This is a genomic window from Halorubrum tibetense (assembly GCF_055396225.1).
This window is the reverse complement of the sequence record NZ_AP043742.1, coordinates 336,314-563,237: the sequence shown is the minus strand read 5'-3', so window position 1 is coordinate 563,237 and position 226,924 is coordinate 336,314. Positions and strand designations below refer to the sequence as shown.

Genomic DNA, 226,924 nt, shown 5'->3' with positions numbered 1-226,924 from the left:
GCTGTCGTTCGTCGTCAGGTACAGGTACACCAGCTTCGCGCGGGGAGACTGCAGCTCCGGCGGAAGCGCGGGAGCCGCCGAGTGTGCCGTCTCTGTCTCTAACATCTTACTCGACTCAATGCCTTCGACGATAATAAATCCCCCATTCAACGATCGTCGAAACACATGAAAACACGCGTATACCGCCCCAAACGGTTCGTATCAACGGATCCGGGCGGGAGCCGACGCCGGTTCACACGTCCGCAGGCCCCGAACCCCCGACCGGTTTCGACCGTCGACGGATACGGAACCGTGAACGATCCGGATCGACCGGTTCAGTACGACCGGACCTTCGGCTCGTACGTCTTGTTCTCGCCTTCGAGGATGGCGGGTTTATACCAGAGCTCGGGTTCGCCGTCGTTCCACGAGACGAGCGTGTGTTTTAACCAGTTCTCGTCGTCGCGCTCCTGACGCTCCTTGCGCCAGTGGGCACCCCGGAACTCCCGGCGCGCGAGCGCGCCCATCGTGAGAGCCTCGGCGATGTCGAGGATGTTTCGGGTCTCCATCGTGTGGATGAGGTCCGTGTTGAACGTCCGCGACGGGTCCGAAACGGCGACGTCCTTGTACGCCTCGCGCGCCTCCCGGAGGTCGCCGAGCGTCTCTTCGAGCCCGGGCTCCTCGCGGAACACGTTGACGTTGGCGGTCATCGTCTTCTGGACCCGCGACCGGATCTCAGCGTGGTTGCGCCCCTTCCGTGAGAGCAGCTCCTCGACACGATCACGCGCGCGCTCGACTTCCGCTTCGAGCACGCTCCCGGCGTCGGCTGCGACCGCCCCGCCGTCGGCGGCGGCGGGACCGCGCCCCCCAGTTTCGCCGACGGCGGTCTCGAACTCGTAGTCGGCGGGCTCCCACTCACCGGACTTCCCGGTCGGGATCTCCGCCTCGCCCATCTCCTTGCCGGCCGCGTGGTATCCGGCCCGCTTGCCGAAGACGATGAGCTCGGGGAGCGCGTTCCCACCGAGGCGGTTCGCGCCGTGGACGGAGGCGCAGGCGCACTCGCCGGCCGCGTACAGGCCGTCGATGACGGTCTCGCCGAACTCGTCGGTCTCGATCCCACCCATCGCGTAGTGTTGGCCGGGCTTGACCGGCATCGGCTCCGTGAGCCCGTCCGCGCCCTCGAAGTCCTCCGCGAGGTGGAGGATGTTCTCCAGCCGGTCGAGGATGCGCTCCTCGCCGAGATGGCGCATGTCGAGGTGGACGTACTCGTCCTCGATGCCGCGTCCTTCGTTGACTTCCGTCAGCTCGGCGCGCGAGACGACGTCGCGGGAGGCGAGCTCGCCGTCGTTGTTCGCGTAGCCGTGCTCGAACATGAACCGCTCCCCCTTATCGTTGTAGAGGATCCCGCCCTCGCCGCGGACGCCCTCGGAGATGAGGACGCCCGTCGACGGCAGCGTCGTCGGGTGGAACTGGATGAACTCCATGTCCTCCATCGGGACGCCCGCGCGGTACGCCATCGCGACCCCGTCACCGGTGTTGGCGACCGCGTTCGTGGTGTGATCGAACACCTGTCCCATCCCGCCGGTCGCGAGGATCACGCCACCGCTCGCGCGGAATCCGCTGATCTCGCCGCTCTGGATGTCGTAGGCGACGACACCGTGACAGGTCCGATCGGCGGGGTCCTCCTCGTCGGTGACGGCGAGATCCATCACGTGCCACTCGTCGTACACCGTAATCCCGCGTTTGACCACCTGCTCGTACATCGTGTGCAGCATCTGGTGGCCCGTCTCCGCGCCGGCGTACGTCGTCCGCGGGAACGACAGGCCGCCGAACGGGCGCTGTGAGACGCGGCCGTCCTCCTCGCGCGAGAACGGCATCCCCCAGTGTTCGAGCGTGATGACTTCCTCCGGGCTCTCCTGACAGAGTGCCTCGACCGCGGGCGCGTCCGCGAGGTAGTCCGACCCCTTCATCGTGTCGTACGCGTGGTCCTCCCAGGAGTCCGCGTCCCGGAGCGCCGCGTTGATCCCGCCCTCCGCCGCCCCCGTGTGTGAGCGGACCGGATGCAGTTTCGAGACGATGGCCACGTCGGCTCCCTCCTCTTGTGCCGCTATCGCCGCGCGGAGGCCCGCCCCGCCCGCGCCGACAACGACGACGTCGTGTTCGTACATGGTGTGATGTGGTATGATGATCCGTTGGTAGCGGAGTGCCTTGAGCGTGTCTCCGTGAACTACCAGAACTTCAGGTTGCTTTTGACTGCCTCGCGTTTCAGCTCCTGGATGTGCTCGGTGAGGGGGATGTCCTTCGGGCACACCTCCGTACAGGAGAACTGTGTCTGACATCGCCAGACGCCGTGCTCCTGTTCGATTATCTCCAGCCGCTTCTGTTTGATGTCTTCGCCCTCCCGCTCGTCCATGGCGAACCGGTACGCCTTGTTGATCGCGGCGGGACCGAGGTACTCGTTGTCGCCTGCAGCGATGTTACACGAGGACATACACGCGCTACACCAGATACACCGGGTCGACATCTTCACCTTCTCGCGGTTCTCCCGGCTCTGCCGCTGTTCCTCGAGCTCGCCGTCCGGCAGGTCGTTCGTCTGGAAGTACGGCTCGACCGCTTCCATCTGGTCGTAGAAGTGCTCCAAGTCCACGACGAGGTCCTTCGTCACCTCGGCGTGTGGGAGCGGCTCGATCCGGATCGGCTCTTGGAGCTCGGAGATCTGCGTTTTACACGCGAGTTTCTGGCCGCCGTTGACGAACATCGCGTCCGACCCACAGATCGCCTGCCGACAGGAGTGCCGGAAGGTGAGCGAGGAGTCGTACGTGTCGCGTGCGTACATCAAGGCGTCGAGCACGGTCATCCCCTTCTCGAAGGGGACGTGGAACGTGTCGAACCGCGGCTCCTGTTTCCCCTCGACGTCGGGGTCGTACCGGAACACGCGCAGTTCGATCGTGTGCTCGTCGGCGGCCGCCTTCTCGGCCTCCTCGGCCTCGCGCTGTCGACGCTTCTCGTCCGCGCGCCGGCGCTTCTCGGCGCGACGTTCGTCCCCTTTGGAGGGGATCGTCTCGGTTTCCGCCTCGGTCTCCTCGGTTTTCTCGGTCTGTTTCGGTATCTGTGTGCTCATTGTTAGAACAGCGGGAACCCTCCCGCCCACGCGTTCGCGGTCCGGATCCCCTGGAAGATCAACACGGCGCTCGCCGCGATGAGCGTCCACTTGATGACGGTTCGTTTGGTGCCCGACAGCCCCTGGTTCACTAAGGCGTTGTACACGCCGTTGACGCCGTGGAACGTCGCCGTCAACAGGAACAACACCATCAGCGAGTAGTAGCTCAGCGTCTCCATCCGGGCCTCGCTCGCGAGGAACGACACCTCGTCGGCGTGGTTGACGAAGTGTAACAGGAAGAAGTGGAACGCGAGCACGACCAGCAGGAACACCGCGGTGACCCGCTGGAGGAACCACATCGTCCCGCCCTGTTGGAACGAGGAGTAGCGCTCGGCCATCTCAGAACGCCCCCGCGATGAACGTCGGCACCGACGCGACCGTGATGGCCCCCGTCAGGATCAGCGACGCGTAGAAGCTCTTGTCCTGTGACTCCAACCCGACTCCCAGATCCACCAACAGCAGACGAGTGCCGTTGAGCATGTGGAAGACGGCCACCGCCAACAGCCCGACTTCGAGGACGCGTACGAGGAGGAGCTCCTCCAGCGTCACGATCGTCTGGGTGTACACGTCCGCTTCCGCCATCAGCGTCGCCTCCGACGCCCCGGCCGCCGGAATGGCGGTGCTCAACACGGCGATATGCGTGAACAGGTAGCCGATGAGCACCCATCCAGTAAACTTGTGGAAGATCCAGGCCCACATCCCCGCCTCGAACTCCCGCCACCGGCCGAAGTCCTCGATGAGGCCTCGATCGTACGACTGACTCATACGAATGGGTCCGTACTGGGGTCGTATAGTAGTTACTACCACGGCCGGCCGGAGGGTGTTCGTCCTTATCCTCGGGTGGTCCTCGACCGGGTCCGTCCCCCGCGTCGCTGACGGTCCGTCCCCCGCGTCGCTGACGGTCCGTCCTCCGCTTCGCTGACGGTCCAGCCTCCCGGTTGATGGTCGAGCGGCGCTCGATCCGTGGTATATCTTGGCAAGCAGAGCCCTCTCGCGGAAGTCTTTTATGTACTCCTCTCGCCTGTACTGACGCAATGGCGAAAGGCGAAGTCGACTTCTTCAACGACACTGGCGGCTACGGATTCATCGAGACTGACGACGCGGACGAGGACGTTTTCTTCCACATGGAAGACGTCGGCGGCCCCGACCTGGAGGAAGGTCAGGAGGTCGAGTTCGACATCGAGGAGGCCGACAAAGGCCCCCGCGCGACGAACGTCACCCGTCTGTAAGACGTCTCACTGAGACTCGGTTGTATCGGCTTTTCGACCGCACCTATCACCGTGAGCGGCAGCGCCGTTTCGGCGACCCGGAGCGCCCGGAACCGGTCGTCCGAGCCCCGACCAATAGGAATTTACCGATCGCTGACTGACCAGTCAGTTAATGAGCGATCAGCCGAGCGCGGCCGATGAGATCATGGACGGGGTCTATCGCGCGCTCCGCGCCCACGGCTACGCCGACCTGACGATGCAGGATATCGCCGACGAGTGCTCGAAGAGCAAGTCGCTGTTACACTACCACTACGACACGAAGGAGGACCTGCTCGTCGCGTTCCTCGAACACATCATCACGGACTCGGCGGAGCGGATCGAGGCGCGCGCGGACGACCCCCCGACGGAGCGTCTCGTCGGGCTCCTCGGCTGGTTCGTCTTCGGTGCCGACGAGGTCGACCGCGAGGCGTTCCACATCGCCCTCCTCGAGCTCCGGACGCAGGGTCCGTTCAACGACCGGATCCGCGAACAGCTCGTCCGGAGCGACCGGCTGCTGCGAGGCACCGTCGCCGAGATCATCGAGGACGGTATCGATGAGGGCGTGTTCCGTGAGGTCGACGTCGAGGAGACCGCGGCCCTCATCGTCGCGACGATCGACGGCGCGCGGACCCGACAGATCACGCTCGGCCGGAGCGACGACCGGCCGGCCGAGCCGACGTACACTCGGACCGTTGCGGAGGCAACCATCGATCGCGTCGTCGGCCCGATCCTCGCCGAGGACGTCGAACTCCCGCCTCTCGAGGAGGGGATCGACGAGATGACTCGGGATCGGGATCGTGCCTCTACCGGCAACGGTAGCGGTAACGAGCACGGAGAAGACGGTAACGGGAGCGAGATCGGTGCCAAGAGCGAGACCGGGGACGACGACGGCGACGCGGGATGAGTGCTCCCACGGTTCTCGGCGTAACTGTCTCCATCCTCGGCGCGAGCTTCCCGCCCCGCAGCGCAGCGAGTCCGCCGCCCGTCGGAGGGGTGTACTGAGATGGCGTGGCTCGGTTTCGACCGCCCGCCGACGGTCCTGCTCGCGGTCATCGCGAGCACTTTCTTCGTCGGGTTCGGCGGCGGGGTCGTCTTCCCGATCCTGCCGAACCTCGGAGCCGTCCTGGGGATCTCGGCGTTCATGGTCGGGGTCATCCTCTCCGCGAACCGGTGGGTCCGGCTCGTCGCCAACGCGCCGGCCGGAGCGCTGGTCGACCGGTACGGGACCCGAAAGCCGTTCGTCTACGGCCTGCTGATAGAGGGGATCGCGACGTTCGGCTACGTGATCGCCCTATCGATGCCGCCCGCGGCGTCGCTTCGATGGCTTGCGGAGGCGCTTCCGGTCATCGCGATCGGATCCTTCGTCGTCGGTGCCGACGAGTGGTTCCTGTCGGTCGCCTTCCTCGTCGCGCCCGAGACGTGGTTCGTGCTTGCGCGCGTGCTCTGGGGACTCGGCTCCGCCGCGGTGTTCGCGACCGCGTACACGATCGCCGCCGACGTGTCCGACAGCGGCGACCGTGGGACGAACATGGGGGTCGTCCGCGGCGGGATCACCATGGGGTTCCCGGCGGGGTTGGTGCTCGGCGGCGTCGTCTCCTCGCTGGCCGGCAACGTCGCGGCGTTCGTCGTCGCCGCCCTGTTCGCGCTCCTCGCGAGCGTCGTCGCCTACCGGCTGGTCCCCGAAACGCACGTGACGACCGCCGGCGAGCGGGCGTCGGTGAAGCCGTGGGACGTCGACACCTCGGTCCCGGCGATGACCGTCGGGCTGGTCAACTTCGGCCTGATGTTCGCGTACATCGGGGCGCTGTTCGCTACCCTGGTCCTCTTTTTGGGCGCGAACGACATCTCGCTGTTCGGGCTCGACGAACAGGGGACCTCCGGCGTGTTCATGGCGGGAACCGTGATCGCCGCCTCGGTGTTCATGCTCGCCGGCGGGCGGTTCTCCGACACCCGCGACTCGCGGACACCGGTGCTCGTCGGGTTCCTCGTCGTCTCGTTCGTGGGATTCCTCCTCTTGGCGCGGGCGGGATCGACGGTGGATCTCGCGCTCGCGTGCGTCTTCATCGGTGCCGGACAGGGCGGAACCAGCGGCCCCATGATGGCGCTACTGGCCGACCTCACGCCGGACGAACGGATGGGACGGGCCTCGGGAACGAACAACGTCCTCGGCGACGTGGGCGGGGGGCTCGGCCCGATGATCTCCCTGCCGCTCGTCGAGACGGTCGGGTTCACGCCGATCTACGTGGCGTGTGCCGCCGTCCCGCTTCTGGCCGGCGGCGTCCTCCTCGTCGGCGTCCGTCGTGAGACGGGGACGTTCATGCCGGGACGCATCGCGAGCGACGCGGGATCGACGGAGCCTCCGACCCCGGACGCGTGAGTGGTCCACGACACCGCCGTGTGCGAACGCCTCGCGCCCGCTGGGCGAAAGAACAACCGTTAAAAGTCGCCGCCGGGTCCGTACGGATATGGCTGGAACTATCGAAGCGCTCGTCCCCGGCGGGCAGGCCAACCCCGGTCCGCCGCTCGGCCCGGAGCTCGGCCCGACGCCGGTGGACGTGCAGGACGTCGTAAGCCGGATCAACGAGGAGACCGCCGCCTTCGACGGGATGGAAGTCCCCGTCACCGTCGAGTACGAGGACGACGGCTCCTTCACCATCGAAGTCGGTGTCCCACCGACGGCGGAGCTGATCAAGGACGAGGCCGGCTTCGAAACCGGCTCCGGCGAACCCCAGACGGAGTTCGTCGCGGACATGTCGATCGAACAGGTCAAGAAGGTCGCCGAGCAGAAGTCGAGCGACCTCCTGTCGTACGACACGAAGAACGCCGCCAAGGAGGTCGGCGGCACCTGCGCCTCCCTCGGCGTCACTATCGAGGGCGAGGACGCCCGGACGTTCGACGACCGCGTCGACGCCGGCGAGTACGACGACGTTCTCGAAGCGTAGCGCGACGGCTCCGCCCCGCGCTAGCGTCGTTCCGTTTTCCACGGTCGTTTCGGCCCCGTGTTAGCTTCGGTTCCGGTTCCGTTTCCCAGACGTGTCCAGTCCCGACCGGTCAGTCACCCCGCCAGTCGCGGTGCATCGCCGCGGCCAGCGCGAGCCCGGTCGACTCCCGGTCGGACGCGCCGACGTGCGGGTTCTCGTACTGGAGCGCGCCGAGTGCGTTCGCGTCCCGGAACAGTACCCGGAGGTCGGACTGATCATCGGTGATGCCGCCGAGACTCTCGACCGCGATGGGCCGTTCCTCGTACCCCCACCCGTCCCGATACGGGCTTTCGTCGAACGCGGTCCGAGCGCGCCCGACTTCCTCGAAGAGCCAGACGCCGCTCGTGACGGTGCCGGACTCCTGATGGAACGTCCCCGCCTCCTCGTCGAACGGGACCCACTGGTTCGCGGCGTGGGCGTCGCGGACCAACGACACGCCGTCGGGGTCGGCCGTGCTCCACCCCTCTCGGACGGTGTCGTCGAGCCGTTCGCGCGATAGCAGGAGCTGCTCGGGAGCGATGTCGAGCGGCGTCCCGTCGTCGCCGTCGGTCGCGATCCCGGTTCCGTCGTCGGTACAGCCGGCCAGCGGTCCGATGGCGAGGAAAGCCCCGGCCGATCGGAGGGCGGATCGGCGGTTCATGCGCGGGCGTACGGTCCGTGGCGGGTAAACGATGTGGTCGGGTGGTCCGGGACGCTCCGGTGGGTCCTGTAACGCCTCTCACCGGCGTTTGTCCCCGATCGGAGCGGCGGAACCGTTCAGACGACCGGGCGCTCGACGGGGCCCACACCGTCCTGCTCGGCCGCGACGGGTCGCACGTCGGCCCAAGTGTGACCGACGATGTAGTAGGCGGCCACGACCGCATAGAACTGGACGAAGACGCCGGCGATCGTCCCGAGTACGGGGACGACGGAGAGCACGCCGATAGCGAGCGAGCCGGCCAGGATCACGGCGAACGCGTAGAGCCACCCGACGGCGTATGCCTTCTTGGTGATCACGGTCCAGATCGTCGCGAGCGCGAACCCGTCGCTGACGCGACCGGTCCCGGCGTAGTTGGACAGCGCCGCGGGCGTCACGTACACGCCCGCGATGGAGACGGCGAACGCAACGAGCGTGAGAGCCACCACCAGCGTTCCGCCGACGATCCCGGCGAGCGCGCTGTCACCCCCACCGATCAACACCGCTCCGACGCCGAAGACGCCGACGACGGCGAGGGCGACGAGCGGGACGACCGAGTAGACGAACGTGACGACGAACGCCTTCACGCCGTCGACGAGGAGGTCGCCCCAGTCGTCGAACACCGGCGGCTCGTCGACCCCGTCGGTGGTCCGGCGAAGAACGCGCATCAGATACCCGAGCACGAGGAACACCGGGATCAGGAGGGGGCTCAAGAGGAGCAACACCCCGCCGATGGCGGTCGTCTTGATCCCGTCGTCGCTGTCTCGAAGGTAGCCGAGCGATGCTGATATCATCGTGAATCCCACGTACGTACGCGCCGTGAGGTATTAAATCGATGCGAGGACGCCGAGATCCGGGTGTTCGCTTCGGAGCCCGCCCGTCGTCGTTCGCTCATCGCCTTTTTATCCCGAACGCCCGGAACGACGGGTATGCCGGATCTCCATCCGATCGCCAAACGGATCCACAACGTCCAACCTCGACCCGTACGGCTCGAACTCGACTCCGGGGAGACCGGGGTGTTCGAGTTTTCCTCGACCGAGTTCTTCCAGCGCGAGTTCCGCGGCGAGGGGACGCGCGTGGACGACGACGTCGACGCCGCGTTCCGACTGATAACCTCCGACGACTACGAGCGCGTCCTGCTCGGGCGGTCGGGCCCCGACGAGGACGGGTGGTCGATGCTCGGCGAGATCGTCTCGGCGGAGTCGACGGAGTGAGCACGCCGCTTTCGTGATCTACGGGCGGGGTGGCCCCGAGGGGTCCGCCGTCCGAACCGTTCGGCTCGAATCACCGCTCGTCGTCGCCGAAGGTCTCGAAGTGCGTCACCTCCTCGACCGGGCGACGGAACTTCCGGGGGAGGGTCTCGTCGGTCGCGTCCGCCGCGGGGTACCCCATCGTCAGCAGCATCACCGGCTCGTACCCCTCCGGGACGTCGAACTCCGAGACGAGGGCATCGGGGTCGAACCCGCCCATCGGACAGGTGGCGAGTCCACGCTCGCGGGCCGCGAACATCAGCGTCATCGCCGCCAACGAGCTCGAGGTCGCCGTCCACACGCGTCGCTCAGACTGCGCCTGCTCGGCCATCCGTTCGATCGACTCGCGGGTCGACACCGCGCCATCGGGGTCGCGGTACCCTTTCTCGACTTGATCGTCGAGCACCCGGTCGACGTGTGCCGTCGGGTCGCGGTTCCCGAGAAGGGCGATCGCCACCGGCGCATCGGTCACGTGCGGCTGCCCGTACGCGACCTCCTGCAGGCGCTCGCGATTCCGATCCTCGCACACGACGAGGAACTCCCACGGCTGGAGGTTGTAGCTGGAGGGTGCGAGCGTCGCCTCACGAACGACCGCTTCGATCGTGTCGCGATCGACCGGCTCGTCGGCGTAGTCGTGTACCGATCGTCTGGCCTCGACGAGGGCAGTAAAATCCATCATGGGTCGAACGGTCCGGGGACGTTTGAGGCGACGGATGCCGGACCGGGTTGCCGCCGCCGCCGACCGATGAGGAGGTGCCGCCGTCGACGGCGGGCGGCCAGCGGGTATCGAATCTCAGCGCACGACCGTCACCGGGACCTCCGCCCGTCGCACGACGCCTTCGGCGACGCTCCCCAGCACGACCCGCGAGAGGCCCGTTCGCCCGCGGCTCGCGAGGACGATGTGGTCGAACGGGCCGGCATCGTCGGCCTCACCCGCCGCGACTTCGAGGATGGTTGCGGTGGGGCGACCGACCTCGATCCGGGTGTCGATCTCGCGGTCGACACGGTCGGCCGCGTCGGCGAGGATCCGCTCGCCGCGCTGACTGGCGCTGTCGTACCACTGGTCGATCGCACCCGGGAACCCACCTTCCGCCCCGGTCGTGGAGTCGGCCGGGTTGATAACGTGAAGCGCGGTGATGTGTGCGTCGGGCCACTCCTCGGCCGCGAACGTTACCGCCTCCGCGGCAGCGTCCGAGCCGTCAACCGCTACGAGGATCCGTTTCGTCATGTCCGCCGGTTCTCCGGGACGTCTCAAAAGTCCGTCGTCGGTGTCGGCGGGAGGGGTCGGCGTCGGTAGGAGCGATCGGCATCGCTGACGCGGGCAACCCCTGGCTCAGTCACCGTGTCGCGTCACGCACGTCGAGAGACCGATCAGCTCGACCGGTTCCGAGTTGTCCGGCGAGTAGACGACCATCTGTCCCTTCTCCATGTACGGCACCTTGCCGGCGAGGTTCGACGGGATGTTCACGCTCTTGATCGCGTCCTCGTCGCCGAGGTTCAACACGACCTTCGTGTTCACCTGTTTGAACACCGACTCGGCCACGTCTTGGGGGTCCTGCGTGATGAGGAAGAGTCCGAGCCGCTCCTTGCGGCCCTGTTTGGCCGCCTCCGTGAACGTCTGGACGACCTTGCGCGCCTGGACGTTGTCGGCGTCCGCGAGGAAGTTGTGCGCCTCGTCCATCCCGATCAGCAGCGGCGTCTCCTTCACCCGGTCGCTTCGCGGGTCGTTCGAGAGCTTGTCGCCGACGAGCATCGTCGACACCGCGAGCACGACGATCTCCTTCTGTCTGGACGAGGGGAGGTGGTACGTGGGGACGACGGAGAGCCCGCCCGGCCGGACGAGCCTGTGGTCGAGTTCGGTGATCGGCGTCGCGTCGCCGTCGAAGACGCCGCCCGGGACCCCGCGGACCCGCCGCTTCACGGCGTCGAACGTCGCCTCGTGGACTCGCCCCGACTCGTGGAGCTCCTCTTTGAGTGCCGGGTCGTCGAGATACGAGAGGAACTGCGCGTAGGTGCCGGAGCTCCCGTAGTCGCGGAAGAACCGGTTCAGGAGGGTTAACAGCGCGGGGTACTGGTTCTCGTTCAATCCCGACCCGGCGACGAGCCACGGCATGTCGTACTCGTCGACCATCGAGAACGGGATCGTGAACTCGACCTGCTCGGCGCGGTGACCCTCGCCGGGGTAGGTCGCGCCCGCCGACTCCGGCACGAGCGCGATCGTGTCGTCGTGACCGCCGTAGGCGATCCCCTCACGCTCCAGCTGCCGGGCGAACCCGTCGTCCATCGTCGGGTTGTCGTCGTGCATCTGCGCGTACTCGTCCTGCGGGTCGAACTGGACCACCGCCATGCGCGCCTCCCGCCCGTCGTCCATCGGGTACGTTCGGTCGGCGTCGAGGTACTGCCGGAGGACGTTCTTCGAGGCGTGCGTCTTGCCCGATCCGGTGCCGCCGGCGACGAGGGTGTGCCGGAACGCCAGCGGGTCACCGTCGGCGTAGTCGTCCGTGATCCGGTAGTCGACGGTCGGGGGTTCCGCGGCGGTTCGGACCTTCTGCCCGCCGACGGAGAGGTGCCCGAGAAAGACCCCCTCCTCGGGGATCGTGAGTCCGGTCTTGATCTCCGTGTCGTCCGTGGCCTCCTCGACGACCGCGCCGGGCTTCGGCACGCGGTCGGTCATTCGCCGGCTCATCCCGTCGTCATCGTCGTAAACGACGGACATCGGCTCCAGTTCGGCCATGAACTTGTAGTCGCGCTCGGTGAAGTCGTCGCGACGCATCTGCCTGCGGGCGTGGATCTCGGTGGCGTCGTCCGACTGGAACTCCTGAGCGTACTCCAGCGCCGTGATCCGACAGAACAGCCGCTCCCCATCCGGGTACGGGACGATGAGGTACTTCCCGATCCGGACGGAATCGCGATTCCCGGTCGTGACGAACGCCCTGAGCGCCGTTTCGTCCTCTTCCTCGGCGACGCGGAGCCCCTGTGAAACGGAGACGACGCCCAGTCCGGCGTCCTCTCCGGCGGGCTCGACGTCGTAGGTGGTGAACGCGTCGGGGTCGGCGTCGTTCACCGGGTCGGTGTCGACGTCGCCCCCGGTTGTGCCGTCGTCCCCGGCCACCACGTCGCCGTCACCGCTCGTCCCCCTCCCGGCGTCGTCGCGCGTACCCTCGACGGTGTCGTCGCGCGTACCGCCGCCGTCATCACCGCCGACGTCGTCGCCCTCGCCGTCGAATTCCGTGAAATCTTCCAGGGTCATGTCCGAGTCACCGAGCGCCACGCCGAAAGCGTTTCCGTCGCGGTCGCCTTTTATGTGTTCGAGCCATACCGCTCTCATGATACTCGTCTGCGGCAGCGGCGGCGGGACGGACCTCACCGGGACGGTGTTCGAGCGCGGTGAGGAGCCACCCGCTTATAAAGGCGCGCCGGACGAGGACGCGCCGTACGTCTGGGTGTGTGACTCCTTTTACGAGGTTGAAAGCGGTGGCTCCGCGCTGCTCGTCGACGGCACGGAGATCCGGGTGGCGTTCGAGGAGCCGATGCCGCGCGGCTTCGACACCCGCGATCAGGCGGTCGAGGCGGCCAAAGAGCATATCAGGACGCAGTTCGCCCGGATCGGCGTCGACGCCGACACCGTCGAGATCGAGGTCACGAAGGCGGACCCGGCGTGAGCGGAGTATATAAGTAGCGTACGGCGTGTGGGGGACGAACCGACCGGTTTTGCCGGCGTCAACTCCTGTGTCGACCGAAGGATACCTTCGTGACGACCGAACGCGTACCGAATCGTATCTTAAATAGTATATAACTGAGTGGCGGGTAGCGACGACAGCCCGCGACACTGATGGCGACAGCGACAGCGACGGCGACAGCAACAGCGACAGTGACAGAGACGGCGACGGCGACAGCGACAGCGACGGCGACAGCGACAGCGACGGCGACAGCGACGTCGACGGCAACGATCCCGAGCCACGAGTGCCGTATCACACCGTCTCGCGTCGACGCTCCCTACCGCTCGTCCGTCTCCGTATAAATGCGAACGTCGAGGGACCGATATGGACGGCTCTCCCGGCGTCGAGAGGTATCGCTGACACCGAGCGACCGGTGGGCGGTTCCGGTTTCCACAGCTCCTTTCCCGCTCGTCCCGAGGGTCGCGTATGGTCGAGCTACCGGACCGCGTCGTCGGCGACGCGCGCACGAGCGACTTCGGATGGGAGCTGTTGACCGACCTCACCGACATCGGGAACCGGATGGCCGGGTCGGCCGGGGAGCGCCGCGGCGCGGAGCGCGTCGTCGCGGCGTACGAGGACGCCGGGCTCCGGAACGCCGGGCTGGTCGAGTTCGAGATCCCTGGCTGGTGGCGCGGCGACGCCGCCCTCTCCGTGGCCGGTCCCGTCGACCGCCACCACGACGGGAGCCACGAGGTCATCGCGCTCCCGGGCACGCCGGCGGGCGAGGTCACGGCCCCGCTCGTCGATGTCGGTGACGGCACCTACGAGGCGTTCGAGGCGGCCGGCGACGCGCTGGAGGGTGCGGTCGTGATGGCCAGCTCGAACACGCCCGAGAGCCACGACCGCTGGCTCCACCGAATGGAGAAGTACGTCAACGCGGCCGAACGCGGCGCGGTCGGCTTCGTCTTCCGGAACCACATCGAAGGGTCACTCCCACCGACCGGCGAGATCGGCTACCACAACCGCCCCGGCCCGATCCCCGCCGTCGGCGTGAGCAAGGAGGTCGGGGAGCGGCTGGCTCGACTGGCCGCGGACGCGAACGCGAGCGTGGACGACGACGGATCCCCCGACACTGACGACCCCGCCCGACCCGAGGTGACGATCGAGGTCGACTGCCGCAACGAGCCGACGACCTCGGTGAACGCGGTGGCCGACGTGGGCCCCGACACGGACGAGGCGGTCCTGCTCACCGCCCACGTCGACGCCCACGACGTGAGCGACGGTGCCAACGACAACGGCGCGGGATCGGCGCTCGTCGCCGAGGTGGGCCGGCTGCTCTCCACCGTCGCCGACGACCTCGACACCCGGGTCCGGCTCGTCACCTTCGGCTCCGAGGAGATCGGTCTCTGGGGCGCGTACCACACCGCGGAGACCACCCCACACGACGAGATCGCCTGTGTCGTCAACCTCGACGGGGCCTGTTCCTCTCGGGACCTCCGCGTCGGGACGAACGGGTTCGAGGGGATGGCGGCGACGTTTGAGGCGGCAGCCGACGGGTTCGCCACGCCCCTGGAGACGGGCGACATGATCTCGCCGCACGGCGACCAGTGGGCGTTCGTACAGGAGGGGATCCCGGCCGTCATGGCGTCGACCGCCTCGGACGGCTCGGGCCGCGGCTGGGGACACACCCACGCCGACACCCTCGACAAGCTCGACCCTCGCGACCTGCGCGAGGTCGCGACGCTGGTCGCGGAGGCGACGTACCGGCTCGCGACCGACGCGGCCGACGGCCCGACGATCGACCGTCGTTCACGGGAGGCGATCCGCGACGCCATCGACGAGGGGTACGAGCGAGAGCTCCGAACCGGTGGGCGGTGGCCCTACGACGGGTAACCGCGTCGCTGGCGGGGTGTCGAATCGGAGGAGAACCGTCGGGACCGCAGAACGAGCACGACCGAGATCGACGCTCTGTGGGGAGCAGCAGCCCCGGCGAGCGTCGCTCGTTTTCATGCGGGCAGAACCGGTTCCGAGTGGGGTCATCGCGCCGTGTCGCGGCGGCGCGGTCGGAACGTCGACGTTGCTGCCCGGCGGGTAGATCAACGATCGAGATACAAAAAATAACCGCTCGTACCGGTGGGAGACACACCGCTGCGGCGGGTGACGCACGCGGTCCGCTTGGCCATGGTCGGTCCAGTCGGGATCCGTGCGCCTACCCCGCCCGGATCAGTCGCCGCGTCGTTTGCGGAACCGGTCGACCGCTTCCCGGGTCGGGAGCGCGGCCATCGCGCCTTTCGCCGTCGTCGACTGTGCGGCCACCGCGTTCGCGAACCCGATCGCGGCTTCGATCGGTACCCCATCGGCCAGCGAGCGGATGGCTCCCGCGGTGAACGCGTCCCCCGCGCCCGTCGTGTCCACCGTGTCTGCGTCGTAGCCGGGGTGATCCACGACGAGCGTTTCACCCGTTGGGTTCCACGGCGCGGCGGGGGTCGCGTGTGCGACCGCGCCGTCCGGGCCGCGCGTGATGAGCGCGGTGTGCGGTCCTTGCTCGCAGATCGCCCGTGCCAGCGCGGTCGGGTCCGCCCGGGCCGGATCGGCGTCGACGCCGTCGAGGAGGCCCGGAACGAGGTCCTCGCCGCTGGCTTTGACAACGTCAGCGAGCCCGAACGCCCGGCGACAGGTCGTGACGAGGTCGTCCCCCGCGAACAGCTCCGGCCTCGCGTTGGGGTCGAACGAGACGACTGCACCGGCGTCGCGAGCGCGCTCCAACAGGTCGATCGTCGCCGATCGACTCGGTTCGTCGGCGAGCACCACGCCGCCAGCGTGGACCCACTCGATCTCGGCGAGCGCGTCGTCCCCGACGGCCCCCGGTTGGAGCCGCGTGTCCGCGGTCCCGTTCCGGTGGAAGCTGAACGCCCGGTCGGCGTCGGGATCGAGGCTCACGAAGGCGAGCGTCGTGTCCGCTTCCGGGTCCCGTTCGATCAGGTCCGGGCGGACGCCGTTTCCCGTGAGCGTGGCGGTCAGATGGTCGCCGAACGGGTCCTCGGCGAGTCGCGTCCAGAACAGCGGCGGCTCGCCGAGCCGGGCCAGCCCGACGGCGACGTTGGCGGGCGCACCGCCGGCCCGGCGGTGGAACGTCTCGGTGTCGACGAGGTCGGCTTCCCCCTCCGGCAGGAAGTCGATGAGCGCCTCGCCGGTCACGAGTATCTCGGTCATGGGAACCACTCTCGCCGGATCCACAAAGTCGGTTCGGGTGGGTCGAGCACACCACGGTCGCCCGCCGATCCCCGTCACTCGGCGGCGTCTTCGGCGGCGTCCTCGCTCTCACTCGCGTCCGGCTCGTCGCCGTCACAGACCCCGAGCGGGAGGTCGATCGACGCCGCGGCGTTGGGGTCGTGACCCTGATACGCGTCCTCGATGAGCCGCGAGAGGAGGACCTCCGGTTCGACGCCGCGCGCGGCTGCGAGCGCGTCGAGCCGCTCGTACTGCTCGGCCGGGACCGACACCGAGACGTCGTCCATACGCGACGCTGCGTGGCCGAACTACAAAAGGGTTCGCGCGGTGAAACGACTCGGGACCCCGATCTGCGGTGGGCCTCTCACACCTCCAGTCGATCGACGAGCCCGTTCATCACGGTCGCCTCCGCCCGGGAGAGATGCTCCCACACCGTCGTCGTCGCCAGCCCCAGCTCCTCGGCGACTGCCTCGACGCCGACACCCCCGCCGTGGTCGTAGTACCCGATCGCGACCGCGGTCGCGAGCACCTCGCGCTGGCGCGGGGTGAGCTCCTCGAGGAACCGCGCGGACGACAGCCGAGCTGGGCGCTCGACCCCGGACAGCGCCACGTTGCGGGCGAGCTCGACCTCGTTGCCGCCGCGTTCGAGTTCCGCCCTGATCGCCGCGAGGTCGTCGTCCGGGTCGATGTACACCGTCCATCGCTCCACGCCCGCGGAGATGGTCGTCCCGGTCCGGTAGTGGATCCCCATCTCGGCGAGCCGATCGCCGATCCCGTCCCACTCCCGGGCGTCGATCTCGACCGTGACGTACGCGTGATCTCCGGCCACCGGCGACAACGGCTCGGCCTCGACCACCGCGTCGGCCTCGCGGAACGCGTCGAGGAACCCCCGTATCGACGCGGTCGGTCCGCGGAGCTCCACGATCCGTTTCCGTGCGTTCTCGCGTCCGGTCATCGACGACACCGACCGCATCGTCACGTCCGGGAACGCGGCGCTGGCCGCGCACTCGGGCCCCTCGTGATGACGGACCCGAAACGTCACCTCTCGCATGCGTCGAGAAACGTCACGAGCGGTCAAACGCGTTGCGGGTTCCACTTCTCGGGATGGCGGCGGCTCACAGCTCCGCGATGACCTCGTCAGCGAACCGCGTCAGCGCGTGCTCGGGCTCGTCGGCGGCGTCCAGCCCCACGATGGCGTGGTCGAGCCCGTACTCCGCCAGCCGTCGGAAGTACTCGCGAAACCACTCGACTCCGGCACGGTAGCCGAGGTGCCTGTGTTCCGGGCCGGCGTCGGGGTCGTCCGCGAGTGCGACCCGCACCGCGATGACGAACGGCGCGTCACCCGCGAGCTCGCGCCACCGGTCGAGGTACGACCGGAGGGTGTCCTCCGGGAGGTGATAGAAGAGCCAGCCGTCGCCGTTGTCAGCGATCCACTCGGTCGACTGACGGGCGTTCCCCGTCGGCAACACCGGGATCGATCCGGTTGCCGGCTTCGGCAGCACGTCGAGCTCGCCGTCGAGTTCTCCCCACTCGCCCGCGATCTCGGGGAACGACTCGCGCCAGATCGACCGGATCGCTTCGACGTGCTCGCGGAAGGCCGCACCCCGTTCCCCGCGGTCGACCCCGAACGCCGCATACTCCGGGTCGCGGTCGCCGGAGGCGACCCCCAAGACGAGCCGTCCGTCGGAGAGTCGGTCGACGCTCGCGGCCGACTTCGCGACGTGGATCGGGTGTCGGAGCGGGAGGACGACGCTCGACGTGCCGAGCGCAATTCGGTCCGTCCGCGCGGCGACGTGCGCGAGCAGCGGCCACGGGTCGAACGCCCCGCCCGCGTCGCCGAACCGGGGCCAGTACGTCGGCACGTCACGCGCCCAGAGCGCGTCGAACCCGACGGCCTCGGCGTGGGTCGCCAGCCGGACCTCCGCCGCCGGGTCGGGCGTCGACTCCGGGACGCCAGTGAGCGGGAACCCCGCTCCGAACGTCAGCCCGTCGCCGCCGAAGAGGCGTCGATAGCCCCGGTTCTCGTGGTCGTGCTCGGTCATCGTTGGCCATTTCGGGCCCGACGCGTATCGGTCCTCGGATGACGGATCGATCGGGGGTGGTCGGTGCGCGGTCGGTGCGCCGAGCTGCCGACGGCAGCGAAGACCCCGAACCAAGCCCGATCGGCCGGCCGTGCGTTTATGCGCTCGTGTCGATAACAGGCGACTGAATGCCCGAGCGACCCTCCCGCGAGCAGTCCGTCGAGCACACGGCCGACTCGGGGTCCGTCCCGACCGACGCGGGTCCAGGGACGGCTGATGCGGATACGGCGACAGCCGCCGATCCGGACTCGGACCTGCCGACGGTCGATCCGGGCCCTGACACGGCCGTCGACGAGTCGCTCAAGCGGCGGCTCCGGGAGGCCTACCTCAACGACGAGGAGGACGAGCTCGTCGTCACCGCGGTTCGGATGGAGGGGGACGAGGCGGTCGTCGAGACTCGTCCGCCACACGGCGAGGCGACCCACGTCGAGCGGTTCGACGCCCCGACGGACGGCTCCTTGGAGGAGTGTACGGAGCTGCTCGCCTTCCTCGACGCCGCCGGGGTCTCGCCGCTGGACCTCGACGGGCTCGTGGGGGCCCGCGTCCCCGCCACGTACGACCCCGATGCCGGGTGGCGGATCGCCGGCGAGTCCCGGACCGAGCGGGACGCCGAACCCGCCAGCACAGCCGCTGTAACGACCCGGGCCGCGGCTGCAGCGAACGCCGCCGTCGACTGGGCGAGGACGTACCGCGACTGGCTGATCGTCCTCCTGTTGGTCGGCGGCGAGCTGCTGTTCGTCGTCGTCGTGATCGTTCTTTTCACCTGATCCCGGGTTACCGTCCGGCCCCGGGGATTAGAGCCCCCAGAGTCGAACGATCCCGAGGGTGGTAACGACGGCGAGCAGCAGCTGGAGGGGTGCGCCCACCCGAAGGAAGTCCGTGAATCGGTAGTCGCCCGGGCCGTACACCATCAGGTTCGTCTGGTAGCCGACCGGCGTCATGAAGGAGGTCGCCGACGCGAAGGTGACGACGAGCAGGAAGGCGAACCCGTTGGCGTCGAGCTGTGCCGCCGCGTCGACCGCCACCGGGATCATCAACACGACCGTCGCCACCGGGGTGATCACGTTCGCGAGCAGCCCGGTGACCACGGAGAACAACAGGAGGACGGCCACGAGCGGGAGCACGCTCGCCGTCCCGACGAGCACCTCGGCGATGAGCGCAGCCCCGCCCGTCGCCTCCATCGCGAGCCCGAGCGGGATCACCCCCGCGAGTAGGAACACCACGTTCCAGGAGACGGCGTCGTAGGCGTCCGCCGAGGAGAGACACCCCGTGACAACCATCGCGAACACCCCGCCGAGCGCCGCGATCACGATCGGGAGGATATCGAGCGCCGCGAGGCCGACGACGGCCGCCATGATCCCGACGGCCACGGGCGTCTTCGGCGACAGCGGGACGGGCTCGCGCGCCGACGGCTCTCGCGCCCCGTTTTCCCCGTCCGACCAGATCCGGTCGAGCGTGTCTTCCTCCAGCACGAACAGGTCGTCGCCGTCGGCGAAGTAGTCGACCGCTTCCGGCGTCGTCTGGACCAGGAGGAGGTCGCCGGGGGCCAGCGTCACCTCCCTCAGGCCGGCCCGGATCAGCTCGCCACCGCGGCGGATCGCGAGCACCTGCAATCCGTGGAACGTTGCCAACCGGGACTCGGTGAGCGTCTCGCCGACGAACGCGGACCCCTCCGGGACGACCGCCCGACCGAGGCCGTCGCCCGAATCCACCGCCGTGAACGTCTCCTCTGTCACTTCGGTCGGCGCGTCGGTGAGCCGCTGCCGCGTCCGGAACCGGTTCACCGCCTCGCGCTCGCCGCTCACCACGAGCACGTCGCCGACCTGGAGCCGCTGGTCGGTTTCGGTGGCGAGGAACGACTCGCCGTTCCGGCGGAGCTGGAGCGGGGTGACCGGTGACTCCGTCCGGTCGTCGAGCTCGTCGAGCCCTAACCCCACCACCGGCGAGTCCTCGGGAACTCGGAGCGCGGTGAGGTACCCTTCGAGACCGAACTCCTCGATCAGGTCGGCGTCCGCGGGGATCCGCGCCGGAGTGAGCCAGCGACCGACCGTCATGAGGTACGCGAGCCCGACCGCGAGGACGACGGTGCCGAGCGCGGTGAACTCGAACATCCCGATCGGCCCGCGGTCGAGGAGTGTCGCGGCGAACTCGCTGGCAAGCAGGTTCGTGGAGGTGCCGATCAGCGTGAGCGTCCCACCCAGGATCGCGGCGTACGACAGCGGTAAGAGGAGTTTCGAGGGCGAGACGCCGGCCTCCTTCGCGAGGTCCGTGATCATCGGGATGAACACGGCGACGACCGGGGTGTTGTTGACGAAGCCCGCGATGGGACCAGTCGTGCCGATCGTCGCGGCGAGCGCGCGCGTCTCGCTGCCCCGAGCGAAGCGGGCGAGCCGGACGCCGAGCCGCTGAACGAGTCCCGTCCGCCCGATCCCGGCGCTCAGCATGTACATCGCGACGATCGTGACGGTCGCGGTGTTCGCGAACCCGGAGATCGCGCCGCGCGTACCGACACCGGTCCACGGCTCCAGCGCCACGAGGGCGACCATGATCCCGATGGCGGTGACGTCGTTGGGGATGAGCTCCGTGACGAACAGCGTCAGCGCGACGCCGATCAACCCGAAGACGACGAGGGCTCCGGTCGGCACACCGAAGAGAACCATGTAGGGCACGACTCTCGGACCGTATATATCCGTTCGGCCTCCGCCCCGCAGACTCCGCTCGGACCGGACGGCTCGGATATACACCGGACGGCTCCGTCGAAAGCGTTCTCTCAGATCGGTTCCTGAGTGACACGACTTCGGTGAGATCCGGGGATCGGCCGTCGAGATCGCGACCCGGTTAGAGCGATACTCTCGCAGTCGTGTAAGATGCCGTGAGCGCCACGTCGCGTTCCGTTGCGGCCATAGAGTCGACATCGCGCCCGGTGGAGACGGGCCGCGGTGTTCCAAACCGTTTATACCCGCGCCTCCGGAAGTAGCGGATATGCCGCGAGAGCAGAAGCAGGTTCGCGAACTCCAAGAGGGCAGCTACGTCATGATGGACGACTCGCCCTGCAAGATCAATCACTACAGTACCGCCAAACCCGGAAAACACGGGAGCGCCAAGGCCCGCGTCGAAGGCAAGGGCGTGTTCGACGAGAAGAAGCGCTCGCTCTCGCAGCCGGTGGACGCGAAGGTCTGGGTCCCGATTATCGAGCGGAAACAGGGACAGGTCGTCTCCGTTTCCGGCGACGACGCCCAGGTCATGGACCTCGACACCTACGAGACGTTCACCATGCGCATCCCCGAGGGCGAGGAGTTCTCCTCGGACGACACCATCGAGTACCTCGAGTACGAGGGCCAGCGCAAGGTCGTCGGGTAATCGAGGCCATGTTCCCCGGAGCGACCGCCGACCGCGACCCTGCTTCCTACGTGGTCGTCGGCGCTCCACTCGACGCCACGACCACGTTCCAGCCCGGCACCCGGTTCGGCCCGGACCGGGTCCGACGTTTCGCCGAAACGTATGACGACTACGACCACGCGACGGGGAGCCACTTCTCCGCGCTCGGCGTCCACGACGCCGGCGACGTCCACCCGTGGGACGACGTGCCCGCGTACCTCGACCACCTCGCCGCCGAGCTCCGGAGCGTTACGTATGGCGACGCGATCCCGCTGCTCTTGGGCGGCGAACACACCGTCACCTACGCCGGGGTCGACGCGGTCGCCCCCGACACGCTCGTCGTCGTCGATGCCCACCTCGACCTGCGGGACGAATACGGCGGCAACCCGTGGAACCACGCGTGTGTCACCCGGCGCGAACTCGACGACTTGGGCGTCGAGCGCGCCGTGATCGTTGGCGCACGCACCGGCTCCGAGGCGGAGTGGGACCGCGCGACCGAGGGGGATGTCGAGGTGGTCCCGCCGGCGGACGCCGGCGACTGGATCGCGGAGGTGGCCACCGATCCGGACACGCTCGGCGGCGACACGTACCTCTCGGTCGATATCGACGGCCTCGATCCGGGATTCGCCCCCGGGACGGGCACGATGGAACCGTTCGGGCTCACCCCCCGAGAGGTCAGAGATCTCGTCCGGGGGGTCGCGCCTCACGCGATTGGGTTCGACGTCGTCGAAGTGAACGACCGCGACGACGGGCAGGCCGCAGCGCTGGCGGGGAAGCTCTGCCGGGAGTTCGTGTATCGGCACGCCGATGCAGCGGCTCACGACGGCGACTGACGCGGACCCTCACAACGGTCGGCCGGCCGTGATCGCTCCGGTTTACGACAGCTCTGAGAGGCGTCGCCTGGCAGCGGTCACCGCCTCCATCGCGTCGATCCATTCGCGGGGGTTCGTACACCAGATCCGGTCACCCTCGACGCTGACACAGAACACGGACTCCGTCGACGGGGAGAGGGTGACACCGTCTACGTCCGAACGGTCCCCGAGGTACGCGTCGATGAGTCGGCGTGCAGTCTCGGCCTCGGACCGGAGGCGCTTCCCGGAGGCGTACTCGATGGCTATCTCTGCCATTACCGAACACTCGGAACTACATGATTAATAACTATTGTTATTCGGCAATGATCGCACGGACCTCGTATCCCGGGATCGTGACGATCACCGCGCGTCGTGGACGATCCGATCACCGCGCGTCGTGGACGATCCGGCCGTCGACGACTGTCATCGCCACGTCGACCTCGCGGATCGAGCCCGGGTCGTCCCACGGGGAGTCGTCGAGGACGACGAAATCGGCCCGCTTGCCCACCGCGACGGTTCCCAGTCGGTCCTCGTCGAAGCCGGCGTACGCGGCCCCGCGGGTGTACGCACGGAGCGCCTCCGTCACCGTGAGACGTTGCCCGTCAGCCGGGGCGTTGACGGCGTGGTGGACGCCCAAGAGGGGGTCCATTGGCATCCCGTCGGAGCCGAACGCGAGCGCGACCCCGGCGTCGAGCAGATCGCGGTAGCGGTTCGTTTCGGCCGTCCGCTCCGCGCCCAACCGCGCCTCGTACAGGCCGCCCTCGCCGGCCCACTTGAGGAAGTTCGGCTGGACGCTGGCGATGACGCCCGTCTCAGCGAGCCGCTCGATCGCCTCGTCGTCGGCGAGCTCGACGTGTTCGATCCGGTGCCGGGACTCGCCCGGGTCGGTCGCCGAGGCGGTCTCGTAGGCGTCGAGAACGGCGTCGACCGCCTCGTCGCCGATCGCGTGGGCGGTGAACTGGTACGCTGCGTCGGTCGCCTCCCGTACCGCGTCGGCGAGCTCGTCCGGGTCGACCACCCACTGCCCGGTCTCGTCGGTGGCGTCGGCATACGGCTCCGAGAGTCGGGCGGTCCGCCCGCCGAAACTCCCGTCCGTGTACGACTTGATCGCGCCCGTCTCCACGAACTCCGACCCCGCGTTCGTCGAGAGTCCGACGTCCCGGAGCGCGTCGAGGTGATCGGTCCAGTAGTTGATCCGAACCCGTGCGGTCAGTTCGCCCGCTGCGTCGAGCGTGCGGTACACTCGCGGGGCGTGCGAACCACGGACCATGTCGTGAAACCCGGTGATCCCGCGTTCGGCACACAGGTCCAATGCGGCCTCGACGGCCCTGTGGGTCCCCTCGACGTCGGGCTCGACCGCCTCGTATATCGGATCGATGGCGGCCTCCAGTAGGACGCCCGTCGGATCGCCCGCGTCGTCCGTCGGGACCGTCTCCTCGGGCGCGGTCGCGAGCGTGTCCGCGAAGCGGTCGAGGACGACACCGTTGACGCCCGCGACGTGCATGTCCTCGCGGAAGGCCGCCACGGGGCGGTCGGTCGAGACACGGTCGAGGTCCTCCCGCGTGAGGTAGCGATCGTCCGTCCACGACGACTCGTCGTAGCCGTACCCGAGGACCCATTCGGAACGCCCCGACGAGGCGTCGTCCTCCTCGTCGAGCTCGGCCGCCCGCGTTTCGAGACGATCGACCGCCTCGTCGGGCGAGTCGGCGTCGGAGAGGTCGGCGTGGACGAGATACCGGCCGACCGTGGTCAGGTGGGTGTGCGCGTCGATGAACCCCGGGAGGAGCACGCGCCCGTCGAGGTCGACGACATCGGTATCGACCCCCGCGAGGAACTCCACGTCGTAGCTTCGACCGAGACGGACGATCTCGCCGTCACGGACGGCGACCGCCTCGTGCGTCTCGTCGGGCTCGGCGAGGGTGTGTATCTCCCCGTTCAGGAACACGCGGTCGGCGGATCGGCTCATGTCCGGACTCCCGTCCGGCAGCGGATTAACCGTTCGGGACGCGGGCGTTCGATCCCCGACCCTCACAGAAACCCGACGCGTCTTCCCTCCCCTTTGCGTTCGCTCTTCTCTCCCCCTCGCTCTTCTCTCCCCCTCGCTCTCCGCTCTCGTCTACCTCTCCACCCCTCCGAGAACCCGTCGCACGTTTTATCGGGTCGTCCGACGAACCATCGCGTATGTACGATCGGATCCTGTTCCCAACCGACGGCAGCAAGGGTGTCGACCGCGCGACCGACCACGCGATAGACGCGGCGGACCGATACGACGCGACGCTCCACGTCATCTACGTTGTCGACAGCGACATCGTCAACGCGTATTCGGGCGACGAGTTCGTCAGCGGGGCAGAGGGTGCCGAGGAGACCCTCGAAGACACGGGTGAAGAGGCACTGGCAGCGGTCGCAGAGCAGGCCGACGCCGCCGGCGTCGACGTCGTCACCCACATGGTTCACGGCGCGCCCCACGAGGAGATCCTCCGATACATCGACGAGGAGGAGATCGATCTCACGGTGATGGGGTCGAAGACGCGACCGGGCGACTACCGACGCATGCTCGGCTCCGTCACCGAGCGCGTCTCCCGGCAGTCGACCGCGCCGGTGAGCATCGTGAAAACGACCGTCAGGACGTGATCGAGCGGGCGGCTACTCCTCGACCGTAACCCGTTCGATCTCGACGGTGTCGCGCGGCTCGTCGCGACGGTCCGTCGGGACCGAGCCGATCTCCTCGACGACATCCATCCCGTCGATCACCTGTCCGAAGACGGCGTGTTTGCCGTCCAGATGGGGGGTCGCGTCGAGCGTGATGAAGAACTGCGAGCCGTTGGTGTTCGGGCCGGAGTTGGCCATCGAGAGGATCCCGGGGCCGTCGTGGGTCAGGTCGTCGTGGAACTCGTCGTCGAACTGGTAGCCGGGGCCGCCGCGACCGTTCTCCATCGGGTCGCCACCCTGGATCATGAAGTCGTCGATGACCCGGTGGAACACGTTCCCCTCGTACAGCGAGTCGCCCCGGACTTCGCCGCTCTCGGGGTCCTCCCACGTGTTGGTGTCGCGGGCGGGGTCGGCGTCCGCGGCGGGGTCGTGGCGGGCCAGCCCGAGGAAGTTCTCGACCGTTCTGGGCGCTCGGTCGGCGAACAGCTCGACCACGACGTCGCCGTGGGTCGTGTGAAGCGTCACCTGTGGGTTGCCGTCGTTGTGGACCGATCGTGACATGTCCGGGAGAAGGAGCGCCGGTCGGAAAACGCTACCCATCCGCGGCGCGGAGCGGGCCGGCGGTGTGGGTCGATGGGACCCCCGTCAGGAGCGCAACGACTTTCCACCGCGACGCGAAACCTCGGATATGGACTGGCCACACGACCCCGACGGCGAGCAGGGTAGCGAGGGTATGCGGCAGTACGGTCACGCGGTGCTCGCGAAGAAGATCGACGAGGAGGAGGACTTCCCGCTGTCCGCGGCCGACTACGTCGAGCAGTACGGCGACCACCCGATCCGGATCGACTACGAGACGGTCGTCTCCGTCGAGGAGATCTTCGAAGGCGTCGAAACCGAGGAGTTCGCGGACTTCGTCGAGTTCCACCAGGAGCTCGGACGCGCGATGCGCGAGAACGGCTACTGGTTCTACGAGGGGCCCGAGGGGTTCGTCGACGGCCCCGCCTGATCGGGTTCGGTTCCGGTTCGACGGCGACTCCGGCCGACCGGAGACAGCCCCCTCACCGTGACCGCCCCGCGATCCGCAGCGATCCCCCGCGACCCGGCACGACCCGCGGCGACTCGATACGGCCTCCTGCGACCCGGCACGACCCGCCGCTCCCCTCCCCTTTATAGCCGGTGGGAGCGACCGAGCGTCCATGACCGACGAACGGATCGTCGTCCTCGCACACGGGAAGTTCCCCGACCGTGCGAAGACGGCGCTCGGCGTGATGCGCTACGGGGATCAGACGGTCGAGGCGGTTCTCGACCGCGACCGTGCCGGCGACCGCGTTGCCGACCACGTCCCTGACGTGGCCGACGCGCCCATCGTCGATTCCTTCCCGGACGCGCTCGCCGCGGCCGACGGAGATATCGACGCCCTATATATCGGGATCGCGCCGATCGGCGGCGGCTTCGAGGAGTCGTGGCGACCCGACGTCCGGGCGGCGATCGAGGCCGGCTGTGACGTCGTCGCCGGCCTCCACTACTTCCTGAACGACGACGCGGAGCTGACCGCGCTCGCCGAGGAGCACGGCGTGAGCCTCAGGGACGTTCGTCGCCCGCCCGAGGATATCGGCGTCGCGACCGGCGACGCTGGCGACGTCGACGCGGACGTGGTGTGTACGGTCGGTACCGACTGCTCCGTCGGGAAGATGACCGCCTCGTTGGAGATCGTCGCCGCCGCCCGCGACCGCGGGATCGACGCCGCGTTCGTCCCGACCGGCCAGACCGGGATCATGATCGCGGGCTGGGGAACCCCGATCGACCGGGTGATATCGGACTTCACCGCCGGCGCGGTCGAGGCGCTCGTCGTCGAGGCGGCCGCGGACCACGAGCTGCTCGTGGTCGAGGGGCAGGGGAGTATCACTCATCCCGCCTACTCGGCTGTCACCTGCGGTATCCTCCACGGTTCGATGCCCGACGCGCTCGTGTTGTGTCACGCCGCGGGTCGGGAGGCGATCCACGGCTACGAGTCGTTCCCCCTCCCGCCGCTCGCGGAGTACGTCGACCTGTACGAGGGGCTTGCCCGTCCCGTCCACGAGTCGAGCGTCGTCGCCGGCGCAGTGAACACGAAGGACCTCGATGCGCCGGCGGCCGACGAGGCCATCGAGTCGTTCACGGGGGAGACCGGCGTCCCAGCCGCGGACCCGGTCCGTGACGGGGCGGATCGGATCGTGGGCGGGCTACTGGACGGCCTCGGCCGCGACCTCGAAGAGGTGGACGCGTGACTCTCGACACTTCGGTCGAGCGACTGTCGTTGGCGCTGGAGGAGCCGTTTACCATCTCGCGCGGAACACAGACCCACGTCGAGAACGCGATCGTCCACGTCACCGACGAGGGCGGAATGACCGGAGTAGGCTGTGCGGCCCCCTCGAGACACTACGGCGAGACGGCCGACACCGTCGCCGCGGTGCTCCCGGAGCTGCTCGCGGTCGTCGAGGAGGTCGGCGACCCGCACGCGCTTCACGAGATCGAGTCCCGGATGGCGGCGGTGGTGAGCGACAACCCGGCCGCGCGCTGTGCGGTGTCGATCGCGGTCCACGACCTCGCGGCCAAGCGACTGGGCGTCCCGCTGTACCGCCTCTGGGGGCTCGACCCCGAGGACGCGCCGGAGACGTCGTTCACGATCGGGATCGACGCGACCGACCGGATCCGCGAGAAGGCGGCCGACGCCGCGGACGCGGGGTACTCCGTCCTCAAAATAAAGCTCGGGACCGACCGGGACCGCGAGGTCGTCGAGGCGGTCCGGGACGCCGCCCCCGAGGCGACGATCCGGGTCGACGCCAACGAGGCGTGGACGCCCCGCGAGACGATCGAAAAGAGCGGGTGGCTCGCCGACCTAGGCGTCGAGTTCATCGAACAGCCGGTTCCCGCCGAGAACCCCGACGGGCTCCGGTTCGCCTACGAGCGGTCCGCGCTGCCGATCGCCGCCGACGAGTCCTGTCTCACCGCCGCGGACATCCCGGCGATCGCCGACCGGTGTGACATCGCGAACCTGAAGCTGATGAAAACCGGCGGGCTCCTGGAGGCGCGCCGGGCGATCGCGGCCGCGAGGGCACACGGGCTGGAAGTGATGCTCGGTTGTATGGTCGAATCGAACGCCGCCATCGCCGCCGGGGCCCAGCTCGCGCCTCTACTCGATTACGCCGACCTCGACGGGTCGCTGCTACTCGAATCCGACCCCTACACCGGCGTCGACGTGACGGGCGGGCCGCTCCGACTCGCCGAGACCGATCGCGCCGGGACGGGTGCGGTTCGTGAATCGCCCGGCGAGACCGTATCCGACGCCGAGTAGCGGGGTCATACGACCGGCCCCGCTCGTTCCGGTACCGGCCTATCGTGAGAACTCGATCGCCGCACCCTGCCCGAATCCGACACACAGCGTGGCGAGCCCGCGATCCGCGTCCCGCTTCTGCATCTCGTGGATCAGCGTCACCGGGAGCCGCGCCCCGGACGCCCCGAGGGGATGTCCGATGGCGATCGCGCCGCCGTTCACGTTGTACTTGTCCGCGTCGATCCCGAGCTCGCGCCGAGAGTACTCACACTGGGAGGCGAACGCCTCGTTGAGCTCGACGAGGTCGTAGTCGTCGATCGTCCTGTCGGCGCGGTCGAGCAGCCCGCGGGTGGCGGGCACGGGCCCGATCCCCATCACGGTCGGGTCGACGCCGGCGACGTTGTTCGTCCCCACCTCCGCGAGCACGTCGAGGCCGTGGTCCTCGGCGAACGCCTTGCTCGTCACGAGCGTCAACGACGCGCCGTCGGAGATCTGCGAAGAGTTCCCCGCGGTCACCGTGCCGTCGCCCGTGAACGCCGGTGGGAGGTCCGCCAGCGCCTCCGCGGTCGTGTCGGGACGGATCCCCTCGTCCGCCTCCACGAGTCCCTCGTCGGTTTCGACGGGAACGATCTCGTCGTCGAACCGCCCGGAGTCCGTCGCCTCAGCCGCACGTTGATGGCTCCGTGCGGCGTACTCGTCTTGCGCCTCGCGGCTCACGTCGTACTCCTCGGCGACCTTCTCCGCGGTCATCCCCATCTGGAGCTGGAAGACGTTGTACCGCTCGGAGAGCTCGGGGTGAAGGTGCTGGTAGGAGTCGCCGTCCATCGGAACTCGACTCATGTTCTCGACGCCGCCCGCGATGATACAGTCGCGGTTACCCGCGGCGATCGCGTCCGACGCGGAGATGATCGCCTGCATCGAGGAGGCACACCAGCGGTTGATCGACGTCGCCGGCACGGACTCGCCGAGCTCGGAGAGGAGCGCGATGACCCGTGCGACGTTGTTGTCCTGTTCGGTTCGCTGCTGGGCGACGCCCCACATCAGGTCGTCGACGTGGTCGCCAGTCAGTCCGGTTTCAGCGAGCGTGTGGTCGATCAAACGGGTCGAGAGGTCCTCGCTCCGGACGTCGGCGTAGATGCCCCCGTCTTTCCCCTGTGGCGTTCGGTAGGCGGCCGCGATCACCGGCGTCGTGGTGTCCGTCATGGATCCGCACATACTCCAGACCGGCTTAAAAGGGCGTGGAACCCGGAGGAATCGACCCGGAGTTTATCGTTCAAGCAGCGGTGTCCCAGTCATCGCTGCCGGGCGGTCGAGCGCCATCAGGTCGAGGATCGTGGGGGCGACGTCACACAGCGATCCACCGGAGCAAACCGTCTGACCGCCGTCGTCACCGTCGGGCGTCAGGTGGACGAACGGCACCGGGTTGAAGGTGTGAGCGGTGTGGGGATCCGTCTCCGTCCCCATGTCGTCGGCGTTGCCGTGGTCGGCGGTGACGAGGGCGTGGCCGCCCGCGTCCGCGACCGCGTCCAAGAGCCGTGAGAGCTCGGCGTCGACCGCCTCGACCGCCGCGACCGCGGCGTCGAAATCGCCGGTGTGTCCCACCATGTCCGGGTTGGCGTAGTTCAACACTACCAGATCCGGATCGTCTTCCTCGATCACGCGGATCGCCTCGTCGGTGAGTTCGGGCGCGGACATCTCGGGCTGGAGGTCGTACGTCGGCACGTCCGGGCTCTTCACGATCGACCGCAGCTCGCCCGGGAACTCCACTTCCCGGCCACCGTTGAGGAAGTAGGTGACGTGTGGATACTTCTCGGACTCCGCGATCCGCAGCTGGGTGCCGTCCGCGTCGGCGACGACTTCCCCGACCGTGTCCGCCGGGATCTCCGGCGGGAACGCTACGGGGAACGAGAACGTCTCGTCGTACTCCGTCATCGTCACTAGCGCGATATCGGGTTGGTCGACCGCGAACGACCACGCCGGCCGGGTGTCGGTGAGCAGCCGCACGAGCTGGCGCGCCCGGTCCGCCCGGAAGTTGAAGAAGACGACGGCATCGCCGTCTTCGACCCCGTTCCCACCCGCGATGAGCGTCGGTTCGACGAACTCGTCGGTCTCGCCGCGGTCGTGCGCCTCCCGCGCCGCCTCGACCGCGGACGCCGCCTCGTGGTCGGCCTCGCGGTTCACGATGGCGTCGTACGCGCGTCGGGTCCGGTCCCAGTTCTCGTCTCGGTCCATCGCGAGGTATCGGCCGATCACGGTCGCGACCGCGCCCGTTCCGCGCGACTCGGCATGCTCGGCGACCGCCGAGAGGAACTCGTCGGCGATCTCCGGGGCCGTGTCGCGCCCGTCCGTGAACGCGTGGGTCGTCGCGGGGACGCCAGCCGCGGCCGCGGCGTCGATGAGCGCCTCCAGGTGGGAGACGTGCGAATGGACTCCGCCGTCGGAAACGAGTCCCATGAAGTGGACGCGCCCGCCGGTGTCACGGACGTGATCGAACGCCGACGCAAGGGCGTCGTTGTCGGCGAACGTCCCCGCCGCGAGCGAGTCCGTGATCCGGGTGTACGCCTGTTTGACGACTCGGCCAGCGCCGATGTTCAGGTGGCCGACCTCCGAGTTCCCCATCTGGCCGTCAGGGAGGCCGACGCGCCGACCGTGAACGACGAGCGACCCGTACGCGCCGCGCTCGACAGCGTCGTCGAACGTCGGGGTGTCGGCCGCCGCGACCGCGTCGCGCCCGCCATCGGTCGGGATCCCCGACTCGTCCGCGAGATCGCCCGTCCGGTACGGCGAGTCGGGGCCGAGCCCCCAACCGTCGAGAATAACGAGTGCAGTCCGCATACCGGTATCTCCCTGCCGCGGGGTAATTACCCTTCGCTCCGTGTCGTGACTTCCGTTCGGCCGATCGCGTGAAGTCAGGCTTTTATCTGCTGGACACTAACCACACGTTAATGGACTCCGCGGTACTGCTCGATCTCCTCGGGAACGAGAACCGGCGACGTATTCTCCGGCTTCTCGCGCAGAAACCCTGCTACGTCACGGAGATATCGGAGTACATCGGAGTGAGCCCGAAAGCCGTCATCGACCACCTCCGGAAGCTGGAGGAGGCCGGGCTGATAGAGTCGACGACGGACGACCAACGGCGGAAGTACTTCCGGATCACCCGAAGCCTCCGACTGGAGGTGAGCGTCTCCCCGTACGGGTTCGGCGCGAAGAGCGCGTACCCGGCGCGAAGCACCCTCGATATGTCCGGACGGTGTCCGCACCTCACGATCGAGATCGACGGCATCGACAACGGGTCGGACACCGGTGCCGACGCGGCGGGTTCGGACGCCGAGAGCGCCGACGCGGCGGGTTCGGACGCCGAGAGCGCCGACACGGCAGGCGCGGACGTCCTCGATCCGACTACTGACCGCGACGCTGGGGACGGCCGGAACGGCTCCGGTGTGGAGGGGACGGAAGCGTCGAGCGAGATCGCCGAGATAGCGGCCGAGTACGGTCGGCTTCAGGAGATCGACCGTGAGCTGTCGCTGGCCCAGCGGTGGATTCACGGTCGCGTCGAGGACGCACTCGCCGAGATCGACGAACGGCTCGGCACCGAGGCGGACAGCCGGTTCTACGCCGCCGTCCTCGCGGCGCTCACGGAAACCGACGGCACCGTGGAGTCGGTCGCCGAGGAGGTCGGCGCTCGCGAGGAGGCAGTCACCGACGCGCTCCGACGCCTCTCCGACGTCGGCGTCGTCACCCGGACGGGTGAGACGTATCGGATCCGGTGAGACGGCCGCATCCGCCGTTCGGTGACGAGCGGCCATCGATCGTCCGGAAACGGCGACCGTCCGGCGATCCCCGCCGCTTCCGGAACCTTTTGTCCCGTCCCGCGTCCAGATGAGTCGTGAGCCGCTACCGTACCGTCGCCGCGTTCCTCGCGCTCGCCGCCATCTGGGGCTCGGCGTTCATGGCCATCAACGCCGGCCTGGCGTACTTCCCGCCGGTGTTGTTCGCGGCCCTCCGGTTCGATATCGCGGGCGTGGTGATGCTGGCGTACGCGTTTTACGCGGCGGACGACCCCGTACCCCGTGGACGCGACCAGTGGACGGTCGTCGTCGTCGGGGCGGTTCTCATCATCGCGGCCTACCACGCGTTCCTCTTCGTCGGCGAGAGCGACCCGGCGGTGACGAGCGCCATCGCCGCGGTCATCGTGAGCCTCTCGCCGGTGTTGACCGCCGTGTTTGCGCGGGCGTTCCTCCCCTCCGAGCGGCTGACCGTCCTCGGCGTCGTCGGGCTGCTCGTTGGCCTCCTCGGGGCGGTCGTGCTTGCCGCGCCCGACCCGTCCAACCTGACGGGTGACGGAACGGGCGCGAAGTTCCTCGTGTTCCTCGCGGCCGCCGCGTTCGCGCTCGGCTCCGTCCTCACGCGCGTGCTCGACTCGGACATGGAGATCGAGACCATGGAGGCGTGGTCGATGCTGCTCGGCGCGGCGATCACCCACTTGGTCGCGTTCGGGCTCGGCGAGTCTGCGGCCGAGATCGTCTGGACGACGGAAGCGCTTCTCGCACTCGGCTACCTCGCGGTCGTCGCCAGCGGGATCGGCTTCCTGATCTACTTCGAGCTCCTCGACCGACTCGGGCCGATCGAGATCAACCTCGTCTCGTACGTCGCGCCGCTGTTCGCGGCGGTGTCGGGATGGCTCGTGTTGAACGAGGGGATCACGCTCCCCACCGTCGTCGGGTTCTTCCTGATCTGTGTCGGCTTCGCGCTCGTCAAGCGGGGGGCGATCAGCGAGGAGATCCGCCGGAGCGGGTGGCTGTCCGGGTGAGCGTCCGAAACCCCGTCCCGACCCAGCAGACATTTGTCGCCGCGTCGTAACTCCCGGGTATGAACCGCGAAGCGGTCGCCGGTCGCATCGACCACACCGTACTCGGCCCGACGACCACGTGGAGCGACGTCGAGACCGTACTGGAGGAAGCCTCGGAACACGGGATGAACGCCTGTATCCCGCCGTGTTATCTCACCGAGGCGGCCGATCTCTCAGACACCCCGGATACGACCGCGACGGTGATCGGGTTCCCGCACGGCCAGTCGTCCGCGGTCGCGAAACGCGAGGAGGCGGTTGACGCGTGGGACGCCGGGGCCGACGAGCTCGACGTCGTGATCAACATCGGCCGGCTGAAAGCGGGCGAGGTCGACGCCGTCGCGGCCGAGATCAGCGAGGTCGTCGCCGCGGTACCGATCCCGGTGAAAGTGATCATCGAGACGGCGCTGTTGACGGACGAGGAGAAACACCGGGCCTGTGAAGCGGCCGTCGACGCCGACGCCGACATGGTGAAGACGTCGACCGGGTTCGCCGACGGCGGCGCGACCGTCGCGGATGTCGAGCTGATGAGCGAGTACCTTCCAGTGAAGGCGTCCGGCGGCGTCGGCTCGTACGAGGACGCGATGGCGATGTTCGAGGCGGGCGCCGAGCGGATCGGCACGTCCTCGGGCGTCGCCATCGTCGAGGGCGCGCCGGAGTGACGGTGACGCCGGACTGACGGCGAACGGAGCGATGGCGAACGGAGCGTCGTCGCCTCCGCCTCGTGCCCGCCGTATTAACGATCCGATCGCTCGTACTGACGCACCGGTGAGAAAGAATAAAGCATACGATCAGTTCTATCTGTTCTTTATGCGGGACTGATCTCGAATATGCGTGAGATGAGGCCCGCGGGTCGGTGAGGTTAAATAATATCCGCGGAGACGGACACCCATGTCAACCGAGGGCGGCTCCGACGACCAGGGAGGTGGCTCGGCGTGAGCGACGACGAGGAGCTCGCCAAGAGCCTCGGACTGGTCTCGGCGTGAGCGACGACGAGGAGCTCGCCAAGAGCCTCGGACTGGTCTCGGCGATGACGATCGGGATCGGGACCATGATCGGGGCGGGGATCTTCGTCCTTCCGGGCGTGGCCGCGAACGACGCCGGTCCGGTCGTCGTCGCCTCGTTCCTGATCGGCGGGGGCGTCGCGATGGTGAACGCGCTGTCGGTCTCCGAGCTCGGGACCGCGATGCCGAAGGCGGGCGGGGGGTACTACTACGTCAACCGCGCGTTGGGGCCGATGTTCGGCTCGATCGCCGGGCTCGGCGACTGGCTCGGACTGGCGTTTGCGTCCGCGTTCTATTCGATCGGGTTCGGCCAGTACCTCGTGACGCTGCTCGGTGAGACGACGTTCGCGCTCCCCGTCATCGGAACGTTCGCGCTCATCCCGTCGTTCGATCTCGGCCTGTTCACCGTCACCCAGATCCAGATGGGTGCGCTGTTCGCCGGGACCGTCTTCATCGGCGTCAACTACATCGGTGCCAAGGAGACGGGTGGGATCCAGACGGTCATCGTCACGCTGCTGCTCGTCATCCTCGGCGTGTTCGCGATCGCCGGGTGGTTCTCGTTCGATTACGGGACGCTCACCGCCGACGGGTGGGCACCGACCGAGCGTGGGTACGGCGCTATCCTCCCCGCGACGGCGCTCGTGTTCGTCTCCTTCCTGGGATACGCGAAGATCGCGACGGTCGCCGAGGAGCTCGAGAACCCCGGGCGAAACCTCCCGATCGCGATCATCGGCTCGGTCGCCATCGTGACCGTCATCTACGGGATCCTCGTGACGATCATGCTCGGTATCGTTCCGTGGGACGTCCTCGACACCGACGCGCCCGTCGCCCAGGCGGCGGAGATCGCCTTTCCGGACCAGCTGTTCGGTGTGACCGGCTTCGCGGCCGCGGCGGCGACGGTGATGACGCTCGGCGCGCTGCTCGCGACCGCCTCGTCCGCGAACGCATCGATCCTCTCGTCGGCTCGGATCAACTTCGCGATGGGCCGTGACAAGATCGTCACCAACTGGCTCAACGAGATACACCCGCGCTTCTCGACGCCGTACCGGTCGATATTCCTCACCGGTGGGATGATCGTCGTGTTCATCATCCTGCTCGGACAGGACCTCAGTATCCTCGCGCAGGCGGCGTCGGTCCTCCACCTCATCGTGTACGCCCTGATGAACGCCGCGCTGATCGTGTTCCGGGAGGCGGACGTCCCGCAGTACGATCCCGATTTCACCGTCCCGCTGTACCCGATAACCCCGATAGTCGGGATGGTGCTTTCGCTCGCGCTGATCGGCTTTATGAGTCCGATCGAGATCGGCCTGTCGGCGGCGTTCGTCGTCGGCGCGGTGCTCTGGTACTTCTTGTACGCACGGCGGGAGACGACCCACCAGGGGTACCTCGGCCAGTACATCCTCGATCGGGCCGAGGAGATGCCGGAGTCCGCGGTCTCGGCCGCGGAGTCCGTGCAACCCGAAAAGACGGACTACCGCGTGATGGTGCCGCTCGCGAACCCCCGGACCGAGAGCGAGCTGATCGAGCTCGCCTCGATCATGGCGAAGGCGAACGACGGGGTCGTCGAGGCGGTCCACGTCGTCACCGTTCCGGACCAGACGCCGCTGTACGCGGGCGCAGAGCACGTCGAGCGGATCGACGCGGAGTCCGAACGGCTCCTCGATTCCGCTCGCGAAAGCGCCGAGACGTTCGGCGTCGACGTCGAGACGCGGACCGTGATCTCCCACCAATCCTTCGAGGAGATCTTCCATTCCGCCGAAACCGGAAATGCGGACCTCGTCGTGATGGGATGGGCGAACCAGCCGTTCTGGTCGTCCGGGACGGTGTCGCGGGGCCTCGACGAGCTCACGCGGGAGCTCCCGTGTGACTTCCTCGTGTTGAAGGACCGCGGGTTCGACCCCGAACACCTCCTCGTGCCGACGGCCGGGGGATCGGACTCCGACCTCTCCGCGGAGGTCGCCCGGACGCTTCGCGACGGTCGCGGATCGGAGGTCGAGCTCCTCTACGTCGTCGACGGGCCGGAGAACCGCGCCGCGGGCACCGAGTTCCTCGGCAAGTGGGCACAGGAGCACGACCTCGGCGACGCGACGCTCACGGTCGACACCGAGGGCGACGTCGAGGACGCGATCGGCCGGCACTCCCGCGAGTCGAGCATGGTGATCGTCGGCGCGACCGAGCGCGGACTCCTCTCGCGGCTGTTCAGCGGGTCGCTCGTCTACGACATCGTCAACGAGGTCGACTCGTCGGTGCTGCTGTGTGAGCGTCCCGACACCCGGTCGCTGTGGGAGCGGATCTTCGGCCGCGGATCGGCCGCCAACCGTGAGGACGACCCGGTCACCGCGGCCGACGCCGATGAGAGCGGTGACGGCCCTGAAGACGAGTGGTCGGGCGGTAGCTCGGACGACGACGCCCCCGCAACGACCGGCTGATCGGTTCTTGGCCCTCCGCACACGCACGGAACACGTCGGTCGGTTTTTGTCCGTCCGCGTCGGATCCGAACCATGACCATCGACACGGACGCCGTCGAGGAGCTGATCGAAGCGGGGATCCCCGACGCGGTCGCGCGGGTGACCGCCCCACGGATCCACAACGACGAGGACGAGGACGCTCACTTCGCGGTCGTGGCGGTGTCTCCCGCCTTCGACGGGGAATCGCTCGTCGACCAACACCAGCGTGTGTACGACGCGGTCGGCGACCACATGACCCGATCCGTCCACGCCCTGGAGATCAAGACGTACACGCCGGCCGAGTACACCGAACACGGCGACGGAACCCTCGACGACGAGCTCCGCGAGGCGGGGCTGCTCCCCGCGGAGTAGGGCCCTGCGCGCTCGCCGGCCGACGCCGGGACGGCCCTGATCCCGCGACCATCTCGAACCGCAACCGATCCGACCCCGCAACCGCCACCTCCGACATATGCCGCCTTCCCCGTCGACGCTCGCCCGACTCCGACACGCCTCTTGGGTAGTCGTCGCGCTCGTCGTCGGTTCGTTTCTGGTCGGCGTGTACGTCAGGGCGAGTCGGCTCGACTCGGCGTTCGCGCTCGTCGTTGTCGGCTTCCTCGTGGTGAACGGCGGGCTCGTCGTCCTCGGCGCGTGGGCCACGAACCGGGAGTGATCAACGGCGGCAGCGGCCGCGGTCGTCCACGTATCGAACCGTGTACTGCCGCCCTCGGGAGGGGGAAGGGTTCGCCCGGCCGTGAAACGGTATCGATCGGGTGAGTTTTCATCTCGGCGGTCGCACTCTCGTCTATGTCTGAGGACGCCGTCCGTGTGGGAGTACTATCGTTACACAACAGCAAGGAGACGAAGGCGATCTGTAACGCGGTCGAGGACCTGGGTCACGAACCCGTCTGGCTTCGCGAGGAGAACGCCGCGATAAGCGTTGAGGACGGCGTCGTCGAGATCGAACCGCCCGTCGACGTGATCGCCAACCGGCTCCTGCTGTCGAACACCGACCAGCCCGCGGAGCTGCTCGGGCTGGCGGCGACGTTCGAACGGATCCGACCGATGCTGAACGAGCCGGACGCCGTGCTCGCGTCGATCCACAAGTTCGCGACCGCCGCGACGCTCGCGGACTGGAACATCCGTGTTCCGGACGCCCTGCTCGCGCTGTCGAACGACCGGCTCAACGAGGGGCGCGAGCGCTTCGGCGACGTCGGCGTGTACAAGACCGCGATCGGCACCCACGGCGGCGGCACGTGGAAGGTCGATCTCACCGAGCGCGTCAACCCGAAGGTCGGCAACCGGCAGGCGTTCCTCCAGCAGCTCATCGACCGCGACGACGAGAAGCACCGCGACCTCCGGGTGTACATCGTCGGCGACGAGATCGTCGGCTCGATGTACCGGTACGCACCGGAGGGGGACTGGCGGACCAACGTCGCACTCGGCGGGGCGGTCGAGGACGCCACCGACGACATGCCCGAAGAGGCCGCGGAGACCGCGCTGTACGCGGCCGACGTGATGGGGCTCGATTACGCCGGCGTCGACCTCGTCGAGGGGTACGACGGCTGGTACGTGCTCGAAGTGAACCCGACCGCCGGGTTCAAAGGGCTGTACGAGGCGACCGGCACGAGCCCCGCACCGCATATCGCCAAGCTCGCGATCGAGTCGGTCGATGGGGAGGTCGACGACGACGACGTCGAGCGGCTCGCGGCGACGCTTGACGACTCCCGGCCCTCCTGTGCGCCGGCACCGAAACCGAGCCCGACGGAACAGCCCGTCATCGGGTACATCGAGGAGGTCGTCGTAACGGGCACCTCGGGGTCGACCCAGTCGCTCGCGAAGTCCGACACGGGGGCAACCCGGACGAGCATCGACACCAGCCTGGCGGCGGAGATCGGGGCCGGCCCGATCAAGAGCATGACCCGCGTGAAATCCGGCAGCGTGAAGGGCGGGAAGGCCCGCCCGGTCGTCGATCTGGTGATCGGGATCGGCGGGAACCAACACACCGTCACCGCCAGCGTCGAGGACCGCGGCCACATGGAGTACCCCCTGCTTCTTGGTCGTGACATCCTCACCGACTACCGCGTCGACGTCCGGAAACGCGCAGACGTCGAGGAGGCCGAACGCGACGAGGCCGGGGAGATCTTAGAGGAGTAACGCGGCCGCGCCCGATCCTTCCGCGGCCATCCGTTGCCGATACCAACGCACACGCCTCACGCTCACGACTCGTACGCCGCCCACACGTATCGCGTGCCGTAGCTCCGGTACGGCCGCCACGCCTCGGCGATCTCCCGCATCTCCGCCCGACTCAGATCGTCGCCGTCGGCGTACAGCGCCTCGATCCCCTTTCTAACGGCGAGATCCCCGAGCGGGAGCACGTCCTCACGACCGAGCGCGAAGATCAGGTACATCCGGGCCGTCCACTCGCCGACGCCGTGGATCCGGGTCAGCGCTTCCACCACCGCCTCGTCGTCGCGGTCGGCGAGGGCCTCTTGAGTGAGTGCCGGTTCTCCCGTCTCGAACGCCTCGGCGACCGACCGGAGGTACTCGATCTTGGTCCGGCTGACGCCGGCCTCAGCGAGCCGATCGGGGTCGGCGGCGAGCACGCGCGCCGGCGTCACCGCGTCGCCGATCACGTCGAAGGCGCGTTCGCGGATCGCCGCGGCCGACGCGGTCGAGAGCTGCTGATTCAGGATCGACACGCAGAGCCGCCGGAACGGGTTCTCGGCGGGCTCGACCGTGAGCCGACCGAACCGTTCTATCAGTCGGTCCATCACCGGATCCCGGCGAAGCGTCGCGGCGACCTCGTCGTCCATCGAGTTCTGATCGGGCTCGTACCGACATGGCGGTTTCGACGATTTATAAACTCACAGCGAGTTGTTCGTTTGGGAAATGGAAACGTTCAACCGGGATGGTTCCGACCGGTCGATCATGCAAGTCGACGACGTACAACGAGTGACGGTGCTCGGGGCCGGGAACATGGGACACGGTATCGCCGAGGTGGCCGCGCTCGCCGGTTACGACGTAGTTATGCGCGACATCAAGGAGGAGTTCGTGCAGAACGGCTACGAGCAGATCGAGTGGTCACTCGACAAGCTCGCGGAGAAAGAGCGGATCTCGGCCGAGGAAGCCGATGCGGCGCTCGACCGGGTCGACCCCATCGTCGACCTCGAAACCGCCGTGTCGGACGCCGACGTCGTCATCGAGGCGGTGCCGGAGCAGATGGCGATCAAGAAGGACGTGTACGGCGACCTCGAGGAGCACGCTCCGGAGCGGACCGTCTTCGCGACGAACACGTCCAGTCTGTCGATCACGGAGCTCTCGGAGGTGACGAACCGGCCCGAGCGGTTCTGCGGGATGCACTTTTTCAACCCGCCCGTACGAATGCAGCTCGTCGAGGTCATCTCCGGCGCTCACACGTCCGACGAAACGATGGACCTGATCGAGGGGCTCGCCGAGGAGATGGGGAAGACGCCGGTTCGCGTCCGCAAGGACAGCCCGGGGTTCATCGTCAACCGGATCCTCGTTCCGCTGATGAACGAGGCCGCGTGGATCGTCGAGTCCGGCGACGCGACGATCGAGACCGTCGACTCCACGACCAAATACGACATGGGCCTCCCGATGGGTTCGTTCGAGCTCGCCGATCAGGTCGGGATCGACGTCGGCTATCACGTCCTCGAGTACATGCACGAGGTGCTCGGCGACGCGTATCGGCCCTGCCCGCTGCTCGCCGAGAAAGTCGACGCCGAGGAGCTCGGCAAGAAGACCGGCTCCGGCTTTTACGACTACGAGAACGGGGGCGCGAACGTCCCCACGGACGCGGCGGACGCCGACGTTCGCCGCCGCCTGCTTGCGGTGATGGCCAACGAGGTCGGTGGGCTGATCGAGAACGACGTGGCGGACGCGACGGCGATCGACCGCGCCGTCACGCTCGGGGCGGGGTTCCCGGACGGTCCCGCGAAGCTCGCCGACGCGGAGGGATTGGAGGCGCTGTGTGACACGCTCGACGACCTCAAAGCCGAGACCGGGGAGGCGCGCTACGAGGCGACCGAGGGGCTCCGCGATGCGGCCGCGGCCGGCGGGTTCCACGGCGGCGACGACGAGGGCGAGGACCACGAGTTCGACACGCTGGTCGTGAGCGTCGAGGGCGCGGTCGGCCATATCGAGATCGACCGCCCACACCGGATGAACACGATAAGCGGCGAACTGCTCGAAGAGCTGTCCGCCGCGATCGATGTATTCGACGAGGACGACGATGTACGGTCGATCCTGCTTACGGGCGCGGGCGACCGCGCGTTCTCCGCCGGGGCCGACGTCCAGAGTATGGCTGCCGGCGGCGGTGACCCGATCGAGGCGGTCGAGATCTCCCGGACGGGCCAGCGGACGTTCGGGAAGCTCGAGGCGTCCGACAAGCCCGTAATCGCCGGGATCGACGGCTACTGTCTCGGCGGCGGCATGGAGCTCGCAACGGCGGCAGACCTCCGGGTCGCCTCCGAGCGCTCCGAACTCGGTCAGCCTGAACACGACCTCGGACTGCTGCCGGGATGGGGTGGGACCCAGCGGCTCGCCCGGATCGTCGGGGAGGGGCGTGCGAAGGAGATCATCTTCACTGCCGACCGCTACGAGGCCGAGACGCTCGCGGAGTACGGTTTCCTCAACGAAGTGGTCGCGAACGACGAGCTCGACGACCGCGCGTGGGAGCTCGCCGAGGAGCTCGCCGCGGGCCCGCCGATCGCCCAGCGGTACACGAAACGCGCGATGCACGCCGGCCGGACCGACGACGAGGCCGGCTTGGAAGTCGAAGCGCAGGCGTTCGGCCACCTGATGAACACCGAGGACCTCATGGAGGGGATGACGGCGTTCATGGGTGACGGCGAACCCGACTTCAAGGGGAAGTAACGCGATTTCGGGGTCGTCATCTCCGTCAGCCGACCCGCGTTCGAATGACTCGGAGCGGGCGACCTATTCGAGGTCGAACCGGTCGAGCTGCATGACCTTGCTCCAAGCGTCGACGAAGTCCTCGACGAACGTCTCCTCGGCGCTGTCGGCGCCGTACACCTCGGCGATGGCGCGGAGGCGGGCGTTCGACCCGAACACGAGATCGACTCTAGTGGCTTCCCACTCGACCTGCCCGGTCTCGCGGTCGATCAGCTCGTACGTGTCCCCGTCGTCGGCCGGTTCCCACTCGTACTCCATACTGAGCAGGTTCACGAAGAAGTCGTTGCTCAGCGTTCCGGGGTCGTCGGTGAAGACACCGAGATCGGAGTCCCGGTAGTTCGCACCGAGCGCGCGCATACCGCCGACGAGTGCGGTCATCTCGTGGGCGGTCAGGTTCAGCAGATCGGACTTGTCGACCAACAGCTCCTCCGGCTGGCGTTCGGCCTCGTCGGAACGATAGTTACGGAACCCGTCGGCTTTCGGTTTTAGCGCCTCGAAGGACTCGACGTCGGTCCACTCCTGAGAGGCGTCGGTGCGCCCCGGTTCGAACGGAACCGTGACGTCGTAGCCGGCATCGGCGGCCGCCGCTTCGACCGCCGCGTTGCCGCCCAACACGATCAGGTCGGCGAGCGAGACGCGGACGTCGTCCGACCGCGAGTCGTTGAACTCCGCTTTGATCTCCCGCAAGGTATCGAGGACCGCCGCCAGTTGATCGGGCTCGTTCGCCTCCCAGTCACGCTGTGGGCGGAGCCGGATCCGAGCACCGTTGGCGCCACCTCGCTTGTCGCTGTCGCGGTACGTCGACGCCGAGGCCCACGCGGTCTTGACGAGCTGTCGCTTCGAGAGATCCGAGTCGAGAACCCGCGTTTTGAGCTCAGCTATCTCCGTATCGCCGATGCGGTCGTAGTCCGCGTCGGGGATCGGGTCCTGCCAGATCATCGTCTCGTCTGGAACTTCGGGACCGAGGAACCGCTCCGGCGGGCCCATGTCCCGGTGGATCAGCTTGTACCACGCCTTCGCGAAGGTTATCCCGAACTCCATCGGGTTCTCCTGGAACCGCTCGAGGATCTCCCTGTACTCCGGGTCCCGCTTGAGCGCGACGTCGGTCGTTAGCATCATCGGCGTCGCGCTTCCGTCTTCCTCGTGTGCGTGTTCCGCTGCACCCTTGAGAGCGCCGTCTTTGGGGCGCCACTGCCACGCACCGCCCGGCCCCTCGTGGGGCTCCCACTCGTACTTGAGCAGGTTATCGACGTAGTCCATATCCCACTCGATCGGGGACTGTGTCCATGGTCCCTCGATGCCGCTCGTGATCGTGTCGGCCCCCTTGCCGTCACCGTGCTCGTTCTCCCAGCCGAGCCCCTGCTGTTCGATCGGTGCCTCCGCGGGCGGCGCTCCGAGGTTCTCGTCGGAGTCGGCCCCATGCACCTTTCCGAACGTGTGGCCGCCGGCACAGAGGGCGACGGTCTCCTCGTCGTTCATGGCCATCCGGTCGAACGATTGCCGGATGTACTTCGCGGACTCCTTCGGATCGGGACGACCGCCCGGCCCCTCCGGGTTCACGTAGATCAGCCCCATGTGGTCCGCGGCGAGGTCGCCCTGGAGGTTCCCCTCGTCGTCGTGGCGTTTGTCCTCCATCATCTCCTCTTCCGGCCCCCAGTCGACGCCCTTGTCGGCTCGGAACGCGTCCTCACGCCCGCCGGCGAAGCCGAAGGTCTCGAAGCCCATCGACTCCATCGCGACGTTACCGGAGAGGACCAGTAGGTCGGCCCAGGAGAGCTTGCGTCCGTACTTCTGTTTGACCGGCCACAGCAGTCGGCGAGCCTTGTCGAGGTTCGCGTTGTCCGGCCAGCTCTCGACGGGCGAGAACCGTTGGGTACCGCCGGATGCGCCGCCACGACCGTCGGTAGTGCGGTACGTCCCGGCGCTGTGCCACGCCATCCGGATGAGTAGCGGCCCGTAGTGGCCGTAGTCCGCCGGCCACCAGTCCTGCGAGGTCGTCATGAGTTCCTCGAGATCCGCTTTCACCTCGTCGAGATCCAGCGATTCGAACGCCTCGGCGTAGTCGAAGTCCTCGTCGTACGGTCCGAGGTGTTGAGCGTTTTGATCGAGGATCTCCAGATCCAGTTCGTTGGGGAACCAATCGTGATCGGTTTGCTGAGACATCTGGTTCACCGAATAATTCTTCCACCTCAAATAAAAAAGTGTTCAATCCCGGGTGAGAATCCAGCAATAGTAACCTGTGTTTGTATAGAACAAAGATATATTTCAATATTCAAAAACTGAGGCTATTTCATTACGTGTGCCGAAGCGATCGTCGGTCGTACACCGATGTCCTGGGTCGTGTGGTGGTCTATCGTAACCGCGCGAGGTTCGCCATCGCGGCCGCGCGAGTTCGTCACCGGCTCGACCTGACGAGCACACTCAAGTTGCTCCCACTGGATACTCGCCCATGAACGCCAAGCGCTTCCTGTTCATCTCCGCCGATGCCGCGCTGATCACCGACCTCGCCTGGCAGATCCACCGGGAGGGCCACGAGGTGAAGTATTACATCGAAGCAGAGACCGACAAGGAGATCGGCGACGGGTTCGTCCAGAAGACGGACGACTGGCGCGCGGAAGTGGACTGGGCCGATGTCGTCGTCTTCGACGACATCTGGGTAGGCTCCGATATCGGCACGGGGGCGATCGCCCGGAAGCTCCGTGATGAAGGGAACGCCGTCGTCGGTGGAACGCCGAACACCGATCGTCTCGAAGAGGATCGCGGCTACGCGATGGAGGTCCTCGAAGAACACGGTGTCAACACGATCGAACATCACATCTTCCACGACTTCGACGAGGGGATCCAGCACGTCCAGGAGAATCCCGCTCCGTACGTTATCAAACCACTCGGCGAGGTCCAGAACGTCAAACGGCTCCTTTACGTCGGTAATGAAGGCGATGGCAGCGACGTCGTTGACGTCTTGCGGGCCTACAAGAAGGCGTGGGGCCACCGGATGAAAGGATTCCAGCTCCAGCGGAAAGTCGAAGGTGTTGAAGTCGCTATCTGCGGCTTTTTCAACGGAAACGAGTTCATTGATCAAGTCAATTTTAATTTCGAGCACAAGAAGTTGTTCCCCGGAAACATCGGCCCCTCCACCGGTGAGATGGGAACGTCGATGTTCTGGGCGGGTCAAAACAAATTATTCGAAGAGACGTTCGGAAAGATCGAAGCCTGGCTCGCCGATGAAGGGTACGTGGGGAGTATCGACATCAACTGTATCGTGAACGAGAGCGGCATTTATCCGCTGGAGTTCACGCCGCGGTTCGGCTACCCGACGATCGCGTTACAGGAGGAATCGATCGAGTCGTCTACCGGCGAGTTCTTTTATGACCTCGCCCACGGCAACACCCCGGCTGTCGATGTTCACAACGGGTACCAGATCGCCGTCCGGATCGTCCTGCCGCCGTTCCCGTTCGACGACGAGAAGACGTACGACGAGAACTCGCGGAACGCCGCGGTAGTGTTCGAGACCGAGAGCCGTGAGGGGATCCACATCGAGGACGCGAAGAAGGTAGACGGCCAGTGGCGCGTGGCCGGCGACAACGGGATGCCGATCGTCGCCACCGGAAAAGGCGAGACGATGGGGGCCGCACGCGAACAGGCGTACGACCGGATCGACGACATCGTGATGCCGAACATGTACTACCGCGACGATATCGGTGAACGCTGGATCGACGGCGACGGCGACCGACTCCAAGCGTGGGGGTATCTCGGGCCGGGCGGTGGAGAGTAGCGTCGCCACCGGCGGGCGAGTCACTCCTCCGCGAAGGAGAGCCGAACCGGGTCGCCGGCGTCGAGGTCGCCATCGTCGATGACGTGTTCACCCGCCGCGAACGCTTCGTGGAGGTGTTCGTACGTCCGATCGACCGCCTCGACGATGACCTTCGTGTCGCCGACCACGGGCATGAAGTTCGTGTCGCCGGTCCACCGCGGGACGACGTGCGTGTGGAGGTGGTCGACCGAGCCACCGGCGGCCGCCCCGCCGAGATTGAGCCCGGTGTTGAACCCTTCCGGATCGATCCCGCGGCGAGCCGCCGCCAGCGTCGCGGCTTTCAGTCGTCCGTGGTCCAGCATCGTCTCGTCGTCGAGGCTCGCCCAGTCGTCGACGTGCGCCTCCGGGATCACCATCGTGTGGCCGGGATTGTACGGCGAGTTGTTCAACAGGACCACGTTGTGGTCGCTGCGCGCGACGACGAGGGCGTCTCGGGCGTCCTCGCGTTCCGGCAGGACACAGAACGGACAGCCGTCGACCGGGTCCTCGTCGCGCTCGACCCAGTCGATCCGCCACGGGGCGTAGATCTGCTCCATACGTCGGCGTCGGCCCGGGGACGCTTCAACCCTGTCGGTCCGGCGACCGAATGTCGTCGTGACCCTCGGCGGCCGATATGGCCGGAATACGAGTCGGGTTACATCGGTAGCACCCACACCTTTCGGGATCACCACGGAGACGGTTCATAGCGCACCCCCCGAATCCGGTTTTCTGCGGGTAGAGGTGGCTATGACTCTTGTTTATGGAAACCAGTAAAGATTTTGATGGGACCGCTGAGAGTCGAACTCAGGTCATACGGACCCCATCCGCATAGGATACCACTACCCCACGGTCCCGGCTTGCAATCCGGAAAACGACCGTCCAGTAATTAAGGACTTCGTTTCACTCGCCCTCGTCTCCGCGCTCGCGGGGGACAACGAGCTCGCCGTCGTCGCGGATCGCGAGGCTCGTTATCGGGTCACCCTCGTAGACGGCCAGCCCCTCGGCCCGCGCGATGACGTAGCCGTCGTGCTCGGCACGGATGGGTTCCTTCGAAGCGCCGTTCGCGGCGACGACCGACGCGAGGACGTCGCCCGCCTCGAACGACTCCCCGGCCTCGACGCGGTGCCGAACCAACCCCGCGGCGTCGGTCACCGGGCCTCGATACCGCCGTACCGGGAACTCGACCGGGGCTGGATCGACGTGATCTCCCGGGACGCCGACTCGCTCGGGGATCGACGCCTCGTCCAGCAGTCCGAGCTCGACCACGACCCCCATCGTGCCGGCGACCCCACCCGCCGCGAGCCGGTCGTCGACGACGCTGTGTGCGCCGAGCTCCGCGGTGAACGCTGGGATCCCCGCCTCGTTAAGCACCGCCCCCGCGAGTGACCGCTGGAGGGTTTCCTCGACGTATTCGGCCGCCGGGTACTCGGTGAGCGTCGGGAAGCCGAACGCGTCGACGATCGCTTCGAGTCTCCCAGCGAGCTGTTCGGCTTCTCGCTCCGTCCGGCGGTCGCCGTACAGCACACGGTCGCGGATCGCGAACGGTTCGCTCGCGACGCCCGCAGTGTGACAGTCGATCAGCGCATCGGCGGAAACACGGTCATCGACGTTCCGGTCGTCACCGCTCCTGCCGTCACCGCTCCGATCGCCGGCGTTTCGGTCGCCGTCACCCACCCCGTTCCCGCCGACGATCGCCTCGTACAGCCGCGTGTCGATCCGCTCCTGGAGCGCCGGCGGGCGGGCGGACTCGTGGTCCGCGTCCGGGAAGTGGCGGTTCGGGTCCTCGTCGCCGTAGTAGGTGTGTCGCGCGTTCCGGCGGACGCCGGCCGGCGAGACCACCGGAACCGCGACGACGCATCCGGCGAGGTCGTCCAGCGGACGGGGACCGTCGGCAGCGGTCGACAGGGCCTCCACCGTGTCCAGCACGACGGCGACACCGGTCGCTTCGTCGCCGTGAACGCCGCCGGTCAGCCAGAGCGTCGGCCCGGGGTCGACCCCGTTGGCGACGATCACCGGGAGTCGTTCGGCCGTTCCGGTCGGCAGGTCGGCGACATCGAGCCAGCCGCGATCGACCTCACCGGGAGCAGCGCTCGCGGTTCCGAGCTCGATCGGGGCGTCGGTCGGATCCATGCGCGGAGTTCAGTTGAGATGATATAAAAGGGCAGTCCTGTCGGGAGGGACAGATCCGTCGTCGGATCCGGGGTGAGGATATCAGTCGGATCCGTTCGTCCGGACATGGGATCGTCCGGACCGATCGGCGAACGAGGGGCGTTTCTCGATCGGTAGCGGGAGTGCGTGTAATAAGACGGCTGGGACCGTCGATTACGCGTGATCGAACGGTGTCGTTGGCGATCTCGTTTGATAGAGCGACGACAGTGAAACCGCACAAAACCCAGCTGTTCGCTTATAAATAGTCGAACGTAGATCGACGGGGCACACGGCGGAACCCCGTTTCCCTCTCGCCCGCGCCGCGACCGCCGGAAGGCGGTCACGGGGTTTCACCACGTAAGCAAGCGAGACCGCCGGTCTCGACCCAGTCCCGCTCGCTTCGCCGCGCGGGCTGCGGCTTCCGTGTCCTCACTCGCTCCCTCCGGTCGCTCGCGGGACCGCACCTCACACCTCCCCAGCCTCGCCGGGTCGGCTGGTACAACCCGCCGACCCGGCATCCTTCGCACGCGATCCGAGCGGCCGTCGTCGACGGCCGCTCGGAAGCGCGCGCCACCGAACCGAGTGTAAGTGCTGCTCGCTGTCGCGTGATACTACTTATATACTACGTTGCCGGCGGCGGCACGTTCCGTTGCGTCTCTCGACTGCACGGACCGGACAGGTGTGAACTGACGGCGCGGTCGAGCGGGACGGCAGCGGACGGCAGCGGTGGGGAGCACCGTCAATTTATACGAGAACCCGCTCCAGCGCGACGACGGTACCCGACTCCGCGTCGGGGTCGCCGACGAACCGTCCCAGACAGATCGCCGTGCCGTTCGGCGTGTAGCAGGCGACGAGCGGGTCGTCGTCGCCGTCGGGTTCGTCCTCGCTCGCGAGCCGGTCGTCGACGTCGATCACGCCGGGGGCGTACACGGGCGCACCGGTCGCGACGGAGCACGCGGCGGAGGGTGCGATCGTCACTGCGGGGAGGTGAACGAGGGCGTCCTCGGCCGGGCGGACGACCTCTCGGAGGAGCGCCTCGTCGCCCTCCGCCGCCCATGCGAGGGCGTCCGTGAGGTCTTCGAGCGTGTGAAGCGTCGTGTCGTCGAACGGGTCCGTCGCGGTGCGCCGCAGGTGACCCATGTGTGCGCCGACGCCCGCGGCGAGCCCCAGATCGTGACACAGTTTTCGGACGTACGTTCCCGACTCACAGCCGATCCGGAGGAGGGCACGCCGCTCTGCGAGCTCGAGAACGTCGAGCGAGTGGACCGTCCGGGTTCGCAGCCGTCTGGTGACGGCGCTCTTTCGCGGGGGTTTCTGATAGATCTCCCCCTCGAACTCGGCGGCGACCTCCCGGAAGTCGGCCGGGGCGGGACCGTGGAGTTCGAGCACCGAGACGTACTCTTTCGACCCCTCCAGGAACACCTGCGCGGCGCGGGTGGCCGTCCCGGTGAGCGTGGGGAGACAGCCCGTCACCTTCGGATCGAGCGTGCCGGCGTGAGCGACACCGTCGATCCGAGCGCCGTCCGGTTCCAGCGTCTCCAACGTGTCGTTGATCGCGTCGCGAACCCACGCGGAGAGCTGGTGGGAAGACGGCCCCGCGGGCTTGTCCACGTTGACGACGCCGAACCGCAACAGCTCCGGGACCGAGCGCTCGCTCGGCGCGGGTCTGAGCGGGTCCATGTCGGGGTCGGCGTCTCGGTCAGTGGTCATCGTGTCGTCGTGTCAGCGGTGTATCGACGGTCTGTCGGTGGTCTGTCGGCGGTCTGTCGGCGGTCTGTCGGCGGTCTGTTGGCGGTGCGTTATCGGTCGTTCGATCCACGCGTCCACGTCTCTCGGTTTGGTCGCGGATCCGGTTAGAACCCGTGAGAGACGCCCTCGATCGGCGCTTTCCCTTCGTCGTAGTCGTCGTCGTACGCCTCGATGGTCGCCACGAGCACGTCGAGGAACTCCTCCGGCGGCCACCGAGCGGTGTTGTACGCGGCGTCGTAGATCGAGAGGTCGTCGATGTCGATGTCGTAGTACTCCAGGTAGCGTTTCCGCTCGGAGGTCTCCCGTCGGACGGTCTCTTCACGGGCGCGGCCGACCGATTTCCCTTCGCGGTCCGCGATCCGTTCCGCGCGGACCCCGACGGGGGCGTCGAACCAGAAGCGGAGGTCCGCGTGGTCGCCGGCGAGCCAGCCGGCGAGGCGGGATTCGAGGACGAGCCCGTCGCGGGTCGTCGCGATCTCGTGGAGCCGGCGGTCGAGGTCGCGGTCGATCTCGTCGTCGTCCTCCGCGTGTTCGTTGAACTCGACGGGCGTCATCCCGTGGTCGGCGGCCATCCGTCGAAAGATGTCGCCGCCGGAGACGTGTTCCAAGTCCAACGCCCCGGCGAGCCCCGCGGCGTTCGTGCTCTTCCCGCTTCCCGGCGGGCCGGAGACGGTGATCAACATATCCGACATCCGGTAGGGTCGTTCAAAACCGTTGTCGTTCGCCGGCGAACAGGCGGCCGCTCCAGTCGACGTTCACTCCCCGGCGGTCGCCGCGCTCATCGACCAGACCGCGACGAGCCCGAGGAGGACGGCGGGGATGAGCGGGAGCACCAGATACGTCCCGAAGAAGGTGAGACCGAACGAGCCGGCCACGTACGGGTACGCGTAGATAACACCGGGGATCACGAGCACGCAGGTCAACAACACGCCGGTCAGGGCCCATCCCTTCCGACCGAACCCGTCGGGCCCGGTCGCTTGTGACTCGGGATCGTGGCCTGCGCGGTCGGCCCCCTCCTGGTCGGGGTCACCGCCGCCGGGGCTCCCCTCGGTGTCGCTCTCGGAGTCCGCTCCCGGGGTGTGGACGTACCCGCTGTCGCCGTCGGCCTCAGAGCTCACTGTCGGGTATTACGACTACCTTCCCAAAGCCCTCTCGGTTCTCGATCAGTTCGTGGGCGCGGGCCGCCTCACTCATCGGGAGCGTCTCGCGGATCCGCGGCTCGAACGTGCCGTCCCAGACGAGCTCGAGGACGTCGTCGACCTCGCCGGGTGTCGCCATCGTCGACCCGATCACGGACAGCTGGTTCCAGAAGATCCGGTTGAGCCCCGCGTCCGGGTTCGGGCCGGTAGTCGCCCCACAGGTGACGAGTCGGCCACCCTTCGCCAGCGACTTCAACGAGTCGGGGTACGTGGCCGCGCCGACGTGATCGACGACGACGTCGACGCCGCGGTTTCCGGTCAGCTCGGCGATCTCGTCGGCGAAGTCGTTCGCCTCGTAGTCGATGACGTGGTCGGCCCCGCAGTCCTCGGCGTGGCGGAGCTTCTCCTCGGTGGAGGCGGTCGCGAACACCTCACAGCCGGCGTGGTCGGCGATCTGGACGGCGGCGTGGCCGACACCGCCCGACGCGCCGAGTACGAGCACGTTCTCGCCCGCTTCGATGTCCGCCCTGGTCTGGAGCATGCGCCACGCGGTCTGGAAGACGAGCGAGACGGAGCCCGCGACCTCCCAGTCGACGCCATCGGGAACGGGGACGAGGTTCTCGGCGGGAACGGCCGCGCGCTCGGCGTGGACGCCGCGGACGTGTTCACCGATGATGTGGAACGAGACGCACAGCGACGGCTCGCCGGCACGGCAGAACTCGCACTCGCCACAGGCGACGCCGGCGCTCACGGCCACGCGGTCACCGGGTTCGAACCGAGTTACGCCGTCGCCGACGGCCTCGACAACACCGGCAGCGTCGCTACCGGGGATGTGTGGCATCTCCACGTCGATACCGGGGAGACCGCGACGGGTCCAGACGTCGAGGTGGTTCAACGCGCCCGCCTTCACGTCCACGAGGACCTCGTCGCGGCCGGGTTCGGGATCGGGGAATTCACCGTACTCGATCACGTCGCGGTCGCCGTGGGCGTCGAACTGGACAGCCTTCATAGACGTATCCACCCTCGGTACCCACTAAACAGTACGGCAAACGGAAACCCGGGCCTCACGATTCGGCTGAGCACGACCTCGGTTGCGCACGACTCCGGTCACATGCAACTCCGGGTACATACGACTCCGGCTACACGCGAACCGACGTCGACTCGGGTCCGCACGCATCCGCCGGCTAGCAGGATGCGAACGCCACACAACCCCCCACGGCTTTCGTGATGTTTAAGTACGGAACGGTGGACTGTACGAACGCACGAACTGCAGGGGTGTCGGGCCCCGAGTCCGGAAGGGCGATGATACAACGCGGGTTGCGGTAGCCAAGCCTGGCCCAAGGCGCAGGGTTGCTAACTCTGTGGCGTCACTGCCTCCGGGGTTCGAATCCCCGCCGCAACGCTCGAACCGACCGAGTACCGCCGGATTCGCGCCGGTAGGACTCACTGCGATCAACACATGAGCACGGAAGAATCACAGGACGACTCGCCGGAGGAGGCGGAGAACCTCCAGTACTTCGTTCGGATCGGGGATGCGGACCTCGACGGGACGAAGACGGTCGAGCGAAGCCTATCTGAACTCAGCGGCATCGGCACGCGCATGGCGCGACTGGTTGCCGAGGAAGCCGGTGTGGACCGAACCGCCACGTTCGGTCTCCTCGACGAGGAGGAGATCGAGACGGTGGTCGACATCACCGAGAACCTCGAGGACCACGTCCCGTCGTGGATGACTAACCGACAGAACGACTTCTTCACCGGGGAGACGACCCACATCGTTGGCACGGACGTGAGCGAGAAGCGTCGTCACGACATCAACCGGATGAAGCAGATCGAATCGTACAAAGGCGTTCGACACAAGCGCGGCCAGAAGGTCCGCGGACAGCGCACGAAGTCCACGGGCCGGACCGAGGGCACGATCGGTGTCAACGTCGAGGAGATCCGCGAGGAGATGGCGGAAGACGAAGCGGGTGACGACGAATGAGCACCGGCAAGAACACCAAGGGCTACGAGACGCCGAACCACCCGTACCAGGGCGAGCGCATCGCCGAGGAGTCCGATCTCCTCTCCCGGTACGGCCTGAAGAACAAAGAGGAGCTCTGGCGTGCCCAGTCCGAACTGCGTCGCATGCGTCGTGAGGCCCGACGCCTCCTCGGCGAGGCGCAGGGCGATGTCGAGGCGGCCCAAGACGCGGGTGCGGAGTTCGTCACCCGACTCCGACGGATCGGGATCCTCGGCGACAACGACGACATCTCGACGGTCCTGTCGCTCGACGTGACGGACCTGCTCGAGCGTCGGCTCCAGACGGTCGCGTACCGTCAGGGGTTCGCCTCCTCGACGAGTCAGGCCCGCCAGTTCATCGTTCACGGTCACATCACCGTCGACGGCGCACGCGTCACGCGCCCATCGGTGAAAGTCGACGTGAGCAGTGAAGGTGCCATCGCCTTCGACGAGAACAGCCCGCTCGCGGACGATCTCCACCCCGAGCGCGCGGAGTCACAGGAGTAACCCATCATGAGTGAATCCGAGGACGGAAAGTGGGGCATCGCCCACGTGTACGCATCGTTCAACAACACGCTCATCACCGTCACCGACGAGACGGGCGCCGAGACGATCGCCAAGTCGTCCGGCGGGACCGTGGTGAAGCAGAACCGCGACGAGGCGTCGCCGTACGCCGCGATGCAGATGGCGGAGGTCGTCGCCGAGCGCGTCAAGGAAGCCGGACTGGAGGGCGTTCACGTTCGCGTGCGCGGCCCCGGCGGTAACCTCAACAAGTCGACCGGCCCGGGCGCACAGGCGACGATCCGTGCGCTGTCGCGAGCCGGCGTCGAGATCGGCCGCATCGAGGACGTCACGCCCATCCCGCACGACGGGACGAAGGCCCCCAAGAACAAGCGAGTCTGATATGACGGGAGCCGATTTCGACGTGGAGTTCGTCGAACGGGACGATCGCAGCGCGCGGGTGCTGATCCGCGGGCTCACGCCGGCGTTCGCGAACGGTATCCGCCGTGCGATGATCGCCGACGTCCCTACCTTCTCGATCGACACCGTGCGGTTCGTCGAGAATTCCTCCGTGATGTTCGATGAGATGATCGGGCTACGGCTGGGGCTCATTCCCCTGACGACGCCGCTCGACGAGTTCGAGGTCGGCGATACGGTCACCCTCGCACTCGACGTCGAGGGGCCGGCCACCGCGTACTCCGGGGATATCGAGTCCGCGGAGCCGCTCGTCGAAGTCGCCGACGAGAACGTCCCGATCATCGAGCTGAAGGAAGGCCAGCGGCTGGAGTTCGAGGCCGACGCGGTGTTGAACACCGGAAAGGAGCACGCCAAACACCAGGGCGGCGTCTCCGTCGGCTACCGACATCTCCAGCGAGTCACCGTCGAGGACGACCTCGGCGAGTTCGACGACGAGGAGCCGCGGATCCTCCGCGGCGTGATCGAGACGCCGGACGGCGAGATCGTCGTCACCGACGAGTTCGACAACGACCTCTCGGAGCGGTTCCCCGGGAAGGACGTGCGCGTCGAGGACGTCCCCGGTGCGTTCGTCTTCCACATCGAGACCGACGGCTCGTTTACCGTCGACGAACTGCTGCTTCGCGCGATCGACTCCATCGAGGAGCGCGCGGACGAACTACGAACGAAAGTCGCGGTATAAGATATGTCCGTCCTTCGAACCACCCGCACGGCGCTCGCCCCTGTCGAAAGCGACGCCGCCGTCCCGGGCGTCGGGACCGAAAGTGGTTTGAAGGGAGCCGGAGTATCCAGGAGTGCACGCAGGGATAGCCAAGTCAGGCCAACGGCGCAGCGTTCAGGGCGCTGTCCTGTAGAGGTCCGCAGGTTCAAATCCTGCTCCCTGCACTCCGTTTTTCACCAACCCACAAATGGGGAGGAACAGCTATGAGTAGCAAGACGAATCCGAACTTACAGAACCTCATCGCCGATCTGAAGTCGGTCTCGCGTGACTCCGATGCCGCCGTGTGGCAGGACGTCGCCGACCGACTGGAGAAGCCACGGCGTACCCACGCCGAGGTCAATCTAGGTCGCATCGAACGGTACGCGAACGAAGACGAGACGGTCGTCGTCCCCGGCAAGGTGCTGGGAAGCGGCGTCCTGAACAAGAACGTCACCGTCGCCGCCGTCGACTTCTCGGGCACCGCCCGCACGAAGATCGATCAGGCCGGCGAAGCGGTGTCGCTCGCACAGTTCGTCGAACAGAATCCCGAAGGAAGCAACGTCCGGGTGATCCGATGAGTCTCGCGAAGATCGACGCGGACGTCGTCGTCGACGCTCGCGACTGCATCCTCGGTCGCGTCTCCTCGAAGGTCGCACAGCGCGTCCTCGACGGCGAGACGGTCGCGGTCGTCAACGCGGAGCACGCGGTCATCACGGGTAACGAGGAGGCGACGATGGAGACGTACCAGACACGCGCCGACCTCGGCTCCGACAGCGGCCCCTACTACCCGAAGCGCCCGGATCGCATCTTCAAACGTGCGATCCGTGGTATGCTTCCGTACAAGACGGAGGCGGGCCAGGAGGCGTTCTCGAACGTCCGCGTGTACGTGGGTAACCCCTACGAGCGCGACGAGGACGTCGAGAGCGTCGTTCTGGAGGGCACCTCGCTGGACCGACTGTCGAACATCAAGTTCACCACGCTCGGGGCGGTCTCCGAGTCCTTGGGAGCCAACGTCACATGGTAACTAACACCTCAGGCAAGAAGAAGACGGCAGTCGCCCGCGCCACCGTGCGTGACGGCGAAGGCCGCGTTCGTATCAACTCCCAGCCAGTCGAGCTGGTCGAACCGGAGCAGGCACGCTTGAAGATGCTGGAGCCGTTCCGTATCGCCGGCGACGACCTGCGCGACGGCGTCGATATCGACATCGATGTCGCCGGCGGCGGGTTCAGCGGCCAGGCGGACGCGGCGCGGACCGCCATCGCCCGCGGGCTCGTCCAGCACCTCGGCGACGCCGAGCTGCGCGACGCGTACATGAGCTTCGACCGCACGCTGCTGGTCAACGACGTTCGCCAGTCCGAACCCAAGAAGTGGGGCGGACCGGGCGCGCGTGCCCGCTACCAGAAGTCCTACCGCTGAGGTGATCCAGTCATGATGATCCCCGTCCGGTGTTTCACGTGCGGCAACGTCGTGGGTGAACACTGGGAGGAGTTCAAGGAGCGCGCTCGCGAGGGCGACGAGGATCCGGGCGAGGTGCTCGACGACCTCGGCGTCGACCGCCACTGCTGCCGGCGGATGATGGTGAGCCACCGCGACCTCGTCGACGTCGTCTCTCCGTACCAGTAACCATGTCAGAACAACGCTACAATCGATACGAGAAGGCCCGGATCCTCGGGGCACGCGCCTTACAGGTGTCGTACGGGGCACCCGTGCTCATCGAGACGAACCAGACGGAGCCGATCCTTGTCGCCGCCGAGGAGTACGACGCGGGCGCGCTCCCCTTTACCGTCCGGAGGGAGTCGAGCTGATGACCCGGATCACGAACGTGTCGCTGCGCCGGGTGCTCGACTCGCGCGGCAACCCGACCGTCGAAGCCGACGTGCTGACCGAGTCCGGCGGCTTCGGCCGCGGGGCGGCCCCCAGCGGGGCCTCGACCGGCGAGTTCGAGGCGATCGAGCTCCCCGCGAGCGAGGCGATCGCGAAGGCCCGCGAACACGCGGTGCCGCGGCTCGAAGGGCTGTACGCCGGCGACCAGCGCGCCGTCGACGAGGCGCTGCGCGCGGCAGACGGCACGGACGACTTCTCCGCGATCGGCGCGAACAGCGCCGTCGCGATCTCGATGGCGGCCGCGAAGGCCGCCGCTGACGTGCTTGGCGCGCCGCTGTACCAGCATTTGGGCGGCGCGTTCCGCGGTAGCAACTTCCCGATCCCGCTCGGCAACGTCGTCGGCGGCGGGGAGCACGCGAAGGAGGCGACCCACATCCAGGAGTTCCTCGCGGCACCGGTCGGTGCCCCGAGCGTCTCCGAGGCCGTCTTCGCGAACGCCGCGGTCCACGCGGCGGTCGCGGACGTGCTCGACGAGCGCGGCGTGCCCGCGGCGAAGGGCGACGAGGGCGCGTGGGCGCCCCCCATCTCGGACGCCGAGGCGTTCGAGGTCGTCGAGGAGGCGGTCGAGGTCGTCGAGGACGAGGTGGGCTTCGAGATCCGCTTCGGGCTCGACATGGCCGCGGCCGAACTGTACGACGACGACCGGGACGCCTACGTGTACGGCGACGAGACGAAGACGACCGACGAACAGGTCGAGTACGTCGCCGGACTCGTCGAGGAGTACGACCTCGCGTACGTCGAGGACCCGCTCGACGAGAACGACTACGAGGCGTTCGCGGAGCTGACCGACCGGGTCGGCGACCGGACGCTGATCTGCGGTGACGACTTGTTCGTCACCAACGTCGAGCGCTTGCGCGAGGGGATCGACGTCGGCGCGGCCAACAGCATCCTGATCAAGCCGAACCAGATCGGGACGCTCTCGGACGCGTTCGACGCGGTCGAGCTCGCCCACCGGAACGACATGGAGTGTGCGATCTCGCACCGCTCGGGCGAGACGGAGGACACGACCATCGCACACCTCGCCGTTGCGACCGACGCCGCCTACATCAAGACGGGGACGGTCGGCGGCGAGCGCACAGCCAAACTGAACGAACTGGTTCGCATCGCGGACGACGCGGTATGACGGGCCACTACCACGCATGAGTGAAGACAACGACGCGGTCGAACTCGACGACGACGCGGAGACCGAGGCGGTCGACGCGGCGGTCGAGGAGGAGGCCGACACGACCGAGGAACCGACCGCCGACGTGGACGCCAGCGCGGCGTCCGCCGACGACGAACCCGACGAGACGGCCGAGGCTGACGCGGCCGCCGAGGCCGAGGCTGCGGAAGACCCTGAGGCGGACGCCTCCCCCTTCGACGACGACGTCATGCCCGACGACGACGTCGACCTGTTGATCCCCGTCGAGGACTACCTGAGCGCGGGTGTCCACATCGGGACCCAGCAGAAGACGAAGGACATGGAGCGGTTCATCCACCGCGTCCGCGACGACGGCCTGTACGTGCTCGACGTGAGCACGACTGACGGGCGGATCCGGACGGCGGCGGACTTCCTCGCCAACTACGACCCCGAACAGATCCTGGTCACGTCCTCGCGGCAGTACGGCCGGTTCCCGGCCGAGAAGTTCGCCGACGCGGTCGGCGCACGCGCCCGCACCGGGCGGTTCATCCCCGGGACGCTGACGAACCCCGACTACGCCGGCTACATCGAACCGGACGTCGTCGTGGTGACGGACCCGATCGGCGACGCCCAGGCGGTCAAAGAGGCGATCACGGTCGGCATCCCCGTCATCGCGATGTGCGACTCGAACAACCAGCTGTCGAACGTCGACCTCGTTATCCCGACGAACAACAAGGGTCGACGCGCGCTGTCGGTCGTCTACTGGCTGCTCGCCAACGAGACGCTCGACCGCCGCGGCGCGGACACCGTGTTCGCCCTCGAAGACTTCGAGGACGAGCTGTAGTCGGTCCCGGTTCACGTTCGATCCGGTTCTTTTCGGTAGCCCGTTGTACTCGACAGCGACCGCACAAGCGCAACGCCTGTAACCCCTCGGGGAGAGGTGAATGATATGACCGTCTGTGAAGCGCCGGGGAAGGTGTACCTCTTCGGCGAACACGCCGTCGTCTACGGCGAACCCGCCGTCCCGGCGGCGATCGAGCGACGCGCGAGGGTAACGGCCGAACCGCGCGACGACGACCACGTCCGTGTCACGGCCGAGGACCTCTCGCTCGACGGGTTCACCGTCGAGTACACCGGCGGTACCGGCGACCGCCCCGACGTCGACGTCCCGACACCGCTCGTCGACGCCGCGATGGGGTACGTCGACGCCGCGGTTCGACAGGCACGCGCGGCGGCGGAGGCACCCGACGCTGGTTTCGACATCACCGTCGAGAGCGAGATCCCGCTCGGCGCGGGCCTCGGCTCGTCGGCGGCCGTCGTCGTCGCGGGCATCGACGCGGCGACCCGGGCGCTTGGCGTCCAGCTCGACCGTCGGGAACTGGCCGACCGAGCGTACCGCGCGGAGTTCGAGGTCCAGGACGGCCAGGCGTCTCGTGCGGACACGTTCTGCTCGACGATGGGCGGCGCGGTGCGAGTCGAGGGGGACGACTGTGAACCGATCGACGCGCCGAACCTCCCGTTCGTGATCGGGTTCGACGGCGGCGCGGGTGACACCGGAGAGCTCGTCGCCGGCGTCCGCGAGCTTCGCGAGGAGTACCGGTTCGCGGCGGACACCGTCCGCTCGATCGGCGACATCGTCCGAGCCGGGGAGTCGCTGTTGGCGGACGCGGTCCCGGAAGCCGACCCGTCCCGCGAGCTGCTCGTGGAGCTCGGCGAGCTGATGGACTTCAACCACGGGCTGTTGGCGGCGCTCGGCGTCTCCGCACGCTCGCTCGACACGATGGTGTGGGCGGCCCGCGACGCCGGGGCGCACGGTGCGAAGCTCACGGGTGCCGGCGGCGGCGGCTGTATCGTCGCGCTCGACCCGTCCGAGGAGACGCCGACGGCCCTCTCGTTCACCCAGGGCTGTGAGGACGCGTTCCGGGCCGAGCTGGCGACCGAGGGCGTTCGCGTGGTGGAGTCGTGAACGAACACCGTGAGACCGGAGCGGGCGACACCGTCGTCCTCAAGCTCGGCGGGAGCCTCATCACGGAGAAGGACCGCCCGGAGACGCTCGACGGCGAGTCGTTGGCGGACGCCTGCGACGCGGTCGCGGCCGCGCTCTCCGAGGGCACGGTCGACGGGCTCGTCGTCGTGCACGGCGGCGGGAGCTTCGGGCACCACCACGCCAGCGAGCACGGGGTCTCGACGACGACGGGAACGGGTGACGTGGGGGCGGTGATGGACGTCCACGGCGCGATGACGACGCTCAACCAGCTCGTCCTCGCGCGCCTCCACGAGCGCGACGTACCGGCGGTCCCGGTACACCCGCTCTCGCTCGCTGCCAGGCCGGACGGGGTCAACGGCGAGCTGGACCTCCCCATCGGGTCGACGGCGACGCTGCTCGAGGAGGGGTTCGTTCCGGTCCTCCACGGCGACGGGGTCGCGACCGCGGACGCCGGCGTGACGGTCGTCTCCGGCGACGAGATCGTCGTCGAGCTGGCGACCGCTCTCGACGCCCGCCGCGTAGGGGTCTGTTCGACGGTTCCGGGCGTGCTCGACGGCGATGGCGAGGTGATCAGGCGGATCGACTCCTTCGAGGCGGTCGCGGACGCGCTCGGCGGGAGCGACGCGACGGACGTTTCGGGAGGGATGGCGGCGAAGGTACGGGAGCTCCTCGCGCTCGACGCGCCCGCGTCCGTGTTCGGCGCGGACGGGTTGGTGGCGTTCCTCCGCGGGGAGGAGCCCGGGACCCGGATCGGGTAGCGGCCGCGGCTCCGCGACCCCCGGCCGGGGACGATACTGTCGCGGTGAGGAACCCTTATTCACGTCTCGCGTCTCGATCCACGTATGGACGACACCGAGGTACGCGATCGCCTCCGCGAGGTCCGGGACCCGGACCTCGGCGACGACATCGTCTCGCTGGGGTTGGTGAACGACGTGACGATCGAAGGCGGAACCGCGCGGATCTCGCTCGCGCTCGGCGCACCGTTCTCGCCACACGAATCGGGGATCGCGGACGACGTCCGCGAGGCGATGGCGGACACGGGACTCGACGTGGAGCTGTCGGCGTCGATCCCCGACACCCTCGACGCGTCCGATCAGGTGCTCCCGGGCGTTCAGAACGTGATCGCGGTGGCGTCCGGGAAGGGCGGTGTCGGCAAGTCGACGGTGGCGGTGAACCTCGCGGCCGGCCTCGCCGAGCTCGGCGCGCGCGTCGGCCTGTTCGACGCCGACGTGTACGGGCCGAACGTCCCGCGGATGGTTTCGGCCGAGGAGCGCCCGCAGACCGACGGCGAGACGATCGTGCCGCCCGAACGATACGGGATGAAGCTCATGAGCATGGACTTCCTCACCGGCGAGGACGACCCCGTGATCTGGCGCGGCCCGATGGTCCACAAGATCATCACGCAGCTGGTCGAGGATGTCGAGTGGGGCGAGCTCGACTACCTCGTGATGGACCTCCCGCCGGGAACCGGCGACACCCAGCTCACGATCCTTCAGACGCTACCGCTGACCGGGGCGGTGATCGTCACGACGCCTCAGGAGGTCGCGCTCGACGACGCGGTGAAGGGGCTTCGGATGTTCGGCAAACACGACACGAACGTGCTCGGGATCGCGGAGAACATGGCCGGGTTCCGGTGTCCGGACTGCGGCGGGTTCCACGAGATCTTCGGCTCCGGCGGCGGGAAGGCGATGGCCGCCGACCACGACCTCCCGTTCCTCGGCGGGATCCCGCTCGACCCCGACGTACGGACCGGCGGCGACGACGGTGCGCCGGTCGTGCTCGGGGAGGGCGACACCGCCGACGCGTTCCGCGTGCTCGTCGAGAACGTCGCGAACAACGCTGGCGTCGTGCGGCGTCGGGAGGTGGTCGACGGCCGATGACCGGGGGGACGGACGCCGGTGATGGGGACGACGAGAGTGATACCGGTCCCGACGACACGGGCACGGACCGGGCAGAGGACGAGGCGGAGACGGACCGGGCAGAGGACGAGGCGGAGACGGATCACGCCGACCCGCTCGACGCGGCCGGCGTCGACCCCGTCGTCCCGGAGTCGGCGGCAGCCGCGGCCGCCGACGAGTTCGCCGCCGACGAAGACGTCCGGGAGTTCCTCCGGACGATCGCCGACGACGTGCGCGGCGAGAGCGAGGAGAGCAAGCAGCTGTCGGCGATCCTCTACCGGGTGTCGGATCTCTACGACCCCGACGAGGCGACCTCGCCGGAGGAGATCTACCTCAACGTCCGACACATCATGCGGATCAAATCGCAGGGCGGGCTGCGGCGGTGAGCCGAGGGAACGTCACCCCTATACCCGAACGGGACCGACCGCGACCATGAGTTCGACGCTGACGCTGACGGCGGTCGCGACGCTCGTCGGCGTGACGGTCGGCGCGCTGTTCGCGTTCCTCCGGGTCCCGATCCCCGCGCCGCCGGAGCTGCCGGGCGTGATGGCGATCGTCGGTATCTACTTCGGGTTCAAGCTGGTCGAGTACACCGATTGGGGGTTCGACCTGCTCGACGCGATCGGGCTGTAGCCCGGTGGCGACGGCCGCCGGTACGGTTTTCCACCCGGCGCGTCACGCTCCGGTATGTACGACGACATCCTGCTTCCGGTCGCGCCGGGCAGCGCCGCAAACGCCGCGATACCACACGCGCGCAGCCTCGCGGAGCGGTACGACGCCACGATCCACGTCGTGAGCGCGGTCGACACGCTCGAACACACGCTAAGCGGCCCCCGCATCGCGTCGGTCGCCGACCGCGTCGAGTCGGGCGCGGAGCGCCGTGTCGAGACGGTGACCGCGGAGCTCGACGCCGCCGGCCTCGACGTGGTCGGGAGCGTGATCCACGGCGAGCCGCTGCGCGTGATCGAGAACGCCATCGAGGACACCGGCGCGGACCTCGTGGTGATGCCGACACACACGCGAACCGGCTTACAGCGCGTCCTGCTCGGTAGCGTCACGGAGAAGATCGTCCGGATCTCGCCGGTTCCGGTGGTGACGGTTCCGATGCGGGACAACGAGGACGGACGGACAGCGACCGGCGACGACGCGTGACCGACGGGACCGCCGATCCCCCTCAGTCGGGCGCGGAGCGTCCCGTCGAGACGGCGACTATCGATCCCCGCGCGGACCGAGTGACCCGGGCGTTCCGCGTCGCTTATGACGGCCGTGAGTACGCTGGGTTCCAGCGCCAACCGCACGCACGGACCGTCGAGGGGACCCTGTTGCGGGCGCTCGCCGATCACGGCCTGATCGACCGGGGCGACGGCGCGACCCACGCGGTTCCGCCGGGGTACGCCGCCGCCGGGCGCACGGACGCTGGGGTCTCCGCACTGGCGCAGACGGTCGCGTTCGCCGCGCCGCCGTGGCTCACGCCGCGCGCGTTCAACGGCCACCTTCCCGGGTCGATCCGCGTCTGGGCGGCCGCGGACGTCGCCGACGGCTTCCATGCGACCCACCACGCGACCCGCCGGACGTATCGGTATCACCTGTACGCGCCCGTGTCCGGGACGGGCCCTGCCAGTGGCCGGCCGGGCACCGGCGGGGGTGTTGCGGGCGGTTGGACCGATGACGGTGGGGGGATCGACGACGATGCGGTTCGGGACGCGCTCGCCCGGCTCTCGGGCGAACACGACTTCCACAACCTCACGACTGACGACCGGGGGACGGTTCGGGACCTCGACGCGACCGCGACCCGCGAGGACGATATCCTCGTTATCGAGGCGGCGGCCGACGGGTTCCCCCGAGCGCTCGTCCGTCGGATCGTCGCGGTCGCCGCCGCGGTCGGCCGTGGAACGGCGGAGCCGACGCTCGTCGACCGGCTGCTCGACGACGCTCCCGTTCCGGGCGAACACGGCGTCGGCCCGGCCGCCGCCGAGCCGCTGGTGTTGTGGGACGTGACGTACGACGGGGTGAGGTTCGAGGTCGACGAGGAGGCGGCGGAGCGCACGGTCGAAGCGTTCGACGAGCGCTACCGTGAGGCCCGTCACGCTGCGGCAGTCACCGGGCGGATACGCGACCACGTCGGTTCGGCCGCGTCGCCGGAGTGACGGGTCGGGACGGGGATCAGTCGCTGGCCGAACGAGGGACCGCCGCTTCGGCAGCAGTCGTCATCGACTCGACCCGAATCATCAGCGTGTTACCGTCGATATCCGCGGCGTCGACGACGCCGGAGAGGCGAAGGCCGGACGCGGGCGTAGGGCCAACGGTGACGCGGTCACCGCCCTCGAACGGGCGGACCGACCCGTGGAGGACGACCTCCGCGCGGCACAGCTCCGGGTTGTTGACGCTCGAAAGGTCGATCTCGCGGACGGTGACTCCGTCGAGCGCCGTCCCGTCCCGCTCGACGGGAACCGGATCCGTGTCGTGTACCCGCTCTAAGTCGAGGACATCGTACGCCTTCTCGGTGGGCTTGTACCCGCCTTCCGGCCCGGCAACGCCTTCGACGAGCCCCAGCGACCGGAGGCTCTGCATCCGGTTCCGGACCGTTCCCGGGTTGCGATCGACGGTCTCGGCGATCTCGCGACCGCAGACGACGCTTTCCTCGTCGTCGGTGAGGCTCACGAGCGAGGTGAGGACGCGTTTCTGACTTGAGCTCAGCTGTAGCGTGGACATACACGAGAAATCGAAATATTCCTGTATAAACGTTCGGTTATATACACCTTATATTGTTGAGAACGAGATAGAGAAGTCGATACAGTACAATAATGTACGATTACGGGCGGCGAAACACGAACGTCCGATTCTCCCGACATCGCGCCCCGTGATCCCTCGTTCTTCGAACGATCCCTGGGTTCGGTGATCGGTCAGTGTTCGTCGGAGTAATCTCCGCGGCGATGGTGGTTCGATGGCCCGATCATCGCCCTTATACGATACCCACGGAGCGTATTTACGCCTCCGAGGGGGACCGGCGACCGTGATGCACACCTCCACGCGTACCGACCCCCACGCCGGGACCGACACCGACCCGGAGTCGGCGTCCGACGGCGACTGCGAGCCGGAGTCCGGGTCCGTGTCGCACACGCCGCGCTCGTCGACGATCGAGGACGCCGACGCGGAGATCGACCGGATCGCGTCGTTCCTCCGTGACGCCGTCGCCGACGCCGACGCGGACGGCGTCGTGATCAACATGAGCGGCGGGCTCGATTCGACGGTCACCGCCGCGCTCGCCGTCGAGGCGCTCGGACCCGAGCGCGTGTACGGGCTGATACTCCCGTGTAACAAGATCGGCGCGCTCCACGCTCGCGACGCGGAGGGGCTCGCCGACGCGCTCGGGATCGAACACGACACGATCCATATACAGCCGCTCTTCGCTGCGTTCGGGAGCGTGGCTCCTGACCGGTTCGACCTCCACGACGAACCGGTACTCACGGGGAACGCGATCGCGCGGCTTCGGATGACGATCGCGTACCTCGCCGCCAACGCCACCGACTGCCTCGTCTGCGGGACGACGAACCGCAGCGAACGCCTCCTCGGCTACACCACGAAACACGGCGACGGGGCCGCGGATATCCTCCCCATCGGGGACCTGTACAAGACCGAGGTCCGTGTGCTCGCGGCGGCGCTGGACGTACCCGAGTTCGTTGTCGAGAAGCCGCCGACGGCGGGGTTCCTCCCCGGCCAACGCGACGTCGACGATCTCGGTGCCCCGTACGAGGTCATCGACGCGGTGCTGCGAGCCGCGGTCGACGAGGGCGTCGGGAACGCGGCCACCGACGCCGACGCCGATCCCGTCGCGATCGCCGAGCGGGTCGCGAGCCGGGCGGACGCGCTCGACGGAAGCGATACGTCCCCCGACCCGGAGCTCGTCGTGCGTCTCTTGGAACGGTACCGCTCGACGGCTCACAAGCGGAGGACCCCGCCGACGCCGGGACGGCCGGACGGGATGGGCGGGGAGTGACCCCCGAACAGGTCCCGATCCCCCTCCGCTACTCCCAGTCCGCCGGCCAGAGGTCGGCCGCGCGCATCCCCGTCTCGAACTCGGCCTCCCGGAACGCGGCCGCGAGCGCCGCGGTATCGAGCCGTTCGGGGTCCCGATCCGCGGCCGCGAACTCCGTGACGAGGAGCGCGACGAGCGCGGCGTGCTCCCGCACGTTCCGGTCGTCGACCTTGTCCCGGGTGTCCGCGTGCGTGTGTCCCCAGCCCCGTCCCCGCTCGCCGGAGTCGCTGTGTAGCTGGAGGGCGGGAACGCCGCGGCGGACGAACGGCCACTGGTCGGAGAACGGGTGCGGCTCCGGACGCACCTTGACCGGGTGTCGCGTCGCGGTCGAGACGGCGTCCGCGACCGACGCGGCCGTCTCCGACGTGTGTGTCATCGCGACCAGGTCGCGGAACCGGCCCGCGCCGTCGACGTTGATCACGCCGCGGACCGCGTCGAGGTCGACGGTTCGTGCGAGCCGTTCGGCACCGAGCAGGCCGACCTCCTCCGCGCCGACCGCGACGACATCGACACCGACGGGAAAGAGTGGATCCGCACGCTTTCGATCTCTCGTGTCGTCCGCGACACCGACGTCACCTGTGCCGTCCGCGACACCGACGTCACCTGTGCCGTCCGCGACTCCGGCGTCACCTGTGTCGTCCGCGACTCCGGCGTCGCCCGTGTCGTCCGTCCCATCCGCCAAGATCCGGGCGGCCGTGACGACGGTCGCGATACCGCACCCGTTGTCCAACGCTCCCTCCGCGATGTCGTGGCCGTCGTAGTGGGCGAGAAGTAGCAGCCGTTCGTTGGTGTCGGGCCCGACGCGGCCGATCACGTTCCGCGACTCGCCGGGAGTGGTCGTGGCGTCGACCGTGAGCTCGACGGTCGCGACCGGCCCGGTGGCGTTGACGGCGTACTCGCGGAGCCACGCGCCTGTCTCCGCGGAGACACCGACCGCGGGGGCCGCGGCCTCTTCACCGAACGTCAGCGAACCCGTCGGTGGGAGCTGTCCGTCGAGGTGGTTGACGAAGACGAACCCGACCGCGCCCGACTCGACGGCGTACCCGAACTTCTCCATTCGGTGGACGAACCGGGTTCCTTCGGGAGTCGTCGTCGACGCGACCGCGATCCGCCCGTCGACGTCCGCCGCATCGATCTCCGCCGGGGTCCCGTGCCCGACATCGACGAGCGCCCCGGAGACGGAGCCCGCGGGTGAGTACGGGAGTGCGAGCGCCTCGAACTCGCGAGTCCGCTCCTCGCCGGACCGATCCGGCGTCCGCACGCGGAGGTTCACCTCGCCCCGCTCCCACGCCGCGAGCTCGAAGGCGTCGGTCCGCACGTCCCGGAGCCCGGCGCGTTCGAACGCGTCCGCGACCCGGTCGGCCGCCCGTTTCTCGCCGGGACTCCCCGCCATGCGGCTCCCGATCGCCGTGAGGTCGGTGAGGAAGCGCCACGGACCGTCGTCGGTCCACGTCCGGCCGATGGCGGCGGCGAGTCGGTCACGGCGGTCGCGGATGCGGTCGGCTGCGGGGTTGTCGCCGTGGCTGACAGCCGGGTCACCGTGGCCGACGCCCGTGTCGCTCCCGGGATCACCGGCGTGTTTCCTACTGTCATCCACGTCGTCGCCGCTCCCCGCCCCGGGTGAACCGTCCTCGCTCATACCGCCTACTGCGCGGGGCGGCGGTTAACGCTGTGGGAGGCAGCGAGACGGGAGCATGGGGGAGTCGGTCGCTTCCATGCGGGGACCGAACGGCGAAGCGCTACGTTGAAGTGTGACGGTCGGGTACGACAATTCGAGCACCGTTGGTCCAGTGGTAGGACATTAGCTTCCCAAGCTAATAGCCCGGGTTCAATTCCCGGACGGTGCATTTCTCGAACGAAGTGAGAGAAATCACCGACGGGATTGAACCCTATCAGTCGCGCGCAGCGAACGAAGTGAGCGAGCACGTCTGATTCTGATTCAATTCCCGGACGGTGCACTTCCCGAACGACTGAGAGAACTCTTCGGGCGGTACCCTCCTGCTACGCGGGCCCTTATAAACGCGTTCGAGCGCCCCCGACCGCCTATATAACCGCGTCCGAGCCTTCGCCGAAATGCTCGTACACACGTCATAGCGGGCCCTCGGGGACTTATACGCGGACGGGCGCAGCATGAATCACGGAAACGTATCCGAACGCGGTGGACGGCTCGAACGGATCCGGGACGGAAGACGGCACCTCTCGGTTCCGGCCGGGGTCCGTCGGCGGACCCGTTTCGTTCAGCGGACTGAATCGGCGCTCAGCCGCCGAACAACGACTGGAAGAAGCCGGTCTTCCGGTCGCCGTCGAACGCGCCGAGCGTCCGATTGAGCTCGCGGGCGAGCGACCCGAACGCCTTCCGGGTGTCCATATCCACCTCCGCCGCGAACTCGTCGCGGTTCCGCTGGAGGTACGTCGCGGGACGCGAGCGATCGAAGGAGCCGTCCGCGATCCCGTGTTCCGCGAAGTATCGATCGAGCCGCTCGACGATCGGCCCACTCGGCACGACGTCCGCGAGGCTCTCGCTCGTCACGCGGTCGTCGATGCCGGAGGCGCCGGCGAGCTCGGCCGCGTACGCGCGGTTGACGAGCTCGAGGTAGAACGACTCCGAGAGCACGTCCTCGATCGTGGTGTCGCCGTCGACGAGCGCGTGCGACCCGATCCCGACGACGGTAACGTCGCCCGGGGGTTCGGGGCCGTCGAGCTCGTCGCCGTCGTGGACGATCGCCACTTCCTTATCGCCCGTGTCGAAGACGGATCGAACCGTCGCGGTGTTCTCCAAGGTTCCGATCGGGAGGACGGTCCAGCCGCGGTCCAGCACCGGCGCGTCGGTGTCCTCCAACAGCTCGGAGACGTTGAACAGGTACTCGTAGGTGGTACCGTCCTCGACCAACAGCAGCTGCGATCTGGCGACCATCGTCTCCATCACGCCAAGCTCGAAGACGTTCTGGAGCGGGAACCGCGTGTACGCGTCCGCCTTGTCGGCGTCCGACAGGACGGTCGATCCGGTTTCCGGGTCCTTGTGTATCATCTTCACCCGGTGGGCCCGATCGAGGTCGATCATGAACGGCGAGTGTGTGCTGTACACGACGGTGCCCTCGGCGGCGATCTCCTCTTCGAGGAAAGTGAGGAACTCGCGTTTGGCTTTCGCGTGCAGGTGAAGCCCGGGCTCGTCCAACAGCAGGACCGCTTCCTCGTCGCGGTCGCGGAGCGCGAACAGGGTACAGAACGTCGAGAAGAACCAGCGGAACCCCTGTGATCGCTGGTCGAACTCGACGGTCACTCCGTGATTGAGGTTCTCGACGCGGACCTCCACCGTGCGCGAGTCGCCGTCGACGCCGCGGAGCCGAACCGCCACGTCGTCGGCCTGGCTCCAGTAATCGGTGACCGCGCTCGTCACCTCGCTCGATGCGGCCTCCAGCTCGGTGAGCGTCTCGCGCCAGTCCTCCTCACGCAGCGACTCGACGTCGAGATCCGCGATCGAGAGCAAGGCTTCGAACACGCGGTCGGACGCAGTCTGCTCGCCCGCCTCGATCCGGTCGGCGAACGCTTCGAGATCGATCGACGCGTCCAGCGAGTTGTACTCGCCCACGTAATGGAACTCCGGGAGCGCCGGCGCGAGGACGTCCTCCCCGACCGCCGCGATCGCGACCTCACGGGAGTCGGGGACGACATCGGCGAGCATACCCACGTCGCCGAACCCGCCGGTTCCGTCGCCGTCGGCGGTCTCGTCGCTGTCGGCGGTTTCGTCGTCATCGCCGGTGTCGTCGTCCTCGGACGCGTCGCCGTCGGCGGTCTCGTCGCTCTCGCGGAGCTCGTCGACGGTCGCGTGAAACTCGGCTATCGATCCGGCATCGCGCAGCTCGCGCCGGGCGTCGGCCGGGACGTCGTGCGTGGAGAGGAGCCAGTCCACGTACGCCGACTCGTCGAGCTCGAACTCCCACCGTCGGTCGTTCGCGTAGTCCTTCGTCGCGACGACCGTGCCGTCGGGAGCGCGGCCGCCACGGTCGTCAAGCCGGTCCCGCTCGTCGCGATCGAGCGCGAATTCGACGCTCACGACCGGGTCCGGATCGTCGTCGTGTCTCGGCTTGTAGTCCGGCCACCGGCGGCGCGGGTAGTCGTCGTACGGGGTGAACCCGCCGTCGCCGCCGGCGGGATTGAGTCTGGAGACCGCCTCCATGAGAACGGTTTTCCCCGACTCGTTTTTGCCGATGAGACACGTGAGGTCGTCGACCTCGACCCACCCCGTGTCGTCGATACTTTTGTAGTTTCTGACGCGTACTCGTTGTGGTTTCATGGCTGTCGGATCACAAAATACGGGACGGTTCGTGGCCTGTGCGGCGAGACGGCAGGCAGACACCAACGGAGCGGGTTACACGAGGTCCCGCTCCACGAGTGTCCATGACTATCTCGGCCGCTCTTCTTCGGGGGTCTGGAGCTTCGTGATGTCGAACTCCACGTCGGGTTCCGCTATCGTCTCTCCGACTGCCTCGAAAATGTGGACCCGGTCCGCACGGAAGATCCGCGCACTGAATATGTTGTCGCGGATGTACGTCGGGATCCCCTTGTTCAGTGGAGTCACGATGACGATGTCGTCGTCCTTGTCGACGATGAGCTCGACGAATGCGACCTCACCGCCGACGACGCCCGCGATCACGTCACCGGGATAGATCTTGGGGTCTTTCATGTTGTCCGGAACGAACGGTTCCGTGTCGGCGACGGGCGGGACGTCAAACTCGCCCGTCAGTGGGAGATCATCGACCGTCGCGTTCGGGTGTACGTATATCTCGCGTCGATCGTCGGCAAATCGTTGCATACACCGATTTATATGGGTGGAATAGGTATAATACTCCTACCAACCCAGTAAGGTACTCGCGGATACCGTTGGCCTTTCAGACCGTATGGTCACCGAGCGGAACAACGAGCTACCGTTCCAGTCAGACCGACGGCGAGCGAGGCGGAGTCACGTCGTCAGAAGATGTTGGCCTGTCGGTACACCGAGATCCCGGAGTTCGTGATCTCGTAGGGTTTCGTCTCGCGGGAATGGTTCGCGTCACGGATCTTCTGGATCTCCACGGCGAGACGCGTCTCGCGGAAGTCGGAGCCGCGGACGTACTGGAGGACGAACACCGCGTCCGTGAGATATTCGACGATCCCGTATCGGGACGCGTACGGGGTTTCGCTGCTCGCTTCCGAGGTGAGAAGGGTCGTCACGCCCGCCTGTTTCAGCGATCTGGTAAAACCGAACACTTCCGATCTGCGCTTCGCCGGGTGATCGTACATTGCTCCGTTGAACGCCGACGCCGTCTGCGGATCGTATCGCTGATTTCACGGGATTTGGACGCCGTCTGGCGATATGGGACGTCTCAGGAACCTCGCACAAACGTTTCACGAATTCGCTACGAACCATTTTGAACAACCAGACGTACCCGCTGTCGCCGACGGCGACAACGGGTACGCCAAGTCCACCAAGATCGCGCTCCTTCTGCTCAAAGAGGAGATCAACAAGCCGCTTCGGAGGCTCGAAGACTATCTCAACGAGATGCCGGGAATTCTCGGTGTGTTTGATCTTGAGGCATCTCCGGATTACACATCTTTCAGCGTCTGGGACGATGAATTCCCGATGAAAGAACTGCGCCGCCTGCTCCGCGCCTCGGCGGAGCAGGCGGGGCTCTCAGGCACTGCGTCGATCGACGCCAGCGGCTTTCAGCGTGATCAAGCCAGCTCACACTACCGGAATCGGGTCGGTTACTCGTTCAACGCGATCAAAACGACGCTGCTTGTTGACACGGATTCTCTTGCTATCATGGACGCTCATTTCACGACGAAGAAAGCCTATGACGGCCATATCGGGCTGCAGGTCTTTCGGCGGAACGCCGAAGACCTGCAGGCGTTGCTGGCCGACAAAATGTACTCGTGGAGTGATCTCCGCGAAGCCTGTCGTGACGCGTCTACCCGACCAGTGATCAAACACTGCGAGCAAAACGCGCTCAAGAAAGCTCACAACGCCAGAATTGACGATGATGTCTACAATCAGCGGTCAATGAGTGAGACCGTGTTTGCGATGCTAAAAGACGACGGCGACGAGATCCGCTCCCGGAGCTGGCACGGCCAGTTCCGGGAGCTCACACGGAAGTGTATCGTCCATAACCTCGAGCAGGCGGCGAGTTAGAGCTCGCCGCCTGCTCTCCTTCTCCGAATATATCCGGGAGAGGCATCGCCATCGTCCACCTCATGCTTTATGTAGTATCTTGTGAAACTGATGCTTTGGTCGCCGCACAATTCCGCTCAAATCGAATCGCCCGATCTGAGAATCTACAGATAAAGCGCCGCTACCGGTAGAATATCGAATATCAAAAATCCGATGTTGCCGCCGTCTTGCGTTCAACACGGCATCGTACATCATTTCCAGGAGCGAGACGGAGTCGAGGACCAGCCGGTCCGCGCCGAACGACTCGATAAGTCGGCTCAGGTCGTTCCGGATCGACGCCAGCGAGTTCGCCATCTCGATCGGGTCGAGCATGACGACCGCGAGCCGTCCGGCTTCCGCGTGTTCACGGAAAGCCCAGCCCTTCTCCTCGGCGGTCGCGAGGATCGACTCTCTGGTCTGTTCGAGCGTTATGTACACGGCGCGTCGGTCCGACTCCAGCGCCTCGTTGAGGAACTGGAGCGCAAACGTCGTCTTACCGGTTCCGGCCCCGCCGATAACGGACAGCAGGGACCGGCTGGGGACGCCGCCGAGGATCATCTCGTCGAGCCCTTCGATACCGATGTTCGTCCGATCGATGTCGGAGTCGAGTTCCTCCGGGTCCTCTTCGAACGCGGTCGGACCGTCGTCCGGCGCTCCACCGAACGAACCGCCACCCCCGCCGCCGAACGGATCGTTCTCTCCGAACGAACCACTGCCACTACCGCCCCCACCGCCGAACGGATCGTTCTCTCCGAACGAACCACTGCCACTACCGCCCCCACCGCCGAACGGATCGTTCTCTCCGAACGAACCACTGCCACTACCGCCCCCACCGCCGAACGGATCGTCGGTTTCGGATGGGCCGCCGTCCAACGTGTCGCCGGTCTCGTTCGCCTGGCCGTCCTGTCCGGATCGGTCGGCGGCGATATCCGTATGGCCGTCGACCGTCTCCCCGTTGGCCGCATCGTCGTGGGATTCGTCGGCCGCATCGTCGCCTGCCGCGTCGCTTTCGGCTGCCTCGCCCTCGGCCGCATCGTCGCCTGCGAGGCCGTCGTCGGGGCGCTCCGAGGCGGTATCTCCCTCCTCCTCGTCGAGCTCGCGCAGGGCGCGCTCGAACCAGTCGTCCTCCTCGTCGGTCATGGTCCCGGGCGGCCGTGCAGGGTCGCCATGTGCGCCTGAACGCCGGCCGGTGGCTTGAACCTTTCCGGAATCGGCCCGATCTCCACACGCTTTTACTCGGGCCCGCGAAACGTGACACTCATGGAAGTCGGGATCGTGGCGCGGAAGGGCAACCCGGACGCGGTGGCAGTCGCCGCGCGGGTTCGGGACGCGGTTCGCTCCCACGGCGAGACCGTTCGACTCGACGAGCGTACCGCGGCAGCCCTGGACGACGACGCCGGCCGTGAGGTTTCCTCCCTCGTCGAGTGCGACTTGGCCGTCGCCATCGGGGGCGACGGAACGTTCCTCTTCGTCGCCCGCAACGCAGGCGGAACCCCAGTCGTCGGTGTGAATCTCGGTGAGGTCGGGTTCCTGAACGTCGTCCCGCCGGACGAGGCCGAGGACGCGGTGCTCGCGGCGGTCGAAGCCCACCGTAGGGGCGAGATGCCCGTCCGTGAGGTGCCACGGCTTGCCGCCCGAACGGACGGGTGGGAATCGGTCCCGGCGGCGAACGAAGTCGTCGTGCAGGGCGATCGCCGCGGACCGGGGAGCGGGATCGACTACGAGCTCCGAATCGACGGGTCACGGTACTCCGGGGGACACGCGGACGGGGTCCTCGTCGCGACCCCAACCGGATCGACCGCGTACAACCTCTCGGAGGGCGGCCCGCTCGTCCACCACGATGTCTCCGGTCTCGTCGTCAACGAGATGGCGCCCGATGCAGGGATGCCGGCGCTCGCCGTCGGAACCGATGCGACCGTCACCGTGGACATCTCCACGCCGACGGGTGCCGTGGTGGTAAGCGACGGGCGGAACGCGACGGAGCTCGACGGTCCGGTCGAAGTAACTATCGAGCAAACGACGCCACCGATGCGGATCGCGGGACCCGAGTCCGATTTCTTCGAGGCGCTCGGCAAGCTTTCCTGATCGACGCGGCCGACGCACAACGTTCAATCCCTTCCCTCCCAACGGCCGGGTATGGGAACCCCCTCCGGCCTCGAACCGTTTCGTGACCAGTCGGTCACGGACCAGATCGGTCTCGCGATCGTCGGTGCTCTCGTCTGTCTCGTCGGCTACGTCGGTGCGGCAGCCCTCCTGTACGACGTCACTGTTCTGGACCACGGGGGGCCGGAGACGCCCCGGCGGGTCGCCGGGGCCGCCGCGTCGCTCGCCTGCTGGGGGCTGTACTCGCTCGCGTTCATACGGGGGCGGGGCGGTCCGGTGACGACCCCAATCGTCTCGCCGCTCGCGACGCTCGCGGTCGTCCCCCTGGCGTTCCGCTGGCTCCGGTTCGGTCCCGCGTGGAGCGCCGTCCGTGACCGGATCGCGTGGGTGTTCTTCGATGTCGGGCTGTTCGTCGACGTCGGCGCGTTCGTCCTCCCGGGCCTCTCGCTGTTCCTCGCCGTGGTGACCCTGTGGGCGAGCCGGTTGGACGAGGCGGCGATCCGGGAGTGGCAGCGCCACCACCTCCCCGACGAGTTCCGTGAGGCGTTCGTCGCCGAGACCGACCTCGATCGGTGACCCACAAGGCGTTTACCGGCCGCCCGCCTCTCGCCGCCGTGAACCGTCGTTCCGTCGTCGGCGGTGTCGGCGTCGCCGTCGTCGTCGTGGTCGCCTGGCTCGTCTCCCCGGACCCGGCCGTCGAGACGCTGGAGTGGATCGCCGCCGATCCGGTCCGGTTCGGACTGCTTGCAATCGGCCTCGCGGCCGTCCGACCGTTCCTCGCGTGGCCGACTACCCTCCTCGCGGTCGTCGTCGGGTTCGGATACGGGTGGGTCGGCGTCCCGTTCGCGGCGCTCCTCCTCACGGCAACGGCGTTTCCGCCCTACTGGCTCGCCAAGCGCGGACGCGTCCACCTGACGGGCGGGTCCCGAACGCTCGCTCGGGTCTCCGAGACGGCCGACCGGCTCGTCGCCGACGCCGGGAGCGTCCGCGCGATCGCCGCGACGAGGTTCCTTCCCGTTCCCGCCGACGCCGTCTCGGTCGCAGCCGGCGTCTCCGGGATCCGGACCCGCCCGTTCGTCGTGGGGACCGCGATCGGTGAGTTCCCCTGGGTGATCGCCGGCGTGGCGCTCGGGGTCTCGGCGGACCGGCTCGCCCGGAACGACCTGTCCGCCGTCGACCCGTCGCTGATCCTCGCGCTGGCGCTCGTCGGGCTGTTACTGCTCGCTGGCCCGATCTATCGGACCGTTCGAAGTACGAGTCACGTCACTCCGTCGGAGTGAGCCAGTCTTCAAAGTGGATCGATTCCAGTACATGATACCAGTCGTACGGCGGAAAACCCACCGCCCGAATAGCGGTTCGGTCCGCCATCGAACGGCAGGGAGATCGTGTGCCTCCATGGGACCGATCGACGCGTGTTCCCCCGGTCCCCAGATCCCGGGATGCTTCCCAGCCCTAACCCCGGAGCCGCCGTCGAGGTCGACGGCGGCTCCAACGGGGGTACCAGGGGTATCGCGTCGGTCCTGTCAGTCCCGCGCCGATCCAGTGCTACTCGTCGGTGCCGTCAGCGTTCTCTCCGTCGGTGTCGTCGGCGTCGGTGTCGTCGGCGTCGGTGTCGTCGTCCGTATCCGCGTCGTGATAGCTGACGTCGATCCCCTCCGGGACCGGACGGAGCAGGTACCTCCCGGTCCGACCCTGTCGAACCGGTGCGAAATCCGCGGTGAACGCCGTCCGGGTGTTCTCACGGATCTCGAACGGCTCGTTGAACGTGAGCGGCGCGTTCCCCGGGGTGTCGACCGTCGCCTCGCCGCCGTCGACGAGAGTCCCTTCGACATCCGAGACTCGTAACTGGAGGAACTCGTACTCCCCCACGTCGAGCTCGCGTTCGTCTATCAGCTGGGTCTCCTCGCCCTGTAGCTCGACGAGGTCCGCCTGCTGTGGCTCATCGAACTCGTGGTACTCCCGGCCCGCGGGCTCCACGGTCGACTCCTCTTCGTCCTCATCCGCGTCGTCGCCGTCTCCGTCAGTTCCGTCGTCCTCGTCACCTTCGTCGTCCGGGTCCTCCTGCCCGCTCACGGCACCCTCGGGACCGAGCCAGATCCCCTCGATCGTGACGACGAGCGATTCGAAATCGCCGATATCGACCGGCTGATCGGTGACCGAGGTCGCGAGCGTGCCGCTCGCGCGTCCGACACAGCCCGCGAGCCCGCCCGTCGCGACCGCGAGGACGCCGCTCGCCTTGAGATACGTCCGTCGTCGGATCCCGGCGCCGAAGTCGATCGGCACGTCAGACACCCCCGACGGAGCCGGCGTCACCGTCGCTTACGGCGTCACCGAGCGATTCGATCGCTCCCGAGAGGAACCCGTCTATCGTGTCGAGTAGGTCACCGACGAACTCGGGGACCGGTTCGGGCAGTCCGTCCGACGGACCGACCTCGTCGACGTCGGGGTCGGCGGCGCCGGGGCCATCGGTTGCGGCCACGCCGACCGAACCGACACCGACGAGGACGACCGCAGCGAGCACGGCGACGAGAGTAGTTGTAGTCACGTTCATGACGACTCCCGCTTGGCGTGCGACGGGCTTCAATAGCTGAAGTCGTTCAGTCGGTTTACGCCGAATTAAGCCGGTTTATATCCGGTATCAGCAAGTGTAACGCCATTTTTCGATCGATCAGGGCGCTCGGGTTCGATCGGGCTATGGCGGCGGTTCCATGAGAGGCGGGGCAATGGCTCCGTGAGAGGCGGGGCAATGGCTCCGTGAGAGGCGGGGCAATGGCTCCGTGAGAGGCGGGGCAATGGCTCCGTGAGACGCGGGGCAGTGGCTCCGGAAGACGGACGGCAGCGATCACGGTCGAGTCGCGACGGTGGTGACGAGACGCGCGGGGGTGACCACGTGGCCTGCCGGATCAGGCGAACGGGTCGTTACTCCGTCCGTGTCTGAGATACTGAACCGCGACGCCGACCAGCACCAGCAGACCGAAGACGACGACCGAGAGGTCGGCCTGTTGAGCGATCGCGATCGCGTTTCCGTCGACCACGGCGCGCCAGACGGGGTACACGGTGGCGACGACCCCCGCGCCGAGACCGGTCAGTGCCAGCGAGATGATGAGGTCGTAGTGCCGCATCGCGAGGATCCCCGCGACTCCTCCGACGACGACGGCAGCGACGAAGAACTGCTGGAACTCGGGTTGTGCGAGAAGTCCGGACTCCGCGAGCGCGTCGACTTGCACCGCTTCGAGCATCGGATCGCCCGGCTCTGCGGGGTCGTACACGAGGTCGAGTACCGACTCCCCGACCGTCAACACGAGCGTCGCGAGCGTCGTGACGACGAACGCGGCGATCGCCACGGTGAATCGCGCGACGAACGGGAGGAGCGCCCGCCCGACGACCGCGCCGAACAGGACGAGCACGCCGGCGAACGTGAGCCGCCCACCGGCGGATACGGTCCCGGTCGCGAGTTCGGGGACCACGATCCAGCCGAGGACGCCGCCGCCGAACGCACCCGCGATCCACCCGGTCCACCCCAACACGAGCCCCTTGAGGTCGTACGCGGCGGTAACGAGAACGAGGCCGATGAGGGTGTTGAGACACAACAGCGCGAACAGGATCGGGGTCTCGGTGACGGGCATATGGCCCGGTATTGTTCGATCCCCTATAAGAGCGTTTGGAACGGTTTAAGGCTCCAGCCGGTTCGGGTCGCGTGGGAACATGATCGCCTCCTTGATGTTGTCGAGCTCGGCGACCTTCTGTACGAGCCGGTCGATCCCGAGCCCGTACCCACCGTGAGGGGGCGTACCGAAGCTCAGCGCCTCGATGTAGAACTCGAAGTTGGCGGTCTCGACGCCCTCCTCCTCCATGACTTCGACCATGCGCTCGACGTCGTGTTCACGCTGGCCGCCCGAGGAGAGCTCCTGGCCCTTATAAATAAGGTCGAACTTGCGGGACGCGATCTCGTCGCCCTCGACGTCCTGCATGTAGTAGAACTTCTCGTCGGGATAGCCGACGACGAAGAACGCGGGATGGCCCTGCTCCTCGAAGTACTCGCCGAGGAGCTTCTCGCCTTTCGTATCGAGGTCGGTAGGGTCGTCCGGGAAGTGGCCGTACTCGGTCTCCAAGACGTCGAGCGCCTCCTCGAAGGTGATCCGCGGGAAGTCGTCCTCGGGGACCGTCAGGTCGACGTCGAGCAGGTCGAGCTCGCGCTCGGCGTTCTCGGCGGCGGCACGGAGCGCGTATCGCAGCGACTCCTCTTGGACGTCCATCACGTCGTGGTGGTCGTCGATGTACGCGAGCTCGACGTCGAACATCGCGATCTCGGAGACGTGTCGTGAGGTCGCGAAGTCCTCCGCACGGAACGCGGTGCCGTTCTCGTAGACGGCCTCGTACCCCGCCGCCATCAGCATCTGTTTGTACAGCTGCGGGCTCTGTGAGAGGAACGCGTCCTGGTTGTAGTAGAGGATGGGGAACAGCTCCGCGCCGCCCTCTGCACCGCCCTTCGAGATCCGCGGCGTCTTGATGTCGACGTATCCCGCCTCGTCGAACCACTCCTCCATCGCCGTCATCAGCTCCGACCGCAGCGTGAACACCGAGAGGACCTCCGGCTTTCGGAGGTCGAGCGCACGGTTGTCCAGCCGCGTCGAGAGGTCGACGTCGACGTCCTTCGAGATCTCCAGGGGGAGCGGGGAGTCGGCCTCGTCGATCACCTCGTACGCGGTGGGCGCGATCTCGACCCCGCCGGGGGCCTGGTCGCTCTCCAGTGGCTCCCCGACGACCCGCACGACATCCTCCGATCCGGCGTCCTGTACCGCCTCGAACAGCTCCGGCTCGCGCTCCTCTTTGAACACGACCTGGATCAGTCCCTCCCGATCGCGGACGATGAGGAAGACCAGCCCGCCCAGATCGCGGATCTCGTGGACGTGACCCGCGATGGCGACTTCCTCGGCGTCCGGTTCGACTTCCGACGTGTGGATCCGATCGATCATATAAGTGAAGTTACGTGCAACTGGCCGCGCATCGGGCATAGGCTTGTCGTCTCGTCGTCGACGGAACGGCGGTCACGTCCCCACCGACACCGTTCTACCGGCACTGACGCCGCACGTGTCACGGATCGAAACGAGACGAAACCAGCACGGATCGAAACGCGGTGAAACGAAGCGAAGCGAGGCGTCCCGCCCTCGCGTGACCCTTCCCCTCGTGCCCTCCCGCCCCTCCCGTGACCGCGCGTCAGTCGAGATCCAGCTCGTCGCGGACGGCGGCCTCCGCGCGCCTGAGTACGTCGCGGATCGCCAGACCGGTGTCGGCCGCGACCGCTGCCGCCTCGTCGTACTCGGCACTCACGTCGTACACGTCGCCGTCGGCGGTCGACGCGACCTTCACCGACACCTCGTGTTCCGTTCCGTCGACGCGCACGGTCGCGGTCTCGAAGGACCGCTCGGCGATCCAGCGGTGGCTCGCGCCCGCCTGCCTGATCCCGAGGGTCCCCGTCTCGCGGGCGAGTCGCTCGGCGACCGCCTCGGCGTCCTTGGGTTTGCAGATCACCTTCACGAGGTGGCCCGGTCGCGACTTCTTCATCGTCGTCGGGACGACCGTCACGTCGCGTGCGCCGGCGTCGACGAGGACCTCTTGGAGGCCGCCGAGCACCTCCGGCGCTGCGTCGTCGAGGTTCGTCTCCAGGACGGCGATGTCGTCGGCGACGAGCGCCGGATCTCGGTCCTCGGGATGACCGTGCCTGTGGTCGGCACGATCGTGTCCGTGGTCGCTGTGACCCTCCTCGTGGTCAGCGTGGGCGTGTCCGCGGTCGCCGTGCCTCTCCCCGTGACCCGCGTCGATACCGTCGCCGACGGGGCTACCGTCGACGGCCTCGAGGCCGTCACCGACCAGCGCACGGAGCACGTTCGGGTGCCGCTCGAACGTCGCGTCGCCGGCACCGTAGCCGGTGGCGTCGACGTCGAGGGGCGGGAGCGATTTCACGCCCTCGGCGATCGCGGCGAGGATCGCGGCACCGGTCGGCGTCAGCAGCTCCCGCTCGATCGGACCGCCGTACACGTCGAAGTCGGCGGCCGCCACGATCCCGGTCGTCGCGGGCGCGGGGATCGGGTAGACGCCGTGGCTCATCTCCACCTCGCCGCCTCCGGTCGCGACCGGCGTCGTCACGACGCGATCGACGTCGAGGTCCGCGAGGAGAAGCGCCGCCCCGACGATGTCGGCGATCGCGTCGTCGGCACCGACCTCGTGGAAGTGCGTCGCTTCGAGATCGATACCGTGGACCGACGCCTCCGCGCGCCCGAGTCGCTCGAAGGCGTCCAGCGCGGTCGATTCGACCGGTTCTGGGAGATCCATCGACTCGACGACCTCGACGACTTCGGGGTACGACCGGTGGACCCCCGCACCCTCGGCGAGGGCCCGGTCGTCGTGGCTGTGCGTGTGGTCGTCGTCGTGGCTGTGCGTGTGGTCGTCGTCGTGGCTGTGCGTGTGGTCGTGATCCGACCCCTGTGAGCTCCCTTCCGCCCCATCGTCGAGGACGACGTCAACGGTCACCGCGTGGATACCGTTCTTCGTCGTTTCGCCCACCTCGTATCGGACCGGAAGCCGGCGTTCGACCGGGGAGAGGACGGCCGGATCCGCGCCGGCGGCGATCAGCGCGGCACAGATCATGTCGCCCGCAGCGCCGGTTCGGCCGTCGAAGACGAGCGTTCGCATGGGGGATCCGACGCGATCGCGGGACAAATACCCGCGGATCCGGACGTGTTCCCGGCCGCGTGATCTAGGGCACTACGCGGACGGGGGTCCCTGCGAGAAGCGAGCGTAGCTCACGAACCGTGTCCGTGAACACCGTGGAGAGGTCGTCGTCGTCCCACGTGTAGGCCGCCTCGACGTCGGTGAAATACAGCGTGGCGATCACGTCTCGTGTCGGGTCCTGCCGTGCGAGCGCCGCGGCGTACGCCCACAGCTGCGGACGGTGGTGTGCCGCGCGTTCCTCGATGAACTCGGCGGCCGTCACGCCCCGCGCGTTCCGGTCGGTCTTGTAGTCGACGACGTGGTACGTGTCCGGGGTGACGACGAGGTGGTCGATGAACCCGCGAACCGTCCCGGTGTCCACGTCGAGCTCGATGTAGTACTCGTCGTGGGTGTGTTCGACGTCAAGGTCGGCGTGGAGGTCGGTGAGGTATCCGATCGCGGCGTCGGCCTCGGCCGCGATGGCGTCGTACGCCGATTCGGGGTACTCGTCGTCGCCGTGGTCGGACGCGCGGTCGTGTTGCTCCCGGATCGCGCCCTCGATGACCCGACGGCGCTTCTCCGCCGGCGGCCGGGTTTCACAGAGCCGGTGGACGGCGTGACCGTAGATGGCGGCCGGGACTTCGCGGCCGTCCTCCGCGGGTTCACCGCCCCCTGCCGGATCACCGCCGCGCTCGACGCTACCACCGCCGATTTCGGAGTCGGTGTCAGGATCCCGGGCGACGGACGAGGCGGTGACCTGCCGTATCCCCTCGTTCGTCCGGAGTTCGGCGGTGCCGTCCGGGACCCGACTGAGATCGGAGGCGGAGAGGACGAACTCCCAGGGCCGTTCGTACCCGTATCTCGATCGGGTCGTCGACGCAGGCTGCGGTTCGGGGTCGTGGTTGTACCGTTCGTCGCGACTGGGGAGGCGAACGGTGATCGTGCCGTGCTCGGTGTCGCCGTCGACCGCGTACGGGAGCGTCGCGGTGAATCGCCCCGCTGTTTCGAGCGTCCGCCAGTTCTCGACGGCGTCGTCGTCCGTGCCGAACAGGGCCGGTTGGAGCCAGTCACGGTAGGAGGCGGGGTCCGTCGGGTCCGGGGGTGCGACGCCGGTCTCGTGGTCCTCGTCGGCGGGGTGGCGGCCGGTGAGGACGAGGTGGTCTTCGGCGCGCGTACAGGCGACGTAGAGCACGCGTTTCTCCTCGGCGCGCTCCTCCGCCCGCCTTCGGTCGCGGGCGACCGTCCGCATCAGTGTCGACTCGGTTCCGGTCCGGTCGGGCGTCGGGACGTTCAGCCCGAGCACCGGCCGGCGGTCGCCGTCGATCGGGACGCGCTCGAACTCGACGCTGCCGTTGCCGAGCCGGGCCCGGTCGTTGAACCGCTTGCCGAGCCCTGGGACGACGACGACCGGATACTCCTGGCCTTTCGCCTCGTGAACGGTCATGATACGGACGCCGGTCGCGCCCGTCACGTCGTTGGCCTCCGCCTCGCTCCGTCCCCGGGAGGCTCGCTCGGAGAGCCGAGCCGCCACCCTGTCGAGCGTCGGTACGCCGCTGTCGTCGAGCTCGCGGAGCTTGTCACGGAACTCGTCGACGTTGGCGACCGCCGCTGTCCCGCGCTCGTCGGCGGCGATCGCGGTCAGGTACCCGGTCTCGGCGAGGATCCTGTCCGCGAGCGCGGCCCACCCGTCCACACGCATCCCGGGCGTCTCGCCCACCCCCGCGTACTCGCGCCAGCGCTCGAGGTCGGCGACGACGGCGGCGACCTCGGGGTCGTCACACGTCCGCAGCGAGTGCCACAGCGCGTCGCCGGGGTCGTGGGCCGCACCGATCTGTGTGTCGGTGAGCCCGCACAGCGGGGAGCGGGCCGCGGCGTACAGCGCGACGTCGTCGGTCGGGTCGGCCAGCGCCTCGAGGAGCGCGGTGAGCGCGCGTATCTCCGGCGTCTCGAAGAACCCCTCCCCCTTGACAACGGTGTATGGGACGTTCGCGTCGCGAAGGCCGCGCTCGTACTCCTTCAGGTCGCTTCGCGATCGGATGAGCACGGCGATGTCGTCGGGTTCGACGGGGCGCGTCCCGGGCCCAGGGGCGTCGGTGTCGTCCGTGACGAGCGTCTCCCCGTTGAGAAGGTCGACAATACGGTCGGCGATCGCGGTGGCTTCGATGGCCGACGGTTCGGAGTCGGGAAGAGCGGCGAGCGGATGGTCCGCGCCGAGATACCGTTCTCGGAGATCAGTTTCGACGGGTACCGGGAGGTACTCGACGACCGGATCCAGGCCGGTCGGCGTCCCGCGGCCGGCAGCCAACGGGGCGCCTTCGGCCTCGTACGGTTCGTCGTCGCCGTACGCGAACACGCGATCGAACAGACCGTTGATCGCGGACAGCGGTTCGGGAAGGGTGCGGAAGTTCGTCGCGAGCGCCGGGTCACAGTCGGCGACGCCGTTCGCGGTGTTCGCGGCGTGTACCGCGTCGGTGGCGTCGCCGAAGACGGTGACATCGGCGTCACGGAACCGGTAGATGCTCTGTTTCACGTCCCCGACGACACAGAGGTTGTCCGCGTCGAACGACTCCGGATCTCCGGGGTCCGATCCCGCCCTCGACTCCTCCCGATCCGAACCGACCGATCCCGCCCTCGACTCCTCTCGATCCGAACCGACCGACCCGGGTCCGCTCGTGAGCGCCCGGGCGAGCTCCCACTGCCGCCGGTTGGTGTCCTGGAACTCGTCGACCATGACGTACCACAGATCCGATCGAAGCCCGGCGGCCGCCTCGGCGGCCGCGCCGTCCGGGTCGGTGAGGAACGCCAGCGTGTGACCGATCAGGTCGTCGTAGTCGAGGGCGCCGCGCCGCCGCTTTCGGTCGCCGTACTCGTCGAGCGCGGCCCGGGCGAGCGTCGCGAGCGCCGTCAGCAGCTCGCGGGCGTCCCGGTCGGGGTCGAGCGACGCGTCGGTCGGCCGCGTCTCGGGAGCCAGCTCGTCGAGAACGGAGTCCATCGCCTCGCGGAACCGCGTGGCGGTCGGGTCGTCGCGTTCGCGGAACGCCTTGTTCCCGTAGTAGGTTCCCTCACCGTACTGGCCCCCGTCGCCCGTCGTGAGCACGTCGCACAGCCGGAGACACAGCGACAGCCGCCGGATCGGCGACGCCGACGCAGTGTCGACATCGACGAGCGTCTCGTGGAGGTCGAGCAGGTCGTCGCCGACCCGGTTCATCGGGTTCGCCCCCAAGTCGTCGGTAACGTCGTCGTCGCGATACAGCGCACACAGCGTGTCGAGGTCGTCGCTGACGGCGTCGAGCAGGCGTTTCGGGTCGGCGTCCAGCGGATGGAGGGCGACGAGATACGTGTCGTACGCGTCGGGGTCGTCAACCGCGCGGAGCTCGTCGATCCACGCCTCCGTCGTGTCGGGTTCGGCGAGGAATCCGGCAAGCAGGTCGGCGAGCGCCGCCCGGTCGAACACGGGAGCGAGCGTCCGCGTTCCGGGTGGCTCAGATTCGACGATCTCTGCCGCGACGGTGGCTCGGAGCCGGGCGGCGTCGCCGTCCTCCAGCACGTCGAATCCGGGGTCGACGGCGGGGTGGCTGACGGCGTACTCCTCGAGGACACGGCTACAGAACCCGTGTGTGGTGTCGATGTATCCGGCCTCGACGCCGTCGGCGGCGGCGCGCCACACGGCCCACCGTTCGGGGTCGTCGATCCCCGCGAGCCGCTCGCGGATCCGCTCTCGAATAGTGCGTTTCAGGTCGTCCGCGGCCCGTTCGGTGAACGTGGTAACGACGATCCGCTCGGGAAGTCGGCGTGCTGCCTCCGGGTCGGTGATCCGATCGATCCCCTCCGGAACGCGGTACGGCGGTTCCTCACCGGTCGCGACGAGGCTCTCCGGCCCGTCGAGGTGTGCCCGAAGGATCGTGAGGTAGCGTTCGGTGAGCGTCGTCGTCTTTCCGGTGCCGGCCCCGGCCGCCACGGTGACGTTCCGGTCGATCGTCCGCGCGGCGCGTTGCTGTGCGCGAGTGAGCGTGAAGCCGCCCGTGTCTCCGGTCGCCCCGTCGGCGTCGATGTCCTCGGTCGCCCCGTCGGCGTCGATGTCCTCGATCGTCCCTTCGGCGTCGTCCGCTTCGCCTCGCCTGTCGTCCGTCATCGGCCGCCCTCCGTGTCTACGCCGGGCGCGTAGCGCGGCACGTCCGTCTCGTGGAGGTGCTGATGGATATCGTGTCTCCGGTGGTGACGGACGTCGCACGCGCCTCGATAGGGACAGTACGAACACCCGGCGTCCCCGGGATCGAGCACGGTCGGGTGAAACGACCCCGCGTCGACCGCGGTCGCGATCCGGTCGATCCGGTCGGGGACGGTGTCGTGTAGGAACTCGGTGAACGCTGCCCGCGTGTCGAACACGAGCGACCGATAGCGTCGCAGCGGCTCCGGGTCGTCCCGTCCCCATCGCGCGTGTGCGGCGTCCTCGTCGCCGCCTATCGTCCCGCGGTACGGGGAGACGCGCCCCGCCGGACGCACCTGATAGTAGGCGGCACCGACGGGCTCCGCATCGAGCGCGGCCTCGGCCAACAACAGGTACGCCGGGAGCTGGAACGCGTGGCCGTCGATCGTGTCGCGTTCGCTCGGCGTGCCACCCGTCTTGTAATCTATCCCGACGATCCCGCCGTCAGCGGTAACATCGAGTCGGTCGATCTTCCCGCGGAGCGCGACGTCCGTCCCGGGAACGCGGACGGGGTCAGCGGCGAGGGGTTCGAGGCCGGGGTCGTCCGGCGTCAGGCCGACGTGCGCCTCGAAGTACGTCGGCGTCGCGTCACGCGACGCGAGCGCGGTTTCGGCCTCGAGGAACCGGTTAAATAGGCCGGCCGGGGCGTCCGGATCGCCGGGCGTAGGCTCCGGATCGTCAGCCACGGCATCCGCCCCGCGCAACCCGTCGAACAGCGCGTCGAGCCACGCGTCGTGGAACGCAGTGTCGGGCGCGCGGAGCGTCTCGAGTCGCTCGACCGCGACCGCGTACAGCCGTTCCTCCGCGGCCGCGAGCGTCTCCCCGGTGATTGTCTCGTGTCCGTCCGCGCGCCACTCGCGATAGAAGCGTTCCAGCACGTCGTGAACGTACGACCCGACGTCGAGTGCGTTCGGCTCCAGCGTGAGGGGGTCGTCCGGTTCGATCTCCAAGACGTGTTCGAGATAGTATCTAAACGCACAGTCGGCGAACGTCTCCAGACGGCTCGGGCTGTACGGCCGTCCACCGTCCCGCAGGTCCGCGACGACCGCCGGATCGACGTGCCCGTCGTATTTCCCGACCTCGTCGCTCGCCCGCGCGGCCGAGACCCGCACGCCGTTCGCGAGCCGCGACGGGGCGTTCGCTTCTGAAACGGCGATGTCGTACGTCTCGGCGTCCGTCGAGACGGTTTCCGGGGTGAGCGCCCCAGTATCGATGGCCCGAGCGAGCGAGCGGTGGACGTCGGTGACGGTCGCCGGCTCCGCCCGCTCGCCGCCGACGCTCGTCGCGTCCACGTCCGTGACGCGTTCGAGCTCAACGATCGGATCGGCGGGGACGTACGGGTCGCCGTCCGGGTCCCGTTCGGGGGCGGAGAACGTCACGGCCGCGTCGGACGCGACGAGCTGTGCGAACGCGTACCGGGTGGCTGCCACGGGGTCCGCCGCCTCGAAATCCGGGTGTGCGTCGTTGAGCGGCCGCGCGAACGCCAACCGTCGCGGGGGTGACGGGGTGTGCTCGGTAGTCGACCCCGGAACGAACACGTGTTCGACCGGGTTCGCCGCCGCCTCCCAGGGTGAACAGACACGGACGGCGTCCGACGTTCGGCCCGTCGAGACGCGAACCGTGACACCGTCGAGCGCTCGCCGTACCGACTCGACGTCCATGCCCCGGTCGTCGCTTCCACCGGCTACCTCCCGACGTTCTGCGAGCGCGGCGCACACCTCCGTCGCGTGCTCGATCGCTCGCCGCTCCCGGCTCCCGACGCCCCGCGAAAACCCGACCGCGTCCGTGAGACCCGTCCCGTCGGCGGTCGTCGGCACGCCGATGTCGTCGAACAGCCTCCGGCGGGCGGCGTCGACGTCGGTCGTGGTCACGAACCGTTCACACGCCGCGACGACCTCGCGGACGAGCGTTTCGGCGTTCCCGTCGAGGTGCGCCATGAGCGTCGCCGTCCGAGTCGATTCCGACCGCTCCGCGATCCGGATGACCTTCCGGGTCGTCGCCGTCCGCGAGGGGAACACGAGGGGGTTCGACAGGAGCCGGACCAGCGGGGCGAGCCGGTCGGGTTCGGAACCGAGATCGATCGTCGCCTCGAATAGCGTGCCGGTCGTCGTGGCGAAGAACGACCGATCGGAGCCGTGAGCCACTGGAACGTCCGCGTCGCGGAGTGCGTCCGCGAGACGGTCGCCGTACGTCGCCTCGTCGAAGGGAGCGATGGCGATCGCTTCCGGTTCGACGCCGTCGCCGATCAGCGACCGCACCGTTCGTGTGATCGCCCGCACCTCCCGCTGTACCGTCGCGTGCGTCTCGACCGAGACGCCGTCGCCGAGAGCGACCGGATCCCCGGAACCACCGTCCTGCCGGTACAGGGCCGCGGCCGCGGTCTCACGCGGCGAGACGGACCCCCGGTCGTCAGCACTCGGCGACGGGGTACAGCCGAGTCGGTCGTACCACTCGCAAAGGCCGCGGACGGCGTGGTCCACACCGGTTGCCGTGTCTCTCTCGGCCTTATCAGCCACGTCCGGGACCCCGTCCACGTCCCCATCGCCCACGCGCGCGAGGACGACGCCGATGTCGAACGCGTCGGCGAGCAGCGCGACGACGTCACGCTCTTGTGCGGAGAGCGTCCGGAACGCCCCGACGACCACTACGTCGGTCGCGGCGAGCTCGCGCCGCACGAGCGGTCGACCGGCGTCGAGTACGTGTCTGAACCGCTCGCTTCGGAAGGTTTTCGGCTCGTCGAAGCCGTCCGCCCGTGCGTCGTGGACGTGCGCGACGAACCGAGACAGCGTTCGACCGAGCTCGTCGAGTGCTTCCCGCGCGAGCCGGCGCTCTACCTCCGTCGCCGTAATCGCGCCGGCGAACTCCAGCAGGGTCAACAGCTCCTCCGCCTGATCGACGAGCCCGGCCGCGGGTTCCCCCTCGCTGTACAGCGGGTGATCCGGGTCGTCGATGCGTGTCAGCGCGTCCGACACGACCCATCGACGTTCGGCGTCCGTGACGTACGTCGACGGCCCCTCGTACGTGTCTGCCTCGTACAGCTCGTCGACCAGCGTCCGAAACCGCTCGAGTCGAAGCCGCACGCGGGAGCCGTGTCGTGCCCACTCGTCAGTGACGGTGGTGTCGCCGACCGCCGCCGGTTGGAGGTACAACGCGGACTGCGGGACGTCGGCGGCGCGTTCGGCGGCCCAGCGAACGGCGGCGGCCCGACCGCGAGCGGGCGTCTGGCGATCGAAGATCCGGCGCGTCGTCATTGGAGTACTCTCTCACGACGGCCATGAGTAACTTGTGCCGATCGGTGAGTCCCGTGCCAGGGTACCGTGAACGAGTCGTCGCGGACGGGGCGTCGAGATCGGCGTTTGCGGCCTACGGCTCGGCGATCTCGTCGAGCGCCCACGACGCCACCGTCCGAACGCGCTCGTTCGTGTCGTGCGCTACGCGCCGGCCGAGGGCGTCCGTTGCAGTCGTCGCTTCGATCCGTCCAAGCGCCCAACACGCGTTCTCACGTGCCGCCGCCTGCTCTTCTTCCAGTGCGTCGATCAGTGACTCGGTCGCCGGTTCGACGGTATCCGGGTCGTGGTCCGCGACGCGGGCGAGAACGGACGTCGCGTTGTATCTCGTCTGTTCGTTCTCGTCGTCAAGGAGCCCGATCACGGCCGGCACCGCGGGCAGCACCGCCTCCGGGTACTGTTCGGCTTGATCGGCGAGGAGCCCGGCGGCGTTCGTTCGCAGCTTGTCGTCGTCCACCGTAAGCAGCTCCCGTGCGACCGGAACCACTTCCGTCCCGACGTTCGGATACGCTTTCGAGACCCGGCCGAGCACGGACAGCGCACCGATGCGACCTCCACGAGAGGTGTTCGTCACGTACTCGACGAGGGTGGGAGTGATCGGGAGCAACGTCTCGGGGTGTGAGTCGGCGACGTGTTCCAGTACCAGCAGCGTCCGAACCTCGTCACCGGTGTCGTCTTTCAACAGCGGTTCGAGCCGCGGGACGAGCTCCGTGACCGCGGAGGTGTCCTCCTCCGCGACGCGCCGGATCACCGTGAGCGTCGTCCGCAGCAGGCGGTCGTCGGTCTCCGCCGTGAGCAGTTCCCCCAACGTGTCCACCGCGGGGATCACGAGCGCGGGGGTTGCCGACGCGAGCGCCTCGAATATCCCGACGATCTCCGCTTGAACCGCGAGATCGCTTGATGTGAGCCTGTCGACGAGCACGGGGATAGCCGGCTCACAGGCGTCTGGATACTGTTCGGCGATCCGCTTGAGCTGAGCGCCCGCGAGACGGCGTTCCGTCTCGCTACCCTCGTCGAGTCCTTGGATCGCCTCGGGGACGCCCTCCGGCCCCGGCTTCGCGAGACGGCCTAAGAACTCCGGCGTCGCGTACTCGGTGCCGTACCGATCGAGCACCGACCAGTCGGCGGTGTCGGCGTTTTGCGGGATCGACACCTCCGAGAGGACGAGCTGTGACCGGCTCCAGTGCAGCATCAGTGGCGTCACTGGACCCCTTGGCTCCCACTCGACGATCCGGTACCCTACCTCCGGCGTCCTGATATCCTCCCCCCGCACTTCGACGGTGTCGGGTGTGGACCGGGGATCCGCTTCGTCGCTCATGCGGGAGCTGTTCGGGTCACTGAACGAATATGTTCCGCCGCGGCTGGGTGGTTCGGTCCGCGTATAACTGAACAGCAACAGCGCTTATCTCCTTCCATGATACTTCGTACATATGACAATCAATGGTGGTGAGGCGTTGTCGACTGTGTACGACGAAGCGCTCGACTCCGGTTTCGGTTTGATCGCGAGCAACGTCGCGGAACCGAACGTGATGACCGGGCTGGTTCAGGGTGCCGCACAGGTCGACTCCGACCTCCTCTTACAGATGAGCAACGGAGCGTGTACGTTCGCCGGCAACGGCGACCCTATCGCCGGCTTACGCGTCATGGGCACGTACATCGAGCGGATCGCCGCACAGTACGACATCGGCGTGTTTCTCAACATGGATCACCAGACCGACCTCGATATCATCCAGCGACAGATCGAGCTGGGGATCCCCTCCTCGATCATGATCGACGCCTCCCACGAGGAGTTCGAACAGAACGTCGCCCGCAGCAAACAGGTCGTCGAGATGGTCGAGAGCGCCGACGCGGATATCCTCGTTGAGGCCGAACTCGGGAAGATCAAGGGTGTCGAGGACGAGATCGTGTCGGAACACGCGTTCTACACGGACCCTGAACAGGCGGTCGAGTTCGTCGACCGCACGGGCTGTGACCTCCTCGCGATCTCCGTCGGGACACAACACGGCGTTGCCAAGGGCAGAGACTTGGAACTCAAACCCGACCTGACCGAGGAGATCCGAACCGCACTGCGTGACCACGGTATCGATACGCCACTCGTGTTACACGGGTCCTCTGGCGTCCAATCCGACCAGCTACAGGAGATGCTCGAACACGGGATCTGTAAGGTGAACAAGGACACCCGCTACCAGTACGAGTACACTCGAACCGCCTTTGACCTGTATCGCGAGGAGCCGGGCGATATCGTCCCGCCAGAGGGGATCGACGACCACCGCGATACGTTCTTTAACGATGTCGAATGGGCACCGAACAAGGACCGATTCGACCCCCGTGTGAGCGGTCGGCAGATCCGGGATCGGATCGCGGACGTCTACGCCGAGCTCGCTCACGTGTCCGGAAGCGCCGGGCGCAGCACGTTCGCCTGAACCGACACGGTGATGGCTTCTTCGGTCTGAACGCGGAGGGTTCCGGTGTTTGGATGGAACGGCTTTCGGTTTCTCACCTCCGTCAGCAGGTCGAACTCCCACACCGTTTCGACGGTCACCGAACGGCGTCGGATTCGAGACGTTCTCAGTGTGATCGGTTTCAAGACAGGCAAACTACTGGTTGGGAGATAGCCGAAAACTGCTGGACTGCGTGGGGAAAAGGATGCTCCGGCTGGGATTCGAACCCAGGTCATTGCCGTGAGAGGGCGCGGTAAACCTATATAAAAGGTTTGGTCGTGTTGCAAAGCGGTCTAGAGTTTGCCTCTGGTGCTCTCAACTGAGAGTTCACAGCTCATTGCTGTTTTGGTCGATCGTTGGAGCAGTTCGTCAAGGAACGATTGGTAGTACTCTGGATCAGCGTACTTCACCAGCCGAAGCTGGAGTATCGCCTCCAATCCATCCTTTGTCCAGCGCATCCACTGGTTCTTACAGCGCTTGCTGACCTCACCCATCAGCCGTTCGACGGGGTTCGAGGTCCACGGCACCTCGAACCCCTTGACGGCCTGCTCGGCAAACGTCACGATCGACGGCAACCACCGCCGAAGATACCCCGCAGCCTTCCCTGATCCGTACTGATCCAGCTGCCACGCTGTCTTCTTGATGCGCTCGGTCGTTCGCGCGATCCGCTCGCGGATCGCCGCGAACTCTTCTTCTGGACGATGCTTGGCAACAGAGTTCTTCAGATGGAATACCTCGTCGATCACTTCCGAGACGATCTCGTTGCGCCGGTCCAGAGAGAACACACCGTCATCCCAGAGGTTGTAATCCAGCGTTCGGCCCACGTGAACGAGGTCAAGCTGATGATCGCGGTGTTCGTCAGTGAATGCCGTGACAATGCCGCTATCGCCGTCACTGACGACCGTCGCGTCGTCAGTGACTGCGTCGATGTCATCAAGTTCGGCAGCTGTCTCATCCCAGTCAGCGTTGACAGAGAGATCCAGCAGGGAGTGTGACTCCTCGGCAGTGTCTTCGCCCAGCGTGGCTTGGACGGAGTGGTACGAGCGGTCCTCGTCTTGACTGTGACACTTCGTGCCGTCTGGAATAATGGCGTCAGCGTCTGTGTTAGCGACACAGTCTGGAAGGAACTGCTTGAGCTCGTTGCCGTATTCTCTGGCGCGGCGATTAATCGTGGTCGGCGACGGCATCCTCTCGAAGATGCCGTCGCCGTGGTCAGCAGCGTCACGGTAACTGAGAGAGGTAGCGAGATCGACGCTCTTGGCGGCGATATCTTGTTGATAGCGGTTCTGCCCGTCGAAGTCGAGAACGTCTTCGACGGGCCGGAAGTAGCTAGATTCGCCCTGGTCAGCGGCGGTATCTTTGACGTAATGAAGGAGAAATTCGTGCTCACCAGCGGTTGTGACGGCTGTGCGGGTATCGGTTCCAGCTCGTTGGAACCTCTGTTGACCGTTGCCGGTGGCATGTTTTTCGCCACAGAGCGCCTCGACGCGGGCCGCGTCGAGGCTCTCGACCAGCCCCTCGAGGAGGACTGATTCGACGTTCTGATCAGTGATGAACTCAGCCAACGTGGCCAGCGGTATCGTTTTGTCGTCGTCGATGCTAACGGTCAACCGCACGTCGATTGTAGCGTGCATGGGTTGCCTCGTAGGTTGGACACCAGAGGCAACCCGTTCCTCACGGGAGCCAGTTGCTACTGAACTCTAGAGGACTTTGTGACACGACCAAAGGTTTACGCCCCTCCGTCTACTTCTTTCTCTCACACCGTCTGTTTTCGCCCGTGTACAGGCTTCTAACGGGGTCCAGGATAATATAACACGGGGGAATTGCCGGAAAGGCAATAGAAGTTCAGCGAATTTTACCCCAGAACCATACCGATCGGCGGCAAACACGGGCAAAGACCTGGGGGAGGGGGTTTATACCACGACCGCTCAGATACCAGAATTGCAGTACCTAGATCGGTGAACTCATCGGGACACGGGAAGCCTGCCCGTCACTACAGGGCGAACGCGAGATCACGCGTTAGGCCGGATCGTGTATGTGACTGTTGCGTGTCCGGCCGCAACCGGATATTCGACCCGCAGCGGACTACCTGGACCCCATTGGAGTCGAACTGGTGTGTCAGCGGGAATCCGCTGTTGAATCGGGTCCAAGTACGTCAACGAGTACGACTCTTCAACGCGCAACTCCGGAGTATCACAGGTATTCGATAGTGGGACGTCCACTCGCACGTCGTCCGTGTCTCCTGTCCCCGCTATATAAGCCGATCTCTCAGTCGGTCTCGTACCGAACTCGACGCGGTCAGTCATGTCTACAGCGAGGTCAATGACTTTCGACAGCATGGCAGGTGAGGTTGTGATATCGACCGCCGTGCCCGGCTCTGTTCGTAACCAAATCTCCGGAACATTCACCTCTCGAATCGTGCCTGTCCGGTACAGCAGTTGCTTCGCAGTGATTTGAACTTCATGCGTGTTCGGTATTGCCATCGTGATCGTGTCCACCGATGGAATATCATGAACATCCAGCAGGCCGTTCACATCGAGGGCTGTGGATGCGGGTGTATCACCCGCCTGTATGAATTCAAACGCTGAGTGTGGCACGTGAATATCGACCCAAGCGGCACGCGCTTCGTCAGTCGCATGGATCGTCACCGCATCTCCCGTGATGTCAATGTGGGCTTCGCCGTCGAACACCATCACTGGCTGGAACGTCTCTCGAAACACGTTCGTTGACACTTCGGCGTACATCACAGCAGCCACCCCTGTGCGACGAGCTGGGTCGAACGACTGGTGAATGCAGTCAGGCACGTCACCCACCGACAGCTACGCATCTGACTGCAGATCACGGGGTGTCACCCGTCCGCGTGAACGTCGAATCAACGACGCCGAGCAACACTTCATAGTAGGTGACGTCCAACCGGAGCGCGTACTGCGGAGACGCTGCACGGTTTATCAGCGTGTGGAGGTTGTACAGGAGAGTTCCGAGATGAAACAGAAACAGGCGCGTATTATGATTCGGTGATTGCGTGTTCGGCGTGTACTCATGCTTCAACTGCCTGATGAACGTTCCAGCTGACCACCGGTACTGGTACGTCTCAAACAGATCAGCCATGTCGCACTCCGCCGGCGACAGATCCGTAAGAAACGCTATTTGCGGAGACATCTGGTACCGGTTCTGGAGATTTTCCGGCACGGGGTGGACGTACAGGTTCGGAGCCACTGACAGTCCGCCGAATTCCACGTTTGACTGGAACCGTGATTCATCCACCGGCGTTGCGTCGATGACTTCCGCGACTTCGCCCTTCGAGAGTTGTTTCGCTCGAATCACCCAGTTGTCATCGGCGATCGCTCGACAGGCACGCACCGCCGGAGCCGAGAAGAACTCACGGTCGATGTGTACGCGACCAACCGAATCACGTTGTTTAATCGGACGCATCAAGCGGCGGAACTGCGGCGATCGCTCTGTTTTATCGCCAGCGATGTCGATCCCGACCGCAAACCGCGCGTCGCTATCGGTCAACGAGACAGTTGAGAAGCACCACCCGTACCCCGACTCACACTCCTCTGGATTCCGCAGTAATTTGGAGTCAGGATCGTCACTATCATCCTCGCCCCACCACGTGACCCATGTCGGGTCACACGCGATGTCCCGCTCCTCATCGAAGAAACCCAGCTCACCGACCACATCCAAGAATCGTTCCGTTGCGAGCGTGAACATCCGCCCGATGTCGTCCCGGTTGAGTCCTGCAAGCAACGCACTAACGTGGCCTGCTGTGGGGATATCGGACTCGTCATAGTACCATGCTGCGGCTGCTGGACCTGCTCTGACACCCCCGTTGACCAGCGCGGCTTGCGCGATCGCGGCGATGATCGCCCGAACACTGAACTGCGTGTTCTCTGCCCGGTCGAACGTGATCGGGGCCAGCACCTCATCCAACACCGTTGAAACCCAATTACGGATCGCAGCACGTCGAGTCTCAGGTTCGATGAGCGCTTCATCGATGATCGGAGGGACATCGAGACCGTGAGCAACGGCGACGCTATCAGGCAATTGGATCCCAGCACGCGTTACGGCGTGGACACTTCGCGTTGCTGCGGCTCTAATCGTGTCTCGATGTCCCACAGCCTCTAACGATTTTGCTGCTCGCGCAACCGTCGAATTACTCGGTGCGGTGTCGTACCCGATCCGAGTGGTTATGTCCTCGTGGTCGTCGAGGTGCTCAACGATTTCCCGCCGAGAATTTACACCCCACGCATCAAGTAGCATGACCGTCTTCACGTGCCGCGGCTTAATAGGCAGGTCAGCAAACGACGTCTCTTCAACCGAAAGGGCTACGTCAGCGACATCAAGCATGGTAGCATCGAATGTCTTCGCTATCTCGTAGGTGCCCTGCTGGCCTTCACGAGATGTACTTGCGGCTGACGTTCGGTTTTCTCGACCGATCTGTACCGCGAGGTGTGCTCGCCGCTGTAACTCGGCCATATCGGTGACAGGGTGTTCGATCTCAATGTTCGACCCGTGACTGGCAGCACGGTCGCCGTCTGCGTCCGGGTTCCATTTGTGGGTGAGATCTACATGTGAATGCTTTTTCGCCGATGTGATTTGTTCAGCGAACGCGTCACAGTGAGTCACCCTGACCGCCGAATTATTCTGCTGCATAATTTGCTTGTCCGGTGCTGGAAACATAACCGTTTGCCCAGTAATACATGGAAAAACACGACTAAACCACACACTTCTACCCAAATATAACCCAAATGTTTATATTAGTATAGAGGTGGAAACTTGGTTTAAATTCGCACGAGACCCTAGATCAGGCAATAGAGGACCCAACACATGGAATTCAAAAAATACTGTAAATGCCTGACGACTGGCTCGCTGAGGTGGCGCTTGTATGCGATCTGGAGTTCTAACGATCCAATCGAGATCGCCTCATCACCAATTCTTGCTGTGATCGCGTTTTGGAGGGATGCGCAGTCGAACTCGTCACGTGCGAACTTCACTTCTGGATGCGGAGTAATCTGGTCTTCCGTGGCAACCCAGATGTTGTCGCCGTTATCAAGCATCTCGTACATCGAAGTGAGCGGCATCGCCGGGCCCCAGAACCCCTTCTTGTCAAGCGTCTCTGCGAGTTCGACTGTAGTCTCCTCGTCGATTCGTTCGATGAGGACGTCAACGTCTTCGGTAGAGCGTGCTCGCCCAGCGAGGATAGAGACGTATCCCGCGATGTAGACGTGCTTGATGTCGAACTGACCGAGAATTTTGGAAAATCTGATCGCCAGCTCGCCGAGCTGATTCGGCTCGTGTTCGACGACGAGTGTTCCATTCCGGAGTTCGATACCACCCATAGATGTTCGTCAGCAGGTGACCGCAGAAATCGTCGGGAATAGCGGTGCCCAGGTCAGGTCATCCGATACGCTTGATCGACTCAAGGCCAGGGACCTCGACGATCCGTCTCCTCACCTGCGAATCGGTCATTGTCGTGGTCCAGCGAATGGTGATGCCGACGGTGATAGTTGTTGCCGAAAGGTTCGGAGCGATACCGCGCATCTCGTCAACCGTGCCGGTATCGATGTCGTCGGGACGCGAGAGGCGCTCTTCGGCGTCGGTGACGAGATCGCTGTCTGCGCCACATGGGATGCGGATCGTGACGACAGCAGTCGTCGTCGGCTCGGGGTCGTTGTCATTGGAGATTGCCATGATGTCACCTCTGTTGAAGAGCGTCGCTCGGGCTATCTGATTCACGAGCTACGCTCCGAGTGCGCGAGGGGTGATTCGAACGCCCGTCTCGGTCGTGGCACGACCGCGTGATACCGAACTACACTACTCGCGCTTGACGGAGAAAGATGAGAGGACAACGCTATGCAGACTCGAAGGCCTCGATTGCATCGATGACCTGCTTCGGGTTTTCGGCGTGTTCGATGAACGAGAAGACGTTCTCCGACCACCCGGAGACGTTGTAGACGTTCTCGTAGCCTTCCGGGGTCACGAGGTCGCCGTAGGATGCAAGATCGACGAGATAAAGCGAGGTGTCCGTGGAGACCTCGTCTCGATACGCATCGAACGCTGCCTTGACCGTCTGGTTGTCGCGCGCCGTGAATGGTGTGCTGTCCCAGATCTGCATGTCGGTGAAGACGACGACTCGCTCAACGGGTTCTTCACGGTCGCGGAGATACTCGAACGCCTTCCAGCCGTTCGTCGAGTTCCCGACATCCTCGTCGATGGCCAGCACCGCATCTTGACGCTGCAGTACTGGCGTGTCCACGTGCATCGGAATGGTCTGGAAGTCGTCACCGAACCCGCCGACCTCTGCACCTTGGTCGGCCAGGATCGCACCGAATAACGCGCCGATCTCTTTTAACCTGAGCGTGCTGTTCTTGGACAGCGCTGTGTCCATCGACCCCGAGAGGTCCACGGCGACGAGCGTATCTCCGAGTCCGTCGGGCACCGTCTCGACAGCGGCGTCAATTGCGTCCTCCAGCCACCGCTCGACCGCCGGTGCTTGGACGTCCGCATTCTGGAGCGCGGTGTACGCCTGGTAGTACCGGAACGGGTACAGCGGCGCGTACCGCACCGCCTCTATGTCGAGGTGTTCCACGATGGTGTCCTCGTCGACACCGGCTTCGAGCATATTCCGGAGGTTCCGGATCGACGCGAAGATCGGCAGCGAGTACGTGTCGTCCTCGATGAGCGTCTCCCACGCGTCTCGGGTGTTGCCGCGCTCGGAGATAACCGTCTCCCAGGTGTTGGGCGACGGCAACGGTTCGACGTCGGGATAGTCGTCGAGATCGCCGCGCATGAATCGCTCGAACAGCACCTCTTGGTCGGTGTCGACGGGCGTGGGGTGGACGCGGTTGAACACGTCGTGCAGCGTCACCTCACGCCGCGACAGTTCGTACTTTCCCAGCGTGTAAGCGTCGGCCATCGAGACGAGCGCGTCTTCGATACCGCGTCGAAGCGGCCACGGTGCAGTCCCGCCGAAGAGCTGGTCGTGGATGGCGAGCGCGGTGGCCGTCTCGTCCATCCGCTGGATGATCGCCGGGGGCCACTCGCGGATGAGCGACTTGGGGGAGTCATCCTTGAATCGGTCGTCGTTGGCTGCCAGCACGAGCAGGACCTGTGGGATGTCCCGCAAGTAGAGTTCCTGTCGCGCGTACGCGGCGAGCTTCAGGACGAACTCCGGATCCTCGTCTGCGGCGGCGTCGAATCGCTGGACGACAGCGGCGAGTTGCTCGTCATCGGTTTCGTAGAACGAGTTCTCCAGCAGCTGGTTGATCGTGCGCTTGTACAGTGCGAGTCGAGGGTCGGTAGGCCCGAATGCTTCTCCACCTTCGTAGTTGGTGGTTCGCGTTGCCTCCGCGACCGTTTGCTTTGGCTTGTTGAATTCCATACTATCACTCGGAGCCGCAACAGGCGACTCCGATACCGGTGCTGCTCACACGGATGCAAGCAGCGAACGTCTCCGGCACGATTCGAACGTGCGACACTCGGCTTCGAAGGCCGGTGCTCTGTCCTGGCTGAGCTACGGAGACAAGGATGTGGCCGGAAAACTGCTGGAGCCGGAACAGCGTGCTACCTGGTTACACTACGGTGGAAGACCGGATTCCACCGCCGGGATTCGAACCCGGACTTCTGGCTCCAGAGGCGAAGGATGGCTCCAACTTGACGGCCACGGGATGAGTGATGGCGACTGGGAAACTGTCGAGGCGGATCCGGTGTCGAGAGTACCCTCGTGCTCTCTTTGTCCGGGATGTTCTCGATGGACGGGGCCACCGACAGGATTTGAACCTGTGAGTTCCTGGCGAAGCAACGCCTCGACTCGACGGTCGCCACGTGCGGTCGGGAAACTGACGGCGCGACGGGCTATGACTCCCGGTGTGCCTTGCGGGCTGAAGGAACGCACCGTCTCGACGACTGCACGCTATGGGAACCGACAGCGGACGCGTCACCGGTCTACGTCGTTACCTCGATGGTACGACGCAGAGCGTCGGTGTCCACTGCCAGTTCCCGAGTGCTCCCGAGGGGAATCGAACCCCCGACCTCCAGCTTGAAAGGCTGGCGTCTCTCGCCAACGGAGACTCCGGGAGCATCACTGCTACTGGTTCCGAGCGCCTGGAGAAGGACTCGAACCTTCCACGGTCAGGGTAACAGCCCGGCACCCCCACCAGGGGGGCCTCCCAGGCATCAAGAGGGCCCGACGGGATTCGAACCCGCTATTCTGCGGTTAAAGGCCGCTTGCCTGTCCGCATAGGCTCCGGGCCCACATGCTCCAGCCCGGATTCGAACCGGGGGTTCGGCCGTGAGAGGGCCGTGAGTTTGGCCGCTACTCCACTGGAGCGAATTGGCCTCGCCTGCGAAGGGTCATCGGCCAGTGGGACGGGCAGGATTCGAACCTGCGTGTTCTCGTTACAACTCAGCTTTGCACGTTAGCGTCAGCGGTTGAGTGAACGAAGAGATGGTCGATCTCGGTCATCAAGTCATCGATACCGCGATCATCGTTGTCTCGAACCCACGAGAGAAGGTTGTAGACGGCTTCCTTCAGGGAGTGTTCGAGGTTCGCTCGAAGCGATGACGCCTTCGAGCGAACAGTCCCCAAGGCGCTCGACTCAGGATCAAGACGAACGAGACTGTAGGCAGCCATCAGAAGGTGCCAGTGCCGACTGGCACCTTCGTCGGTCTGCATCTCGCAGTCTCCAAAGCCGAGATCCTGCTTCGAGTCCTCGAAGAACGTCTCGATGCGCCAGCGCATCCCGTAAGAGCGGATCACGTGCTCGGTCGGTGCGTCGATTTTGTTCGTAGCGAGGTACTTGACCGGATTCTCTTCGTCTTCATCGGTCTCTTTCTCGGCGATAACCAGCTTCACGTCTCCCAGCTGGGAGACGGGAAGCTTCTTCGTCCAGATGTGGTAGGTATCGTCCTCGATGTTGCGCTCTGCGGTGTCGATGCGCTCTGCCAGCGCATCGACGCTTAGCTCTTCTCCGCCGTAGGTCACCTGTCGATTGCTCCGGAGCGGGCCGATCCAGTCCTTGCCGTAGGATTCGATGTGTTCAACGAGACCAGAATCGTGAGCGAACCACGAGTCGAAGAGGTAGGTGTCCGCAGGCACACCTACCTCTTCTTCGAGTTCGGTGACGATCTCGCGGGCGAGATCGTACTTGGTGTCGTGGTCTTGGTCATCTTCGTCCTGTTTTTCGTAGAGGCGGAAAGTGAGTGGGTAGGCGGTTTTATCGTCGGCGTAGAAGGCGTAGATGAGGTCTTGGCCCCAGACAGTGTCACCTTCAGCGTGATCGTAGAAGTGGCCGACGCCGGGGACTTCGTCCCCGGCTTTCTCGGTGATCGTGTCGTCGAGGATGATGTAACCACCCTGTGACCAGCGCGTTTCACCGTGTTTTTGGAGTTCTTCGAGGCGTTCGTGGTTGAATTGCTGTTCGTCCCAGTCGTACTCGGTGAAGAACTTGTTGAGGGCGCGTTTGCCCTTGGCTGGAAGGACTTCGCGTGCGATGCCTGCCACGGTCTTGTTGCTGGCCGCAACAAGACCGGTGGCGTAGGTTTTCGCGTGATGGCGCTGGGCTGGAGACAGCGACTCGAACTCGTCGAACACACGCGTACACGACAAGAACTCCGTAATCGGCATCATCCGTCCTTGCCACCGCCTACGTCATGCACCTACTTCAACGTGCAAAGCTGAGGTTACAAGTGAGATGAAGGAACTCTCTCCGTCGCACCGGGTCTCCGGTAAAAATTCGGCGAGAGTGTGTGAATGCCGGGCTCTTCCACCGTCCCGCAGTCTCCCCGGCACGACTCGAACGTGCGTCTCCTCTTCTACAGGGAGGTATCGTAGCCGTTAGACCACAGGGAGAACTGTCGCCGCGAGAATTCGAACCTCGGGAGGACCTACGCTAACGGTTCTGAGCCACTTCCCGTTGACCACTGGGGTATGGCGACGTAACGTTGGATCGGGACTTGTCTACCGGCACGATGGCCGGATGCCGCCACCAGGATTCGAACCTGGGAAGGACTAACCACACGGCCCTCAACCGTGCCCGTTCGACCACTCTGGCATGGCGGCGCAATTCGAGAATCGCCAACGTCTCTGCGAATCACTTCGGCACGCAGCGGCGGGAGAGCGATTTGAACACTCGTGTCCTCGCGGACGCTGCGGTTCCAGCGCAGTCCCTTGACCAAGCTAGGGAAATCCCGCCAACGGTGAGACGGAGAGTCGAACTCCGAAGCCTCGCAGCTCTCGGTTTCAAACCGAGCGCGGTCGCCTATCCGCATGTCTCACTATCACCGTCGGAGCCTTGCTCCGACGAGCCCGCCTCGCGTTGCTCACCGGGACGCCGGAACACGCACATCGCTCATTTTCTGACTCTCTCTTTCGAGGTGAATGCGCTCATCAGCACCCAGTCACGGCAGGGATGGATGACGGTTACCTTGTTCCGTGGAAGTACGCGCCGTCGCCGGTGACGCAGATTTTCACGCTTCCAATCGTGTCGATTGACGTTGTTTCACCGAGTGGGACGTGACGGAACGCTTCCTCCTCGCAGGCGGGGCAGACATTTGTTGTCATGACGCCGCGACCCGGATTCGAACCGGGAGGCCGATAGCAGACGGCTACGGCGTAGCAGGCCGCTGGGTTCCCCAATACCCAGTCACGGCACACTGAGCCGACGAGGATTCGAACCTCGGTCCTGTGCGCCCAAGGCACAGATCGTCGTCCGCTGGACCATCGGCTCACGGGACTGCCGAGCGTTCGGCAGTTGATTATCTCTCTGTACGACTGTTTCCAACTACGCAACCGCGACCGAATGGTCGTGATCGCGCGTCTCATCGCAGGGCGTACTTCGGGTGTCCCCGGGAATACCACACCGGCTCATGTAGGTTGCAGACCCTGCCGGGCCCAGCACCGTGAGAACGATCCAGTTGATCGCACCAACGGGCTGCCTACCTCGATGGGTATCCCCACGTGGCCACGCCACGCGTCCACGCCGACGCCGGGATTCGAACCCGGATCACGGCCGTGACAGGACCGTATGCTCGCCGGATTACACCACGTCGGCATGTCGCCCCGGCCGGAATCGAACCGGCGACCTCCGGATTCAAAGTCCGGCGTCCCTCGCCAACGGAGACTCCGGGGCTCGACGTAGCCGCAGCTAACGCTGCGGGGGATGTGTGTAGCGACTCTTCGTACGCTCAGCGCGTACGGAATCGCTTGTTCGTTCCACTGTCAGGAACGAACGCAGACCAAACTGCCGCGAGCCTCAGTTGCCGTACTCGCGTGACGCTGTGAGCGAAACGAGTACTAGGCGAAAGCAGGCGGCACTCCCGTGTTCCCCAGCCCCTGACGGGTAGTCCGCGTGGGAGCCGGGTTATGCGGGTGAGAGTCTCCGGAGATCGCCGGATTGCGTCACACTTTCGCGTTCAATGGTGACGCAAGCCCAGCGATTCTCGTCCGGTCTCTCCGCACGCTGGTCTTGTAGGTACTCGCCGAACACGTGCCCCGCGGCTAAACGAGAACGAGCACGCCGCGGTTTGAAGCGAGTATCGACCATGTTGCGGGATTCTCCGTTTACGAGGTTTGTTTCGGACGTCAGTTACGGGTTATCGTGGCAACTGTATTAAATTTAGTTAGAGTGTGGTAATCATAGGCACTGTTTTGGCGAGTGTAGTTCGCGGTCCGATCATTGAAACAACGAATCTCTTTTCTCAAGCCGTAGCCCAGTGGTAGATCTGTAATGACACGGATGGCGCGTCACAACATCTATTGCTGTAAGGAACGAACGAGTAGATAAGATGGCGACGAACAACGACAAAATCCAGTTCCGAGGGGAAGCTGAGAAGGAAGCAACGCAGGTCGTCGACCAGATGCGTCTCGGGGGAATAAACATTAGTGAGCTTGCCCGACAGGGACTCCGAGAGAAACTTCGAGAAGCCCTTTCGGACGAAGAGAAAATCACTCTTCACCAGCAGTACAAGCAAGGAGATATCTCTAAAGATGTTGCAGAGATTCTTCTCGATGATGGCTTAGAAGAGATCGAGCGCGAGCGGAATGCCTTTGAGGAAGCTTCAGAACTTGATACGACTGGGGTATTCCAAGAATAGCGATGGCGGACAATGAAGTACGCTATCCAATTATTGTCGATACTGACGCACTGATCGCTGTCGCAAACACCAATCTCTGGTCTCGTCTCACGAAGACCCTGAATCTGACAACAACAAACGTCTGTTACCAAGAACTCGAACGGCACGTTCGAGAGAACTCCGAGTATGCGCCCGAAGGGACGAGGGAGCAATGGATCCATCACGGGAGTAAAAAGGCACTTGAGCCGTTCGCTAATGACGAGAACGAATCGTTTGCTGTAGTTCCATGTGTTCCTCGTCCACATGGAGAAGATGCGGGAGAGAAGTCAATACGCACAGAGATTGAACAGAACACCGACTTGTATCGATTTGCGATTTTGATGGATAAGCACGGCCGTCGGTCAATCAATCGTGTCTTCGACGACGCTGAAGAAACGACTGGAAAGGCCGTTGCTCCCACGTTTTTACTGTATCTGTTACTCGATGCCGACAAGTGTACTGTCGAAGAGTTCTGTCAGGCCTGCGGTGAGATGCTTCGTGGAGAAGGGTGGACTGGGTACCAGGCGATTCAAGCGGCATGGGAAGCAATCCCGGTCGATTGCTCGGAGTATCTATCGGACAGACTACTCTCCTGAACCTTCTTCCTCCTCTATCGCCCCATCCGAGCTTTTCGGGACGTACTTAGTCGTCCCCCCGCCCAGGTCAGTCACATTAAACTTTTTCTCATATTCTGATTTAGGGAAGCACCGAGGGCACGGGTTCGCGTTACTTTCCTCGGCTTCTTCTCGTGTCATAACAACCTCGTCAGCGACTGGTGGTTTGTACGATTCCGGGTCGTGATACCAGCCGTAGCCAGTCCCCATCCGTTCGACGAATACACCGTCGTCCACGGACACCGGGAGTTCATCGTCAGAGAGATCCCGGGCAAGCGTGTGGTCGTAGTCCTCTCGCCAGTTAATCACATACTCGTCTTCAATGACGTAGGGGCCGACGCCGACAGCACGCTGAGCAGCGTACAACGAACCGTCCGTAGCTTCCGCAATCAATTCTTGTATCTTCAGCCCCTGAACGGCATCCGTAATGAAGCCCTCGTCAACTCCTAGCTGCTCTGTGAGACCTGCCTTGTTTCGGGTGCCAGTAGCGATTGCGTCGAACACGGCCCAATATCCGTTCGTCACTAGGTCTCCGAGTTGCGAGAACGGTATATTGTGTGTTTGCCCGTAGATGAACGCGCGAAGTGTACCGAAGCGATGGGGGTCGGAATAATTCGTACTCTTGTGGGATTTCGCCAGCCATAACGCAGCTTCACGTTGCCGAGCAACCTCGTCCTCGGACACATCTGGAGGGTCATATTCATCGCCACTGAGACCCGCGGCAAGTTCTTCAGTCTCCGGGTCGGGGACAAAGACATCAAGCGCCGTCGCTAATAGATCCTCATCAGCGTCCTCGTAGCCCGCGAGTACATCAGCCAGCATCAGCAACGCTTCCAATTTCGTCTCTCCCTGGGTCGTCACCCCGGTCTCTTCGTCCGTGATCACGAACCAGTCGTCCTCCCGCTCAATCGTGATCATATCCATACAGCCATCAACGTCTTAGTACGGTTAGAACCCTCTGGTGGAGTGCACAGAAACTATTTACAGCAACCCGATATCTGCTATTACAGATGGCTAGTCTCCCGTCGGTCGGGTTCTAGCCGGGAACCCAGTCACCGACGTGACTGATGGTTCTCGGTTAGAGACCAATGACCGAGAATACCGATGCGAGTAAATCTGAACAAACAGAGCATAGCAGCGCGTATTCCCACCACATCGACTCTGATGCGCGTTCCGTGTGTCAAGATACAAGTTCCCGTCCAGCATGCGATGCGTGCGACACCACACATCATGACGAACTCCACGATGTCTGTCTTGGAGAGACCGAGTACGATGTGTGTAGCGACTGCCTCCAGCTGCTCGTTGACCAAGTTGAACGATACTACTGGTGGGACCGCCTCACTGAAGCGCACTACAATCGCGCAGCAGCATTTCTTCGGTCGCTCGATGAGATCTGGTGCGTCAAAGATGGGGCATACGCTGGCGGTGAGTTGTGGATCCATACGCCCTATTGTGATGCAGCAGTCGTCAGAGATGTCTGTGATCACTTCGGGTTTCAAATCCGGTGGTTCAGCGTCGTATATGCTTGTGACGATGGATTTGATTACGTCTCTGAGCATGGACCCTGTATCGAAATCAACCTCACCTACACGAACCGCCCTTCAAATCCACTCCCGTTAGAATCCGACATCCAGGATGACGTGACGTACCACGAGGTCGAATGGCTCGAAAACCATCACCGGCTGTTCGACTCGACAGCTGATTGAAATAGGCTACAGTAAAACAACTTCCAATAGCACTTATATGTGATTGACTATTTCGTTTTACAGTAGTGCTCACGAACGCAGGAATTTCACTCATCGACGCCCTTCACCGCGGGCGCGAAGCGACCATTAACGAGATCGTAGACGAAACCGGGTTTAGTACTTCACAGATCTACCGGACGGCCGATGAGCTACACACCGCAGGACTCATCGACGAATCCAGAGGCCATCACAATCAGCGACTTCTGCGCGTTACTGGCCATCCCGTTATCGAAGCGTACCGAAATCTACTCTCAAAATTAGGTCACGTTGAGTGGCCCAACCTGCTCTCACCAGCGACGATACGTATCTGCTGGTTTCTGGATAACCCTCGGCGCGCAAGAACAATCGCTGACCGGCTAGGGATCACCCGACAGGCAGTCCACAACGCGCTGGATCCGTTGAAAAATCGCGCAATGCTCTCCCCATCTGGACCGGAGTATGCGCTCGTACCCGGTCTACAACCATTACACGACTTCGCAGAAGCCGTTATTCTCCACGAGCACCGCACCCGTGTCCGGCGTCTCGCGCCAAGTGCAACAGTCGAGTGGTCCGACCCCGAGCGGGCACTCGTCCACGTCCACACCCATTCGTCTTTAGCTAAGACTCACACCTCGGTTGTGTAGCGGTAGCAAGTGTCTCTTGTAAGATCGGTCGTTGTTGATGGATCTTCTGAGCGTCCTCGATGAGCCGCTCCAGCAACGGTGGTGGTGAGTAGCCGAGGTACTCACCGAGTTCGTGGAGAACAAGCTGGGCGTGCGACCGGAAGGTCGCCGCCCAGCGTTCCGGTGGAAACACAATCTCGTCGTCAGCCTGCTCGGTGACCAGATCCAACAACTCACGGCTCACTAGCAGCGACAGCAACGCCGCATACAGCAAAATCTCCACCACAACAGGGTTGCTCGTGTCGAACTCATCTAGTTCGTATTGCGTCTTCAACTCACGGAACAGCGTTTCTACCTCCCATCGACACCGATACAGCGTCCCTAGATCTGCCGGGAGAAACTCTTCTCTCGGTAGATTTGTGATGTACAGATGGTAGTCGTCGGCGTCCTCGTCTCGGACGCCGACGACGCGGAACCGCTTCGTGTCTAGCGACCGTGTTCCCTCGTACTCACCCCGCTTGAACTCCGCTTCGACCTCTACGTCAATGTACTCCCGCGAGAGATCACCGACCACGTCGTGGATCTTCTCCCCTTCTAAGGGAATGGCGCGCCCGCGCCATTCCCGTAACTCCTCTGTTATCACCGGATTCGCGTTCTGCTTCAACCGGCTCACAAAGTAGCCGTCGTTCTCGTCGATCAGCGCAAAGCGGCGGTACTTGAAGTACGCTAGGTCGAACAAAACTAGCCGTCCATGCAGCCACGATCCCGTCTTGAACAACGTGCTGTCGTGCGCTTTTTCATCGGTCACGTCAATCCGTTCAATCGTCTGATCGGTGGCATTGTGGAGCAGGTGGAGCTTCGCTCCAGCCTGCTCCTCGTGGCGAGCTTGGAACTCGTCGGAAAGGAACTCGTGTAACCGCAACACCGTTCCATCAGCGATCATCACGTCCCTGAATCGGTCGATATCAGCGTCAACAGCGTCGGGAACAGCGACCTCGTCGAGACCACGCTCGACGAGGTCGCGGAGATACTCTGCAAGTGACGGCGTCAACCGGTGATAGAAGCCACCAGGAGAGATCGTCTCATCGGCTGTGGAGTTGTAGCTACGTCTGAACCCAGCGAGTGTTCGGCTCTCGCCTGCGGCGAAGCCGAACACGAGCGCCCACACGAGGACGGGAATCTGAAGCTTCCCCTCCCGTTCGACCACGCCGAGTTCCTCGGCGTGCTCTTCAAGGAACTCAGAGGGAAACAGTGTAGTGAGACGACGCAAGATTCTCGATGAGGAGGTCTCGTTGTACACACTCGACACCTCCTCATTCCTTCCGAAAAGTAGCCTCGATAAGCCGCTGCTGTCACGCGGTTCTTCGCTTAGCTAAAGACGGATGCGTCCACACCAAAGACGACACCGCAGCTCTCCAAGCCGCTGATGAGTGGGAGATAACCGGACTTGCGCGGTTCGCCGCATTCGACCTCCAGTTTTTCCTGGCAGGTGAACCGGCATTTTGGTACGCACCGGGCGAGAATCTCACTCCTGCCCAGGTCGTCTGTCACAGTCTCGTGGCCGATACCGGATCAAGGCAAGTGAGCTACGCGCTCCTCCTCATCGAACACGCGGACATCCACGAGAATGATCTGCGCAGTACTGCACCGTGGTACGGTTTAGAACCCACAGCCTCGGATATGTACGCGTTTCTCAACGGTGAGGTTGACCAACGACAGAGCCGGGAGACAGTGCTCCCAAATCCCGACGAGTATGACTCATTGAAATCCCAGTACGGAGTGATGTGAGCCACAGGGTAGAGCGATGCCTGCTACAATTCCCGTTCGAGCACTGAATCGATTCGACTGATGATGGGCTCCTCATCCTCGTTACGTCGTGCGGCTTCCCGAAGGTCGTCGAAAGAGTCAGCGAGCGTGGAGACGACAGTATCAGGGAACTTTTGCGGATCGATGACAGGGATGTCTTTCGCGTCTCCCGGTTCGAGTTTCTTTAGTCCGCTTGACAACGTGTGTTGCTCTTGCGAGACAATTTTGTCGACGAAGGTGGAGTTCAGATATGCCAGGAGCGCTTTCTTTCCGGTCCGTTTGATCGCCGGGTCAGGGTAGACCCCATAGTAACTGTTCAGGTGTCGCGCGTTGGTTTCGTTGAGCAGGAAGCGGATACCCGACCGACTCATCGATGCTATCAGTATCGGTGCGACGTCACCGCGCTCAACACGGTACCAGGGCTCTCGGCGGTGGACGGTTGTCCGTGTCGAGAGCGTTTTGTGCTCAGGTAGGCCGTGCCGTAGATACTCCACTACCGAGAGCGCGGGTTCTTCCGTTGTTGTAGCTTCACTCCACTTCGCGCGGCCAGCCTCTTCATCGTAGGTCGTTGCAGGCACTCCCTCGACGGGATCGGTATGGTATAGCAGCCGGGTAGGCCGGTCGTTATCACGGTGATGTTGCCAGTCGTTTGAACGAACATCGTACCCCTCGATGTACTCCGGCTTCGGAACCATTCGTTCGAGGAATCGCTGCTCGATTCCCCATGCGTCGATGGTCTCCTGTGTGAGGCAAAAGAAATCGTTCTCGCCCGTCTGTAACCCGCGGCGAACGTCCGCGAGTTCCGAGAGCGGCGTGAGACGAGGAGATGTTTCGACGTCAATCGGGTCGAACAAGCGATCCCACTTCTGATCGGGAGCCAAGTCCGCCTGTTCAACGCAGTGCACGACTCCCCACTCCGTTTCCCCTTGCCTGCCGTTTCGGACCGCGTCGGTGAGGCTCGGGACGTCCTGCTTCTCGTCGACGTGAATGAACCGCGTCACGTTCGTGTCGTCATCCTCACTCCGTGCTTCGAGAAACAGGATCAGCTCGGTCGTCTGCGCATTCTCGAATACCGACTCGGTGTTCGGATCAGACATCAGGATCGCTTTCACGTGAAACTCTCGCAACAGGAACCGCTTGAGTGGCGTTCCGTAGTCCCGAGCCAGGAAGGCGTGTGGGACGATGACTGCCGCCCGATCCCCGGGATCGAGGAACTGCCGCAAGTGGTACAGGAAGTATGCATACAGCGGCGAGGTACCGGGGATCTCTACCCCTGTTTGGTCTTCGGCTTGGGCGTTGCGTTCGGCTCTGTACTCTGCGGGGAGTTCCTGATAGCGGGTATACGGCGGGTTACACACCACTGCGTCGACGTCGTGATCCAAGTCTCCCGGGGCGAGATCGAGGAAGTCAGTTAGTTGGGCTGTCGTGCCTTGTCGGGCCAGTGTCTGTGCTGTGATTCCCATACGGGCGGCGATTGGACTCCGATCAATCCCCGTGACATCTCCTGGATCAGTACTTACGTCCCACCGTGGATGGAACGGCGTCGACAAGCCGCCGGCACCCATGCCCGGATCGAGGACGGTGTCTCCACCGCTGGTCGCCCACGTCTGCATTAGGCTCCCAATTTCTGGTGGGGTTCTGTGCTGACCGATCGTCCTGCGGTACTCGCTTGGGAGTAGCGCTTCGTAGAGCTTCCCGATAGACTCTGCGGGCTGGCTCGAATACAACACTCTGTGTCGTTCGCTGAGGACTGCTTCCAGATCCGTCGCCTCGAATAGCTGCACAACGTCGTCAAGCACACACGCTTTGAATCCGGGGTGGCCTGTTCGTTCCTCGATTCGGCGAAGTGTGGTCTGCGGATTAGTGTCGAGCTGTGGCCACGCGTGCTGCTTCCGCTGTCGCTCGTAGAGTGCTGCCTGCAGGAGGACACTCAGGAGTGCCTGGCGTGCAATAATCGTCTGAACGGCTGTGTGTTCCAGTGACTCGAAGCCGTGTAACTCACACCAGTCTTCGAGCCGTCTCCGAAGCGACTGTGAGAGCTCTGAATTTAGAGCTGGAACGACAGTCTCGGCGGCAGTTTTGATAGCGCCGATCAAGGTCTCTCCGACTACCGGTACGAACCCTTGGGCGACTGGGTCCCACTCGTAGTTGAGTCGGTCAAGTATCCCGCCAGTGAATCGATTTTTCACCTCCGGTTCCCAGACTGGAATCCCGACGCTTGCGGCTGCTCGATAGAGCTCTGGTTCGGAGAACGGTGGGGGGAGGGCATGGCCGTCGGCGGCGAGTTGTTCGATGACCTCCTCGATCTGCCCACGTCGACGGGCTTCTAACCCCACCGATGTGATCAATAATTCGTCTCTCCCGTCGCTCGATCCTACGGAGAGTTCGGGGATCGGATGGTACGTTCGCGTGTCGCACTTCGTCCCTCGCCGCTGAAGGCGATTGACACGCCTGGGTTCTGGCATAAGCCTCGCTCCGGGAATGATCCGAAGTACGCCACCCACCTACCGGGTTGTGGGCTTCCGAGGCGACTCCCGGAGCTACGTTTCGACTAGGTGGCCGAACTCGTCGACGACGATTCCGCCGTCAATCGCTCGCTCCTCACACCAGTCCAGCGCTTCGTCGTCGGTCAACAGCCGGATCTCTTCGCCAGGCGTGCGCTGATTGCTGATTTTCTCTGCCCATTTCGTGGCTGCGCCCCCCTCGCCGTGAAGGAAGTGCTCGCCGTCGGCGGTCTTGTACAAAGTTTCGATCAGGTAGTTAAAATCGCCCCTGTCGGTCAGCGGTGCGTACCTAGCGATCTGTTCGGCTTGGTCTGTATCGTACAGTTTTCGGTCGATGACTTGCTGCATGCACACCGGCAAAACCCGTGGGTACGTATAAACGTTAGCCCGCGATTTCTAACTCCTCAGGGCGTTAGAAGCAGAATACGGACTCACAGTACGACCACCCGACTGACAGCACGACCATACCGCCAATAATGACAATTATCCAACTAACATACGCCCGTAGAGGCGATGTATCAAGAATGGAACCGCGCGCGTCGGGAAACCAGCGTGGTTGCGTGAATGATGTTTTTGTAATCCCAGTACGAGACTGTGGAGACCCACCGAAGAATGGTCTGATATTTGCACCGGGAGTCAGAGCCCGCCAACGGTAGCCAGCACTCCGAGAAGTACGAGTACGACGAACACGGCTGCGCTGACGACCAGCCACGTGTTCTCCTTCGCTTTCTCGTAGAACGGCATCGCCTCGTACTCTTCCCGGAACGCATCACGGTTCGCCTCGTCATAGAAGTACTTCGTTTTGAACGCAAAGCGCTCGGTTACCGCGCATCCGGTACAGACCGGTGTTTCCTCCAGTCGCTCAGTTTTGATGTGTGAGTTGCAATTAATGCTTCCGCAGTTCGCACAGTACGTGTAGGTGTTGTCGGTGCCTGCGATGTCGCAGTGGACGCATTGGTGGATTTCGTCTTCGCTCGTTACGCGAGATGGTCCCGCCGCGAAATACTCGTACGGATACGAGTACTCCTGTAGATCCGTCGTGTGTCGGACCTGCGGCAGGTACACCGGTTCGATTGACTGTATCGAAATGTCGGAGCGGTTCGGTTCACACGTTTTTGTGTACGTGACGTTGTTGTCTCCCGTGTAGGAGACCGTCGTGGTTTGGTGTTCTCTGAGTCGGTCTACAGCCCAGTCTTTGTACTCGGTCTGTGTCTGCCCGAACCGCCGCTCTTCGACTACATCGAACTGATCTTCGAACCGGTCCGCTTCGAGATCGACGGTCGCGTGAAGGTTCTCCAACACGAGGTTCGAGACGTCACCGGACGCGGTCTCCGGGTGGCCGCGTTCGGCGTGAACGACGAGCCGGGACCGATCGTTGACCCGGTGAATCACGCCGACCGACGTCTCGAAGACCGCGTTCGTGTCCGCCGTCACGGCGACGACCGGTCGGAACGTGACGTGAGAATGCGGTGCGGGAAGGTCCGTCGACTCGATGTTGTCGATGTCTTGGAACGCTTCCTCGGCGGGTGCCGCCACCGATGTCGCCGGATCGAACGGTCGAAGCGTTTCGTCGCACAGGATTTCGATCCGGCCGTTGTAGAGATCGAGTCCGATCTCGTCGGCGATCTCGCGCAGGTCTTCGCCGTCAATCAGCTCTATCGGGTACGGGTCGTCGTTCCGCCGGAGTCGCTGGGCGTACTCGATGGCCGGGCCGGTGAACCGACCGGTCGTCGCCACCATCCCGCGTTTCGGTCCGTCGAACTCGAAGGTGGCAATCGCCGAGTGCAGTTTCTGCACGACCGGACGCCCGACGGTTCCCCTGTGCTTGCACTCGACGACGACACCCCTGCGAGTCCCGTCAACGACCTCTTCCATCATGACGTCGCGCCCCTCGTCGGCCGTCCGTTCCGCCTGCCGGACGTTCTCGTAGCCGAGATTCCGGAAAACGTCTTCCATCACGTCCTCGAACTCGAAGCCGGAGAGATCGTCCAGGACTGCCATTTTGATGTTTTTATTTGTTGGTTGTTCGTCGTATATACGTTCCCTTGGATTAGTAGCGAAGCACTCAGGACGGCGTGAGTAGGTCGTCGATGTCCGCTACGCTGAGATCTGTTAACCGAATCGGCATGGCCCGCCTTTGCTCTGCCCGTACGGGCAGGAGCCGCAACGAGTCGTTTCATCAAGCGCCGCCCGATCTGGGTGATCGTCAGGGTCGGGCGAGGGGGTGGTTGCTAACATGATTCGACCGTTTTCGTTGCGTGTGAGCGACAATTGCTTAGTGACACGGTTCAGCGCGGCGTCGAACGTCGCGTGATCAACGGCGACATCGTGGGTTGTCCCGCCGTCGTGGACGTAGATGAGGTGAGCGCTGGTGACATTGATATCGTAGAGGTTCGTGAGTAACCAGGCGTACGCTTGCAGTTGGGTTTTGTATCGACCGGTTGCGTACTCAGCGTCGGAGCGGACACCACCAGTTTTGTAATCGACGATGTGCCAGCCGCCGTCCCATTTGTACAGCAGATCGATGTCACCGCGGATCAGGGTCGTGGTCTCGCCGAGGTCGTGCGTGACATCAAATGTTTCTTCGGCAAGAATGTCTCCGTCAGCAACGCTCGTCTGGAGGCGTGTACCGGTGTCAGTGGCGTCGAAGTTCGGGATCACGGTGTCGGTGAGCTCATCAACCACTTCTTTTCCGTGTCGTGTGCGGACAGCAGCGAGCTCCGTGTCAAGGTCACGGCCGGCGACGACGTGTGCTTCAAGGACGTCGTGGACGACGGTCCCCCACTCGGTTGGGGCGAGCCCGGCAGGCGGTGAGATGTCCTGTTCGCGGGGCGGTGACATCGGTGTGACGTCTTGGACGTGTTCGTACTGATATCGACGTGGGCAGGACAGCAAGTCGTGAACGGCCGTCGCCGTCAGTGACTGTGGTCGTAACGGGAGCGCGTCAATCGTATCTGTCTCCGGTGTTCCGGCGAGGAACTCGTCAACAGCGGGTAACGGTTCACGATCCTGTGAGACGCGCGGTGTAGCGTTGAGCGGCACGTCATCAATTCCGAGTGTGAACGGATCGTGACTACCGGTGCTGGCAGTGGAGTGTCCAGCAAGATCATTGAGGCGGTCGTCGGTTGGCGTGAGTTCAACGGTCCCGGTTGGTGCGTCGGTGTCTGCGAAGAACACGTCTCGCATTGGTGCCATCCACGTGGTATGCTCGCCGTGGTAGATCTGGTCGGTGCAGAGGCCGAAGAAGACGTGGTCGGCAGCGCGGGTGAACGCGACGTAGAGGTTCCGCCATGATTCGGCGACCTCACGTTCGAGGTGCCGGTTCAACGGGTTCCCGTACTGGAACTGCCCGTCGTCGGTTCGCTTGTCGGAGAGCCAGATCGGGCCGGTTGCCGTTGCGATCGGGCCGTTGGACCGATCGGTGCCGAGCCAGACGCCGTCATCGTCCGGACTGTCGATATCGACTCCGTCAGGGAACGGTGTCTCGCCCGGTTGTGGGCGGATGGCGAGCCCGTCGCGGCGACTGCAGACGAGGCGGTTGAGTTGTGTGCGCGGGAAGTTGAGGCGGTTCAACAGATCGACTAGGAACACGACGGGGAACTCGCGGCCTTTCGACGCGTGTACCGTGGTTAATATGACGGCGTCATCGTTCTCCTCGCTGGCGATCGGTGCGACGGTGAAGTCCGGTTGGTTCTGCGGAGTCAAATCCCGTAGCGTTGTGAGTCGATCGACGAGTTCCCGGTAGGCGAGGAGCTCGTCTTCTTCCCATTGGTCAATGAGTTCAGTGAGCGTCCACAAGTTCCCGTACTCACGGATCGCTTCCGGGTTTGTGAGCAGGACGGTCTCGAACCCTGAATGTCGGAGGATCTTGTGCACGAGATCGGATTTCGCCTCTTCACGACTCCACCGTAAGTCATCTCGGAGCGCGACGAGCCCAGCGATCCGGTCACGGTCGTCGGATGGGAGGCGTTCGGGCCAGTCGTCGAGCAACGCTTGGACGCTGCCGTTGAACCGCGGGACGGTCCGAAGCGTCTCATCGGAAACCGCGACCAACGGGGACCTGAGGATACGTAGCAACGACGGGCGGGAGTGTGGGTTAGCGAACCATTCGAGAATGTCGATGATGAGTTTGATCTCGGTTGTTTCGAACAGGTCATCGCTCGCATCGACCGCGGCGCGGAGCCCGCGTTCTCGAAGCGCGGTGGCGTACTCCTCCATGCGAGACCGGGATCGGAACAGCAGCGTAATGTCACCCGGGTCCGGTGGCACGGGCGTACTCGCTTCGGATTTCGTGTACGGATCGACCCGCACCGGCGGCTCGTCGTCGGGGTCCACGATAGTCGCAATCGTCGAGGCGATACGTTCTGTTTCGACGCGAACCCAATCGTCACGTGTCGTGTTCCCGGAGAAATCCATCGCGTGAACACGCGCCTGATTCGCGTCGCCGTCGTCACGGAAGGCGTCCAACGGTTCATACGCGATGTCGATGTCACCCATACCGCCGAGGCTCGGGTGTGAGAACACGTGCGAGAACAGTCGGTTGGCCGCCGCGATGATGTCCGGGTGACTACGGAAGTTCAGCGTCAACGGGACGTGCGTCAATCCGCGGATCCCGAAGTGATCATCGACGACACTCGGTTCGACATCCCGGTCACGGAGGTTGTCTGCGCGTTGTCCGGCATCGATCACGTCGCCGAATATCTCCGGTTCTGCCGACCGCCACTCGTAAATCGACTGTTTCACGTCGCCGATCAACAGCACTTGCGTCTGGTGTGCGTCGTTACGGATCACGTGAGACAGCACTTGACACTGCGCATAACTCGTGTCCTGCACCTCATCGACGAACACGTACTGGTACCGTGAGGCAAGACTGTCTCGCCACCGATCGGCGACAGCCGACGGGAGCCGTCCCTCCAAGCCGTGTGCGTCGCCGGCGAGTTCCCTGACGAGGAGGAACGTCACGTCAGTGTGTGATAGCGCGCCGGTTTCGAGCGTCAACCGGTCGTAGTGTCGTTCGAACGATTCGAGCACCACGCTGAACGAATCGATCACCGCTGCCGTGTTCTCGTACGTCTCCTGGACGTGTACGAGTAGTTGCGCGAGGGCGTCGTCGTCGGTATCGGATAGCATCGATGGATTCGGTACGAGCGACTCCAGGATTTCCTGTACGTCATCGATGGTTGCTGGCCGGTCGTGCCCGGCGTGCATTTCCGTGAGGCTCTTTCGAAGGTGTCGTGTGGCTTTCGCCGGCGTCCAGCAGTACTCCCGGCACTTCTGTTGGATCTGTACGACTAGATCACGGTAGCCGGCCGGCTGATCGTCCGTTGGCGGGAACGCGTCGCGGAGTTGCCTGAGTTCCGACGGACAGTCACCCCGCACAGCATCGAACACGTTATCGATGAGATCGGATTCGGTAACCGAATCGCGGATCTCGAACGATGCCGGAACCCCGATATCGACGGCGATCTCTTCGAGTAGCCCTTGGAGGAACCCGTCGATCGTGCCTATGTCGGCGTTCGTTTCGATGTTCCGCCACACCGCGTCGCTCAACTGGTCAGTTGTGACGGCGTCGTGTTCACGGAGCTGCGTTTTCAGTCGCGTTTTGAGCTCGTGTGCCGCGTCGTTCGAGAACGTCGTCAACAGGATCTGATCGAACGGATCGCGCCCGGCGTCGTCCTCCGCGACGACGGCTTGTGCGACCGTTCGGATCATCGTCATCGTCTTCCCGGTCCCCGCGCCGGCGTTCACACACACGCGACCGTACTGCGGGTCATGGAACCTGTCGAACACGGTTTGCTGTGGTCCCTTCAACGACACGCTGCCCCGCGTCTCCAACGGCGGTATCGCGGAGATACGCCCCGTCATCGCTCGTTCACCTTTTGGGGTAGCTGACACAGGTCACGATACACGCACGTCGCACAGCCGTTGTCACCGCTTCCCGTGTTGTTCCCGTACCGATCCGTCCCTTCGCCCACGAACGCTTCGTCCACGTTGTACACGGCCGTCTCACCGATGTCATGCTGCATCGCTTCGAGGTGCTCCGTGAGATCCGCCCGCCACGATTCTGCCAAGCGCTGCCATGTTGCCGGTGTCACGCGTCGTTCCGTCTGTTCGACCGCATCAAGACAGTCTTCCGTCCCTGGTTGCGTGACAAGGTACCCGTTCCGGCCGCTCGGTCCGCTCACGCCTTGTTCAACGAACACCACGCCGACCGGGTCAGTATACTCGACCGCGGCCCCGTGTAACCGGTGATCGAGATCGAATTTCGACCCGATCCGACACCACGCAGCGTCATCACACTGCCGGCACACGTCGTGACACTCCTGTGGGCGCAACGCCCCGTCACGCGGCGGCTCCCAGCACAACTTCGGTGCGTGCGTTGCTGCGCCACGTTCAGCAACGTAGAACACCGGGAGGTGATACGGTCCCGTGTCACGACCGTCGGCGTCCGGCTCATCTGCTGGTGGGAACGTCACGGTATCGACCCGGTGGGGGCCGAGCGCGAGCGATCCGTCGCCCACATCAATCGTTCGCCCACCGACCCAGTCCCAGTTACGGGTTACCCCGGCCGCCAATTCCGACTGAACGCGCTCATACTCCCGAATGAGCGACTGCGCGATCGACGACGGTGCGTTCGACGGCGCGTTCTCACGCCACCACGCGACGACCGCGCCGGGGTCGCTGAACGCGTTCAAATCAGCCTGCCGGTCCGGGGCGAGCTCTTCGATCAGCACGCGGATCGCGTCTCGATACCGGTCTGTCACGTGCTGTTCACGAAGAACGCGCGGCACGCGCCCGAAGCGACTCGTCGGATTCGACTGCTGACCGTCCGGAATCCGATCGCGGTCGATCTCGTCACCGTCCCGGTTGAACAGGTACTGATAAAAGTAGTACTTCAGTTCACACTGTGCGTACAGATCAACTTCAAACGACCGCGCCGGGTCACCCGTCACTGCTTCTCGGTCGATGTCCGGCGAGAACGCGGCGTCCGCTCCGCCAACGCCAACGCGGAACGTCGGGGTCGTCAACCGGTCAACCCGCGGGCGGATCGTCCCATGGAACGCCTCGCCGTCCGTCCACAACGCCAACCGCGCGAACGCGACCGGCGAGATAGACGGGCCAGACACGTGACCTGCGTCCGCCGCATGAAACGCGTACGCTCGCAACCGATCCCGCCCAGCCAACTCACTCCACGCCGACACCGCACCGTGCTTCGCTACCGAATCATTTGCGGTGGCCGTTCCTGCCGTGGCACCGGCAGCTCCACGCACCGTCGGTAACCAGTCATCAACGGCGATCCGGGACACGTACGCGTCCTCCGTTGCCTCCGGATCGAGGTAATCGACGAACGACGACCACGCCACCGGATCCGACGCCGAATCCAGGTAATTGTGCAGCAACGTAACGGATTCAGCACTCACGCCCGCGGCTGCCTCGTACAAGTCGAGGTCTTGGCCGTACTGGCTCTGTCGATTCTCGTAAAACACGTACGGGTCCACGTCTTCCGTCATTTCGTCGTCAGCTCCGTGTGCCTCGTCGTACACTGCGTCGAACAAGTCTTCATGCAGGAACGTCGGTGGTGTGAACGATTGCGGGAACGTCTCCGCGGACAACCCGAGCACGAACACGTGTGCTGCATCGAGGAAGTACGTGTTACCGGCGTCCACCACTCGTACCGCGCTCGCGTCCGCGTTCCGCGTCCCGATCGACTCACCGCCCATCACGTCACCGACCGCCCGCACAGCGATCTCCCACCCGCTGCCAGCATCAGCGTCCGCGGTCAACTGCTCAGCTCGGTCCACGTACGCCCTGACTCGTCCAGCCTGATCCTGTACGCGTTCCGCGTAATGACTCTCGTGTTTCGCCGACAAGTCCGAGCGGCTCGGATCCACCATCGGACCAACCGGGCTCTGCACGTCGGCCCCCACCGTCTGCTCTATGTGCCGCCCTAACAGTCGCTGAATCCACTCACTCAGCCACGCTCCGTCAGGTACCGACCGGGCAGCTTCCTCTTGAATCCACGCTAGGTACACCGACGCGATCTCCCACTCACGCCCCGACCGGTCACCCGCGAACTCCGCCCACTCCGACACGCTTCGCGGCCCAGACGTCTCTTCGGCCGCCGCGAACTCCTCTTCGAGCCGCAGAAACTCCGCCTGCGGCACCGGCCACGACCCCACGTCCGTGCCCGGGACACACAACCCGAGCCGTAACGGATCGATCACCGCTTCATACCCGACTGACGCGTCCGGCCTTTCCGACACCGACGCGATCAGATCGATCGTCGCCTTCACGAACCGGTACGCCGGCACGTTCCCCATCGGCACCCGCGTCTCGACGTGATACGGGAACTCATTCGTCGTGAACACGTCCTCGACCACCGACCGATACGCACCAGCATCACGCGCCACCACGACCACATCCTCCGGTACCACGCCATCCGCGAACAACTCCCGTAACCGCGCCGCCACCGCCTCCACCTCACGCCGATGATCCGGGGCCTCAACCAACTCCACGCCACCCACCGGCTCCTCACTCTCAAACTCATTTTGCGCCACCGCCAACACGTCGTCAACGACCTCGCTCACCGCCGACCGTCCCGCCGTACCCTCAGTGACGTCCACCCCGACGGCCCGTAGCCGCGATACCAGATCCGTTCGCGTCCCCGACCGACCAAACACGTTCACCGTCGGCCCACCCGAAAGATCGTCTAGCGCCGCAAGCAACCGCGTCGTCGGATTATCAAACACGTTCACCGTCGCCACACCGACCCACTCAACCGTCGGAAATACCGCCTCCCATTCACCAGCAAGCTGCTCGCTCGCAGCCGCAACCAAATGACTCCGCGACAAATACACGTGCGCAGGCACCTCCCCCATCCGCGCACGTAACGCTGCGTGAATCTCTGCAAACGCCGCCAACCCCTGTGACGATTTCCACGCCGCAAACGGGTCCGACAGCCTCACAGCGACCGCCTCCAACGACTCGTGATTCCGATGCGCTTCAGATGGCGCTCCGACGTTCGACGCCCGAAAATACGCTTCAAGCTCCGATGACAAGCGCGCATACGCGTCCTCATCCCATTCGACCCGATCGATGAACCGCTCAAGCGGCGTTTCCGGCTTCTCACACGCAGCCTCCGATACGATCTCAACGATAGCTCGCCGTCGCAACGACGGATCCAGCACTGCCGCCCGTGACCCGTGGTGAGCGGAGAGGACCGCCCGCGCAATATCCTCGATAGACGAGTACGACGCCGCCTGCGACGCCGGCACTCCCTCTGACACGAGCGACCGCTTCAGATTCCGCTCCGCGATCGACCCGGCCGTCACACACAACCGCCCCGACCGCTCCCCAAGCCCATGCGGCACCCCGCTCTCCCACTGTCGCAGCAAGAACTGATCTAACCGCTCACCGCGAACCACAACCATACCCACACCCGACACGCCCGCCCCGAATGATACTTTGGATCGCTTGAACCCACCGGAACACGAAACGAGGAGCAATGGTGCAAAAAGAGCTCACGTATAAAAAGACCGACCCTGATACCTGAAAGATCCACTTGAGAACGTGTATCTAGATGTTGGTGTCAAACCGTTGAGTGGGATATGCCCAAACCGACGGATGACGGGGACCTAATCCCCGTATTAAATGAGGTTGGTGTGTGGTGTGACCTCCTGGCAGGTCAGGCGTCGCACACCACTTGTTCAACCTTTGAGCCAGGGAGGTTCCGACCGGTGACCGGAATGACGACTGTCTGCCCGTTTATTTCGCCTCGGAGCGTTTCGAGGATGGCGAACGGCGGCGCACACGCGCCCTCCATCAAGATGCGTTCTTCTCGGAACACCGCCGCTACCGTCTCGACGATTTCCGCTTCACTCACCGTGTACATCTCGTCCATGTGCTCCCGCATCACCTCCATTGGAAGGGCATACGGGACGCGCGCTGCGATCCCGTCAGCGAACGTATTAGCCTCCTCTTGTGGAGTCAGATCACCGGTCCGCCACGCTTGGTAGGCCGCGTCAACGTTGGCGGCTTGAACGCCGATTACATCGGCATCAGTAACCTGCCCAACCGAGAGACTGTAGCCAGCTCCGATGCTACCGGCCCCAATCGGCCCGAGAACAACATCCACGTCAGGGAGTGTCTCGGCGATTTCCAGTCCCGCAGTTCCGGTGCCGACGATCACTCGCCGTTCATTACCAGGATGGACGTATCGATATCCCTCTTCAGCAGCCAGGTCGGCTGCCCACTCTGCGGCGTCATCGTAATCGGCACCGACGACTTCGACACGCCCGCCAAGTCGTTCGATCCCATCAATCCGGTTCTGGCCCGTCCCCTCCGGGACAGCGACGAGTGCGTCAGTACCGAACCAACGGGCGGCTTGTGAGAGTGCGCGTCCGTAGTTTCCAGTGCTTGCTGTTATGACTCCTTGCTGCCGGAACTCCTCACTCAACCCAGCAAGAAGACACGTGATACCACGAATCTTGAACGACCCCGTCGGAAGCGTATCCTCTCGTTTCAGGTAGATCTCAGCCTCGTACTTTTCAGAGAGCCATTCACTCTTGACGAGCGGCGTCTGGGGGAGATGCCCACTGAGATCCTTCTTTGCTCGATACACGTCAGCAGTCGTTGGCGGGGTAAGGTCGTGGTATTCGAAAATCGTTGAGGCATCGGGCGACTCTACACGATGGTGTGAGGACGACGACATACTCGAATCACTGTCCTCAACACGCGTGAAACTACCCCTCACCGGACCACGTTCTGACGGGTAACAACTAACCTCTCCGTCAGCAACGATCACGTATGCCGACAGAAACAATCAACGGCACCCAGTTGTACTATGAAGAATCAGGTGATGGAACGCCAGTCGTCTTTCTCCATGGCGTGTTGATGGGTAGCCGGTTCTTCAACAAACAGCAGAACAGCATCGCTGAGGACCACCGGCCAGTCGTGCTTGATTTCCGTGGTCATGGTCGGTCTGCGAAGTCAGAGACCGGTCATACACTCCCGACGTATGCCGCTGATCTCGAAGCGTTCCTTGAGAGTCAAAGCTTCGAGAATATCGTGCTCGTCGGATGGTCAATGGGATCGCTGGTTGCGTGGGAGTACATCGACCACTTCGGCACTGATCGACTCTCCGGGTTCGTATCCGTCGAGCAACAACCGCTCGATCTCGAACAAGAGGACTACGAGCACGGCGTGTTTGACTTCGATGAACTGATTGATCTCATGGAACTCGCGCAAACGGATCACCACGAACTGGGTGCGGTACTGATCGACCAGATGTTCGCTAACGAACCGCCTGCCGACGTCCGACAGCTCGTGTTCGACGAGATCGCCCGCGTTCCCCCCGCGATCAAAAGCGCAATCTTCTTCGATCAATCAGTCCGCGACTACCGCGATGTTCTCGGGGACGTAGATATCCCAACGCTCGTCTGCGTCGGTGAAGACGACACATTGTTAGACCCTGCTGGAGTCGAATACATCGCAGAGCAGACGCCGAACGCTACCCTTGAACGATTCACAGACAGTGGGCACTGTCCATTCCTCGAAGAACCAGACAAATTCAACCGAATCATCACAGAATTTGTTCATAACTGCACCGAGTAGCACTCAAACGATATGACTCGAACCCACTGATTCTGGAGGACAGCGGTCTATTCACAGAGAAACAAGGAGGAGCCTCACGGCTTCAGATGTGAGAGGAATCCGACCGAGTACCGATACCCTGTGTTGAGCGCGGTCAGGGGTGGTTCGTTCCGGCGTTAATGCTCGTCATTGAGCCCTCGTCAAGTGCCTGTCGCCATAAGAGATGAATTGCCCGGGCAACAATGTCGACTGAGGGTTCCTTGAGGCACGATTTTTCTACGTGGGTATCCGCGCTGGATGCGTCTGGTGGCGGGTGGAAGTGTCGGTCGTCGGGTGGTGCTGAAAAGTCGTGAGGGTGGATATCCCACCGGAGGTTGCGCCCGGACGTATCCGAGTAATGAATATTGTAGTCGCCCGCCGTCGTCCATCGAACCGTGAATATGGTTGTATCTGCCTCCCCGATGCCATACGGTATCGTGATCCGGAGCTCTCGCGGGTTGAGTCGGTCATCGATTTCGCCTGAGGCCATCGGTTCGATGGTGCTGAACGCCTCTCGGAACGCATCGAGTTTCGTTACGTCGATCGTGCCTCGAAGTGTGTGAGACTCGCCGTCTCCATTGTCGAATTGCATCAGACCGCTTCTGCGGCATCAGTGGGGTTTTCGACCGCGCTGAGCGCGAGCGCCACCTCCGCGAATGCGAGGTTCCGCCGCGTCGTTCGCCACTCCAGGAGCGTCTCTGTGTCGATATCCGCGTGGGATCGGACGGCGTCATCGGGCGAGTTAGCATCGAACCGGTCGCCGTACTCTCGAAGCTCCTCGCGCATCTCCAGAACGCGTGTCGAGAGCGTATCGGTGTCCGTCTCGTCGAGGATACGCCGAGCCTGTTCGAGGGCGATCGAATCCTTGGCCCGCTGATACAGCGTCCCCGTCGAGTCCGGCGACGCGGTCTCTGCCACGTAGCCGTGCTCGGCCAACGAGCGAAGATGCTTACGGGCTGTCTGCTCCGACGTGAGGGCGTTCTCGGCAACGGTCGCCGCGCTCATGGGCTCGTACGCCGTACGCATCACTGACTGTACACGGTCGAACGGACTGGTCTCACGCTTCCAGTCCTCTTTGGCGCGGTCGTTCACATCCTCAAATGCCGGGGCAGAGTCTGGCATCGAATCAACGTACGAAACATGAGTATATCACTCTTCGGGATGATATTCTCACCTTCTCGGGTTGTCAGGTGTGTATCAGTACCCCTGAGAGCCACTCATTAAGACGGTTGACACATACACACGTCGATCCTGTTCGGCTACACGAGTTGGGATACGCGTCGCATTGTACGGTGCGTGTTCAACCTCGTTGTTGAGTGACTCATACGCAGCTACCAGTACATCTGCGCGTGTCTGCGTCGTGGGGTCACCTCATGTCGCTTCGGCGTCGTTCACGGTTATGGTGAACCCGACGCTCCGGAGTTTCTCAACAAGTGGCAGTCCAATGCCAGACGCTGGCGTCAGTATTCCGCCATCGAACGGCGTTTCGACATCATCGTTCGCCAAACAGAGGGCAGCCTCACCGAGCATCCGCGCGGTTGCGCCGTATCCCGGATCTCTGTCAGCACTGAATTCTCCGTCAACTGTGAACGGTCCATCCGTGGCCATTCCACGCCCGAGCAGTCGTATTTTGAACGACCCGTTCTCGGCTTCTTCGCGCGTTGGTCCTTCCCCAGGCTCAGGGAAGACGTAGCGACGAAGCCCGGAGCGGAGTGGCCCCACCGACATGGCGGTGTTGAATAGACCGAGTCCGCCAGTGATCGCTCCGGCGATGGCCGCACCCGTCGGACCATCACCGGTTGTGACGACTTCGGTACAGCGGAACTCACGCCCCCACGGATAGCCTAACAGCGCATTACTCCGTCTGATCACGCGCTCGTTCACTGCTGCCATCGGTGAGGGGGCCGTCCACGACCCGCGGAGCGAATCGTTGCGGGGCAGTCGTTGTTCACCGGGATCGACACCGCTTCGCTCGCCCGGCGGTGCCAGCGAGTACGGATTCCGAAGCGTTTCTTGAACGAGCGGGTCAGTTTCAGCCGCTTCGAACAACTCGGCAAAGCTCGCCAGCGTGCCGCCGCTGACACCACCACTCCCGCCTTCTAAATAGATACGAACAGTCTCACACGGAGTGTCAAACTGCGCTACCGCATACGACTGGAGAAGGAGTGTCCCGAGATCGGCGGGGACTGAGTCGAACCCACAGCTGTGGACGATCCGTGTCTCGGCATCCACAGCCGCGTCGTGGAACCGATCAATCGTCTCACGGACCCAATTAATCTCTCCGGTGAGGTCACAGTAATCGGTCCCCATCTCGATACACGCCTCAACGAGCGGTGTGCCGTACGAGGTGTACGGCCCGACTGTCGTACAGACGACTCGCGTATTTCCGGCGAGTGCACGCAGACTCTCGGGATCTGTCGCGTCACCCACCACCACGGGAACGTCACCCCACGCGTCGCTGCGACGGGTGAGATCGGTGGCAACTGACTCAAGTCGCTCCGGATCCCGCCCACCGACCGCGAGTGAAAGGTCCTCAGGCGTGTACTGCTCAGTAAGATACTCAGATACGAACCGCCCGGCGACACCCGTTGCTCCCCACACCACAACATCATACTCACGCTCGGATCCGGACATCTCTATCAATCGTTGTGGCCGACCGATTGTAAACAAGCGGGCTGTACGCCGACGTGGACGGCGTGGGTCACTGAGGTAATTCAACGGGAGTAGTAGTACTTTTCTAGCAGATACTGGATAGTGGTCGTATGCAACGGGCCGTTCAACTGGGTGACCGACTCGTGAATATCTCAGAGTCACTCGCCACAGGGCGCATGTTCGCCCTTACGACGGCTACGTTCATCGTATTTCTCACCGTCATTCTCCCCGAAGAAGCCAGTCGAAGTACGGCATACCTCGGTGACAACCCTACTCCGGACGGCTCTTTCATCTACTCTTCGTCAGACCTCTACGACATGGCAGGCGCCTATGGCGCTGATGGCCGCCGGTACTATATCCGCTCGCGGTTCACGTTCGACATTATTTGGCCACTCGCGTACGGCTGGTTTCTCTGGACCGGTATCACCTATTTCCAGCAAGGAATAACGAACGCGCACGTCAAATACGCCGTGTTACTTCCACTACTGGCTGTACTGCTAGATCTCATGGAGAACACCTCGGCATCGGTCGTGATGTTTCTCTATCCAGATCGGGTACCTGTGCTCTCACATCTCGTGCCGATCGTTACGTTCGGAAAATGGGTCGTGATCGGGGTGAGCTTCACTGTTCTCGGCCTATTAATTCTCGCACAGCTCTGGAAGCGGATCTCGTAGAAATGTCACTTACCCACCGACCGTTTACTCAACCGGGTGGCTGCCGGCCGATGACGGCATAGAACGGGTCAGTCCCGGGTTGATCGACGACGCGTTCTGTTTCTCCGAATCCGCCGGCGAGAAAGTACTCTTCGACGAGCGTCGCTCGTTCGTCCATCGATCGGGTTCGCCACGCCCGGATCGCCTTCGTCGGAAACATCCGGTTAGTGAAACTAACGATGGCAGTACCTCCGGGCTTGAGCACCCGCCCGAACTCACTGAACACGTCGGCGGGATACTGGAGATACTGCACCGATAGCGCACAACTCACGACATCGAACGAGTTCTCGTCGAGCGGGAGCGTTCGATCGCTGTTGAAATCCTGTACGAAATACTTGTCTAGACGATCGTTTGCTTCGAGTTCGGTTTCGTTGAGTCCGTGGCCAACAACGAACCCCAGCGGGGCATCCGGAAGAAACGATATCCAACTACTCATCGCATCGAAAACACGATCTCCAGATGTAATCTCCGACTCGTACAGCTTCGTCAGCCGAGACGTGAACGCATCGTCTGCGTGGGTGACGAACCGAGGCGCGTCGTAAAACTGCTTGTCGTCACCCGAATCGATTTTTTGCCGATCGACGTCCGATAGCAGTCCCGTCACGGTGCTCTAAGGGACGGGTCGGAGAGGAAAGTACTCAGCGCCTCCGAATCAGTCGCTTCCGCGTACGACGTCGCCATCGACAACAGATTCGCGTTCCGGAACGAGACGTACCTCCAAGAAGCCGGGTATCTCGTGGGTGTAGTAGGATGAAACGATCTGCGAGTTCGAGTCTACGACCGCAGCCCCGGAGACGAACCGTACCTTTCGTCGTTCGAACGACAGTGAAACAGAATTAATTCTGTAGACCACAGATATGTATCGCTTCGAACCACGAGACGTTAGCGGAGGAAGTAGTCTGACAATGCTCGGCTACAAGCACTGTCATTAGATAATTTCTCCAAGAAACTATTTGTTTCTCGACTGCGTAGCACCCAGTATGACCGAGACGTGGGACGACGTCAACGAGCAAGTCAAAGCGGATTGGAAAGACGACACCACGCCGTTCGAGCGGGTGTACGAAATCATCGAACAAACCCACGACGGGGAGTCGGCCGCCGAGATTGCCGACCGCGCCCTCGTGAGCGAGCCGACGGCGCGTCGCCACAGTAAGACACTCGTGAACACCGGGTTCGCCGAGACGGAACAGGACGGCCAAACAACACTGTACAAGCGCAACAGCGACCGGATTTTAATGTCCCGGATCCGGGAGCTACGCAAGGAAGTTACTCGGCCGGAGTTGCTTGACAGCATCCAGGAGATGAAAGCCGAGATCCGGCACTACGAAGACCGGTATGACGTGGTGTCACCAGAGGAACTCGCCCAGCAACTCGACGGCGACGAGACCGAAGGCTGGAACGATCTCACCGCGTGGCGGACAACACGGCAGAACCTCGCAGTCGCCCACGCAGCACTCGCCTACGACGAGGCCAGCCACCAACTCGCTATATGAGCGGCGATGACCGTGCCGGCGAGTTCGGACCGATCTATCTTCCGGCACTCCAACGGATTCGTGACCTCTGGCTCGAGCTTGAGCCGTTAGTCGACGTAACGTCGTACGATGACATCGTCGCCCCCACGGAACTACACATCAGTCTCAGCGATGGGCTCAGCAACGCCGAGAGCGCTCGACTCGATATCCAATGGAGCAAACAGGGAATGTATTCGTTCCACTACGTCGATAGCGACAACGTCAACTGGCGCTTCGATCGCCACCCCAACACCCACTCACCCGAGATACACTTCCATCCTCCTCCAAACGCCGCCACGACGACCGCCGAGCCATCCTGTATCGACGTGACTGAAGTATCACTCGTCACTCGCGCCATCCACGCGATGTGGCGGGCAGCATACGAGGACGACGACTCAGCCCAGTTGAACAGCGCATCAAACCCGCCGTGAGGCGGCATTATACAGGTCAAGGAGAATACCTGCGGCTTCAGCCGCAGGATGAATCCGACAACTTGGAGTCAATCTACGCTGCAATAGCCATTCTGAGATTTGGCAATCCGTATCTTGAAGCGACAGGCAACCCTGCCTACAGATAGGAATCAGGTCGGGGACAGAGCGGTTCCCACCAGTCCTACGATGGCGGCCTGTCCGCCCCAAGCAATAAGACAGTAATCGGAACCAGTTGGGTGAACGGTCGGTTCCTATAATGAACCGATGCTGTGCCCGACTGCTGTAGGCACCACAGAAAGTAACTCCGAGTCCGCCGAAGTCTGCCAGACTCCCGCGAGGCAAAAACAACTTCGGGGGTCCGAACACGACGGAGGATAGGAGTACCGGGGGCTTGGCACTCCCAGCAGTCCCACCCGCCACAGTCCGTGAACTCCACACGGATTCTCACCGTGTCGGGGTTCGGTAGGACTGCAAACCTGAAACCTCCAACGCTCAGGATTCCTCCGCGTTTACGCGGAGGAGGATGTCAATCAGGAGTGTTCATGGAAGTAGAGCGTTCGGGAGATACTGCGAGCAATCGACCGGGATCGCTTCCCATGCTCCCTGAATCGCTTGATACCCTGTCCAGCCTTCCTCTCGAAGCATCTCGCTACAAGCCTGACAAAACTCCGCTACAGTACACTTCCCCTCGTCTAGTAACAGACACAGCAAAAACGTGGGAGCAACTGCCTTCCCAGTCGTCTCTTCTGCGTCATCGAATACTCGATTAATAGCCCGACGCCCGTATGTATCCATTAAAATAGCGAACCGATACAGCTCTGTATGCTGTTCGATTTCCATCTTCAGAGACTTCTCCCCAGCATCCTCTCCATGTGGTCGAGGAACACACGGAACCGTTGTAAACGACTTCTCCTCGTCATCGAACGGCGCAAGTGCCCTCTTGCTCCCATCGTGAACCCACCGCTCTCTCAACCCTTCAGGCGCGTACTCAGACATCTCCCGAACGTGACGCTTGAGTTCATGAAAACACACGTTAGTCGTCGTCAGCTGGATATTGTCCGTAATTCGAGACCAGAGACCTGTGTTCGCTACAGCGATTAGAGCGTCTGTATCAACGGTAACTGGATGGCGGACATCGTCGTCCACCATCTTCACTTCTGGAAAACGCCACTCGTATCAAGCTCCGCAGCCTCCTCGAAGGCCTCTCGCTCCCGCTCAATTTCTTCCAAGGCATCACCAAGAAGGAGCTCTGTAACTTCTTCAGAAAGCTCTCCCTGCTTGTATCGCTGGTGGAGAGTGATCTTCTCTTCGTCTGAGAGGACTTCTCTGAGTTTCTCTTGAAGACCCTGTCGAGCAAGCTCACTGATGTTGATCCCACCAAGACGCATTTGATCGACAATCTGACTCGCTTTCTTCTCAGTTTCCCCCCGAAACTGTATTTTGTCGTTGTTTGTGGCCATCTTACCCAACATCCTCTCTCCACCGTCATAGATGTTGTGACGAGCCATCCATGTCAGTACAACCTCTCAATAGTCAATACGCACTCTTCAGCGACCAGCTGTTTCAGACGATAGTATGTCTGAATGATACGACTCCACTCTTCCGAGGGTTCTTGCTGAATTGTCTTCCTTTATATTTGATGAGTCTCTACCACAATCATGAAACGGAGAAGTGTGCTTGCCCTCGCTGGCTCTGTCACAGCCGTTAGTTTTTCAGGATGCTCAAGCACTCAAGAGGAACCGAACGATCAGACTGCAGACCGAAGTGATGATGATGGAGATGATGATGAGCCTGACGTTGAGGATGGTGACACAAGCGAATCGAATACTTCGTCTTCTGACTGTGACGAAGTAGAATATGAGGAAGAGGATGGGTACATTCTCATCAGTAATATCACCCAACTACAATGCATCGGAGACGCGGATGATGCCCCACTCGATGGTGATTATAAGTTAACACAAAATATTGATGCGAGTGAGACAGAGCAATGGAACGATGGGGCGGGATTCGATCCGATTGGGGAGTGCGACCTTCTCGAGGGAGAATGCCAGGGAGAAATATTTACAGGACGATTTGACGGAAACGGGTATGAGATTGTGGGACTTTATATCGATCGGACAGATGAGGTTGGACTGTTCAGTAGTGTTGATTCCAGGGATCTAATGCCCGCAGCAAGCAATATTAAAAATGTTACCTTGGTTGATGTAAACGTCAGTGGAGAATCCAGAGTCGGGGGGCTTGTCGGCGTAAGCGACGCGGGACGTATTACTAACGCTTCTGTTACTGGAGTTATAAACGGAAACGAAAGCGTCGGGGGGCTTGTTGGATTCAACAATACTGATGCAGAAGTTGTTGATTCGGATGCCGAAGTCGACGTAACTGGAGAGTCACTAGTCGGCGGACTTGTCGGATGGAACACTGACGATACCACGTTTGATGGACAGATAGAGGGGTCGTCTGCGACTGGACGTGTTGAAGGGGACGAACGAGTCGGAGGGCTTGTCGGAAATAATGGTGGGGATATTGAAAATTCACATACGGAGGTCGATGTAACTGGGAACGAACGAGTCGGGGGACTCGTCGGAGACAATACATTCGGACGAACAACTGGCTCTCACTCGAGGAATGAAGTATCCGGGGAGGAACAAGTAGGAGGGCTCGTCGGTTTCAGCAGGGAAGGAGATGTATTCGATTCGTATGCTGCGGGTGATGTAACTGGAGACGAACGAGTTGGAGGACTGGTCGGAGAAAATAGAGGAAGAGTGGAAGAATCATATGCCGAAGGAACAGTAACTGGAGATGATGCTGTTGGCGGACTTGCTGGACGGAATGGTGTTGTTAGAGTTAGTGATGATGGAGAAATACGAGATTCATATGCGACTGGAATGGTAACCGGGAACGAAGATGCCGGTGGACTTGTCGGAGATAATGGTTCTGAGGGAGAGATAACCACTTCATACGCGACAGGGAATGTAACTAGCGATGGATTTGGCGCTGGTGGGCTCGTTGGAACCAATAGTAGCGGTAGCAGTAGTGGAAATATTTTGCAGTCGTATGCGATGGGAGATGTAGTCGGAGACGCTCACGTAGGCGGGCTTGTTGGATTCAACGGTGATGGAACAGTAAGCGAGACGTATGCGACGGGAGGTGTTACTGCCGGCGATTTTGTGGGCGGTCTTATCGGAGATAATATCGACGGACGCTCTTCTGTAGGAGATTGTTGATACTGCTGAGCTGCTGCTGTCGAGTCGAAGAGGACAAGGACACCGCGTCAGCGGTGTCCGACACGGATGATTCCGCTAGATGCGTTTGGGTCGGAATCGGTCGCAGCGGACCTGCTCCAACAGGTTCGCTGGCGTGACGGCGTTTCCTGTCCTCGCTGCCGTTCTGACCGAACGGTCAGAAACGGCAGCTATGGGCACTTTCAGCGGTATCTCTGTAAGGATTGCGACCGCACGTTCAACGATAAGACCGGCACCATCTTCGCTCACTCGAAGATCGCACTCCGCAAATGGTTGTTCTCGATCTACGCGTTTTTGCGGTTTAACACCAGCCTCAGGCAGTTACAGTGCGAAATCGGTGTCACCTACAAAACGATCCACAGGCGTGTCGAGCGCTTTGCCGAAGCGCTCGACGCGCCGTCACTCGATCTCCGTGGACCGGTCGAAATTGACGAGTTCTACGTTTCTGCCGGCCTGAAAGGCCGCGAGCGCGACCGCTGGTCGCGCTCTCGCGGCCTCGCCCGACGCGGGCGCGGAACATATGAACAGGACAAACCGCCCGTATTCGTACTCGTGGATCGCGGCACCGAGCAACGGTACGTTGTGCCAGCGAAATCCGCAGACGAATCAACGATCCGGCTCCTGCTGGCTGACCGCCAGCAGGAGCCTCTCACCGTCTATACCGACGGATTTCGTGCATACGATCCGCTTACAGAAGACGACCAATTCGACCGCGAATACGTCGTTCACGGAGACGGTGAGTACGCCGACGAGACGATCCACGTGAACACCTGCGAGAGCCACGCGTCGCTGGCGCGACGGTGGCTCTCGCCGCATCGAGGCATCTCAAAAGACCGCCTCACACAGTATCTCCGAGCGTTCCAACTCAGACGAGAACTCTACCGCAAACCCGGACGAAAAGCGCTCAAACACGCCATCAAAGCAACTCTCTGAAATCAACAATGTGCTACACAAGAGCGTATTACCTAACGAGCTTTGAACTGTTTCTGCAGTTACACCTACTTGACAACCAGAATCTGTTTCATCGTTATCTGCAGAATTTACGCAGTCTCCATCACTAGATATAGGTGTATGATCATCGCTCTCTTGATACCATGAACCATCTGCATCTATCTCATCCATTGAAGCATCATGATTTAAACCAGAGTTACATTCTCTTGTACGTCCATAATCCGAATTAATTTCATTGTCCGGCCCAACCCACTGAGCTTCTTCATTATCACAACGGAATAGTTCTGCTTCACCAGGCTCATTTCCTGGATTAGTATTAACAACTTGAGGTACTTCTTGGCCATACCCATTGTTCATTACTGCATTTTGGCTCTGTTGAAATCCTATTCTTCAGATAGGTTCTCACCTGAAACAGCCGGTCACTGAAGAGTGCGTGTTGAGCGGAGCGAATCGGTGTGGCGGTCTCAACCACGTATTTCAAGTTAGTGTATAGTCAATCTGTGGTATGGGAATCGTCCGGGACTCCGAACACAGTGACGGTGCGCCGACAATCGAGGAGACGGGAATCCGTGTCAAAGATATCGCCTCGGCGTACGAACACAGCGGCTACGACCCCGACGAGATTACACAACTGTATCCTGATCTCAGTCTCAGTGATGTCCATCGGGCGCTCGCGTACTACTACGATCATATCGACGACTTCCGATCGGCGTCGTCTGAACCGGCATCCGTATGACACGGCCGCTATATTGTGACGAGAGTATATGGCTTCCTGTTGCTGACGGACTCAGCAGACGCGGGTGGACAGTTCACACTGCTCGAAATGAAGGCACCCTTGGTGATTCAGACCGCGAGCAGCTGAGATACGCGGTCGCAAACGACTGGCTTCTCCTGACGTTCGACGATGATTTCCTCTCACTCGCTGAAGGTCAAGAACTCGAACATCGAGGGCTGATCTACGTACAGCAGGCGGGACGGCAAATCGGCGATGTCGTGAAAGTCGTTGATGAGCACCTACAGAACCGATCCGAAGACGATCAGTCGATTCAGTACTTGTGATCTGTCAGCCCAAACTGTTCCATAGACCCTCTGTATTGACCGCTCAGAGTGATCGGTCGATATTGTGACTGAGACAGGCGATGGTGAGTTCACGGAACTGCTTCCACCAGCGTCTCGATCGGACGAACGTACCGTACTTCCGCTTGAGCGTTGAGTTACCCGTCGCTGATTGACTCCGTTGCCCGTAGAGATCTGTGTCCAAGCGCACATTCCATGCCCGGTGGAGTGGCGTGAACCCACGATGCTTAATCAATGGCCGAACCTCATGTTGTCGGGCAAGTCGCCTGGTTTTCTGGTCGTCGTAGCCCTTGTCACCGAGCAGAATCTCAATATCACCGGGATTGCGCTTGATCAACGATGGAGCGATCTGGCTATCGTGTTTTCGTGTCGTCGTCACGTGTAAATCAAGGATTGCGTTCACCTTCACACCGACCAGTAACGTCACCTTCAGCTGCTGAATCGTGAGTTCAGCGCGTTTCGTGTAGTGTTTCGAAGCGTGACTGCGGTCAAACCCTGATGCATCAACTCCAATAACGCCGCTCGTCGGAAGTAGCGTCGTTGAGAGAGTCAATATAACACGCTACACAGCCATATCAAGCCGGTTGAACGCCTTACAGAGCGTTGAAGGCGCAGGAAGTTCGGATAAGCCAAGGGTTCGACGGATGCGTGGCATCTCGATCAGTTCGTCAAGCAGACCACGATCGGTCATGTTCTTCCGCACTTTGAGACAGATCAGAACAGCGTGCTGAGGGAGTGTATAGCAGTGTTTAGAGAATTTCGAGGAGTATCGAGAAACCGCTCGGCGTGCCAGATGAATCGCCTTCTCAGTAAACCGGAGAATCTGCGACTTCGGGAGGGCCTTCATCTCGTGGAATTACAGGACGAACATGTAACTCTCTGAAGATTTCAACAGAGCCACTGGTATGTAATCTCAACCTCAACTCCATTCGATGACACCCGTTTTTAACTGGTGCTCATCTCCTTTGGCGTGTCTGAGCCGCTTTCTCTTGGTTGGGACACTCAACGGGTTGCTACCGCTGGCGAACGCTGTTCTTCTTGGCTACAAGCCGATCCCGGAGCAAACAGGAGCCGGCCATGCCCGCGATCAAGGAACTCGTATCAGCCAGTATCCGATAGCGAGCCTCATTCGCCATCGCTGCCCGTCAGGAATTCAGACGTGTCTCGTTCCATAGCCGACTCGAACGACTCTTTCTCTTCTTCCGTCCTATCGAGTTTCTCGCCGAGAAGGACACGGGCCACGTCCTCACCGATCTCACCACGACTGTATCGTTCGTACACGGTAATCTTGCCTTGTTCATCTAATGACTGTCGGAGCATTTCGACCAAGCCGACGCGGGCGAGTTCGCTCACGTTGACGCCACCGATGTGTATCTCATCGAGGAGTTCCGCGGCCTCTTTTTCGGCTCCGGCACGGAACTGAATCGTCTTGTCATAGCTTGATCCGCCCATACATTGACGTTCGACATGGAGAGGCGTATATGTTATGACGCGTACTTACTTGTCATTACAAGTGGCCAAGAACGTAGCACTACCAGACAGGTCACCCTCTCTCAAGGGGTGCGATATGAGTTAGGGCCCGTGTAGAACCAGTATGATCTACTGAAGTGAGCGAAAGCTAGTGAACTCGTCAGCATGCTTCCAGTAGGAGTTCGAACTGGTAGTCAGTAAGGACATCTTCGTGAGTATGTCGGATCGTGAGTGCTTGCCGATGCCGGTCAGCCCATTCAGTTCCGGGTTGCTTGTAATGAGACACTCGTAGTGGTTCTCATGCTGGGAGACCGACACGCAGTATTTACGACTGCGAGCCTGACTGGTGGTAGATGCGGTGGGATCTACGACCCGCGCTTCGGCGACTCTTTAGGCTGGTGACTCCAATGACGCTCACACAAACACAGATACGCGAGTACGATCGTCGTGCGATGGATAGTGCGGAGACTGCCACGGCGACGTTCGGGATCGGTTGTTTCTGGGGGCCTGATGCCCAGTTCGGTGCGATGGACGGCGTTGTTCGGACTCGCGTCGGGTACGCCGGCGGGACAAAACTCGATCCGACGTATCACGCGTTAGGCGACCACACGGAAGTGGTTCAACTCGATTTCGACCCTGACACGATACCGTATCGAGCCCTCTTGGAGCGGGTGTTCAACTCTCATAACCCACAGCACCAGACGAGAAAGACACAGTATCAAAATATTGTGCTCGCTGCGTCGGAGGATCAACGAGCAGTCCTTGATGAGCTTCTCACGACACGGGGACTCACTACCGATGGGATCGGGACACGTATCGAACAGCTCTCACGCTTCTACCCCGCTGAAGACTATCACCAGAAGTACAAGCTCCGGTCCGTCTCCTCGTTCATGGACACGTTTGAGGCGGCCGGATACGACGACGACGAGTTACGGGAATCGCCGATCGCTGCAAAGCTGAACGGGTACGCCGCCGGGCATGATGTTGGTATTGCTGAGGAGCTCCCGGTACCTGATCGGGGGACAGTATAGACTTCACGAATTGGGTGATGACGGACAGTATCGCCGATGAGGCCGGTTAAACAGAGGCTGCAGCTCTCTGATGGCGACGGGTTCGAGTTTGTTACTTTCTGGGGACTTCAACAGAGCCTCAGCAATACTTTACGAAAGACCAGCTCACGGCGATCCTTTATTGCTACCCGAGGGCTAGTTTAGATCAGAATCCATGGCACGGAATGACGCACGCACGAAAACGACGGAGGTTCATGCGCATGAATTAGATGGCGAAATGATTGTCGGGAGCTCTGATGGTGATTTACCGCTCGAAGGTTACGATGCCGTGCGTGAAGCCGCTGATGAACTTGAGGAGTATGACGACGAGGAACTCATTGCGACTGTCACGCACACGAGCACCGACGTGATTTCGGTGACCCTGGAAGAAGATTAGGAGTCAGTGCGTTCACTGTATGCGGTTAGTGTCTGATCCGTTGTGCCGGTGAGGTAGTCTCGAATCTCTCCCTCTCGCCACCCGATCGGTGCCAGGACGCTTTCGACAGCTCGTATAGCGGCGTTGGCGTACCAGTCAGTGTCGTATCGGGTGATGTCCTCGTACGATAGCCGTACTCGTTCGGTACCGTGTGCGTTGTTGTTGACGACGACGTACTGGATGGTCTGTCCGGGTGACAGCCCGGTCCCGTTCAGTGTGGCTCGCTTGAGTGCGGCAACGGTAAGCGTTTCGTGCGTGTAATCGGCGATGTGTTTTGACATGCGATTGTCGATGACGAGTCGCTCTGGATCAACATCGTCGTTGCGTAATGACGTGAGTGTACGGCGTAACACGTCACACACCGCTTCTGGTGATCGTGTTTTATCGAACACGCGAAGGGCTTCCGCCTGTACGTCTTCAACCCATGTGGGCGTTGAGCGTTGACGATCTTCGATCCCGCGGGTTTTGATCGCATCACCGAGCGTGGCCTCCGACACGGGTAACACCTCGTCACGTCGCTTTCCAAAATACCGTGTGAGTGCGCCAGACTCGCTGTTACGCATCGGGCAGAACGCAGCCCAGTCGAACGCGCATTCGTATTCAAGTTCGATACCCGTGTCGGTGCTGATCTCGGCGGTGACCGTTTCGAGATTGCGTTGTTCACGATCCTTGGCTGGTGTCACCCAGATCGAGTCGACGATGCCGTGGACGACTCGCCACCCGGCGTCTTCGAGTGCGGTTTTCGCATTGAGGAGAATGTCGCGGGCGAACGCGTTGATCGCTTCATGGCACTCGATCCGACCGAACTTCGCGTTTGAGAAGCCTTGGTACCCGAAGCAGGAGACGAGGATCCATTTGATCGCTGACGACGCTGAGTCGAGTCGGTCGCGTTCGGCGTCGTCGGTCGTTTCCTCGATCTGGTCTTTGATGCGGCTGCGCGCGTCGATGAGCGGGCCGAGCACCGTCGGGAGGTACCCGTCGGCCTCACAGATCGAGTATCCGAGACCGGGGACGTCGTTAGTGTCGCAGCACCCGCAACGAACGGTTTCCGGGGAAATATTTCGGGTTCGAATGATGTTCGGGTACAGCGACGCGAAGTCCAGTTCGTGGACGTTCTCGTGAACGCCGACTGCGGGGGCGAACGTGGTGCCGCCGCGGTCGGCGGCGTCCAGCGTGGCTGCGGATTTGAAGAGTTCCGGTCGCCAGGCTTGCCACGGGACGAGGACGTCACGGTCGCGGGCGGCACGGATCTGCATGGCGGTGAGCACGCGCCCGATCGACGCCCAGCTGAGTTCTTCGAGCGGGAGTCCGGCGCGGTTCACGAGATCGAGGCAGCCGGACAGCCCGGCTTCGTGGTAGAAGAACGTGTTCGACTCGTCGATCACGACGCGGCCGGGGATCGTGTACCGGGCCGGGGAGTGCCCGACTTGCCCGTAACTCGTGTACGTGGATTCCTCGGCGAGTTTCGTGTACCCGGGGGCGCGGCCGAGTTCGAAGTTCGGTACGTCGTGCGTGTCGGCGGCGTCGAACAGGACCGGGACGAGCTTCGCCGTGGACACGACGATGACGTCAGGGTCGCGTTCGCGGACGGCGCGGTCAACGGCGGTGACGGTGGCTTCGGGTGTGGGCCCGGCGGCGTCACCGTCGATCGTGAGGTGTGACAGGGCGTCGGGTCCTGCTTTGTGCGGTGGGATCGAGAGCGTGAGTGTACGGAGTGACCGGACGGACCGGTCTGGGCTCGCCGGTGTGGTGGTTTCGAGGCAGTACCGGAACTGCGGCGTCAGATCAACGTTGTAACACGTGTACTCGGCCGGGCCGTTGAACTGCTGGACGCGCTGTGCGATGCGTCGCACGGCGTCTACGCTGGCCGCGTCGATCCGGAGAAGCGGCCGCGGGTCCGTTCGAAACGTCTGCCGGTGGGCTTCACACTGTATGTCGACAACTGCGTCTTGCCCGGTGAGGAACGCTTGAAGCTCGGTGAGCGACTCCGACAGTCCGTCACGGTCCGGTGGTGTTGGGGTCGGGCCGCCGCGCCGCCCGTACAAGTCACGGACTGCGTCACCGACGAATAGCGTCGGCGTGTACTCGCCGTGGACCGTGCGGGTGACGCCGTCGTCTGTAAGTTCCCAGTGAGCGACGTCACCAGAGGAGTGGAAGTCAACGGTCAGCACAATCGGGACTGGTGGAGTCTTCGAGTTCGGTGATGCGGGCTTCGAGCTCGTCGATCCGGCGTTCCTGCTCGATGGCGATACTCACGAGCAGAGGGGCGAACCGGTCGTCGTGATTCAACATCCCGGCCGCGTCGGCGTGGGTGCGGGCGTAGACGAATAACTGGTCGAACCGCGGTTGATCGCGGCGGCGCAGCGTCCGGCGGTACGGCCCCCAGCGGTCCTCGATCGCGCGCAGCGTGTCGCGGTATGTCGGGGTGGTTCGCCCCATCAGACGCCCCCAGATGTCGCCTCTTCACCTACGACCGACGCGTCGTGCATCCGTGCTCGATGGGTGAGTACTTCCTGCCAGTACGCGAGCGTCGTCTGCACCCACCCGTCGCCAAGGTGATACACGAGCGTCTCGACGTCGCCGGCCGCGTCGGTGAATCGCGGCCCGAACTGCGTGTCCTCACACTGGAGATATGTCTGCGCTGCATTCACGAGCGGTCGCGTGAACTCGTCGGCACGCGATCGTGTCACGACGACCGGGACGTCATGAACACGCCCGACGCGTGCGAGCGCGGCGATCGCTCGGACCAACAGATCCTGCGCGCGAGTCGTCGGCACGTCGGTGTCTCGATACAACCGGTCGATCCCGGTCGCAACCACGACGCTCGGGGTCGTGACGTGGTCTCCGGTGAGCCGGTCAAGCAGTGACGTTTGTTGATACGCGGTGAACCCGCGAGCGACGTGTACCCGGTGAAGGTACCGCTTGTCGGGGGCGAGTTCACGAAGCCGTGTGGTCTGTGCCGTGCCGGCCGCGTCAACCCAGTACGCGTCGCCGTCCCCGGCGAACACGCGGTCAAGCAGTAACGACTGGACTGGGGTTACGCCGAGATCCGAACCCACGTCCACGAGCGTGAGTCCGGTATCCAGTTCCGGTAACTCCACGGGTGATTGTCGTTGAGATGTGTTCATACTCGTTACCTGCCGCGTGATATTCAAAGGGGTGAGCCATACACGCGGAGTGGAACTGGAAGTGGAACAGTGACAGCCAGAACAACTCGTTCGCCGAATCCCCTGACGCCTGACCCGCACCCATAGACCCACAGAACCACACAACACTACCACCACACGACTCCCAATGACTGAGACACTCGCCGACGAGTACCCGGAAGCTGCCCCGTACATTCAGAAAGCCGTTGACGAACACGGCGAAGACTGGGTGTTAGAGAACTACTACGAGCAACGCTATCCGCTCGGACAGGTGATGGCAATGCCGGAAAAATAGGACCTCCCGCTCTACGATGCGGACGAACACGATACGTTGACGGAAGCGGAACGAGTGGAGATGTATCAAGCGTGGGCCGCGTACCGGGAGACCCTCCGTACCGGATCGAAACCCGACGAGTGACGACCACCCTACACTTTTCTCGGACGTCATCGTTGTGTTGCGTATGAATCCGGATCGTGTCCGTGGAGTCATGCTCGGGTTGGCGTGTGGGGACGCGCTTGGCCGGCCGGTCGAATTTCAGTCCGCGTCCGATATCCAGCGTGAACACGGGGAGCTCAACGAGATGATCGGGCACGGGACGTGGAATCAGCCCGCCGGGACGATCACGGACGACACCGAGCAGGCGCTGTGTATCGCACGAAGTCTCGCCGAGCAACAAGAGTTCGATCCGGCGGACATTGCCGAGCGGTTCGTTGCGTGGTACGATAGTGGCCCGTTCGACATAGGGGGGATGACGAGGCGGTCGCTCAGCCGCCTCCAACGCGGCGATTCGTGGGACGAGGCAGGCCAGCAGGTCTGGGAGAGCAGTCCTGAAGGTCAGAACGCAGGGAATGGGAGTGTAATGCGGTGTCCACCGCTCACCATCCCGTACACGACGGACTGGGACCGACTCACCGAAGTGAGTCGGCAGTCTTCCCAGATCACGCACGCTGACCCGCGGTGTACCGAGGGCTGCGCGATTCTGAACCTCACGATAGCTGGCCTACTCGAAGACGCGGCCACGCCGTTACAGGATGCCCTCGACTACGTCAGTTCAGATGCGCCTGAGGAGCTCGTGACGGCGCTCGAACCACTCGCTCGTGGTGACTCACCCGGCACGCTGGAAACGTCAGGGTACGTCGTCCATTCGCTGCAGACGGCACTCCACGATGGCCTCGTCGCGGACAGTGCTGAGGAAGCGATCGTGACGGCGGTCAATCGCGGCGGAGATACCGATACGATTGGAGCGATTGCTGGCGCAGTCGCCGGTGCGCGGTTCGGAGCGTCACAGCTTCCGGACCGGTGGGTGTCCGCTGTCAGGGAAGCTGAGGAAATCGAGGAGTTGACAGACCGGCTCGTTGCGGGGATGTAGCTCTCTCTAGTTGGGGGAGTGGATTGATCAGGAAACACAGACGCATGCTCTGACCTAGTCGATAGTAAGGATTACACTGGGATAGCATCAACGTCTGGGTGAATGGCTGATTCGTTCTGGTATCCGTCAGTGAAGGATGTTCTCGCCATTCACGACGACATCGTCTCGGAGTATTCTGACACGCCGTCTGGCGTGCAGAACCGTGGTGATATCGAGTTCGTCCTGAATTACATCGAAGACGGTAGTTTTGGAGCCGCTCCGGAGACGATTCACGAGAAAGCATTTCATCTTCTTCGACTCCTCGTAGCAAATCATCCGTTCGTCGACGCGAACAAGCGTACAGCTCTCAACACGACGACCGTATTTTATTTTCTCAACGGATACCGGTTCGCGTACGATGACGAAATACGGTCGGTTCTCAAGCAGTTCGGCACCGACGAAACGTCAGTTGACGATACGGAGACTATCGAATATCTTCGTACTCACACCGAAGTCATTGACCTCGAAGGAGAGATCGAAGCGTGGCGCGAGGATCTTATCCAGTACGGTGTCGACGAACTGACCGGTGGCTCGTCGGACCCGAACGATTAACAGCGCTCAGAACGAGAACGTACATATGGCGACTGAGGAGGGTACAGAGCCTCGATCTCCGCTTGACGAAGTGATGGAAGATATCCGAGGCGAGCTTGTCCGGCAGGTTGCGGCAGCTGATAGGGATGCAAATCGGGAGATCTACGACGCGCTTGAGAACGAGTAACGCGTCTAGATTTCAGCGGTAGGGTTCTGTGGTGACTATTGTATCGAGATGAGCAGAAGTGGATCTGGACTCGATTTAGATTCTGTGTGTGCTGAGCGGTCCACGCGACAATGTTGAGTGAATGAACTCTCAATAACCCATTGTAACGCATCCATTGGCACGTATCATTCGCACCAAAATCACGATCATCGCGTATTTTGACAGAAACACGCTGTACCGGTCACGTAGCCCGTTCAGGATTTCCAAAAATTGCTGAGGGCTAGGGTTCTTAAGTAGCTGGATAATTCACTTGTTTGCTTCAATGACAGACAAGAACCGAAAATCGATTACGAACGAGCTTGCGGCGGCGCTCGGTGACGAAGCGAACGCCGTTGAGAATGAGCTCAATGCATTCCACAACTGGATGCGTACGAAGGGAAAGAACCCGGATCGACAGAAGCCGCTGTCCAACTCCATTTCGACCAATTACTATCGACGGATCGACCAGATATTCAGGTTCGTCATCGGCCGAATCGAACCTGCAGATGCGACGGTGATCACTCACGACCAAGCGGACCTGATCGTGAAGTGGTTAGACCAGAACGATATCTGCCAGCGGAACGGTGACCCGTACCAGGAGACCAGCAAGCGAAAGTTCTCGAACGCTCTCATCAAGTACTTCACGTGGCAGCACGACCAGCGAGGCGACGCCGAGCAGTGGCGGCCGCGGATCAGCTTCTCGGACGGCGAACACGAGAATGCGGACCGCCTGAATTTCGAAGAGCGGTGGAAAGTGCTGCAAGCCGCCAACGAGTACGGGTCGTTGCCGTCCTACTACGAGACGACCGAGACAGAGCGCGAGAAGATCAGCAGCCTCGTCGCGCAACGACTCGGCAAACCGAAGACCGAGGTGACGCGGAAGGACTGGGAGCGCGCCGACACCAGTACCAAGGTCGGGTCGCTCATTGCCGTGACCCTTGAGACGGGCATCATCCCGATTGAAGTCGGGCGGGCGCGAACCGACTGGTACAAGTCGAACCGGAACATTCTCAAGATCACAAAGGACGACGCGGGGAAAGATCGGCCAACGTCGGAACTCCCGCTCACGGACGCGACGGGAGATCTCCTGAGCGAATGGATCCAAGAGAGACGGCACTACGAGAAGTACGACGGTACGAACCACCTGTGGCTCAACCGCGAAGGGAACCCGTACAACTCGAAGAACCTGTGCTACCTGCTTCGACGACTCTGCGAGGAAGCCGGGATCGACCACGAAGACCGGAAGATCGTGTGGTACAGCCTCCGGCACAACCTCGGGCAGTCGATCGAGGAAACAGAAGACATCTCGCAGGCCCGCGATCAACTGCGTCACAAGTACATCGAGACGACGAAGCAGACCTACGGCGAATCCACCATCGAGAGTCGTCGGCATACACTTGAACAAATAACTGATGTCTCGCAGCGCGCTGCGGAGGATCCAGAATTCAACCCGTACGCGGATGACCCGGTACAGCCGGATCCAACCCCCCGTAATGAGTCGAGTCACTCGTCAGAACACGCTCACGGAGATCACATCGACGTGTTCATCGATGACACACAGGATGACCGGGTTGAAATCGCTCGGAAAATACTGTCTGAAGAACTTTGAGTATCGCAGGCGGTCGCTACCGATCACCCCATCCGATCTAACGCGTTCTGCCTGTCTTCGACGGGAGCTTGGTCGTATTTCATGGTCGTTTCGGGACTCTTGTGTCTGAGCTGCGCCTGCGCTGCGGCGAGGTCCTCCTCCCGAGTCATATACGTGCCAGTTGAGTGCCGTATCGAATACCAGCTCATCTGCCGGTTTCCGTAGGGGATCTCCGCCTGATCACAGAGACGACGAAGGACTTTCCGCAGTGCGGCCGACCCGTACGTGTTCCCACGGCGGGTCAACCAGATCGTGTCCGTGTCGTCGTATTTCGGATCGGTTTTGCGTTGTTCGAGCCACCTGTCGAGCGTCTCTGCGGTCCGGTCTTGGAGTCCGACAACCCAGTGGCCAGTGTTTTTCGATGACTGCTCTTTTGGAATGCGTAGGACGGCGTTTTCGATGTCAACCCAACTCGTCACGGCGCGTTCCACTTCGATCGGGCGGAGTCCAGCATCGAGACTTACGGTGACGAGACTCGGGATTTTCCACCCGTTGGCCTTCTCCCAGTCGGCTGGAACCACCGCCGATTTCGGTTTTTCGAATCGCTGAGCGAGATAGGCTTTCCACCGGTCGCGCTCTTCAGCGTTGAGGCTCCCATACGACGGAACACTCCCGTGTTCGAGTGCCGCCCTGCGGATCAGACCACGTTCTTCACGGGTCAGGTAGTCGCGCGGCGCGGTCGTCTTATGCCCGGTACTGAACGAGAGTTCCGGCTCCCACTCGTCAAGACCGTGTTCGTGCTCACGCCACTTGTACAGCATCTGGAGTGCTTTCCGACAGTTGTCTTTGTGAGCGTTGCTGTGTTCTTGCTTGGCGAGCCACAACAGGTACGTATCTGCGTGGTCGTGCGTGACGTTCGTCGTGTACCCACCTTCGTTATCCCATACCCACCGGTAGAACTGATCCATACGGTAGGCGCGATTACTGACGGTTGTCCGTGCGTACCCCTCAGCTTTCTTCGGGTCTTTACCGAACACGAGAAGCCATTCTAAACACTGTTCACGCTGGTTGCGGTAGTCGATCTGTTGCCGCTCGTTGAGCAGGTCAGCAACAGGTTCGGTGATGACTGTGACCCCTTCAAGAGGCGTCGTTGCCTCGTCGGCGTTCTTCATTGCCGGCCACCTCGCAGGGGACCCAGGTTCTTGCCCGTCGATTCCCCCCGATCGCAAGACGGCGTCGGGTTTAGTGTACTGAACTTCATTGCCCTCGCGCTCCTGCTAATCGCAGGACGGCAGCGGGGTGAGTTGGTCCATCGAACGTGATTGCCCGTAATCATAGGTTTGTTTCACTCTAGTTCACGGGCGAAAACTGCAAGACGGCGAAAGGAAAGAAGTGCTCCGGCTGGGATTCGAACCCAGGTCATTGCCGTGAGAGGCCTACATGCCCCGCCGGAATGACTCTGGAAACACTCTGTCAGATCGCCGCCGAAACGATGGTTTGACCTGCTACAGTACCCCTGTTTCTCGGCGTTGCTTATAAAATATCCAGCTGATTGTCTCCTCGGCAAGTCGGATTCAGAGGATTCAACTGACACACTAGATCTATTTTCAACAGTAGGCGGCTCTGTTGAAACCCTCTGCTTGACAACAGTGCCTAAAATCTCTAACACTCAGGATTCTCCTCCATTTACGCGGAGGAGGATGTCAACGCTGTGGATTGGTGCTACGAACCAGTTTTCTCCTTCGTCAGATAATCACTCGTCCCAGAAGGCTTCGATCCGGTCATCAAGATTGGTGAGGACGGTTGCGAGTACGTCACGCCAGTCTTTGGAATAGGCGGCATCCTCACCGGAAGTCGACGCATCTGGGGGCGGATGGAAGTGATCGCGGGTGTTATGATCATTCGGGTGCCGATCCCATCGGCATTCCCACGAGTTCCCGGTTTGGTATTGCTCCGAATAGTGGATGCTGAAGTCGTCGGTCTCGAACCAGCGGATCCGCAGGTACGCACGCGTGATCCCGCCTGGGAAGTATCCGAGGTCGTAGTTGGCGATGACAGCGTTCGGGGCATACGGCGGTTGCGTCTCGATGTTATCGAATCGATCGCTCTGGGCAAGGTGGGCAGCGATCCGGTCGAGGATTTCTGTATCGATGGGACCGCGACTGGGCGGGTCAGCCGTGTCCTCAGGCATCGACTGGACCGGGCTTGCTACCAGTGACTGGATTGTTTCGGCGTGCTGCGTCGAGGAGTGCGGCTCGTTGTTCGAGTGTCTCCCACTCGGAGAGCGCTTCCCATGCTGCTTCGGTGGACAGATTTTGCGCTTGGGTTGCGTCGACGAGTGAGACTTCGTCCGGGTGTTCTGCCTCGAACTGTGTTCTGTAGTCCTCGATCTGTTTGAGCGCATCACCGAGTGCGTTGACAATCTCCTGCTCGGAGTGTTCTTCGCGGATCCGGTCGATGCGTCGCCACTGAAAGTACGCGTCCTTGCGTTCGTACCGGACTGGACGGCCATCGTGCCGCTGAACCATCCCCATCTCGTCGAACCACTCCAAGTAATCCCGAGCTGTTTCGGTGTCACAGTCGGCGCGCTCAGCGATCGTCGATACCTTCGTCGGCGTGCGAAGCCCGACGACAATATCCAGAAGTCGCTCTCGGATCGGCCCGCGCTTGAGGAGCGAGTCGGGGGATTCCTGCTCGTTGAGAGCAGGCGGTGACTCCCCGCCGTCGTATGCGTCGTCGGGGATGTCTGTGAGGTCCATGTGTGAGAGGCTCCGTACGGTGGTCTACCGGTTGTAGCGATATATATCTATGGTGCGCTGAATTATTTCTGTTTTAGTCCTGCTGGTATTGATTCTGTACGGGTGCGTATACGTCGACGAAAGGGTCGCGTAGTGCGTTGAGGTGGTCGTGGATCGTCCCTGCTGTGGTGAGTGGAATGGCATGAGGTCATGAATCACTTCCCGACTCTCGCTGTTCGTGAAGATCTCGTAGGTAGGCGATCGCTGCGACACCAACGTCAATCCCCCAAGCATAGTCATCCTCACCGAAGGCAGCAGTACCCGCCATGCGATGAGTATAGCCGTCGACGAGGGTGAAACGGATACAGTTCACTACGTCGTCTTCCCCGAATTGCTCGACAGCGTCGCTGATATACTGGTCGAAATGACCATCTGGATGTTCGGTGGATCGCGGATCAGCGGCGCGTTCCAATGCCAGATCAATAACCGCATCGACTGACGGAGCCGATGGATCTCCCGTGTTTTCTCGAATCCGGTACCCCTCGTCGGAATACATATTGCCGCGTACGAATTCCAAATGCTAAAACCCCAACCAGTCCTTGGTCAGAGAGTAGGCACCATACTCGACACGTCAAACCTGAAGCGTGGCGCGCTACTGTAACACCACGCCTGCCGAGCTACTCGCCCGCAGACGCTGCTGGGAGCCGGTACAACTCCCGCCGCTTAGTGTCCTCCAAGATGCGCGTGACCGTGCGCGGCGAACACCCAATCCGATCCGCTGCCTGCCGCCGCGACAACCCGTCATCAGCGATGACTTCGAGGAGCGTCTCACGCACCTCACCGTAGTCGCCACTGGGGACGAGGTCACCGCCAACGACCTCACACCCGGTCGGGACGCGACCCGACCAGTCGCGCCGGAGGTAATCGGGCGGAGTTGCATCTTGGGTGTTGAGCGACGCGGTCGAGATTTCACCCAGCAGGGTAGTGACGGCGGCGGAGTCGATCGATTCACCAGGAGTGAGCACGACGTCAGACTGGAGGGCAGTCACGGCCGCCCCGGCGTCAAGGAGCGCATCGAGCCACGACGACAACGACGCGACAGTATCGCAGCAGGCGAGCCAGTCTGTCATCACGACCTTTTTTCGCCCGTTCAAATCTTGTACCTTCTGGAGCAACGTAGAGCGTATCTCATCGGGATTAGTCCCACACACGATCCAATATGGAGGATCTCGCAGTACCTGCGATCCAGTCGGAAGGAATTTTTTCACAACGCTGGTGTCTCCTGAGCCATCATAATCGACTCCAGCTAACTCAGTCGCACGTCCGAGCGCGTCGATGAGGGAGGCGGGGTCGTCGGTCCCCACAGCTATACAGTCCGTCCCGTCCGATCCCGAACCACCACTGCCACCGCAGAAGTTGTCAATCGTTACGTGATCAGCAGCCACCTCGTCTGGGTTTCTGGAGGGCATGTGTCATGTTATTGACTGTGGTAGCATAAGCTTTTGCGGGGGATTGCGGGGGGCGCAGAAACCCCCGCAAAACTCACATCCTACCCCCGCAGAAGGCCCCTGAAAAGGCTGCCGACGGGGCGCAGAAACCACCGCAAAAGGAGTCGGCCGCGGGTCGAGTCGGACGAGACAGTATCCCAAGCTGCTAAGCGACTATAAAGCTCGGGGGAGCAATCTGCGGGCGTAATCTGTCTCTCCCCGAGTTCTATTGTCCCCTCGAATTTCCGCAGATGTGTGTTACTATAGATTGGTGAGAGGGATTTACCCCGCGGGAGTGAGTGGGTGGCTGGGAAGGCGGATGATGGCTCATGCGCCGCTCGGCTTTTTATGTCTTCCTCTTGTCATAGGCATACTGGTGTTCACACCACGCCCGGGGCGACGCCGCCCGCGGGCGGCTGGGGAGGCGGGCAGGTCAGGACTCGTCCCCACCTCTCTTTAAGCCGACGCGGCAGCGCGGGGCAGACACGGGCGTTGCGCTCACACGCCGGGCAGGCTCAAGGAAGCTGGTGTGAACGTACACACCAACCCCAGTGGCAACGCTCGGCAGGCAAGCAGACCAACTGGACAATCGACCACGGGAACATCAAGAAACGAAGAAGCAACCAGCTGCCCTCAACGGGCGCGCCCCACCGACCACCACGGCGGGCGGCGCGTCGAGAAGGTGAGAACCAGGGGCTGGCGGTACAGAGAAATCGTTTCATACACAGCACGGGTCACAGCACTGGCGCGCACCGGGGTATTGAAATCGAGGCGGTTCTCTCAGACAACGTGACTAATGATGTGGCCGATCCGAGTGATCACATCAGTAATCTCATTTCCTTGGCGTGCTCTTTGCCGTAGTTCATCGAACGCGTTTGAGAGAATCGTAACGGTCTCATCAGGAAGGTCAGTTGGGTCTATGACTGGCACGCGTTCGAGGTTACGGGGTTCGATTTTTTCGAAGCCGCCGTCGAGGGTCCGTTGGTGTTGGCGGACCAACTCGTGGAAGACATCACTGTTGAGGTAGGCGAGTAGTGCTTTGAGTTCGCGGCTAGAGAGGGCGATGTCGTAGAAGCCGTAGCAAGCGTTCGTGTTGCGGACGGAAGCCTCGTTCAGCATAAATCTGAACCCGTCCCGACCTGCGCTTTGGACCAGTACCTCCGCCGGTGGCTTCCAACGGGGACGGTACCAGTACTGTCGTGTTTGGAGTGTTTTGATCTCGGCGAGGCCGTGTTCGGTGACTCCTTCATGGAGGTAGTTTATCAGGTCGGTGTTAGGTTCGTCGACGTCGACAGGAACGGTCGCGCAGTCGACGCGTGTTTGTTCGGCGAATTCGGTGACTGTGTCGGGGATGGCTTCGATCTCGTCCGGGTCTAATAACCAGACGTCCTTCCCGTCGGCCCGGGCAGCCTGCCAGTCGGTTTCTTTGTAGTCGTACCCATGGATGTGGCTTGGGCGGCGGACGATTTTCGTTAAGTGTCTTTCGCTGAGGCCGGTAGCTGCTACGTCCGGTTCACTGAGGCAGAAAAATTCGACGTTACCGGTCGTCGGTCCGCGGGAGACCGTAAGGAGATCGCCAAGCGGTGAAAGATCACTCTTGTCGATGTCGACGGGGTTGAATTGAGCTTCCCAGTTCTCACTCGGTTCGAGATTTTCTTGCTTGACGGTGGTGGCGAAACCCCAGTCACCGGCGCTCGTCTCGGCACCACTGATGAGGTTCCGAACGGGTTGCCAGTCACGGTCACCGGACGTGGTTTCGAGTTTGGACAGGTCGTCAACGCGGATGAACCGGACGTTGGTGTCTGGATCTGGGTCACTAGACGCTTCGAGGAACGTAATCAGGCCGGTAGTTGCTGGGCCGTCGAAGGCGCTGATCGTTTCTGGGTTGAGCTGGATCAGCGCTTTGATTTCGAATTCGTTGAGGAGGAACTGCTTGAGCGTGCGGCCGTAGGTAGTGGCGAGCCAAGCTTGAGGAGTGATCGTCGCCATTCGGCCCCCCTCTGTGAGGAACCGTCGAGAACGGTAGAGGAAGTACGCGTACAGTGGTGTTTTCGCGGGGATGTCGTAGCCGGTCTCTTGTTCTGCTATTCTACGGTACGAGTGTTTGTCAGGCGTCTCAAGCGTTTGGCTGTCGGTGTAGGGGGGGTTTGCGATGACGGCGTCAGCATCACGAGGGAGTTCATCGGATGGTAGGTGGAGGAAGTCGGTTGCGCGTGTATCGTGTGACTGCCCGGAGATGGTGAGCGCAGTCGCCCCCATTATTCGAGCAAGTGGGCTTCGATCAATCCCAACCGCATGGTCAGGGTCAGTTGTGAGCGACCAATCCGGGTGGTATGGTGTGGAAAGCGCGCCTGCCCCGATTCCCGGGTCGAGAACAGTTTCAGCCCCGCAACTCGCCCATGAACGCATGAGATCGCTGATCGCGGGGAGTGTTCGGTACTGGCCGAGTGAGCGCCGGTGAGGACTCGAAACGAGTGTTTCGTAGATGTGCGCGATCGTTTCCGCAGGCTGTGTGGTTGCGAGTAAGTCGTGGCGATGGACAGAGATATCGTCGGCGACATCTGCGTCTGCTCGCCCGACAATTTCATCGAGGACAGTTTTTGTGAACGCAGCGTCTCCGGTCTCTTCTCGTGCGCGCCGAAGTGCTGTTGGGATGTCGTCTGGGAGAGCTGGGAGTCTGCCTCGTTGGTGATAGTACTCGTAGAGCGTGGTTTTCAATAAGAGTTGGAACGCGGACTGTTTCCCGATTAGGTGACGAGTCTCGTCGTTGATCCGGTCGATGCCGTGTAGATCGAGCCAATGAGAGATCTGTTCGGGGAGTGGTTCAGCCATGAGGGTCCGCGCTGCTGGTTCGATCTTTTCAGCGGCGTTTTCGAGTGTCTCAGCGATTTGGTCCGTATCGATGGATTGCTCACGGAGTTCGTCCAGGCTAGAACGGTTGTTCGAGTGTTTCTCAGGGATTGGAGACCGTATCGGTGTTCCAGCAGCAGTGTCCTGAGTGGTTGGGTGTTCTGCGGTATCTCGTGTGGGAGGGTAGATGGTATCGTTCCTGCTTCCATGTTTGAGATTCATTTCGGGCATCGGAGTGTCCCGGCATCATGACCCGGTTAAATAAGAACCCTCGGCGTCTGGAGGGCGGGACAAGCGCATCGAGCCCAGTAGACACGAGGCGCGGACAGACAAGACGGGACGTCGATTCACAGCACGACTATATCGCGGTGTACCGCGGGGTCCGCTTCGACGGCTGTTCGATCGAAGAGGTTCTTCCTCGCGTCAGTACAACGAATCGTTTGGAATCGGTAGCGGGAACGCCGACAGCTCGTTCGGGCGTATCGCGTCGGGACGATCAATTCGGGGGTGATTGAATTCAGGGTTGAGATCGACCAGATGCGTCTAGGGATCGGCAGCAAATAAAATAGTATCAGTTGTGTCTCTGCTTTTCAGGAAATCGTTGTATCTCACATTCTCGACGCCTAGTGTTTTCTGACCTCTACACAATCTAGTATCTATGTGTCTTTCAACTTGTCTCGCTTCACTCCACAGAATGCTGTATAGCCGCACTAATTCAGTAACTTCTCGATGCTTTCCGTGACCGTGGTTGCGGCGGCCCCAACGTCTGAAACCCGGACGTACTCTCTGTCACTATGCGCGACCGGTCCGTCTGTATCGCTCAACTCGCCCGGCCCGAACACAACTGTCGGTGCATGCGGCGCAAAGTAGGACGCTTCCGTCGCCGCCCCGAACGCACGAACTTCCCCACCACTCATCTCCACCAGCGTCCGAACAAGCTCTGTATCCTGGTTCGCTAAGAACGCTTCCGGGTCCGGACTTTCCGGATACGCCGGTTCCACCGCAACCTCGTACCCGTCAGGAATCTCTCGTTGCAAGTACCGCCTCAGCGCGGCGAAAAACCCGTCACTGGTTTCTGGCGGCACACTTCGTCTGTCGAAACTCACTGTACATTCCGCCGGAATTTGATTCAACGGCCCGCCCCCATCGATCCGCGTCGGCGACAACACTGGCGCACCAAGCAGTTGGTGGTCATCCGGGCTACATTCTTCGTCAAATCGTGCTAACGCCTCAACCAGCGGTCCGACCGCGTTGATACTATTCTGCCCGCTCTCCGGGTCGCTTGCGTGCGCACTTTGCCCGATTAGCGTGACATGCCCGCCGAACGACCCACGAGCAGCAACACATACATCCAACCCAGTCGGTTCACCCACAATCACACCATCAGGTGAGAGTGTCTCCGCAAGGTGTTCCCCGCCAAACTGCGATGTCTCCTCATCCGGCGACACCGCCAGCGTCAGTTTCCCCCGATCTAGTGACGCCGCACAAAACGCATCTATGAAGGCAGCCATCGGTCCTTTCGCATCACAACTCCCCCGCCCCCGAACCACGTTACCATCCCGCTCGTACGGAATGTGCGGCGGCACCGTATCTAAATGCGTATTCAGTACCAAATGTGGGCCAGCAGACTCACCGCTGCGCGTCACAACAACACATCCAACCGTATCCACCTCGGGTTCGTATCCCGCGTCGGACAACGTATCCACCAGTAACGACCGCATCTCACCGACGTCCTGATGCGATGGCGTCGCAATCGCCTCTCGATGAAACCGTTCTAAATCTACCATCACGTTGTGTTCACACCTGTTGAGTCCACATTACGTGTTCAAGAATCGCTGATTCACGCAGCACATTGATTGCGATTAGTGAGATTCAGTTTCGTCCGTCTCAAGTCGTCCATGTCGTGCATCAATCTCATCGAGCATATCCAGCGTTTTGCGGATCGACGTGCGGATCGCATCGCTTCGATTGACGAACTTCCCCTCGTCACCAACATGCGCGTCGAGATCGTCGAGCAGTTCCTGTGGAATTTCCACGCTCACTTTCGGCATACGCTCGTATTCTCACAGGAATATCATTAGCGTGTCGCCCACTCACACCACGGGTAGCACCTCATTAGAAACCCGATGTTATTGTACACGTCGCGCTGTGGGCACTACTTAGGAGAACTGTGGGCGTTTAGCGTACGCAATCGGATCGCGTGACCCGGCATTCCGGAATGCTTCGAGCCGAAACGCACAGGCATCACACGTTCCGCACGCCGGCTCCTCGTCACGGTAACACGACCACGTGATATTGTACGGCACGTCGAGTTCCAACCCGCGCTCCGCAATCTCCGTTTTCGACCACTCGACGAACGGCGCTTTCAATTCAATCGTGGTCTCCGGTTTTGTCCCGACATCGATCACTTGCTGAAACGCCTCAAAGAGCGCCGGGCGACAGTCAGGATATCCGGAGAAGTCTTCTGAGTGCGCGCCGATGAATAGCGCCTCTGAGTCAGTCGCTTCTGCGTACGACGTTGCCATCGACAGCAGATTCGAATTCCGGAACGGGACGTATGATGTCGGGATCTCGTCGCTCTCTAAGTCCGCATCGGCCACGTCCATTTCTTCGTCCGTCAGGCTCGACGCCCCAATCTGTGCGAGATGCCCAGTTTCGATATGGAGGAAGTCAGCCGCGTCAACCTCCTCAGCAAGCGCTTTCGCGCACTCGTACTCTTTGTCTTCGGTGCGTTGCCCGTACGACGTGTGAAGCAGGTACGGCTCGTACCCGCGTTCCATCGCCTCGTACACTGCCGTCGCACTATCCATTCCACCTGACGCCAAAATCACCGCGCTTTCAGTACTCATGTTTGCTCAGTTACGTCGAATTGATTGCTGCTCTGTTGACCACGCCGTACTTGCGGAACCACACGATCTCGATTGGGCTGTCTCAGTACAATGCTCATGTTCCTGGGGCGTCATTCCACAGGTCTACGTGGAGTCGAGGGGTGTACCGATAGCCGTACTCCATCGCTAACTCGGCGACCTCGCTTCGCGTCCCATCAAGTTGCTCTCGCGTCATCCCCTCCGGCATCAACAACACGTCATCATCCGCCACTGTCGTCGCCGACGCTTCTCGTACCCGATCAACCAGGTCCGTGATCTCCGGGAGATCCGACTCGTCGGTCACGACAAACTTCAGCTGCGTCTCGTACTCGTCAACCATCCGGGAGAGCGCGTCCATGTCGATCCGATTCTGCTCGTGTTTCTCTTCCCACTCCCCGTCGCCTTTCGGGTCACGCTCCGGCGTTGGTGTGCTACTCGCCAGCTTCGGGCTGATACTCGCCAGGTCGATCGGTGCATCCCGGTAAATCGTCCCGTTCGTCTCCACCGTCGTATGATACCCCTCAGCAGCCAGTCGCTCTAAGAGCTCAACGGACTCCTCGTGAATCATCGGTTCCCCACCCGTGAGTACAACATGATTGGCCTGCTCGTGCGACCGAATTTCTTCGACAAGCGAATCGACATCGCGCCACGCCCCGGTCGGCTCCCACGACGTATGATACGAATCACAGAACCAACACCGCAGATTACACCCAGAGGTCCGCACAAACACCGAGGGCACGCCAGCAAGCGTTCCCTCACCCTGCAACGAGTAGAACACCTCGTTAATCGGGAGGCCCTCACCAGCCGCGTCAGCATCCGGTGTAGGCTCTTCGATGTCGCTAGCAACCGGCATCAGTACGACGCACAGAGCTCCCCAGTTTCACGCACTGACACCGACACGTCCGATACAGTGTCCGGGAACACATCGAGCATCCGTTCTTCAAGTAAGACACTCATCACCTCCGCTGTTGGTGGATGATCAAGAACGACGAGCGCGTCACCATCACCAGATTCCTCGAACGCGTCAACGAGCGGATCGCCCTCTTCGACAAGGAACATGTGATCCCACGCATCAATAATATCCGTCACAACACCTTTATCAACGACCCACCCCTCATCAGTGAGTTCCCCAGTCACTTCGACCGAGATCTCGTAGTTGTGCCCGTGCGGCCGCGAACACTTCCCATCATGATGTAAAATTCGATGCCCCGAGCTAATTCGGATAGGGTTATCTGCTCCAATCTGAAGTGTGCGTTGGCCTGTTTTCTCAAGCACATCCGCTTCAGATTTTTCAGTCGGTATACTCCGGGCCATATCTAGAGAATATTCGGAGAATATATAAAGATTGACTCTTGTTACTACATCGATGGAACGCCAGCACCATGCCCACTCACGGCCAACGCAAAACCACCGGAACACCAGCGGGTCAACAGTAGCCACCCAGAGCAATCCACTGCCATCCCTCACACACGTCTGTATAATCACGAGCGGTGGTGATCAGTGGTGAAAAGTGAGGATACTCGCGCGATCTTCACAGCCATCTTCGCCGGATCGGTCGTCCTCGCAAACATCCTCGCAGCCAAACTCACCTGGGTCGAACTCCCCGGCATCGGCGGCGTAGCAGTCCCCGCCGGCTTCGTCGCCTTCGGCCTCGCCTACCTCGCCTCAGACCTCCTCGTCGAATACCATGGCAAAGACTACGCCGCAACCGTCATCAATGGCACCGTCCTCACACTCGTCCTCGCATACGCACTCATCTTCCTCGCCATCTGGATGCCAACCGCCCCATTCTACGAAGGACAAGAAGCATTCGTTACAACGCTTGGCGACTCCGCATCCATCATCCTCGCCTCCGTCGTCGCCCTCGCACTCGCCCAACACCTCGACGTACGACTCTTCGCCAACCTCAAAGACCGCACCGGTGGTCGCTACCGGTGGCTCCGAAACTGCGGATCAACCGCCGTCAGCCAAGGCGCAGACACGGTCGTTTTTATTACGCTCGGCTTCGCCATCTTCCCCGCACTCGGCCTCGGTGGCGACCCTACGTGGGGGTGGGCGCTTGTGTCCATCGTCGCAGGACAGTACATTGTGAAACTGGTTGTAGCACTGATCGATACGCTCCCCTTCTACGCCGTCACAGAATTCGTCGAGCGACCCGCGTAGCTATAACCTAACCGGATATCTGAGCATTTGGTCTTGTTGAAGTCCCTTCTTCGGACAAGTTTTTACCTGAAACAGCCGATGGACGAGAGCTGCTTATGGACCGATGAAAATTCAAACAGCTCCAACAGATGTTCCAAGAATCATCAAACTATAGGGCACAAACAAGGTACCTCACAAATATGATTTAGAGCGCATTGTCAGCTCAATATGGATTTCAACCGCCTCCCCTATGTAGGCCAGTATCTTTGAGTCTTTCCGGGTCTGCAAAGGGGTTTTTACCTGATTTCCGTTCACCTCGCCCATCATTTTTGACCTCTTTCCCGATCGAGGCGGTGATACCAGACGATTCCCGGTTTTCCTGATTCTCAGTTTTTTCCTCCTTGTCGCAATTCTTTATATGATTCTCGTAATGCCGTTTGGTTGGCAACACTTCACCACAGTCATCACACTCATAATCTGTATCATCTTCAGGACACATGACGACATGTGTGTCTAATTTCGCTTGGTTCTCAAAGTTCTCCCCACAATGTTTACATTTGTGCTGACTCCGATCTCTCTTCGGACCTTGCTCCTCTTTGCCTTCCCCAGGTGGCCACTCACCATTGCATTCACTGCGATGGCTTTGGAACTTGGAGTCAGATTGGAATATCGTTTCGCAGTGTGGGCATATATTCATTATACTCAGACAACATGTGCGCACTAACTAATAATTTTACACGCCTTTGTTGAGATCCCTCGTTGTGACTGTCCTCAGTGTTTCTGTTGAATAGAGAGCGTGGACTGAGCGATTGAAGGTGTGATACTACCATCTGCTGAGGATTTCAACAAAACCTGCTCATCCTAACGTGATTGTAAGGTAATCCCCGAGGTCCGATTCGGCCAATTTCTCACGTTCTTCGGCGGAAAGCGAGGCGAGGTGAACGCTTTCGGATCCAAGTATCGACTCGACCACGTCTTCGATACCCTCGTCAGCGAGCGGTTCGATGATGGCGGACCTGGCGTCTTCGTATATACCTCTCATATCGATTCCGAACGAGCGACACTCTTCGAGTTGAGCTCCGAAATCAGAGGTTTCCTCGACGCTCACCGCCTCTCGCCAGTTCCATTCTGCTAAGAGAGAGTGTAATCCCTCAAGCGAATCGTGGTTATACACATCTATTCTCTCGTTGATTTTCACCATCGCGTTTACCTGGTTCTCGTACGAAACGAGCATCTTGTTCAAGGTCTGTTCAACGGCGCTCCGGGCCGATTTAGCTTTTTGTTCTAACTGATCGATTCCATCCTCCAGCGCATCGTATTCGTTTTCTCCGGCATGTCTCCGGGCTTCTCTCACCTTTTGAACCAACTCCGGATCTACCTCCACTTCTTGTTCAAACAACTCTTCCATAATCGCAGCTTGTAGTTTGATATCCCGGAGGTCATCGGCGACGTCTTCTAACCGTGATTCCAGGGATCGGCGTCGATACCGTTCCTGAACTCGCTTGAGATTGGCCGTGAGCGTTTGCTCCGTTGTTTCGTTACTCATAGTACTGGCTCACCTCTTGAAACGTCGGTGCGAAACGCTCTTGTCCGCTCTCGGAACTATCGGTCATCAGCTCGTCCAGATAGTCGGTCACCGAGTGGTTGTCCAATTTGAACTCCGCAAACCTTCGGTGAACTCGGTCTTGATCAGAGTGATCGAACGCTCCGATCAGACGGGCTCCTGCGACGACATCTTCTAGATCTTCCTGGCTGACCGCGTCTACGAATCCATCGAGCGTTTCTCTCAGTGCGCTTGGTATCTCGTCCCCATAGGACTGCACAAGTGTTCCGTGAATATCCTCGACTTCCGACATCGAGACGTTCTGTAACTGTGAAAGAACGCGCGCCTCATCGACGTCAACGCGACGGTTGACAACGTCGTCTTCCATCGTATTATGTAGCTTGTACATCCTGAGAGCAATCTCATAGAGTTTCGATTCATCAGCCGTGGAGAACCGAACACGGTTGTCGATGTTTTCAATGTAGGGTCTCCTGGCTAAGTTGGCCAGAACATCGTAGGGGGAATGGCGGTTCAGATGTCGTCTCACAGCAGGTACGTCGAGCGCGTTTTGCGTGACTCCTAGACGTGATCCGAGGATATTTTCCACATACTCCGCGGTTTCCATCGCGTCGGTGAATCGTCTTCGGGTGTCGTCTGGATAGATGGACAACGCCTGATTCAGGGTTTGGTCTATCTCGAAGTTTTCGGAGCTTCGATACCGTTCGTTCAGCGTCTCGGCCGTTATCTCTCTCCAAGGGTCGTCCAACACGACCAACCACGCGTAGGTCGCAACGACGAAATCATCGAACTCGAAGTTCCGTTTCTGTGCTGCCTTGCGATAGAGCACCTCGTCGCTGGAGACGAACTCGGCGACGAGTTTCGAGCGCCACTCTTCGGCGAGGCCGGCAAAGTGTGTCGCGTGCCCTTCCTGTCTCAGAAACTCTTTGGCACTGCGGGGTGAAGACTCCTCCACCTGTTGGATACCAAATCGGAACAGGTTCCGGAGTGTCGAGGCGCGGAATTCATCGAGGTCGAGCACGATCTGATACGGTTCCGGCGCGGCGCTGCTCTTACGATACACGAACGGTCGCCTCTTCCCGACGTAGTAATTGAGACCCGTGCCCGTCCAGAGGGTGTACCCGTCGGTGAGGAATTCCAGTAGCGACTTGATCCCCGATTCCATGTACTTCCGGACCTCTGCGTAATCGCCGCTTTCCGGTTCTTTGCGCCAGTCCTCAATCTGGCGTCGATGCTCGCCGTATATCTCTTCCACCACCGACACCGGCTCTCTTTCAGGTTCGTTGGGTCCATCGGAATCGTCGGAATCATCGCTCTCATCGGAATCGTCTTCCACCGGCTTCGTAACAGGGCGTGAGACGTCTCCCGCTGCGGGTACGTAGACGGACATTTCATCGTACCAAACGCCATCGGAGGCGACTCCTTCAGTCTCCTCGCTTAACTTCGGTATTCCCTCCATGTCGAACGCTTCGGCGAACGCCCTCGGTGCCCGGTAGTACTCCCGCCCATCGCGTTCAACTTCTTGGCCATACCACTGAGCGAACCGCGCGAGCGTCTCGCTGCGTTCGAGAACATCGTCCGCAACGAGTGTATCCGGAGAGTTAACTTCGTTCCGGAGGGCCTGAGCATCGGACGGTACGGACGTCGGCCCGTATGTGAACTCTTCGAGGATGTCACTCACGATGGTCACAATCGACCTTGGACGACGGTCATCCTCGTTCAGCCCCGGATTGTAGAGTCGTTCGATGAACGTCTCGTTGAACGGAAAGAAGTCGCGGAAATCGTTCGAGCACACCCTGCATTCACCACAGACAGATCCCTCAGGCGGATCGATCAGTTCCTTCTTGTCCCCCTTTGAGTTCCGGTATCGAATACTGTCGTCTCGGGATTTCGGATATGCCAAGTATGGACGGACGAAGTCCGCGACGCTGTCCTCCGTGAGAAACTCCACCTGCTTCGATCCGGGCCTGTTGGTCTGATAGAACTTGAAACGGTCCTGAGACGTCTGTCGCTTGAGTTCGCGGGTGTAGTCGGTCGTGCCCGCGATGATGAAGTCCCAGTTGTCCTTATCGTTGTCTCGCTCCATGTAATTCCGCAGCTTCTCGGCCTGGACGGCCGCGATGGAGAAGTCCTCGAAAACACAGACCGGCCGCGTATCGAACGCCTGGCCGACCTGCTTCAACAGGCTGTTCAGTGGGGGAGAGTCGTAGTTGTCGAGGAGTGCGGACCAGAACTTGTCGTTCAAGAGCTCGTACGGTTCCTTCTCTGGGTCGGGCTCAGCCTCCGCGAAGACCTCAAGATGTTCTTCGTGACCGCTCGTATAGTCCTGTTTCGTGACGAACCGGAATCCCTCTCGCTCGTCCTCGACGTCACCGTCGTCTTGGTGTCGTCGCTCGACGAGTTCGTTTAATTTCTCAAGGATGAAGTCCTCGACTGCGTTCTTCTGTTCCTTGTCGAGTTCGATGAGGTCGTAGTCGGCTTCGAGCAGTTTCAGTCCGTTGCTGACGACGACGCCCGCCGCGATCTCCGGGTTCGATTCGAGTTCGCGCGCCAGCTCCTCCAAGTTCCCGGATACTTCCAGCGGCTCACCGATTTCGCGCTCGTAGAACTCTGGGACGGTCTCCGTGAGCATCGTCAGGAGGTCGGAGTCCTTGTCGACGCGGAGGACTGGACGGTCGTGATCGGTCCGTAGCGCGTGAGTGAGATACGCGCAGAGCTCGGATTTCCCGGTCCCGACGGGGCCCTCTATGACAACGGTGAAGTTGTTGAGAGCATCGGGATCGAACTCGTCGATGATGTCGTCCTCTTGGACGGGCCTCGGATCCGCGGAGTTCTCTCCGAAACTCTGCTCGAACACCGTGATTGGGTGGTGTGTGAACTCGAAGATATCGGGATATTCCCCGCTATCTTCCGCTCCGCTCGCACGCAGTGCCGCGACCCTACTGAACAACCGGTTGAATCGCGTCTTGTCGAGTACACCGAGGTGCGGACAGGATCCCACTTCTGAGTCGTCAATCTCCAAGTTGGATTCGGTGCTCACGTTACCTCACCTCGATACTGTTCGCGGCCTGGTCCATCGTTCTCGGTGTCGGCACGTTCGAGAGTCCGACTGCGCCCGCGTCGCCGGCCTCGACGAGTCTGATCGCGTTCGACCTGCTGAGGAACTCGAACGACCGTGCCAGAATCTCTGGTACGGATCCGTCGTCGGTCAATCCGATTCGAAGGTAATTCTCCCGCATCCACTCGAAGTATTCACGGATCTCGATACGGGGATGATCGCTATCCCCCGGTGCCGGGTCGCTCAGCTCTTTAGTCGCAAGACGCATCGTCGAATGCAGCAGCCATGGATCCGGTGAGGTCGCATAGTCAGTTCCTCGTATCTGTCTCACTAAACCGAGGAGGTCGGCCGTACGCGTCCAGTTCGTCAGCTTGTCCGTGTTCATGTCGTTGCGGTCTCCCTGTCGGTCATCTGGGTGGTAATCCAGCTCACGCTGAAAAGTGTCCATGTCGTCCGCAACGGCCTGATCCTTCCGATTGAAGAATTGAGTGTTCGATTCTACGAGGTACTCGAAATTCACGAGAAGGGCCGACTGTTTCCCCCAGTCGTCTGAAGCCGGCCGAGCCTCCTGAGAGAGGTTATGTAGGACCGATAACTGAAACGCCCTCTTTTGATCGATTCGGTCTTCCACGGGGAGGTCAATCGCGCGATACCGGTCGATTTTCTCGACGAGTCTCAACAATAGTAGTCCGGAGAGGGCGTTGGAGATCTGGTTTTCAGAGAGGCATGTGTCTTCTTCAATCTCCTCGACGGTCCCGTTGCCGCTCTGCACGGAACGGTACACGACCGGCAACGGTGTTGCGGTCTGAACCGCGTTGAGGATATAGCCCTCAGTCATCGTCCCACTTCATCTAACCAGCGGTACAGCCGGCGTTCCAGTGTATGCGACCGGGATTCGAGGCGTGATCTCGTCTCTCTCGCATCCGTCGCAGTCGTGTGATCGATTCTCGTGGCGTGCGCAAACACGTTCGAGTCTTCGAGTACCTGTTTATTCAACATTTCCGTGATCCGCCCCGCCGTTTTGTTGTCCCACTCAACCCGACGCCGTACCCACTTGGCGAACTCGCTCACCTCGTCCGCCGTGAGGGGCGACGAGCCGAAACTCTGGTCCCGGTTGAAGATCCGGCACAGCGCTTCATACAGTGGCAGGTACGGTGCCTCGTTCAAAACCTCGAAAAGCCCTTCGCTGCTGTTTACAGTCGATCCGCTGACTTGCTGATACAGGATCGCATTGTCTTGGAGGAACAGGTTTCGCGTGTCCGAGAGGGGCATCGTATAGCCAGCCTCCGTGTAATGCTCCTCAAAGGTGTCGTAAATCTCCTGATAGCTACGCGTGATCACGTTGTGTTGATCCCGTAAGGGCCGCTTCGCGCCTTGTATTTGGAACTTCCTCTGGTCTGCGCAGATTGCGAGGCGGCCGTCACCGGTCCGTGGGACGGTCCTCAGCATCGCTATCGAATCCGGGGTGTGCTCCTCGTAGTTCTGGTTAGTTATCACGCAGGTCGGTGCGTCAAGTGTGTCCATGTTCTCGATGTGAGTGTGAGAGTGCCCGAATAGTGTGTACGTGTCCGTTCCCGCCAGCTGGCTCCATGATTTGGGATAGGTGAATACTTCGTAACCGAGATACGACATGGCAGGCAGCGCTCGGAGCTGCCGGTGTGACCGGGTCGCAGAAGAGTCGTAAATAAAGACGTGGTCTTGTTGAAGCCAGTACCGCAGCGCGTCAAGACCCATGGTTCCCTCCAATCGTCACCTCATTAATATGTGCTGGTACAGGACCCATTATCAGCTCAGTCATCAACGAAGTCACGAACCAGCTGTTTGTCCAGTAGGTCGTTTTCTAGATAGAAGGCCGGCGTCCGCGGGAGAAGGAGACACTCCTCGCAGTACGAATAACAGTTTTCACACGCCAGCACCTCCTTGACTTCCGGGAGTATCTGAGATCGGAGAGTCTCTGCCACCTCCCAGGCGACGCCGTTTCCGCCCGAGCGACCGTCGACGACCGTCACAGTCAACGATTCGTCGTCGATACTCGACCTGACTTCGAAGTCGTCGAGTTCGACGTTGACCGATACCGCTATCGCCCGCTGTAGCGCCTGTTCGAGGCTCACCATCAACACGGCCCACGGTACGTCTTCGCCGGACAGGTCCAATCGTTCAGCGACTTCCGACTTGTCGAAGTCGAACTGGATTCCCGTCGATTGATACCGCCGACCGATCGGTGCGTACTCAGTGTCGTCACGGCCGAGAGACGCTTCTGAGCGACGGACATCCACCCCGCTACCGCTCGCGTGGCGGCGTTCGTACGCGTACACGAACTCCGTGAGGTTGAACGCGCCCTCCGTGATCTCCGCGGGTAGTTTGAAGACGGGTTCCGACTCGATGGTCGTGTCCGGAGTGGGAGTCAATTCCGTGTGTTTCGTCTGTAGGCCCCTCGTGTTCCAGTACTGTTCCCCTTTATACGCCGGTCGGCAGTGTACCGACGAGACCTCGTGGATCGGGGTCCCCGTCAACTCGCTCCCGCAGTGCGGACAGTCCCCCAAATCTGTGGCGTAGCTCTGATAGGGCCATTCGCAGTCGTCGTCAGTACAGATCCGGAGTTCGGTGAGCCGCCGCCCCGCCCGAACGTCCTCAACCAAGTAATCCCGGCCACCCATCGAGAAGACGGCACCACGGCCGTTCTTTTGTCCCGGAAACATGTCGTAGAGACGTCCGGTACTCTCGAACCGAATACTCCTATCGTAACCCGTGAACGTCACGGGGAACTGATGGCCGAAGTCGCGGTAATTTGCGAGGTAACCCAGCTGTCTGAGCCACGCGTCGAGTCGGCCGTACTCTTCCGTGAGGTCCTCCACCGTAACCGAATCCCCGTCTGTGTTCCGAAGCGGTTCGAAGACCTCGTCCACGCGGTGAGAGAGGCTTACCGTCCCCTCCGAGTGGAAGACGTCGTCGAACACTCTGACACCGTCTTCACCGAAGACGTCCCTGATGTGGTCCCGCAGTACCGATTCCCTGTCTCCGGTGATCACCGATTCGAGTTCCGCCAGTTGTCCCTTGACCCTGTCGACGAATTCGTCGACATCGATATCGTCGTTCTGGACGCTGTAGGTCCGCTCGTAGACGTTCGAACTGTGGGGGTTCCGTGCCATGTGCCCCATGACCTCCGTCACTACGTGGCCGGCGACCAGCTGTTCGAACTCGTAGGCGGGAGGCACGCGGACCGGTTGGAATTCGCTGAAGAACCGAGTGAGGTCTTGGTAGAAGTGGTTATCGACCGGGTGTCGGCCGCGGATCGCCGTGAGCACGAGCGACGAACTCCCTCGTGACCGGCCGGTTCGACCGCTGCGCTGTACGTAGTTCGTCAGCGTGGGAGGCATTCCGACTTGAGCGACCGTGTCCAGCGTCCCGATGTCGACGCCGAGCTCCATAGTCGGAGTGGAACTGACGACGTTGATCTCGGGGTCGTCCTTCCGGAACCCTTCCTCGATGATCCCGCGGACCGTCGCCGGGATGTTCCCCTTGTGTATACCGACAGTGACGAAGTCGATTTCGTCGCTTCGAAGCGGGCGTGTGATATCGTGTGCCCAGTGATCGAGTGCCCAAGGACTCTCGTCATCGACCTCGGCGTATCCGTCTCCTTCGTAGTCGCCGTCTTCGACTTCGTACCTTCGGAACGTCTCCAGGTCGTCACCGCATTCGAAACAGGTGTCTCCCGGACCCTCCCCCTCCAAAGCCGGGAACGCTGCGTGACAGTTCGTACAGAACGCGACGTGTGTCAGCAGCCGAAGGTCCGTCCTGTCTTGTTTATGCCGTCGGACGAACACACCGGACCGAACGGAGAAATCGTTCGGCAGCGCGTCGGAGGAAGATATCTCTTCTCGCTGTGCGTTGATGTAGTCGATGGCGGCTCGCCGGTCTTCGTCCGAACCTGCACCGTTTTCGATTTCGAGCTGGAGTGACTCGTAGTCCTTTTCGTGAATGACGCCCGCGTCGAGAAACTCGAAGAGAAATTCGTCGACGATACCACTGATTTCCCGAGTGCAGTGCGGGAGTTTGTTCCGGACCTTCTGGTGTACCTTCTCCCGGGGAAGCGCTCCGATCTCGACTCCGCTCTTTGTGAAGCCGACTGACTCCGACGAGGCAAGTACCTCCCAGAGCGTGTGACCGACGAGCAGTTCAAACGCATCGCCCGCCGACTCGTATAGTACGTCTGAAGTCACCAGCGTGCTATCGAACAGGTAGCGACAGTTGTAGAGGTCGGCTTTTTTGCTCACATCGTCCTGTAGCTGTTCGATCATGTTGTACGCAGACCCGGTCGAGGAGAGGGATCGGTCGAAAAAGGGCTCCCAGTACTCCTCTCGGAGCCGTTTCGACACCGATCTGTATGCCCCTAATCGCCCTCCAACCCCGCCTCGCCGCTTCAAGAAGTCGACGTACAGGGTGGCAGCCATGAGTCCGTACTCCGTCTGCTGGATCTGCTTTGCGACGCTCTCAGCCGACGAGTGGGAGTCCGAGAAGACGAGGACCTTCTCCGAGGGGGCGACCCGGCACATTTCGGACAACATGAATGAAAGCAGGGTGCTAGTCGGCACCTCGACGTCGGTGACGCTGACAGTGTCGTCACAACCGGGACACCGCTCGACCGGTCCGGCCCCGCCGAAAGGAACGAGCTCTGCCGCGGTCTCGGAGTCCTCGGAATCGGGTTCTTCGCCCTCGTCCTGACGGACAAGGAACGGATGGTCGCAGGTCTCACAGAAACGGAGTTCCTCGATCCGTGATCCACACTCCTTACAGACGTCTGTGCGGGAGAGAGAACGACACGAGGGACAGTGATACACCTTCAGCGGCGGCTTGAGGAACGAGTGGTACTTCTCGGTGACGACGCCGGCCAACCGGCCGAATCCCAAGACAGTGGCGATGTACTCCTCGGGGTCTCCTGTCGTCCGCCCGTCGAGGAAATTCACGAGATCGTCGTAGTGTTTGAACTCGACGTTACCCATCGTGTCCGAGTCGAACCAGTCGGCGACTTCGATAACCTCCGGAACGTGTTCTACTACGAACTCGTACCAGTCGGTCTCAAGCCCCGCGTCGCCCAAGACCGACTCATGGAGATCGGCTCTCGTTTCCTCGTCACTGAGTAGCTCACCAGGTCGGCTGTGTGACGAATTCATTAGCCCTTCTCCCACGGCGTCTTCCAGCGCGGATGTCAGCCATAGCTCATCGCTGGAGAGGGTCAACGGATCTTCCTGTGAGATCAATCCGACCTCCCGTGCCGTGGCTAAGGCGGACCGAAGCTCCGGATGGGCGTTTCTTAGCTCGGACGCCGAGGGTGATTCCACATGGACATACAGGAGCGTGTCCAGGAGCTCCTCCAGCGTCGTTGGAGTCAAGCGGTCGAATTCACCGCCTTCCGCCGCCGGTCGCTCCCGGGCCGTGAAGTCGATAACGTTGATATCGTCTTCGGGTTCGCCAGTGAGCGTGGACGCGAGCTCGCCGGGGTTCCTGATCGTCGCCGAGACGAGGGAGACCTGTGGGTCTGACGGCCCGTAGAAGTGGGAAAGACGGTCAACGAGGAGGCGAACTGCCGCGCCCTTGATACCGCGCCAGACGTGAGCCTCGTCGAACACGATGTGTTTGACCGGATGGTCTCCGACTCCATCTCCGAACACCCCGCGCACCTCCTCGCTTCGGTTCACGAAGGCATGATCGATCGCCTCGGGATTTGTCAGCAGGATATCCGCACCATCCTCAACTCGGTCCCGCGTGACCTTCACCCACGGATAGCGCCGGCCGTCGGCCTCAACGACACCGTCTGCCCCGATTGTCAGCTTTCGTCCCGTCTGTGGGCATTCTAGGCCTCTGACGTAGGAGCCCGGCTCGATTTCCCGCTCTCTGTCGCCTACCGTTCTCGCCGTGTCACCGTCCCATATTCCGACCGTGACGCGGTCCGAGTGGTCCTTCGAACGATTGATGACGTGGAGATACCGGAGGAGTCGGTTGAGTTGATCCACGGCGAGGGTCTTCATCGGGTAGACGACAATCGCCTTCGTTCCTTGACGATCCCCTTGAATACAGTCATTGAGAACGGGAAGCAGGAACGCTTCCGTTTTCCCAGCCGCCGTCGGAACGGTGAGGATGTTGGCGTTAGAGTCCCGATCGATGGCTTCGATCATTTCAGACTGATGTCGGTAGAGATGTCCCGTTTCGTCGCCGCCGAACAACTCCTCGACGACAGCCTCGACGACTTCGTCAGCGTAGCTGTATCCTTCCAAGAGTTCTGTCGCCGGAACCTCCGCAGGAGCGGGTGGATCGACGAACTCGACGTACGGTCCCTTCGTCTCGATCAGATCGTTCCGAAGAAACCCGTCCGCGTCGTCGACTCCGTCCATACGGGTTACCTTGGTGAGGCTCCGATTCCACCAAGTGATCTCCGACGCGCGATCGAGGGCCGAAGAGAGAGTGTCCTGAGGGGTTTGCATCGCGGGTTACGTCAAGATCTGTCGACGTGTACATAAACCTGTAGTCCGATTCCTGACGGACACCGATAGACTGCGGCGGGGGAAGATACTTACACCTGACCGATCCAATCAGACTCAGACACTCGATAAGTGGGACGGACTATCGGAATGAAATTTTATGATCGCAACTCAAACCCGGACCGAATCGACGACGAAGTTGAGCCCCTGATCAGCGCTCTCCTTCGGAACAAACAGCTCTTCGGCGAAGACGCGTCCGGTTCCCCGCACGTCACCGAGTCGCTGAAGTACAAGTCGGAGCCACAGAAGCGACGGCAGACCAGCGAATACGCTGGGGGAAACGAATTCGTCGAGGACATCAAGCAGATATTCGGGTTCGAACCACTGGATTTCCAGGTCAAATCCTGGGAGCTGATCGACGAACTCTCCTCGCGCCGCCAGCGACAGAATCACTCTCAGGCCGCGATTCTCTCCGCACCGACCGGATTCGGAAAGACGGAGGCTTTCCTTGGCCCGATTTACCAAATGCAGCAGGAGAGTCGCTCGGGCACGACAATCATCGTTTACCCGCGCCGCGCGCTGCTTCAGAACCAGTTCGAGCGGATACTCGAACACCTCCACCAGATCAGAGACGGCGGACGTTCCCCCCTTTCTGTTGGGCTGTACATGGGAGATATGCCGTACGGAATCGACGAAGTTCGAAGCAAGGGTAGCTTCTTCGAGGAGGAGAACGGCCGTCCCCGTTTCAAGCTCGCAAATTGCTGGTGTAGCACCGACGACGAGACTCACTCGTTCGAGTACTTCGGCACGTCCCGTGACTACCGGATCCGGTGTGAAAACGATCCGGATCACGAGTTCGACCTCGGTGAGATAGTTCTCCACCGCGAGGAGATCAAGGACCACACGCCGGACATCCTCTTGACTACGCTCGAATCGCTCGAACTCTTCGCCCTGAAACCGAATTACAACATCATCGACGACGCGGACACAATAGTCTTCGACGAGGTTCACCTCTACACCGGACTACGCGGGGCTCACGCCGCTCAGATTGTCGATAACATCGATCGAATCACAGACCAGAACCTTCTGTACCTCGGTGCCAGTGCGACGATTGACAACCCGGAGCGGTTCGGAAAGAAGCTGTTCGACGTCGGGCCGAACTTAGAAACCGTCGACGTCCCCGAATCGGATATAAACCGGAACCACGACGACAGGGAACACTACCACTTCCTGATCTCGTCCGAAGACGGACCGGGCGCTTCCTCGATGATGATCCAGCAGCTCATGATGTTGGGGCACGGAATGCTGGAACGTGGCAACTGGCGCGGGAAGGTCCTCTCGTTCATCGACAGCACCAGTCAGATCAATCAGAAGGCGGCACAGTTCGATAACGCCGATTCGACTCGCCGACTCTGGCAATACCATCGCTCCGGTGACGGATTCGAAAACTGGGACAACCTCTCCGAGTCGATGGGATACGACTTCGTCGACGAACCGCTGGAACTGATGAGAGTCTTCGCCGACAGGGGTTTCGATGTCGACGAGGCCGCCGCCAGCGACCTCCTCTTTTCCACGTCGTTCCTGGAGGTTGGAATCGACGTCGGCGAGATATCGATGGTGACCCAGTATCGGACCCCTCAGGACCTCTCGTCGTTCACCCAACGGATCGGGCGTGCCGCCAGGGAGGAAGGGATGGACTCGCACATCTTCGTGTTCCTCTCTAGCCTAACCGGCGACGCGAATATGTTCTACAGAGCTGATCGGTTCCTGGAATCGAGTCTTCGAACACCCCTCAAGCCCGACAACGAAGTTGTCGAATGGATACACGAACAGCTGTACTCGTACTACGCGGTCGTCAGCGACATCCGGGACGGAGGAATGATGGATCTCCGCGAGACGCACACCGAGTTCTTCGACCGGTTGATACGGCAGGAACTCGGCTTCGAAGAGTTCCACCGGTTCCTCGATAACCCGGATAGCTTCCTCGACGACTACGTGGAACTCTCTGACGCTCCCAGGATGCCGTTAATCGCGGAAGGACCCGTCTCTCAGTTGGAGTCCGCGTTGACCGACCGAGAAGACGCCTTAGACGAGGAGCTGTCCGAACTCGGCGAACTCGTCGACATCGACGGAGATACGATCGTCAGAGGTGGTGACGCGTTCGAACAGTACATCGGGGAGATTGAATCGCGGATCCTCACCGCGATATCGGACTACCGTGACACGCTGACTGAAGTCGAAGAGGGGTTCGAGTCCGCCGAGATCACGACGCCGACTTCGAGGATCGAAGAGGTCAGGGATGAACTGGAGGACGTCCGATCGACGATCGAACACGGGGAGTGGTCCACTGACGAAGAGCGCGTGGCGGGATACAACCAGTTACTCGCGTCGCTCGCCGGAACCGGCGGGCAGCTGATGGGTCTTCGCGGTCAGGTTTCCCCACACGTGGACGGTGAAGTGTCGGGAGTCGGTCTGAGCGAAATCGAGGACCTACAGAAGGCGATGGACCTCCTGAGCGGTGTGGCGGGGGACGAACGCCTCGAACGTATTCGGACTGAGCTCAAGCAGATCTACTACCTCCAGCAGACCCTATCGAAATTCAAAGAATACGCCGACCTGGATTCGGACCCAGATTCCAGATACAAGACACCGTGGCTCAGCCTCTGGTACGTCAAGGATCTGTTCCGCGCCGCGTACTACTTCGCTCGGTTCCTGAGCGTTACGGACGACGATCCCCGCGAGAAGGTCTGGTACGTTCCGGAGAACTACTTCGATAGCAGCGGGCAGTACTTCACTGTGTTCTACGGTGGAGACGATCATAGCGGCTCCGAGGAGTCGGTGGACGGGATCGTTTCCTCTCACGCGCCCTACAACGCTGAGTATCAGGGTACGCCCGGGTTCCTTCAAGTCTTCATGCCCAGGACGAAGATTCCAGAGGGAGAGGACTTGGACGGCGAAGACCCGCCGCGTGTCGTTTTCGACTACGAGAAGACGGAGGGATTGGAAGTCGACAAACAGGATCGGATGTGGATCCCCGAGTCCATTCAGCTTCGTACCGTTCCCGACCTCACCGATGACTCGGCACAAAACATCGTCCGGTACTGCCCAGACTGTCTGCAGATCATGGACGATAGGGAGAGCTGTCTGTATCACGGAAACAGCGATGTGGGCAAGATCCACGGTAGTGCCCGCGTAAAGACCGTCACGAGGGAGCGAGAGGTAGACGAAGCCGTCGGCGAACTCAGTCTGTGCGACGTGGTGGGAGACGTGACCCTGGAAGGCGTCTCGCTTTCGATCACGCCGGCGAAGTGGAGCGGATCGGACATCGGTTTCACGTGGGCGGACGAGCCGCGGAAGAAGCGCGAGATAGAGAGCCCGGACCCGCCGCTCGGGTTCACGCTCGACACTAGGGGGCTCGTCTTCGACATCTCCGGGTTCGTCAAGTCGCTCGGGGACGACATCCGAGAGGAGGTGTCTCGGTACAAGGACTTGGAAGAGGTAGACCTCGAATACATCGCCCATCACACGGCGGCGCACTATCTCATGCAAATCGTCTCAGACGTGAGCGGCGTCAACACGACGATGCTCTTCTACGGGATGGACCCGTCGACACGGGAGGTGTTCATCTTCGAGCGAACCGAAGGCGGACAGGGGATAGTGGACTTGGTCTTCGACGAGGTCACCACGGATCCAGGATCGGTCTTGGAGGCGATGAACCGTACGGGCTACAACTCGCAGGTGATCAACGAGCGACTTTGGGCCGACGCCGACGTGATCGATTCGCTCCCGACCGACAGCCAGCTAACCGAAGACCGGGCGCGCGAAATCGTCGAAGAGTTCGGTGAAGACATCCCCTACGGTAGTGTTCGGGACCGAGTCGCCGAGGAGTTCATCTCCACTGCTGACCGTGCCGCTCAGCTCAGAGGGAACGTCGAAACAACTGATCTCGAAGACGCGTACCATCTCAAGAACGCTATCGCAAAGGCCCAGATCGAGGGGACCGACAGCTTCCCCGAACAGGAGATCCGCACGTCGGGTGTCGAAGCGAGTGATGCCGCGCTCCAGACCGCGAAATCGCTGTTCTACTCGCCAGATATTGACGGATGCGTCGAGAATCTCCACCTGAGCGGTTGTATCTCTGGTCACGAACAAAGCGACTCGCTGAGTTACGTTGTGCTCGAAGAGCTTAGAGACTTCCTGCTCACGGAGGTTAATGAATCCGACGCGACAGAACACATGTTCGACACCGAACGACTCCCGGCCGCCACAATAGATGACACGCACATTTTCCTTGACTTCTGACGGGCTCAGCACCTACATCGGGTACGCCCTCTACAGTAGCGATGAGGTCGCGCTCGTCTCGCCTTGGATAAGCGACATCACCGTCAAACTCCCCGTGAACGATGAGTTCGACGACCGCCGGATGCTCCTGTCTGAGGCCATCCGAAAGCTGGAGGGAGACACGCGTGTAACCGTGTTGATTAGGTCTGGAGAAGAGCACAATAACTACATTCGGGGCGAGTTGTCCGAGACTGTCCAAGTGCATTCCATCCACGACCTTCACGCGAAGTGCGTTGTCGCTCCCGAACACGTCTACACGGGTTCAGCGAACATCACTCGCGGGGGGCTACACATCAACCGAGAACTCTGTCAAATCAATGAAAACCCTTACGACTCCGTCTCGGGATATCTCCGCGAGGAGTTGGAGCTATACTACTGAGTTGCACGGCTCTGTTGAAGCCCTATTCTTCAGACATATTATCGTCTGAAACAGCTGTTCCCTGAAGAGTGCTTATTGAACGCTGCTAGATCTGCCGATTCTGATCCGCTTTCTAAGAACCGTGCAAGATGGAGTCCGCGTATCTCGAACAGCTAAATAGCTTGAAAGTGGTATTATTTGGACACACTCATCGACGAATACGATATTCGTTAGATACGCTCTCGTCTTCGTGTCTAATTACTTCATACTCAATATCATCAAACTCTATCACACCGAATGTAAGTTGCATCCCCAATTTGGAGCTATCATCAATACCGGCGGTTTCAGCTATCTCCCCGGCACGAACCGGATTCTTCCCTTCTTGAACTAACTCTTTACAGGCCAATTCGACCTCCTGTGCATATTCATCATTGATCATAATGTCTTGTCGTATTTATTGTTTTAATAGTATTTATTTTTTCCAACACCCCTGTATTGACCGCAGAGGATTTAACCAATTCAGCAGGAGGTTTCGATAGCCGTGTGAGATATAGCGGGGTATCCACACGGACAGTTACTCAAGTTTTGTCTGTTAATTCATAATTTTCAGAAATCAATTGTATATGCATGGAGTGATCGATTGTCATCTGGTATTAATATATGATCAGAGGCCACGGCGTGGCCGACGTTAGTAGGTAGTTCTGCATCTAATAACTCCGATACCTCTCCTGAATCTCGGTCCACATGTACAACACCACCTAATGATGCGGCAACGATTAATTCACCATTCGCGTATTGGTTAGGAAGATTACCTCTGCCTGCCGGACGTTCCGTTGTCGTCCACAAATCCTCATCAATTGAATAGTCGTATAGATGAAGTCCATTCCCATCTTGATAATACAGATCTCCATCAATTACTGAAACTTCTGCTCTCCCATCTGTTGATATCTGCCTTTCAACGTCCCCAGTTTCAATATCTAATAGATGAATTCTTTCATCATCAGCAGAGAAGACAGCAAAGTCATCAAGAATATTTAAACTCTCGGAACTGATATCGCCAGGAGGCTGATGGTTCCACTGCTCTCCACCATCTGCCTGATCGACTGCATATATTTCAGTACTCCCGACACCAATTACGTAATTATTGTCTGCCACTGGTGGACTTCCATAAAAAGAAGCCTCATATTCCCATTCAATTTCCCCAGACTCTGGATCAATTGATTTTATCCCCCCGTAAGATGTGAATAGGCCGTTTTCAGTGAAGACGTGGGCTCTTCTTAGGTCATCCTGTTCCCAAATTATTGAGCCATCGGATTTATCCAATGCATACACGGAGCGACTACCACTGTCGTAAGTTGTGAACACATGATCATCGCCTACTGTAGGTGTGTATGTACTCACCGGGAGATCATCAAACTGAAAATTCCATAATTCATCACCTGATGAAAGGTCAATGCAATATATTCTGTTATCGTCACTATAAGCAAAAACAGAGTCACCATCACTCGCAGGTACCGAACTGATTGTATTTTCTGATTCAAACGTCCAACTTTCCACCAGCTCAATTGGTTGGTGTTCTTCCTCTTCCTCAGGACTTTCCTCTTCCTCTTCCTCAGACTCAGGATCTGAAGATGCACATCCTGCGAGACCAGCTAAACCGCCAACAGCGATTAAATAATTTCTTCGTTCTTTCATGGAATGAGGTTCGATTTTCATGTATTTAAAATATGCGCAATACCGTGCAATTGTCCTGATCAAGTCGGCCCATCTGTGAGATGGCGAGTCCCCTGTGACACATACGTGCGTTGTATTGACCGTGACCGGCAAAAATTCATCCGACAATGGATGCCAACTCCATGGTCATGGCGTCGGTCTTCTCTTTCCATCCAGGTGGTCTTTCTTCTCCGGATTTCGGAGGATCTATGCCAAATCCTATTGGGCAGTAATTCAGTTCGTCCAAAGACTCTGCTGCTACTCTACCGACGAACTCAGCGTTTTTGCGTTTTGAAGAGATACCTCCCGATACCAGATCGTAATGATGGGTGAATAGTTGCACTACGGTCACGTTTTTCATCGATTCAGAGTCGCTGAGGTGGCGAAATATCTTCGCCGTGTTGTCTGCCGGGTCCGCGCGCCGCCATTCCAGCTCGATCAGAACCGTGCTGTCAGCGCTTACTCCGGCTAGATCAACAGGAGTACCAGAGATTCCGTATTCAGATTTCCAATTGTAGGCGCTCTTCTCTCGTACGAGCCCGTTTTTCAGACGAGCAACCACGTCATCAGCGAATTCACCCATTGTGTAGGATCTGAGAGTCTTGAATCATCAATCCTGTTTCGATTCCATGTGTGGTTTCTGGTCTTTGACCCTCCCGAGTACTGAGTGTTCAGCACCGACGCCGTGTCAAGATTCATATCTTCTCCCAGATTTGGTTGTGGATTAGGTGGTACGGTAAGAGCGACATTCACGAAAGAGACTTCCTACCCAACAGGCCCAATACGCGTCACCTTTCCAGCTTCAACGAGCCGTTCAATCCCATCTACCGACGGAAACCCCCAGGGAGTACCTTCTGAGGCTTCCCCTACAGGAACGGAACGGAACAATTCACCATCACGACCGAGCACCTCTAACCGACACTGATACCCTCCCAAGTCGAATACACCGATCTCGAACCCCACTCCGTCAATGGTTTTGATTCCGGCTGAGCCAGAGCGGTAACCGAGTATCTCGTCGACACGGAACTCGTCCATGCTCTCGACAGCGAAGTCGAAGTTACGATACGTAATCGGGTCACCCAGGTCGAGCATACCTCCCGCCTCGTCGAACGATCCGAACGTGAACGGCCCGCGTAGCTCCTCGTCGAGGGCTCGACGCGCCTCAGCTCGCTGCTCACCGCGATTGATGTGGAAGACCCAGTGGATCACGAACCCGAGACGAAGCGCCTCCCTGGTCTTGGCTCTGTACTCCTGATCGGATCCGTCGACGAACTCGATCCATCGATTCACGGTCGGACTGAGGACGTGGACATCGGGGACTCTATCAGCGACCTTTTTCTCAAATCTATATTCCCCGTCGAACTCAGGGTCCTCCCGATGTTGTCGACGACGGTCGAACTCGGCCTTGGCCCACAAGTGCCGGTCTGATTCCATCCCTGCCGTCCGGTACTCGTTGATGTCCAGCGGGTACTTGTCAACATTCATCGCTCCGTACCTCGGCGTGATTTTGGGTCATCTCTCATGTATCGTGAATGATTGTCGTCAGTGACTTCAGCCGAACATGAGCCATATTTCAGCCCCTTTCGACGACCTGTGCTACCTCGCGCGAGTTCGGAGATTGCCTCTTGCGCTTTACTGGATTAATTCACGGTGCAATCGTCCCTATACGTATTTTCTGTTTCGGCGCTGTCTCCGAACTGACCACGTCGTTCGGCCGGTCCACGACGAGCGTACCTTGCGAACTCGACGCGACTACAACGCTACGACTCCCGCACCCGTGTGTGACTTCGGAGAGTGTGAAATACTCCGAGCAACGAGTCTTCGCGTATTGTCCGCACTCTGTATGTTTCCTGAAAAGGGAAGACACGGACGATGCCCCACCACGGACATCGTCCGCACATGCGATGGAACCTCCACTCCTACCACACCACTGACCGAGCGGCGGCGACAGTCCACCACGACCGTCACCGTATCTCGGGGGCGAGACCGCATCAAGCGGTACACGTTCCCGATGCCGACGTGGTGATGTAGGCAGCTCTCTACCGCTGGGGGTACGCCCACCCACCGTTCTGTTCACCCCCGTCCACCCAGTGTCCAATTGAGGACGATCATATCGTTCGTTTTGATTCATATTAGTTGGCATCGTACTCGACCTCGTCGATTTCTGTCTTTTTTATCATCGTTTGTCGTTCTCCGTCCAATCGTGGTTGGGTCGGTCAATGATTCGTTCTCGTATTTGAATTCTCGGCGGGTGTCTCTGCCCGCCACATCCATTAGTCAAGCATCTATTGGTATAAGCCTTTGGCTATTCGTCTAATGGATAGTGACCCAATAACGATTTGTGACATCCCTTCGGAACACACGACATGGCGAACAGAGAGCGTAACGAGGACGACGGAAAGTTTACTGAGGAGTATCCTCTGGAGGACTTCCTCGACGCTCTCGATGAACTCGGACCGTCTGGAACAACCGACGTTTCGGATTACGTCGGCTGTGACAGGCGTACGGCTTACTTGAAACTACAGGCCTTGGAGGACGACGGTGAAATAACCAGTCGAAAGGTGGGAAATGCTCTTCTCTGGGAGCTTGATGAGTAAATGTGCTTCTCGGGCCGGGCGTTAGCCCAGTCGGTGGGAAGTTTTTAGGTCTCCCGCGTAGGATAGACCTTCAATGCCAACTCTGCTGGTACAGTCCTGTTCGGCCACAAAGAACCAAGTGACGGAGCCGACACGAGCACTAGATGTCTACGACGGGTACTTTTTCAGAATACTCAAAAAAGCGATACGAGAGGAGTCGTTGAGACGCGACGTCGACATCTGTATTCTATCCGCGAAATACGGCCTCATCGACGCTGAGGAAGCCATAACTACGTATGATCGACGTATGACCACCGCGCGCGCTAAGGAGCTCCGTGAATCGGTAACAGACGAGATTCACAAACGTGTCGAGAAAGAAGGATATGGCCAGATCGTTCTGAACCTCGGGAAAGAGTACTTACGAGCAATAGGGAACCTATCCGAGCAGAACGATGTCGACGTGTCGACAATCGAAGGGAGGGGAATCGGGTCGAAGGGGAAAAAGCTGAAGCAGTTCGTGCGGTCGGACGCCGTCCCGACGGTGATAAGCTGATGTCGCGGACCGGATCACAGCGCTTCGACGACGGACAGTTCGAGATCACTGACGAGGCCGGAGACGCTCGAAGCGGCGTGATCCGGATCAACGGCACTCAGTTGGAAACCCCGAACTTGCTTCCAGTAGTGAACTTCTACGCCGGGGGCACTGATTCCAGCCTCTACGGCGGCGGCATCCACCGGACGATCAAGGAATTCATTAACGGAGACCAAGCGGTGAACGGCGGAGATTACGGCCAATACTTCGACGGAGTGATGACTTCGGTCGCCTCGCTGACCGACTACGGAATCTCCCGTGAGCGGTACGAGGACTACGTTGAGGCACCAATAAAGCAACGAGACGTCTTCGACTTCGACGGAACGCTGTTCGTCGATTCAGGGGGATTCAAATTTCTCGGCGATCGGAAGCTCGACGGGAGTGACTTCGAGGTGGAGGTTGATCAGGAAGCGATTTTCGACATCCAACGGAAGCTCGGCGGGGACTTAGTCGTCAACCTTGACCGCCCGATCTCTCCGGACGACTCCTACCAAGAACGCGTGGAGAAGGCCCGACTGACCGCAGAGAACGTCGCGGAGTTTCTCGACCTGACCGACGGAGGTCGGCACACGCGCTACCTGACCCTCCACGGGTACAATTACTCGATGCTCGACACGTTCCTCGAAGAGGTCGACTCAATCATCGGCCGAGATCGAGTCCACCGAGAGTTCGACGGAGTGGCGCTCGGCAGTCTGGTCCCACTCAAAGACAACAAGGGAAAACTCATCACTGCCGTCAGCGATTGTCGTGACGTGCTGAACGACTGGGGATTCGACGATCTCCCGCTTCACGTGCTGGGTATCTCGTCTAGTGCGATTCCCCTCCTCGCGGCCGTAGGTGCGGACACCTTCGACTCTTCGTCGTACATCCACTCGGCGATCAACGGCAAGTACTGTACGTCGTTATACAGTTCCGAGCCAGTCGATGACGCAAACTTCTCGCGCTGTGATTGCCCGGTGTGTAGCGATCCTGAGTTAGTACGCCGCATGGAGGGGGACGCAGAGTACCAGAAGGACAAGCTCGGTGCCGTGGCCATGCACAATCTGATCATCCAGAAGCGCGAGGTTGAGAAGATCAGAACGGCGATTCAGGAGCCTGGAACAGACGGCTTGATCAAGTACATCGAACAGTCTCTCGGCCGACAGCAGTCGATGCAACAGCACGCTCACCGTGTGGTGAACGAGTCACTCGGAGGATACTTTTAACATGACGACGACAAGAACGCCGAAAGTCAATGAAGTGAACGAGTTTCTGGAAATTGCGAGCGACTTCGAGGACCCGCTCGAAGTGATCCGGGAATCGCTATCGAACAGTTACGATGCGGGCGCGACTGAAGTCGAGATTACGATCCGAGACCGACCTATCGGCTCCGAAATCATCATCGATGACAACGGAGAGGGGATGGATCACCAGGACTTGGAGTCGTTCTTCGACCTTGGAAATTCCACGAAGCGGGGGAGAGACGACGGGTCCATCGGGTACAAGGGACACGGAACGAAAATCTTCTACAAGAGCGAACGAGTGCTGGTCAATACCGCCAAGGGTGGGACCAACCTCCGCGCGCAGATGGATCGGCCTTGGGAGAAACTCAACGACCGGACCATGCCTGAATACGAGGTGAGCGAGCGATCGGTCAAGGAAGGGAACTCAGGGACTCGGATCCAGATAACGGGATTTAAATCTGGACGTGGGTTCTCTCCGACGTCGCTCACTTACAACAAGATCGAGCACTACCTCAAATGGAAGACGCTCGCGGGCTCGACGGCGCACTTCTTCGTAGATGACTTCCACGAAATGGAGATCACCGTCCGGCTCGGTGACAAAATCGACGATACTAGGGACGAACTCGTCACGAACAACAAGCTGGAGTTCCCCCCAGAACAGCTCGAACCGGGCGATGGGAAGTTCCCCGAGTCGCGGATGTGCAAACACTACCCACCGCGTGAGTTCTCGGTGGAGATGGAGGAAGGCGGCGAGACGACGGTTCAAGTGGTCGGAATGGTCGGGGGAAAGGATGCTCGGAACGAGCTGCCGACGTACGGTAAGCACTCCGCGCAGTTCGGCGTTTGGCTGGCGAAGAACCATATCAAGGTCGAACGACTCAACGAGGCCATCTCCCACGACAACGAGTTCCTCCACTTCTTCTTCATCGCCAACTGTCTGGACATCGAACTATCTGCGAACCGCGAGAAGGTCCGGAACAAGTCGAGCCCGGTGTACCAAGCGATCGAGGAAGAGCTGAGTCACTATCTCTCGAAGGTCGCCTCGGATCCCTGGTTCAAAGATTACTTGGAGCAACGACGCAGGGCGAAGCTCAGCCGGAGAGCCGAATCACAGCGGTCATCCGTAGAGGAACGCGAAGAGCGGATTGGCGAACGAGAGCGGTTCTCCCCATCGAACGAGTTTGAAGTCGTCTTAGGTCTCGAACGGTCCAACCGTGAGGGAGCGAGCCCAGAGATCGTCGTCGAGGATTACGATCCCGAGTCGGAGGTAGATGCGCTCGTCAGGCAAGGAGACGCAATCTACGCGAGTTCCATCCATCACCGGCTCACCGACCACTTCAACGCGGACAAGCCGTTAGAGAGTGTCGACAAGATCGTCTGCTGGTCTTACGGCGATCGGGACCAGCTCAGTGAGCTCGAACGCCACGGATACCACGGTGGTGACGTTTCGTTTGATCTCGACACCGGCCGGCTCACCTACGAGAACGGTCATCAACAGAATATACACGTGGTTCGGGTCAGAGATCGGTTCTAGCTCGTCAACCCCCTGTGAACGATTCTGATACGGCCACGTAACGGCCGAGTTTATCACCACCCATCGCAAAAGCTGGAGCAGAGAATGGCATCGTTCGAGACCGGTTTTTCCGATGACGCCGGGAACGCTCGTCGCGGGACGATCCATACCTCCCGCGGCGACGTCGAGACTCCCGCGTTCTTCCCCGTTGTCAACTTCATCGGCGGCCCTACGGTGAGGTCGGGCGGTATCTGGAGCAGATTGCGGAACCATCTCTTCGGTGAACCGGAGTTCCAGGGAGCGATGTTCCAGGCGATGAGTTTCCTCGATTTCAATCTCACACCAGAGACCCTGGAATTCTGGCGTGAGCAGTCTCTTCACGAGCACTTCACTGATCACGAACCGGTCAAGCCACATCACGACCGTCCGGACGACTTCACTAAACCCCTGTTCGTCGACTCGGGTGGTTTCAAGCTCCTCAACTCCGACACATTCGGAGCTCTCCCAGAGGAGGGGGGAGACCAGAACAACTGGTCGATCTATACGAACCCGGAGAGCATCCTCGACCTTCAGCTCGATTACGGTGCCGACATCATCGCAACTCTCGACTACCCTATTCCACCGAACCTGAACGAGGAGGAGAAGACCCAGCGAATGGAGGACAGCATCGACAGTGCGATACGCTGTCTGGAACTGCTGGAGGACGAAGAGGATCCGCCGGCCGTGTACGTAGCCATCCACGGTCACGATTACGAGACGATCAACTGGTATGTCGGGACGTTTCTTGATCGAGCGGAACACCTCGACAAGTCCTTCGAAGGGTTCGCTATCGGATCGCTGGTTCCACTACGGACCAACGTTGAGATGCTCGTCGACATCGTTCAAGGGGCAAAAGACGCGATTCCAGAGGACAGGATTGACGACCTTGGGCTCCATTTATTCGGAATAAGCGGAAAATTCACCGCGCTACTGGCACTGCTCGGAGCGGACTCGTTCGATTCGTCTAGCTATGTCCGAGCCGCACAATTCCAGAAATTCATCAATCGGGAACTCGATGTCTCCGAGGACGCAATCGTCCGAGACCCGAACTCAGACGACCACGACTTAGGAGAGTTCGGTTTCGATATCGACAAACGCAATACACGGTGGGATGCAGACTGGTCGAAATTCACCGCCGATGAGCTACCCGATGACTGGGGATGTTGCTGTTCCGCCTGTGAGATTTTGCGCGATAAGGGCTTCGATGAGATGCGTTCAACGTTGTTCAACAGTGAATCGTACAAACAAGGAGATGATGAGGCCCCTATGAAAAGCGATTTTTACGCATTGATCGGGTACCACAATTTCCACGTCTATCAAGACGAGATGGACCACGTCCGGGAGCTAATCGAACGTGGCGACGGCGAACTCCTAGACTACGTCGCCCGGATGGCTCGAAACGGTGTGAGTGACATTGACAACGCTTTGAAGCGTGCCACAGTCCGGGACGATGATCTCGCCAGGGAGTTACAGGAACGAGGGTACAATCGACTGGTCGCGGAAAGAGAAGATCGGGATCAACAACGGCTCGACGTGGGGGTTCCCATCGATGGCAGAAAGATATCGCTCGAACACACACCAGACGACTTCAGCGTCCTCAAACGAGATGACTACGAGATCGGCGGTGAGCGTGTCCTGTTGTTCGTTCCTTGCAGTCAGACGAAGCCATACTCGAACTCTCGAACGCACCGTGCGGTCGCCGACGCTGTAGCGGAGTGGAATGACGATGTCCACAAAGTCACGGTATCGGGGATGTATGGTCCGGTCCCTCGTGAATTCGAGAGAGAATCCCCGGTCATGTCCTACGAATACGTCCTGACCGGTGTTGAGAAAGAGCGTCAGCAACTGGTAGTCGAACGCCTCGTCGACTATCTCGAACGGTACGGGTCCGAGTTCGACGCGATTGCTGGTTACGCGACCAGCAAGACGTATCGGCACGTCATCGAGCGAGCATTTGAGGAGTACGGGAAGGGCACGGTTCTCCCGCGTGACCCCGAGATGCGAGCACTGACTGAGCACTTCCGCGGCACAAACTTACAAGAGTTAACAGACTTCTTGGAACAGGAGCTGTCTTCAGTGTCACGTCAGTAGATTGTAATTCTGAGAACACGACGACTGAGTACTGTGTATTGCCGGTAACCTACCTCAAGATATCTTCCTCAGTAGAAGACAAGGGTGCAGTACTATACAAGCCACTGATGTGGGGACACCAGTCCGATTTTCACTCGGGACACCACACCCTCGTTGTGGCGCGTTGTATCCGCGCGCGAGCTACTACCGACAGAGGGATCTTGCAACGATTCGTTTGTAACTCGGCGACCAGAGTGAGATATCACAATCTGTGAATTCACTACGGTTTGAACGGCTGTGTTGAATCGCCATACAGCAGCGAGGTAGGCCGCTAAATCAAAGGAGTTGAAGCGGGAGGATGTGGTTGTCTATGACCCAAATCTCCCGCTTCATCGGGGAGGTTGTACCGGTTGCTCAAAGAGTTACTGGCGATGGAGGCGAATCCGCCGCCCCGGAAGGTGGCGGCGGATTCGCCGACTATGCACTCGTTTCCCTTCACTGTCTGCGGATTTACCTCGATTCATCGTACCGCATGACGATCGACCTGCTCAAAGAGATGCCACAAATAACCGGGGAGATCGGCCTCAACGCGGCCGATCTCCCCGCGCCGTCCACGTTGTGTAAGGCGTTCGACCGGATCAGCATGAGCATCTGTCGAGTGCTGCTGCGCCAGTCGGCGCAGCTGCACGAACTCTCTGAACACGCCGCGATCGATGCCACGTTCTACGACCGCTCACCAGCCAGCCGCCACTACTGCCAGCGAATCAGCTACCGCGTTCAGAAGCTGAAAGTCACGAAACTCGTCGATACAGCGTCTCAGGCTGTCCTTGACGTTCACTGCTCAACGAACCGAGAAGGAAGCGACGCAGACCTCGCTGAGCAGATCGCCCGCCGGAACGCGGGCGATCTGCGGTCTCTTGCAGCCGATAAAGGCTATGACAAGCAATCGCTTCGTGAAGGATTACGCGACCTCGGGATCAGACCGCTGATCAAGCACCGCATCTTCGCTCCGTACGACCACGCACACAACGCCAGAATCGACGATAACCGCTACAATCAGCGCTCTATGACCGAAACCGTGAACTCGGCTGTGAAGCGCTAGCTCGGCTTCGCCGTGCGAGCGCGGTCGTGGTTCCGTGAGTTCCGCGAAATCGCGCTGATGTGTGTCGTCTATAACATCAAGCGCTTCGTCAAACAGTGAATCTCTACGCCTTACAGCGATTCAACACAGCCGTTTGAACGGAATGAGGTCGTAAATCGCGGAACTGCCTGTGACAGTCGGGTTTTCAGCGTACCTTCTTCGACCGGGACCCGCCTGAAGCCAGAATTTTAAACGTGACTGCTGGTTGTGCCCGTTTGCTCACGCGAGGGTAGACCTCGCGGGCACGACTAATGAGCTCACAAGATGCGAACGAACAGATCGAGACTGTCGAACCGCGAAACGAACACCCGATCGATACGGACATCGTCTGTGCCGCTGCGGACGACTGTACCGTAGATCCGACCGTATTGAACCGCGTACTCGCCGCGTGTAGTCGCTTGTGGGACCCACATAGAGACAAGCTTCGACCCGTCCTCAATGCGTTCCACCGATACGACGAACACTTTGTGTTCATCGAAGCGACCCCTGATCCAGACTGCATCATCGTGGTCGGGACTAGCCTTACCCCGAGCCATGTCGTCCAACGTATCGATCTCGAAGCGATGCTCGAAACAGAGGCCGTTACGCCCGTCGGGATGGGGATAGCCGTGAAAGTCGCACACGCCATACAGGCGGAGCAACTCGTTGGATACGCACCAGAGAATGCTCTCGTGATCCAGGACTGCTAACGTGCTTCTTCGACGGAGAATTCTCGGATGGACGTCCGGATTCAGACAGAATACGGTATCCTCGCTGACTTTCAAACTACGAATTCTCCACTTTCAATCTGTTGAGAGCCATTAATATGGTTTGGGCTGGCTTGAGAGAATTGAGCATGGAAAATATCCGGTTTTTCCTACGGGAGTCGTCACTGACCGCGGTTTTGGATGTTTTGTAACGGTGCTGCCGACCATCTTGCTTGAGTCTCCATCGAGACAGCAACTGCCCGTTCCCACCGCTCTCGGAGGCTCACGAGTCGTCGTTCGCTGTGGACTCCTGTTTGGACCTATGTAGTCATATCGTCCAATACGGATAGACGAAATTGGCCGTATACTGGTGGTTCTGGAACTCTCATTACAAAAGATTCCAGCGATAGGCGACTATGGCGGCATTTCCGTTTGTGAATCTCTCAGCGCCACCGACCACAAAATTCGCAATAAAACTCATCTAGTGGCCGTAAAGCACGTTTAGTGGCTTTTATGGACGTTTCTTCGTTTCTTGTCTCGGCGGTCGCGCAGTCGCTCAGATCTCTCAGAAGGCAGAGTTTTATTTTAAATAGGGTCATATGCCGGTTCAGTTCGATCGATGAACAACCGAAGTCGTCCTGTAGAAACGTGGAGACGTGGGCCTAATGTATCCGTATCCTGTGCCCCGTCGGAAGAACAGCGCTTGCCGGCCCGAGCCATGGTCGCACCCACAGAGGTGAACGATGAGTAGCCGGGGGGACGACGAACAGCCGATCAAGTCAGCAGCGCAATACGAGCCGCTGAACAGTCGTCAACGAGAGATTTACAGCAGCATTCTCGCGGAGTTCGCAGAGTACCTGCGCGAAAAGGGTAAAAATCCGAAGAAAAAGAGGGGATACAGCGACGTTAACGAGCGTATCTCTCGTTTCCATCGCGTCGTTAAATGGGCCTGGAACAACGAAGAATTGACCACTGAATTCACGGCTGATCATGGGGATGCCGCCATTGAAGGCCTTGCTGACGACTCGCTATGCCAGCTGAAGGGTGAACCGTACAGCGAAGGTAGTAAGCGGAAGATCAGCAACGTGCTGGAAAACTGGTTTGAGTTCCGGGACGTTGAGTGGAGTCCCGAGATCAACTTTACTGACAACCGGGCGAAGAACAACGCTGACCCGTACCGGAAAGACGAGCTCCGACAACTCTGGGAAACGTCGCTCAGGTACAAGGAGATCCCGAAGTACAACAATCTCTCTCCTGAAGATCGTGACCGGTGGAAAGCACACATCGCACAGGAACTTGGGAAACCGAAAGAAGATGTGCGTCCTGCTGACTGGGATGCGATCAATAACGACTGGAAGGTGCCGTCGCTGATTCGGACGGCCCGGGAGGCAGGCTGGCGGCCGGACATCGTTGGGCGAATGGCGGTTGAGTGGTACGACCCTGACGCACAAACGATCTACATTCCCGAAGGTAAAGCGCCAAAGAACGACTCATCGTGGGATCAAGAATTATCGGCAGAGGGGGCTCTCGCGCTCGATAAGTGGCTCGAACAGCGTGCGAACCAAGAACTGTACGATGGGCGAAAAGAGATTTGGCTCACCCGCGAGGGGAATCCCTACAGCTCAGGGACACTTAATGATCTTCTTGACAACCTGATGGATGATGCAGGAATAAATCAGCGCGGCCGCAAATTAGTGTGGTACTCGTTCCGTCATAGCATCGGGACCTACGTGTACCATGAATACCACGACCTGCGGGTTGTCGCCGAGGCGCTCCGCCAGAACAGCACCGCGTCGGCGGACCGCTACGTCCATCCACTTCCAGAATTGAAGCAGGAAGTGGCAGATCTCATGTAGGGTATTTCCAGTCTACCCCATTTTGTCCAACGCGTCACGTCGGTCCTCGACCGGCGTCTGATCGTACTTCATTGTCGTCTCAGGCGATTTATGACGGAGTTGTGCTTGTGCCGCAGCCAAGTCCTCTTCTCTCGTCATGTACGTTCCAACTGAGTGTCGAATCGTATACCAACTCATTTGCCGGTTTTCAGTTTCGATATCGGCGACATCACACAGTCGGTGTAACAGTCCTCGAAGCGCCGACACGCCCCACGGGTTCTGTTCTCTCGTCAGCCAGATCGCATCAGTGTCGTCGTACTCAGGATACGCCTGCCGCTCTTCACACCAGTTCTGAAGAATGTCTGCGGTTCGGTCCCTGAGACCGACGATCCAGTGGTCGGTGTTCTTGGCACTGTCCTCTTTCGGGATCCTGAGCACACTGTTATCCGTATCGATCCACGACATCGTTGACCGTTTGACCTCAGTCGGTCTGAGTCCCGTGTCGAGACTCACCCACACGAGCGATGCGATCTTCCACCCGTTTGCTCGGTCCCAATCATCAGGAACCACCTCCGATTTCGGCTTCTCGAACCGCTGGGCGAGATACCGCTTCCATCGCTCACGCTCCGCTGGCGTGAGGTTGTTATATGCCGGCACCGACCCGTATTCGAGAGCTGCGTCACGGATCGCACTTCGTTCCTCCCGAGTCAGATAGTCTCGCGGGTTCGAGCTGCTGTCGGCCGAGAACGTGATGGCTGGCGACCATTCCCCGATGCCCCGCTCGTGACGGAGCCACTTGTAGAGCATTTTCACCGACTTCTGGCAGTTGACTTTGTGTACCGCGCTCACGTCTCGGTGGGCGAGGTGGTCCATCCACGCGTCGGCATGGTCGTGGGTGAGGTTTGCGGTGTACCCCTCTTCTTGCTCCCAAACGAAGCGGTAGAATTGATCCATTCGATACGCTCGGGGTTTGATCGTCCCTTTCGCGTACCCTTTCGCTTTGTCCGGGTCTTTTCCGTACGCGAGAAGCCAGCGTAAGCACTCTTCACGTTCGGCGCGGTAATCGAGAAGCTGACGTTGGTTCAGGTACGATTCCGAATTCTCGGTGACGACGGGATACTCGTTGAGGTTCATCGCCACATCGCCTCCGGAGTACCGTTCGCTGTGCTGTCCCCGTTTGAATCCTTCGAGTCTAATTGGTCCGGCAAATCCGGAAATCGCAAGAAAGCGTCGGGGTGTGTGAATCCTTCGAATTTGTTTGGTCTGCGCATTGAGTCATTCGACCTCGTTCACACAGGCCAAAATCGCAAGACGGCGGAAGGAAAGAAATGCTCCGGCTGGGATTCGAACCCAGGTCATTGCCGTGAGAGGGCAATATGATTGGCCGGACTACACCACCAGAGCGTGCCTCTCGTTGTACGCAATCAGGGGTATGACAGTCGAAAGTAAAACAGTTCCGTTTCGACCCCGCTGTGTCTCGGTTTACCGTGCTCCCGCTGCCGAATAGCGTCGCGTTCGGGACGCCGAAACGCCGTCGTTTTCCGGGCGGTTGAGCCGGAAGGCCGCGCCGAACGGTCAGAGGCTCACGCCGAACGTCTCCACGTCGCCGGCCGCGTCGGCGATCGCGGCGAGGAGGTCGGCGACGGCGTCCAGGTCCCCCGTGTCGACGACCTCGACCGGCGTGTGCATGTATCGGTTTGGGATCGAGACGTTGAGCGATGGGACGCCGCCACGGGCGGTGTAGAACGCGTCCGCATCGGTACCGGTTCGCGAGCCGGCCGCCTGAAGCTGGACGTCGATCCCGGCGTCGGCCGCGGCCCCCCGCGCGACGTCGACCAGCACGGGATGGTTCGCGCTTCCGCGCGTGATCACCGGTCCCGCACCGAGATCGACGGGGCCTTGATGTTCTGTGTCGACATCGGGGTTGTCGGTCGCGTGCGTGACGTCGACGGCGACGAACGCGTCGACCTCGTCCAAGTCGAACCCGACCATCCGCGCGCCGCGCAGGCCGAGCTCCTCTTGGACCGTCGATACGGCGTACACAGTGGCGTCGACGTCGGCGGTGGCGGCACGGCGGAGCCCCTCGGCGGCCGCCCACGTTCCGGTTCGGTTGTCGATCCCACGGGCCGCGATCCGGTCGCCGACGAGCTCCCGGAGGCCGGTGGAGAAGGTCACAGGGTCTCCGACCTCGACGTGTTCACGCGCCTCGGTGGCGTCGGCGGCGCCGATATCGACGAACTGGCCAGTGATCTCCTCGTACTCGTCTTCGGACGGATCACGGAGGTGGATCGCGGTCTGGCCGATAACGCCCTGCACGGGGTCGTCGGCGTGGACCGTCACGTGCTGGCCCTTCGAGACGGTCCGGTCGGAGCCGCCGACGGCCGCGATCCGCAGGAAGCCGTCTTCGAGGATGTCACGAACGATGAAGCCGATCTCGTCGCCGTGTCCCGTGACGGCGATCGTCGGCGCGTCGGGGTCGCCCTCGTGGACGGCGACGGCGTTGCCGTACGCGTCGGTGAATACGTCGTCGGCGAAGGCGTTGACGTACTCGATCCAGACGCGCTGTGTTGCCGTCTCGAACCCGGAGGGGCTCGGCGTCGCGAGGAGATCTTCGAGGAACGTTCGGTGTTTGTCGTCCATGTTCGTGGCTACAGGGCATCGAAAAAGAAGCCAGCGGTCCCGGCCTCGTTGAACGACGGTCACCAAAGGAGGCCGAACGGCGCGGGCGGCACGGACGATCCGGACGGCGCGGACGATCCGGACGGCGCGGATGGCCCGGACGGCACGGACGATCCGGACGGCGCGGATGACCCGGGGGATGCGGACGAGCGCACTGGTGAGTGCCGGGAAGGGACGGCACTGTTAACCGCCCGGAACGACAACTGACGGATATGTCAAAGAAATCCTTCACGCTGCTCGAACTCCACCTCGGCGACGGTGACATCCGGATCGGTCCGAACACGCTTCTCGGCGGGAGCGACGACGCCGCGGCCGACACGCCCCTCGACGGTGGCGGGGCGGGTGCGGGGACTGCCCCGGCCGACGGAGGCGAGACCGACGACGCCGGGGGCTGCCCGGGTAAGTCGATCGGAGTTGCGCTGTTGCTGGTCGGACTGCTCGCGGCGGCCGGGTTCGCGGTCGCCCGCCTGCTGGGCGACGACCTCGAGGACGCGACCGAACTGGACGGCCTCGCAGAATAAGCCGGACGACTCGTAGCGCGACCGACACAAGGGACTTGAGGTCGGCACGCCTGTGATCCGTATGGACCTCCTCCGAAGCATTCGCGCGGTCTCCGAGGCGTCCGGGACCGGCGTGATCGACTGGGCGAAAGCGGGCGAGGCGGCGAAAGCGAGCACCGATCCCGGAGCGCTCGACCTGACGCCCGCCGAGCGTCGGGGGTACGCCGCTGACGTCCAGGACGCGCGGGCCCGACTTCGAGCGGTCGCCGGCGTCGAGTTCGATGTCCCCGACACGATAGAGGTACAGAACCGTCACCACTGGATCGACGCGAACCTCGCGACGTTCCACAACGTCATGGGTCCGGTTGAAGCGGCCACGAACGCACGACTCCCCGACCTCTCGCGGGTCGTAAACACCGGGTCGATGGCGTTCACCCTCGGTTTCCTCGCGCGCAACGTGCTCGGCCAGTACGACCCGCTCCTGCTCGCGGACGACGCGGACGCCGACCACGGGCTCTACTTCGTCCATCCGAACGTCGTCGCCGTCGCCGCCGAACTCGACGTCGCATACCCGCGGTTCCGTCGGTGGATCGCCTTCCATGAGGTGACGCACGCGGCCGAGTTCGGCGCGGCACCGTGGCTCTCGGGGTATTTGGAATCGCGCGTGGAACGCGGCGTCGACGAGCTGGTCGCCGGGGGGCTCGACCGCACGGCCTTTTCGGAGCTACAGACCGCGATGACCGCCGTCGAGGGGTACGCCGAGCTGCTGATGGACCGCGCGTTCGACGAGGAGTACGCCGACCTCCGTCGAAAGCTCGACGCGCGCCGCGGGGGTGGGGGGCCGGTCCGGCAGATCGCCAGCCGCCTCCTCGGACTCGGACTCAAACGGCAGCAGTACGAGCGCGGCGCGACCTTCTTCGAGCGTGTCGCCGACGAACGGGGGGTAGAAGCCGCGAGCGTGGTGTGGGAGCGCCCCGAGTACCTCCCCACGAGCGGCGAGATCGACGACCCTGGCGCGTGGATCCGGCGGGTTAACCCGTAAACGAGTGGTCCCACGCCTCCCGTCCGGCACCCGCTTGCCAGTCAGCCACGGCACCGATCGGCTTCGGCGTTTCGCGGGGCGTCCGGCGGTGGATTTAGACCGCCGGCACCCGTACGGATCGTATGAAACTCACCGGGCCTTGGGATCGGGACACCGTTGACCGATTCCTCGCTGACGCCCGGATCCCGGTCCGGATCGGCTGTCGAACCCCGGCCGATGACCCGTGGTTGGTGTCGCTGTGGTTCGAGTGGGACGGCGCGGTCCACTGTGCGACCGGCGCGAACGCCGACATCGTGACGTTCCTCCGATCCGACGACCACGTCTCCTTCGAGGTGTCAACGAACGATCCGCCTTATAAAGGCGTTCGCGGGCGCGGGAGGGCGACCGTGAGTCCGGACCCCGACAAGCGGTACCTCCGGTCGCTCATGGATCGATACCTCGGCGGCACCGACAACGACCTCGGCGACCGGCTCCTGCGCCCGGAACGCGAGGAGGTCCACGTGCGGATCGAGCCGGAACGGCTGCACTCGTGGGACTACTCCGCGCGGATGCCCGCGGGAACCGACTCGGACGACAACGCGGACGTGAACTGAGACACGAACCCGGACGTGGAATAAGCCGCGGCGCCCCGGCTCACCGGCCGAGCTCGGTGATATCCTCGATCGCCACCCGATCCGGGACGACGGCGAGCGCCGCGGGATCCCAGTCTGCGTGGCCAAGCGTCACCGCCGTGTCGGGGTTCGCTTCCACGAGTCGGGAAACGCCCTCGGCCGCCGCGAGTTGGGCCGCGCAGTCGGTCCGTTCCGGCGTCTCGGCGGTGAGCGGGTACGTCTCCGAGAGCGCCCGCGGGAACGGACCGAACGGCGGTTTCACGCGCCACACCGCGTCGTAGTCGTGACTCGACGGTGGCTTCGACTCCGTGAGGAGCAGGGTTTCGGGCACGGTGAGCCGGGCGATCCGGTCGTGATGTCTGGACACCTCGGGCCGCCGGGCCGACTCGTGGGAAGTATAGAAAAACGTCCCCTTCGAGACGGGATCGGTCGCTTCGAGCTGATCGGCGTGGTCGAGCAACGCCCGGTACCCGTCGAGCATCGCCGGGTGCCCGCGTGCGCGGCGCTCGACGAGCTCCAGCAACGTTCCGGACCGGATCGCCTCCTTGATCCGACGGATCTCCTCGAACGTGACGTGGAGGTTGTGTTTGGCGAGCAGCCGCTCCGCCTCGTCGTCCCCGGCCGCACGCAGGTCGGCCGGCGTGTGCTCGACACACACCGGACACGAACAGGGGAAGTGGCTCATCTCCGCGAGGTGATCCGTTCCCGAGACGGTGAGATACCGGCCGTCCCGCGCCATCAGCGCGTACGCCGCGGAGTCGAACAGGTCACACCCCATGGCGACGGCGAGCGCCAACATCATCGGATGGCCAGCGCCGAACAGGTGCACCGGACAGTCGGGGTCGAGCCCCCGTTTCGCCGCGGTCACCGCCTCGACGACGTCGGCGTATCGGTAGGCGTTGAGCAACGGCACCATCGCCCCCACCGGGAACACGTCGAGGTCGGTCCCCGCCGCGTGTCGGCCCGCTTGTTCTCGGAGGTCCGTGTACGTCGACCCCTGGACCGGCGCGTTGACCAGCATATCTCCCGTATCGGCCGCTACCGCGTCCGCGAGTGCGGTCCGGGTCGTTTCGAGGTCGCGCTCGGCCCGCTCCCGGTCCGCGTCCGGGGGGGTCGGCACGTCGACCGGCGTTGCGATGTCGCTCCCGATCCGGCGCTGGAACTCGAGGATCTCCGCCGTCGTCACGTCGATGTCGCCGTACTCCGCCAGCTGGAACGAGCCGGAGTCGGTCATGATCGCGCCGTCGAACCCGAGGAACTCGTGGAGCCCGTCGGACAGCACCCGGTCGCGTATCCGGTCGGTGCTCCGGATGATATAGGAGTTGGTGATCAACAGTTCCGCGCCGAACGTCTCACGGATCCGCCGCGGCTCGATCGTGAGCACGTTGGGGTTGACGACCGGCAACAGCGCCGGCGTCTCGACGGTGACGCCCGCGCGGGGAACCGTCAGCCGGCCGATCCGGCCGGCCGCGTCGTGGTCCCGAACCTCGAAGTGATCGCGCATACGCGGACTGCGGGAAGCCGGGCGGTAAGGGTTGCGTTCGCTCGGGGGCTACAGCCCGGTCGGATGACTCACGTACGTCGTCTCCACGTCCCAGTCGTTCGCGAGCGACCGCAGCGACCGGACGCCGAACGTCTCGGTCGCGTAGTGGCCGGCCAGATACACCGTCACGCCCGCTTCGCGCGCGTCGTGGTACACCTGCTGTTTCCCCTCCCCGGTGATCAGCGCGTCCGCGCCCGCCTCGACCGCCTCGTCGAGCCAGTCCGTCCCGGAACCGGTGACCACCGCGACTCGCTCGATCCGATCGGGACCGAACGCCAGCACGCGAGTTCCACTCCCTGCCTCGGCACCGTCGAAACCGTCGAGTCGCTCGCGGATCGCGTCCGTCGGGAGGGGTTCGTGCGTCTCGCCCATCGTGCCGATCGTCACCGGTCCGATCGTCCCGAACGGCTCCCGCTCCGAGAGCCCGACGGCGTCCGCGACGCCGGCCGCGTTGCCGAGCGTCGCGTGTCCGTCGAGCGGCAGGTGTGAGACGTACAACGCCATGTCGTGCTCGACGAGCGCCGCGATCCGGTCGTACGTCTGTCCCGTGACGTGTTCGATACCGCCCCACGAGACGCCGTGATGGGTGACGAGGAGATCCGCGCCGGCGTCGGCTGCCGCGTCGATCGTCGCCGTCGCCGCGTCGACCGCGAACGCCACGTGGTCGACCGTGCGCTCGGGAGTGGTTCCGTCACCACCCGGACCGACCTGTAACCCGTTCGCGCTCGCGTCGACATCGGCGTACGCCTCGGTTTCGAGCTCATCGTCCAACCGGTCGACGACGGCGTGTAACTCCATGGGTCGCCGTACGGTCGGCGGTAGGAAAGGGATCCGGTCAGTCGGCGAGACGGGTGGATCGGTCAGTCGTCGACTTCCTCGGTGGAGAAGTCGGTGGCGGCGTCGAACGGCGCACCGGGGGGTGCGTCTGCGGGTGCGTCAGCCGACATCGGCCCGGTCCCGTCCTCGCCGGGGATTTCCGGGGGCGCGTCGAACTCGGGGTCGAACAGGTGCAGCGCGGTCCGTATCGTCTCCCAGTCGTCCTCGCCGGCGGCGTCCCGAAGCGACCGGGTGGGCGCGGCGAGCAGCTGGCCGACGAGCGCGTCGGCCATCGACTCGACGGTCTCGCGCTGCTCGTCGGTCAGATCGCCCTGTGCGTCGAGCTTCGTGAGCGCGCGGCCGAGCTCGCGCTCTTTCACGCGGTCGGCGCCGGCGTACATCGCGGAGATCGCGTCGTCGGCCCGCTTGCGCTTGTACGCCTGAAGTATCCGGTCGAGCTCGGCGTCGATGATCGCCTCGACCTCGCGGGCCTCGGTCTCGCGTCGTTCGCGTGTCTTGCGGGTGACGTCCTCCAACGCGTCGATATCGTACAGCGACACCGCCGACAGCGACCCGACCGCGGGGTCGACATCGCGCGGCTGGGCGATATCGATACAGACGGTCCGGTCGGGACCGTCGAAATGGGTCGTGCCGAGCACGGAATCCGGACTCCCGGTCGCGGTGATCACGAGGTCGGCCTCGGGGACCACCGCCGGGAGGTCGCTCAAGGGGACCGCCGCCGACTCGGTGTCGACCTCCTCCGCGACGAACGCGGCGTTCGGAACCGTCCGGTTCGCAACGATGATCTCCCCGACTGGCGTCTCGTCCAAGCTGCGCGCCGCGAGCGTCCCCATCTCGCCGGCACCGACGACGACCGCCGTCCCGTCGGCGAGGTCGAGCTCGTCGGCCGCGAGCCGAACCGCCGCCGAACCGAGCGAGACGACGCCCTCGTTTATCGACGTCTCCGTCCGTGCACGCTCACCGACGTGGAGCGCCTTCGTCACCGCGTCCTCCAAGACGGGGCCGATGCCGCCGGCGGCTCGGGACTCCTCGTACGCCTCCCGGACCTGACCGATTATCTGGTCCTCGCCGAGGACGAGCGACTCGAGCCCGGCGGCGACGCGCATCAGGTGTTCCAGGCTCTCCTCGTGGTCGAACTGCCGGACCGCCGCCCCACGTACGTCCGGCGCGAACGACTCGAGCGCCGCGCTCCCGTCCGTGGTCCGGTTCGTCACGACGAACGCCTCCGACCGGTTACACGTCTGGAGCGCGAACGCCTCTTCGACGCCGTCGCGTGCGAGCAGGTCCGACACGGTGGCGCGGACGCCGTCGCCGCCGGCCGACTCGATCTCGTCGACCGTCGCGGCGGAGTGGGCGACGCTCACCCCGCGGATCGCTCCAGTCTCTTTCATCGGTCGACGACCTCCTCGATCACGTTGTGAGCCTCTTGACGCCCGTTGGATCTCCCCTTTTGTAAAGCCTTCCAAACCCCTTCGGATCGCACGACGCGACGGATCGCGTCCCGCCGTGTTTCGGGATCGACGCCCCGGTCCGACAGCTCCCGACGCAGGTCCCCCGAGAGGTCGGCCATCGCGCCCGCGCCGGCGATCTCGGCTTCGATCCGCTGGCGGAGCGCCTTCGAGAGGGCGGGGCTCGCCCCCCCGGTCGATATCGCGACCGCCACCGGGTCGTCCTCGACCGTCGCCGGAACGACGACGCTTCCCGGCTTCCGACCGCCTGAGACGTCCGTTCGATTCACCAAGATCCCGGCGTCGAGCGCCGCCGCCTCGACGGCCGCGTTCACCGCCCGGTCGTCCGTCGCGGCGACGACGATCGCGGGCGACGTCCGGTCGATCCACGCGCCGACGTCGTCCGCGCCGGGAGCGGCACGAACGAGATCAACCCCTTCCCCGTCCACCAGCCGGTCGGTGAACGCGGGGCTGACGACGACGACGGCGTTCGCGTCGGCAGCGAACCCGAGCGCCTTTCGGGTTCCGACGGTTCCGCCCCCAAACACGAGGACGGTCGCGTCCGAGAGGTCGTGGTACAGCGGTGTCATGGATCGGACCGTGTGATCGGCTGTTGATTCGTCCGTGTATTCGTTCTCGTGGACGAGTCGTCGCGTATCGACGCGACGCCCCACGGGTCGGCGGCGGCGGTCACACCGTGTTGCTGCTGGCTCGCTCGTCGATCCGGATCCCGGTCTTCTTCAGGATCCGCGTCGAGAACAGCGTGTCCCAGTCGTCGGCGGAGACGTCCCAGAACTCGGCCATCACGTCGCGGACCTGCGAGACCCGCCGTTCGCTCTCCGCCTCCGTTCGCCCGTGTGTCATCGCGAAGAAGTTGTACTCCCACACCCCGGCGTGTCGCGGGCGCTCGTAACAGTGGGTGACGAACCCGAGGTCGGCCACGGCGGGGCCTACCTCGTCGAGGGCGTCCGAGGGCACGTTCCAGACGGTCATCCCGTTCTCCGTGTAGCCGAGCGCGTAGTGGTTCGGGATCACGCCGACGCGGCGGACTTTCCCCTCCCGACGGAACCGCTCAATCGTCTCGATCACCCAGTCAGCGTCGGTGTCGAGCGCCGCCGCGACGTCGGCGTACGGCGTCTCCGTGATCGGGAGTCCGCCCTGTATCTCGACGACGAGGTCGCGCTCCTCGGGCGTGAGCGTCGATCGGTCCGTCGGTTCGACATCGGGTGCGAGCCCGGAGAGATCGACGTCGCCCTCGGGAACCGGCCCGTCGACGAGGAACTTCGCCCCGACGTGGAACTCCCGTTGTTTCGGCAGGTTGTACGTCTCCTGGCCGGTCGCCGACTCGATCTCGTCGAGTACCGCTTCGACCCGATCGTTGCCGTCCTTGTCCGGGTCCGGATGGTCCGCGACGCTCACGACGAACCAGACGTTGAGGTGCGGGTGTTCCCGCTCGTAGTTGTGGGCGACCTCGGTGAAGCCGTTCACGATCTCGACGATCTCCTCGAACCGGTCTTCGGGGGCGTGCATCGCGACCAGCGAGGCCGCGCCACCGATCTCCTCGGCGTTCACGAGCGCGCCGAACCGCGAGAGGATCCCCTCCTCGTCGAGCTCCCGGACCCGGTCGCACAGCTCCGGTCCCGTCACTGCCACACCGCGGTCCCGAAGCGCCTCGGCGGCCGCGTCGAACGGCCGCGTCGTCACCGGGAATCCACCCTGAAACGCGTTGATGATCCCGCGGTCGAGCGCCGTCAGCTCCGCGTCGACCTCTTTCATACCCTGGTTTCGGGGCCGAACGAGAATAAGAGCACTGTTGCGAGCCTTCGTGGCCGAACGCGTGCTGACCCGACCGTCGCAGGTCTCAGTACCCACGAACCACGCAACGGACGGAGCGCGGCGATCGATACCGGGACCGGATGGATCGGCATCGCCTATTTATAAGGGTCCGAGCGGGTCGGCATCGCCTATTTATATGGGTCCGAGCGGGTTGGTGACGGTCGTTCACCTGACTGTCAAAAGTCCCTCTGGCAGTCGGGCTTCGCCCGACGACCTCGCGGGCGCGCCACCACACCGATTTATATACTCGACCGCCGCCACGTCCATCGGTACGTGAATGCTCCTCACAGCAGCGATCTATGGTATCCACACCCGGAAGTACGGGTCGCTCCGCGCCAACTGCTCCGCGACCGTTCACTTATAAATCGTCGAGGTCACGAGCGATGTCCGCGAGCGACGAGCGGGGGCCACGTGTCGCGTCGTACATCGTCCGCTCGCCGGGGGCCCGGAGGCCGTACAGTTCGCCGGGGACCACCACGTCCAGCACGACGACGTCGCCCGGGTCGCGGTCGATATCGGCGAGCCACTCGGTTAGCCGGTTCGGTCCCTCCGTCCCGCTTCGCGCCCGCCGCCGGTCGTCGAACGCGCCGCGGAGAAGCCGGCCGCGCGAGTCGGACTCGACGCGGGCGTGTCGCTCGTCGCCGTCGATAACGACGCGAACGAGGTCGCCGGGCTCCAGCTCCAACCGGTCACACGTCCCCGATTCGACCCGGCCGTCGAGTTCCGCATCGGTCGGGATCCGTACGCAGGGACGGCGGGTGCCGCCGCTCCGCGCGAGATCGACACGGACGGACGCGACGCTCTCGTCGTCGGAGGGAACGCGAGGCATCCAGTCGGGTTACTCGTCGGCGTCCGCGTCCGCGTCGCCCTCGCCCAGCGCGGCCGCGACCCCGCCGTCACCGTCGACGACCGAGGCGTTGATCTGTGCGATGTCGTTGTCGATCTCGCGGCCGCGGACGGTGATCCGCTTGCGCTCCCCGTCGCGGCTCGGCTTGAACCCGACGCCACCCTCGAGCAGGAGCTCCTTCAGGCGGGTGCCGGAGACGTCGGCGCGCATCGGACGGCCAGTCTCGTCGGAGCCGCCGGTGAGCTCGATCGTGTACCCGGAGAGTCCGACGGCGTCGCCGTCGATCTCGTCGCCGAGCTCGCGGCCGAGGAACCGGTTCGCGTCCTGTCCGTCGACCTCTCGCTGGAACGTCTCGCCGGTTTCGGGGTCGGCGATGACGACTTTGAATTCAGCCATGACCGAGTCGAGACGCCCGCGAATAAAAAGCACGTCGAAACCTCGACACGCCGATCGATCGCCGTCGCGACCGTCTCCGGCGGCTCACCAGGGCTCGGAGCCGACGCGCACGGTCTCGATCGACGGGTCGACGCGTCCGTCACCCGGCTCGTGGTTCGGTTCGTCGCTCGGCTCGCCCCCCGCCGTCCGGAGCCCGCACGGTTCCCGGTCACCACGGACCATCGCCACGAGTCCCGACTCGACCGCTCGCGCGACGGATCGGTGGTCCGGCGGCCCGCCCGCGTCCTCGATGCACCCGACCGACGCCGGGTCGAACGGGACTTCAAGTGCGTCGTACACGGGACCCAACACGGATCCGAGCGCGGCCGCCTCCTCCCGCGTCACCACCAGACAGCCGGCAACGAGTACCGCGTCGGACCGGACGCGTTGGGCGACCCCAGCGACCTTACCGCCGGATCCGGCGACCCGTAACGAGTGGGCTCCGGGACAGAACGACGCCGCCGGCTCGCCGTCGATCACGGACGCCCCGAGGGTTTCGAGGGCCGACGCGACGGTCCCCGAGACGCGGTCGTATCGACCTTCGATCCCGCCAGCGGCGGCATCGGAGTCCGGAGGCAGCGCCGCGGCGAACGCGAGGGTCCACCCGGTGTACCCCACCGCTCGCCCCCCGACGTCCCGCTCGACCGGCACGTATCCGGCGTCCGCGGCGGCCCGCCTCGCGGTCCCGTAGTTCGGTTCGCGCGCGTCCCGACGCCCGAAAGCGACCTGGCGCGGCGGGGCCCACACGCGGACCGACGGCGTGCCGTCGCGGGCCTTCGAGAGCATCCGCTCCGTCCGCTCCCGGTCGGGTGTCGGGTCGCCCGCGCGCCCACGGTACACGCGCATGTCACCACCGACGGGTCGGACCGACAAGCGCTTTGCGTTCGTCACGCATACGCATGACGCAAACGTTTTGCCGGTGGTATGGTTCGTACCGGTATCGATGAGCGATCTGGGGGCACTACCGGTGCAGGCGTATCTGCTCGCGTGCCTGCTCGCCGGGGTCATCGGGCTGTGGCTCGGCCGCGTCGCGTGGACCGAACGCGACGAGCCCGGTCGCCTGGAGGTCTCCTTGTACCTCCTCGGCGGCGGACTGCTCTCGCTTTTCTACGCCGTGCGGATCGCCAGCGGGAGTCACACGGTGATGGTGGTCGCGTTACAGCTGTCGACACCCTTTCTCGCCGCGATGCCCGCGATCTGGCTCTACTTCGCGTTCGCATACGCGGGGTGGGACGAGTGGCGAACGGAGTCGCGAGTCGTCGCAGTCGTCTCCCCGGCGTTCCTCTGGGTGCTGCTCGCGTGGTCGAGCCGGACACACGGTCTCGCCCGGCGCTCGTTCGAGGCGGTGCCCGACGGGCCGTTCAGCCTCATCGAGCTCGCGCCGGGGCCGGCGACCGTCGCGTTCGTGTTGTACGCATACGGGCTGTTCCTGTTCGGGCTCCTCGTGGTCGTCGACCTGTATCAACGAACCGGGAACCGATATCGGCTCCAGACGTTCGTCGTCCTCCTCGGGGCGTTGTTTCCGCTCCTCGCAGGTCTCGTCACGGTCATCGATTTCGGGAGCTATGCGAACCTCGAGTGGGCGCCAGCGGCGTTCGTCGTCCACGGCGTGTTCCTCTACGGTGTCGTGTTCTGGTTGGGGACGCTCGACGCCGCCGTTGTCGCCCGAGACACCGCGGTGGAAGTCATGCAGGACCCCGTGATCGTCGCTGGGTCAGACGGACGCATCCGTGATCTCAACCCCGCGGCGAAGCGGCTCCTCCCCGACGAAGCGGTCGGTGAATCGCTGTCCGATGCGTTCCCACGGTTGGAGGCCGGCGACAGCCACCCGATCACGATGAACGACCGGCAGTTCGACATCCAAGAGGACCCGATCACGGACCCCCGTGGAACGGATCGGGGGCACGTCTTTCTGCTCCGTGACGTGACGGCGAGGGAACAGCGACAGGCGGCATTAGAACGCCGGGAGACGCAGCTCGAACGACAGAACGACCGGCTCGAGGAGTTCGCCGGTGTCGTCTCACACGACCTCCGGAACCCGCTCGCGGCCGCGACCGCTGCCGTCGAGCTGGCGCGTGTCAGCGAGGGCGACAAGGACGACGCGCTCGAACGGGCGACGAACGCACACGAGCGGATGGACGAGCTGATCGAGGGGTTGCTTTCGCTCGCGACCGCGGGGAAGGCCGTCGACACGCTCGAACGGGTCGCGATCGATGGCTCGATCCGCACCGTCTGGTCGCGCTTGGAGACGGGGCCGGCGACGCTCGTGGTCGACCTCCGGAACGAGACGGTTCTCGCGGACGAGGAGCGACTCCAGCAGCTCGTCGCGAACCTGTTCCGCAACGCGATCGAACACGGCGGCGACGACGTGACGGTCACCGTGACCGCGACCCAGGATGGCGACAGCCTCGCGTTGCGGGTCTGTGACGACGGTCCCGGGATCCCGGACGACGAGCGGGGTCGCGTGTTCGAGCGGGGAGTGTCGCTCGGCGGCGGAACCGGGCTCGGGCTGGCGATCGTCAGCGACATCGCCGAGGCACACGACTGGTCCGTCGAGACGGTCGACGGTCCCACCGAGGGTGCCTGCTTCGAGATCGGCGGGATCGAGGTCGTCGAGGAGTGACGACATGACTGTGGCGACGAGTGGCATCCCCTCCGGAGCCGTCGCTCGACGATCTCGACACTCCGCCGGTTCCGACGGCCACATTTCGGTCCGTCCCCTGGCGTGGATATGACCGTCCGCCTCCCCGCCGGGTCGTTCGACCCGTACCGGCGCTTTTCGATCTACAACTCCCCGTATCCGGCTCACGACGACGGGTGCGCGATCGATCTCTATCCCGAGGGGGAGCTCGGACGCTCTCCAGTCGCTGGAGTCGTACGTGAGACCCGAACCGTCGGCTGTCCGGACCGTTCGTACGCGGCGGCGACCGACCACCTGATCCTCGTCGACCTCGACGACGAGTGGTGCCACCGTGCGGGTGCCGACCCTGGGACCGTCGCTCGGATGCTCCACGTGATCCCGGCGGTCGAACCGGGCGACCGAGTCGCGGTCGGTGACGTCCTCGGCCCGACGACGCGGTCGGGCTTTTTCGGCCAGTGGGTCGACGACCACGTTCACCTCGGCTTTCGGCCGCCGGGGTCGAACCCGTTGCGAGCGAGCGGGTCACTCCCGGTGTCGGTCGGCGTCGCGGTCGGTGGCGTCACGTGGGGCGGGACGGGGACGGTCGTCGAAACCGGGCCGACACACGCGGTGCTCGACGCCCCGACGCACCCCGGCTCCGGAGCGCCGTTCGTCGCGGTTCGGAGCGACGAGGGCGTGCCGCTCGACGGCGGGCTGGCCCACTATGCGGGCGGCGGCGGATTCGGGTCGACTCGGTCGGGCGAGTCGCTGTCGCTGTGGGGAACCGAGGTCGGTACGGTCGCGACCGCCCGAGCCGCGCGGAAGGCTGGCTCCGCGGACGCGTCGGGGACACCGACACCGGTCGCTACGGTCGAGTGGGCCCCGATCGACGTGGTCGCGAACGGCGAGCGGATCGTCGGCCTCTCGCTGTTCGCCGCTCGCGCTCCTCGCTGCGGGGCGAAGCTCGTGTGTCCGGACACCACGTTCGACGTCGGGGAGACGGTAACGGTCCGGGTCGAACCGAGCGACGACCCGGTCCGGCTCGGCGGTCGGTGAGCCTCTAGACGTGACTCGAAGAGCCCGGAACACGATCCGATCGATGGCGAACAGCCGGCGCGCGGCCGCGACACCCGCGGCGGTGCGCCGGACTCCCGTCTCGGCCACCGCGGGCGACCCGTCAGGTCACGCGTCGGATGCCGCGTCATGCTACATGAGACGTTGCCTGCCCCAGCACGTGTGGAGTCCTCGGTAACGTTTCCGAGCCGATCAACCGACGGGAGGTTTCGACCGGTTCCCCGGGTTACAAGCGTCCCGGCGGCGACGGGGGGACATGGTCGATCGCGATATCGCCGACATGGACCCGATCCCGTCGGCGGCGACGGAGTACGTCCAGCGCCGGATCGAGGAGGAACACGGCTATCTCTCGTGGCTAAACACGTCGGTTGACGTCGTCGAGCGCGGCCGGATCGTGATGTCGATCCCGTTCGACGAGAAGCTGACGAACACGGACGGGCGGACGATCCACGGCGGCGTCGCCGCGACCCTGATCGACACCGCGGGCGGCGTCGCCCAACGGACGGCGTTCGAGGACCCCCTCTCCGGCGGCGTGGCGACGGTGAACCTCAACGCGAACTACCTCCGGCCGGCGACCGGCGACCTCCGAGCCGAGGCCGAGGTCGTCCGGGCGGGCGGCTCGATCGGCGTCAGCGACATGACGGTGACGAGCACGACCGAGAACGGCTCCGCGGAGGTCGTCGTCGGCCAGGGCTCGTTTCGGCTGTTCCGCGACTGACGCGCCGGGGTTACACCGAGTACCCGGCGAGCCCACTCGTGATCGCGTCGATCCCGTCGAGCGCCGCGTCGAGGGCCGCGACCGCGTCGCGGTCGGCGCGATCCGGTGCCGCACGGACGGTGACCGTCTGGTCGCCGAGCGGGACGAACCCACAGCCGAGTCGCTCGGCCGTCTCCCGGAGCCCGAGGCCGACGTCGGCGTCGCCGCGGACGACCGTCCGGACGGGGCTCTCGAACGCCCGGACGGTGCGGTCGTAGCCGTCGATCCCGTCGGTGAGCGCGCGCCGTGAGACGTCGCGTTCGGCGGCGAGCTCGTCGACCGCCGCGTCGAGGCTCCGACGGAGCCCGCTGTCGGACGACCGGTTGACGAACCGGAGGTCGCGGTCGACGAGCTCGGCGAGCCCGTCGACCCCCTCGGGGTTCCCGTCCGGGACGACGAGCCCCCACCCCCGGCTCCAGCCGCCGAGGTCGACGCTGTCGACCTCGCGGTCGGTTGGTCCGGCGACGACGGCGACGTCCGGGACGCCGTCACGGAGCCGACGGAGCCCCTCACGGGAGCCGACGGGGAGGTATCGGGGGCGTTCCAGTCGGTCGAGCAGGCGGTTGAGCGCGGGGTCGTCCTCGCCGACGCCGAGCAGCGTCGGCGGCCGGACGTCGGGCGAGAACAGCTGGACGGAGACGGACTCGCCCGCGTTGAGGTACTCCGTATCCGGGTCGACGGCGACCACGCCGTCGGCCTCGACGAGGCTGGTCGTCGCGCCGGACCCCTTGTCGACGGGGTAGACGAGCGGCCGGTCGCTGTCGCTCCCCTCGGCTTCCGTGCCGATGTCGAGCAGGCCGACGGGCATGTATCGGAGACGACCCTCGGCGTAGCGCTCGCCGGCCGCCATCCGACCCTCGACGGTGGCAGTCCGCGGCTCCGGCAGGCCGGCGGCCTCGCGGATCGCGGGGGTGACGAACGTGCGGAAGATGGTGAGCGCGGAAACCGGGTAGCCGGGAAGCCCGACGTACGCGGACTCGCCGCCGTCGCCGCGGTCGAGCCGGCCTATCAGCATCGGCTTTCCCGGTTTGACCGCGACGCCGTGGAGGAGGAGCTCGCCGCGTTCCTCGATCACGCGGTAGATCACGTCGACCGCGCTAGCGGACGTCGACCCCGACGAGAGGACGAGATCGCACTCGTCGGCCGCCTCACGCAGGATCCGCTCCATCTCGGCGTAATCGTCGCCCGCGTGCGGATACAACACCGGCTCGCCGCCCGCCTCGGCGACGCCCGCGGCGATCGTCGTCGAGTTGACGTCGTATATCTCCCCACGGTCGGGGTTGAGCTCCTCGCCGGGGCGAACGAGCTCGTCGCCCGTCGAGACGATCCCGACGGTCGGGCGGCCCCGGACCGGGACCTCGTCGCGCCCGAGCGCGGAGAGCAGCCCGATCTCGCGGGGTGTCAACCGGGTTCCGGGGCCGAGCGCGCGGGCCCCCGCGGCGATGTCCGCGCCGGCGACCATCACGTGATCGCCCGGCGCGACCGCGGTCCGGAACGCGATCCGGGTCGCGCCCGCGTCCTCGACCGTGTCGGTTCGCTCCACCATCACCACGGCGTCGGCCCCGTCTGGCATCACCGCGCCGGTCGACACCTCGGCACACGTCCCCGGTTCGACGGTCACGTCGGGTTCGACGCCCGCGTGGACCGCACCGACCAGATCGAGCGTCACGGGGTCGGCCTCGTCCGCGCCGAACGTGTCCCGCGCGCGAACCGCGTACCCGTCCATCGACGCCCGATCGAACCCCGGGACGTCGGTTCCGGCGTCGACCCGTTCGGCCAGCACGCGGCCGCGCGCCTCGTCGAGCGGGACCGACTCGGGATCTGGCGTGAGATCCAGCGAGGCGATGGCGTCGCGGGCGGCGGCCGGCTCGGCGAGGTCGCGGAACTCCTTGCGGTCGCTCATTCGGTCACCTCCCACAGCTCCACGTCGACGACCCGGCCGGCGTCGAACCCCTCGACCGACTCCGGAACGACGACCCACCCGTCCGCGAGCGCGACGCTGGAGAGCACGCCGGAGCCGCTCGCGCGGGTCGGGGTCGCGACGGTCGACGGTCCGTCGCTCGTCCCGCTCGCAGTGGGCGACCCATCCGACTCGGTCGACCAATCCGACTCGGTCGACCCATCCGACTCGGTCGACTCGTCCGACAGCCGAACCCGGGCGAACGTCCGCGTCCCGGGCTCGCTCGCGATCTTCCGGTCCAGCCGTGCGCGTCGGGTGGGGAACGGGGCGGGGTCGGTCCCGGCGACCCGCTTCTGTGTCGGGCGGAGGAACTGGACCGCGTTGACGATACACGCGACGGGGTAGCCGGGAAGCGAGAGGACCGGCGTCCCCGACGCCCGGCCGAGACACACCGGATGGCCGGGTTTGAGCGCGACGCCGTGGACGAGCACCTCACCGATACCGTCGACCACCTCGGGGATGAGGTCGCGTTCGCCGACGGATGAGCCGCCGGTGGTGACCACGATGTCGGCGTCGAGGTCGCGCTCGATCGCCGCCGCGAGCGCCTCCTCGTCGTCCGTGACCACGTCGCGATAGCGGGCGTCACCGCCCCACCGCCCGACGAGCCGGGAGACGGTGAGCCCGTTCGTCTCGATCACTTCGCCCGGGTCCGGGTCCGACTGGACGAGCTCCTCGCCGGTCGGGATCACGGCGACCGTCGGCGGCTCGTACACCGGGACGGCGTCGAGCCCGACGGATTTGAGCAGCCCGAGGTCCGAGGGCCGGAGCGTCGCGCCGGCGTCGTAAAGTCGCTGGCCGTCGGCGACGTCCTCGCCCGCCGGGCCGACGTTCTCGCCGGCGGCGACCGCGTCGAACGCCTCCAGCTCCGCACCGACCGCCTCGACGTGTTCGATCATCACGACGGCGTCCGCGCCGTCGGGGAGCGCGCTCCCGGTGTGGACCCGGGTGGCCTCGCCCGGATCGACGTCGCCGTCGGTCGTTCGGAGCACGGCGGGCGACCGGTCGGACGCGCCGAACGTGTCCTCGGCGCGCACCGCGTACCCGTCCATCGCCGCGCGGTCGTAGCTCGGCACCGGCGCGGGCGCGTCGACCGGCTCGGCGAGCACTCGCCCGTCCGCCTCGCCGAGCGACACCGTCTCCACTCGGTCGTGTGGCTCGATGTCGTCGAGCAGCGTCGCCAGCGCCTCCTCGACCCGGGTCCGTCGCTTGAACCCGGATTCGCGTCTGTCGTGGCTCATGCTCGGTCGTTCCCGCTCCGCGGGCAAAAACCCCGCCACCCCGGTCGGGGCGACGACCGTGGCGACGGCGCGGTCGACGACTGCTTATAACCGTTCGCGGGAGGACACGGACTCCGAATGGAGCGGTGGAGCGCCGTGTGTTCCGGCGATCGAGGGTACCCAGCGCCGGGGACCGGTTATATACCACGCCCGTGATCGCCGAACGAGTGGGCGACCGAATTGCCACGGAGTCCGTGAGCGATCGCGACCCGTCGGCGACGCCGACGCACGCGTGTTCCTTATAAGGGATGTAAATACGAGCGAGCGAATCGTCCCGTCGCGGGGCGTACACGAAGGCGGAACGACGCCGGTGGCGGGCACGACGGCCCGCCCGACACCGATACCCATTAGTCCCGGCGTCTCGACATCCCGATGCGTGGTGGGATGGCAGAGTGGCCTATTGCGCCGGTCTTGAAAACCGGTAGCCTCACGGCTTCCTGGGTTCAAATCCCAGTCCCACCGTATCGAGCGCGGCGCGGCTTCGCGCCGTGTGAACTGATGTAACCACTGACGGTTATCTGATCGTTCCGGATCGGGGCTCGACTCGTCTCGGTACGAACCGCTATCACACCGATAACGCTCACGTAAGCCGGTGACGCTCACGTCCGGTGACGTGTGGTATCGCGTGCCGCATTATCTTTAACAGGTATCCGTCCGTGTGTATGGATAGGTGAATCAGATATGAGCTACGAACTCGATCCCCTTCCGTACGATTACGACGCGCTGGAACCCCACATCTCCGAGCAGGTACTCGAATGGCATCACGACACGCACCACCAGAGCTACGTGAACGGCTGGAACGCTGCCGAGGAGACGCTCGCGGGGAACCGTGAGGAACACGACTTCTCCTCGTCCGCCGGCGCGATCCGAAGCGTGACGCACAACTCCTCGGGTCACATCCTTCACGACCTGTTCTGGCAGAACATGTCGCCGGAGGGTGGCGACGAGCCCGAGGGCGCGCTCGCCGACCGCATCGAGGAGGACTTCGGCTCGTACGACGCCTGGCGAGGCGAGTTCGAGGCGGCGGCCTCCGCGGCGAGCGGCTGGGCGCTTCTGGTGTACGACACGTTCTCGAACCAGCTCCGCAACGTCGTGGTCGACAAGCACGACCAGGGTGCGATCTGGGGCGGTCACCCGATCCTCGCGCTGGACGTCTGGGAGCACTCCTACTACCACGACTACGGCCCGGCTCGCGGCGAGTTCGTCGACAACTTCTTCGAGGTCGTCGACTGGGAGGAGCCGTCCACCCGCTACGAGCAGGCCGTCGAGCTGTTCGAGTAACCCCGCCACCCGCGGGGCCACGCGTCGAGTTCCGTTTTCTTTCGTGCGCCGTCACGCGAGCAGCGGCGCGACCGTGCCGTGATCCCGACCAACGCGGCGTCCGGCAGTTCGGGTCGGATCCCGTCCGTCCCGACCGAGCGGGGCCGCGCGTATCGCGAGGGTTTACGGCGTCGCACACGTAGCGCGGCCCATGCCCGAACCCAAGTCACGGTTCGACGAGACGTTCCCGTGTGACTTCTACACGCCGGCGGAGCTGTTCGAGCCGGATCTGCTGTACACGATCCCCGAGATCGCGCGGATGCTCCAGGGGTTGGAGCCGGACGCCGAGGTCGACGACGACACCGAGGCCGTGCTCATCGACTGGGCGGTGCCGTGGGTGATGGTCCACAGCGACGAGCTCGTGATCGCGGAGCCGTTATCGGAGGAGGGGCCAGGCTACTACGGGGTCGCGCCGGAGGCCGTCGAAGCGACCGACGAATCGGACCGTGCCGGCGAGACGGACGGAGCAAACGGAGCGAGCCCCGGCGTCGACGGCGCCGACGGCGACCAGTGACCGGGCGCGTAGACGACACCGGTGCCGGCGACGGTTCCGACGGGGGACCGATGCTCCTCGTTGCCGGCGGCTCCCGCGTCGACGCCGGCAAGACGACGTTCTCGACCGGGCTCGTGGCGTTCCTCTCGGGGTCGGTCGACGACGGCGCGGCCGAGTCGGCGAACTCGGCGGGACCGTCGAACCCGGCGAACTCGGCGGGATCGACGGGACCCGCCACCGGCGACGTCGTCGGCGTGAAACCCCGCGCCGGCAACGACTACTGGTTCGATCACGACGACGTCCGGGTCGCCACCGACGCGGGTCGACTATACGGGAAGGACGCCCGACGGCTCGCGGCGGCGAGCACTCGGCCGCTCGACCCGGGAGCCGACGCGATCGCGCCCGAGTCGATCAATCCCGTTCACCGTCTCTGGCGGCCGACACCGGGTCGAACCGGTATGCTCGGTGACGCCGACCGGACGTTCCTCTGTGACCGCGTAACGACGGCCGACGGCTCCCGGTACGTCGTCAACGGCGCAGCTGAGGCGGCCGGACTCCTACCGGCGGCGCTGAGCGACCGGCTACCGCTCGCGGACGCGACACGCGTGAGAGACGTTCGGGAGTTCAACGAGGTGATGGCGTCGGCGTACCTTCCCGCCTTCGAGCGGCTCGCTGGCCGCGTCGCGCGGGCCTCGGTCCCGGTCGTGATCGAGTCGTACGCGGACGTGGCCTCGCCCTTGTCGACCCGGGACGACTCGGGTATCGATGTCGGGATCGACGCGGTCGCGGTGGTCGACCCCGGCCGCGCACGGATCTACGCCGGTGACAGGTACGCGAAGGCCCGGCGAGTCGCCGCCGGGAGCGCGCGCGAGGGACGCTTAGAGGAGCACACGGACGCGGTGACCGACATGATCGAATCGGTCGCGACGGTCGGCCTGCCGGCGTTGTCGGGGGAGGAACGGGCGCGACCGGCGACCGTCGCCGGGCGGTACGGCCCGGCGTACGAGGCGCTGCTGGACGCGGCGTGATCGACGGGAGAACCGTCGGTGGCGGTTCGATCGCGCGACCGGTCAGTCGTCCGGGGCCGACCGGTCAGTCCTCCGGGGGCTGACCCGTCAGTCGTCCGCCGGCCGGTTCTTTTTCGTGTAGGCGTCGAGCGCGGTCTCGATCGTCGAGAGGTCCCGCGTCACGCGACTGTCGGCGACCCGCATGAACCCGGGCGTGTACGATGCCGAGTAGTCGAAGATCGTGTTCACGCCGCGTTTCGGGACGGAGACGGGCGTGAACGACTCCACCGTGTACACCCGCGTCGTCGGGAACGCGGTCCAGAACGTGCCGCTGACCCACCGGTCCTCGTCGGCGAACGTCTCGCCGACCCGGCCGGTGGCGACGTACTCGCCGTCGTGGTAGAACAGGAGGAGGTCATCCGGCCCCATGCGCTCGAACGTGGAGTCGTTGCCGCTGCCGTCGCTGACGGCCCACAGGCGGGCCTCGTCGACGGCCGCGAGGGGCTCCGGGCGGTCGTCGTACTCGGTGAGATCGACCGCCGACCGGACCGTTCGATCGAAGTTCTCCGGGTCCACCGGGACCAGGAAGACGTTCTCGCTCATTGACCCGTATTTTCGCCGGCAGGGATTTAAATGCGTCCGTTGCGCCGTCGCTCCGTCCCGGAGTCGCGAGCCCGCGCGATTCGCCGGCGATCGGCCGAACCCCCGACTGTCACTCCCCGTCGGCGTACGCCGCGTACGCCCGGTCCATCCGGGCGGCCATCGCGAAGTCGGACCGGTGAAGCCCGTCGATGTCGTGGCTCCACATCTCGATGCGGACCTCGCCCCACGAGAGGTGGATGTCCGGGTGGTGCCACTCCGCCTCGGCGAGCTCGCCCACGTCGTTGGTGAACGCGAGCGCGGTCTCGAAGTCGGGGAACGCGTACGTCGCTTCGAGGTGGTGACCGTCGACGACCGTCCAGGCGTCGCCGAGGCGTTCGAGGAGCGGTTCGTATCCGTCGGCCGAAAGCGGTTCCGCGTCGTCGTCGGCCGGCTCGACGGGTTCGTCGGCGAGTGAGGATGACATACGTCCCCGTTCGGCACGGAGCCGTTTGTAGCTTCCGCGCCCACAGCAAGTGCGGCCGCCGACACTGTCGCGGCGGCGGAGTTATGTCTGGGCCCGTGCTCGGGCGAGTCATGGAGTTCGACGCCACGTTCGGCACCGACGCCCCGCTCATCGGCATGGTACACCTCCCGCCGTTGCCCGGCGCGCCGGGCGCGCCCGACGACGGCTCGCGCGCCATGACGGCAGCGGTCGACCGCGCGGTACGCGACGCAGCAGCGCTCGACGCAGGCGGTGTCGACGGGGTGATGATCGAGAACTTCGGCGACGCCCCGTTCTATCCGGACGACGTCCCGAAACACACCGTCGCGGCGACGACCCGCGCCGCGGCCGCCGTGGCGGACGCCACCGACCTCCCGATCGGAGTCAACGTCCTCCGGAACGACGCCGAGGCGGCCGTCGCCGTCGCTGCGACCGTCGACGCGGCGTTCGTCCGGGTGAACGTCCACACCGGCGCTCGGGTCACCGATCAGGGGATCGTGGAGGGACGGGCGCACGAGACGATCCGACTCCGCGAGTCGCTCGGCGTCGACGTCGGCGTGTTCGCCGACACGGACGTGAAACACTCCGCACCGCTGACGCCGGCGGGATACACCGCCGAGTCGTTCGCGGACACCGCCGAACGGGGAGCGGCGGACGCCGTGATCGCGTCGGGTCCGGGCACCAGCGAATCGGTCGACCCCGACGCGCTTCAGGCGGTCGTCGACGAACGGGACGAACACGGGCTCGGAACGCCCGTGCTCGTCGGCAGCGGCGTCCGGCCCGACACCGTCGCGGAGCTACTGACGATCGCCGACGGCGCGATCGTCGGCACCGCGCTCAAACGGGGCGGCGAGACGACCGCCCCGGTCGACGCCGGCCGGGTTGAGACTCTGGTCGCGCGGGCCGACGAGGTCCGAGGGTAGGTCCTCGCCGACGGAGTCACCGGAGCCCCCGGAACAACTGGAACCGACTGGAGGGGGCCGCTCAAGAGGGCGGTGGGCCAGGCCAACCGGCGTCACGTGTCCGTCGCGCTGCCGCCGTCCGGGCGACCGTCCGTGCCGTAGAACTCGTTGTGGACGGCCATCGCCGCGTCGGTCGCGGCCGGCCCTTCGACCACGGTGTCCCCGCCAGCTCGGCGGATCACTTCGCCCGCCGGGATCGTCACGACGTCGCCCGTCCGCTCGTCGAGGGTCGCGCCCGAGACGCCGAAGACGACCCGACCGATTCCCGCGTAGTGGATCGCCGTCGTACACATCGGACACGGCTCCGTGCTGGCGTACATCGTACAGGCCGCGCGGTCGGCCGCGTCGAGCTCACGTCCGGCCCACCTCGCGAGGCGCAGCTCGGGATGAGCGGTGATATCGTCGTCAGTCCGCGTCGTGTTCCGTGCCTCCCGAACGACGTCGCCGTCGACGACCAACAGCGCGCCGAACGGCGTGTTCCCCGCCCCGACCGCCTCCTCGGCGAGCTCGATCGCCCGGTCCATGTGCGTGGTGTCCGTCCCCATACACCGGTGTGTACCCGACGGGTGCTAACTGTTCGTGTGATCGGTGGCTTCGTCGTCGGCCGATGGGCCGCCCCCGTCGCCGGCCACCCAGTCGTCGGCGTCGCCAGCTGACGACCCGTTCTCGCCGCCGGCCGACGGATCCTTCCCGTCCTCGTCGCCGGCCGGATCGGCAGCCGAGGTACGCACGTCCCGAAGCGCCTCCACGGCCTCGTCCGTCGCAGCCGATCGAGTTTCGGTGACTGCGGCGGGATCGAGCCCCTCGTCGGCCTCGGCATCAGGACCGCGGTCCGCATCGTCCGCGTCGTCCCCGTCGTCCGCGGGTTCGGTCGCGTCCGCCGACGGTTCCGGCGCAGCCCCGTCCATCGTCGACCCGTCGTCGGTCCCACCGGTGAGCCCGCCGAGCCAGTCGCGTAGTCGGTCGAGAACTCCCATGGTTCGGTGTCAGTAGTGTCGTAGACGTTCGTCCGAATCGTTCGGTTTGGTTGGTTCGTCCGGTCCGTCGGTCGTCATCCGGTTCGTCGGGTTCTCAGTAGTTCTTGAACAGCAACGCCCGCACGTCGTCTTTGGTACGGGCCGTCTCGACGCTCCCGTCGGGGAGGTCGACCTCGTAGCGAACGTCGCCGTCCCCCTCTCGCCACTTGTCGTCGTGGGTGTTAAGCAGGCTCATCATCGCGTTCAGCTGGGTCGTGCCGTCGTCGTCGGCGGCGGTGTCCGCATTATCCACGTCTTCGTTGTCCGCGTCTTCGTCGTCCGCGTCTTCGTCGTCCGCGTCTTCGGCTTCCTCGCCGTCTCCGTCCTCGTTGCCTTCGCCGCCCGAGTCTTCGTCGACAGCGACGTCGACGCCGATCGCCTCGAACGGGTCGGTCGCGAAGGCGGTCGCGCGGTCGAGGATCGCGTCGATCAGCGCGTCCTTCGTCATCTCGCTACGCCCGGCCACGTCGAAGGTGGCCGCCATCGTGTACAGGTCCGTCCCATCGGTCTCGTCCGGATCGCCGTGTTTCCGGTTCCGATCGGCGAGCCGTTCACGAACCGCCTCGCGGTCGAAGGGTGTCCCGAACGTTCCGGACCCGTCTCCCCCATCCGATCCCGGGTCATCGGTGGTGTCGCCTGTCTCAGCGGTACTCGGGCCGACAGCGCTCTCCTCCACCGCTTCGGCGGTGGTGCTCCCGTCGACCGGATCGGCGGTCCGACCGGGGTCGTCGACGGCCTCGGCGAGGTCGAGCAGGTACGCCAGCACGTCGTCGGTGTCGACGGTCGCGTACGCCCCGGCGTGTTCGTCGGCCAGCTCGGATCGTAGCGTCTCGATACGGTCCCGGTGCTCGTCGGGTATCTCAAGCGTTTCCATCGTTCTCCATGCTCCGTCCGAACCGTTCCAGCGCCTGCTCCCAGCTCTCGACGACGCGGGGTTCGCCGGAGTGGTCCGCCTCGACGCCGACGAACCCGCAGTCGTCACACGCGATCGCCTCGGCTCCGGCGAGCGCGAACGTCGTCAGCTCCGATCCACAGCGCGGACACTCGGTCGACACGGTCTATCGTGCGGATCGACGACGGGGTTCGTGAAAAACACAGGGGTCGACGATCGAATGCCCATCGCCTAACACACGACGCCCGACCGCCACACGGCTCATGTCCACCTCGACGTGAAATCGGGCAGCGGTTCGGACGCGAACCGGTTCTCGCGCTCTTTCGGTGGACTGACCGACCAATGAATCGGGTACCCCATTTCGATCTCGACCGATTACGAACGGATTATTCACTGTCCGGGAGACGCGCCGCCTGCGGACGTGAGGATTAAGCCGGACGAAATCCAGAAACACACGGTTATTTACATTATTACAAAGCCGTATCCAGGTAGTTTGTAGGGCGCAACTATGACAAACGAATCTCCGGTACGAATCGGCCACTGTGTCCCTGACGCTCCGGACGTGGACGTCCGCGTCGACGGTGAAATGGGATTCGAAGAGATCGCATTCACCGACCTCACAGACTACGCGGTCCTGCCGTCGGGTAGTCACGAAGTGACGATAAGCGCACACGGCGAGACGGCGTCGGTGACTGAGACCACCCTAGACCTCGATGACGACACCTCCTATACGGTGTTGGCGATGGGAGTCCTCGCCAAGGATGACATCGCAGTCACCGCGATGGTCGACGATCCGGGGAAGGTCCCGGACGGCATGTGTCACGTGCGGTTCGCCCATGCCTCCCCGGACGCGCCCGCAGTGGACGTCCGCGTCGCGGACGGCGGCCCGACCCTCTTCGAGGGGATCGGCTTCAGAGAGTCGTCGGAGTACGCACCGGTCGATGCCGGCACGTACGACCTCGAGGTGTGTCCGGCCGGCACCGACGATGTCGCCTTGGCGCTGCCGGATACGATCCTCGAAGGCGGGAGCGCCATAACAGCTATCGCCGTTGGACAAGTCGAGGACGGTTCCCTGAGCGCCGTGATAGCCGAAGACACTACCATGACGCTCGCCGCTGACGACTGATCGACCCCCTACACCCTGTGACACCCCTGGTCAACCGAGCCGTCCGCTGGCTCGGTTGGCGTCCAACCCCAGTTCGCTACACGGTCGCTTACTCGCGGTTCGCAAACGAGAACATGAACAGCGATCCGCCGCCGCCTTGCCTTGTCGTTCGCCTGCTGTATCGCTATCGGGGATAACAATCAAGACCGTCGGCGGAGACGGTCGATACATGAGCGAGTCGAGCGAGTCGAACGAAACCAACCCGCTGATGGGGTACTACCGGCAGTACATTGGGGACCCCGATCGGGCCGTGGACGTGTACGCCGGGTTCGGGCTCTTCTTCGTGGGGCTCGGGCTCGGGCTGGTCGGCGTCGCCGTGTTCCTCTACAGCGCGACGCTGCCGCCGAACTCCGAGTCGATGTACGCGGTCCGGCAAGTCGCGTCCGTGGCGGCCGCGCTGGGGCTGCCCGCGCTGCTTTTGGGGGTCGTCGTCCTCCTCCCGGTCGACCTTCGGATGCTGTACCTCGGCGCGGGCGGCGGCGCGGTGTGTCTCGCGGCGATCGGTCTGTTCGTCTGGGCATACCCGCACGCGTGGAACGTCACCAACCCGCCGGATTACAGCGCACAGGGCGTGGCCGTCTACAGCCTCGGGCTCGTCGCCGTGATCGGCGCGACCGGCGCGGCGCTCGTCGCCCACCGCGTCGAGCGGGCGACCGGTGGGGTCGCGGGCGGTCCCGCGGGTCGTCCCGCGGCGGCGTCGGGGAGCGGGGCCGGAACCGCCGCGGGCAACGCTGTCGAGAGCGGTAACGGCGAGGACGCGGTGACCGACGCGCAGGTCCGTGCGGATATCGAACGGGAGCTGGAGGACGCCGAGCTGACGTGGGGGGGCGTCGAGCGGTCGGAGACGCGTCGGCTGGAGCTCGACACGAGCGACGTCGACGACGTCGACATCGACAGCGACGCACTCGCGGGGTCGGCGACGGAGACTCGGACAACCTCCGGCACCGTCAACGACGCCGTCTCCCAGCTCAAGGGGTTACAGGGCGGCGAGCAGAACACCGCCAGCGGCGCGGGGACCGACGACCAAGCCGCCGCGCTGCGTGAGCTCCGCGAACAGCAGCAGGCAGAGGAGATGGCCGAGGCGGACGACGAATCGGTCGTCGATCGGATCCGTGGGGTGTTCAGGTAGCCGAGTCGAAAGCGGTCGAGGTCCGACCCGCACATCGTCTTCTTATATACACCCGGTCACCTATCGACCACTGTGTCACGCGTCACGGTCCGTATCGATCCGCACGTCCACTCCGACGACAGCTACGACGGCCACGAACCGGTGGAACTGATCTTGGAACACGCCGCGGACATCGGACTCGACGCGGTCGTGATCACCGACCACGACACGATGGGCGAATCGCTCCGCGCGGCGGCGCTCGCGCCGGAGTACGGGCTGATCGGGATCCCCGGTGTCGAGGTATCGACCGCGCACGGTCACCTGCTCGCCATCGGCGTCGATCGGATGCCGCCGCGTCGCGAGTCGTACGCGGACACCGTCGCCTGGATCCGCGAGCACGGTGGCGTCGCGATCGTGCCCCACCCGTTCCAGCGGTCCCGCCACGGCGTCCGACGACGGGACATCCCGGTTCCGGAACCGTCGGTGAACACGGAGCGATCGGGCGGGACGGCCGCGGAGAATGAGAGGGTAGAAGTCGAGGCGACGACCTCCAGTGCAAGCACCGATCGATCGGGTGCCTCGGAGACCGCCGCCCCGATAGAGATCGACGCGGTCGAGGTGTTCAACGCGTGGCTGTTCACCGGGTACTGGAACCGCCGCGCGCGACGGTTCGCGGCGAAACACGGCTACCCGGGCGTCGCCGCCAGCGACGCACACCACCTGAACTACGTCGGCCGCGCGTACACCGAGCTGACCGTTGAGGGGCGCGACCGCGTCGCGGACGTGACCGCGGACGACGTGCTCGCGGCGATCCGTGCGGGAACCACGAGCGTCAGCGGGAAGCGTGCGCCCGTCCCGATGGCGGCGAAACACTACGTCACCGCCGGGGTCCGAAAGTCGGGTTACGCCGCCCGGACCGGGACACGACGCGGCGTCCGAGGCGTGACCTACGCCATCCGGGAGTCGGCGTCCATCGCCCGCGTCGCCGGGTACCAAGCGATCCAGCGGGCGAGCCGGGCGGCGTCGTGGCTGTTGTAGCCGATTCTCGTCAGTCCCGGACGATCCGTGTCTCGCCGTCCGCAACGACGACGTCGAGGCCGTGTTCGTGGACGAACGCCGCGGTGTAGTCGGGGACGACCCGTTCGGCCGCGAACCGCGCCCGCAACAGCGGGATCGTGTCCAGTAGGTCCGCACGCGTCGCCAGCCCGGGGAGGCTCTCGACGAACTCCACGTCGAGGCCGGCGTCCCGACCGCGGTTCGCGAGCGTCGGTAGCGCGGGCGCTTCGAACGCGCCGTCGAAGTCGATCGGCTCGGTGAAGCCGGCGTAATGGACCCGGCCGCGGGTCGATGGGCCGAGTACGACGCCGTTCGTCCGGAGTTTCATCGCCGCCGCGTCGATCAGGGTACGCGAGAGCAGCGCGGTCCGCGGCGTGACGACCGCGACCGAGTCGGCTCCCTCCTCGCGAAGCAGGTGCGTGACGGTGTTGCCGGCGCGAGCCCCGAACGACGAGCCGACCTGTCGCTCGAACCTGGCGTCCTCGGTGCCGCCGAGCGTGTCCGCGACCAGCGCGCGGAGCTCGGCCTCGGGTGGGGTGTCGGTGCGGTGAGACTCCGGGATAGTCTCCTCGTCGGGGTAGTTGACGAGCAGGTCGCCTCCCGACCGGTCGACCGCGAGCACGGCGTCGCGAAACGCGGCCTCGTACAGTTCGGCGGCCTCGGCGGTCGTCAGCGGCGTCGATTCCGCCAGTTCGGTCGCGACGAGCCCCTCGCGGGGCGGGTTCGCCAGCACGACGACGACGGTCATACCCGAACTGAGTCGCGGCGCAGCCTTCAAGCCGCGGTTTCGGGTCGACGGGAGAACGGTGTCGCGCGGCGAGAGGCGTTCGGCGTCCGCTCAGGAGAAGTCGCGGCGCATCGCGATCTCGAACCAGGGGCACAGGCGGAGCTGGCGGTACAGCGCCGGGTTCTCGTGGAGGTGGTCGTAGTCGACCCAGAGTCGACCCCCGATCTCCTCGTCGTCGGGATCGAGCGTCGTGTCCTGGAGCGTGACCTTCAGTACGGCACACACCTCCCACTCGACGCCCGCGTTCGGGTAGTAGCGCTTGTACTCGAACCGGTCGGTGACACGGAGGTCGTCGTATTGGTCGGGCGTGATGCCCAGTTCCTCTTCGAGCCGCTGTTCGGTCGCGTCCTCCTGTGACTGCCCCTCGACGGGGTGAGAGGCGACCGTCCCGTCCCAGTGGCCGTCCCACAGCCGCTTGGTGGGGGCGCGCTGGGCGAGGAGGATCCGCCCGTCGGTGTCGAACACGAGACACGTGAACGCGCGGTGGCGGATCCCGTCGCCGGTGTGGGCGTCGAGACGATTGACGGTTCCCTGCTCGTTGTCGTCGGGATCGACGGCGATGACGTCCTGTGCGGCGTTCGCGTGGTCGATGTCGGCGTCGCTCACGCTTCCCTCCGGATCGGGCGTCCCGGTGTCCTCGGAGCTCATACGGCGTTCGTCGCTCACCAGCACTAATAACTGTTCGATACGCCGGCGAGGGCGGCCGTGTTCGAAACGGCCGAACGGTTCGACGCGCTTAAACGGCTGCCGCGGGTATCTAACGGGGATGAGTGACCCGGCGCTCGACGTTGTCGAGTTCGTGTTGACCACACACTTCTACAGCGAGAACCGCGACCTCGACGAGAACGACCTCCCGCCACGGTTTCGGCGGGTGTTCTGGTCGGCCGACGCGGCCGATGACGCCCCAGGCGGCGTCGAGCGCCCGCTAACGGCGACCGACGAGACCGCCCGGACGGCGACCGGCGTCGAACGGCCATGGGACGCCGTCTCCGACCTGCTATTCACCCAGCGCACGGAGTTCTCCGGCGAGATCACGATCACCCAGCCGGAGATGGCGATGGAGTGGTATCAGGACCACGCGGACGCCGACCGGATCGCGTCGAACCCGACGCTTGTCGCGACGTTCGAAGCGACGGACGGGTTCGATGCGCCGGTCGACCACGAGACGGCGCGGGCCGATGTCCGTCCGATACAGGCCGACCGCGTCTGGATCGACGCGCTCCTCGAGGAGTACTTCGACGAGGACGAAGACGAGGACGCCGAGATGCTCGATCTGGTCAACATCCGAGCGCCGGAAGAGATCGAGACCACGCTCGCCGACCTCGTGTTGACCGGCGACCAGGAGGAGGAGATCCAGAAGATCGTCAAGGCGATCGAACACCGCGAGTACCTGGCCAGCATCGGGCTCCGCGAGATCGGCAAGCTGCTGTTCGTCGGCCCACCGGGGACCGGAAAGACCACCGTCTCCCGCGCGCTCGCTCACGAGCTCGGCGTCCCGCTCGTCGAGGTGAAGATGTCGATGATCACGAGCCAGTACCTCGGCGAGACGGCCAAGAACGTCGAGAAGACGTTCGAGGTCGCGAAACGACTCTCGCCGTGTATCCTCTTTATCGACGAGTTCGACTCCGTCGCGAAGACTCGGCGCTCGGACGAGCACGCCGCGCTGAAACGCGCCGTCAACACCCTGCTCAAATCGATCGACGAGGTATCGCTCGTCCGCGACGAGGTGCTCCTGATCGGAGCGACGAACCATCCCGACCAGCTCGACGCCGCCGCGTGGCGACGGTTCGACGAGATCGTCAACTTCCCCAAACCCGACCGGGACATGCGCGCTGACATCCTCCGTGTCGTCACTCGTGAGATGGACATCGCCGACTTCGACCCGCAGGTCGTCGCCGAGCGGACGAGCGGCCTCACCGGCTCGGACCTCCGGATGGTGCTTCGCGAGGCGGTGTTGGGCGCGCTCACTGAGGACCGGATGACGATCACCCAGGCGGACGTGATGGCGGCCGTCGAGGATTTCGAGGAGCGGGACAACCTCAAAAACATGGACATGATCGACGGGGAGGGCGCGGAGCTGCTCGGCGAGACCGACGACGCTGGCCACGACCACGGCGCCGGCCACGACCACGGCGCCGGCCACGATCACGAGGGGTCACGCGACCACGGGGACGCCGCCGGCGACGCCCAGGATCACGCACACCCGCAGGACTGACTACGGGACCGATCTCGGGTTACCGCTCGACGCTCGCTCACGACCCGTCCTCCAGCACGCCAGCGACCGTGTAGCCGAAGCCGCGGTCGACGACCGCGGCATCGAAGCCGGCGGCGTCGAGATCGGTCGAGAGCGCGTCGGGCGCGAGGAACTGCGAGTCCATGCCGATCGCTCGTTCGGCGGCTGCGAGTCCCCGGCCCAGCGGGTGTGTCGGGTCGAACTCGCGGATCACGAGGACACCGCCGGGCGCGAGGACCCGAGCGGCCTCCAACAGCGCCGCCCCCTGGTCGGGGAGATGATGGAAGGCGTCGACGACGAGCGCCGCGTCGACCGCGTTGTCGCGAAACGGGAGTCGCCCTGCGTCGCCCGCGACCCCCGACAGCCCTCGGTTCCGTCGTGCGCGTGCGAGCATCGGGATCGACGCGTCGACGACCGTGATCTCCGGTCCGGTCAGCGCGGCCGCCGCACGCCCGGACCCGCCGCCGACATCGAGCAGGCGGTCGATCGGTCGTTCCGCCCGATCGAGTCCAGCCGCCAGCACGCTCCCGTCGGCGGCGGGCATCACGCGGTCGTACAGCGGCGCGACCCGATCGAAGAACCGAACGTCGCCCACGCCGTGCATACGCCGGCGTACGGGGGCGGGTCGTTTATAAACCCCGATCGCGGATGAAGCCTGACCGCGGGTGACGACTTGGCCCGCCGAGGACCTTTATATATATTCCCCGTAGCGACGGTATGGAGTTCGTTGTCGTCGGAGCCTCCGACGAGGGGGCGACCCTCCGGCTCGACTACCGGGCGTTCGCGTACGCCGGCAAGTTCGTCGTCGGCTCCACCGGCAAGGCCGCCTTATATACTCCGGACGGGTCGCCGGCAGCGCCGGGCTGGGAACCGGAGCGGCCGCTCCCCGACGGCGTCGACGCCGACGCGTTCGAACGCGACGTGATCGCCGCCGTCTCCTTCTCGCCGGATCGGACGGATCCGAACCGCTGTCGGCTGCGGTACGTCACCGTTCACGCCGCGCGCCGAGGGGAGGGCGTCGGCCCGGAGCTGATCGCTCGGACCGTCGCCTGGCTCGCGGACGCCGGCTACGATCGGGTCCGGATCGCGGTGAACAACCCGTTCGCCTACGAGGCGTGTTATAAATGCGGCTTCGCGTACACGGGCGAGACGACCGGACTCGCGGAGCTCGAACTCGAACGACCCGCGGACCGACCGGCCGCCGCCCGCGACGACCACGAGAGGTACCGGTCGGGGTTAGTCGCCTTCCGCGACCGCGATGCCGACCGCACGGAGGCGGAGCGTCGGTTCCTCGTGAGTCGGATCGGCGAGCGGCAACCCGACGGCGAACGACGACCGGATGGCGAACGACGACTCGACGGCGAGCGGCAGCCGGCCGACGCCAACGATGCCGACGGGGATATCGGGTCCGCCGGGCCCCCGGCGCTCATCGACCTCGTCGAACGGGACTGACCGCGTCCGAGAGGGACACCGCTCGATCCCCGTCACGGTTCGTCGGGCGAGCTCCGCCTCAGTTCGCGGCCCAGATCGCGTAGTTCAGCGCGGTCGCGAACCCGACCCACGCGAGGTACGGCACGAGTAGGAGCGCTGCACGCCGGTCGAGCCGGTCGAACGCGACGATCGTCGCGGGGACGAGCACGAGGAGGGCGGCGAGGACGACGAGTCCCAGGTCCGGCCGTTCGAGCCCCCAGAAGACGGGCGACCAGGCGACGTTCACCGCGAGCTGGAGCCCGAAGAGGCCGAGCGCGACCCGAGTAGGACGGTTATCGGGGATGAAACCGGAAGCGGTCGCGAAGCCGTCCCGAGCACGCTCGGCGCTTGACGCGACGCGCGCCCGCCCGGCTCGAACCACGAGCACGACGGCGACACCCATCAGGGCGTACAGCACGGGCCAGACGACGCCGAACGCCCAGTTCGGCGGGTAGAACGCCGGCAGCGTCAGAGACGCGAACCAGGCACTCCCGGTGGCGGTGAACGGGACGCCGAGCGCGCCGACGACGTTGACCGCGACCGCGGCGGCCAGCATCGCGAGCGCGTCGCGACGGTCGAGCGGCCGAGCGTCCACGGTGGAGGTAGTCATAGCTGCTCGGACGGGCGGCGAGTGGATAAACCGTGTGACACCGCCACAACACACTTACCCCCCTCGGGCCGTCGTTTGTGATATGTACGTCGTCGCCGGCGGCGGGCTCGCCGGACTGGTCGCGGCCGCCCGGATCGTCGAGGCCGGTCACGACGTTCGGGTGTTCGAACCGACCGACGCGGTCGGCGGCATCGCCCGGACGTACGGGACCGCCGGCGACCCGATCGAACGGTTCCCGACCCCCCTCGGATCCACCGACATCGACCGGGGCGGCAGGGTTCACGAGGTGGCGGCCGCTCACGGCGTCGCCGACCGGATCGTCCGGTCACGCGGCCGCACCGCCCGGTATCTCGACGGGGTCGTCCATCCCGTCGACGCGCCGTGGGAGCGGTTAGCGTACCCGGGGCTCGGCCCCCGAAACGTCCTGAGACGACGGCGCGTCGAGCGAGCGGTCCGCGCTTCGGTCCCCGACGACGTGAGCGCCCGGTCGTTCCTCGCGGACCGCGGCGTCGACCGCGACGACGAGTGGTTCGAACCGCGCCTCCGCGCCGAGTTCGGGGATCGGGTCGACGACGTCCCGGCCGCGTGGCTCGCCGACCGGTTCGAAGCCCAGACCGACCGCGACCGGCACGGGGCGGTCGTCGGCCGATTCGAGGGGTCGTTCCGCGTTCTCGTGGAGGCGCTCATCGAGACGATCGGCGACGGGCGGATCCGCCGGAACGCCCGCGTCGTGGACGTCGACACTCCCGCCGCGAGCGACGACTCCGCCTTCGACGACGCCGGCCTCGGCTCCGTGGACGGCGACCCTGCTTCCGTGGACGGCGACCCCGCTTCCGTGGACGGCGACCCCGCTTCCGTTGACGGCGACCCCGCTTCCGTTGACGGCGACTCCGCTTCCGTTGACGGCGGTTCCCCGGTGACCGTCTCCGTCACCGACGACGCGAGAACCCGACAGCTCGAAGCCGACGGAGTCGTTCTCGCGACAGGCCCGAGAGAGCTTGAACGGGTCATCGGGACGACCGTCGGGGTCGACCCGCTGGCGCGGACCTGCGCGCTCGTGACGACGACCGACCCGGTGACCGACGTGTGGCGGCTCATCCCCGACGGCGACGCCCCGTTCGGGACGCTCGTCGAACACACGAACGCAGTCCCGCCGACCCGGTACGGCGGCGATCACCTGCTGTACCTCGTCGGTCGGGGAGTCGGTAGCAGAGGGGGTGACGACGAGCGTGTGAGCGACGAGGGGGTTCGGGCGTCGTGGCTCGCCGCGCTGTCGGATCGGTTCCCGTCGTTCTCACGGGAGTCCGTCCGGTCCGTCCGGGTCGCGACCGACCCGTGCGCTGCGGTCGTCCCTCGGAGCGGCTCGACGAGGGACGAGGCCCGGGGAGACTGGCCGATCCCGGTCGACCTCAGCGATGCGGGGTTCGGCCGGATCGCGTATGCGGGTCCGGGGAGCGAAGCCGATCGATTCGGAACCGGGATCGGCGCGCGCGTCGCCGCCGGGGTCGCGGCCGGCGAGGCGGCCCTCGATGGGACGCCCCCGCCCGAGCCGGATGGGTGGTCGTGGGGGACGAACGCGGAGTCGAGGTAACCGCGTCAAGGGATCACACCGGCACCGAAACCGCTCAGATCGCGTCGTAATCCTCTCGAAACGTCTCCAGCGTCGCGGCGAGGACGCCGATGACGATGGGGCCGACGAAGAGTCCGGTGTAGCCGATGGAGTAGATCCCGCCGAACACGCCGACGAGGATGACCCCGGGGTTAAGGTGGGCCTGCTGGTCGATGACGATCGGTCGGGCGTAGTTGTCCACCATCGAGACGACGGCGAGTCCGTAGGCCGCCAGCAGGATCCCGGCGGTCACCTCGTCGATCACGACGAGATACGCCGCGGCCGGCCCCCAAACGAGGAACGCGCCGATGAGCGGTAACAGTGCGAGAATAGCCATCACGAACGTCCAGAAGACGACGTTCGGGATCCCGACGGCCCAGAGCCCGAGGCCGGCGATGATCGCCTGTAACAGCGCAACGGAGATGTGGCCGATCACGACGCCGCGGGTGGTGGCGTCCACTTTCTCGAAAAGGTCGTCGGTGACATCGGCGGGAAGCGGTATCATCGACCGGAGCCACGCGACGAATCCGGGGCCGTCCATCAGCGCGTAGTACACCAAAAAGAGCGCGAGCACCAAGCCGAGCGAGGCACGGAGAACGCTCGTGAGCACGCCGCTCAACCCGCCGAACAGGGTGTCGAGGAGCACGTCTCCCGTCGTCACGAGCCACCCTTCGATGTCGAACTCCTCGCCGGTGAGTTCGACGACGCGCGCTTCGATCGCTGCCACGTCGATATCGCTCTCACCAGTCGCGATCGCGGTGAGGTCCTCGATAAACACGAACGAGATGTACACGAGCGGGAGGATCACGGCGACCAGCGACCCGAGTATCAGCGTCACCGCGGAGGCCATCTCGACCGCTCGACCCGTTATCGGGCCGTGGCCCTCCGCTAACGGCTCGAGCCGCTCTGCGAGGAACTCGTGGAACGGAAAGAGGACGTATGCGAGGATGACCGCGGCGATGACGTATTCGATGAACGGGAAGACGATCAGAAGCGAGAGGACCGCGACCGCCGCGATCAACAGGAGGAGGAACGACTGACCGCGATTCATACCGGCCGATCGCCCCCGCCCGTGATAAAAGTAGACACTCCGACGACGTCGACTTCCGGGAGTTCAGGAGCCGGGTCGTCTCTCAACAGCCGGGATCCTCGCTCGAGTCCTGGCTTCGTCGCTCAAGTCTTGGCTTCGTCGCTCAAGTCCTGGTTTCGTCGTTCAGGCGCTGGCTTCGTCCTCGTCGAGCCCCGGCGCGGCTGCGGGGTCGACCTCCTCCGGCTCCGTCCCGTCCCCGCCGACGACGGTCTCGCCGTCATCCGTCTCGACGTACACGTCGTCGGCGAAGCCGGCGAGCGCGTTCTCGTACTCCGGTTCCGCGAGTCGGTCGGGGGTTTCCGGCGCGTTCGCGACGCCCTCGACCGGCAGGAACGCCCCGAGCGGGTCGTCGATCGTGATCCCGTGGTCCGTGAAGAACCCCTCGTACCGGCGGAAGTGCTCTTCCAACTCGTCGGCCGGGATCTCCATCATCTCGGTCCACCCGTGGTTGAAGAAGTCGAAGTTGGCCTGGATATGGGTGATCTCGCGGGCCTTCGCTTCCGGGAACCCGGCTTCGAGCGCGGCGACGTACGTGTCCATCGTCGCGTCGAAGAAGTCGTCGAGGTGCTCGCGCCGCTCCTCCCGGCGCGACTCGTCCGCCTTGTTGAGGAAGATGCTCGTGTGGAGGTCGACGAGTTTGTCGTTGGCGACGTCGCCGACGACCGGCGTCGTCAACGCCTTCTTCGCGGCCCAGTGACGGATGTTCTGCCGGATCTTCATACGACGAATTGGGCGTGAACGACCTTGAATCTGTGGCGTCACGCCGACGGAGCCGAGACGGAAGCGGCGCAGGTCGCCCACGTGGATGAATCGCCTTTTATACTCTCCATTCGCTATGAAAACGACTGTATAAGGGCCCCTAAACTCCGTCTATGCGGTTCTATCACGAACGGGGAGACGGATGACAACCCACTTTACCCCCGAATCCGAACGGCCGATCATGAGCGATTCGTACGTGATCATCGGTGACGGGATCGCGGGGGCGTCCGCGGCCGAGACCCTCCGCCAGGAAGCGCCGGACGCCGAGATCACGGTCATCACGGACGAGGGTGAGTCCCTCTACAACCGGATCCTGATCAAGGAGTACGCGAAGGGGAAGCTCCCTGAAGCACCGATCTCGATCCACGACGAGTCCTGGTACGACGACCACGACGTCGACCTCCGGCTCGACACCGTCGTCGTCGACATCGATGTCGAGAACGACGAGATCCGAACCCACGACGGGGAGACGTTCGGCTACGACAAGCTGTTGTTAGCGATCGGCGGGACCCCCCAACAGCTCCCCGTCGAGAACGCGGACGCCGACGGGATCCACCACTTCTGGACGTTCCAGGACGCCCGGAAGATCAAAGAGAGCGTCGAGGGCGCGGACCGGGGCGTCATCGTCGGCGCGGGGCTGCTCGGCATCGACTTCGCGGCGATCTGCGGCGAACAGGACGTCGAAGCGAAATACCTGATGCGCGGGGACTCTTGGTGGCGCTACGCCCTCTCGAACGAGGGCGCAGAGATCATGCACGAGGCGATGCGCGAGCGGGGTGTCGAACCCGTCTTCGACTCCGGCGTTGACCATTTCGAGGTCAACGAGGACGGCCACGTCGAGGCCGCTGTCGATCCGAACGGCGAGCGCTACGAGTGTGATTTCGCGGGTGTCGCGATCGGGCTCGACCTGAACACCGAGATCGTCGAGGGGACGCCGATCGAAGTGGACGACGGGATCGTCGTCGACGAGTACATGCGGACGAACGTCGAAAACGTGTTCGCAGCCGGCGACATCACGCGGTTTTACGACGTCATCCTTGGCGAACAGGCGCAAAACGGCGCGTGGGGGTCGGCAAAAGAGCAGGGAACGATCGCCGCACGCAACATGATCGACTACGAGAGCGAGCGGTTCGAGTGGGTGTCGTCGTACTCGATCACTCACTTCGACTTCCCGTTCCTCTCTTTCGGGCACCCGACCCTCGGCGACGACTCCGTCGAGGCGACGACCGGGGACGGCGAGTGGCGGCGGGTCGCGCTGAAGGACGGGCGGGTCGTGGGCGGCGTGTTGATCGGTGACCTCTCCCCGCAGTCCGCGTTCAAACGGCTGATGCGCGAGGGGCGCGACGTGCGGGGACAGACGGAGCTGTTGATGGAGCCCGGGTTCGAGGTCGACGACCTCGCGGCAACGACCGAGCAGTGACAGCCCGGGAGTGACGACAGAGTGGTAGCACGGGACAGCTTGGGCGCGCCGACCGCGAGCTTTTCATCGCTCGGCCGCGTCGTTGTCTAACATATGGCACATAAGACCCCGGACGACGTCTCGGCTCCGACGGAGGACGGGTTCTTTGTCTCGTTCGTCGAGGGATGTTCGGACCCGGTGATCTCGATCGACGACGATGGAGTCGTCGCCTACGCGAGCCCGGCAGTCGAGACGACGCTGGGATACGCTCCCGAGGAGCTCGTCGGACGCCCGATCGGGCAGCTGCTCCCCGACGACGACGGGCCGCGAGTCCGGTCGCTCCGTGGCCGCCTCGAGGAGGTGTCGTGTCTCACGCATCTCGACGACCTCGTGTTCCCCATAACCCGGGCGGACGGTAGCCGGATGCGCTTTTCTGTCCGATTCCACGAACACCGGATCGACGGGGCCGTCGTGTACACCGGCGTGTTCCGTGACGGCGTGGTCGACGGCGAGCCACGAGCCCTCGAAACGTTCCGGAACCTCGTCGAACACGCCGGACACGCGATATACGTCACGGATACGGACGGGACGATCGAGTACGTCAATCCGGCGTTCTCGGAACACACCGGCTACGATGCCGAGGAGGCGATCGGGCGGACGCCGGCGATACTCAACTCCGGCGAGATGCCCGAGGCCTACTTTTCCTCGCTGTGGGAGACGATAAGCGACGGGGAAGTGTGGGAAGAGGAGATCATCGACCGCCGGAAGAACGGCGAGCAGTACCACGCTCACCAGACTATCGCTCCAGTGCTCGACGACGAGGGCGAAGTCTCCCGATACGTCGCGATCCAGACGGACGTGACGGAACGCAAAGCCACCGAGGGTCGGCTCAAGCAGTATCGCGACATCGTCGAGCAGCTCGACGACCCGATCCTCCTCCAGAACCTCGACGGGGAGTTCGAACTACTCAACGAGGCGGTGAGCGAGTTCGCGGGGATCCCCCGGGAAGACCTGTACGGAACCGACGAGTTCGCGTTCATGGGCCCGGAGACCGCGGCGTTCATCGAGGCGCGGCGACAGGAGGTGCTAGAGACGGAGGACCCCGTGGCGTACGAGACGTCGCCGACGTTCGAGCGGAGCGGCCGGGAGGCGACGTTCAGCACTCGGCGATACCCCTACTACGACGCGGACGGGGAGTTCGTCGGAACGTTCGCGATCTGCCGTGACGTTTCCGAAATGAAGGCTCGGGAGACCGAGCTGGAACAGTTCGAGCGTGCCGTCGACGGCGCGACCGACCTCATCGCCGCAGTCGATCGTGACGGGCGGTTCCTGTTCGCGAACCGTCGGTACCGGTCGTATCACGGGATCGATGCGGAGGACGTGAATGGGCTCTCGCTCGCCGAAGTGATCGACGAAGAACAGTTCCCGGAGGTGAAGCGGAACGTGAATCGGGCACTACGTGGTCGGTCCGTCGAGTACCGGACGACACGGACGCACCCCGAACGCGGGACGCGTACGTTCGACGTGCGATACTACCCGCTCGACGCGGGCAACGACGAGGGTGTCGGCGGTGTCGTCGGCGTTCTCAGGGACGTGACGGATAGCGAGAACCGGGCCCGACAGCTCCGGGTCGTGGACCGCGTGCTCCAGCACAACCTGCGAAACGCGCTGACGGTGATCCGGGGTCGAGCTGAGCAGATCGCCGAATCGGGCGGACGGGCCGAAGTGGAATCCGACGGTGACGGCTCGGACCACGCGACGGGATCGACTGCGCCCGAGTCGGCCGCGGACGCGATCGTCTCCCGGGCGAACGAGCTGTTGACGACGAGTGAGAAGGCCCATCACATCACCGAGGTGCTGAGCGACCCGCCGGATACGGGTCCCGTCGAGATCGTCACCATGGCCGAACGACTCGCGGAGGCCATGGGGTCGGAGTTCCCCGCGGCGCGGGTATCGACCGCGCTCCCCGACGAGGAAGTGGTCGTGTCCGCGACCGACTGGATCGACCGGGCCATCGCGGAATTGATCCGGAACGCAGTGATCCACCACGATGGCGACGAACCGGCCGTGGAAGTCGCCGTCGCGGTTCACGACGGGTCCGTGGAGGTCCGGATCACGGACGACGGGCCCGGACTTACCGGGATGGACCGTGACGTGTTGGAGACCGGACAGGCCGTCGACGCGCTGTATCACGGGAGCGGACTGGGGCTGTGGATGGTGTACTGGGTGCTCCAGCAGTCCGGGGGGTCGGCGACTGTACGGGACGCTGAGCCCCGCGGAAGCGTCGTCAGCGTGACGCTGCCGCGGCGGGACGGCGGCGAACCGTGAGGCGCCCCGGTCACGGTAGGGGGTGGTCCCGCATGTGTTTCGGATGTCGCTGCCGCAACGTTTATGATCGATCGTGTTGTTTGGTATCATATGCCACTCCGAGAACAGGGCCGACGGATGCGACTTCGGCGTACCGGCACCGTCCCGTCCGACGCGCGAGTCCGGCATTACGACGAGCTCGGCGAGGACGCGCAAGCGGCGATCATCGAGCTGGCGGGACGACCCTGGACGGCCCCGGAGCCGGGCGGTCTCGACGACGGGGACGTCGTGAAGTTCACCGACTACTACGTGGTCCGAGCCCGCTGAGTCGCCCGGTGCCGCTTCGGACGAAACGAAGTTGTTTTCGCCCGTCGCGTGGAACCGTCGTGTATGGATAGCGGTGGATCAAGCGACATGACGCTGGCGTTCGAGCTGGACGCGTTGAAGACGCTCGCCGACCCCAACGCCGTGTTCAACAGCGCCCGGCAGTGGACCGAGTACGTCGGCGTCGTCAGCGAGAAGCCCACGTACGTCGTCACCAACTTCACCCGAAAACACCGCGTGCGGCAGGACTTCTTCTCGGGGCCACGCGGCGTCGAGGAGAGCTTGGAAAACATCCGGGGGCAGTTCGACACCGATCGGCACGTCTTCGTCGGCATCGATAAGGAGGACGAGACGGTCGCGGAGGCGACGGGCTGGGAGTTCCTCCACGTCGAGGACGCTGCGGAGGCCGCGGGATGGACGCTTACTACGCCCGATCAGGCGGACGAACCTGCCGAATCGAGTCGGGACGATTGGCCGTAGGAGGAACGGTCGGCCGTAGGTCCGACCGGCCGTAGGTCCGAACGACCGGCGGTGGAAAACGCCTCCTGTTTTGTTGAACGCGGCCGAACGGGGGTTCATGAGCGACCACGATCACGACGAGGGCGACGATCACGGCCACACTACCGAAAGCGACGACGAGCACCACGACGATCACGGCCACCACCATCACGACGCCGGGACGGTCACCGCCGCGGTCGTGACGGTCTCCACCTCCCGGTCGCTGGAGGACGACGTCTCTGGCGATCGGGTCGTGGAGCTGTTCGAGTCGGTCGGCCACGACGTCGTGGTCCGCGAGCTCGTCGACGACGACTTTGACGGGGTGCAAGGGACCGTCGACCGGCTCGCCCGTCGCGAGGACACGGACGTCATCGTCACGACCGGCGGAACGGGGGTGACACCCGACGACGTCACACCGGAGGCAGTCCGCCCGCTCTTCGAGAAGCGGCTTCCCGGGTTCGGCGAGCTGTTCCGACGCCTCTCCTACGACGAGGTCGGCACGCGAACGGTGGGGTCGCGGGCGACCGGCGGGATCGCGGACGGGACGGTCGTCTGTTGTCTCCCGGGGTCGGAGAACGCGGTTCGACTCGGCGTCGAGGAGCTGATCCTCCCCGAAGTCGGCCACCTCGTCGGATTGGCGTCGCGCGACGCGACGTGATCGACGTCGGAAGCGGGCACTCACAGCGCGATCGGCCGATCAACCGGCTGTCGGCCGGTCACCGAGTCGGCGATCCAGGAGCGGCTCCCGACTCGACCGACGAGAGGAAGTTCCGGATCACGTCGTGGCCGACGGCAGTGAGAACGCTCTCCGGGTGGAACTGAACGGCCTCGATCGGGTGTTCACGGTGCCGAACCCCCATGACGACGGACTCGCCGTCGTGGTCCGTCGTCGCGGTCACGTCGAGGACGTCCGGCACCTCGGTCGCGACGAGCGAATGGTACCGTCCCGCTCGGAACCCCTGCTCGAGCCCCGTGAACACCCCCTCCCCGTCGTGGTCGACCGGAAACGCCTTGCCGTGGATCGGCTCCGGTGCGTGGCCGACGGTCCCACCGTACTCGTGGACCGCCGCCTCCAGCCCCAGACAGACCCCGAGCGTCGGGACCGTCGGCGAGAGCTCCCGCAGGACCGGTGCGGTCACCCCGACGTCCCGCCGGTTCTTCGGGTGTCCCGGCCCGGGACTGATGATCACCGCGTCCGGGGATTCGGCCTCGATAGTCTCCAGCGACACGGTGTTCTTGTGGACGGCGATGTCGATCGGTTCCCCCGCGAGGCCGTCGCTATCGGTTCCTATCCCGCCGTTCTCGCCGTCGAGCGACAACTCGGAGACGTACTCGACGAGGTTGTACGTGAACGAGTCGAAGTTATCGACGATCACGACCTTCATCGGCCGACACCACCGATCTCTGCTCCGTCCGACGCCGACTCCCTGATCCGGTCGACGGCAGCGAGGACGCCCTCCATCTTCTGTTCGGTCTCCTCGTACTCCGCAGTTGGGTCCGAGTCGGCGACGAGGCCCGCACCCGCCCGAACC

At 63.4% G+C, this 226,924-nt stretch carries 210 protein-coding genes, 17 tRNA genes and 6 pseudogenes (2 of these 233 cut by a window edge); 104 read left to right on the top strand and 129 right to left on the bottom strand.

Features of this window, described 5'->3' with window-relative positions; all coding sequences use genetic code 11:
- From ACZ5TV_RS02770 to sdhC, 5 genes are all read right to left on the bottom strand, one after another.
- Positions 1–105, bottom strand: the beginning of a protein-coding gene (locus ACZ5TV_RS02770) for a TrmB family transcriptional regulator (RefSeq protein ID WP_379782599.1). Its footprint begins 123 nt before the window's first position; the window shows 105 of its 228 coding nt (coding positions 1–105); it begins with the start codon at positions 103–105; the stop codon falls past the left edge of the window.
- 209 nt (positions 106–314) lie between these two features.
- A complete protein-coding gene (locus ACZ5TV_RS02765; protein ID WP_464384078.1) occupies positions 315–2,144 on the bottom strand; it encodes an FAD-binding protein in 1,830 nt (609 codons plus the stop codon).
- A gap of 59 nt (positions 2,145–2,203) precedes the next feature.
- Positions 2,204–3,097: a succinate dehydrogenase/fumarate reductase iron-sulfur subunit gene (locus ACZ5TV_RS02760; RefSeq protein WP_379780196.1), complete on the bottom strand. Its 894-nt coding sequence runs from the start codon at positions 3,095–3,097 to the stop codon at positions 2,204–2,206.
- A gap of 2 nt (positions 3,098–3,099) precedes the next feature.
- Positions 3,100–3,474 (bottom strand): succinate dehydrogenase/fumarate reductase transmembrane subunit, encoded by a 375-nt coding sequence (locus tag ACZ5TV_RS02755; protein WP_379780198.1) that lies wholly within the window; start codon positions 3,472–3,474, stop codon positions 3,100–3,102.
- Position 3,475: 1 nt separating this feature from the next.
- Positions 3,476–3,901, bottom strand: a complete 426-nt coding sequence (gene sdhC, locus ACZ5TV_RS02750; protein ID WP_379780200.1) for a succinate dehydrogenase, cytochrome b556 subunit — start codon at positions 3,899–3,901, stop codon at positions 3,476–3,478.
- A 269-nt stretch (positions 3,902–4,170) separates the two neighbouring features.
- Here sdhC and ACZ5TV_RS02745 point away from each other — a divergent pair, with 269 nt between their 5' ends.
- The 4 genes from ACZ5TV_RS02745 to ACZ5TV_RS02730 all read left to right on the top strand — a co-directional run bounded on the left by ACZ5TV_RS02745 (position 4,171) and on the right by ACZ5TV_RS02730 (position 7,325).
- Positions 4,171–4,365: a cold-shock protein gene (locus ACZ5TV_RS02745; protein ID WP_004046659.1), complete on the top strand. Its 195-nt coding sequence runs from the start codon at positions 4,171–4,173 to the stop codon at positions 4,363–4,365.
- Between the two features lie 151 nt (positions 4,366–4,516).
- Positions 4,517–5,287 carry a TetR/AcrR family transcriptional regulator gene (locus ACZ5TV_RS02740; RefSeq protein WP_379780202.1) on the top strand — a complete coding sequence of 257 codons (771 nt, stop codon included), beginning with the start codon at positions 4,517–4,519 and terminating at the stop codon, positions 5,285–5,287.
- Between the two features lie 99 nt (positions 5,288–5,386).
- Positions 5,387–6,760, top strand: a complete 1,374-nt coding sequence (locus ACZ5TV_RS02735; RefSeq protein WP_379780204.1) for an MFS transporter — start codon at positions 5,387–5,389, stop codon at positions 6,758–6,760.
- 88 nt (positions 6,761–6,848) lie between these two features.
- A complete protein-coding gene (locus tag ACZ5TV_RS02730; RefSeq protein WP_379780206.1) occupies positions 6,849–7,325 on the top strand; it encodes a 50S ribosomal protein L11 in 477 nt (158 codons plus the stop codon).
- A gap of 109 nt (positions 7,326–7,434) precedes the next feature.
- Here ACZ5TV_RS02730 and ACZ5TV_RS02725 read toward each other — a convergent pair whose 3' ends face one another.
- A complete protein-coding gene (locus ACZ5TV_RS02725; RefSeq protein WP_379780208.1) occupies positions 7,435–8,004 on the bottom strand; it encodes a hypothetical protein in 570 nt (189 codons plus the stop codon).
- A gap of 116 nt (positions 8,005–8,120) precedes the next feature.
- Complete coding sequence (locus ACZ5TV_RS02720) at positions 8,121–8,834, bottom strand: DUF4013 domain-containing protein (protein ID WP_379780210.1); 714 nt, start codon at positions 8,832–8,834, stop codon at positions 8,121–8,123.
- A gap of 135 nt (positions 8,835–8,969) precedes the next feature.
- Here ACZ5TV_RS02720 and ACZ5TV_RS02715 point away from each other — a divergent pair, with 135 nt between their 5' ends.
- The gene (locus ACZ5TV_RS02715; protein ID WP_379780212.1) at positions 8,970–9,254 is read left to right on the top strand and encodes a transcriptional regulator; all 285 of its coding nucleotides are present in this window, start codon (positions 8,970–8,972) and stop codon (positions 9,252–9,254) included.
- 70 nt (positions 9,255–9,324) lie between these two features.
- Here ACZ5TV_RS02715 and ACZ5TV_RS02710 read toward each other — a convergent pair whose 3' ends face one another.
- The 3 genes from ACZ5TV_RS02710 to ACZ5TV_RS02700 form a co-directional block, all read right to left on the bottom strand.
- On the bottom strand, positions 9,325–9,966 hold the full coding sequence (locus tag ACZ5TV_RS02710; protein WP_379780220.1) for a nitroreductase family protein: 642 nt from the start codon (positions 9,964–9,966) through the stop codon (positions 9,325–9,327).
- 117 nt (positions 9,967–10,083) lie between these two features.
- A complete protein-coding gene (locus tag ACZ5TV_RS02705) occupies positions 10,084–10,518 on the bottom strand; it encodes a universal stress protein (protein ID WP_379780214.1) in 435 nt (144 codons plus the stop codon).
- Between the two features lie 105 nt (positions 10,519–10,623).
- On the bottom strand, positions 10,624–12,540 hold the full coding sequence (locus ACZ5TV_RS02700; RefSeq protein WP_379780216.1) for an ATP-binding protein: 1,917 nt from the start codon (positions 12,538–12,540) through the stop codon (positions 10,624–10,626).
- A gap of 76 nt (positions 12,541–12,616) precedes the next feature.
- On the opposite strand from ACZ5TV_RS02700, the gene ACZ5TV_RS02695 reads away from it, so the two are divergent.
- On the top strand, positions 12,617–12,952 hold the full coding sequence (locus ACZ5TV_RS02695; protein WP_379780218.1) for a DUF7113 family protein: 336 nt from the start codon (positions 12,617–12,619) through the stop codon (positions 12,950–12,952).
- A gap of 483 nt (positions 12,953–13,435) precedes the next feature.
- On the top strand, positions 13,436–14,842 hold the full coding sequence (locus ACZ5TV_RS02690) for a M28 family peptidase (RefSeq protein ID WP_464384077.1): 1,407 nt from the start codon (positions 13,436–13,438) through the stop codon (positions 14,840–14,842).
- A 330-nt stretch (positions 14,843–15,172) separates the two neighbouring features.
- On the opposite strand, the gene ACZ5TV_RS02685 is transcribed toward ACZ5TV_RS02690, so the two are convergent.
- From ACZ5TV_RS02685 to ACZ5TV_RS02670, 4 genes are all read right to left on the bottom strand, one after another.
- Positions 15,173–16,162, bottom strand: coding sequence for a carbohydrate kinase family protein (locus tag ACZ5TV_RS02685; RefSeq protein ID WP_464384076.1), 990 nt, complete (start codon positions 16,160–16,162; stop codon positions 15,173–15,175).
- Positions 16,163–16,236: 74 nt separating this feature from the next.
- A complete protein-coding gene (locus ACZ5TV_RS02680; protein WP_379783298.1) occupies positions 16,237–16,467 on the bottom strand; it encodes a ribbon-helix-helix protein, CopG family in 231 nt (76 codons plus the stop codon).
- Positions 16,468–16,544: 77 nt separating this feature from the next.
- A complete protein-coding gene (locus ACZ5TV_RS02675; RefSeq protein WP_379783300.1) occupies positions 16,545–17,231 on the bottom strand; it encodes a helix-turn-helix domain-containing protein in 687 nt (228 codons plus the stop codon).
- Positions 17,232–17,295: 64 nt separating this feature from the next.
- Positions 17,296–18,222 carry a TIGR03571 family LLM class oxidoreductase gene (locus ACZ5TV_RS02670; protein ID WP_464384075.1) on the bottom strand — a complete coding sequence of 309 codons (927 nt, stop codon included), beginning with the start codon at positions 18,220–18,222 and terminating at the stop codon, positions 17,296–17,298.
- Between the two features lie 167 nt (positions 18,223–18,389).
- Between ACZ5TV_RS02670 and ACZ5TV_RS02665 the strand changes: the two genes are divergently transcribed.
- Positions 18,390–19,028, top strand: a complete 639-nt coding sequence (locus tag ACZ5TV_RS02665) for a hypothetical protein (RefSeq protein ID WP_379780301.1) — start codon at positions 18,390–18,392, stop codon at positions 19,026–19,028.
- A 27-nt stretch (positions 19,029–19,055) separates the two neighbouring features.
- On the opposite strand, the gene ACZ5TV_RS02660 is transcribed toward ACZ5TV_RS02665, so the two are convergent.
- Entirely contained in the window at positions 19,056–20,921 is a 1,866-nt protein-coding gene (locus ACZ5TV_RS02660; RefSeq protein WP_379780298.1) for an SLC13 family permease, read from the bottom strand.
- A 322-nt stretch (positions 20,922–21,243) separates the two neighbouring features.
- On the opposite strand from ACZ5TV_RS02660, the gene ACZ5TV_RS02655 reads away from it, so the two are divergent.
- Both ACZ5TV_RS02655 and speB read left to right on the top strand, forming a co-directional pair.
- Positions 21,244–21,621: a translation initiation factor IF-5A gene (locus ACZ5TV_RS02655; RefSeq protein WP_379780296.1), complete on the top strand. Its 378-nt coding sequence runs from the start codon at positions 21,244–21,246 to the stop codon at positions 21,619–21,621.
- 8 nt (positions 21,622–21,629) lie between these two features.
- Complete coding sequence (speB, locus tag ACZ5TV_RS02650) at positions 21,630–22,472, top strand: agmatinase (RefSeq protein WP_379780294.1); 843 nt, start codon at positions 21,630–21,632, stop codon at positions 22,470–22,472.
- A gap of 42 nt (positions 22,473–22,514) precedes the next feature.
- Here speB and ACZ5TV_RS02645 read toward each other — a convergent pair whose 3' ends face one another.
- Together ACZ5TV_RS02645 and ACZ5TV_RS02640 are read right to left on the bottom strand one after the other, a co-directional pair.
- Positions 22,515–22,766, bottom strand: a complete 252-nt coding sequence (locus tag ACZ5TV_RS02645) for a SelT/SelW/SelH family protein (RefSeq protein ID WP_379780292.1) — start codon at positions 22,764–22,766, stop codon at positions 22,515–22,517.
- A gap of 109 nt (positions 22,767–22,875) precedes the next feature.
- Positions 22,876–24,456 carry an amidohydrolase gene (locus ACZ5TV_RS02640; RefSeq protein ID WP_379780290.1) on the bottom strand — a complete coding sequence of 527 codons (1,581 nt, stop codon included), beginning with the start codon at positions 24,454–24,456 and terminating at the stop codon, positions 22,876–22,878.
- 215 nt (positions 24,457–24,671) lie between these two features.
- On the opposite strand from ACZ5TV_RS02640, the gene ACZ5TV_RS02635 reads away from it, so the two are divergent.
- Positions 24,672–25,121, top strand: coding sequence for a universal stress protein (locus ACZ5TV_RS02635; RefSeq protein ID WP_379780287.1), 450 nt, complete (start codon positions 24,672–24,674; stop codon positions 25,119–25,121).
- Between the two features lie 12 nt (positions 25,122–25,133).
- Here the strand turns inward: ACZ5TV_RS02635 and ACZ5TV_RS02630 are convergent, their stop codons facing one another.
- Positions 25,134–25,700, bottom strand: coding sequence for a peptidylprolyl isomerase (locus ACZ5TV_RS02630; RefSeq protein WP_379780284.1), 567 nt, complete (start codon positions 25,698–25,700; stop codon positions 25,134–25,136).
- A 127-nt stretch (positions 25,701–25,827) separates the two neighbouring features.
- Here ACZ5TV_RS02630 and ACZ5TV_RS02625 point away from each other — a divergent pair, with 127 nt between their 5' ends.
- The 3 genes from ACZ5TV_RS02625 (at position 25,828) to ACZ5TV_RS02615 (ending at position 28,473) form a co-directional block, all read left to right on the top strand.
- A complete protein-coding gene (locus ACZ5TV_RS02625; protein ID WP_379780282.1) occupies positions 25,828–26,145 on the top strand; it encodes a DUF5785 family protein in 318 nt (105 codons plus the stop codon).
- Between the two features lie 190 nt (positions 26,146–26,335).
- Positions 26,336–27,406, top strand: coding sequence for a DUF1611 domain-containing protein (locus ACZ5TV_RS02620; RefSeq protein WP_379780280.1), 1,071 nt, complete (start codon positions 26,336–26,338; stop codon positions 27,404–27,406).
- Positions 27,403–28,473: a dipeptide epimerase gene (locus tag ACZ5TV_RS02615; RefSeq protein ID WP_379780278.1), complete on the top strand. Its 1,071-nt coding sequence runs from the start codon at positions 27,403–27,405 to the stop codon at positions 28,471–28,473. Before ACZ5TV_RS02620 ends, ACZ5TV_RS02615 begins: the two co-directional genes overlap by 4 nt.
- A gap of 39 nt (positions 28,474–28,512) precedes the next feature.
- Here ACZ5TV_RS02615 and ACZ5TV_RS02610 read toward each other — a convergent pair whose 3' ends face one another.
- Together ACZ5TV_RS02610 and gpmI are read right to left on the bottom strand one after the other, a co-directional pair.
- The gene (locus ACZ5TV_RS02610; RefSeq protein ID WP_379780276.1) at positions 28,513–29,655 is read right to left on the bottom strand and encodes a thiolase family protein; all 1,143 of its coding nucleotides are present in this window, start codon (positions 29,653–29,655) and stop codon (positions 28,513–28,515) included.
- Positions 29,656–29,718: 63 nt separating this feature from the next.
- Positions 29,719–31,287, bottom strand: coding sequence for a 2,3-bisphosphoglycerate-independent phosphoglycerate mutase (gene gpmI, locus ACZ5TV_RS02605; protein ID WP_464384074.1), 1,569 nt, complete (start codon positions 31,285–31,287; stop codon positions 29,719–29,721).
- Positions 31,288–31,397: 110 nt separating this feature from the next.
- On the opposite strand from gpmI, the gene ACZ5TV_RS02600 reads away from it, so the two are divergent.
- The 7 genes from ACZ5TV_RS02600 to ACZ5TV_RS02570 all read left to right on the top strand — a co-directional run bounded on the left by ACZ5TV_RS02600 (position 31,398) and on the right by ACZ5TV_RS02570 (position 38,903).
- Positions 31,398–32,222, top strand: a complete 825-nt coding sequence (locus ACZ5TV_RS02600; protein WP_379779611.1) for an ArsR family transcriptional regulator — start codon at positions 31,398–31,400, stop codon at positions 32,220–32,222.
- Positions 32,223–32,338: 116 nt separating this feature from the next.
- A complete protein-coding gene (locus ACZ5TV_RS02595) occupies positions 32,339–33,262 on the top strand; it encodes a DMT family transporter (protein WP_379779609.1) in 924 nt (307 codons plus the stop codon).
- 59 nt (positions 33,263–33,321) lie between these two features.
- Positions 33,322–33,960: a deoxyribose-phosphate aldolase gene (gene deoC / locus ACZ5TV_RS02590; RefSeq protein ID WP_379779607.1), complete on the top strand. Its 639-nt coding sequence runs from the start codon at positions 33,322–33,324 to the stop codon at positions 33,958–33,960.
- A gap of 368 nt (positions 33,961–34,328) precedes the next feature.
- A complete protein-coding gene (locus tag ACZ5TV_RS02585; RefSeq protein ID WP_464384328.1) occupies positions 34,329–36,731 on the top strand; it encodes an amino acid permease in 2,403 nt (800 codons plus the stop codon).
- Positions 36,732–36,803: 72 nt separating this feature from the next.
- Positions 36,804–37,121 (top strand): BolA family protein, encoded by a 318-nt coding sequence (locus tag ACZ5TV_RS02580; protein WP_379779603.1) that lies wholly within the window; start codon positions 36,804–36,806, stop codon positions 37,119–37,121.
- Between the two features lie 97 nt (positions 37,122–37,218).
- Positions 37,219–37,419, top strand: coding sequence for a hypothetical protein (locus ACZ5TV_RS02575; protein ID WP_379779601.1), 201 nt, complete (start codon positions 37,219–37,221; stop codon positions 37,417–37,419).
- A gap of 134 nt (positions 37,420–37,553) precedes the next feature.
- A complete protein-coding gene (locus tag ACZ5TV_RS02570; protein ID WP_379779599.1) occupies positions 37,554–38,903 on the top strand; it encodes a putative ATP-dependent zinc protease in 1,350 nt (449 codons plus the stop codon).
- A gap of 62 nt (positions 38,904–38,965) precedes the next feature.
- On the opposite strand, the gene ACZ5TV_RS02565 is transcribed toward ACZ5TV_RS02570, so the two are convergent.
- Positions 38,966–39,562, bottom strand: coding sequence for a DNA-3-methyladenine glycosylase family protein (locus ACZ5TV_RS02565; protein WP_379779597.1), 597 nt, complete (start codon positions 39,560–39,562; stop codon positions 38,966–38,968).
- 115 nt (positions 39,563–39,677) lie between these two features.
- Here ACZ5TV_RS02565 and ACZ5TV_RS02560 point away from each other — a divergent pair, with 115 nt between their 5' ends.
- Complete coding sequence (locus ACZ5TV_RS02560; protein WP_379779595.1) at positions 39,678–41,645, top strand: 3-hydroxyacyl-CoA dehydrogenase/enoyl-CoA hydratase family protein; 1,968 nt, start codon at positions 39,678–39,680, stop codon at positions 41,643–41,645.
- Between the two features lie 63 nt (positions 41,646–41,708).
- Here ACZ5TV_RS02560 and katG read toward each other — a convergent pair whose 3' ends face one another.
- Complete coding sequence (gene katG, locus ACZ5TV_RS02555; RefSeq protein ID WP_379779613.1) at positions 41,709–43,847, bottom strand: catalase/peroxidase HPI; 2,139 nt, start codon at positions 43,845–43,847, stop codon at positions 41,709–41,711.
- Between the two features lie 286 nt (positions 43,848–44,133).
- Between katG and ACZ5TV_RS02550 the strand changes: the two genes are divergently transcribed.
- Entirely contained in the window at positions 44,134–45,456 is a 1,323-nt protein-coding gene (locus ACZ5TV_RS02550; RefSeq protein WP_379779593.1) for a phosphoribosylamine--glycine ligase, read from the top strand.
- A 20-nt stretch (positions 45,457–45,476) separates the two neighbouring features.
- On the opposite strand, the gene ACZ5TV_RS02545 is transcribed toward ACZ5TV_RS02550, so the two are convergent.
- From ACZ5TV_RS02545 to ACZ5TV_RS02515, 7 genes are all read right to left on the bottom strand, one after another.
- Entirely contained in the window at positions 45,477–46,031 is a 555-nt protein-coding gene (locus ACZ5TV_RS02545) for an HIT family protein (RefSeq protein ID WP_379779591.1), read from the bottom strand.
- Positions 46,032–46,257: 226 nt separating this feature from the next.
- A tRNA-Pro gene (locus ACZ5TV_RS02540) sits at positions 46,258–46,328 on the bottom strand.
- Positions 46,329–46,374: 46 nt separating this feature from the next.
- A complete protein-coding gene (locus ACZ5TV_RS02535) occupies positions 46,375–47,604 on the bottom strand; it encodes a succinylglutamate desuccinylase/aspartoacylase family protein (RefSeq protein ID WP_464384073.1) in 1,230 nt (409 codons plus the stop codon).
- 762 nt (positions 47,605–48,366) lie between these two features.
- Entirely contained in the window at positions 48,367–49,332 is a 966-nt protein-coding gene (locus ACZ5TV_RS02530) for an RNA-guided pseudouridylation complex pseudouridine synthase subunit Cbf5 (protein WP_379780889.1), read from the bottom strand.
- Positions 49,333–49,475: 143 nt separating this feature from the next.
- On the bottom strand, positions 49,476–50,054 hold the full coding sequence (gene cmk / locus ACZ5TV_RS02525; RefSeq protein ID WP_379780887.1) for a (d)CMP kinase: 579 nt from the start codon (positions 50,052–50,054) through the stop codon (positions 49,476–49,478).
- A gap of 72 nt (positions 50,055–50,126) precedes the next feature.
- Positions 50,127–50,489, bottom strand: a complete 363-nt coding sequence (locus ACZ5TV_RS02520) for a hypothetical protein (protein WP_379780885.1) — start codon at positions 50,487–50,489, stop codon at positions 50,127–50,129.
- On the bottom strand, positions 50,479–51,519 hold the full coding sequence (locus ACZ5TV_RS02515; protein ID WP_379780883.1) for a zinc-binding dehydrogenase: 1,041 nt from the start codon (positions 51,517–51,519) through the stop codon (positions 50,479–50,481). Before ACZ5TV_RS02515 ends, ACZ5TV_RS02520 begins: the two co-directional genes overlap by 11 nt.
- Positions 51,520–51,826: 307 nt before the next feature.
- Between ACZ5TV_RS02515 and ACZ5TV_RS02510 the strand changes: the two genes are divergently transcribed.
- The 20 genes from ACZ5TV_RS02510 (at position 51,827) to truA (ending at position 63,219) form a co-directional block, all read left to right on the top strand.
- Positions 51,827–51,912 (top strand) — tRNA-Ser (locus tag ACZ5TV_RS02510).
- Positions 51,913–51,969: 57 nt separating this feature from the next.
- Positions 51,970–52,491 carry a 30S ribosomal protein S13 gene (locus tag ACZ5TV_RS02505; RefSeq protein WP_379780881.1) on the top strand — a complete coding sequence of 174 codons (522 nt, stop codon included), beginning with the start codon at positions 51,970–51,972 and terminating at the stop codon, positions 52,489–52,491.
- The gene (locus ACZ5TV_RS02500; RefSeq protein ID WP_379780879.1) at positions 52,488–53,015 is read left to right on the top strand and encodes a 30S ribosomal protein S4; all 528 of its coding nucleotides are present in this window, start codon (positions 52,488–52,490) and stop codon (positions 53,013–53,015) included. The genes ACZ5TV_RS02505 and ACZ5TV_RS02500 overlap by 4 nt, the downstream gene beginning before the upstream one ends.
- Before the next feature lie 6 nt (positions 53,016–53,021).
- Positions 53,022–53,411, top strand: coding sequence for a 30S ribosomal protein S11 (locus ACZ5TV_RS02495; RefSeq protein WP_379780877.1), 390 nt, complete (start codon positions 53,022–53,024; stop codon positions 53,409–53,411).
- Position 53,412: 1 nt separating this feature from the next.
- Positions 53,413–54,165, top strand: a complete 753-nt coding sequence (locus ACZ5TV_RS02490; RefSeq protein ID WP_379780875.1) for a DNA-directed RNA polymerase subunit D — start codon at positions 53,413–53,415, stop codon at positions 54,163–54,165.
- Positions 54,166–54,283: 118 nt separating this feature from the next.
- Positions 54,284–54,368, top strand: a tRNA-Leu gene (locus tag ACZ5TV_RS02485).
- A gap of 39 nt (positions 54,369–54,407) precedes the next feature.
- Positions 54,408–54,761, top strand: coding sequence for a 50S ribosomal protein L18e (locus ACZ5TV_RS02480; protein ID WP_379780873.1), 354 nt, complete (start codon positions 54,408–54,410; stop codon positions 54,759–54,761).
- Entirely contained in the window at positions 54,758–55,207 is a 450-nt protein-coding gene (locus ACZ5TV_RS02475; protein WP_379780871.1) for a 50S ribosomal protein L13, read from the top strand. Before ACZ5TV_RS02480 ends, ACZ5TV_RS02475 begins: the two co-directional genes overlap by 4 nt.
- Positions 55,201–55,599 carry a 30S ribosomal protein S9 gene (locus ACZ5TV_RS02470; RefSeq protein ID WP_379780869.1) on the top strand — a complete coding sequence of 133 codons (399 nt, stop codon included), beginning with the start codon at positions 55,201–55,203 and terminating at the stop codon, positions 55,597–55,599. Before ACZ5TV_RS02475 ends, ACZ5TV_RS02470 begins: the two co-directional genes overlap by 7 nt.
- A 12-nt stretch (positions 55,600–55,611) precedes the next feature.
- Positions 55,612–55,806, top strand: coding sequence for a DNA-directed RNA polymerase subunit N (locus ACZ5TV_RS02465; protein ID WP_004595259.1), 195 nt, complete (start codon positions 55,612–55,614; stop codon positions 55,804–55,806).
- 2 nt (positions 55,807–55,808) lie between these two features.
- Entirely contained in the window at positions 55,809–55,988 is a 180-nt protein-coding gene (locus ACZ5TV_RS02460) for a DNA-directed RNA polymerase subunit K (RefSeq protein WP_379780867.1), read from the top strand.
- On the top strand, positions 55,988–57,190 hold the full coding sequence (gene eno / locus ACZ5TV_RS02455; RefSeq protein ID WP_464384072.1) for a phosphopyruvate hydratase: 1,203 nt from the start codon (positions 55,988–55,990) through the stop codon (positions 57,188–57,190). Before ACZ5TV_RS02460 ends, eno begins: the two co-directional genes overlap by 1 nt.
- 16 nt (positions 57,191–57,206) lie before the next feature.
- Positions 57,207–58,031 (top strand): 30S ribosomal protein S2, encoded by an 825-nt coding sequence (rpsB, locus tag ACZ5TV_RS02450; RefSeq protein WP_379783513.1) that lies wholly within the window; start codon positions 57,207–57,209, stop codon positions 58,029–58,031.
- Between the two features lie 105 nt (positions 58,032–58,136).
- The gene (gene mvk / locus ACZ5TV_RS02445) at positions 58,137–59,153 is read left to right on the top strand and encodes a mevalonate kinase (RefSeq protein ID WP_464384071.1); all 1,017 of its coding nucleotides are present in this window, start codon (positions 58,137–58,139) and stop codon (positions 59,151–59,153) included.
- Positions 59,150–59,932 (top strand): isopentenyl phosphate kinase, encoded by a 783-nt coding sequence (locus ACZ5TV_RS02440; protein ID WP_464384070.1) that lies wholly within the window; start codon positions 59,150–59,152, stop codon positions 59,930–59,932. The genes mvk and ACZ5TV_RS02440 overlap by 4 nt, the downstream gene beginning before the upstream one ends.
- Before the next feature lie 84 nt (positions 59,933–60,016).
- Positions 60,017–61,054: an Mrp/NBP35 family ATP-binding protein gene (locus ACZ5TV_RS02435; protein ID WP_379783387.1), complete on the top strand. Its 1,038-nt coding sequence runs from the start codon at positions 60,017–60,019 to the stop codon at positions 61,052–61,054.
- Positions 61,051–61,458 carry a hypothetical protein gene (locus tag ACZ5TV_RS02430; RefSeq protein WP_464384069.1) on the top strand — a complete coding sequence of 136 codons (408 nt, stop codon included), beginning with the start codon at positions 61,051–61,053 and terminating at the stop codon, positions 61,456–61,458. The genes ACZ5TV_RS02435 and ACZ5TV_RS02430 overlap by 4 nt, the downstream gene beginning before the upstream one ends.
- 46 nt (positions 61,459–61,504) lie before the next feature.
- The gene (locus ACZ5TV_RS02425; protein WP_379783803.1) at positions 61,505–61,705 is read left to right on the top strand and encodes a XapX domain-containing protein; all 201 of its coding nucleotides are present in this window, start codon (positions 61,505–61,507) and stop codon (positions 61,703–61,705) included.
- Between the two features lie 54 nt (positions 61,706–61,759).
- Complete coding sequence (locus tag ACZ5TV_RS02420) at positions 61,760–62,224, top strand: universal stress protein (RefSeq protein ID WP_379783805.1); 465 nt, start codon at positions 61,760–61,762, stop codon at positions 62,222–62,224.
- Between the two features lie 59 nt (positions 62,225–62,283).
- Entirely contained in the window at positions 62,284–63,219 is a 936-nt protein-coding gene (truA, locus tag ACZ5TV_RS02415) for a tRNA pseudouridine(38-40) synthase TruA (RefSeq protein ID WP_464384327.1), read from the top strand.
- Positions 63,220–63,235: 16 nt separating this feature from the next.
- On the opposite strand, the gene ACZ5TV_RS02410 is transcribed toward truA, so the two are convergent.
- Positions 63,236–63,784, bottom strand: coding sequence for an Rrf2 family transcriptional regulator (locus ACZ5TV_RS02410; protein WP_379783519.1), 549 nt, complete (start codon positions 63,782–63,784; stop codon positions 63,236–63,238).
- Positions 63,785–64,088: 304 nt separating this feature from the next.
- Between ACZ5TV_RS02410 and nadE the strand changes: the two genes are divergently transcribed.
- Positions 64,089–65,069 (top strand): NAD(+) synthase, encoded by a 981-nt coding sequence (nadE, locus tag ACZ5TV_RS02405; protein WP_464384068.1) that lies wholly within the window; start codon positions 64,089–64,091, stop codon positions 65,067–65,069.
- 28 nt (positions 65,070–65,097) lie between these two features.
- Here the strand turns inward: nadE and ACZ5TV_RS02400 are convergent, their stop codons facing one another.
- Entirely contained in the window at positions 65,098–66,747 is a 1,650-nt protein-coding gene (locus tag ACZ5TV_RS02400) for a M28 family peptidase (protein WP_464384067.1), read from the bottom strand.
- Positions 66,748–66,884: 137 nt separating this feature from the next.
- Between ACZ5TV_RS02400 and ACZ5TV_RS02395 the strand changes: the two genes are divergently transcribed.
- Positions 66,885–66,955, top strand: a tRNA-Gly gene (locus tag ACZ5TV_RS02395).
- Between the two features lie 410 nt (positions 66,956–67,365).
- On the opposite strand, the gene ACZ5TV_RS02390 is transcribed toward ACZ5TV_RS02395, so the two are convergent.
- The 3 genes and pseudogenes from ACZ5TV_RS02390 to ACZ5TV_RS02380 all read right to left on the bottom strand — a co-directional run.
- Positions 67,366–69,402 (bottom strand): AAA family ATPase, encoded by a 2,037-nt coding sequence (locus tag ACZ5TV_RS02390; RefSeq protein ID WP_379782604.1) that lies wholly within the window; start codon positions 69,400–69,402, stop codon positions 67,366–67,368.
- 108 nt (positions 69,403–69,510) lie between these two features.
- Positions 69,511–69,921 carry a hypothetical protein gene (locus ACZ5TV_RS02385; protein WP_379782602.1) on the bottom strand — a complete coding sequence of 137 codons (411 nt, stop codon included), beginning with the start codon at positions 69,919–69,921 and terminating at the stop codon, positions 69,511–69,513.
- Between the two features lie 155 nt (positions 69,922–70,076).
- Positions 70,077–70,388 (bottom strand): annotated as a pseudogene (locus ACZ5TV_RS02380) (ATPase domain-containing protein); the annotation flags it as partial.
- A 73-nt stretch (positions 70,389–70,461) separates the two neighbouring features.
- Between ACZ5TV_RS02380 and ACZ5TV_RS02375 the strand changes: the two are divergent.
- Positions 70,462–71,277, top strand: a complete 816-nt coding sequence (locus ACZ5TV_RS02375) for an IS5 family transposase (protein WP_379783889.1) — start codon at positions 70,462–70,464, stop codon at positions 71,275–71,277.
- A 60-nt stretch (positions 71,278–71,337) separates the two neighbouring features.
- Here the strand turns inward: ACZ5TV_RS02375 and ACZ5TV_RS02370 are convergent, their stop codons facing one another.
- Complete coding sequence (locus tag ACZ5TV_RS02370; protein WP_464384066.1) at positions 71,338–72,435, bottom strand: ATPase domain-containing protein; 1,098 nt, start codon at positions 72,433–72,435, stop codon at positions 71,338–71,340.
- Between the two features lie 120 nt (positions 72,436–72,555).
- Between ACZ5TV_RS02370 and ACZ5TV_RS02365 the strand changes: the two genes are divergently transcribed.
- Genes ACZ5TV_RS02365 through ACZ5TV_RS02355 form a run of 3 tightly spaced genes read left to right on the top strand, consistent with a single transcriptional unit; the run spans position 72,556 to position 74,678 of the window.
- On the top strand, positions 72,556–73,380 hold the full coding sequence (locus ACZ5TV_RS02365; RefSeq protein WP_379783366.1) for an NAD(+)/NADH kinase: 825 nt from the start codon (positions 72,556–72,558) through the stop codon (positions 73,378–73,380).
- Positions 73,381–73,431: 51 nt separating this feature from the next.
- The gene (locus ACZ5TV_RS02360; protein WP_379783364.1) at positions 73,432–73,974 is read left to right on the top strand and encodes a hypothetical protein; all 543 of its coding nucleotides are present in this window, start codon (positions 73,432–73,434) and stop codon (positions 73,972–73,974) included.
- Between the two features lie 38 nt (positions 73,975–74,012).
- Positions 74,013–74,678 carry a TVP38/TMEM64 family protein gene (locus ACZ5TV_RS02355; RefSeq protein WP_464384065.1) on the top strand — a complete coding sequence of 222 codons (666 nt, stop codon included), beginning with the start codon at positions 74,013–74,015 and terminating at the stop codon, positions 74,676–74,678.
- 265 nt (positions 74,679–74,943) lie between these two features.
- On the opposite strand, the gene ACZ5TV_RS02350 is transcribed toward ACZ5TV_RS02355, so the two are convergent.
- From ACZ5TV_RS02350 to ACZ5TV_RS02315, 8 genes are all read right to left on the bottom strand, one after another.
- Entirely contained in the window at positions 74,944–75,690 is a 747-nt protein-coding gene (locus ACZ5TV_RS02350; protein WP_417448540.1) for a DUF4382 domain-containing protein, read from the bottom strand.
- Positions 75,683–75,943 (bottom strand): hypothetical protein, encoded by a 261-nt coding sequence (locus tag ACZ5TV_RS02345; RefSeq protein WP_379782186.1) that lies wholly within the window; start codon positions 75,941–75,943, stop codon positions 75,683–75,685. The genes ACZ5TV_RS02350 and ACZ5TV_RS02345 overlap by 8 nt, the downstream gene beginning before the upstream one ends.
- Before the next feature lie 358 nt (positions 75,944–76,301).
- Positions 76,302–77,024, bottom strand: a complete 723-nt coding sequence (locus tag ACZ5TV_RS02340) for a hypothetical protein (protein ID WP_379782184.1) — start codon at positions 77,022–77,024, stop codon at positions 76,302–76,304.
- A gap of 45 nt (positions 77,025–77,069) precedes the next feature.
- Positions 77,070–78,374, bottom strand: coding sequence for an aspartate--tRNA(Asn) ligase (gene aspS, locus ACZ5TV_RS02335; protein WP_379782182.1), 1,305 nt, complete (start codon positions 78,372–78,374; stop codon positions 77,070–77,072).
- Positions 78,375–78,615: 241 nt separating this feature from the next.
- Positions 78,616–80,091, bottom strand: a complete 1,476-nt coding sequence (larC, locus tag ACZ5TV_RS02330; protein WP_464384064.1) for a nickel pincer cofactor biosynthesis protein LarC — start codon at positions 80,089–80,091, stop codon at positions 78,616–78,618.
- A gap of 64 nt (positions 80,092–80,155) precedes the next feature.
- Positions 80,156–84,241, bottom strand: a complete 4,086-nt coding sequence (locus ACZ5TV_RS02325; RefSeq protein ID WP_464384063.1) for a UvrD-helicase domain-containing protein — start codon at positions 84,239–84,241, stop codon at positions 80,156–80,158.
- Complete coding sequence (locus ACZ5TV_RS02320) at positions 84,238–87,567, bottom strand: PD-(D/E)XK nuclease family protein (protein WP_464384062.1); 3,330 nt, start codon at positions 87,565–87,567, stop codon at positions 84,238–84,240. The genes ACZ5TV_RS02325 and ACZ5TV_RS02320 overlap by 4 nt, the downstream gene beginning before the upstream one ends.
- Positions 87,568–87,679: 112 nt before the next feature.
- On the bottom strand, positions 87,680–88,921 hold the full coding sequence (locus ACZ5TV_RS02315; protein ID WP_379782011.1) for a HEAT repeat domain-containing protein: 1,242 nt from the start codon (positions 88,919–88,921) through the stop codon (positions 87,680–87,682).
- A 112-nt stretch (positions 88,922–89,033) separates the two neighbouring features.
- On the opposite strand from ACZ5TV_RS02315, the gene fba reads away from it, so the two are divergent.
- The gene (fba, locus tag ACZ5TV_RS02310; RefSeq protein ID WP_379782009.1) at positions 89,034–90,026 is read left to right on the top strand and encodes a class II fructose-bisphosphate aldolase; all 993 of its coding nucleotides are present in this window, start codon (positions 89,034–89,036) and stop codon (positions 90,024–90,026) included.
- Between the two features lie 311 nt (positions 90,027–90,337).
- On the opposite strand, the gene ACZ5TV_RS02305 is transcribed toward fba, so the two are convergent.
- The 18 genes from ACZ5TV_RS02305 to ACZ5TV_RS02220 all read right to left on the bottom strand — a co-directional run bounded on the left by ACZ5TV_RS02305 (position 90,338) and on the right by ACZ5TV_RS02220 (position 101,177).
- The gene (locus tag ACZ5TV_RS02305; RefSeq protein ID WP_379783731.1) at positions 90,338–91,678 is read right to left on the bottom strand and encodes an ISH6 family transposase; all 1,341 of its coding nucleotides are present in this window, start codon (positions 91,676–91,678) and stop codon (positions 90,338–90,340) included.
- Between the two features lie 378 nt (positions 91,679–92,056).
- Entirely contained in the window at positions 92,057–92,788 is a 732-nt protein-coding gene (locus tag ACZ5TV_RS02300) for a hypothetical protein (RefSeq protein ID WP_379781448.1), read from the bottom strand.
- A gap of 94 nt (positions 92,789–92,882) precedes the next feature.
- Positions 92,883–94,700 carry a hypothetical protein gene (locus tag ACZ5TV_RS02295; protein WP_379781450.1) on the bottom strand — a complete coding sequence of 606 codons (1,818 nt, stop codon included), beginning with the start codon at positions 94,698–94,700 and terminating at the stop codon, positions 92,883–92,885.
- A 146-nt stretch (positions 94,701–94,846) separates the two neighbouring features.
- Positions 94,847–95,386: a hypothetical protein gene (locus ACZ5TV_RS02290; protein ID WP_209485462.1), complete on the bottom strand. Its 540-nt coding sequence runs from the start codon at positions 95,384–95,386 to the stop codon at positions 94,847–94,849.
- Between the two features lie 58 nt (positions 95,387–95,444).
- Entirely contained in the window at positions 95,445–95,783 is a 339-nt protein-coding gene (locus ACZ5TV_RS02285; RefSeq protein WP_379781453.1) for a hypothetical protein, read from the bottom strand.
- Between the two features lie 15 nt (positions 95,784–95,798).
- Positions 95,799–95,871 (bottom strand) — tRNA-Gly (locus ACZ5TV_RS02280).
- A 27-nt stretch (positions 95,872–95,898) separates the two neighbouring features.
- Entirely contained in the window at positions 95,899–97,428 is a 1,530-nt protein-coding gene (locus tag ACZ5TV_RS02275) for a TROVE domain-containing protein (RefSeq protein ID WP_379781455.1), read from the bottom strand.
- A 67-nt stretch (positions 97,429–97,495) separates the two neighbouring features.
- A tRNA-Arg gene (locus ACZ5TV_RS02270) sits at positions 97,496–97,570 on the bottom strand.
- Between the two features lie 480 nt (positions 97,571–98,050).
- Positions 98,051–98,126, bottom strand: a tRNA-Glu gene (locus tag ACZ5TV_RS02265).
- Positions 98,127–98,303: 177 nt separating this feature from the next.
- Positions 98,304–98,376: transfer RNA gene (locus tag ACZ5TV_RS02260), tRNA-Glu, on the bottom strand.
- Between the two features lie 75 nt (positions 98,377–98,451).
- Positions 98,452–99,675 carry an IS701-like element ISHala1 family transposase gene (locus ACZ5TV_RS02255; RefSeq protein WP_007140874.1) on the bottom strand — a complete coding sequence of 408 codons (1,224 nt, stop codon included), beginning with the start codon at positions 99,673–99,675 and terminating at the stop codon, positions 98,452–98,454.
- 225 nt (positions 99,676–99,900) lie between these two features.
- Positions 99,901–99,983, bottom strand: a tRNA-Leu gene (locus ACZ5TV_RS02250).
- Positions 99,984–100,025: 42 nt separating this feature from the next.
- Positions 100,026–100,107, bottom strand: a tRNA-Leu gene (locus ACZ5TV_RS02245).
- 47 nt (positions 100,108–100,154) lie between these two features.
- Positions 100,155–100,240 (bottom strand) — tRNA-Ser (locus ACZ5TV_RS02240).
- Positions 100,241–100,610: 370 nt separating this feature from the next.
- A tRNA-Ser gene (locus ACZ5TV_RS02235) sits at positions 100,611–100,697 on the bottom strand.
- Between the two features lie 4 nt (positions 100,698–100,701).
- Positions 100,702–100,774: transfer RNA gene (locus ACZ5TV_RS02230), tRNA-Pro, on the bottom strand.
- 250 nt (positions 100,775–101,024) lie between these two features.
- Positions 101,025–101,098, bottom strand: a tRNA-Asp gene (locus tag ACZ5TV_RS02225).
- 3 nt (positions 101,099–101,101) lie between these two features.
- Positions 101,102–101,177, bottom strand: a tRNA-Gln gene (locus ACZ5TV_RS02220).
- A gap of 654 nt (positions 101,178–101,831) precedes the next feature.
- Here ACZ5TV_RS02220 and ACZ5TV_RS02215 point away from each other — a divergent pair.
- Both ACZ5TV_RS02215 and ACZ5TV_RS02210 read left to right on the top strand, forming a co-directional pair.
- Positions 101,832–102,140, top strand: coding sequence for a hypothetical protein (locus ACZ5TV_RS02215; RefSeq protein ID WP_179921138.1), 309 nt, complete (start codon positions 101,832–101,834; stop codon positions 102,138–102,140).
- A 2-nt stretch (positions 102,141–102,142) separates the two neighbouring features.
- On the top strand, positions 102,143–102,754 hold the full coding sequence (locus tag ACZ5TV_RS02210) for a hypothetical protein (protein WP_379781939.1): 612 nt from the start codon (positions 102,143–102,145) through the stop codon (positions 102,752–102,754).
- On the opposite strand, the gene ACZ5TV_RS02205 is transcribed toward ACZ5TV_RS02210, so the two are convergent.
- Positions 102,743–103,696, bottom strand: a complete 954-nt coding sequence (locus ACZ5TV_RS02205; RefSeq protein WP_379781937.1) for a type II toxin-antitoxin system HicB family antitoxin — start codon at positions 103,694–103,696, stop codon at positions 102,743–102,745. The genes ACZ5TV_RS02210 and ACZ5TV_RS02205 overlap by 12 nt on opposite strands.
- A 164-nt stretch (positions 103,697–103,860) precedes the next feature.
- Between ACZ5TV_RS02205 and ACZ5TV_RS02200 the strand changes: the two genes are divergently transcribed.
- Positions 103,861–104,478, top strand: coding sequence for a hypothetical protein (locus tag ACZ5TV_RS02200; RefSeq protein WP_379781935.1), 618 nt, complete (start codon positions 103,861–103,863; stop codon positions 104,476–104,478).
- A gap of 636 nt (positions 104,479–105,114) precedes the next feature.
- Here the strand turns inward: ACZ5TV_RS02200 and ACZ5TV_RS02195 are convergent.
- On the bottom strand, positions 105,115–106,389 hold the full coding sequence (locus ACZ5TV_RS02195) for an IS4 family transposase (RefSeq protein WP_379783741.1): 1,275 nt from the start codon (positions 106,387–106,389) through the stop codon (positions 105,115–105,117).
- An 8-nt stretch (positions 106,390–106,397) separates the two neighbouring features.
- On the opposite strand from ACZ5TV_RS02195, the gene ACZ5TV_RS02190 reads away from it, so the two are divergent.
- Complete coding sequence (locus tag ACZ5TV_RS02190) at positions 106,398–106,907, top strand: hypothetical protein (RefSeq protein WP_464384061.1); 510 nt, start codon at positions 106,398–106,400, stop codon at positions 106,905–106,907.
- Positions 106,908–106,930: 23 nt separating this feature from the next.
- Here ACZ5TV_RS02190 and ACZ5TV_RS02185 read toward each other — a convergent pair whose 3' ends face one another.
- The 6 genes from ACZ5TV_RS02185 to ACZ5TV_RS02160 all read right to left on the bottom strand — a co-directional run bounded on the left by ACZ5TV_RS02185 (position 106,931) and on the right by ACZ5TV_RS02160 (position 120,140).
- The gene (locus ACZ5TV_RS02185) at positions 106,931–109,273 is read right to left on the bottom strand and encodes an N-6 DNA methylase (RefSeq protein WP_379779028.1); all 2,343 of its coding nucleotides are present in this window, start codon (positions 109,271–109,273) and stop codon (positions 106,931–106,933) included.
- A 192-nt stretch (positions 109,274–109,465) separates the two neighbouring features.
- Entirely contained in the window at positions 109,466–109,777 is a 312-nt protein-coding gene (locus ACZ5TV_RS02180) for a hypothetical protein (RefSeq protein WP_209485446.1), read from the bottom strand.
- A gap of 288 nt (positions 109,778–110,065) precedes the next feature.
- Entirely contained in the window at positions 110,066–111,430 is a 1,365-nt protein-coding gene (locus tag ACZ5TV_RS02175) for a restriction endonuclease (RefSeq protein ID WP_464384060.1), read from the bottom strand.
- A 111-nt stretch (positions 111,431–111,541) separates the two neighbouring features.
- Positions 111,542–115,219: a UvrD-helicase domain-containing protein gene (locus ACZ5TV_RS02170; RefSeq protein WP_379779032.1), complete on the bottom strand. Its 3,678-nt coding sequence runs from the start codon at positions 115,217–115,219 to the stop codon at positions 111,542–111,544.
- A gap of 71 nt (positions 115,220–115,290) precedes the next feature.
- Positions 115,291–118,017 carry a PD-(D/E)XK nuclease family protein gene (locus ACZ5TV_RS02165; protein ID WP_379779034.1) on the bottom strand — a complete coding sequence of 909 codons (2,727 nt, stop codon included), beginning with the start codon at positions 118,015–118,017 and terminating at the stop codon, positions 115,291–115,293.
- A gap of 1,097 nt (positions 118,018–119,114) precedes the next feature.
- Positions 119,115–120,140 (bottom strand): threonine ammonia-lyase, encoded by a 1,026-nt coding sequence (locus ACZ5TV_RS02160; protein WP_379779036.1) that lies wholly within the window; start codon positions 120,138–120,140, stop codon positions 119,115–119,117.
- A 95-nt stretch (positions 120,141–120,235) separates the two neighbouring features.
- Here ACZ5TV_RS02160 and ACZ5TV_RS02155 point away from each other — a divergent pair, with 95 nt between their 5' ends.
- Complete coding sequence (locus ACZ5TV_RS02155) at positions 120,236–121,042, top strand: alpha/beta fold hydrolase (protein WP_379779038.1); 807 nt, start codon at positions 120,236–120,238, stop codon at positions 121,040–121,042.
- Between the two features lie 133 nt (positions 121,043–121,175).
- Here the strand turns inward: ACZ5TV_RS02155 and ACZ5TV_RS02150 are convergent, their stop codons facing one another.
- From ACZ5TV_RS02150 to ACZ5TV_RS02140, 3 genes are all read right to left on the bottom strand, one after another.
- Complete coding sequence (locus tag ACZ5TV_RS02150; RefSeq protein ID WP_379779040.1) at positions 121,176–121,652, bottom strand: toxin-antitoxin system TumE family protein; 477 nt, start codon at positions 121,650–121,652, stop codon at positions 121,176–121,178.
- Entirely contained in the window at positions 121,652–122,182 is a 531-nt protein-coding gene (locus ACZ5TV_RS02145) for a DUF7342 family protein (RefSeq protein ID WP_379779042.1), read from the bottom strand. The genes ACZ5TV_RS02150 and ACZ5TV_RS02145 overlap by 1 nt, the downstream gene beginning before the upstream one ends.
- 249 nt (positions 122,183–122,431) lie before the next feature.
- Positions 122,432–123,694 carry a saccharopine dehydrogenase family protein gene (locus tag ACZ5TV_RS02140; RefSeq protein WP_379779044.1) on the bottom strand — a complete coding sequence of 421 codons (1,263 nt, stop codon included), beginning with the start codon at positions 123,692–123,694 and terminating at the stop codon, positions 122,432–122,434.
- 128 nt (positions 123,695–123,822) lie between these two features.
- Between ACZ5TV_RS02140 and ACZ5TV_RS02135 the strand changes: the two genes are divergently transcribed.
- On the top strand, positions 123,823–124,386 hold the full coding sequence (locus ACZ5TV_RS02135) for a hypothetical protein (protein ID WP_379779046.1): 564 nt from the start codon (positions 123,823–123,825) through the stop codon (positions 124,384–124,386).
- Between the two features lie 28 nt (positions 124,387–124,414).
- On the opposite strand, the gene ACZ5TV_RS02130 is transcribed toward ACZ5TV_RS02135, so the two are convergent.
- Entirely contained in the window at positions 124,415–125,029 is a 615-nt protein-coding gene (locus ACZ5TV_RS02130) for a class I SAM-dependent methyltransferase (protein WP_379779048.1), read from the bottom strand.
- Between the two features lie 35 nt (positions 125,030–125,064).
- Positions 125,065–125,139, bottom strand: a pseudogene (locus ACZ5TV_RS02125) (7-cyano-7-deazaguanine synthase QueC); the annotation flags it as partial.
- 266 nt (positions 125,140–125,405) lie between these two features.
- On the opposite strand from ACZ5TV_RS02125, the gene ACZ5TV_RS02120 reads away from it, so the two are divergent.
- Positions 125,406–125,918 carry a winged helix-turn-helix domain-containing protein gene (locus ACZ5TV_RS02120; RefSeq protein ID WP_209487228.1) on the top strand — a complete coding sequence of 171 codons (513 nt, stop codon included), beginning with the start codon at positions 125,406–125,408 and terminating at the stop codon, positions 125,916–125,918.
- A complete protein-coding gene (locus tag ACZ5TV_RS02115) occupies positions 125,915–126,367 on the top strand; it encodes a toxin-antitoxin system TumE family protein (RefSeq protein ID WP_379779051.1) in 453 nt (150 codons plus the stop codon). The genes ACZ5TV_RS02120 and ACZ5TV_RS02115 overlap by 4 nt, the downstream gene beginning before the upstream one ends.
- A 540-nt stretch (positions 126,368–126,907) precedes the next feature.
- Here ACZ5TV_RS02115 and ACZ5TV_RS02110 read toward each other — a convergent pair.
- A complete protein-coding gene (locus ACZ5TV_RS02110) occupies positions 126,908–127,516 on the bottom strand; it encodes a hypothetical protein (RefSeq protein WP_245202868.1) in 609 nt (202 codons plus the stop codon).
- A gap of 2 nt (positions 127,517–127,518) precedes the next feature.
- Positions 127,519–127,827 (bottom strand): DUF8065 family protein, encoded by a 309-nt coding sequence (locus ACZ5TV_RS02105; protein ID WP_209487226.1) that lies wholly within the window; start codon positions 127,825–127,827, stop codon positions 127,519–127,521.
- A 198-nt stretch (positions 127,828–128,025) separates the two neighbouring features.
- On the opposite strand from ACZ5TV_RS02105, the gene ACZ5TV_RS02100 reads away from it, so the two are divergent.
- The 4 genes from ACZ5TV_RS02100 to ACZ5TV_RS02085 all read left to right on the top strand — a co-directional run bounded on the left by ACZ5TV_RS02100 (position 128,026) and on the right by ACZ5TV_RS02085 (position 131,619).
- Positions 128,026–129,591 carry a GLUG motif-containing protein gene (locus tag ACZ5TV_RS02100; protein ID WP_379779053.1) on the top strand — a complete coding sequence of 522 codons (1,566 nt, stop codon included), beginning with the start codon at positions 128,026–128,028 and terminating at the stop codon, positions 129,589–129,591.
- A gap of 66 nt (positions 129,592–129,657) precedes the next feature.
- On the top strand, positions 129,658–130,542 hold the full coding sequence (locus ACZ5TV_RS02095) for an IS1595 family transposase (RefSeq protein WP_379783935.1): 885 nt from the start codon (positions 129,658–129,660) through the stop codon (positions 130,540–130,542).
- 523 nt (positions 130,543–131,065) lie between these two features.
- Positions 131,066–131,296: a DUF433 domain-containing protein gene (locus ACZ5TV_RS02090; protein ID WP_209486548.1), complete on the top strand. Its 231-nt coding sequence runs from the start codon at positions 131,066–131,068 to the stop codon at positions 131,294–131,296.
- Positions 131,293–131,619: a DUF5615 family PIN-like protein gene (locus ACZ5TV_RS02085; protein WP_209486547.1), complete on the top strand. Its 327-nt coding sequence runs from the start codon at positions 131,293–131,295 to the stop codon at positions 131,617–131,619. The genes ACZ5TV_RS02090 and ACZ5TV_RS02085 overlap by 4 nt, the downstream gene beginning before the upstream one ends.
- 43 nt (positions 131,620–131,662) lie before the next feature.
- Here the strand turns inward: ACZ5TV_RS02085 and ACZ5TV_RS02080 are convergent.
- A pseudogene (locus ACZ5TV_RS02080) lies at positions 131,663–132,484 on the bottom strand (IS5 family transposase).
- Positions 132,485–132,762: 278 nt separating this feature from the next.
- Positions 132,763–133,089, bottom strand: a complete 327-nt coding sequence (locus tag ACZ5TV_RS02075) for a DUF8065 family protein (RefSeq protein WP_209486546.1) — start codon at positions 133,087–133,089, stop codon at positions 132,763–132,765.
- A gap of 425 nt (positions 133,090–133,514) precedes the next feature.
- Here ACZ5TV_RS02075 and ACZ5TV_RS02070 point away from each other — a divergent pair, with 425 nt between their 5' ends.
- Positions 133,515–134,138, top strand: coding sequence for a peptide-methionine (S)-S-oxide reductase MsrA (locus ACZ5TV_RS02070; protein ID WP_379778128.1), 624 nt, complete (start codon positions 133,515–133,517; stop codon positions 134,136–134,138).
- 193 nt (positions 134,139–134,331) lie between these two features.
- A complete protein-coding gene (locus tag ACZ5TV_RS02065; RefSeq protein WP_209486542.1) occupies positions 134,332–134,553 on the top strand; it encodes a hypothetical protein in 222 nt (73 codons plus the stop codon).
- Here ACZ5TV_RS02065 and ACZ5TV_RS02060 read toward each other — a convergent pair.
- From ACZ5TV_RS02060 to ACZ5TV_RS02050, 3 genes are read right to left on the bottom strand one after another with little or no spacing between them, the layout of a single operon-like run.
- Positions 134,550–136,766: a type B DNA-directed DNA polymerase gene (locus tag ACZ5TV_RS02060; RefSeq protein ID WP_379778199.1), complete on the bottom strand. Its 2,217-nt coding sequence runs from the start codon at positions 136,764–136,766 to the stop codon at positions 134,550–134,552. The genes ACZ5TV_RS02065 and ACZ5TV_RS02060 overlap by 4 nt on opposite strands.
- Complete coding sequence (locus ACZ5TV_RS02055; RefSeq protein ID WP_379778130.1) at positions 136,750–137,031, bottom strand: DUF8156 family protein; 282 nt, start codon at positions 137,029–137,031, stop codon at positions 136,750–136,752. Before ACZ5TV_RS02055 ends, ACZ5TV_RS02060 begins: the two co-directional genes overlap by 17 nt.
- Complete coding sequence (locus tag ACZ5TV_RS02050; protein ID WP_379778132.1) at positions 137,031–137,693, bottom strand: P-loop NTPase family protein; 663 nt, start codon at positions 137,691–137,693, stop codon at positions 137,031–137,033. Before ACZ5TV_RS02050 ends, ACZ5TV_RS02055 begins: the two co-directional genes overlap by 1 nt.
- 193 nt (positions 137,694–137,886) lie before the next feature.
- Between ACZ5TV_RS02050 and ACZ5TV_RS02045 the strand changes: the two are divergent.
- The 5 genes and pseudogenes from ACZ5TV_RS02045 (at position 137,887) to ACZ5TV_RS02025 (ending at position 141,492) form a co-directional block, all read left to right on the top strand.
- Positions 137,887–138,156: pseudogene (locus tag ACZ5TV_RS02045) on the top strand (DUF8110 family protein).
- A gap of 43 nt (positions 138,157–138,199) precedes the next feature.
- The gene (locus ACZ5TV_RS02040) at positions 138,200–139,108 is read left to right on the top strand and encodes an ADP-ribosylglycohydrolase family protein (RefSeq protein WP_379778134.1); all 909 of its coding nucleotides are present in this window, start codon (positions 138,200–138,202) and stop codon (positions 139,106–139,108) included.
- Between the two features lie 102 nt (positions 139,109–139,210).
- Positions 139,211–139,699 (top strand): type II toxin-antitoxin system death-on-curing family toxin, encoded by a 489-nt coding sequence (locus ACZ5TV_RS02035; protein WP_379778136.1) that lies wholly within the window; start codon positions 139,211–139,213, stop codon positions 139,697–139,699.
- A 25-nt stretch (positions 139,700–139,724) separates the two neighbouring features.
- Positions 139,725–139,865, top strand: coding sequence for a hypothetical protein (locus tag ACZ5TV_RS02030; protein ID WP_379778138.1), 141 nt, complete (start codon positions 139,725–139,727; stop codon positions 139,863–139,865).
- Positions 139,866–140,166: 301 nt separating this feature from the next.
- Positions 140,167–141,492 (top strand): tyrosine-type recombinase/integrase, encoded by a 1,326-nt coding sequence (locus ACZ5TV_RS02025; RefSeq protein ID WP_379778140.1) that lies wholly within the window; start codon positions 140,167–140,169, stop codon positions 141,490–141,492.
- A gap of 23 nt (positions 141,493–141,515) precedes the next feature.
- Here the strand turns inward: ACZ5TV_RS02025 and ACZ5TV_RS02020 are convergent, their stop codons facing one another.
- From ACZ5TV_RS02020 to ACZ5TV_RS01970, 11 genes are all read right to left on the bottom strand, one after another.
- A complete protein-coding gene (locus ACZ5TV_RS02020; RefSeq protein ID WP_379778142.1) occupies positions 141,516–142,643 on the bottom strand; it encodes a tyrosine-type recombinase/integrase in 1,128 nt (375 codons plus the stop codon).
- A 581-nt stretch (positions 142,644–143,224) separates the two neighbouring features.
- Positions 143,225–143,662 (bottom strand): toxin-antitoxin system TumE family protein, encoded by a 438-nt coding sequence (locus ACZ5TV_RS02015; RefSeq protein WP_379778144.1) that lies wholly within the window; start codon positions 143,660–143,662, stop codon positions 143,225–143,227.
- On the bottom strand, positions 143,655–144,230 hold the full coding sequence (locus ACZ5TV_RS02010) for a DUF7342 family protein (RefSeq protein WP_379778146.1): 576 nt from the start codon (positions 144,228–144,230) through the stop codon (positions 143,655–143,657). Before ACZ5TV_RS02010 ends, ACZ5TV_RS02015 begins: the two co-directional genes overlap by 8 nt.
- Positions 144,231–144,417: 187 nt before the next feature.
- Entirely contained in the window at positions 144,418–144,765 is a 348-nt protein-coding gene (locus ACZ5TV_RS02005; RefSeq protein ID WP_209486054.1) for a hypothetical protein, read from the bottom strand.
- A gap of 121 nt (positions 144,766–144,886) precedes the next feature.
- A complete protein-coding gene (locus tag ACZ5TV_RS02000) occupies positions 144,887–145,678 on the bottom strand; it encodes a helix-turn-helix domain-containing protein (protein WP_464384059.1) in 792 nt (263 codons plus the stop codon).
- Positions 145,679–146,476: 798 nt separating this feature from the next.
- Entirely contained in the window at positions 146,477–148,777 is a 2,301-nt protein-coding gene (locus tag ACZ5TV_RS01995) for an Eco57I restriction-modification methylase domain-containing protein (protein WP_379778150.1), read from the bottom strand.
- Positions 148,778–149,256: 479 nt separating this feature from the next.
- On the bottom strand, positions 149,257–150,336 hold the full coding sequence (locus ACZ5TV_RS01990; protein WP_379778152.1) for a M20 family metallopeptidase: 1,080 nt from the start codon (positions 150,334–150,336) through the stop codon (positions 149,257–149,259).
- A 72-nt stretch (positions 150,337–150,408) separates the two neighbouring features.
- On the bottom strand, positions 150,409–150,597 hold the full coding sequence (locus tag ACZ5TV_RS01985; protein ID WP_379778154.1) for a ribbon-helix-helix domain-containing protein: 189 nt from the start codon (positions 150,595–150,597) through the stop codon (positions 150,409–150,411).
- Positions 150,598–150,705: 108 nt separating this feature from the next.
- Positions 150,706–151,395: a 7-cyano-7-deazaguanine synthase QueC gene (gene queC / locus ACZ5TV_RS01980; RefSeq protein WP_379778156.1), complete on the bottom strand. Its 690-nt coding sequence runs from the start codon at positions 151,393–151,395 to the stop codon at positions 150,706–150,708.
- A gap of 94 nt (positions 151,396–151,489) precedes the next feature.
- A complete protein-coding gene (locus ACZ5TV_RS01975) occupies positions 151,490–152,266 on the bottom strand; it encodes a 7-carboxy-7-deazaguanine synthase QueE (protein ID WP_379778158.1) in 777 nt (258 codons plus the stop codon).
- Complete coding sequence (locus tag ACZ5TV_RS01970; RefSeq protein WP_379778160.1) at positions 152,266–152,727, bottom strand: 6-pyruvoyl trahydropterin synthase family protein; 462 nt, start codon at positions 152,725–152,727, stop codon at positions 152,266–152,268. The genes ACZ5TV_RS01975 and ACZ5TV_RS01970 overlap by 1 nt, the downstream gene beginning before the upstream one ends.
- A 189-nt stretch (positions 152,728–152,916) precedes the next feature.
- Here ACZ5TV_RS01970 and ACZ5TV_RS01965 point away from each other — a divergent pair, with 189 nt between their 5' ends.
- On the top strand, positions 152,917–153,576 hold the full coding sequence (locus ACZ5TV_RS01965; protein WP_379778201.1) for a queuosine precursor transporter: 660 nt from the start codon (positions 152,917–152,919) through the stop codon (positions 153,574–153,576).
- Between the two features lie 214 nt (positions 153,577–153,790).
- On the opposite strand, the gene ACZ5TV_RS01960 is transcribed toward ACZ5TV_RS01965, so the two are convergent.
- The 6 genes from ACZ5TV_RS01960 to ACZ5TV_RS01935 all read right to left on the bottom strand — a co-directional run bounded on the left by ACZ5TV_RS01960 (position 153,791) and on the right by ACZ5TV_RS01935 (position 164,563).
- Complete coding sequence (locus ACZ5TV_RS01960) at positions 153,791–154,054, bottom strand: hypothetical protein (RefSeq protein ID WP_379778162.1); 264 nt, start codon at positions 154,052–154,054, stop codon at positions 153,791–153,793.
- Positions 154,055–154,411: 357 nt separating this feature from the next.
- Entirely contained in the window at positions 154,412–155,101 is a 690-nt protein-coding gene (locus ACZ5TV_RS01955) for a hypothetical protein (protein WP_379778164.1), read from the bottom strand.
- Positions 155,094–158,156 (bottom strand): P-loop NTPase family protein, encoded by a 3,063-nt coding sequence (locus tag ACZ5TV_RS01950; protein WP_379778166.1) that lies wholly within the window; start codon positions 158,154–158,156, stop codon positions 155,094–155,096. Before ACZ5TV_RS01950 ends, ACZ5TV_RS01955 begins: the two co-directional genes overlap by 8 nt.
- Position 158,157: 1 nt before the next feature.
- Complete coding sequence (locus tag ACZ5TV_RS01945) at positions 158,158–159,012, bottom strand: hypothetical protein (RefSeq protein ID WP_379778168.1); 855 nt, start codon at positions 159,010–159,012, stop codon at positions 158,158–158,160.
- On the bottom strand, positions 159,009–159,908 hold the full coding sequence (locus ACZ5TV_RS01940) for a hypothetical protein (RefSeq protein WP_379778170.1): 900 nt from the start codon (positions 159,906–159,908) through the stop codon (positions 159,009–159,011). The genes ACZ5TV_RS01945 and ACZ5TV_RS01940 overlap by 4 nt, the downstream gene beginning before the upstream one ends.
- Positions 159,909–159,964: 56 nt before the next feature.
- The gene (locus ACZ5TV_RS01935) at positions 159,965–164,563 is read right to left on the bottom strand and encodes a DEAD/DEAH box helicase (protein ID WP_379778172.1); all 4,599 of its coding nucleotides are present in this window, start codon (positions 164,561–164,563) and stop codon (positions 159,965–159,967) included.
- Between the two features lie 237 nt (positions 164,564–164,800).
- Here ACZ5TV_RS01935 and ACZ5TV_RS01930 point away from each other — a divergent pair.
- The 3 genes and pseudogenes from ACZ5TV_RS01930 to ACZ5TV_RS01920 all read left to right on the top strand — a co-directional run.
- Positions 164,801–165,211: pseudogene (locus ACZ5TV_RS01930) on the top strand (hypothetical protein); the annotation flags it as partial.
- A 114-nt stretch (positions 165,212–165,325) separates the two neighbouring features.
- Complete coding sequence (locus ACZ5TV_RS01925) at positions 165,326–168,952, top strand: helicase-related protein (protein WP_379778203.1); 3,627 nt, start codon at positions 165,326–165,328, stop codon at positions 168,950–168,952.
- Positions 168,942–169,370 (top strand): phospholipase D-like domain-containing protein, encoded by a 429-nt coding sequence (locus ACZ5TV_RS01920; protein WP_379778174.1) that lies wholly within the window; start codon positions 168,942–168,944, stop codon positions 169,368–169,370. The genes ACZ5TV_RS01925 and ACZ5TV_RS01920 overlap by 11 nt, the downstream gene beginning before the upstream one ends.
- Positions 169,371–169,557: 187 nt before the next feature.
- Here ACZ5TV_RS01920 and ACZ5TV_RS01915 read toward each other — a convergent pair whose 3' ends face one another.
- The 4 genes from ACZ5TV_RS01915 to ACZ5TV_RS01900 all read right to left on the bottom strand — a co-directional run bounded on the left by ACZ5TV_RS01915 (position 169,558) and on the right by ACZ5TV_RS01900 (position 172,547).
- Entirely contained in the window at positions 169,558–169,788 is a 231-nt protein-coding gene (locus ACZ5TV_RS01915) for a hypothetical protein (RefSeq protein ID WP_379778176.1), read from the bottom strand.
- A 167-nt stretch (positions 169,789–169,955) separates the two neighbouring features.
- Complete coding sequence (locus ACZ5TV_RS01910; RefSeq protein ID WP_379778177.1) at positions 169,956–171,044, bottom strand: outer membrane protein assembly factor BamB family protein; 1,089 nt, start codon at positions 171,042–171,044, stop codon at positions 169,956–169,958.
- Positions 171,045–171,180: 136 nt separating this feature from the next.
- Positions 171,181–171,645, bottom strand: coding sequence for a hypothetical protein (locus tag ACZ5TV_RS01905; protein WP_379778179.1), 465 nt, complete (start codon positions 171,643–171,645; stop codon positions 171,181–171,183).
- 182 nt (positions 171,646–171,827) lie between these two features.
- Positions 171,828–172,547 carry a hypothetical protein gene (locus ACZ5TV_RS01900; protein ID WP_379778181.1) on the bottom strand — a complete coding sequence of 240 codons (720 nt, stop codon included), beginning with the start codon at positions 172,545–172,547 and terminating at the stop codon, positions 171,828–171,830.
- Between the two features lie 881 nt (positions 172,548–173,428).
- On the opposite strand from ACZ5TV_RS01900, the gene ACZ5TV_RS01895 reads away from it, so the two are divergent.
- The 8 genes and pseudogenes from ACZ5TV_RS01895 to ACZ5TV_RS01860 all read left to right on the top strand — a co-directional run bounded on the left by ACZ5TV_RS01895 (position 173,429) and on the right by ACZ5TV_RS01860 (position 182,758).
- The gene (locus tag ACZ5TV_RS01895) at positions 173,429–173,659 is read left to right on the top strand and encodes a transcriptional regulator (protein WP_379778183.1); all 231 of its coding nucleotides are present in this window, start codon (positions 173,429–173,431) and stop codon (positions 173,657–173,659) included.
- Positions 173,660–173,732: 73 nt separating this feature from the next.
- A complete protein-coding gene (locus ACZ5TV_RS01890) occupies positions 173,733–174,191 on the top strand; it encodes a DUF6884 domain-containing protein (protein ID WP_379778185.1) in 459 nt (152 codons plus the stop codon).
- Positions 174,191–175,435, top strand: coding sequence for a tRNA-guanine transglycosylase (locus ACZ5TV_RS01885; protein WP_379778187.1), 1,245 nt, complete (start codon positions 174,191–174,193; stop codon positions 175,433–175,435). The genes ACZ5TV_RS01890 and ACZ5TV_RS01885 overlap by 1 nt, the downstream gene beginning before the upstream one ends.
- A gap of 82 nt (positions 175,436–175,517) precedes the next feature.
- Entirely contained in the window at positions 175,518–176,987 is a 1,470-nt protein-coding gene (locus tag ACZ5TV_RS01880) for an ATP-binding protein (protein WP_464384058.1), read from the top strand.
- 84 nt (positions 176,988–177,071) lie between these two features.
- Positions 177,072–179,096, top strand: a complete 2,025-nt coding sequence (locus ACZ5TV_RS01875) for a tRNA-guanine transglycosylase (RefSeq protein ID WP_379778191.1) — start codon at positions 177,072–177,074, stop codon at positions 179,094–179,096.
- Positions 179,097–179,445: 349 nt separating this feature from the next.
- Positions 179,446–180,276: pseudogene (locus ACZ5TV_RS01870) on the top strand (IS5 family transposase).
- A gap of 191 nt (positions 180,277–180,467) precedes the next feature.
- On the top strand, positions 180,468–180,905 hold the full coding sequence (locus tag ACZ5TV_RS01865; protein WP_379778193.1) for a hypothetical protein: 438 nt from the start codon (positions 180,468–180,470) through the stop codon (positions 180,903–180,905).
- A gap of 740 nt (positions 180,906–181,645) precedes the next feature.
- The gene (locus ACZ5TV_RS01860) at positions 181,646–182,758 is read left to right on the top strand and encodes a tyrosine-type recombinase/integrase (RefSeq protein ID WP_379778195.1); all 1,113 of its coding nucleotides are present in this window, start codon (positions 181,646–181,648) and stop codon (positions 182,756–182,758) included.
- Between the two features lie 12 nt (positions 182,759–182,770).
- Here ACZ5TV_RS01860 and ACZ5TV_RS01855 read toward each other — a convergent pair whose 3' ends face one another.
- From ACZ5TV_RS01855 to ACZ5TV_RS01845, 3 genes are all read right to left on the bottom strand, one after another.
- Entirely contained in the window at positions 182,771–183,871 is a 1,101-nt protein-coding gene (locus tag ACZ5TV_RS01855; RefSeq protein WP_379778197.1) for a tyrosine-type recombinase/integrase, read from the bottom strand.
- A 195-nt stretch (positions 183,872–184,066) separates the two neighbouring features.
- Positions 184,067–184,141 (bottom strand) — tRNA-Glu (locus ACZ5TV_RS01850).
- Positions 184,142–184,312: 171 nt separating this feature from the next.
- Entirely contained in the window at positions 184,313–185,377 is a 1,065-nt protein-coding gene (locus ACZ5TV_RS01845) for a zinc-binding metallopeptidase family protein (RefSeq protein ID WP_464384057.1), read from the bottom strand.
- Positions 185,378–185,425: 48 nt separating this feature from the next.
- On the opposite strand from ACZ5TV_RS01845, the gene ACZ5TV_RS01840 reads away from it, so the two are divergent.
- The 4 genes from ACZ5TV_RS01840 to ACZ5TV_RS01825 all read left to right on the top strand — a co-directional run bounded on the left by ACZ5TV_RS01840 (position 185,426) and on the right by ACZ5TV_RS01825 (position 187,551).
- Positions 185,426–185,623: a hypothetical protein gene (locus ACZ5TV_RS01840; protein WP_379783911.1), complete on the top strand. Its 198-nt coding sequence runs from the start codon at positions 185,426–185,428 to the stop codon at positions 185,621–185,623.
- Between the two features lie 5 nt (positions 185,624–185,628).
- Positions 185,629–185,937 carry a hypothetical protein gene (locus tag ACZ5TV_RS01835; RefSeq protein WP_464384056.1) on the top strand — a complete coding sequence of 103 codons (309 nt, stop codon included), beginning with the start codon at positions 185,629–185,631 and terminating at the stop codon, positions 185,935–185,937.
- A gap of 61 nt (positions 185,938–185,998) precedes the next feature.
- Positions 185,999–186,958, top strand: a complete 960-nt coding sequence (locus ACZ5TV_RS01830; protein ID WP_379782445.1) for a zinc-dependent metalloprotease — start codon at positions 185,999–186,001, stop codon at positions 186,956–186,958.
- A gap of 122 nt (positions 186,959–187,080) precedes the next feature.
- Positions 187,081–187,551, top strand: coding sequence for a pyridoxamine 5'-phosphate oxidase family protein (locus tag ACZ5TV_RS01825; RefSeq protein ID WP_379782443.1), 471 nt, complete (start codon positions 187,081–187,083; stop codon positions 187,549–187,551).
- Between the two features lie 40 nt (positions 187,552–187,591).
- Here the strand turns inward: ACZ5TV_RS01825 and tgtA are convergent, their stop codons facing one another.
- The 8 genes from tgtA to ACZ5TV_RS01785 form a co-directional block, all read right to left on the bottom strand.
- Entirely contained in the window at positions 187,592–189,073 is a 1,482-nt protein-coding gene (gene tgtA / locus ACZ5TV_RS01820; protein ID WP_379782441.1) for a tRNA guanosine(15) transglycosylase TgtA, read from the bottom strand.
- A gap of 48 nt (positions 189,074–189,121) precedes the next feature.
- Positions 189,122–189,910 carry a Nif3-like dinuclear metal center hexameric protein gene (locus tag ACZ5TV_RS01815; RefSeq protein ID WP_379782439.1) on the bottom strand — a complete coding sequence of 263 codons (789 nt, stop codon included), beginning with the start codon at positions 189,908–189,910 and terminating at the stop codon, positions 189,122–189,124.
- 62 nt (positions 189,911–189,972) lie between these two features.
- The gene (gene hemA / locus ACZ5TV_RS01810) at positions 189,973–191,340 is read right to left on the bottom strand and encodes a glutamyl-tRNA reductase (protein WP_464384055.1); all 1,368 of its coding nucleotides are present in this window, start codon (positions 191,338–191,340) and stop codon (positions 189,973–189,975) included.
- Entirely contained in the window at positions 191,337–191,987 is a 651-nt protein-coding gene (locus tag ACZ5TV_RS01805; protein ID WP_379782811.1) for a precorrin-2 dehydrogenase/sirohydrochlorin ferrochelatase family protein, read from the bottom strand. Before ACZ5TV_RS01805 ends, hemA begins: the two co-directional genes overlap by 4 nt.
- 100 nt (positions 191,988–192,087) lie before the next feature.
- Positions 192,088–193,173, bottom strand: coding sequence for a siroheme decarboxylase subunit beta (gene ahbB, locus ACZ5TV_RS01800; RefSeq protein WP_379782809.1), 1,086 nt, complete (start codon positions 193,171–193,173; stop codon positions 192,088–192,090).
- Positions 193,174–193,591: 418 nt separating this feature from the next.
- Entirely contained in the window at positions 193,592–194,062 is a 471-nt protein-coding gene (locus ACZ5TV_RS01795; protein ID WP_464384054.1) for a DUF7112 family protein, read from the bottom strand.
- Positions 194,063–194,071: 9 nt separating this feature from the next.
- On the bottom strand, positions 194,072–194,476 hold the full coding sequence (locus ACZ5TV_RS01790; RefSeq protein ID WP_379783773.1) for a 30S ribosomal protein S6e: 405 nt from the start codon (positions 194,474–194,476) through the stop codon (positions 194,072–194,074).
- An 84-nt stretch (positions 194,477–194,560) separates the two neighbouring features.
- A complete protein-coding gene (locus ACZ5TV_RS01785) occupies positions 194,561–195,361 on the bottom strand; it encodes a lipoyl protein ligase domain-containing protein (RefSeq protein ID WP_464384053.1) in 801 nt (266 codons plus the stop codon).
- A gap of 97 nt (positions 195,362–195,458) precedes the next feature.
- Between ACZ5TV_RS01785 and ACZ5TV_RS01780 the strand changes: the two genes are divergently transcribed.
- The 3 genes from ACZ5TV_RS01780 (at position 195,459) to ACZ5TV_RS01770 (ending at position 198,927) form a co-directional block, all read left to right on the top strand.
- On the top strand, positions 195,459–197,138 hold the full coding sequence (locus ACZ5TV_RS01780) for a sensor histidine kinase (RefSeq protein ID WP_379783274.1): 1,680 nt from the start codon (positions 195,459–195,461) through the stop codon (positions 197,136–197,138).
- A 108-nt stretch (positions 197,139–197,246) separates the two neighbouring features.
- Entirely contained in the window at positions 197,247–198,191 is a 945-nt protein-coding gene (locus ACZ5TV_RS01775; protein ID WP_464384052.1) for a DUF8155 domain-containing protein, read from the top strand.
- 274 nt (positions 198,192–198,465) lie between these two features.
- On the top strand, positions 198,466–198,927 hold the full coding sequence (locus tag ACZ5TV_RS01770; RefSeq protein WP_379783807.1) for a PaaI family thioesterase: 462 nt from the start codon (positions 198,466–198,468) through the stop codon (positions 198,925–198,927).
- 10 nt (positions 198,928–198,937) lie between these two features.
- On the opposite strand, the gene ACZ5TV_RS01765 is transcribed toward ACZ5TV_RS01770, so the two are convergent.
- Positions 198,938–200,869 carry a molybdopterin biosynthesis protein gene (locus ACZ5TV_RS01765; RefSeq protein ID WP_464384051.1) on the bottom strand — a complete coding sequence of 644 codons (1,932 nt, stop codon included), beginning with the start codon at positions 200,867–200,869 and terminating at the stop codon, positions 198,938–198,940.
- Positions 200,866–202,164, bottom strand: a complete 1,299-nt coding sequence (locus tag ACZ5TV_RS01760; protein ID WP_464384050.1) for a molybdopterin molybdotransferase MoeA — start codon at positions 202,162–202,164, stop codon at positions 200,866–200,868. Before ACZ5TV_RS01760 ends, ACZ5TV_RS01765 begins: the two co-directional genes overlap by 4 nt.
- A gap of 417 nt (positions 202,165–202,581) precedes the next feature.
- Between ACZ5TV_RS01760 and ACZ5TV_RS01755 the strand changes: the two genes are divergently transcribed.
- The 4 genes from ACZ5TV_RS01755 to ACZ5TV_RS01740 all read left to right on the top strand — a co-directional run bounded on the left by ACZ5TV_RS01755 (position 202,582) and on the right by ACZ5TV_RS01740 (position 205,044).
- Positions 202,582–202,665 (top strand) — tRNA-Ser (locus ACZ5TV_RS01755).
- 219 nt (positions 202,666–202,884) lie between these two features.
- On the top strand, positions 202,885–203,484 hold the full coding sequence (sod, locus tag ACZ5TV_RS01750) for a superoxide dismutase (RefSeq protein ID WP_379783426.1): 600 nt from the start codon (positions 202,885–202,887) through the stop codon (positions 203,482–203,484).
- 190 nt (positions 203,485–203,674) lie between these two features.
- Positions 203,675–204,037: a DUF5827 family protein gene (locus tag ACZ5TV_RS01745; RefSeq protein WP_379783424.1), complete on the top strand. Its 363-nt coding sequence runs from the start codon at positions 203,675–203,677 to the stop codon at positions 204,035–204,037.
- A gap of 50 nt (positions 204,038–204,087) precedes the next feature.
- The gene (locus tag ACZ5TV_RS01740; protein WP_464384326.1) at positions 204,088–205,044 is read left to right on the top strand and encodes an ATPase; all 957 of its coding nucleotides are present in this window, start codon (positions 204,088–204,090) and stop codon (positions 205,042–205,044) included.
- Between the two features lie 87 nt (positions 205,045–205,131).
- Here the strand turns inward: ACZ5TV_RS01740 and ACZ5TV_RS01735 are convergent, their stop codons facing one another.
- Together ACZ5TV_RS01735 and ACZ5TV_RS01730 are read right to left on the bottom strand one after the other, a co-directional pair.
- Complete coding sequence (locus ACZ5TV_RS01735) at positions 205,132–205,626, bottom strand: hypothetical protein (RefSeq protein WP_379783777.1); 495 nt, start codon at positions 205,624–205,626, stop codon at positions 205,132–205,134.
- 109 nt (positions 205,627–205,735) lie between these two features.
- Positions 205,736–206,089, bottom strand: coding sequence for a 4a-hydroxytetrahydrobiopterin dehydratase (locus ACZ5TV_RS01730; RefSeq protein ID WP_379783779.1), 354 nt, complete (start codon positions 206,087–206,089; stop codon positions 205,736–205,738).
- Between the two features lie 110 nt (positions 206,090–206,199).
- On the opposite strand from ACZ5TV_RS01730, the gene ACZ5TV_RS01725 reads away from it, so the two are divergent.
- Positions 206,200–207,030 (top strand): BtpA/SgcQ family protein, encoded by an 831-nt coding sequence (locus tag ACZ5TV_RS01725; protein ID WP_464384049.1) that lies wholly within the window; start codon positions 206,200–206,202, stop codon positions 207,028–207,030.
- 92 nt (positions 207,031–207,122) lie between these two features.
- Here the strand turns inward: ACZ5TV_RS01725 and ACZ5TV_RS01720 are convergent, their stop codons facing one another.
- From ACZ5TV_RS01720 to ACZ5TV_RS01705, 4 genes are all read right to left on the bottom strand, one after another.
- Complete coding sequence (locus ACZ5TV_RS01720; RefSeq protein WP_379782646.1) at positions 207,123–207,614, bottom strand: nucleoside deaminase; 492 nt, start codon at positions 207,612–207,614, stop codon at positions 207,123–207,125.
- 24 nt (positions 207,615–207,638) lie between these two features.
- A complete protein-coding gene (locus ACZ5TV_RS01715) occupies positions 207,639–208,046 on the bottom strand; it encodes a hypothetical protein (protein WP_379782644.1) in 408 nt (135 codons plus the stop codon).
- Positions 208,047–208,140: 94 nt separating this feature from the next.
- Positions 208,141–208,959, bottom strand: coding sequence for a hypothetical protein (locus ACZ5TV_RS01710; protein WP_379782642.1), 819 nt, complete (start codon positions 208,957–208,959; stop codon positions 208,141–208,143).
- Positions 208,946–209,140: a zf-TFIIB domain-containing protein gene (locus tag ACZ5TV_RS01705; RefSeq protein ID WP_379782639.1), complete on the bottom strand. Its 195-nt coding sequence runs from the start codon at positions 209,138–209,140 to the stop codon at positions 208,946–208,948. The genes ACZ5TV_RS01710 and ACZ5TV_RS01705 overlap by 14 nt, the downstream gene beginning before the upstream one ends.
- A 399-nt stretch (positions 209,141–209,539) precedes the next feature.
- On the opposite strand from ACZ5TV_RS01705, the gene ACZ5TV_RS01700 reads away from it, so the two are divergent.
- The 3 genes from ACZ5TV_RS01700 to ACZ5TV_RS01690 all read left to right on the top strand — a co-directional run bounded on the left by ACZ5TV_RS01700 (position 209,540) and on the right by ACZ5TV_RS01690 (position 212,288).
- Positions 209,540–210,103 carry a DUF4397 domain-containing protein gene (locus ACZ5TV_RS01700; protein WP_464384048.1) on the top strand — a complete coding sequence of 188 codons (564 nt, stop codon included), beginning with the start codon at positions 209,540–209,542 and terminating at the stop codon, positions 210,101–210,103.
- Positions 210,104–210,311: 208 nt separating this feature from the next.
- Positions 210,312–211,271, top strand: a complete 960-nt coding sequence (locus ACZ5TV_RS01695; protein WP_464384047.1) for a cell division protein CdpA domain-containing protein — start codon at positions 210,312–210,314, stop codon at positions 211,269–211,271.
- Between the two features lie 72 nt (positions 211,272–211,343).
- The gene (locus tag ACZ5TV_RS01690; RefSeq protein ID WP_379782223.1) at positions 211,344–212,288 is read left to right on the top strand and encodes a CehA/McbA family metallohydrolase; all 945 of its coding nucleotides are present in this window, start codon (positions 211,344–211,346) and stop codon (positions 212,286–212,288) included.
- A 10-nt stretch (positions 212,289–212,298) separates the two neighbouring features.
- Here ACZ5TV_RS01690 and ACZ5TV_RS01685 read toward each other — a convergent pair whose 3' ends face one another.
- Together ACZ5TV_RS01685 and idi are read right to left on the bottom strand one after the other, a co-directional pair.
- Complete coding sequence (locus ACZ5TV_RS01685; protein WP_379782221.1) at positions 212,299–213,054, bottom strand: hypothetical protein; 756 nt, start codon at positions 213,052–213,054, stop codon at positions 212,299–212,301.
- Between the two features lie 90 nt (positions 213,055–213,144).
- Complete coding sequence (idi, locus tag ACZ5TV_RS01680; protein ID WP_379782219.1) at positions 213,145–213,741, bottom strand: isopentenyl-diphosphate Delta-isomerase; 597 nt, start codon at positions 213,739–213,741, stop codon at positions 213,145–213,147.
- 118 nt (positions 213,742–213,859) lie between these two features.
- On the opposite strand from idi, the gene ACZ5TV_RS01675 reads away from it, so the two are divergent.
- Positions 213,860–215,308 carry an ATP-binding protein gene (locus ACZ5TV_RS01675; protein WP_379782217.1) on the top strand — a complete coding sequence of 483 codons (1,449 nt, stop codon included), beginning with the start codon at positions 213,860–213,862 and terminating at the stop codon, positions 215,306–215,308.
- 37 nt (positions 215,309–215,345) lie between these two features.
- Here ACZ5TV_RS01675 and ACZ5TV_RS01670 read toward each other — a convergent pair whose 3' ends face one another.
- On the bottom strand, positions 215,346–215,930 hold the full coding sequence (locus tag ACZ5TV_RS01670; RefSeq protein ID WP_464384046.1) for a class I SAM-dependent methyltransferase: 585 nt from the start codon (positions 215,928–215,930) through the stop codon (positions 215,346–215,348).
- Between the two features lie 113 nt (positions 215,931–216,043).
- Between ACZ5TV_RS01670 and ACZ5TV_RS01665 the strand changes: the two genes are divergently transcribed.
- Entirely contained in the window at positions 216,044–216,778 is a 735-nt protein-coding gene (locus ACZ5TV_RS01665) for a GNAT family N-acetyltransferase (protein ID WP_379783692.1), read from the top strand.
- Between the two features lie 58 nt (positions 216,779–216,836).
- Here ACZ5TV_RS01665 and ACZ5TV_RS01660 read toward each other — a convergent pair whose 3' ends face one another.
- Positions 216,837–217,406 (bottom strand): TspO/MBR family protein, encoded by a 570-nt coding sequence (locus ACZ5TV_RS01660; RefSeq protein WP_464384045.1) that lies wholly within the window; start codon positions 217,404–217,406, stop codon positions 216,837–216,839.
- Between the two features lie 82 nt (positions 217,407–217,488).
- Here ACZ5TV_RS01660 and ACZ5TV_RS01655 point away from each other — a divergent pair, with 82 nt between their 5' ends.
- On the top strand, positions 217,489–218,997 hold the full coding sequence (locus tag ACZ5TV_RS01655; protein WP_464384044.1) for an FAD-dependent oxidoreductase: 1,509 nt from the start codon (positions 217,489–217,491) through the stop codon (positions 218,995–218,997).
- A gap of 34 nt (positions 218,998–219,031) precedes the next feature.
- Here the strand turns inward: ACZ5TV_RS01655 and ACZ5TV_RS01650 are convergent, their stop codons facing one another.
- Together ACZ5TV_RS01650 and ACZ5TV_RS01645 are read right to left on the bottom strand one after the other, a co-directional pair.
- A complete protein-coding gene (locus ACZ5TV_RS01650; RefSeq protein ID WP_379781723.1) occupies positions 219,032–220,066 on the bottom strand; it encodes an AI-2E family transporter in 1,035 nt (344 codons plus the stop codon).
- Positions 220,067–220,228: 162 nt separating this feature from the next.
- Positions 220,229–220,825, bottom strand: a complete 597-nt coding sequence (locus tag ACZ5TV_RS01645; protein WP_379781725.1) for a DUF6149 family protein — start codon at positions 220,823–220,825, stop codon at positions 220,229–220,231.
- Between the two features lie 220 nt (positions 220,826–221,045).
- Here ACZ5TV_RS01645 and ACZ5TV_RS01640 point away from each other — a divergent pair, with 220 nt between their 5' ends.
- The 5 genes from ACZ5TV_RS01640 (at position 221,046) to ACZ5TV_RS01620 (ending at position 226,050) form a co-directional block, all read left to right on the top strand.
- The gene (locus tag ACZ5TV_RS01640) at positions 221,046–222,284 is read left to right on the top strand and encodes an NAD(P)/FAD-dependent oxidoreductase (protein ID WP_379781727.1); all 1,239 of its coding nucleotides are present in this window, start codon (positions 221,046–221,048) and stop codon (positions 222,282–222,284) included.
- A 93-nt stretch (positions 222,285–222,377) separates the two neighbouring features.
- On the top strand, positions 222,378–224,591 hold the full coding sequence (locus ACZ5TV_RS01635; RefSeq protein ID WP_464384043.1) for a PAS domain S-box protein: 2,214 nt from the start codon (positions 222,378–222,380) through the stop codon (positions 224,589–224,591).
- A gap of 90 nt (positions 224,592–224,681) precedes the next feature.
- Positions 224,682–224,897: a DUF7979 domain-containing protein gene (locus ACZ5TV_RS01630; RefSeq protein WP_379781730.1), complete on the top strand. Its 216-nt coding sequence runs from the start codon at positions 224,682–224,684 to the stop codon at positions 224,895–224,897.
- A gap of 63 nt (positions 224,898–224,960) precedes the next feature.
- Complete coding sequence (locus ACZ5TV_RS01625; RefSeq protein WP_379781732.1) at positions 224,961–225,374, top strand: DUF7124 domain-containing protein; 414 nt, start codon at positions 224,961–224,963, stop codon at positions 225,372–225,374.
- A gap of 97 nt (positions 225,375–225,471) precedes the next feature.
- Complete coding sequence (locus ACZ5TV_RS01620; RefSeq protein ID WP_379781734.1) at positions 225,472–226,050, top strand: MogA/MoaB family molybdenum cofactor biosynthesis protein; 579 nt, start codon at positions 225,472–225,474, stop codon at positions 226,048–226,050.
- A gap of 58 nt (positions 226,051–226,108) precedes the next feature.
- On the opposite strand, the gene trpG is transcribed toward ACZ5TV_RS01620, so the two are convergent.
- Both trpG and trpE read right to left on the bottom strand, forming a co-directional pair.
- Entirely contained in the window at positions 226,109–226,777 is a 669-nt protein-coding gene (gene trpG, locus ACZ5TV_RS01615) for an anthranilate synthase component II (protein WP_379781736.1), read from the bottom strand.
- Positions 226,774–226,924 carry the 3' portion of an anthranilate synthase component I gene (gene trpE, locus ACZ5TV_RS01610; RefSeq protein ID WP_379781740.1) on the bottom strand. Its footprint extends 1,457 nt past the window's final position, so 151 of the gene's 1,608 nt are visible here — the last part of the coding sequence; the start codon falls outside the window, past its right edge — the gene reads right to left on this strand; it ends in the stop codon at positions 226,774–226,776. Before trpE ends, trpG begins: the two co-directional genes overlap by 4 nt.

Bases quoted from the DNA above. Each gene is read 5' to 3' on its own strand.
- ACZ5TV_RS01620 (WP_379781734.1), top strand. From the start codon at position 225,472: ATGAGCGACCACGATCACGACGAGGGCGACGATCACGGCCACACTACC.
- ACZ5TV_RS01645 (WP_379781725.1), bottom strand. From the start codon at position 220,825: ATGAAGATCCGGCAGAACATCCGTCACTGGGCCGCGAAGAAGGCGTTG.
- ACZ5TV_RS02365 (WP_379783366.1), top strand. From the start codon at position 72,556: ATGGAAGTCGGGATCGTGGCGCGGAAGGGCAACCCGGACGCGGTGGCA.
- ACZ5TV_RS01695 (WP_464384047.1), top strand. From the start codon at position 210,312: ATGAGCGAGTCGAGCGAGTCGAACGAAACCAACCCGCTGATGGGGTAC.
- ACZ5TV_RS02410 (WP_379783519.1), bottom strand. From the start codon at position 63,784: ATGTCCACGCTACAGCTGAGCTCAAGTCAGAAACGCGTCCTCACCTCG.
- ACZ5TV_RS02425 (WP_379783803.1), top strand. From the start codon at position 61,505: ATGAGTTCGACGCTGACGCTGACGGCGGTCGCGACGCTCGTCGGCGTG.
- ACZ5TV_RS02585 (WP_464384328.1), top strand. From the start codon at position 34,329: ATGACGATCGGGATCGGGACCATGATCGGGGCGGGGATCTTCGTCCTT.
- ACZ5TV_RS02100 (WP_379779053.1), top strand. From the start codon at position 128,026: ATGAAACGGAGAAGTGTGCTTGCCCTCGCTGGCTCTGTCACAGCCGTT.
- ACZ5TV_RS01685 (WP_379782221.1), bottom strand. From the start codon at position 213,054: ATGACCGTCGTCGTCGTGCTGGCGAACCCGCCCCGCGAGGGGCTCGTC.
- ACZ5TV_RS02180 (WP_209485446.1), bottom strand. From the start codon at position 109,777: ATGCAGCAAGTCATCGACCGAAAACTGTACGATACAGACCAAGCCGAA.
- ACZ5TV_RS02630 (WP_379780284.1), bottom strand. From the start codon at position 25,700: ATGTCACGATCGGTCCACAACGACGGCAACCCACAGGTGACGCTTCAC.
- deoC (WP_379779607.1), top strand. From the start codon at position 33,322: ATGAACCGCGAAGCGGTCGCCGGTCGCATCGACCACACCGTACTCGGC.
- ACZ5TV_RS02010 (WP_379778146.1), bottom strand. From the start codon at position 144,230: ATGGACCTCACAGACATCCCCGACGACGCATACGACGGCGGGGAGTCA.
- ACZ5TV_RS01855 (WP_379778197.1), bottom strand. From the start codon at position 183,871: ATGAACCTCAACGAGTATCCCGTCGTCACCGAGAATTCGGAATCGTAC.
- ACZ5TV_RS02065 (WP_209486542.1), top strand. From the start codon at position 134,332: ATGGCACGGAATGACGCACGCACGAAAACGACGGAGGTTCATGCGCAT.
- ACZ5TV_RS01720 (WP_379782646.1), bottom strand. From the start codon at position 207,614: ATGGGGACGGACACCACGCACATGGACCGGGCGATCGAGCTCGCCGAG.
- ACZ5TV_RS01710 (WP_379782642.1), bottom strand. From the start codon at position 208,959: ATGGAAACGCTTGAGATACCCGACGAGCACCGGGACCGTATCGAGACG.
- ACZ5TV_RS01660 (WP_464384045.1), bottom strand. From the start codon at position 217,406: ATGACTACCTCCACCGTGGACGCTCGGCCGCTCGACCGTCGCGACGCG.
- rpsB (WP_379783513.1), top strand. From the start codon at position 57,207: ATGAGTGAAGACAACGACGCGGTCGAACTCGACGACGACGCGGAGACC.
- ACZ5TV_RS02205 (WP_379781937.1), bottom strand. From the start codon at position 103,696: ATGGATATGATCACGATTGAGCGGGAGGACGACTGGTTCGTGATCACG.
- ACZ5TV_RS02015 (WP_379778144.1), bottom strand. From the start codon at position 143,662: ATGCCTGAGGACACGGCTGACCCGCCCAGTCGCGGTCCCATCGATACA.
- ACZ5TV_RS01830 (WP_379782445.1), top strand. From the start codon at position 185,999: ATGGACCTCCTCCGAAGCATTCGCGCGGTCTCCGAGGCGTCCGGGACC.
- ACZ5TV_RS02475 (WP_379780871.1), top strand. From the start codon at position 54,758: ATGAGTCTCGCGAAGATCGACGCGGACGTCGTCGTCGACGCTCGCGAC.
- ACZ5TV_RS01925 (WP_379778203.1), top strand. From the start codon at position 165,326: ATGCCGTACGGAATCGACGAAGTTCGAAGCAAGGGTAGCTTCTTCGAG.
- ACZ5TV_RS02390 (WP_379782604.1), bottom strand. From the start codon at position 69,402: ATGAAACCACAACGAGTACGCGTCAGAAACTACAAAAGTATCGACGAC.
- ACZ5TV_RS02720 (WP_379780210.1), bottom strand. From the start codon at position 8,834: ATGATATCAGCATCGCTCGGCTACCTTCGAGACAGCGACGACGGGATC.
- sod (WP_379783426.1), top strand. From the start codon at position 202,885: ATGAGCTACGAACTCGATCCCCTTCCGTACGATTACGACGCGCTGGAA.
- ACZ5TV_RS02505 (WP_379780881.1), top strand. From the start codon at position 51,970: ATGAGCACGGAAGAATCACAGGACGACTCGCCGGAGGAGGCGGAGAAC.
- ACZ5TV_RS02435 (WP_379783387.1), top strand. From the start codon at position 60,017: ATGGACGACACCGAGGTACGCGATCGCCTCCGCGAGGTCCGGGACCCG.
- ACZ5TV_RS02765 (WP_464384078.1), bottom strand. From the start codon at position 2,144: ATGTACGAACACGACGTCGTCGTTGTCGGCGCGGGCGGGGCGGGCCTC.
- ACZ5TV_RS02035 (WP_379778136.1), top strand. From the start codon at position 139,211: ATGGCTGATTCGTTCTGGTATCCGTCAGTGAAGGATGTTCTCGCCATT.
- ACZ5TV_RS02300 (WP_379781448.1), bottom strand. From the start codon at position 92,788: ATGTACGCCGAAGTGTCAACGAACGTGTTTCGAGAGACGTTCCAGCCA.
- ACZ5TV_RS02600 (WP_379779611.1), top strand. From the start codon at position 31,398: ATGGACTCCGCGGTACTGCTCGATCTCCTCGGGAACGAGAACCGGCGA.
- ACZ5TV_RS02305 (WP_379783731.1), bottom strand. From the start codon at position 91,678: ATGCACGCTACAATCGACGTGCGGTTGACCGTTAGCATCGACGACGAC.
- ACZ5TV_RS02295 (WP_379781450.1), bottom strand. From the start codon at position 94,700: ATGCAGCAGAATAATTCGGCGGTCAGGGTGACTCACTGTGACGCGTTC.
- ACZ5TV_RS01635 (WP_464384043.1), top strand. From the start codon at position 222,378: ATGGCACATAAGACCCCGGACGACGTCTCGGCTCCGACGGAGGACGGG.
- ACZ5TV_RS02740 (WP_379780202.1), top strand. From the start codon at position 4,517: ATGAGCGATCAGCCGAGCGCGGCCGATGAGATCATGGACGGGGTCTAT.
- ACZ5TV_RS01650 (WP_379781723.1), bottom strand. From the start codon at position 220,066: ATGAATCGCGGTCAGTCGTTCCTCCTCCTGTTGATCGCGGCGGTCGCG.
- ACZ5TV_RS02705 (WP_379780214.1), bottom strand. From the start codon at position 10,518: ATGACGAAACGGATCCTCGTAGCGGTTGACGGCTCGGACGCTGCCGCG.
- fba (WP_379782009.1), top strand. From the start codon at position 89,034: ATGACAATCAATGGTGGTGAGGCGTTGTCGACTGTGTACGACGAAGCG.
- ACZ5TV_RS01865 (WP_379778193.1), top strand. From the start codon at position 180,468: ATGAGCTCACAAGATGCGAACGAACAGATCGAGACTGTCGAACCGCGA.
- gpmI (WP_464384074.1), bottom strand. From the start codon at position 31,287: ATGCGGACTGCACTCGTTATTCTCGACGGTTGGGGGCTCGGCCCCGAC.
- ACZ5TV_RS02530 (WP_379780889.1), bottom strand. From the start codon at position 49,332: ATGACCACTGACCGAGACGCCGACCCCGACATGGACCCGCTCAGACCC.
- ACZ5TV_RS02665 (WP_379780301.1), top strand. From the start codon at position 18,390: ATGCCCGAGCGACCCTCCCGCGAGCAGTCCGTCGAGCACACGGCCGAC.
- ACZ5TV_RS02675 (WP_379783300.1), bottom strand. From the start codon at position 17,231: ATGCGAGAGGTGACGTTTCGGGTCCGTCATCACGAGGGGCCCGAGTGC.
- ACZ5TV_RS01910 (WP_379778177.1), bottom strand. From the start codon at position 171,044: ATGAAAGAACGAAGAAATTATTTAATCGCTGTTGGCGGTTTAGCTGGT.
- ACZ5TV_RS01905 (WP_379778179.1), bottom strand. From the start codon at position 171,645: ATGGGTGAATTCGCTGATGACGTGGTTGCTCGTCTGAAAAACGGGCTC.
- ACZ5TV_RS02005 (WP_209486054.1), bottom strand. From the start codon at position 144,765: ATGTATTCCGACGAGGGGTACCGGATTCGAGAAAACACGGGAGATCCA.
- ACZ5TV_RS02560 (WP_379779595.1), top strand. From the start codon at position 39,678: ATGCAAGTCGACGACGTACAACGAGTGACGGTGCTCGGGGCCGGGAAC.
- ACZ5TV_RS01655 (WP_464384044.1), top strand. From the start codon at position 217,489: ATGTACGTCGTCGCCGGCGGCGGGCTCGCCGGACTGGTCGCGGCCGCC.
- ACZ5TV_RS02490 (WP_379780875.1), top strand. From the start codon at position 53,413: ATGACGGGAGCCGATTTCGACGTGGAGTTCGTCGAACGGGACGATCGC.
- ACZ5TV_RS02385 (WP_379782602.1), bottom strand. From the start codon at position 69,921: ATGCAACGATTTGCCGACGATCGACGCGAGATATACGTACACCCGAAC.
- ACZ5TV_RS02690 (WP_464384077.1), top strand. From the start codon at position 13,436: ATGGTCGAGCTACCGGACCGCGTCGTCGGCGACGCGCGCACGAGCGAC.
- ACZ5TV_RS01845 (WP_464384057.1), bottom strand. From the start codon at position 185,377: ATGGACGACAAACACCGAACGTTCCTCGAAGATCTCCTCGCGACGCCG.
- ACZ5TV_RS02090 (WP_209486548.1), top strand. From the start codon at position 131,066: ATGGGAATCGTCCGGGACTCCGAACACAGTGACGGTGCGCCGACAATC.
- ACZ5TV_RS01740 (WP_464384326.1), top strand. From the start codon at position 204,088: ATGCTCCTCGTTGCCGGCGGCTCCCGCGTCGACGCCGGCAAGACGACG.
- ACZ5TV_RS02200 (WP_379781935.1), top strand. From the start codon at position 103,861: ATGACCGAGAATACCGATGCGAGTAAATCTGAACAAACAGAGCATAGC.
- ACZ5TV_RS01630 (WP_379781730.1), top strand. From the start codon at position 224,682: ATGCCACTCCGAGAACAGGGCCGACGGATGCGACTTCGGCGTACCGGC.
- ACZ5TV_RS02760 (WP_379780196.1), bottom strand. From the start codon at position 3,097: ATGAGCACACAGATACCGAAACAGACCGAGAAAACCGAGGAGACCGAG.
- ACZ5TV_RS01670 (WP_464384046.1), bottom strand. From the start codon at position 215,930: ATGCACGGCGTGGGCGACGTTCGGTTCTTCGATCGGGTCGCGCCGCTG.
- larC (WP_464384064.1), bottom strand. From the start codon at position 80,091: ATGCGAACGCTCGTCTTCGACGGCCGAACCGGCGCTGCGGGCGACATG.
- ACZ5TV_RS02745 (WP_004046659.1), top strand. From the start codon at position 4,171: ATGGCGAAAGGCGAAGTCGACTTCTTCAACGACACTGGCGGCTACGGA.
- ACZ5TV_RS01915 (WP_379778176.1), bottom strand. From the start codon at position 169,788: ATGATCAATGATGAATATGCACAGGAGGTCGAATTGGCCTGTAAAGAG.
- katG (WP_379779613.1), bottom strand. From the start codon at position 43,847: ATGTCTCAGCAAACCGATCACGATTGGTTCCCCAACGAACTGGATCTG.
- ACZ5TV_RS01730 (WP_379783779.1), bottom strand. From the start codon at position 206,089: ATGTCATCCTCACTCGCCGACGAACCCGTCGAGCCGGCCGACGACGAC.
- ACZ5TV_RS02420 (WP_379783805.1), top strand. From the start codon at position 61,760: ATGTACGACGACATCCTGCTTCCGGTCGCGCCGGGCAGCGCCGCAAAC.
- ACZ5TV_RS02635 (WP_379780287.1), top strand. From the start codon at position 24,672: ATGTACGATCGGATCCTGTTCCCAACCGACGGCAGCAAGGGTGTCGAC.
- ACZ5TV_RS02535 (WP_464384073.1), bottom strand. From the start codon at position 47,604: ATGGATCCGACCGACGCCCCGATCGAGCTCGGAACCGCGAGCGCTGCT.
- tgtA (WP_379782441.1), bottom strand. From the start codon at position 189,073: ATGCGCGATCACTTCGAGGTTCGGGACCACGACGCGGCCGGCCGGATC.
- aspS (WP_379782182.1), bottom strand. From the start codon at position 78,374: ATGATCGATCGGATCCACACGTCGGAAGTCGAACCGGACGCCGAGGAA.
- ACZ5TV_RS02120 (WP_209487228.1), top strand. From the start codon at position 125,406: ATGACCGAGACGTGGGACGACGTCAACGAGCAAGTCAAAGCGGATTGG.
- queC (WP_379778156.1), bottom strand. From the start codon at position 151,395: ATGAGTACTGAAAGCGCGGTGATTTTGGCGTCAGGTGGAATGGATAGT.
- ACZ5TV_RS01815 (WP_379782439.1), bottom strand. From the start codon at position 189,910: ATGGAGTTACACGCCGTCGTCGACCGGTTGGACGATGAGCTCGAAACC.
- ACZ5TV_RS02700 (WP_379780216.1), bottom strand. From the start codon at position 12,540: ATGACCCTGGAAGATTTCACGGAATTCGACGGCGAGGGCGACGACGTC.
- ACZ5TV_RS01875 (WP_379778191.1), top strand. From the start codon at position 177,072: ATGGCATCGTTCGAGACCGGTTTTTCCGATGACGCCGGGAACGCTCGT.
- ACZ5TV_RS01785 (WP_464384053.1), bottom strand. From the start codon at position 195,361: ATGCGCGTGTACCGTGGGCGCGCGGGCGACCCGACACCCGACCGGGAG.
- ACZ5TV_RS02095 (WP_379783935.1), top strand. From the start codon at position 129,658: ATGATTCCGCTAGATGCGTTTGGGTCGGAATCGGTCGCAGCGGACCTG.
- ACZ5TV_RS02480 (WP_379780873.1), top strand. From the start codon at position 54,408: ATGAGTAGCAAGACGAATCCGAACTTACAGAACCTCATCGCCGATCTG.
- ahbB (WP_379782809.1), bottom strand. From the start codon at position 193,173: ATGAAAGAGGTCGACGCGGAGCTGACGGCGCTCGACCGCGGGATCATC.
- speB (WP_379780294.1), top strand. From the start codon at position 21,630: ATGTTCCCCGGAGCGACCGCCGACCGCGACCCTGCTTCCTACGTGGTC.
- ACZ5TV_RS02140 (WP_379779044.1), bottom strand. From the start codon at position 123,694: ATGTCCGGATCCGAGCGTGAGTATGATGTTGTGGTGTGGGGAGCAACG.
- ACZ5TV_RS02255 (WP_007140874.1), bottom strand. From the start codon at position 99,675: ATGATGCCGATTACGGAGTTCTTGTCGTGTACGCGTGTGTTCGACGAG.
- ACZ5TV_RS01955 (WP_379778164.1), bottom strand. From the start codon at position 155,101: ATGAGTAACGAAACAACGGAGCAAACGCTCACGGCCAATCTCAAGCGA.
- ACZ5TV_RS02150 (WP_379779040.1), bottom strand. From the start codon at position 121,652: ATGCAATTCGACAATGGAGACGGCGAGTCTCACACACTTCGAGGCACG.
- ACZ5TV_RS02715 (WP_379780212.1), top strand. From the start codon at position 8,970: ATGCCGGATCTCCATCCGATCGCCAAACGGATCCACAACGTCCAACCT.
- ACZ5TV_RS02315 (WP_379782011.1), bottom strand. From the start codon at position 88,921: ATGAGCGACGAAGCGGATCCCCGGTCCACACCCGACACCGTCGAAGTG.
- ACZ5TV_RS02495 (WP_379780877.1), top strand. From the start codon at position 53,022: ATGAGTGAATCCGAGGACGGAAAGTGGGGCATCGCCCACGTGTACGCA.
- ACZ5TV_RS02550 (WP_379779593.1), top strand. From the start codon at position 44,134: ATGAACGCCAAGCGCTTCCTGTTCATCTCCGCCGATGCCGCGCTGATC.
- ACZ5TV_RS01795 (WP_464384054.1), bottom strand. From the start codon at position 194,062: ATGCCTCGCGTTCCCTCCGACGACGAGAGCGTCGCGTCCGTCCGTGTC.
- ACZ5TV_RS01895 (WP_379778183.1), top strand. From the start codon at position 173,429: ATGGCGAACAGAGAGCGTAACGAGGACGACGGAAAGTTTACTGAGGAG.
- ACZ5TV_RS02580 (WP_379779603.1), top strand. From the start codon at position 36,804: ATGACCATCGACACGGACGCCGTCGAGGAGCTGATCGAAGCGGGGATC.
- ACZ5TV_RS01675 (WP_379782217.1), top strand. From the start codon at position 213,860: ATGAGTGACCCGGCGCTCGACGTTGTCGAGTTCGTGTTGACCACACAC.
- ACZ5TV_RS02430 (WP_464384069.1), top strand. From the start codon at position 61,051: ATGACCGGGGGGACGGACGCCGGTGATGGGGACGACGAGAGTGATACC.
- ACZ5TV_RS02730 (WP_379780206.1), top strand. From the start codon at position 6,849: ATGGCTGGAACTATCGAAGCGCTCGTCCCCGGCGGGCAGGCCAACCCC.
- ACZ5TV_RS02030 (WP_379778138.1), top strand. From the start codon at position 139,725: ATGGCGACTGAGGAGGGTACAGAGCCTCGATCTCCGCTTGACGAAGTG.
- ACZ5TV_RS02610 (WP_379780276.1), bottom strand. From the start codon at position 29,655: ATGACGGACACCACGACGCCGGTGATCGCGGCCGCCTACCGAACGCCA.
- ACZ5TV_RS02290 (WP_209485462.1), bottom strand. From the start codon at position 95,386: ATGGGTGGTATCGAACTCCGGAATGGAACACTCGTCGTCGAACACGAG.
- ACZ5TV_RS01935 (WP_379778172.1), bottom strand. From the start codon at position 164,563: ATGGACGGAGTCGACGACGCGGACGGGTTTCTTCGGAACGATCTGATC.
- ACZ5TV_RS01985 (WP_379778154.1), bottom strand. From the start codon at position 150,597: ATGCCGAAAGTGAGCGTGGAAATTCCACAGGAACTGCTCGACGATCTC.
- ACZ5TV_RS02470 (WP_379780869.1), top strand. From the start codon at position 55,201: ATGGTAACTAACACCTCAGGCAAGAAGAAGACGGCAGTCGCCCGCGCC.
- cmk (WP_379780887.1), bottom strand. From the start codon at position 50,054: ATGTTGATCACCGTCTCCGGCCCGCCGGGAAGCGGGAAGAGCACGAAC.
- ACZ5TV_RS02040 (WP_379778134.1), top strand. From the start codon at position 138,200: ATGAATCCGGATCGTGTCCGTGGAGTCATGCTCGGGTTGGCGTGTGGG.
- ACZ5TV_RS02020 (WP_379778142.1), bottom strand. From the start codon at position 142,643: ATGAAGAACGCCGACGAGGCAACGACGCCTCTTGAAGGGGTCACAGTC.
- ACZ5TV_RS02655 (WP_379780296.1), top strand. From the start codon at position 21,244: ATGCCGCGAGAGCAGAAGCAGGTTCGCGAACTCCAAGAGGGCAGCTAC.
- ACZ5TV_RS02375 (WP_379783889.1), top strand. From the start codon at position 70,462: ATGGGACGTCTCAGGAACCTCGCACAAACGTTTCACGAATTCGCTACG.
- ACZ5TV_RS01640 (WP_379781727.1), top strand. From the start codon at position 221,046: ATGAGCGATTCGTACGTGATCATCGGTGACGGGATCGCGGGGGCGTCC.
- ACZ5TV_RS02465 (WP_004595259.1), top strand. From the start codon at position 55,612: ATGATGATCCCCGTCCGGTGTTTCACGTGCGGCAACGTCGTGGGTGAA.
- ACZ5TV_RS02370 (WP_464384066.1), bottom strand. From the start codon at position 72,435: ATGACCGACGAGGAGGACGACTGGTTCGAGCGCGCCCTGCGCGAGCTC.
- sdhC (WP_379780200.1), bottom strand. From the start codon at position 3,901: ATGAGTCAGTCGTACGATCGAGGCCTCATCGAGGACTTCGGCCGGTGG.
- ACZ5TV_RS02500 (WP_379780879.1), top strand. From the start codon at position 52,488: ATGAGCACCGGCAAGAACACCAAGGGCTACGAGACGCCGAACCACCCG.
- ACZ5TV_RS01790 (WP_379783773.1), bottom strand. From the start codon at position 194,476: ATGGCTGAATTCAAAGTCGTCATCGCCGACCCCGAAACCGGCGAGACG.
- ACZ5TV_RS02735 (WP_379780204.1), top strand. From the start codon at position 5,387: ATGGCGTGGCTCGGTTTCGACCGCCCGCCGACGGTCCTGCTCGCGGTC.
- ACZ5TV_RS01775 (WP_464384052.1), top strand. From the start codon at position 197,247: ATGACCGTCCGCCTCCCCGCCGGGTCGTTCGACCCGTACCGGCGCTTT.
- ACZ5TV_RS02210 (WP_379781939.1), top strand. From the start codon at position 102,143: ATGGCGGACAATGAAGTACGCTATCCAATTATTGTCGATACTGACGCA.
- ACZ5TV_RS01945 (WP_379778168.1), bottom strand. From the start codon at position 159,012: ATGACTGAGGGCTATATCCTCAACGCGGTTCAGACCGCAACACCGTTG.
- ACZ5TV_RS02320 (WP_464384062.1), bottom strand. From the start codon at position 87,567: ATGACGACGCGCCGGATCTTCGATCGCCAGACGCCCGCTCGCGGTCGG.
- ACZ5TV_RS01970 (WP_379778160.1), bottom strand. From the start codon at position 152,727: ATGGCCCGGAGTATACCGACTGAAAAATCTGAAGCGGATGTGCTTGAG.
- ACZ5TV_RS02620 (WP_379780280.1), top strand. From the start codon at position 26,336: ATGACCGACGAACGGATCGTCGTCCTCGCACACGGGAAGTTCCCCGAC.
- ACZ5TV_RS01825 (WP_379782443.1), top strand. From the start codon at position 187,081: ATGAAACTCACCGGGCCTTGGGATCGGGACACCGTTGACCGATTCCTC.
- ACZ5TV_RS01780 (WP_379783274.1), top strand. From the start codon at position 195,459: ATGAGCGATCTGGGGGCACTACCGGTGCAGGCGTATCTGCTCGCGTGC.
- ACZ5TV_RS02640 (WP_379780290.1), bottom strand. From the start codon at position 24,456: ATGAGCCGATCCGCCGACCGCGTGTTCCTGAACGGGGAGATACACACC.
- ACZ5TV_RS02075 (WP_209486546.1), bottom strand. From the start codon at position 133,089: ATGGGCGGATCAAGCTATGACAAGACGATTCAGTTCCGTGCCGGAGCC.
- ACZ5TV_RS02135 (WP_379779046.1), top strand. From the start codon at position 123,823: ATGCAACGGGCCGTTCAACTGGGTGACCGACTCGTGAATATCTCAGAG.
- ACZ5TV_RS01735 (WP_379783777.1), bottom strand. From the start codon at position 205,626: ATGAGCGAGAACGTCTTCCTGGTCCCGGTGGACCCGGAGAACTTCGAT.
- ACZ5TV_RS02570 (WP_379779599.1), top strand. From the start codon at position 37,554: ATGTCTGAGGACGCCGTCCGTGTGGGAGTACTATCGTTACACAACAGC.
- ACZ5TV_RS02575 (WP_379779601.1), top strand. From the start codon at position 37,219: ATGCCGCCTTCCCCGTCGACGCTCGCCCGACTCCGACACGCCTCTTGG.
- ACZ5TV_RS02755 (WP_379780198.1), bottom strand. From the start codon at position 3,474: ATGGCCGAGCGCTACTCCTCGTTCCAACAGGGCGGGACGATGTGGTTC.
- ACZ5TV_RS02145 (WP_379779042.1), bottom strand. From the start codon at position 122,182: ATGCCAGACTCTGCCCCGGCATTTGAGGATGTGAACGACCGCGCCAAA.
- ACZ5TV_RS02215 (WP_179921138.1), top strand. From the start codon at position 101,832: ATGGCGACGAACAACGACAAAATCCAGTTCCGAGGGGAAGCTGAGAAG.
- ACZ5TV_RS01860 (WP_379778195.1), top strand. From the start codon at position 181,646: ATGAGTAGCCGGGGGGACGACGAACAGCCGATCAAGTCAGCAGCGCAA.
- ACZ5TV_RS02340 (WP_379782184.1), bottom strand. From the start codon at position 77,024: ATGCCCGTCACCGAGACCCCGATCCTGTTCGCGCTGTTGTGTCTCAAC.
- ACZ5TV_RS01960 (WP_379778162.1), bottom strand. From the start codon at position 154,054: ATGTGTCCTGAAGATGATACAGATTATGAGTGTGATGACTGTGGTGAA.
- ACZ5TV_RS02515 (WP_379780883.1), bottom strand. From the start codon at position 51,519: ATGAAGGCTGTCCAGTTCGACGCCCACGGCGACCGCGACGTGATCGAG.
- ACZ5TV_RS02725 (WP_379780208.1), bottom strand. From the start codon at position 8,004: ATGAACCGCCGATCCGCCCTCCGATCGGCCGGGGCTTTCCTCGCCATC.
- ACZ5TV_RS02110 (WP_245202868.1), bottom strand. From the start codon at position 127,516: ATGGTGGACGACGATGTCCGCCATCCAGTTACCGTTGATACAGACGCT.
- ACZ5TV_RS02680 (WP_379783298.1), bottom strand. From the start codon at position 16,467: ATGGACGACGTCTCGGTGTCGGTCCCGGCCGAGCAGTACGAGCGGCTC.
- ACZ5TV_RS02155 (WP_379779038.1), top strand. From the start codon at position 120,236: ATGCCGACAGAAACAATCAACGGCACCCAGTTGTACTATGAAGAATCA.
- ACZ5TV_RS02085 (WP_209486547.1), top strand. From the start codon at position 131,293: ATGACACGGCCGCTATATTGTGACGAGAGTATATGGCTTCCTGTTGCT.
- hemA (WP_464384055.1), bottom strand. From the start codon at position 191,340: ATGAAAGAGACTGGAGCGATCCGCGGGGTGAGCGTCGCCCACTCCGCC.
- idi (WP_379782219.1), bottom strand. From the start codon at position 213,741: ATGAGCTCCGAGGACACCGGGACGCCCGATCCGGAGGGAAGCGTGAGC.
- ACZ5TV_RS02710 (WP_379780220.1), bottom strand. From the start codon at position 9,966: ATGGATTTTACTGCCCTCGTCGAGGCCAGACGATCGGTACACGACTAC.
- ACZ5TV_RS02025 (WP_379778140.1), top strand. From the start codon at position 140,167: ATGACAGACAAGAACCGAAAATCGATTACGAACGAGCTTGCGGCGGCG.
- ACZ5TV_RS02190 (WP_464384061.1), top strand. From the start codon at position 106,398: ATGAGGAGGTCTCGTTGTACACACTCGACACCTCCTCATTCCTTCCGA.
- ACZ5TV_RS01900 (WP_379778181.1), bottom strand. From the start codon at position 172,547: ATGAATGTTGACAAGTACCCGCTGGACATCAACGAGTACCGGACGGCA.
- ACZ5TV_RS01760 (WP_464384050.1), bottom strand. From the start codon at position 202,164: ATGAGCCACGACAGACGCGAATCCGGGTTCAAGCGACGGACCCGGGTC.
- ACZ5TV_RS01995 (WP_379778150.1), bottom strand. From the start codon at position 148,777: ATGCCCGAAATGAATCTCAAACATGGAAGCAGGAACGATACCATCTAC.
- ACZ5TV_RS02070 (WP_379778128.1), top strand. From the start codon at position 133,515: ATGACGCTCACACAAACACAGATACGCGAGTACGATCGTCGTGCGATG.
- ACZ5TV_RS01745 (WP_379783424.1), top strand. From the start codon at position 203,675: ATGCCCGAACCCAAGTCACGGTTCGACGAGACGTTCCCGTGTGACTTC.
- ACZ5TV_RS01835 (WP_464384056.1), top strand. From the start codon at position 185,629: ATGTCAAAGAAATCCTTCACGCTGCTCGAACTCCACCTCGGCGACGGT.
- ACZ5TV_RS02115 (WP_379779051.1), top strand. From the start codon at position 125,915: ATGAGCGGCGATGACCGTGCCGGCGAGTTCGGACCGATCTATCTTCCG.
- ACZ5TV_RS01890 (WP_379778185.1), top strand. From the start codon at position 173,733: ATGCCAACTCTGCTGGTACAGTCCTGTTCGGCCACAAAGAACCAAGTG.
- ACZ5TV_RS02275 (WP_379781455.1), bottom strand. From the start codon at position 97,428: ATGGAATTCAACAAGCCAAAGCAAACGGTCGCGGAGGCAACGCGAACC.
- ACZ5TV_RS01715 (WP_379782644.1), bottom strand. From the start codon at position 208,046: ATGGGAGTTCTCGACCGACTACGCGACTGGCTCGGCGGGCTCACCGGT.
- ACZ5TV_RS02625 (WP_379780282.1), top strand. From the start codon at position 25,828: ATGGACTGGCCACACGACCCCGACGGCGAGCAGGGTAGCGAGGGTATG.
- ACZ5TV_RS02670 (WP_464384075.1), bottom strand. From the start codon at position 18,222: ATGACCGAGCACGACCACGAGAACCGGGGCTATCGACGCCTCTTCGGC.
- ACZ5TV_RS02160 (WP_379779036.1), bottom strand. From the start codon at position 120,140: ATGTCGTCGTCCTCACACCATCGTGTAGAGTCGCCCGATGCCTCAACG.
- ACZ5TV_RS02565 (WP_379779597.1), bottom strand. From the start codon at position 39,562: ATGGACGACGAGGTCGCCGCGACGCTTCGCCGGGATCCGGTGATGGAC.
- ACZ5TV_RS01625 (WP_379781732.1), top strand. From the start codon at position 224,961: ATGGATAGCGGTGGATCAAGCGACATGACGCTGGCGTTCGAGCTGGAC.
- ACZ5TV_RS01725 (WP_464384049.1), top strand. From the start codon at position 206,200: ATGGAGTTCGACGCCACGTTCGGCACCGACGCCCCGCTCATCGGCATG.
- ACZ5TV_RS02360 (WP_379783364.1), top strand. From the start codon at position 73,432: ATGGGAACCCCCTCCGGCCTCGAACCGTTTCGTGACCAGTCGGTCACG.
- ACZ5TV_RS02685 (WP_464384076.1), bottom strand. From the start codon at position 16,162: ATGACCGAGATACTCGTGACCGGCGAGGCGCTCATCGACTTCCTGCCG.
- ACZ5TV_RS02545 (WP_379779591.1), bottom strand. From the start codon at position 46,031: ATGGAGCAGATCTACGCCCCGTGGCGGATCGACTGGGTCGAGCGCGAC.
- ACZ5TV_RS02000 (WP_464384059.1), bottom strand. From the start codon at position 145,678: ATGCCCTCCAGAAACCCAGACGAGGTGGCTGCTGATCACGTAACGATT.
- ACZ5TV_RS01940 (WP_379778170.1), bottom strand. From the start codon at position 159,908: ATGGGTCTTGACGCGCTGCGGTACTGGCTTCAACAAGACCACGTCTTT.
- ACZ5TV_RS02325 (WP_464384063.1), bottom strand. From the start codon at position 84,241: ATGACGGACGACAGGCGAGGCGAAGCGGACGACGCCGAAGGGACGATC.
- ACZ5TV_RS02175 (WP_464384060.1), bottom strand. From the start codon at position 111,430: ATGGCAGTCCTGGACGATCTCTCCGGCTTCGAGTTCGAGGACGTGATG.
- ACZ5TV_RS01885 (WP_379778187.1), top strand. From the start codon at position 174,191: ATGTCGCGGACCGGATCACAGCGCTTCGACGACGGACAGTTCGAGATC.
- ACZ5TV_RS02660 (WP_379780298.1), bottom strand. From the start codon at position 20,921: ATGGTTCTCTTCGGTGTGCCGACCGGAGCCCTCGTCGTCTTCGGGTTG.
- ACZ5TV_RS01770 (WP_379783807.1), top strand. From the start codon at position 198,466: ATGGTCGATCGCGATATCGCCGACATGGACCCGATCCCGTCGGCGGCG.
- nadE (WP_464384068.1), top strand. From the start codon at position 64,089: ATGCACACCTCCACGCGTACCGACCCCCACGCCGGGACCGACACCGAC.
- ACZ5TV_RS01765 (WP_464384051.1), bottom strand. From the start codon at position 200,869: ATGAGCGACCGCAAGGAGTTCCGCGACCTCGCCGAGCCGGCCGCCGCC.
- ACZ5TV_RS01665 (WP_379783692.1), top strand. From the start codon at position 216,044: ATGGAGTTCGTTGTCGTCGGAGCCTCCGACGAGGGGGCGACCCTCCGG.
- ACZ5TV_RS02055 (WP_379778130.1), bottom strand. From the start codon at position 137,031: ATGGGGCGAACCACCCCGACATACCGCGACACGCTGCGCGCGATCGAG.
- ACZ5TV_RS02645 (WP_379780292.1), bottom strand. From the start codon at position 22,766: ATGGCAGAGATAGCCATCGAGTACGCCTCCGGGAAGCGCCTCCGGTCC.
- trpG (WP_379781736.1), bottom strand. From the start codon at position 226,777: ATGAAGGTCGTGATCGTCGATAACTTCGACTCGTTCACGTACAACCTC.
- ACZ5TV_RS01805 (WP_379782811.1), bottom strand. From the start codon at position 191,987: ATGACACCGCTGTACCACGACCTCTCGGACGCGACCGTCCTCGTGTTT.
- ACZ5TV_RS02460 (WP_379780867.1), top strand. From the start codon at position 55,809: ATGTCAGAACAACGCTACAATCGATACGAGAAGGCCCGGATCCTCGGG.
- ACZ5TV_RS02105 (WP_209487226.1), bottom strand. From the start codon at position 127,827: ATGGCCACAAACAACGACAAAATACAGTTTCGGGGGGAAACTGAGAAG.
- eno (WP_464384072.1), top strand. From the start codon at position 55,988: ATGACCCGGATCACGAACGTGTCGCTGCGCCGGGTGCTCGACTCGCGC.
- ACZ5TV_RS02695 (WP_379780218.1), top strand. From the start codon at position 12,617: ATGATACTCGTCTGCGGCAGCGGCGGCGGGACGGACCTCACCGGGACG.
- ACZ5TV_RS02400 (WP_464384067.1), bottom strand. From the start codon at position 66,747: ATGAGCGAGGACGGTTCACCCGGGGCGGGGAGCGGCGACGACGTGGAT.
- ACZ5TV_RS01975 (WP_379778158.1), bottom strand. From the start codon at position 152,266: ATGCCGGTTGCTAGCGACATCGAAGAGCCTACACCGGATGCTGACGCG.
- mvk (WP_464384071.1), top strand. From the start codon at position 58,137: ATGACCGTCTGTGAAGCGCCGGGGAAGGTGTACCTCTTCGGCGAACAC.